The sequence below is a fragment of the Fuscovulum sp. genome, from assembly GCA_035192965.1.
GTDB lineage: Bacteria > Pseudomonadota > Alphaproteobacteria > Rhodobacterales > Rhodobacteraceae > Paragemmobacter.
The window spans coordinates 2,751,056-2,927,500 of the sequence record CP136571.1 but is presented as its reverse complement, the minus strand read 5'-3'; the positions used below and the strand labels follow the sequence as shown (position 1 = coordinate 2,927,500).

The window sequence follows — 176,445 nt, the reverse complement described above, 5'->3', positions numbered from 1 at the left end:
GTAGCGACAAAGAGGGTGAGAGACCCTCTCGCCGAAAGTCCAAGGGTTCCTGCTTAAAGCTAATCTGAGCAGGGTGAGCCGGCCCCTAAGGCGAGGCCGAAAGGCGTAGTCGATGGGAACCAGGTTAATATTCCTGGGCCAGGAGGAAGTGACGGATCTCGAAGGTAGTTTGCCCTTATCGGATTGGGTGGGCTGCTTAGAGGTTCCTGGAAATAGCCCTCCATCAGACCGTACCCTAAACCGACACAGGTGGACTGGTAGAGAATACCAAGGCGCTTGAGAGAACCACGTTAAAGGAACTCGGCAAAATGCCTCCGTAAGTTCGCGAGAAGGAGGCCCCATATGCACGCAAGTGTGTGTGGGGGGCACAAACTAGGGGGTGGCGACTGTTTACTTAAAACACAGGGCTCTGCGAAGCCGTAAGGCGACGTATAGGGTCTGACGCCTGCCCGGTGCTGGAAGGTTAAAAGGAGGGGTGCAAGCTCTGAATTGAAGCCCCAGTAAACGGCGGCCGTAACTATAACGGTCCTAAGGTAGCGAAATTCCTTGTCGGGTAAGTTCCGACCTGCACGAATGGCGTAACGATCTCCCCGCTGTCTCTAACGTGGACTCAGCGAAATTGAACTGTGTGTCAAGATGCACACTTCCCGCGGTTAGACGGAAAGACCCCATGAACCTTTACTCCAGCTTTGCACTGGCATCAGGATTGTGATGTGCAGGATAGGTGGTAGGCATCGAAGCGGGGACGCTAGTTCCCGTGGAGCCTCCCTTGAGATACCACCCTTCGCACTCTTGATGTCTAACCGCGGCCCGTTATCCGGGTCCGGGACCCTGCATGGTGGGGAGTTTGACTGGGGCGGTCGCCTCCCAAACAGTAACGGAGGCGCGCGAAGGTTGGCTCAGACCGGTCGGAAATCGGTCGTTGAGTGCAATGGCAGAAGCCAGCCTGACTGCAAGACTGACAAGTCGAGCAGAGACGAAAGTCGGCCATAGTGATCCGGTGGTCCCAAGTGGGAGGGCCATCGCTCAACGGATAAAAGGTACTCTGGGGATAACAGGCTGATGATGCCCAAGAGTCCATATCGACGGCATCGTTTGGCACCTCGATGTCGGCTCATCTCATCCTGGGGCTGGAGCAGGTCCCAAGGGTATGGCTGTTCGCCATTTAAAGAGGTACGTGAGCTGGGTTTAGAACGTCGTGAGACAGTTCGGTCCCTATCTGCCGTGGGTGTAGGAGACTTGAGAAGAGTTGCCCCTAGTACGAGAGGACCGGGGTGAACGAACCACTGGTGGACCAGTTATCGTGCCAACGGTAGTGCTGGGTAGCTATGTTCGGACAGGATAACCGCTGAAGGCATCTAAGCGGGAAGCCCCCTTCAAAACAAGGTCTCCCTTGAGGGCCGTGGAAGACCACCACGTCGATAGGCCAGAGGTGTAAGTGCAGCAATGCATTCAGCTGACTGGTACTAATTGCCCGATAGGCTTGATTTGATCCAGAAACAGCAAGGCAATAGCCTCGCCTGGAACAGTCAAAAGCAACACAGACTTGGAACAATACACACTGATGATCGCGCGCCAAAACCTGCCAAAACGCAGACAAAAGCGCGCGTGTTTCTTCCTCGGTTTGGTGGTCATAGCACGAGCAAAACACCCGGTCCCTTCCCGAACCCGGCCGTTAAGTGCCGTCGCGCCAATGGTACTCCGTCTCAAGACGCGGGAGAGTAGGTCACCGCCAAACCTAGAAAGAAACACACAATCCTCTCTCCAATACGATGCAAATAAACCCCGATCGCCAAAATAAAGCCCTCGGGATACCACAACGGACGCGGGGTGGAGCAGCCCGGTAGCTCGTCAGGCTCATAACCTGAAGGCCGCAGGTTCAAATCCTGCCCCCGCAACCAAAAAATCCCTTAGGATCAAATACTTAAAAGCCGAGCATAACGCTCGGCTTTACTCATTCCAAATTCTTGTCAACACCTGGTCAACGTTTATCGAGGCCCCCATCGACCGCTCGGACAATCGTCGAAGTGGCCGTCACACTTTCAGCAGATCGAGCAACGGGTCAAAGGCGTACATCGCCGCACGTCGGCCCGAAGCCGGCTCAATGGTGCGCAGCATACCAGCCTCGACTAGCCGCCGTGAAAGAGCGCGCGCTGAGGACGGTGGGATCCCCGAGCGTTCCACGAAGCGATCGTTGCGGAAGATCGGGCTCGCAAAGACGTAGTCCAGCGCCTGATCATGGAATTGCGAGTTCAACACCTCGCGGAACCGCTCCCGCATCTCGCCATGAAGGCGAAAGATCGCGTCCGCGGTCTGAATGTTTACTGTCGCTTGGGCGTGCATCGCTTCGAGGAAGAATGCCACCCATCCAGTCCAGTCACCTGAAGCTGAGACCGCGCGCATCCGTTCGATGTATTCGTCCTTGTTGGCCTCGAAGTAACCGGAGACGAAAAAATTCGGCTGATGCAGTACGCCAAGTTTCCATAGCATCAGGGTGATCAGCATTCGACCGATCCGACCGTTTCCATCTTCGAATGGGTGCAGGGCCTCGAATTCGACATGTGCGATGGCAGTGCGGATGAGCGGCCGCATCGTGCTCTCGTTGATGTAGCGGACGAGTTCGGCCATCGCTGGGCCCAGCTGTTCAGGAGCGATCGGGACGTAGTAGATTTTTCCTCGCCGTTCGTCTCCGATGTAATTCTGCTCCACTTTGTAGCTTCCCGGACGCTTTCGAGCGCCCCGTCCAAAGGACAGCAACTGCTGGTGAGCAGTCCGGATCAGGTGTTCGCCAAGCGGCGCTCCTTCCGCAAGCGCCTGCTGAGCATTCCGCAGCGCGCGGGAGTAGAGGTAGGTCTCGACGTCGTCGTTCCGCGCTTCCCGGTAAGGGTCGACGCTGCCCGCATCCTCTTCGGCTTCAAGACGGTACAGTTCTTCGATGGTGGAGATGGTTCCCTCCATCCGGGATGAAGTAACCGCGTCCTGGCGTCGTAAGGGAGCAAGGAAGAGTTCGCTGTTTACCATGCCGGACATCTTAGTGTCGTACCTGGCGAGCGATGCTGCCGCCTCCTCAAGCGGACCAAGCAGAGCCGCATAGTCTAGGCTTGACGGAGGGAAGCCGCCGATATGGTACGTGACAGCATCTGTCAAATCATAGGGTTTGGTGACCATTTATGCGCCGATTCTGTCATCAACGAGGGTTGATGCCAACGTAGTCGCGCCAAGAGGGCTTGGCAACAGAATAGAGCCTCATTCTGTCATCAAAGTCCTTTGGTGCTAGCAGACGGCGAACAAGCAGGCTTGATGACAGCCAAGGGCGCAAAGCTAACATCAATGGGCAAAAGTGCACTTGGAGATCGTTACAGTTCCTCGGACGGCACCACCTCTTGTCTGAGGTTTCGTAACACGAGAAGACGTTCTGGACAGCGTTCGCACCTTTGTCCGCCGGTAGAGAGCCGGTCCGCCATCGACAGGATCACAAGTAGCACCGCATCAGAGTGCATGGCGAGAAGGATCAGATGCTCTCCGCTTGGCCCCCGCTCGCCAGATAGCCAGTACTTGGCAGTGCGTTCGCTTGCTCCTGTCCAGCGCATCACCGTCTTGATGGCCTGATGCGTTGGCCCCAACTCACGACGCAATGCATCCGCAATTGCCCTACGATACGCGGCCTGATCCGCGTCTAGGTGCACATCTGTGCCCATTTTCGGCACAGATGTGCCCATCTTGATCCGCATCGCTGCGTCCTCCTCCGGTAAACCTGTGGAGAAGACAACACAGCGGCAGATTCCCTTTTGCGCCCCAGCCAAGACCCCGGGTCCGACCAGACGGAAACGCCTGCATGAATTGATCGGGAGAGGGGCATGGCAGGCAAAGAGCCGCCTTCATCAAAAGAACCTGCGAATTCCCCGCCGTTACGGCGTGCGGCCGAGTACGTCCGCATGTCCACCGACCACCAGAAGTACTCGACGGAAAACCAGTCGGACGCGATCCGCAAATATGCGACGGAACGCGGTTTCGAACTGGTCCGTTCCTATGCTGACGCCGGGAAGAGTGGGTTGAGGATCGAAGGCCGCGATGCCTTGCAGCAACTGATCCAGGACGTCCAGGACGGCACCGCTGATTTCGAGGTGATCCTGGTCTATGATGTCAGCCGGTGGGGCCGATTTCAGGATGCCGACGAGTCCGCCTACTACGAGTACATATGCCGTCGCGCGAACAAGCAGGTCGAATACTGCGCGGAACAATTCGAAAACGATGGCAGTCCGATCGCAACCATCGTCAAAGGCGTCAAGCGCGCCATGGCTGGGGAATACAGCAGGGAACTTTCCAACAAGGTTTTCATCGGGCAGTGCCGTCTGATCGAGCTCGGCTACCGACAGGGCGGCCCGGCTGGCTTTGGCCTTCGGCGAGTCCTGCTTGACGAACGGGGTGAGGTGAAGGCCGAGCTCAAGCGCGGCGAGCACAAGAGCCTGCAAACCGACAGAGTCATCTTGATGCCTGGGCCTGACGTTGAGGTACAGACCGTGCGTTGGATCTATGGCCGGTTCCTAAAGCACGGTCGCTCGGAAAGCGAAATTGCGGCCGAGTTGAACGAGCGCGGGATCCTAAGCGATCTCGAGCGCGTATGGACCCGTGCGACCGTCCATCAGGTACTGACCAACGAGAAATACATCGGCAACAACGTCTATAATCGTCGTTCGTTCAAACTGAAACAGAAGCGTGTCGCCAACGGCCCGGATATGTGGATCAGGTCAGAAGGGGTGTTCGAGGCCATCGTCGAGCCGAAGCATTTCCAGAAAGTGCAGGCCATCATTGCCGCCCGCAACCGCCGCTTCTCAGATGACGAAATGCTGGAGCGCCTGGCACGGCTCCTCCAACGCCATGGATACATCTCTGGCATTGTGATCGACGAGGCGGACGCCATGCCGTCAAGCGCAGCCTATGCCCATCGCTTTGGCAGTCTGCTCCGGGCCTACTCGCTTGTCGGCTTCACGCCGGATCGCGACTACCAGTACATCGAAGTCAACAGGATGTTGCGCCAGTTTCATGGTGTCGAGGTCGCACGTGTTATCCGCGAGATCGCTCAGCTTGGAGCGACGGTTGCCCGCAACCCAGTGACCGACCTGCTGGTTATCAACGGCGAGTTCACTGCATCAGTTGTCGTTGCGCGATGTCGGGCAACACCGTCTGGCCGCCTGAGGTGGAAAATCCGGTTCGATTCCGGGTTGGCCCCGGACATCACCGTCGCGATCCGAATGAACACAACCAACACTGCCGCGCTCGATTTTTACCTTCTGCCCCAGTTTGAGATGCGGACAAAGCCCCTGGGGCTTGGAGAGGAGAATGGCCTGATGCTGGACGCCTTCCGATTTGAAACGTTGGATTTCTTCTTCGACATGGCTCGGCGCGTACCAATAGCCGAGGTGGCGCCATGGTAGGCGAGGTCGATACGCAGAGCGAAGTGCAGGTCATCCCCATCTCTGCCATCACCGTGGAGAACCCCAGGGAGCGGTCAGAAAGAACCTTCCGCGCTCTGGTGGAAAGCATCGGAAAGGTCGGTCTGAAAAAGCCCATAACGGTGGCGCGCGTGGCCGACGAGGCTGGTGACAGCTACCGGCTGGTTTGTGGCCAAGGGCGGATGGAGGCCTATCAGGCTTTGGGCGAAACCCAGATACCCGCCATCGTTGTGGACGCTAATGAGGTCGAAAGACTTCTTCGCAGCGTGATCGAGAACATCGCACGTCGCCAGCACCGGCCCTTGGAACTTCTGCAAGACATCGGAATTCTGCGGGACCGAGGATACTCCGACCAGGACATCGCCGATAAAACTGGGCTCTCCCTCGCCTATGTTCATGAAATCGGTGAGTTGATCGCCAATGGCGAAGAGCGCCTTCTCATAGCTGTCGAGACCGGTCAAATGCCCCTCAGCGTTGCGCTCTACATCTCGCGCGCCGAGGAAAAGGATGTGCAGAAAGCGTTGGAGGCTGCCTACGCCTCAGGTGAACTGCGCGGCAAGAAGCTGCTCGAAGCGCGACGACTGGTCGAGTTGCGGCAGCGTCATGGCAAACAGAAGGGAACGACGCGTTCCGCCGGGCAGGCGCGAACTCGCATGACGTCAGCGGCTTTGGTCCGAGCGTATCGAGCCGAGGCGGAGCGCCAGCAGGACATGATCCGCCGGGCTCAAGCGACCCGAAGCAGCCTTTTGTTCATGGACGCGGCATTCCGATCGCTTCTGGGCGACGAGAACTTCCTGACCCTTCTGCGTGCCGAGGGACTTGAAACCCTGCCCGGAATCATTGCCGACAGCCTGGGAGAACAACGGATATGACACAGTTCGAGAAACTTCCCTCGCCCAAGCAACCGGGTTTCGAAGCCAGCCTATGCACGATACCGATTGCAGCCATTCTGCCGGTCAAGCCTCTCTCCAGCACTGTACCGAAAAGTCAGAAATATGCTCAGATTGCGGCCTCGATCCGGGAAGTAGGGCTGATCGAGCCACCGGTGGTTTCGCGCGCACCCGGACAGAGCGGTTCATTCATCCTTCTCGATGGCCATGTGCGGCTCCACGTCCTGAAAGAGATGGGCGAACAGACCGTGACCTGCCTCGTCGCGACCGACGATGAATCCTTCACATACAACAAGCGCATCAGCCGTCTGGCCACGATCCAGGAGCACAAGATGATCCTGCGTGCGGTTCAGAGAGGTGTTTCCGAGACGCGCATTGCTGCTGCCCTGAACGTCAACGTCGCCCTGATTCAGCATAAGCGTACGCTCTTGAACGGTATTTGCCCCGAGGCGGCAGAACTCCTGAAGGCCAAGCATTGCCCGCTCAACAGTTTTCGTGCTTTGCGCAAAATGAAGCCGCTTCGCCAGATTCAGGCGGCCGAACTCATGATCGCCGCGAACAATTACACGGTGCCCTATGTGGAAGCTATCCTGGCGGCGACTGATCCTGCCGATCTGATCAACCCGAATTCAAAGAAGGCAACACCGGGCATCACCCGCGAACAGGCGGATCGGATGAAGGCAGAGATGGCCAGCCTGCAGAAAAATATCAAACTGATCGAAGGAAATCTTGGCCCCGATCATTTGCGTCTGGTTGTCGCCGGTCGATATGTGGAGCGCCTCTTGGGAAATGAACGGCTGGCCAGATACCTTGAGCGCAACCACACCGAGATTCTACGGGAGTTTCGGCAGATCGTTGGCACACTGACGCAGCTCTCCGATCCGCCAGCAGTGCTGACTACTGCCCTTGAGTAGGCCGCAAGGCATCTGAAGAGACAGGGGACCCGGACCCGAAAGCGCGGGGACCGCGGGAGACGCCGGACGGTGGGTCGGATCAAGCGCGGGGTGGGGATGGCGGCGGACCCGCTCGGAGCCCACCGCGGTCGGCCGACATATTGCCGACCGTACAGGCATCGCATTGAACGATGTCTGTCCACATGGGTGGGCGCGCCGATCCCTCTCGCGAATGTGGGAGGTCGAACGGCGCGCCCAAGTTGCGTCGGAAATCGGTATCAGGAGATCTTGGATCGCGCTCGCTTGTCGGCCACGGACCAAACGACGGACCCGATTGTAAGAAGGGCACCGATGACAGGTTCGATATCGGACGCCTCGATATAGCCCTTCGCGACCAAGGCAGTGCCAGCGACGGTCAATATCTGACGGACCAGTGCCAGGATGGCAGGTCTAAGCATGGAGGTAGCTCCTGTTCTAGGTTTCATTTGTGGTGGTGAGGAATTCGCCCGGCTTCATCGTGGGAAGCCGCTGAATGCGGGGCGGGACGGTCGCGGGCCAGCGCGCCCCCAAGAGGCGCGACTTGGCGATGCGGGCGACAGTGACTGCGTCGGATTGATTGCCGCCCAACACGTAGAAATGCGTGTCATCTTGGCCAATGGCGAAGCCGACATGGCCGCCAGAACCGCGTTCGAAGACAAGCACAGCGCCCATTATCGGCTGGACCGCCTGTCCAAAGAACAGCCAGTGCCGGGCCCAGTAGGGATTGCTTCCGAGCGCAGACAGCAACGGCTCGTCTGGCAAAGAAACCCGGATGCAGGTTTCGACAAAATCACCGCACCAGGGGTTCTTCGAGGGGTCTCCCAAGCTTCGACCATCTCTCTTCAGCCAATCCATCAGCCAAGATCGGTCACGCGCTTCATGGCGGCCCAGTGCGGATTTTGCTTCTGTAATCCACGGCAGCGGCCCTTGAGGAACGACCGAAGCCGCTTTTCCATTTGCCGCGAGCAAGGATTTCAGGGCTCGCGCGGTGCGCAAACCCCAGCGACCGTCCACGGGCCCAGGCGAATGACCGAGTGTTTCGAGCGCGCGTTGGATGTCGCGCAGCGGCTCATTGGAACCGGTGGTCATGGCAGGTTTCCTTTTCGTTGGTGATGGCAAAAGACAACCCGCCCGGGGGGCGGGCGAATTGGTCGTGTTCGCGGTGGAGATGGCAGGGCTGTGTGCCTATGGCCCGCTGCCGAAGATCTTCAGCTTCAGGGCGATCCCCGCGAGCAGTGCCAGGATGACGCCGGTGGTGATCAGGTGGACCGCGCTTTGTACGGCCGTGCGGCGAACGAAGCGAATGGCGTCCAGCAGCGCGCGGAGATCGCGGATGTCGAGGGCGGCTTCCTTCCCGTCGAGGCCGACATCGGCCAGCGCGCGCTTCGCCCCCTCTTCGGCTGCCCGCGCGAGGAGTTCCTCGAACTCGGCATCCGGCATGCGGACATGGCCCTCTCCGGAACGGCGCGGGCTCATGCGGAGAGGATCCCGACTTCTGAGGGTAGAGTCACGCTGGTCCAGGCGCTGCTGTCGGCGGGGTTCAGCGCCCATGTGGAATAGACCGACCTCGGTGCAAGTGACGGCACGGTGACCGGGGCCGCATCATGATTGACCCCACCCATGCGCAGGAAACCCGCGACCGTCTGCGGCCCGACTGTCCCTGCTTGCGCGACCTGCTTCACATGCACGCCCGCGATGGCTGCAACCGCCGCAGGCCCGGTCGGCCCCGTGAGCGAAAACGACAGTCGCTGCCCGGCCGCGTTGCTGGAGACACGGGTGCTGACGTCCTCGTCCTTCAGGGCATCGATGCTGCCCGCCATCTGGCTGAATGTCGCGATGGCATTGGGTGTACGCCGCACGAAGCGCCGTCCGATGGTCGAGACGCCGTCCAGCACCGCGAAATGCGCATAGTACCAGGTGCGGGTGCTGCTGGTGCCGTGCAGCCCGACATTCGGAAAGACGATTTGGACGGGCTTGCCCTTGCCTTGGGTGTTGGCGGCCGTGGCCGAACTTTGCAGCACACCATCGACATAGAAGTCGATGGTGATGCTGGCCCCCACCGCCACGCGCACATCGACCCATTGTGGCTGGCCATTCGGCGGGCTGTAGCTCGAGTTGCCCTGCACGACCGTGTCGCCTCGCGCGATGGCATGATAGCGGCGCGTGCTGGTGAGAGGCTGGATATGCGCGATCCGGACGAGGTTCGCGTCGTAGAAATCGACGAACCCTGCATTGCCTTCAGTTATTATGTCGGCATCCCCGTTGGGCGGCACATAGCGGAAGCCGAGCCAGAGATCGCCAGTTGGTGCCGCAAACCCGAGGGAGAACGGCATGGCATAGCTGCGCGAGGCGATGAAGCGGATGCCGTTGACGTCGAGGTTGGCATCAAAGCCGATGGCGGTGGTGTTCAGAAGCCCGGAGATGCCCGAGACGTCGGTCGGCTGGTGGCCGAGGTGCAGGATATAGCTCATGGCAATTCCACTTCGATGTAGAGGTTGGCTTGGGTCCAGGTGGCGCCGCGCCCCCCACCGTGCTCGAGGAAGAGCGCAGCATCGGCGGTGCTTAGACGCATCCCGCCACCCCGGCTGATCCAGAGGGAGGCACCCGCGATGCTGAGGCCTCGATCCCAGCCGATCTCTAGGAAGGCCGCGGCGTCGAAGAGGCGGAGATCGGGATCGAGATAGCCGAGCGCCGTCACGCCCGGGGGCACTGGGTAGCTGAACTGGGAGGGCAGCGAGCGGAGCGTGCCGCCATCGCCGGGATTGCGCCCCTGGATCTGCGGATAGAAAGCGGGGCTGCCGCCCGCAGTCCAGGTGGCAGCCCCGCTGACCGGATCATCGCGCCAGATCCCGTTTTTGCCGATCCAGAGGCGGCCCAGCGCCGGGTCGAGGACAAACATCAGCACATCGTTCGCGCCGAAGGTCGGCAGGCCGGTCAGGCGCTGTTCGGCGGTTGCGGTGGCCGAGGACCAGAGCGCGCCGGTGCCGCGCCAGCCGATCGAGCCCAACGTGATGGGGTTGTTCCCGAGGTTGAACTCCTCGCGCTGTGCGGCCGCGACGACGCCCATGTAGCCGTCGAAGGTGGCGGCCCCTGGTGCACAAAGAACCTCCCAATAGCGCCGCCCGTCTGTCGGCAGGATTGCTTTGGCGGTCGGCACCCAACGCAGGTAGTTCGTTCCACCCGAGGTGTTGACGGCGGTCTGGTTGCCGTTCGACAGGGTGTACCCGGAGGGACGGCGTGTGGTGTCCAGCTGCCAGACCGAGCCTATGTCGACCGGGGGCGCAGCATCCCCGCCTTGGGCGAGGATGGCGCCGCGCATCATCAGAAGGCTCATGCGACGGCTCCTGCCAGCGCGCCTTGGATGATCCAGGCATCTGCGCCGCGCTTCACGAGTGCTGCCCCCGACCATTGGCCGTCGAGAGCAACGGAACCGCCCACAACCCCATTCAGCGACACCCCGGCTGCTGCTGCCACCGTCGCGACCCCGGCGCCAACCTGTGTCACGTTGATCAGCGAACCGATCTCGAAGGGAACGGTCGCTTCGGGTGGAATGGTCACGGTGACGGCCGAGGACCCAGTCGTCTCGAGGATGCTTCCCAGATCGATGGCTTCCAGCGTGTGGCTGGTGGCGGTCAAGGTCCGGATGCGCACGATGCCGGGGCGCGGCACCTCGACCCATGCCCCGGCCGTGAAGCGCACATGCCGCGCCTCATCGGCGACCCAGACCTGCCAGCCCTCCTGTGGAGTGAGAGTGACCCATGCCGCGGCCCCAGCGGGCGACTGGTCCCAGAGCGCCAGCGCATTGGGATTGGTCCCGGCCGCGGCAGGCACGATCAGCATCTGGCCCGCGCTGCCGGTGGTGGGCAGCGGCGTGGTGCGGGATGTGACGCGGGCCTGCACGAGGGCCGAGAGGCGGCGCAGGTCTTCGCTGAGGCCTGTGCCCCAGTTGCGCTGGCCGGGATCGTAGAAGGCGCGCAGCCCCAATCCCGGCATGATCCGTTCCGGCATGCTTGTCCTCGTTCGTTGTCATGAATTCCGGGATCAGGAGCCCCAGAGGAAACCCCAGCCTCGGTCCCATCCGGCTGCGAAGGGCGCCGTCAGCCGAAACCACCGCGCCTCCCGATCCGTGACCCAGCTGCCCTCGACCAGTCGCCGGGACCGGACCGCGAGTTCGACCTCGGCCGTCCGGTCCGGTGCACCGAGTTCCGGAATGGCTTCGGGCGCGAGGGACCAGCTGGAGGCGGTCCCTGCATCGATCACCACGCCCGCGGGGAGCATGGCCATGCTGCTATCCGGATCCACCCAGCGCACCTCGATGACATAGCCGACCCCCGGCTCCGGCCCGATGGAGCCCCCGGTGTGATCGACGATGACGGGGCTCGTCTGGGTCAGCCGATCACGATGCGTCCAGGTCAAGGCGAGAGAGCCTGTGACCAGCACATCGACATTGGGGGCGTAGCTGCCGTTGCCTTGCACCCGCCCGGGCGGCAGTGGCCGGATGGCGCGGCGGTCGAGCGTCACCACGTCTTCCGGCGCCAGCGCAAAGGCCAGCGTGCCGCGTCCGGTCTCGGGCAGGAGGCGGGTTGCCAGCGTCTCGCCCGCTGCCCAGCTGTCTTCGGTGATCCGCGCCACTTCGTCGAAGAAAATCACCGGCGTGGCAGAGGCATGCGCGCGCGGAACGGTGTCGAGGCATCCCCGGCCCACGGTGATCGTGGTCGGCGTGATCCCGTCGACGCGGACCAGCTCGCCGCCGATACTGGCGAGCGTCCCGATCTCGACCTCGCCGATATCGCGCCAGCCGGTCACTGGGATTACCCGTGCTTCCGGGCTGTCGGTAACGTCTGCGGCCAACAGCGCCGTCGGGGCGAAGGCCACCACCCCCTCCTGAGCAGGGCCGGTGCCGGGATCGATCCAGAGCTGGGCCGCCAGAGCATCGGCGCTCGGGCGTTCGCCGGTCGCAACCAGCGCGCCTGCATCCGGATCCTCGGCGAGGCGGCGGTCGGCCTCGCTGTGGCCAAGTTCGCGGACGAGAAGCCAGTACGGGGCTTCCTCGATCATGCGCCGGGCCAATGCCCTCGGCGGGGCGGCGACACCGGTTCCCGTGGGCATGCGCCCGCCCGCGATGGCGGTGGCGCCTAGCGCGAAGACGTCCTCGGCGATCTTGAGCCGGATGCCATTGTCGCGGCCGTCGCCCTGGCCGATCTCGGAGATGCGCATCACCACGTCATCGAGCCCCAGCCGCGACGAGCGCAGACGGATCACGTCACCGGGCCCGAGGTCCGCGCCCTCGCGGTTGACGACGATTTCGCCGGTCAGGAGCGGCGCGGACAATGCGCGCAGGTCGCGCTCGGCCACGCGCACAGCGAGCCCTTGATAGCGGATGCCGGGATAGTCGAGGGTGGTGGCCAGCACCTCGCCCATCGCCTGGACGCGGGCGGTGTCGGTGACCGATACCGCGCCCGTGTCATCGGTCCAGGCATCGGTGAAGCGGACGGTGACGCTGTTCACCAGATCAGAAGGCGACCGGCGGCCGAGGCGGCCCCAGTCCACGACGTTGGTCTCGTCGAACAAGGGCAGTGTCGCAGCCACAAAGTCCGCCCGGATCAGCTTGAGTTCCCAGAGGCCGGTGCGCCGGTCGATGAAGAGCGTGGCGTCGATATGGTCGAGGACGCTCGCGATGAATTCCTCGATGGAAGAGTCCTGCTGCCAGATCAGCGAGAGGCCGAAGCTCTCGGTGTAAAGCGCATCTGCGGCCTCCGTGAAACTCGCCCCGATCTCGACGGAGGAATAGCCCAGACCCCAATCCCGGTTGGTCAGGCATTCCCGGATGATATGCGCCGGGTTCATGTCCGGGCCATTGCCGAATGCACCGCGCAGGGAGGCGACCAGCGCCTGCGGGTTCCCGGGCGGGATCACTGGCACCCCGTCGACCGGCGTGTTGTCGATGCGCGCCGTGTAGGACGTATCGGCCAGCGCGATGTTGAAGCCGAAGATGTCGGCGGGCGGCAGGGTGCGGATGATCGCGAGCGCCGCATCGACCGAGGAGACAGGTGCGGGTTCCCCATCGGTCACGAAGATGACGATCCGGCGCTTCGATCCGCCGCCTGCAAAGAAGGTGTTTGCCTCCGCGAAGGCCGCGTTGAAGCTGGTGCCGCCATTGGTGAAGTTCGAGAGCCCGAGCATCCAGGTCTCGAGCGCGGCATAGTCCGCAGGCCCCATGTCGCGCCGTTCGATGGATGCGGCGACGGCCACGTTCCAGAGGACGATGCGGATGTCGTTCGGCCGATCAGGGTCCGCGCCTGCCGCGATTTCGCGGATGAGCGCGGCGACGCCTGCCTTCTGGGCCGACATGCGGGTTCCCGACATGGAGCCCGAGACATCGAGCGCCATGTAGATCGCGGCATCCGAGATGCTGGCCTCGGGCACGATGGCCGCCTTCTCGGGATACCATTGCGCTGTCCCGGCCTCGCCGGTCAGCACGCGGGTCACGCGCACGGCCCATGGCTTCAGGTAAGGGTTGATTCCGAGATAGACCTGTCGCAGCACGAGGCTGCAGAGACCGCGATAGGCGGGCACGTCCCCGCCCATGCGCGTGGCGAGATAGTCGTTCGCCCCCTGACCCGGCCCGCCCATCAGCACGTCCACATCGCCGCGGATGCCGCCCTCCCGGCTTTCCCCGCCGAAGAGGTCGGGCTTGTCGATCCGGATGCGCCCGCCACCGGCACCGGTACTGCTGGCACCGGTTGTGGCTTCATAGACCTCGACGGTCTGGGCGGCGAAACTCAGGGCCTCGGGCAGCACGGTCCATCGCGTGATGTTGGCGGCCGCATCGAAGGTGACGGCCTGCAGGGTGATCGTCTGGCTCGACCCATTGGCGAGGGCGAGGCGATAGTCCTGCCCGATGCGCACGCCCGCCCGGGTGCCGGGGAAGCTGATGGTCGCGCCAGAGTCGCCTGCCAGTGCGGCCGTGGCGGCCATGCCATTGACCGAACCGATGCGCGTCTCGACTGCCGCACCGCCGCCTCCGGAAGAACCCCCGCCGGTCGTGACGGACCAGGCGGTGCGACGGTCGACGAGGATCTCGCGGATCGCATCGACCGGCCCGTGGCAGAGTGCCAGATGGACCCCCAGCGAATAGCGGTAGCCGACGGTCTGCGCCTTGCTCCTACCGCCCATCGCCCGCCTCCGCGTTCGACACCGCCTCTCGCAGTTCGGCCTGCAGGATCACCGGTTCGACCAGCGCATCGCCCGTGGCGCGCAAGGTGTCGGCCTCGATGCCGCTGTCCAGAAACGCCTGCCAGTCGAGCCCATGCCGCCGAAACCATGGTCGCACGCCTGCAAGGCAGTAGCGTGCGGCGCGCAGGTCCTGGATCATCACGCGGGTCACTTCTTGCCACCTTTCTTCTTGATGGGATCGACCTTCAGGTCTCCGGCCCAGACGACGTTTGGGCCGGTGATCAGGACGGTGCCAAAGACGACCGGGATCGGACGCCCTTCCTCGGCCGTCGGCAGCGTGAAATCGTCTAGCCCCGCAGCCTGAGGCTTCTCGACCTTAGGCCGCGGGCTCAGCGCATAAGAAATCGCGGAAAGCACGAGCCCTAGGACGAGCCGCGCGATGAAGGTCCAGACCATGGATGATGCTCAGACGATGGAACTGCCGCCGAACGGGTTGCGGCCGGGGATCTCGGGGAAACCGCCGAAGTTCGCGAGGTTGCCGAACTTGGCCGCACAGGTGGCCGCGCGCAGATCGCAGCCGGGAGCGATGTCGGCGACGAGGGGCAGCGGATCGCCGGACTCGGGGTCGGTCTCGGGTGAGGCCAGCGCCGCCGCCAGTTCCGGCATCGGGCGTGACAGGGTCAGGGTCGATCCGACATGGCCGGTGATGAACCCAAGCTGCGCCCCGAACCGCAGCACGCCGCCGCGGAACCAGCCGTCGGGTTGTGCCGCCGCCTCCGGGATGGTCAGGGAATTGCATGCGACGGCCGTCACGGTGCCGGTCTGCCAGTGGAAACCGATGTCGAGCCCGCAGCCACGGCCGTAGAGCGCGTGGCGGCAGAGCCGCTGGTACTTTGCGCGGACCCCGGCCCGACGCAGGGTGCTGAAGACGGACTCGCAGTTCAGTAGGATCCGTACGCCCTCGATCTCGGCCCCTACCACGCGACCCTTCCAATGTGCGACCGTCTCGCCCAGCACCTGCTCATGACCCCGGAAGATGGTCAGTGTCACCGGTGTATTGCCCAAGGGCGCAAGGAACCGGCGCGCGAACGGGTTCGAGATCGGCCAGGTCAGTTCCAGCCGCCCGCGCTCGATCTCGCTCGTTTGCACCACATCGCCGTGGGAAATGGCGGCGGCTTCCCAGGTGATTGCGTCGCCCTCGCTTGCTGCGCTGGTCCAGTCGGTGGCCCGGCTGGTGAAGCGCCAGACCTGATCGCCCTCGACGAACTGGTAGAGGTAGTAGGGGCGGCCCTCGGCGGTTGAGGACTCGATGGTGGCGTAGGTCATTCCAGAACCTCCACGACCGGCAGGCTCACCTCGCTCGCCACGGCCCCATGCCGGATCTCGATCCGATCTGCATCCGACCGCACCAGCGTCAGGAAATGCACTTTCGTCCCGATGACCACGGGCTCGCCGAGGCTCGAAGACAGTGTCAGCCGATGATCCGCGCCATCCGCCACAGCCGCGTTGATCGTCCGGAACCGGAACCCGCTCGGCATCTCGAGAAGGATCGCGCGCGCCACATAACCCGCCAGTTCCGCGACCGGCGCCACGCGCATCAGCGTGGACCCGGAGGTCATGGCCGCGCGCAGTTGCAATTCGCGCCCCCAGGTCGGCAACCAGAAGCTGGTTTGCCTGCCTCGCAACGACCACAGCCAGCGGCGCAACGCCCAACGTTCCGCCGCACCTTGCGCCTTCAGGGTGATCGCCTCGCCGCGTTCGAACAGATCCCGCAGAGGTTCGACCACGACCGGCCCGAAGCCGTTGTCGACGTATTCCACGGCGCGGCGCAGGTTAGCGGTGATCGGCGAACGGGTGAGACTCGGGTCGATCTGGACCGCGCGGCCGAGATAGGTCGGCATGACCGGCGCGGTCAGATCCGGAGCATCGCGCAGCAGGAAGGTGGCGTAGACTATCCCGTCATTCTGGCGACGACGTGTGATCTCGACAGGAGCAGTCAGGATCCCTGATCGCACCGGCGCAACGGCGATCCGTGGGGCCGCGACGAAGGCCATGGGCAACTGCGCGCCCAGCGGTTCCGCCAGGATCAGCCGATCCGCCTCGACATTAGCGATCTCCGCGAGAGACGCCTCGCGCCCATCCACCGCGAGGACCACAGCATCCCCCGCCCGGAAATCCACCGTCGTGGTGTCGACGGCAATCTCCGTCGCCCCTTGCACCAGATCCGCCGTCGGCTGGACCGCCATGTGCCAGAGCGGCACCCTCCATTCGCCGACAAACCCCGCCCGCACCAGTTCTGCCGCGCGAGCCATGCCCAGCACGTCACAGCGATGCTGGAAGGTGACGATCTCGCGCGGGCGGGACCGGAGCGCGATACGCTGTTCGCCCGCCTGGGACTGCAGCACATCCGTGCGCCATTCCAGCACCTCGGTGATCTCCTGGGTCGCCGGAAAGGGCCAGAGCTCAGGCATTGATGGCACCCCGGTTTCGGCGGATCACGTTCAGAATCGCCCGCTCCCCCGAGGGCGTTGCGAGGTAGTCGCCGACGACGGACGGGTCGAGCACGTTGATGATCCGCGTCGACATGGAGGATGCCGCAGTTGCGCCATCGCCGTTCATCTCGACGCCGAGCCTGCCGCCCTTGCCCCGGCGCAAGGGCAGGATGGCTTCGGGCCCAGCCTCACCCATCAGGCCCACGCCCTTGGCGAACGGAAACACCGTTGGCCGGTTCACCACACCGCCCCGGGCGAAGGCGGTCAGTTCTGCGCCACCGGCAAAGACCCCGCCCTTGGCAAAGCCGAAGAGGCTCCCGAAGAAGCCGCCGCCGCCCGAGAAGGCGTTGATGAGGGCATTCTCGATTGGCTTGAAGGCGAGATCGATCAGCCGTGTGGCGAGGTTCTGCGCGATCCGCGAAATCGCCCCGGCGAAGGTCTCCCAGGTGAACTCGCCCGAAGTCAGGGCCTCCTTAATAGGGCCGGTGATGTCCTGCGCGAGGCCTTGCGCGATCTCGCGCGACTTCTCCTGCGCCTTGCGCACCGCCTCGGCTGTAGCCTCCCAGGCGTCCTTGGCCGCGTCTGCCCCCTCTCGCAGCGCGTTGCCCGCGCCGCGCCCCGAACTGCCCGCAGCTTCCGCGGCTTCGCCCGCCCCCTGCAGGGCGGCGCCAAGACCTGTCGCGGCCGTGCGCGCATCCACGAGCCCGGTGGCGGCGTCCGTGCCCGAGGCCGAGACGGCGTCCCGCAGGGCCTCGACAGACTGCAGGGGCGCGGTCACGGCCGTTGCCACCTCACCCATCATGTCGCGCAGTCGCGCCGCTTCGCCCCGCGCCGCCTCGGCTGCGGCGGTCAGCCCCAGATCGGGCGGCGCGATGGGATCGTTGTTGAACGCGGCCTCGAAAGCCGCACGCGCCTCGGCCCCAGCATTCGCTGCGGCGCCCTCAAAGGGGTTCTCGATCCCGCCCAGTTCGATGGTGCCGATCAGCGGCACGCGCTTCTCGATGCCCAGCACGTCGAGACCGGCATTGATCCCTTCAAGGAAGCCGTCGATGCGCGCGGCCACGCCGTTCAGCATGGCCTCGACCCCGCCGATCAGCGCATTGGCCGCGCCATAGGCGAACTCGCCGATGGTGGCAGGCAGAGCCGACCAGAGGACCTTCACCGCCTCCATCGCCCCCTGGAAGGTGTTCAGCGTCGCGTTCCCGAATCCCACCACCGCCTCGAGACCGGTCTGCAAGGCGGCGGTGATGCCTGCGCTGATCTCGGCCCAGCCCGCCATGATCGATAGACCCAACGCGACCATGCCGAGCTTCATGCGATCCCAGACCTCACGGGCGAGATCGCCCAAGAGGCCCAGCGCGGCCCCGACGCTGCCCGTGCCCTGCACCAGCCGTCCGAACTGGAAGATCAACTCGCCCACACCCACGATGAGCGCCCCGATGCCGGTGCGGATCAGTGCGCCGCGCAGGACGACAAGCGCGGTCGCGAGCCCGCGGACAGAAAGTGCCGCGGCGGCCAGTCCCGCCACCCAGCGCCCCGCCATCACGCCCACGAAGGCCGCGGTATAAGACGCCATGCGGCCGATGTTTTCGCCCAGCGTATCGAGGGCCGTCCGAAGTGCGCCGCCCTCAGATGCCAATGTCACGAAGGCCTCTGCCAGCCAGGTCACGGCAGGCGCGACGGCCACGGCGATCTGGTTGCGGATCCCGTCGAAGACCATGCCGAGACTGCCCAGCGCGATCTGGGTTTGGCGCAGCGAGGAAAGTGCCTCGCCGTCGAGGATCGCACCAACGGAACGCGCCTGATCACCGAAGCGTATCATCTCGGCCCCGCCATCGCGCAGGAGCGGCAGAAGGCGTGTGGCGTCTGAGGCCATGGCCTCGAGATAGAAGGTCATCTCCTGCTGGCTGAGTCCCGCCTTCTCGAGCGAGGTCACGTAGAGCTGCAGCGCTTCCGGCCCCGAGAGGCGTGCGAACTCCTCGGCCGTGACGCCCACGCGCGGCGCGATCTGCTCGAAGAAATCCTTCATCGGACCGCCGCCGGTCTGCAGGAAATCCCCGACCCGGTCGTTCACGTCCTTGAGGATGTCCGCCAGCTTCTCCTGCTCTACCCCGACCGTGCGTGCCCCGGCCGCCCAGCGCTGGAAGCTCTCGGGCGTGGCATTGGCGACTTGCGCGAACTGCCGGATCTGGTCGGCGCTCTGGGCCGCGTTGCGCACGATCAGGCCGAGCCCCGCCGTGGCGGCAGAGGCGGCCGCAGCCATGGCGATCCCGGCGCGGCGCGCGAAGGCCGCCAGCCGGGTGTTCGCAGCCTCCATCTCGCGCGACAGACGGCCGAAGCCCCGCGTCCCGGCATCGCCGATCCCCTCCAGTTCGGCGCGGACCTGGCGGCCGCCGACGGCAGCGAGGCGGACAGAGACCCGTTTCTCAGCCATAGCGGCGACCTTCTCTCTCTTCGTTCAGCTTGCGCACCATCGCGGCCTCGATTGCGGGCAGCAGTTCGACGACGGCGCGTGGGGAAATGCCCATGGCAGAGGCCATGGCCAATGCGGCTGTCATGTCCCACCCAAGGACAGCGCCGGGAACGGCCCGGATCTGGCCGCCCATGCGCTGCGCCAGATCCCAGACCTGCCAGCCCTCGAGGCTCAGGGGGGCGTTCAGGATTTGCGGACATTCCTGGCAGCGCCCTTCACAGGCCTGGCAGTATCCTTCGCCCCCACCGAAGACCCAGTCGGCGAGGGCGCCGAGGCGTTTTTTTCCGCCTCGAGCTCCAGACCCTTGGCGACATAGGCCGTCTGGAACTTCTCGAAGATCGGCCAGAGATCGAGAAGGGCATCGATGGCCTCGGGGCTGACCGGGATGGGAACCCCATCCGCGTCTCCTACACCCTCCCAATCGACGATGGCGCGGGTGGCGATGGCTTTGGCGAAGATCACCGCGATGCTGTCGTCAGGCGTGCCGGGGGCGATGGTGCGCACGGCCGGGTCGGTACGTGCAGCAACCATTATGGCCGTCGTCAGGGGCTCGACCTTGACGCGCACACCCAGTGCAAGGTCGATCCAACAGGCCTCACGGGCGAGGTTCAGACGCAGCATGATCAGTATTCCTCGATGTCGTTGACGAGCGTCGCAGTGCACATCCGCCCCAGCGTGGCGTCGCGCGCGGCCTGCCAGTCGAAGGTGGCCTGGATGCCCTGCGGCCCCGGGATTTCGATCCGGGGACGCGGCAGATAGACGGCATGCGCCGTGAAGCTGAAACTCTCCCCCGAGGGCAGGCTGTGGGCGAAGGTCAGCGCGCAGGGATCGCCAGCGATGGCCTGGTTCACCAGCACCTGATCGGCGAAGCGCACTTCGATCTTGCCGGTCAGCGCGGCGATGGACGGGTCCGCCCCGTCGATCCGGCCGTCCGAGCGGATGGTCTCCACCCGGTCCAGATTGTTGGCGTACGTGATCTCGGCTGAGATGATGTTGCCGAGGGGCTGGCCGTTGCGCGTGACCCCTCCGTTGAAGTGGCCGAAGCGCTGGAGGTCGAGGTCGGCCAGCGTGCCTGAGGCGGAGGTGCTGGCGATGGCCTCGCCCTGCGCCACGAGGCTTGCCGTCGCGGTCAGCAGGCCGGACCGCTGCATCTGCCAGTTGAGGCTGTCGAGGACGCAGCCGGAATACATGGCATAGCGCGGCACCTCCGGCATGCCGGTCTCGATGGACATCGACGGCAAGGACCAGGCGCCGGAGCGGAACTCGTGGGTGAAGGAGCCCGGTGCAGCGCCGGTGGTCACAGGTGCCCCAAAGGCGGCCTTCAGCCAGAAGCCAAATGCCGACGCATCGATCGGCACGACCACGTTGCCGTCCGCAGTTACCGCGTCCTTGATCGGCGCCAGCGGGTCGCGGCCGTAGCCCAGAAGCTCGCTGTTCAGGAGCGGCTGTTCCGACCCCAGCGTGGTGCTGGCAAACGGCATCTTCGTGAACCCGCCCGCGGGCGGGGTGCCGTAACTCGTTTCAAACGCAAGCGCCATCTGCGCCCGCGCGCCTTGCGCACGTGCCATGGGGGGTCTCCTCGAATGTTAGGTGTCAGGCCAGAGGGCCGGTGGTGGTGTAGTTCAAGACGACGGCGATCACCGCCGCCTTCAGGGTGGCCGCGCCTTCGACGGGCAGATCGACGGTCGCCGGGGCCTCGGGTTCAACCCAGTCACAGAGGCCGCCGAGCGTCCGGTCGGCCTCCAGCGCCGCGCCAATGGCGGCGATCAGGTCGTCGAAAGCGCTGGCCCGGCCGGTGCCCGCCTGGACGACGACCTCCAGCTCAGCCCGGTGCTGGTAGTGGTAGCGCAGCGGCGACAGCGTCACTTCCGGCTCGCCCGGCTGGCCGTCGCGCAGGATGATCAACCCGGTCCTGGGGATCCGCTCGGGCAGCACCTCGTCTCGTAGGGTGAGGGCGGCAAGCGGCTGCAACCGCGCGTGCAGCGCGGTAAGAACGGTTTTGCGGGTGGTGGGCATTACGAAATTGTCTTAACTATCAGTATTTGCGACATAAATCTAAAATTGACTTACCTAGTCAATTTGTCGTTGCGCGGCGGCGCGCGGAGCGGTAGAAGATGGCAATGGAAGTAGTATTCGCTGATGCCACACTTGCGCTCATCGAGACCGATCAAGCCGGGACCACGCGTCTTTCGGTGGCAATCATCAAGTCTGCGCGGCGAAAGCTCACAGTGCTTCGTGCCGCACCAGATGAGAGGTCGCTGCGGAACTGGAAGAGTCTGCACTACGAGAAGCTTAGAGGGGGACGAGATGGTCAGCGGTCTGTGCGTCTGAACGACCAATTCAGACTGGTTTTCAGCCTGGAAGAAGGGACCAAACCGCCGACGATCACGATATTGAGCATTGAGGACTATCACTGATGGCCAGTCTTGAAATCCTACCTTCGGAGCATCCTGGGGAGTTCATTGCCGAAGAACTTGAAGCGAGGGGCTGGTCGCAGGCTGACTTGGCATTCGTATTGGGATGGGATGTCAGCCAGTTGAATCGTCTTATCAAGGGTAAGACGGACGTTACGCCTGACTCCGCGAACATGCTGGGAGACGCCTTCGACATGCCTGCAGAATTCTTCATGAATCTGCAGAAACAGTACGATTTGGGTCGCGCAAAGAAAGCGGATCCCGGCGTGCGGACACGAGCATCTTGGGCTGCGGTGTTTCCAGTTCGCGAGATGATTAAGCGCGGCTGGATCGAAGATACCGAGAGCAGCCTGCTTGATGTGCAGATGGTGCGATTTTTTGGCAAGAACCGCCGTGATGAGGTTCCGTTCGTCAGTGAAGCGCCAGTCATTGCTCACGCCGCTCGCAAAACCTCGTATTCGGAAATTCTTCCGGGCCAGTATGTGTGGCTTCATCGCGTCCGAAGTGTTGCGCGAACCATTGATTGCCCGAAGTATTCCGAGGATGCCCTGCGAGGTGTTCTTTCAACTCTTCGGTCGCATTTCATCGATCCCGATGATCTGCCAAGAATTCCAGCCCTGTTGAAGAAGTGTGGCGTAAGGCTGGTCCTCGTCGAACAGATCGCCGGATCGAAGATTGATGGCGTTTGCACTTGGCTTGATGATCAGCCGGTGATCGGTCTCACCAACCGGCTAGATCGGATCGATAACCTTTGCTTTGTTTTGCGCCATGAGATCGAGCACGTTCTTCGCGGCGATGGCCGCGAAGATACTTTCGCACCAATTGACGATTTTGATGGAAATCTGGGTTCAGGAAACCCTGATCTACCGGAATGTGAAAAGCTCGCAAATGCCGCAGCGGCTGATTTCTGCGTCGATCAGGCGATGTTGCAGTCCTTCATTCTTAGAAAGAGTCCCTACATTTCCGAAAAGGACGTCCGCGCATTTGCAGCGCGGGCCCAGATCCATCCGGCAATCATCATTGGGCAGATCCAACACAAGACGAACCGCCACAACTGGTTGCGTAAGTATCAGACAAGCATTCGAGCTTTCCTGAAAGAGTGGGAAGCTGTCGACGGGTGGGATGAAGTCGCCCGCGTGGAACTTTGAGGAGGCCGAAACATGGCAAACTTCAGCGAGCAGGTTGTGAACCTTTGGGAAGAGTGGGTTGCTGAAACGGGCTACGAGTCGGCGGATCCGGGTGAATTCGTCGACTGGGCTTTGTCGAACCGTCGGCTCGTACCGAACCCGGTCGATGTAAAGCAGATGCTACGACGGCAAGTGACCCAGTCTCTGCGCCAGGCCAAGCGGTGGGACGAAGATGGACGCTTCACGTATCGGGCATTTCAGTCGGCCACGCTGTTTGAGGGCGGTGAGGCCATCAAACACTACTTTGACACGGACACGGGTGGCTCACCATCGCTTCGCCAGAAGTCTGTCAAACAGAGGCGCGATGCGATTGCCAGCGATGTCTACAGGGCGGTCTGTGATGTCGATAGAATGAACAAGGTTCATCGGGACGACCCACAGCTGAACTTCTTCACCGATTTCACCGACGACGTTGCCGAACTGCGCATTGCCGAAAGCGTGGAACATGATGAGGACGATGCGGCGTAGCGCCAAGACTGGAGCCGCAGGCCTCTCACCTTGGCGAGCCTATTGGTGCCCACCCCGCTATGATCCGCCCTGGCACGCCGTCGATGGCCCGCACGGAATCCCGCGCCAGATCCAGTCGCTTCCTCAGCTTGACCTGCGGAACCAGTAGGAAGATCGGCACGGTAGTCAGCCCGCGTCTGGTCTTCGCTCGCGATGCAACGGCGCGGCCCTTGCTGTTCAGCCGCCCCTCCGCCACCAGCAGGCTCGGCCCGCGGCGTCGATAGACAAACCGCAGGAGCAACCCCGTGCGGCGTTCCCATTCGTCGGGAGTGATACGGCCACCTTTCGTACTTTTCCCCGCGGCTGGGGTGGGGATGGCCAACCAGCGGCCTCCTTTTGCCCTGATCAGCGGCCCCGCATCATGCGCGCCGACGATCACCGGCGCGTTCGACCAGACCAGCGCCGCGGCGTTCAGACTTTCGCCGCCCTTGGGATAGGTGGCCAGCCGGATCGAGTTGCCGAGCCGGGTGCCAAGCCCCGCGCCGGTAATCTGGCCGCGCCAGGCGGATTTCAGGCCCGCACCCGCCTCGCGCATGGCGGTGGTGACGGCCTTCTCGCCCGCACGGATTTCGGCGGCCAGCATTGCAACGATGTCAGGATCGATCTCGAGCTTAAGCTTCATGCTGGCCTCAGGTCGAGGGTCCAGATCAGCCGTTCCCGATCTCGCAGCGGTTCCCCCTGGATCACATGGCTGTCGGCGCCGATGACGATCACGTCGCCCGGGCGCGGGGCGGGGAGGTCGGTCACGCGCACATCCACCACCGTCGTCTCACTGACGAAGCGCCCAGCGCCGAAGTCTGTGACGCGGTCGGGCGCGCGGCGGATGATGCGGATCGGCCGTTCCTCGGATGTCGTGGCCGAGATCCAGAGGGCCGGGACCGCCATGGAGGCTTGGATGAAGATGCGGTCCATGGCGGCGGCGAAGACAGACATGGGTGGGCCCGTCAGTTCGAGCTGTGGATCCGCACGGCCAGCCGCGGCCGCTTGTTGACCGGTAGGATCGAGGCCTCAGTCATCACGTCGATCCAGCGGCCCTTCTCGTCGAGGTGCTGGCGGGCGTAGAGCGGCAGGCCGATGGTGTTGGCGGTTTCCAGAAGGTTCGCCGGGCCGCCATAGGTGGTGAAGGTGTCCATGGTGCCCAAGGGGAAGGCGACGCCCTCGTTCGCCGGGACCAGCCGTTCGGTCGCCTTCGTGGAGAGGGTCACGGTGCCGGAGTATTCCTCGAACAGGATCCCGCCGAAGGGGAAGTTGCGCCGCACATCCTCGCGCAGCGGCTGGGCGCCGGTCGAGGCGTAGAACTTGTAGGCTTCTTCCGTCTTCGGATGCGCGATCAGCTTGTCGAAGAATTCGCGGTTGACCAGCGCATGTACGCTGGTCATTGCCTCGCCCAGCAGGTTGTCCTCGATGGCGCGCAGCACCTCGCGCACCTTGCCCTGCACGTTCGTGCCTGCGGTACCGAGGACGAAGTCGACCGAGATCTGCGCGAGACCAAACTCGGTGAAGTAGTTGTAGAGGGTTGTCCCGGAGCCGTCCTTCACGATGCCGCGGAGCGCATTCATCTCCATGTATTCGCGGGTCTGGGCGTGCTTGCGACGCATCAGGAGCAGCTTGCGGTTCATCACCTCGACGAGGGGATCGGCGGCATCGAACGCGGCGCCCAGCGCGGGGGCGCCTTGGATGTCGGCAGGGAGGACCACATCGTCATGCGGGATCCACGGCAGGGCGAAGGACCGCATGGACCGACCCTCGCGGGTTCCGACCGTGGCGGGGCCGCCGAGCGGGACGGAAGGCAGCAGGCTGAGGACGCCTTCGTATTGCTCGATGATGACCGAGCGCTGGCTGACCCCTTCGAAACGGAAGAGGCCGATTTGGGCGAGGCGGGTATAGAGGTTGGGCAGGATGTTGATGGCCTGCGTCATCTCGGCCAGCGAATAGCCGCCAGCGTCGAAGGGATTGCGGACGAGGGTCATAGGGTGCTCCGGGGGATGAGGGGAGGGGCGCGGCTGGCTAGTTGGCGTCAGACGCCATCGCGGGCGATGATGCCTGCTGCGGCCAGCTGGCCGATCTTGGTGGTGATCTTCGCCGCGTCATCGACGGTGGCGTCATAGGCGAGCTCTGCACGCGAGACGATCGCGGGGCCACGGGCGACAACAATGCCTTCCGCATCTGCCAGGGTTGCATCCACGGCATAAAGCAGCACAGCGGTGGCGGTCTGGGCGCCATCGGTGCCGCCGCTGGTGGCGAGCTTGTACTTACCGCTGGCAGTGATGCGGCCGAGGACAGAACCCACCGGGTAGGGCATCCCTGCGGCCAGAGTGATCACCTCGCGGGTGTAGTTCGGGTTGACCTCATATTTGAGGACATCGCCCATGTTGGGCGGTTTTGTCAGGACGGGCATTGTTCAGTCTCCAGGATGTTGGGGGATGGGGAGCGCCGGGATCAGCGCGAGGCGGCGGCGGATTTCTTGGCGGCCGCGACGATGGGGCTTTCCTTGACGCCCGCCGCGGGGGCGGTGGCGATGATGCCCGCGGCGTCACTGCGTGCTGCGAGATCGGCCAGGACCTTGGCGCGCAGGGCTTCGGGCTTCACGCCCTTGGCGACCGCATCTGCAGCGTCGATCTGGATGCCAAGGCGCGCGGCCTGCGCGCAGACCTGCGCGACCTCGGCCGCTTCGGCCCGGATTGCTTCGGGAGGCATCGCGGCCGCCGCGGTTTGCGGCGGTGCGACTGGCGCGGGCGGGGCCGGTTCCTGCGGGGTGCTGGCAGCTGGCGCGACCGGAGACTGTGCATGATCTTCGGGGGCGGTGGTCATCATCGGGCCCTTTCCTCTGGGTGTGGATGTGCCGCGAGGTGCGGCGGCGAAAGCACGGAAGGCGGTGACGGGATCGGCCACCTCATCGGCGAGACCGGCGAATACCGCCGCCTCGCCGCGGAACACGGCAGCCTCGGTGCCCAGCGCCCGCAGGGTGTCGAGGCGGCGGCCGCGACCTTCGGCGACGGTTTCGGCGAAGAGCTGGCGCAAATCCTCGAGTTCACCCGCGATCCGGGTGCGGATGGCCTCGGGCAGGGGCTGATAGGGGTTGGCATCGACCTTGCGGGCCCCGGCATGGATCAGCGTGACGGCTATCCCCTTCTGGTCCAGCGCCCCGCTCATATCGCTATGCATGGCCACGACGCCGATGCTGCCGACCGCGCCGGTGCGGGGCAGAATGATCCGGTCGGCCTGGGAGGCGAGCGCATAGGCGGCCGAGAGAGCGTGGTCGGCGACGAAGGCCTGCACGGGTTTCACCTGACGCGCGGCTCGGATGCGGTCGGCGAGGTCGAAGGCACCGGCCACCTCGCCACCGAAGCTGTCGATGTCGAGGGCAATGCCACGGACCGCGGGATCGGAAAGGGCCGCCTGCAACTGCGCCGCGATCCCCTCATAGGAGGACAGGCCGGAGGATTGCCCGATCCAGGCCCCGCGATGCACCAGCGTGCCCGCAATCTCGATGACAGCGATCCCGTCCACGATGGCGAAGGGCTGGCCACCGTTTCGCGCCTGGCGATTGGTCAGGTCGTCGCCGAAGAGTGACGCACGGGCGGGCAGGGTGGCAGCAGCCTGATCCGCGGGATCCACTGCCATACCCTCGATGCTGATCTCGCCGCCGGTGATCCGCGGCCCAAGGCCGGTCAGGAAGGCCAGCGCCTTGGCGGGATCAACCATCAGCGGGGTGTTGAAGACGCGCTGGGCGATCTGGGTGTGGTGCATCATGCGTCCTCCGCGGGCCTTGGTTCCCGGTCCTCGTCGTCCTCTTCCGGATTGCCGTCCTCCTGCGGATCCTGCCGCTGGCCCTCGGTGTCACCGGGCGCAGCGCCACCCTCTGCCGCCTGTGCGGGCGATCCCGGCCGCCGGAAGTCGAGGCCGAGGTCCGCTTCGCGCTTGCGTTCCGCCGCGATTTCTCGGTCGACCTGTTCGGCGTCATAGCCGCGCTCGGCGATAGCCTGCGTGCGGGATTTCAGTCCCGCCTCGATCTGGAGGATCTCGGCCGACGCATCCTTGGCCGGATCGATCCAGTCCCATTTCGTGGGGAGCCAGTCGCAAGCGAGCCAGGCGCGCCGCTCCGTCGCATAGCCCGGCAGATCGATGGCGCCTGCCAGCACCGCCATGTCCATCCAGCGCGTCCAGACGGCGCGGCAGAGCTGATAGACCATCACCGAATGCTGGAAGGCCGAGGTGCGACGCCGGAAGTCGACGAGGGCAATCCGGGTGTTCGAGAAGTTGCCCTTGGCGGTGTCGCCGGTCAGATAGCCATAGGGCACGCCCAGCGCCGCGCCGATCTGCAGGAGGGTGCGGTACTGGAACGGCTCATAGGTGCTGCCGGAATCTGGCGTCGCTGGCGTGGTGACATCCTCGCCCGGATCCAGCCGCACCACTTGGCCGGGCTCCACCTCGAGATCGTCCTCCGCCGGATCGAGGGCCGTTTCGGGGGCGGGGGAGGTGATGAACATGGCGAACATCGCCGCGGTCTTCTTTCGCTCCAGTTCCGCGTCGTCGTAGAGGTCGAGGGTAAAGAGCTTCACCACCGCTGCGGCGAAGCGCGACACGCCGCGCAACTGGCCCGCCTCGACGGGGTCGAGGATGTGAATGACCTCCGAGGCCGGAACGCGCACCGTTTCCCCGGCCAGCCCCGGATCGGTCATGTCCCCCGGATGGCGACGCAGGAAGTGGTAGGCCACGCGGCGCCCGATGCCGTCGAACTCGATCCCCTGCCGGATCGATCCCGCGCCTGGAAGAACGCGTGTATTGTCCTGGGGCAGCATCTCAGAGGGCAGCATCTGCAGCTGCATCGGCACGGTCAGTCCGTCCTCTGGCCGCCGTGCGCGGATGCGCAGGAAGACTTCGCCCGCCAGAAACACCTCGCGGGCCGCCCGGCGCTGGAGGCCGAAGAAGTCGGTCAGGCCCTCGGCATCGGCCTCGTCGGTCCAGGCCAGCCAGAGTTTCTGCAACTCCTCCTTCTTTGCGGCATCGGTAATCTTCGACGAGGGCTTGATCCCATCGCCGACGACGTGGTTCGCGAAGGCATCGACCGCATTGGCGGCATAGCCGTTGTTGCGCACCAGCCACCGCGCGCGGGCGGTGATCGTCTCGCCCGAGGCGGCGATCAGCGTGTTCACGTGCGCCCGGGTGGCGCGGAACCCGCGCATGCGGCGGTGGGACTGTGCGGCGTCGAAGCCACCGATGATCGACCCGAGCCGCGCGCGGAAGGCGTCGAGCACCATGGTCACAGACCCTTCGTGGCCACGGTGCCCCAACGACGGCGGCGGGTGGAGGTGCCGCTGGCCGTTGCAATCCGCGCCTCCAGATCCCGGATGGCCGCCGCCAGTTCGGCGTCCGAGCCATAGGTTACCGTCTTGCCGTCGTAGCTGACGCTGCGCAGCCCGGCGAAGCGGGCTTCTTGCAGCGCTGTGAGCAGGGCCTGCATGCGTTCCAGGTCCATCAGTCCCTCATGAAGTTCGGGGTGTAGGCCCGCCGTTTCCGGCGTGGCATGGTCAGGGTTCCGGCCTTGGGCTGCGCCGGATCGGTTGGTGCAGGCGCTGCGGCGACGGCCGCGGGCATGCGCGTTTCGACGCCCGCCTGCGCTTCCAGCCGTCGCCAGGTCGCCTCGTCCCACCGGTCGGCACCGAGGATCCACGCGGCGGCGCGGGCATAGACCCGGCAGTCGAGCGCCTCGTTCCGCTCGCGCATCTTCTGCCATTCCTGATGGGCATAGCCCCGCTTGTTGCGGATGGTGACCAGCTGCTCGGCCACCAGCTGTTTCAGCCATTCGGTGTCGGCCCAGCTTGGGATGTGCACTGTCCCTGGCGCATCAAGGATGCCCAGCGCGCGATCTTCGTCACTCGGCCGTTCGATCCGCAGGAAGCGGTAGGTCTCAGCCTTGAAGGTCGCGGTGGCCACCGACCAGAGCCGGGCGCCGCGGCGCAGGCGTTTGCCGCCGATGGTGGCATCGACGAAGGTCGGGCCCGAGACCGGCGCCGACCGGTTGAAGCCTTCGAGGCCCTTCAGGGGCGCCACCTGTTCGAACCCGACTGTGCGCGACCAGGCGTAGACCGCCGCTGCTTCATAGCCGGTGTCGATCCCGAGCCGCGCCACGGTCATGAAGGCGCCGTTGGCATGTTGCCACGACCGACCAAGCAGCGCCGTCAGCTTGTCCCATGCGGCGGGATCGTCGGGCCCGCCCGGAATGACGATGTGATCGACGAGCCAGCTTTCCAGCCCACGGCCCCAGGCCCAGATGTCGACCTCGATCCGGTCCCTCTGGACGTCAACGCCCGCGGTCAGGAACAGCCCCGCCATCGGCACGGTGCTGGGCTTCCATGCCTCGCGCCGATCCGCCAGCCGCTGCCATTCCGGCGCATCGCCGCTTTCCACCCATGTCTCGCCAAGCAGCGTGTTGCGCGCGGCGCGCAGCGTCTCGTCCGACCCTTGGGCCGCCAGCCATTCCCGCGCGACGTCGGACCAGCTTTTCCAGCCCAAGGGCGAATAAAGCGCCGAGAGGTGGAAACCGATGGCCTTCGGATCCTTGGAAACCGCCGTCGCCCGCCATTCGCCGCGGGCCAGCATCTCGGTCTTGTGGTGCTCGGCGATGGGGCGTTCGCATGCTTCGCAATGGTAGGCGGCCGTTTCCGGCTTTCCCTTCGCCCAGCGCAGGCGGTCGAATTGCAGCCACTGCATCGCGCCGCAATGCGGGCAGGGCACGAAGTAACGCCGCTGGTCGGAAGCCTCGAACTCCCGCTCGATCCGGCTCAGCCCACGGATCGTCGGGGTCGAGACCATGAACACCTTGCGCCGGTGCGAGAAGGTGGTGGTGCGGGCTTCCGCCAGCGTGACCGGATCGCCTTCCTCGTCGGCCGAGGCCGGATAGGCATCGACCTCGTCGAGGAAGACATAGCGCGCGGGCATCGACCGCAGGCCGGTCGCGCTGTTGGCCCCGGTCAGCACCAGGATGCCGCCGGGGAATTCCTTCGACAGCATCGAGTTGCCCGCATCGCGGGATCGGGCCGGGTTTACCCGTTCGCGCAGCGCCGGGCTGTCTGCGATCAGCGGGTCCAAACGGCCCCGTGACGTCCGCTTCGCCAGTTCCAAACTCGGCAGCACCGCCAGCATAGGCCCCGGCGCATGGTGGATGACGAAGCCGATCCAGTTGTTACCGGCCTCGGTGGCCCCGACCTGCGCGGCCTTCATGAAGGTGATGCGCTGGGCGGGATGGCCGGGCGAGAGCGCATCCATGATCTCGCGCAGATAGGGTGCGCGGGCGGTCCGATAGCGCCCCGGCTCGGCCGCGCCGCGCGACGAAAGCCAGCGATGCTGATCCGCCCATTCCGACACGGTCAGGTTCGGATCGGGTCGTAGTCCCTGCCGCCAGACCCGCAGCAGGTCCTCGGCGCCGTCGAAGCCAAGGTCGAGGTCGGCCGTCAGGTCGTTGCCATAGTCCTCATCATGCAAGCGAGACCCGGAGGTCGGCGAGGGCGTCGAGCTGTTCGCGGACATGGGCTTCCAGCACCCTCTGCATGATCGCGCTCTCGATCGTCACCGATGCCCCGGATTGCCGTTCCACCTCCGCCATGATCTGCGCCGCCATCAGTGCGGCCACCCGTCCCGGCCAGGTCACCCAGACATCCCGTTCCTGCCGCGCCAGGCGGAACACCAGTGTTTCCGCCCGCGCGCGGTCGACCAGTGTGCCCTTCTTCTTCTGGACCGCCAGCTGGCGTTCCTGCGCCGCGTAAACCGTCAGTGCCGTGCGCGCCTTGATGTAGGACGTCGTGTCGCCGGGGCCGCTGGCCAGCCCATCCCCACCCAGACTGCGGCGCTGCTGGTCGGGGTCGGTCATCTCCGCCCGCCGCACATCCGAAGCCGCGGCGTTGATCGACCCGTCGTCGTGAACCACCAGCCGCCCATTCTTGCGCGCCTTCTGCACCCCGCCGCGGGACAGGCCGGAGTGGGCCGCATACTCGCGTTCGCTCATGCCCTTCATGGCGCAGATAGTCCGATCAAGCTGATGATATCGCTTGGTATTCTGTTGATTAGAGGGCGCGACAGAGCGAGTCTGATCGCGAGGAAACGATGCAACACACCCAAGGAACCCCGCCATGACCCGCCGCGCCGCCGAGAACGACAAAGCCGTCGACGCCTTCATCGCTGCCAAGGCCGAGATCGACACCATGCTGGAGCGCCTGAAGGCCTTGAGCGACGACCACTTCGAGACCCACCCCGATGAGATCCATTGGGGGCATGTCGGGACGCTGAGGCACTACGCGGGCCTGCTGCGCCAGATCACTGACAGCGCCTTCAAGGAAGGCGAGCGCGCTGCCTGACGCGCCAACACGCGCGACGGTCGCCCCGTTCGATGACGGGGCTTGCCTCCGTAAAAGGCGCGCACAGCGCGCGCCACATCGCCCCGAGGCCCCGATGACCAACTTATCTGACACCCAGTCCCTGATCCTGTCCCGTGCCGCGACACGGCCCGGCAATCTAGCCCTGCCGCTACCCGAGGGGCTGGTCGGCGCTGCCGCAAAGATGGTGGTCGGGAAGATGATCGCCCGCGCCTGGCTCGAGGAGGTTGAGGCCAATCTGCGGCGTGGAGAGCCGATGTGGCGCGAGACGGGCGACGGCCACGGCACCACGCTGATCGCGACCGAGACCGGGCTGGAGGCCATCGGGATCGAACCGGTCGTGGCCAGCGCTGTCGTCCGCGCGCGGAAGGCGAAGTCAAAACCGCTCCCAGCGCAAACGCCCTACGACACCGACTCGGCGAAACCCGTCGCCACCCGTGCTGGCACTAAGCAGGCGCAGATCATTGCCATGCTCCAGCGCCCCGAAGGCGCGACGGTCGCCGAGATGGTCGAGGCCACCGGATGGTTGGCGCACACGGTAAGAGGCTCGATTTCGGGGGCGCTGAAGAAGAAGCTGGGTCTGCCCATCACCGCGGAGAAGGTGAAGGGCAGGGGGACGGTGTATCGGCTTACCTGAGGTAGCTGATGGATCAGCAGTAGTCGTCCATGCAGTCGTCGTAGCTTTCGCCGGTCAGTTCACAGAAGGTCTTGAGGGCCCCCTGGAGGGTAAAGTACTGGTGTTCGCTGCGGTGGTAGAAGAATTCGCCGCGGACACCCACATGCGCCACAGCCCAGCCCTTGATCGCATGATCGCTTGGATCGTGCGTAAGGACCACGAGGCTGTCCTCTGTCATGTCATGCTGCACGACCAGACTCTGGTAGATATGGTTTCGTGCGAAAACACGGCCAAACTTCAGGTTCTCCGCGTAGCGTTGCAGGGCGTCTTCGGTGACTGCCTCCGGACAAAGAGGGAATTCTGTCGGCACCTTCCATTTTACTTGCACGACGGACGGCGTCAGCGATTCATACTCTTCTGGCGGCGGTTCATAGCTCGCCCGCTCTCTTGTTCCATAAAGCCACTCGCCCAGTGCGCCGCCGCTTGGGACAGCGCCACTCTTCGCCCATTCCTGCAAACGTGCCTTTGTGGCTGCAGCCTCGTCCTTCGACAAAGTGCGCATCCAGGATATGTCAGGAAACGCCTTATCGGTTTGGACCCGGGTGGGGTCAGCGAAGAAGGCTTCAATCGAACCGTAGACCAGTTCGATGCGCCGAGCAGAGATTTCGTTGAGTAGCACGTTCTCCAGGCGGGTGACCCACCGCAGGTTTTCCGGTCGATTGTTCGCCCTGTTCGTGTCGATGTGGTCAACGACATGACGGTCAGTGGGCGGCTCACCGTGAAACGCCCAGCAGACAATCCGATGAACGGGCACGCCGCTCAGATACATGTAGCCAGTCGACAACCCTTGCCGCCCAAAGGTCCATTGGTCATCGAGCGGTCTGGTCTTCTGCCGTTTCTGGGGCAGGCGATGCGCAGAACCATTGTCGCGAACCCGATATCGCTCGCCCCGGTATTCGACCTCGACCTCGCGTTCGAAGTCCTCGAGGATTTGATCGGCTGTGCCGTTGCGCGGGGACGAAAGAGAAAGGCTACGCATCAACTGCTCCGGGGAAACTAGACCATTCCTGTACTGAAGGCGGTAGGCCGATTTCCCATTTTCCTTCCGGACCAATATTCGCAAGTTCGGGCCAACTGGTCAATCGCGGCTCGCTCCGCCACGAGGCATGGGACAGTTCATCCGAACCAGACCATGCTGGTAGTGATCTTTGCGATTTGGTCAGCATCGAGCCACTTGGATAACGGGCGTAGGGGTAGAGGCGGGCCAGCGGCTAATGCTCGATCCGGCAGGGCAGAAGAGGCGCGTTCATGCCGCGAGCCGCTTAGTTTTCAGGGCGGCAAAGGTCTCGCCGGTTTCCACCAGCATTGCCTCGGCGCCGGAAAACGATTGCCAGCGTTCGATGGCGACGTCGACATAGGCTGGGTTCAGTTCGGCACCTAAGCAGACCCGGCCCGTCGTCTCCGCGGCGATCAGCGTGGTGCCGGATCCCATGAACGGTTCATATACCGCCTGGCCTGGGTTGGAGTTGTTCAGGATCGGCCGCCGCATGCATTCGACCGGCTTCTGCGTGCCGTGCACGGTGTCGGCGTCCTGATCCCGGTTGGCGATGGCCCACAGTGTCGTCTGCTTGCGGTCCCCCGCCCAGTGACCCTTGCCCTTGGCACGCACGGCATACCAGCAGGGTTCGTGCTGCCAGTGGTAGTCGCCCCGACTGAGGACCAGCCGGTCCTTGGCCCAGATGATCTGCGACCGGATCGCGAAGCCCGCGGCCGCCAAGCTGTTCGCCACAGTTGCCGCGTGCAGAGCGCCGTGCCACACATAGGCGACGTCGCCGGGGAACAGCGCCCAGGCCTCGCGCCAGTCGGCACGGTCGTCGTTCAGCACCTTGCCGGTGCGCTTGGTCTTCGCAGCACCTGCTGCATTGCGCCAGGAGGGATCGTACTCCACGCCATAGGGCGGGTCGGTGACCATCAGCAGGGGACGCACATCGCCTAACAACCGCCCAACCACATCGGCCGCGGTGCTGTCGCCGCAGATCAGGCGGTGCGCGCCCAGCTGCCAGAGATCGCCCGGCACCGACACCGGCGTGACGGGAAGTTCCGGAACATCGTCCTCGCCCTCGACCGGGCCGTCCCCACCCGGCGCCTCGGGATCCCGAAGCAGCGCATCCAGATCGTCGTCACTGATGCCCAAGAGAGTCAGGTCGAAATCCTCGGCCAGCAGCCCCGCGATCTCGTCGCGCAGCAGCGCCTCGTCCCATTCGCCCAGTTCGGTCAACTTGTTGTCGGCGATCCGGTAGGCGCGGCGTTCCGCCTCGTCGAGATGGCTGAGCCGGATTACCGGTACCTCGGTCAGGCCGAGCAACGTGGCCGCAAGCACCCGGCCGTGGCCCGCGATCAGCTCGCCGTCGTCGGCAACCATGCAGGGAACGGTCCAGCCGAACTTGGCCATGCTGGCGGCAATCTTCGCCACCTGGTGGTCGCCGTGCATCTTGGCATTACGGGCGTAGGGGCGCAGCCGGGCAATCGGCCAAGACTCAACTTGGCTCGGCGCAAAGACGAGGTCCATGGGATGGGGCTCGGGATGTGGGGGAGGAAAATGAAAAGCGCCCGCGAGGGGTTTCCTCCGGGCGCAATTCTTCGATGATCAAGGGGTAGGTCAATGGGGGCAGGTCTGTCAACCGGAAAAGTGAAGCGGATTCAACAGCTTCTGACGAATTAGCTTGCCTTTCTGGCTTCTGGCCCCCTGGCTTCCCCGGAGGTGGCTTCCCTGGCTTCCCGCCGGGAATCCACCCCGGCCAGATCGTGATTCCGCAAGCCGCTGATCTGACTCAAGAATTCCGGCATCAGCGCGCAAGGTGGCTTCCGCCTGGCTTCCCCGGTGAAAACGCCTCACGCTAGCGAACCGCCGCGCTGCGCCCCCCCGCATACGTTCAGGGCCGGGGAGGAACCAGAGGAGGGGGGGGAGGTAATCAGCCAAGGCGAAAGGCAGGCTTGGCCAGAACACGGGCTGCGAGGCTGATCGCAAAATCTGCATCGCGTCGGATCAGCACATCGGGATGCGCTCCACCGTCGAGAGATCGGCGTTCAAGATTGCTTACATCGTCTACATGCCGAAAATGGGAAAGCGGATTTCGAAGGCTCATGAGGCGCTCCAAGTCCTTAACGTCATTATCTGAAACCACATCCCGCTCCCTGCAAAGGCGCAGGGTTTCGCGAAACTGGATGCGCTCAGGGATTTTATCCACCAAGAGACCTGCATGAAGGTACGCAGCTAGCACCTGTTCCATCATGCCTTGGCAAAGAAGAACTGTTGCAACGAAGTTCCCGTGCACATAACAGTCTCGCGCCTCTAGCCAAGCGAGGTATGCCGCAGGCCCACCAAATATCATCGTACCGCGTTTTCCCATCGCGCCCGATAGATCAGCGAGATGGCGTAGCCGGGTGATTTTTCCGTCGAGGCCGTCGTGCAAATCTGCAAGTAGATGGCGCATCAAATCGAGATCGCACAGGTCAGACAGCAGGTCTTGTTGGTCGCTCTCCCCATTCATTTTCTACATGACCTGACTTTTGCTGTGTTTCTGACGCTCAGACAGCGCGGAAACCCCGAAAGGTATACTTCATTCGGTCCCTGGAAGAACTGGAAGCCCTAATTCCCGAAGAAACGAGTTGTGCTTCGACGTCGCTTCCCGAATTTGGTCCTCGATCGCGACCAATTCCTGCTGCGTCGCATCGAGATCGATTTCAGCCTCGGCCACAGCGGTGCTGATATATCGGGAGATGTTGAGGTTGTAGCCTTCCTCAGCGATGTGCTCCATGCTCACGCGCTTGGAGTAGCGGTCCTCCTCCTTGCGGAACTGGTACGTCTCGATGATCTTTTGAATGTCGTTCGGCTTGCCATCTGCCCCTTCCCGCAGACGGTTCTGCCGCTTCCCCTTTTCAAAGTGCTCGGCCGCGTTGATGAAGAGCACATCATCCGGCTTCTTGCACTTCTTCAGCACGAGGATGCAGACCGGGATGCCGGTCGAATAGAAAAGGTTCGCGGGCAGGCCAATCACGGTGTCGATGTGACCATCCTTCAGCAGTTTGGTGCGGATGCGCTCCTCTGCCCCACCTCGGAACAGCACGCCATGCGGCAGGATGATGGCCATCACCCCCTCATCCTTCAAGTAATGGAAACCGTGCAGGAGAAAGGCGAAGTCTGCGGCTGACTTAGGCGCCAGCCCATGGTTCTTGAACCTCACGTCGTCGCTCATCGCTTCAGTCGGCTCCCAACGGAGGCTGAAGGGCGGGTTGGCCACGATCGCATCAAACGAAGGTTTTTTGGCAGGGTTCAGCTCTCGCAGGATGTCCCAGTCATTGTTCAGCGTGTCGCCATGGTAGATTTCGAACTCCGTGTCTTTCACGCCGTGCAGCAGCATGTTCATGCGAGCGAGGTTATAAGTGGTGATGTTCTTTTCCTGCCCGTAGATCTTCCCGATGCCATGCGGCCCCATGCGCTTGCGCACGTTCAGCAACAGCGAACCGGAGCCGCACGCGAAGTCGAGCACACTTGCGAGGCGCTCTTTCTTTCCGGTTGCCGGTTCCTGGCTGTCTAGCGTCACGATCGCGGAAAGGATGTCAGACACCTGCTGTGGGGTATAGAACTCCCCAGCCTTCTTTCCCGAACCGGCGGCAAACTGGCCGATCAGATATTCGTAAGCATCGCCCAGCGCGTCGACGTCGGATGAAAAATCGGCGAGCCCATTGGCGATCTCGGTGATGATGGCGCAGAGTTTGGCGTTGCGATCAGCATAGGTCCGCCCAAGCTTTTCAGAGCCAAGATTGATTTCCGAGAAAAGCCCCCCGAACGTGCTCTGGAAGGACTCGTTCTCGATATATTTGAAACCTGCCTGCAGCGTGTTCAGCAGATCGTCGTTCTGGGTGCGCGCCATGTGGGCGATGCTGGTCCAGAGGTGCTCCGGCTTGATGACGTAATGCGCCTTGAGGCGCATCTGCTTTTCAAAAGCCGAAATATCGTCGGGGTTTTGAGCATACCACACTGAAAGGGGCGAGCGCCCGCTATTGCCGATCGTGTTGGGATCCGGGTAGTCGCGCCCGAGCTCCTTCCTAGCGGCCAACTCGTAGTTGTCCGACAGATAACGCAGGAAAAGGAAGGACAGCATGTAATCGCGGAAATCGTCCGCGTTCATCGCCCCGCGCAGCGTGTCGGCGATGTTCCAGAGCGTCTTGCCCAGTTGCTTTTGGATTTGGTCGTTCATTGTGCTGTTGCTTCCTGGGGGACGGGCGCTGGCGCCGGGGCGGGATGTGGGGCCGGAGCGGCGCCCGGAAGGTGAAACTCGAACCGCGTGACGAACTCGCGCAGAATGCGGCGAAACAGTTCCTTGTTGTCCTCGCCCATCTCTGTGGGTTCGTGGATGGCATAGGCCCCGTGGCTCAAAAGGTTCAGGGCACGATTGAACAGCGCCCTGTCTGCGTCGGTGTCGAGAGCCTTCAGGCAAAAGGCGATGCTCGGATGGCCGAAGAACGATGCTGTCTTCTCCATGACACTGCGCAGGGCATTGAAGTGGAAGGTGTAGAGCTTGCCCTTCTTCGGATCAGCCGCGCGCTGCAATTCGGCGAGCGTGGCCACATGGTGAAAGAAGGGCGTGTCTTCCGTCGCCTGAAGCGTATAGGTACCGTCGCCACTTGGCCGGTGCAGGAAATAGCGCCGATGGTCGACCGAAGGCGCGTCATCGATCTTCCGACCCACTTCGTTGCACATGACGTTAAAGAACAGCGCATGGTGCGAAGAGAAGATCACCTTGATCGGGGCAGGCTTGCCGTCGGCGTCTTTCCGTGTGGCCGCGCGACGGAGGAGCTTGGCCAGGTCGCAGGCGACGGAAATCGCGTTGTTGTCGTCCAGCGACGAGATCGGATCGTCGATATAGAGGTACTTCTTCCCCTGATAGGATTCATGCCCATCCAGCATCCGTTCGCAGATGGCCATGAAGATGCACCAGATGAAGATGTTCTGTTCGCCCCGCGACACCTTGATGTTGGCCTCGTCACCCTTGCGGAAGCTGACGAAATCTGGCTTGGAGATGGTATCCTTTCCCTGCTGAACGTCCTTGTAGGTGAAGTCGAACTCGAAGTCGGCGTATCGGGAAAGGTAGCGGGCGATGGTCTCGTCCAGCGCGAGTTCCGTCATCGCGTTGAAGAAGGACGACTTCTCGTTCAGCTGAAGACGGCGCACGCTGTCGCCTTCGAGGTCGTTCTCCCAGACGAACAGATCCTCGGTGAAGGCGTTGAAATACAGCGTGTCGGGCGTCCCGGTCGGGTTCTTCTTGGTCTTGCGCTTGCCCGCGTCCTTGAACTCCATCGACAGGCGGGTCTTGCCGGTGCGGTTGTAGGCATAGATCAGGACTAGCGAGACAGGCCCCGTCGGATTGGTCAGATCGTCGCGAAGTCTGCCCACCAAGCTTTTCAGGTTCTTGTAGGTGCTCATGCTTCATCCTCCCTGACTTGGGGGAAAAGCTGCTGCATCAGGGCCTTCTTGTGGGTCTTGAGGGTGTCGAGCTTTCGGGTCTCGGCGGCGATGAGATCATCGAGGGCGGTGAGGCAGTCTGCGATGCGCTGTTGCTCCGCGAGAGTTGGAGGAAGAGATAGGCCAATTTCAGCCAAGTCCGACGCGTTGATTGCAGGGTAACTGGACCCTGTGCATTTCGCGACGACCCTACTGACAAACGTGTCAGTGTGAACACTCTGATACAGAAAGCGACTACTGAACTTTGCTCTAATTTGTGCATATCCTGTGGAAGCAACGTAGGCATGATCGTCGCCAAAGTCGCAAAATAGATTGTTTTTCTGATAGGGACGAACAATTTGGAAGATTATGTCGCCCTCGCTCAACAGCCTTTGCGCCCGACTTGGCGCGTCAACTCGAGCAATTTCTGTTTTGGCTGTGAGCCTGCCTTCTACGACTGAACCAAGGTCGATATATACAAACGATTCGGGAATCCCGCTGTTTGGTGGGTTAATTGTAGCGACGGCTCTCAAAGGTCTCTCAGCCCACTCTTCCATGCTTTGAAATTCGGGGAAGCGGAGGCGAGGTTGGGTTTCCCCTTCCTGCGGGAAGAGCTGCTGCATCAAGCCCTTCTTGTGGGCCCTCAACGTCTCCACCTTCCGCCCCTGCGCGGCAATCAGCGCGTCCGCCGTGTCCAGACATTTGGCGATCCTTTGTTGTTCGGGAAAAGACGGCAGCGCCAATTGAAGGCGCGCCAGGTCCTTGTAATAGATGCGAACGCGAACGCTTCCGTCGCCCTTTTCCGAGACAAAATTTTCCCACGCGTCGGTGCGCCGGAAGTGATCGAGGTAAGCAGGATCGAGCCTGTGCGGGCCGCTGCTCTTGCATTTGAAAACGACATAGTCAGGGCTGACCAGAACGTCGTCGTCACCTTGCCAACGAGCAATTGAGCCGATGTTAAGTCGCATCGGATTGTAGGCGAACCAGTCCTTTCGCACGAACTTGTACCGCGCCGTGTCAGCGGCGACGATGCGTTCCTCCATGGGCACAATGCCCTCGACCTTGGATACCCCCATGATTTGTGCAGTGGCTTGGCCGGAACCGTTTCGCTCTGTGCTTTCGGTCGTGGCATCCGCCAGGTGCAGATACTGCACTGGATGGCCAGAAAACTCTGGAAAACGCAGCTCGGGCTCCAACACTGACCCGCCTCCCGCTGCCGATGAGGATGTCACCTCATTGCTCATAGGCACTGAGCCCCGAGATTTCGCGCCCAGCGGCGCGCTTGAGCAGCAGCGGCATCAGGTCAGCCATCAGGTCCAGTTCCTTCACCCGTCGCGCCTTCCAGTTCAGGTCAAGGGGCTCCATCAGATCGGTCAGCGCCTCGCCGTCGAAGATCATGCGTTGCAGGATCGTATCGACAAAGCCTTGCAGCGCCTCGGTCGCCAGCCCGTGCTTGCCCGCGATGCCAGCCAGTTCCGCCGCGTTCTTCTCGGCCTTGAAGCGTGTGTAGCCTTCGCGGATGGCCTTTTCGCTGAGGCCCTGGCCCTCCTTGAGGGTGTTGATGTAGGCCGCGATATCCTCCCGCTCGTCCATGAACTTGGCGTCGGACTGGATCAGCCCGATCAGCTCCTCGCGGCTCATCTTCTGCTTGCCGGGTGTCGCATCGGAATAGCGGGCGATCAGGCCCATGATGTAGTCATAGTCGATGACGGCCGAGGCGAAGAGGACGAACTCAAAGTCCAGTTGGTCGGCGTCCTGGCTGGGTTTATCCGAGGCCGTACCCTGCTGGGCTCGAAGGCGCTGGGCTGTTTCCAGATAGGCGCCGCGGAAGCCAAGCAGGTTGTCACGTGGCAGAACCTGTTCGATGGTCTTGCGGTTTTCGTCGGTAAGGTCAGTGTACTGGTCAAGTTGGGTCTTGAGCCGCTGGACCTCTTTGAAGTGCTCAATAAACGCAGCACGTGCCGCGTCGCCTTTGAGGTTGGGCACGGCTTCCGGGGCGCAGTCGAGGCCCTGCGATTTCATGAAGGTATCAAGCTTCTGGACGGCGGTCTCCAGCTTTTGAATGACCACTGGTGCCTTGTCGACCAGCCAGATTTCGCGGGCCTTTTCGGCGGCGGCTTCGCCCGAGAACAGCGCGATGGCCGCATCGACCGCGCCCTGCTGCTGCCGGAAGTCCAGGATGTTGCCGTACGGCTTGGTGGCGTTCAGTACTCGGTTGGTGCGCGAGAAGGCCTGGATCAGACCGTGATGCTTCAGGTTCTTGTCGACATAGAGGGTGTTAAGGAACTTGGAATCGAAGCCGGTCAGCAGCATGTCTACGACAATCGTGATGTCGATCTTGTGGTGTGGCTGGTTGGGGTAAGCCTTTCTTAGATCGGAATCCGGCCATTGCTGATCTTTGATGCGTTTCTGCACGTCCTGGTAATACAGATCGAATTCGCTGATCTTGTGGTTGGTGCCGTAGTGGGCGTTGTAGTCGGCGAGGATGGCCCTAAGCGCCTCCTTCTTTTTCTCCGGCTCAACCGCGTTGTCTTCCTTCTCCTGTGGCAAGTCTTCCTGGATTTGCTTTACGTCAGGATTGCCCTCGGCGGGCGGGGAGAAGACGCATGCGATGTTCAGAGGCTGAAAGCTGGGATCCGTTGCCAGCTTTTCGGCCTGAATCGTTTTGAAGAGGGTGTGATACTCGATGGCGTCATTGATCGACGAGGTGGCGAGCAGGGCGTTGAAGCGGCGCTGACCGGTGGCCGCGTCGTGTTTCGTGAGGATCGCATCGATGACCGCCCGCTTGGCCAGTGGTTCACCCGGCTTCGGCAACGTTTTGCCTTGCGGCTTGAAATAGTCGACATGGAACCTGAGGACGTTTCCGTCCTCGATGGCGTGTGTGATCGTGTATGTGTGAAGGCGCTGCTGGAAGAGGTCTTCCGTGGTCTTCATGCTGGCTTGGGTGTCTTCGATCTTCTGCTGGGCAGCGTTCTGATCGAAGATGGGCGTCCCGGTGAACCCGAAGAGCTGGGCGCGCGGGAAGAACTCCTTGATGGCCTTGTGGTTCTCGCCGAACTGCGACCGATGACATTCGTCGAAGATGAAGGCGATGCGCTTGTCGCGCAGGGGTGCCAGTTGCTCCTTGAAGGTCTTCTTTCCGTCCTTCTTCTGCTGCTTGTTGCGCTTGCTGTTTTCGTCCAGCGCGAGGCCAAGCTTCTGGATCGTGCAGACGATGACCTTGTCGGCGTAATCGTCCGACAAAAGACGCCGAACCAGGGAGGCGGTATTGGTGTTTTCCTCGACGCAGCCTTCCTGGAACTTGTTGAACTCCTCGCGTGTCTGGCGATCGAGGTCCTTGCGATCCACGACGAAGAGGCATTTCTCGATGTCGGGATTGTCCTTCAAGAGCGTTGACGCCTTGAAGGAGGTGAGCGTCTTGCCGCTGCCCGTCGTGTGCCAAATGTAGCCGTTGCCGCAGTCCTGGGCGATGGAGTCGACAATCGCTTTCACCGCGTAGACCTGATACGGTCGCATCATCAGCAGTTTTTGCTCGCTCGCGACCAGAACCATGTACCGGCTGATCGTTTGGCCGAGCGTGCACTTTACAAGGAAAGTTTCGGCGAAACTGTCGAGATGGACGATCTTCTTGTTGTCGACGTCTGCGAACTCATAGACCGGCAGAAAGCGCTCCTCGGCATTGAATGCGAAATGGCGCGCGTTGTTGTTCGCGAAGTAAAACGTCCGATCGCGGTTGCTGACGATGAAGAGCTGCAGGAAGCACAGGATTGTCTTGGTATAGCCATTCCCAGGGTCGTTCTTGTAATCGACGATCTGCTCCATCGCGCGACGCGGGCTGATGCCAAGGGTCTTCAGTTCAATCTGAACAACCGGCACCCCGTTGATCAGCAGAATGACGTCATAACGGTGGTGGCTGTTGTCCGTGTTGATCCGGAGCTGGTTGACGACCTCGAAGGAATTCTTGCACCAATCCTTGATGTTCACGAGCGTGTAGTTCAGCGGCGTGCCATCATCGCGAGTGAAACTGTTCCGCTCGCGCAGGGTTCGTGCCGCCGTAAAAACATCCGGCGTGACGATATCATCGTGCAGCCGCTGAAACTCGCCATCGGTGAGCTTGACGCGATTCAACTCTTCGAATTTTGTCCTGAAGTTTGCCTCCAAAGTGGCCCGATCACGAATATCGGGTCGATACTCGTACTTAAGCTCTTTGAGCTTCGCGATCAGGGCATCTTCAATGTCGCGTTCGGGTCTGTTCGTGGCCATCGCGAGACTCATTAGCTATCACGCCATTCTGACAGAAGAAGTTTCCTGCCTGCAAATTGTGCAGGTGCGTGGTTTGGAATATGCAGAATCGGAAGCATTTGAGATCTTTGAATAGCCCGGATCATTGATCTGTCCCGCTAGTCTTGCCCGAGCGGAAATTCTCATTAACCATTTCAATGTCCGTTAACCGCTCGTATTCCTCGACAGCAATTACCACGACGACGGCTCGACCATGCTTTGTCACCGCCACCGGCTCGGCTCGGGCGAGATCAATCAGCCGCCCGAACTCGTACTTTGCGTCCTTCGCGCTTAGGGTTCGCATTTCCTCGCTCCCGGCCTGTGGCCTCTATCTTTTGGCCATTTTGGCTGAATTTAGCAATGGTCTATCGCGCCAAGGTCGCGCCTTCGGCATCGCCCCTGTCACCTCTACCTCCCTGAGCATCCCGCCCTCGGTAAGCCCCTCCCGCACCCAGCCCAGTGCCTGCCACCAGTCGTCATAGCCCCGCCGGGCGGTCTCGATCTGATGGGGGTGGGGGGAGAAGGTGACAGGGCAGGCCAAGATGTCCATGGTTTTCCATGTCGCACGGGCACCCGCGCCACGCACACGGATGCGCTCGGTCCCTACGACGATTGCGCCCACATGCATCCCATGCTGGTTCTGCTTGACGATGGTCGGCACGCAGCGCGGGACGGCGCCGGGCATCCAGTCCGGGGTCAGCCCGGCGCGTGCCAATTCGGCGACGCGGATCGCCATCCGCTTGCCGCCGAGGCTGTCGGGGATCCCGGCGACGGTGGCGGCGATCACTTCGGCGTCCTCGTGGGTGTAGCCGCCGATCTTGTGCTGGCCGCCGTCGATCTTGCAGCCCAGCACGGCCCGTTGGAGGAGGACGTATTCCAGGCCGAAGCCGAATCCTTCCTCGGTGACGTCCGGAGGCAGGGGCAGTTCCAGCTGCGCCTGTTCCACCCGGAACGCCCATTCCAGCGCAGCCTGCACGCCCAGCGCACGCTTGATCCTGGTGCCGCAGACGCGGCCGTGGAAACTCATGGCTTCAATCCTTCAAGGAAATCCATCTGGGCTGGGCGCTGGGCCGCATCCGTCGGCCGCCAGATCCACGGGCCCGAGGCCGTGGACAGCTGCGAGAGAGCGCCACGCATATGCTGCTGCCAGAGGGTGAACTCCGTTGCCGAGCAGGCGCAGAGCGCGTGCCCGATGGGCCAGCCCATCAGCCATCCGACGAAGAGCGGATTCAGCCGCCGCCGCGACCGGCTCTTCAGGATCCGCCGAGAGACGGCGCGCCCATGCGAGGCAATCATCGAAGCCCAGAGCGGGCGCGAGATCGGGGCGTGCGGTGAGGACCGCGTCCCATCCGGCAAGGTCGCCGGGGCCGGGCGGGTGAAGCCCTGCTCCGCCCGGTAGTGCAGCAGGTCCATCCGGGACTTGCCGTCGGTGCGGGTGATGCTGGCCTCCGAACTGCCCTTCCAGTTCTGTGCTGCCGGTGTGGGCCAGTGGTTCGGCAGGGCTTTCGCTATGTCCAGCGCCAGCGCTTCGGCGTTCTGGGTGAACCGCAGTTCCGCGACAGCGAATTCGCTGTTCCCGGCCGGGTTGTAGCGGCCGGTTTCGGGATGCAGGCTCATCGGTGTGGGCCAGGATGAAGATGCGCAGCCGCTCGTGCGGCGCGCCGACCTCTGCCGCCGAGAACAGGCCCGCCGCAGGCGTGTAGCCGAAGCCCCAAAGCTCTCGCAGGACGGTCTCGAGGCCGAGGATGACGTGCCCGGCGACGTTTTCGAGGAAGACCCATTCGGGGCGGCATTCGCCGATGACGCGGGCGACGTCGGGCCAGAGGTGGCGAGGATCGTCGGCACCGCCGCGTTTGCCCGCGGCGCTGAAGGGCTGGCAGGGATATCCGGCGAGGACGGCATCGAATGCGCCGCGGAAGGGCTGGGCGTCGAAGCTGCGCAGATCGGTCCAGATCGGGGCCGGGGCGAAATAGCCTGCGCGCTGGGCGGCAATGAGGACGGCGCGCGGCCAGTCCTCCCATTCGACAAAGGCGCGGGTGTGATAGCCGGGCTCGGCGAGCATGAGGCCCAGATCAAGGCCTCCGCCGCCTGCGCAGAGGGACAATCCGTGCCGGGGACGTGACACCATGCCATTCACCGCACCCCGCGCTCGCGCAGGCGCTCGGGTGTCACGAGGCCCCTCGCCAGCATGGCATCACGCATGGTGTTGCTGATCGCGCTGACCGGCAGGTATCGGTCGGAGTTGACGAGGTCGGCGTAGAAGGCGGGCAGGTCCGTGATCGGCTTGGCGGCCGGGGCAGGGGACGCTTTCGGTTTCCGCCGCTTCCGGCCCGCATCCTCGACCTTGCGCTGGGCGGCCCGTTGCATGGCGCGGTCCAGCGCCTTCGGGCCATCGGGAGGTTCGGGATGCTCCTGGCGGGAGGCCTCGGCCGCGGCGATGATCTCCGCCTCGGTCAGCCCCAGCTCGTCGCGCCAGCGCTGGACGTGCAGCCGGGGTGGCCAGCCTTGCCACCAGCCGGGCAGGGCGGCGGGCTCAAGGCCCAGTGCGTCGAGCAGGTCCGCGAAAAGCTCATCGGAGATCGCCTCGCGCGCCTGCGCGCCCTCCTCCTCCTTTACTGGTTTACTTAGAGGTTCCCTTACAGGGTTAGTGTCCGAATTCCGGACACGGCTTTCGGCATTTTCCGGACACGGGTCGGCCGGAAAATCGGACACGGCTTCCGCGCCATCCCCGTGTCCGAAATCCGGACACGGCAGAGCGTTAACCGCGGCATCCAGGGGCGAACCCCCTGCCATGTCAGCACATTCCGCATCAGTCGGTTCCCCGTGTCCGATTTCCGGACACGGCACCACAGCCACCGGTATGAATCCAGGCTCGAACCCCAGGATGTAGCGGGTCGGCAGCTGTCGCTTGGTGACGGGATCTAGCCGCGGCACGCGCCGTAGCAGGCCCACGGCCTCCAGCTGGCCGAGGTGGTCGTTCAGCGTGGAGCGGCTGATCTCGCAGTCATGCGCGAGCCGGTCCTGCGAGGGGAAGCAGCCGTAGTCCGGGTTGAACCGGTCGCAGAGATGCCAGAGCACGATCTTGGTCGTGGGCTTCAGCCCGCGCTGCTTGATGGCCCAGTTGGTGGCCTCGTGGCTCATGGCGCTGGCCTCCGCGGGGCAGGGGCGATGCGCGTGGTGAAACCGTGGTCCGCCAGCGCGCCCAGCGCGTCATCAAGGCTGCGCACCAGTGCCCAGCCGAACCCCTCCGCCTGCACGGCGTCGCGGAACGCCTCCTGTTCCGGCCGCAGACGCCCCTTCGGAGCTTTCAGTTCGAGGAACAGGATACGGCCCTCGCATAGGACCATCAGATCGGCGAACCCGGCATGGACGCCCATGCCGACAAGGATCGCCTGGCGCTTGGCCCCGCGGGGCCCGGCTTCGGTGATCTCGTTGGCGCAGTGATGGATGATCGCCGAGCGGGGCAGGGCGATGCGGAGCGCCTGCACCACGGCACGCTGCAAATCGGCCTCGGGGGTGCCACGCCGCATCATTGCGCGGCCCTCCCCTGATCTTCGCGCTGGGCGCGCCGCACCGGCCGCCGCGCGTCAACGACCACGAGCAGGCACTGCGCCTCTGCCCGTTCGGCCGAGGTCTCGCCGTGCTGGGCGAGCACATTGCAGGCGAGCCTGATCAGGAGATCGCTATGATGCGCGACATCGGCGATCACGGCGCGCGCCTCGGCCACGCGGTCGGCGGGCCAGGCGGAATTGTAGGGCTGGATGGTCATGACCGCCCCCGCGTCTTGCGCACCGGATGGGCCTGCTCCTGCGACCGGATCCATTCCTGGATGGCGGCGCGGCGATAGAAGGTCTTTCGACCTATGCGTGTGCAGGGCGGCCCCTGGCGGCGGGCTTCCCACCGGGACAGCGTATCGGCCGTCAGGCCCAGCGCCCGGGCCAACTGCTCTCGGCTGATCCAGTCAGCCAGCAGGTCGGGGATGTCTTCGTCGAGATCGGTCTGGATGTCCTTCATGGGCTGCTCCGTTGGCCTTTCGCCCCTCTGGCGGGGGCTGGGTCAGCGAAGCAGAGCGCGAGGGCCGGAAGACAGGCGGAAGGTGGAATTGCAGGCCGCCGCCCCGTTCCACCCCTTGTTTCATTGGAGTTTCGCGACCCAAGACGAGCCAGAGTCCTCGCATGCAACCGCCTCCGCGGCCGTCATCCGAGCCGGTTCCGGGCGGCGATCCATGCGCATGTGTCACCACTCTCTCCGGGGAGGGCCGATTGACCGGTGTTCGGACGGATTCGCCGGTTCTGTCGGGGCCGGAATTGCCGGAATGGGTCGTTCCGGTCGGGTTCCGCAGGCGCTCACCGATATCCACCGAAACTCTGCCGACGACGGTCGAAGCGCACGGGATACCTGTTGCAGACTCGCTCATCGGCTGAGTAGATTCGCCGTTGAGCAGTCCATAAGAATCGAAAAGACGAACGCAGTCGGATGCGCACGCCGGTCACGGTGTGCCTCTGGCTTACAGGCGGTTTTCCTCGACGACGTGCTCTGAACCCTGAGTCAGCCCACGTGCTCGGCACGGCGGGTCATTTGTAACCTGCATGCCGACGGCCCTGGCCGAAGGATGCTGCATGTCTGAAAGGAGTTTCCCGATGCCACTGCCCCCCGTCGCATTCTTCTCGATCTACGAAATCGCCGTGCGCTGGGGCTGTCACCCGGCCGATGTGGCGGGCTGGGCAGCGGCAGGACATCTGCATGTCGTGGCGGGCATCCCTCCGGTCGTTTGCGGTGACGAGACGGCGGCCGGGATGGTCCAGGTGCCGATGGCCGAACTGATGGGGATGTTCCGCCGGATCGGTCCGAGCGATGAGCAGGCCAGGCTCAGGCGGGTCATGCCGCTCGGCAGCAAGGCCTGGCTCACGATCACCGACCCGGCCGAGGGCTTGCTGGTCCGGTCCTCCGACCTGCTGCTGGACGCCGGAACGCTGCAGGCCTTCGAGGAGGAGCGCGATCTGCTGCGGCGCCCGGCATCCACCATCGGCGCCAGCCCGCGCTACGATTGGGACGCGATGTATGCGTGGCTGACTTGGTTCCTGTTCGAAAAGGGCGTGCCCGACACCCAGACCGCGCTTGTCACGCTGGTGCAGGACTGGTTCGTCCAGAACTCGAAGTCGGGCGAGACGCCGGATGAGAGCACCATCCGCAAGCGGCTGTCCTCACTCTGGCGCAGGCTGCGCGGCGAGGATCCCGCGTGAGGGTCAAGCCGATTTCGGCAGGTCGGTCTCCTCCTGCGCCGCGTCATGCACAAGCCGCGGCCGCGGACGCAGGAGACTTGCCACCGTGTCGACGCCCGCGCGCAGGGGGGAATCCATCAGGTGCGCATAGCGCTGGGTGGTCTGCATCTGGCTGTGGCCCAAGAGCTTGCCGATCATTTCCAGCGATGCGCCGCCGCTGACCAAGAGCGAGGCGAAGGTGTGGCGCAGGTCGTGGATGCGGACGTCGGGGAGCCCCGCCTCCTTCTGCACCTTGGCCCAAAAGCGGCGGATTTCCCGGACGGGCTGGCCGACGGTGTCGCCGGGGAACAGCCACGGATTACCGCTCGGCACCGCCTGCTGGCGCAGCCGCACGATGGCCGCCACATCCTGCGAGATCGGCACGCGGTGGATCTTGCGCTGCTTGGTGGTCGAGGCGGGTTTCGACCAGATGGCATAGTCGAGGTTGAACTGTTCGAACCGCGCCGTCCGGACCTCGCCCACCCGGGCGCCGGTCAACATGCACATTCGGATGATCGCCGCGGCGCGCTGATCCTCGGCGGCATCCAGCACGGCCGCCAGCCGTGTCAGTTCCTCGGGCGACAGGAAGCGTTCGCGGGCATGTTCGATGCGCCGATGGAACCCCTGCGCGGGGTTGTCCGTCCGCCATTCCCATTCCACGGCCAGTGTGAACATCTTGCGCAGCACCTCGCCCATGCGGTTGGCGCGGATCGGGGTGGGCTTGTGACCCTGCAGCTTGCGAGCCCGGTTGTTGGGCTTCGCCTTGCACGGTCGCGGACGACCCTCGGCCACGAAATCGAGGAACTTCGCGACGTCCGACTTGGTGATCTCGGTCACCAGCCGGTTGCCCCAGGCCGGTTCCACCATCTTCTTCAGCATTGAGACCTGGTCGCCCGCATTCGTCTTGGCCAGTTTCGGCAGATGCTCGGCGATGTAGCGGTCGATCATGTCCGTGACGCGCGGGGCCCCGCGCCATTCATCCCGCGCCGCTAGAGGATCCTGTCCCTCGTCGATGGTGCGGCGCAGTTCCTTGGCGCGTTCCCGCGCGGCCGTGACGCTCCACTCTGGCCAGCGCCCGATGGTCATCCGTCGCTGCCGCCCGGCGTGCCGGTAGTCGATGGTGAAGGTCCGCGCGCCGGAAGCCTGCACGCGGGCGGCAAAGCCGATCACGTCCGTGTCGAAGATCTGGTAGCTGACGCCCGGCTTGGGTTCCGCCTCGCGCAGGGTTTTCTCATTCAGTTTCAGTCGTTTGACCATCCATCCCGCCTCCTTGCCCGACGACACAGGCGTAGACCCGCGCCACTATCAAGTCGGACCACGGGGCAGGGACCGGAATACAGGCGGAAGGTGGAATTGAAGGTCGAAAGTCAGTTCCTGGAAGGAAAAACAAGGGGTTGGGAGAGTTTGCCGAACGCGCCGGGTGGGGAGTGGATCAACGCAGGTCAACATCTGCGCCGATGGTTTGATCGGGGGCCGCGCATGAAGTAACGGGGGACTTTCTGCTCGGGACGGCGTTGGTGGCCAGCGGACGCATCGGAAGTTACATTTGCAGGATCTTGGCGCAAAGCAGCCGCTACAGCTTGTGCGGGCGGTCGTTGTGGTCAAACTTTACAGCGCGATGGCAAAGGCGGATTGCATGGGACTGTACAAGAGATGGTGCGATGCCACCAAAGAGAAGAATTTGCGCAAGCACTACTGGGTCTATGTCGAGAAAGATACGGGTCGAGATGAAATTCGCGATGAGCTCGCCACGACCATTCGCTCGCACTACGATCGACTTGAACGTATCGCTGAAGACGTTGATCGGCTTGGCTTCAAGGTTGCCGCCAGTATCCTGAAGGAGGCCATGCCCCAGACTACAAAGGGCCGCTCCGGCGACCTCGGCGAGATTCTCGCGACCGAACTGGTCGAGGAAGAGATCGGCCTGCGCGTGCCGGTGCGCCGCCTCCGCTACAAGGACGGCCGCAACATGGCCATGCGTGGCGACGACTTCATCGGTGCCGGATACGATGGGGCTGGCGAGAAGCTCTGGCTCCTAAAGGGCGAAGCCAAAAGCAATAAGGTGCTCGGCAAGGCCACGGTCACGAGCGCGCGCAAGGTGCTGAACCGAGATAACGGCCGTTGCACACCAGATTCGTTGCTGTTCGTCGCAAACCGCCTGCTGGAAAGCGACAACCCGGACGACAACACACTGGGCCGCAGCCTGCGTGACGAGGTGGGCCTGAAGTCTCTTCGCTCGGATCGCATCGACCACATGCTCTTCACCGTATCGGGCAACGGTCCCCACGCCTCGCTGAAGGATGATCTCGATGCGACAGGGACCAACCGTGACCACTACGTCGTGAACGTCCACGTCGAAGACCACCAGGACTTCATTGCGGCCATGTATCAAGAGGCGGAAGACCTTGGAGACGATTGACGAACTGACAGAATTTTTGGCAACCGCTACCGCCGACGGTATCCTCGGCCGTCTTCTCTATCGCGGTGCTGCCTGGTCGCTTATGCGCGAGGAAGGCGTTCTGCCGCCAAATGCGCCACCCCTCGGTACGACCATCGAAACCGATCTTGCAGAACACGGCTTTGCCCTGCTTAGGGGGGCGATGGCACTGCGTGCCCAGGCTGGCTCTTCGGAGCTTACCAGAAAGGCGTTCGAGCGAGGGGCCAATGCTTTTGAAGCCTTGGTGCGCAACGGCGACCCAAAGGCACCCGACCGCGGCTTCCGTCGAATGATCGCCGCTGCAGGCTACCATTTGGCCGGTTTTTCGGCGGTTGCCTATTCGCTCTTCAACGAGGCGGCAGGTGACCTCAACGCCACGCCGGGTGAAACAGCGATCCGACACCTCATACTGCGCGATCTCGGGCAAATGCGTGGTTTCGTTCGCGAATGGCTCGACGACGACGGTCATTCCGATGGTCAAATCGCCGAGGCGCTGCGAGGGGAAGAACCAGACGTCGACGAGGTGATTGCGACAATCCTAAACACAACGATTTGTCGCGCTCTGGCCCATTTTGACTTCGCTCTCGAGACTGGTGAGCCCGAACCGTTCGAGACCGCACAGGCATTGCTCGCCACCGCGGTCAAGCTGGCGGACAATGCGGAGAATGTGCCGCTTTGGTGGATTTCGAACCTCTGCCGCCATCTGATCGACGACCTCTGGCAGCATTCGCTGCATCAGACGCTGCCGACCGAGCCACCTGAGGGAACAGAAGAGAAGTACCCAGATCTGCGGCGTCTGTTCATCTCGTCGCTATTCGCCCGCAAGACATCCGAGGTGGAGCTATGGCCATCACAGCGTGAAGCTGCGCGGCGTTCGACCAATGTCACCGATGATCTGGTTGTAGCCTTGCCCACCAGTGCTGGCAAAACGCGGGTGGCTGAAATCGCCGCATTGATGACCTTGTCATCGGCTCGGAGGGTGTTGATCGTTACGCCATTGCGCGCCCTGTCCGCCCAGACCGAGCGTTCTTTCAGAAAAACCTTCGCGCCGCTCGGTTTCAGCGTTTCCTCGCTTTATGGTGCTAGCGGCCTCTCGGCTGGCGACGAAGACGCTCTTCGCACACGTGAGATCATCATTGCAACGCCCGAGAAGCTCGACTTTGCGTTGAGGGGCGATCCGTCGGTGATTGATGATGTCGGCCTAATCGTCCTTGACGAAGGCCATATGATTGGCCCGAGCGAGCGCGAAATTCGCTACGAGACGCTGGTGCAACGTCTCATTCGGCGCGCTGATGCGGACGAGCGTCGAATTGTCTGTCTTTCCGCGATTCTGCCCAGCGGCAACGAGTTGGACGATCTCACCGCATGGATTCGCTCGGACGAACCGGGCGAGCCTGTGCGCTCTGACTGGCGTCCCACGCGGCAGCGTTTCGGCACACTATCCTGGCGGGGAAAAGACGGGCTGCTCCGCCTCGATCTCGACGATGATGGCCCATTTCTCGACAAGTTCGTCATCGAGAAAGCGGCGCTTGGGAGGGAGAAGAAGCCTTATCCTAGAAAGAACTCGCACCTTGCCTTGTTCGCGGCGTGGGAGTTCGCAAGCCAGGGCAAGCGGACTCTAATCTTCTCGACCCAGGCCAATTGGGTCGAGAGCTACGGCAAACAAGTCGTGGATCTTTGCAAGCGTGGCTATCTGGAGTCGCTGCTGGAAGACGAAGCGTCGATTGCGCGTGCCCTAGAGGTGGGCAAGGAATGGTTGGGCGAGGACCATCCCGCCGTCGCCTGCTTAAAGGCAGGCGTCGCCATCCACCATGGCCGTCTGCCGAGCCCGTTCCTGCGTGAGCTGGAAGCCCTCCTGTCCGAGGGGGCGCTGAAAGTCATCGTCGCGTCGCCGACCTTGTCGCAAGGCCTTAACCTGAACGCCGCAGTCTTGTTGGTGCCTGCGTTGTATCGGGCGTCTGAGAGAATTAAGGGCGAGGAGTTCGCGAACGTCGCTGGCCGCGCCGGGCGTGCCTTTGTGGACGTTGAAGGCCTCATTGTGCACGTCATGTTCGACAAGATCGATTGGCGCAGGACGGAGTGGCGAGAACTAGTCGCCTCCGCCAAGGCCCGCACGTTGAAAAGCGGCCTTATCCAGATCGTCGCCGAGATTCTTGATCGCTTATCGCGGGAAGGCGTTCTGGATCGCGACGATGCTTGGGAGTATCTCGCCAATGCCCGCGAAGCATGGAGATCGCCGAAGGAAGAAGCTGCACTCGCCGAGCGCCTGGCTGCAGGCGTAGAGTACGACACCGATGTGGATGGCGACGATGGCGATGAGGGCGGCGGCGGCGAAGACGAAAGCGATGATGAGGAGCCGCTATCGCAAATCGTCGAGCGCCTCGACGCGACCGTGTTCGGCTTGATCGAAGCGCTGGATGCCGATCGAGCTGACCTGCCGAAGCTGTTGGATGAGGCGCTCAAAGGATCGCTTTGGGCGCGTCAGATCGCCCGTGAAGATGAGGACGTCGCCCCACTACATAAAAAAGTGCTTGAAGCGAGGGCCGATCTCATTTGGAAAACCACCACTGCGCAAGCTCGGCGCGGGCATTTTGCCATGGGCGTTGGGCTTGAGGCTGGCTTATCAATCGACGCAATGGCCGACGAGTTGGCTGCACTGCTCGACCGTGCTGATGAGGCGTCTTTGAGCGGTGATGTCGACGAGCTTGTCGATGCGCTCGGGGGCCTGGGGGAGCGCCTACTGTTCATGCGGCCGTTCATCCCCGATCAGGCGAACGGGCTCCCAGCCAACTGGAAAGTCATCCTCCGGAGTTGGGTTTCTGGCGAGGATGTCGCCAAGATTGGGCCGCATAACATGCGCGCGGTCGAGGAGGCCTTTACCTATCGTCTGGTCTGGGCGCTAGAAGCCGTCCGCACCCGCCGAATGTCACTCGGCTGGTCGCCGGACACGGTTGCGGGTGGTGCTGCTGGATCGGTTGAAACTGGCGTCCCGCAGTTCATGATGGCGATGCTGATCCGCGCGGGCCTGCCGTCTCGGCGTGGGGCTATGGCCGCGATCGAGGACGCCAAACCGATCTTCGTTACGCCCGCCGAGATGCGCGCCTGGCTCGAATCTGACGAGATTACGGCCTACACAGACGCGGGTGACTGGCCGACCCCTGACACCGCTGCGTTATGGGCACGCTTTCGTACCGAGGCCCTCAGCGGAGGTATCCAGAAGTGGTCAATCCAACACTACAAACGTCTGCTCGATGTCGCCACCGCACCTCCTGCCGGTCTTTATCGGGTTATCACCGACGATGGCGATGGGCGCACTTGGCTAACAACGCCTGACTATCAAAGAGTCGCCCCATTCAAAAAGTCGGCAGTTGATCCCAAGCCCAGCCTTTTCTCGGGTCGATTGCCAGGCAATAGCAGGCTTGTGGAAGTCTTGCGCATCGGTCGCGGACAACTGCGTTGGCCGACAGCCGACCTGTAGAAGGGGACTAGGGCGTGGTTTGCGATCTTAACGGACGTATCGCGGGTGTGTAATGTGGTGATGCTCTATCGAGATTGATGAGCATTGCTGGTCAACGTCTGGTCAACCCACGAATGCGTTCCGGAGCGCACGTCAATCCGCCCAAATCCGGCGGAAAACGTTGAGAACTCTCAGAAGACCACGCTATTCCAAAGGCTTGTCAGCTAAGCTTCTGAAATGTAAGGAACCCTGAAAATCGATTGGTTCGGCTCATAACCTGAAGGCCGCAGGTTCAAATCCTGCCCCCGCAACCACCTTCACCGAACTAAACTCAATACCACCCACACGCCCAGCACCCGCTGGGCCTTTTGCATTTTGGGCGAGCCCCACAAGCGCTGTCAGCGCCCCGTCCAAAACCACAACTGCTTGCCCATCTTCCCAGCGCACTGCCACGCGCTCGATCAGGCTACGGATCACCTCGCGGGCAGGCTGAGCAATGGCTGGATCAGCTAGCGTGATCGCCAGCTCGGTGACCTTGCGCCGGTAGAGCTCGGACAGGTTGGGGTTCAACCGCACCGGTGCCGGGGCAGGGGTGCTGAGCGCTGTGTCAATGGCCTGACCGAATGGTGCGGCATTTCAGTAGGCTTGCACGCCATGTGTTGCGCTCTTTGCGGCCCTGGCCTCGATCCTTTTGCCGCTGGCTCCGTCAAAGAGGTGGGCGTGTTGCAGGTCAAGGGACAGACCGGTGACTGCGCCCACGTCCAGGCGGGTGCGGGTTTCGGTGATCAGGCTGAACGGGATGTCCTCGACGCGCAGGTTCCATAGCCGGGCGGCGCCGAGATCTTCGACGATTTCGAGCCGGGCGTCGATCATGCCGTGTCCGGGCGGGCACAGAGAGACATGTTCAGGACGGATGCCAAGCTGGACGAGTTGGCCGTCCGCGGCCTCGTGCTGGGCAGGCAGCGGGATGACGGTACCGCTTTCGAGAACCATGGCGCGGCGGGCGGCGCTGTAATGGCCGGGAAGGAAGTTCATGGCAGGGCTGCCGATGAAGCCCGCGACATAGAGAGACGCGGGGCGGTCGTAGATTTCGGCGGGGGTGCCGACCTGTTCGATGGTGCCTTTGTTCATCACCACCAGACGGTCGGCAAGGGTCATGCCTTCGTGCTGATCATGGGTGACGAAGACGGAGGTGGCCTTGATCTGGTTGTGGATGCGGCGGATTTCGTGGCGCATCTGGACGCGGAGTTTGGCGTCGAGGTTCGACAGCGGTTCATCGAAGAGAAAAACTTTGGGTTCCCGGATGATCGCGCGGGCCATGGCGACGCGTTGACGCTGACCGCCAGAGAGTTGCCCGGGCTTGCGTTCCAGAAAATCCCCCAATCCAACCGAATGCGCTGTCGCCGCCACCCGGGCCAGACGTTCGGCCTTTGGCGTGCCTGCCACCTTCAGCGCGTAGCCGATGTTTTCGGCCACGGTCATGTGCGGGTAAAGCGCGTAGTTCTGAAACACCATCGCGCAGCCGCGCTGGCGTGGTTCAAGCTGGTTCACGACCTGTCCGCCGATGGAAATTTCACCTGCGGTGATCTCTTCTAGACCCGCGATGAGGCGCAGAAGCGTGGATTTGCCGCAACCCGAGGGGCCGAGGATCACCACGAATTCGCCGTTATGGATATCGAGGTTAACCCCTTCCATGATCGTGGTCTTGCCATAGGACTTGGTCACGTTGCGGATGGCGATCTCGGCCATGGGTGCCCCCTTATTTGTCGGTGTTGATCAGGCCGCGCACGAACCAGCGCTGCATGAGGATGACGATGGCGATAGGGGGAAGCATCACGACCAGCGTGGCCGCCATTGCGAGGTGCCAGGTGGGCGTGCCGCCCCCGGTGGTTAGCTGGTCGGGGACAAGGTCGGAAAGCTGCACCACGACCATCCCGTAATTCGCCCGATCAGTGACCACCAGAAGCGGCCAGAGATATTGGTTCCAGGCATAGACGAACATGATCGTCGCCAAGGCCGCGATGTTGGTTTTCGAGAGCGGGATCAGCACATCCCAGAGGAACCGCATGGGCCCTGCTCCATCCATCCGCGCGGCCTCGACCAGTTCATCGGGGATGGTCAGGAAGAATTGACGGTACAAAAACGTGCCGGTGGCGGTGGCGACGAGGGGCAGGATCAACCCGGTGTAGGAGTTGAGCAGGTTCCATTCCAGCGCCACTTCGACCCCAGACAGGGTGTTGATTAGCCAGGTTATGCCGGTCCAGTCCATGATCGTCTGGAACGGGGTCAGCGCGTTGGCGGCGACGGCATAGGTGGGAACGATCCGCACCTCGAGGGGCAGCATCAGGGTGATGAAGATCATCCAGAAGATCAGCATCCGACCGCGAAAGTTGAAGAACACCAGTGCAAATGCGGTGATGCAGGCGAGGGTGATCTTGCCGATGACGACCCCGGTGGCCACGATCAGCGTGTTCACGAATTTGGGTCCGAAATCCGATGCGGCCCAGGCTTCGCGCAGGTTCACCCAAAGCTGATCGCCCGGCCAGAACTCTACCGGGGCGGAATTGACCGCTTGCAGGGTCTGGGTTGCCGCGACAAAGGCCAGCCAGATCGGCACGAGAATGACGATCAGGCCAAAGACGAGGATCACATGGGTCGCGATGTTCAGAAGTGGCGTGCGTCCGATCATGGCGACCCCTCAGGTGTAATGCACGCGCCGCTCGACATAGCGGAACTGAACGAAGGTCAGCGCCATGACGAGAAGCATCAGGATGATGGATTGGGCGGCGGCACCGGAGTAATCGAGCCCCTGAAACCCGTCGCGATAGATCTTGTAGACCATCAGGTCTGTTGACCGAAACGGGCCGCCGCCGGTCAGCGTGTCGACGATCCCGAAACTGTCGGTGAAGCTGTCGGTGATGTTGATGACCAGAAGGAAAAAGAAGGTGGGCGTCAGCAGGGGTAGTTGCAGGTCCATCATCCGGCGCAGGGGACGCGCGCCATCCATCGCCGCTGCCTCGGTCAGGCTGCGGGGGATGGATTGCAGGGCGGCGAGGAAGAAGACGAAACTATAGGCGACCTGTTTCCATGCGCCTGCAACGACGATGGCGGTGACGGCCTGCCAAGGGTATTTCGACAGGTCCCACCAGCCGGGTGCGATGGTGTTGATATAGCTGAAGATGCCAGCGCCGGGGTTGAAGACGAACTGGAACGCCAGGCCCACGGCAGGTGCTGCCACGGCATAGGGCCAGATGATCGCGACGCGATAGGCCTTGTAACCCGCAAGCTGGCGGTCGACGAAGATCGCCAGAGTCAGCGCCATGGTCATCGCGAGCACTGTCGTGGCCAGCGCGTAGATGATCGAGACCCGGACCGAACCCCAGTAATAGGGGTCTGACAGCACCTTGCTGAAATTGTCGAACCCGACCCAGGTATTGCCGCCGCCCCAAGGCTGTTCCAGCGTGAAGGCCCAGTAAAGGGCTTGTGCCGAAGGCCAGTAGAAGAAGACGAAGATGATCAAAAGTTGCGGGGCCAGAAGGGCGGCCGCGATCCAGCTGAACTTGAAATAGGCGCGGCGCATGGCGTCCCCCGGAAAAGGAAAAGGGCGCGGCCTGTGCAGCCGCGCCCCCGGTGATCAAGGCTTAGGGGAAGGATTTGCCTTCATAGGTCTGGGCAAAGCGAGCCAGTTGCTCGTTCCCACGCGACACGGCGGTATCCAGCGCCTCTTTCATCGTTTTCTGACCAGCGAGGGCAGCTTCAACCTCGGCGGTCCATTCCGCGCGGATTTGGATCATGCCACCCAGGCGGATGCCGCGGGTCAGCTCGGTCGGGTCGGTCCAGGTCAGCGACTTCATCGCGATATCGCGGTTGATGAAGGGCTCTTTGGCGTAGAAGCCTTCGGCCAGCAGCGCATCGTAGGTCGATTTGGTGACCGGGATGTAGCCGGTGTTTTCCAGCAGGAACTGCTGTTCTTCCTTGGTGGCGAGGAAGGCCAGATAGGAGGCGGCGGCCTTGTATTCCTCGTCGGTCTTGCCCGAAAGCACCCAGAGCGAAGCACCACCGACGACGGTGTTGTGACGTTCCACACCTTCATAGGTCGGGATGATCTGCACGTCCCAGCCAAAGGCGGGGGTCAGTTTGTGGATCGTGTTATGGTCGGCGATCGATGAGAAGAACACCGCGCATTCACCTTCGACAAAGCTGTCGCGCGCGGTCTTGCCAGCGGCTTGCGTGCGCAGGGTGGCATAGCCATCCGTCAGCCAGCGCTGGATGTTTTCCATGTGCTTGAGGTGCAGGGTGGTGTTGAACAGAAGTTCGGTATCAAGCCCGTCATAGCCGTTGTTGTTCGACGCCACGGGGATGTTGTGGGCCATCGAGAACTGCTCGAGGTCGATCCAGGAGGACGGGGCATAGGCCAGACCACAGGCCGCACCGGATTCCTTGACCTTCACGAGGGCGGCTTCCAGGCCTTCCCAGGTGACCGGTGCTTCGGTGATCCCGGCCTTGGCGAAGATGTCCTTGTTGAAATAATAGACCGGGGTGGAGGAGTTCCACGGCATCGAGAAGAATTCGCCCGACTTGGACGAATAGTAGTTGGCGATCCCCGGGAAGTAGTCGGCCCAGTCGACCGTCACGCCGGTATCGGCCATCAGCTTGGTGACCGGGTAGAATTCGCCCGACAGCATCAGGTCGGCGGTGCCAGCGTCAAAGGATTGCAGCAGCGTCGGGTGCTTGCCGGCGCGGAAGGCGGCGATGGTGTTCTGGACAGCCTTTTCATAACCGTCCTGACCAACGCAGACGGCCTCGAATTCGGCCTGGCTTGCGTTGAAGCGATTGCAGGTTTCCAGCACGACGGCGCCAAGATCGCCGGTCAGGCCGTACCAGTATTCGAACTTGATCTTCTCGGCAGAGGCCGAACCGGCGGTGGCAGCCAGCACCAGCGCGGCAGCAGCAAGTTTCTGGGTCATCTTCTTGTCTCCGTGTTGGGGCTGCCACGGCGGGCAGCGCGGCGCCGTTATCCGGCGATTCGGTAACGAATTGGCGACGACGCGTGAAAAAAACATTTTAAAACAATAGCTTGACGCAAAACTTATTTGCCGCGCGGAAGGGGCTTCCGTGCGGTGCCAAAGTCTGGAATTGCAATCGCCCGGGCCTAGTGGAACAGGCCCGGCGCAAGGGTCAGGTGGCGTTGCGAATGGTCCTGGAAATGCATGGTGACGCCATTGGGCGACGCCAGAACCACCGCCATCTGTGCCGGACCTTCAAGCTGCTGTTGCCGCCCCGGAACGCCGGGGACATGCGGGCTGACCGAGTAATGCGATCCTGCCAGCGTCGCCATCGGGATGCCGCGCCAGACCGCCGCACTGGGCAGATGGACATGCCCGGCGATGACAAGGCGCACATCGGGATGCCGCTGAAGCGCGGCGACATAGGCCTCAGTGTTTTCAAGGATGATCTCGTCCACGGGCAGTGACAGCGGGTTGGCGTGGTGGTGCTGGACCACGATGACCGGGCTGTCCTGTGCCTCGCTCAAGCGCGCATCAAGCCAATCAAGCCTTCCTTGGCAAAGCCGCCCGCCGACGAGACCCGGCTCTGTCGTATCCAGAAGGATGATCCGGTGGCCGCCTGCATCGATCACTTGGGAAACCCGGCCCTGCGGATCGTCTTGGTCTGCGCCGAAGACAGACAGGAACGCCGCACGGTCATCGTGGTTGCCCAGCGTGATGTGGACCGGCATCGGGAGCGGGGCCAGACGGTCGCGCAGATGCAGATAAGCCGCCACCTCGCCCTGATCGGCAAGATCCCCCGCCAGAAGGACGAAGGCAGCATCGGCATGGTCGCGGAGGATGACATCCACCGCTTCGGCAAGCCGCGCCCCGGTGTCCAGACCGTTGACCGGGATGCCCGGGGGTCCAAGGTGCAGGTCTGACAGGACGATAAACTTTAGCGCGGTCATTCGGCGAGGCCCATGGATTTCAGCAACTGCGCCGAGGGGATCACCCCCGCCTTGTCACGCAGTTCCAGGATCAGGCGCGGATTGGCTCCGGTCTGGGCAATGGCCGCAAAGACCGATTGCCACAGGATCGTGCCATGACCGATCTGCCAGTGCCGGTCGGCGAAACCGTCGGCGTCTTGCAGGTGGATGTGCCCCAAACGGGTTCCGGCGGCGCGGATGTAGAAATCCACCGGGGGCGCACCCGTCGAGACATGGGCGTAATGCGCGTGCCCGGTGTCAACCGACAGTTCCAGCGCCTGCCAGCCCAAAGCCTCGCACAGGACGGCGCGGTCGGTGGGCTCTATGTCTTCGATGTTTTCCAGAACGAAGGTCACGCCCATGTCTTCGGCCCGGGCCAAGGCAGCGCCCAGTGTCGCGCGTGCGGCTGACAGCATCCGGTCGGTGTCGGTCGGGTAAAGGCCGCGGTGGTTGTAGCCCCAGGTGGTGAAGGGCGAATGGATCACGACATGCGTGCCATTGACCGCGGCGCAGACATTTAGGGCCTGATCCATCCGCCGCGCCACAATTCGGCGCACCTCAGGATCGTAGGAGGCGATGGTGAAGCCCCAGAAGGGCCCATGAATGCCCCGGCGACCTGTATGCCCGTCGAGCAGATGGTTCACTTCATCCGCCAAGCCAGACCAATCGCCATCCAACACCTCGGCATCGACGAAGTGTTGCAGTTCCAGATCGCGCGGGGCTTCACGCAGCCAGTTTACATGGGCGGCAAGGCTGGCACGGCAAAGGGCGGCGCCAAGGATCGGAAGGGCGGTCATCGGGGGGATCCTGTATTGTTGACAGGCGAAGGCTAGCCGGGCCTGACGACAGAAAAGTTCGACTTCGGTAAAAGATTGACGAAGGATCTACGAAACTGACAGGGGCCGCCTTGGGCGGGGCGGGGCGGGGGCGAGCGTTCGTCGCAGGCGCGGCTTCTTTACGTTCTGACCCTGCTAAAGGAACCGAAACCTGACCCCTGGTTTGTTGTGCGGTCTGGCAAAGGAAACGGGCCCCGCGGTGAGGCGGGGCCCGGTCTGATGGTGGGGGAAGTGTCAGAGGACCAGGAAATCAGCGGCACTGATGCCGTCAATGTTCCGGTTCAGGGTGGCAAAGTGCACAGCTGCCTCGCCGCCTTCGCCGTCGGCGTCGTAGAACAGTCGCCCGGTTTGGGAGTCGTATACCAGCCGTGTCGACGCCTGTGTCGCGGCGCCCGATTTGTTCACCTCGAACGCATCCTCACTGAGCGGCCCGTTCCCGAGAGCGGTGAAGATGCTGCTGAGCAGGACGAATGTGTCGTCGGCGGCGACAAAGTCGGTGATGCGGTCAACCTCGGCCCCCCCGATGTTGCTGTCGAAGATAAAGCTGTCTGCCCCGGCACCGCCGGTAAGCGTATCCGCCCCGCTGCCACCGTTCAGTTTGTCATCGCCCGCGCCGCCCGACAGACGGTCAGACCCCGTGCCGCCGTCTAGGGCGTCATGTCCATCGCCGCCAAACAGGACATCGTTGCCGCCCAGACCCGAGAGTGTGTCATCCCCACCGAGACCGCGCAGAACGTTCGCGCCAGCATTTCCGGTGATGGACTGAGTCACATCGTTGCCGATCAGATTCATTGCCGCCGTGCTTCTTGAGTCGAGAGCAGCCAGCACTTCGATCTCCTGCGCCGCCATCAGCATGAAACTCGATACGCCGGTCACAAGCAGCGTGTCTTGTGTGCCCTGACCCACAGTTTCGCTGACCCAGTCCGTCTGCGAGTCAACGATGTAAGTGTCATTGCCCGTCCCACCGGTCAGCCGGTCCGAACCGGCGCCACCATCGAGGTGGTCGGCCCCGTCTCCTCCGAACAGCGAGTCGTCACCGCCAAGGCCATAAAGGCTGTCGTCCCCGTCAAGACCGCGCAGGACGTTCACGCCGGCATTGCCGGTGATGGACTGACCAAGCTCGTTGCCGGTCAAATTCATCGCCGCCGTGTCGTCTTGATCAAATGCGGCGAGCGACTCGATGGACTGCGACGCAAGCAAGGCAAAACTGGCCAACCCGGCCACAAGCACCTTATCCAACGTCCCTTCATCGGCGCGCTCGATGACCCGGTCCGTCAATTCGTCAACGTGATAGGTGTCATTGCCCGTGCCGCCGAGCATCCGATCAGAACCGGCACCACCGATCAACTCGTCATCTCCCGCCCCACCGAAGAGCGTGTCGGAACCGGTTCCGCCGTCGAGACTGTCGTGCCCATCAAGCCCGTTCAGGGTATCATCACCCGCCATGCCGTTCAGAGCGTTTGCGCCCGCATTGCCGATGATGGCCTGCGCAAGCTCGTTGCCGGTCAGGTCTATCCGGTTGACCCCGGAGTTGAAGGTTGTGCTGAGTTCTTCGACGTGAACACCTGCGCGCAGCGTGTAGCTGGTCGATGCAAACACGCGGTCTTTGGTGCCTTCATTTGCGGCTTCGATCACAAGATCATCGGCGTGGTCCACATAGAACCGGTCATTCCCCGCGCCACCCTGAAGGTAGTCCCGTCCGGCACCGCCTTTGAGCAAGTCATCGCCTGCGCCGCCGATCAGGCTGTCATCGCCTGACCCGCCGTCCAGACTGTCATTTCCTGCGCCGCCATCCAGCGTATCATTGCCACCCAGACCGACCAGCGTGTCATTGCCGATATCGCCGGTCAGACTGTCTGCCGTCGCATCGTTGCCGGTGACCACTTGATCAGATGCCGGCGCAAAGATGAAATTGTCCGAGGTCAGACGTTCCGGCGGGAAATTGTGAAGTCGGATGACGAAGGGCACGCCACCGATTGTCAGGGTGATGGTGGTGATGTTGGGGCCGTCGGCGACGCCCGGAGTGTAGGTGGTGTTTGCCAACACCGCCGCCAGATTGGTGATACCCAGCGCCGACAGGTCGATCTTGTCACCATCGAGCGCCGAGAAATCCGTGATCGTATTCTCGCCACCGGTGGTTATGGCAAAGACATCCGCACCCGCGCCGCCCGTCAGGATGTTCGTGTCGGCGCCACCATTCAGCGTGTCATTGCCATCGCCGCCGATCAGGCTGTCATTGCCTGCGCCGCCGTCGAGGCTGTCATTGTCGGCATCGCCGTTCAGTGTATCGTCGCCACCAATGCCTTGCAGGGTGTCGCTGCCCACGCCGCCAATCAGGCTGTCATTGCCTGCGCCGCCGTCGAGGCTGTCATTGTCGGCATCGCCGTTCAGGGTATCGTCGCCACCCATGCCTTGCAGCGTGTCATTGCCTGCACGACCAAGTAAGCTGTCGTTGTCCGCGCCGCCGTCAAGGCTGTCTTCGCCATCGCCGCCAAAGAGCGTGTCAGCGCCCGCCCCCCCGTAAAGGCTGTCATTGCCGGTAAAGCCATTCAGCCAGTCGTTGCCATCATCGCCGTTGACGGTGTCATCGCCATCACCACCGACCAGGGTGTCGTTGCCGCCCCCCCCAGACACGCTGTTGTTTCCTGCGTCGCCTTGCATTCGATCAGCACTGTCATGGCCAATCAGCGTGTCATTTCCGGCACCGCCATATGCAGCGGCCGATCCGCCTAACACAGTGAGCAGGTCATCGCCACCTTCACCGAAGAGTAAGTCAAAGCCACCTTTCGCTTGCAGCGTGTCATTGCCCAAACCGCCAAAGAGCGTTTCCGGATCGTTGGAGGTGCCTGTGATCAGATCATCGGTCGCGACCGTGCTGAGCAGCAAATGCGGCTCAAGATCTGACACGGTTCCGTTGACATTCAGTCCCGTCAACTCACCGTTGAGCCAAATATTCATCAAGGTTCGACCGTTAATCGTCCGCGCAAGAAGTCTGAAGGTCTCGACGTCGGAAAACCCCATACTCGACAGATCGATCCTGTCGCCATCAGCGGCCGAGAAATCGTTGATCGCGGCAAGGGCGCCCCGGCTTAGGACATAGGTGTCGGCACCTGCGCCGCCGGTCAGAGTGTTGAAGCCTGCACCGCCATCCAGCGTGTCATTGCCCTCGCCGCCGATCAGGCTGTCATCGCCCGCGCCGCCGTCCAATGTGTCATTTCCCGCGCCGCCATCCAGCGTATCGGGGCCGCCCAGACCGCGGATCGTGTCATTGCCCACACCGCCCGTCAGACTGTCTGCCGTCGCATCACCGCCGGTGGTCAGCTGGTTGGGGTTCGGTGCAAAGACGAAATTCGCCGCCGTCAGATTTGACGGATCGAAGTTGTTAAGCCGGATGACCGTCAGCACCCCCCCGATCGTCAGGCTGATTTCGGCATTTCCGTTGTTATAGGTGGTGTTTGCCAGCACCGTCGCCAGATCGAGGAAGCCCAGATGCGAGAGGTTTATCCTGTCCCCTTGGGCTGGGGTGAAGTCCAGGATTGTGTTCTGGCCACCGGGGCTGATGGAAAAGACGTCAGCACCTGCACCACCGGTCAATTCGTTGCTGCCTTCACCGCCATCCAGCGTGTCATTGCCCTCGCCGCCATCCAGCGTGTCATTGCCCGTGCCGCCGTCAAGGCTGTCGTTTCCCCAGCCACCGATCAGGCTGTCATCGCCAGCGCCACCATCGAGGCTGTCATTGGCGTTGAGGCCATCCAGCGTGTCGTTGCCATCGAGACCCCGTATCGTGTCGTCTTGGGCAAAGGGTAGCCCCATCCCCATCCCCATTACGGGGGTATCCCCCCTCAGAGAATCATTTCCGGCAGTACCCACGATCAAAGTCATGACTTCCCCACTTATTAAAACTAGTTAATCCCGCGAGCGGCAGGACTAAACGGTTACCGGCTGTTGATTGCCGCGGGTGTAACGTTCTGTCAAGCAATGGCGGACTGGAAATTTCGTATAGTTTTGAAAATGATTAACGAGCTGTCTGGGTGACGTTTTTCAATTTTGGATTGTGATGTCTAGTTGATTTCAATTGGAAATCTACAGTCGAGGGAGGGGCTGATAATTTCCCCTCTCACTATTATTTCGAGCGTGACTTTGGGGTCTTGATTGCGATGAGTAATCTTGCTTTCGTTGACGGGAGCAAGATGGGATTGCCCGCTTACCAACGTCTCCGAGCACGTGGCGACGAGCCGGAAGGTGGTTGTGGTGGATCGCTCAGCACGCATCTGGGCCGGATCGGGCGGTTTTCGGGCCGTTTGAGCGGTATGATCCCTGATCTTGCTGTGTGTGGTGTCGAAGTTTGCCGTTGTGTGTCAGTCCTCAGGAGACCGTGACAGCACGTGAAGAGTACGGCAGCAAGCAGGACTTTTTGTCATTGCTTCTATGCTGGGAACCAGGAAAATCGGCCTGAAGCACTATTAGGTTGCCTGCAATTTTGATTGGCAAATCGTGGTGAAGAATCTCTTGCCGATGCGTTGACTTTGATCTGTCCACAATGCAACTGCACCTGTGAGGCTGGGCTGAATTCATGCATGTCTGGGCGATATGGGAGCGGGTTAGGGGCATCGTTTGGCTGTTAATCATATCTATTTAAACTATGAATATTTGTGGCTTGGTCGTTGGGAAGTTTTTAGATTACTTTCGTGGAACTGAGGGGTTCACAACGTTGACACCCAAATTTTAATTAAGATTAAGTTTCCTCTACCCTTCGGCAAGGGGAGCATTATGACCTGCGCCTTCCTTTGGCGCCGTGGGAAGAGGTACCTTAGACGACCCTGCACCTTGCATGTGGGACTGTGGCTTGGGCTTCCGATAACGGGCGAGCCTGAGGGGGCCGCTTGCAACGGCTGTCAACCTTTGGTCACGGACAAGGTCAATGCCCTGCGCGCGGCGGTATTGTCCCGGACGACGAGCCGCTTCAGCGAAGGTGATCGCCGGATCGGCGCAGGCCAACTTTGCGGATTATCCGCGGCGGCGGGGCAGGGTGATCAGACCCGTTCCAACGCGATGGCGATGCCCTGACCCACGCCGATGCACATTGTCGAAAGTGATCGCCGCCCGCCGATCGCGGCAAGTTCCAGCGCGGCTGTGCCCGTGATGCGCGCGCCCGACATGCCGAGCGGATGGCCGAGCGCAATGGCCCCGCCATTGCGGTTCACGCGCGGGTCATCGTCGGCGATGCCCAACTGGCGCAGGGTGGCGATGCCTTGGGCGGCGAAGGCCTCGTTCAACTCGATCACATCGAAATCGGATTGGTGCAGGCCGAGGCGCGCCAGCAGTTTCTGGCTGGCTGGCGCCGGGCCAATGCCCATGATGCGCGGCGGAACCCCTGCCGTTGCGCCGCCCAGAACCCGTGCGATGGGGGTCAGGCCATGGCGCTTTGCCCCTGCCTCAGAGGTGAGGATCAAGGCCGCCGCGCCATCATTGACGCCGGAGGCGTTGCCTGCGGTGACCGATCCGTTTGGGAAAAGCGGTTTGAGCTTGGCCAGTGCCTCAATCGTGGTGGTGCGGGGATGTTCGTCGCGGTCGATGACCAGTGCATCGCCCTTTTTCTGGGGGATGGTGACGGGGGTGATTTCCTGCGCCAGCCTCCCGTTGGCCTGCGCCGCAGCGGCCTTGGCCTGCGAGGAGAGCGCCATCAGATCCTGTGCTTCGCGGCTGATGCCATAGTCATCGGCGACGTTCTGGCCGGTCTGGGGCATGGAATCCGTGCCATAGGCCGCCTGCATTGCCTTGTTGATGAAGCGCCAGCCGATGGTGGTGTCATGGATTTCTGCATGGCGGGAAAAGGCGCTGTCGGCCTTGGGCATGACAAACGGAGCGCGGGACATCGATTCCACCCCGCCAGCGATCATCAAGTCGGCCTCGCCGGCGGCAATCTGGCGCGCGGCGACCAGTACCGCATCCATGCCCGATCCGCAGAGGCGGTTGATCGTGGTGCCCGGCACCTCGACCGGTAGACCAGCCAACAGCACGGCCATGCGGGCGACGTTGCGGTTGTCTTCGCCTGCCTGATTGGCGCAGCCAAAGACGACATCGGCCAAGGCGGCCCAGTCCAAACCGGAATGGCGCGCCATCAATGCCCGGAGCGGCACCGCCGCCAGATCATCGGCCCGCACCGGGGACAAGGCCCCGCCAAAGCGCCCAATCGGGGTGCGGATGTAATCGCAGATGTAGACGGGGGTCATGGCTTACAGCTCCGGTACGATCAGATCGGCGACGGGACCGGGGATCAGCAGGTCTGCCCCGGTCAGCGATTGCAATTCATCCAGCGACAAGCTGGGCAGCTTTTCCCGCAGGACGAAGCGGCCGGCTTCGATGTCGATCACCGCGAGGCTGGAATAGACGCGGGTGACGCAGGCCACCCCGGTCAGCGGCAGGGTGCAGGCTTTCAGAAGTTTGGGCTTGCCGTCCTTTGTGACATGGTCGGTGATGACCGCCACGCGCTTTGCCCCATGGACCAGGTCCATTGCGCCGCCGACGGCAGGCACACCCTTTGGCCCGGTGGACCAGTTCGCCAGATCGCCGGACTGCGCGACCTCGTAGGCGCCAAGGATCGCCACATCCAGATGCCCGCCGCGCACCATGGCAAAGCTGTCGGCATGGTGGAAGAAGGCGGTGCCGGGTTTCAGCGTGACGGCCTTTTTCCCTGCGTTGATCAGATCCCAGTCTTCTTGTCCCGGCGGGGGCGCCTCGCCAAAGCCGAGGATGCCGTTTTCGGTGTGAAAGATCGCCTCGCGCCCGGGCGGTTGGAACTTTGCGACCATTTCTGGAAAGCCGATGCCAAGGTTGACATAGGCCCCGTCGGCAATGTCTTGCGCCGCGCGCCAGGCCATCTGGGTGGGAGAGAGTTTCGTGGTCATGCCGATACCTCTGGATAGACGGCCTTGGCGCGGTTCAGGGTTTCTTCCTGCGCGGGATTGGCCACCTGCACGAGGCCCTGCACAAAGATGCCGGGGGTGATCACTGCTTCGGGGTCGAGCCCGCCGGGGGGAAGGATGCGGGTGACCTGAACGATGGTGGTTGCCGCGGCCATGCACATCAGCGGGTTGAAGTTGCGCCCTGCCATCCGGTAGGTCAGGTTTCCCAACTGATCGCCAAGATGCGCTTTAATCAGCGCGACATCGGCCTTAAGCCAGCGTTCCTGCACATAGGGCCGACCGTCGAATTCCGCGACCGGTTTGCCGCGTGCCAGATCGGTGCCGTAGCTGGTGGGTGTGTAGAAGGCCGGGATGCCGGCCCCGCCCGCGCGGATGCGTTCGGCCAATGTGCCCTGGGGGACCAGTTCCAGTTCGATCCGGCCCGCGAGAAAGGCTTCGGTGAACACCACGGGATCGGCCGAGCGGGGAAAGGAACAGATCAGCTTGCGCACCATTCCGGCTTCGATCAATGCCGCAAGGCCGACATGGCCGTTGCCAGCGTTGTTGTTCACCACCGTCAGGTCGCGGGGATGGCCGGTGGCGAGAAAGCGGTCAATCAGCGCGTGGATCAGTTCGATCGGCGCCCCTGATCCGCCAAAGCCGCCGATCATCACCGTCATGCCATCCGAAATTCCCGCCACGGCGGTGGCAAGGTCGGGAAGGGTCTTGTCCATCCGTAAACCTCCTGTCCCTGACGACTCTGTGCCGTGCGGGTTGGCCTTCGGGATAGGCGGGCGGGGGGCTTCCGTCCATGGCTTTTGTTCGTTATGCTATTTTTGTTTACATATCGCACAAACGGCACGTCATGACCATTCCTGAACGCGACATCATGGGCGGCTTGGCCAAAGGGTTGGCGGTGATCGAAACCTTTTCCGCCGACCGTCCGCGCCAATCGATCAGCGATGTGGCGGTGGCGAGTGGGCTTGACCGGGCCACGGCGCGGCGCTGCCTGCTGACGCTGGCGCAACTGGGCTATGCGGATTGGGACGGAAAGTTCTTTACGCTGACGCCGCGGGTGTTGCGGCTGGGCACAGCCTGCCTTGCCACGCTGCCGCTGCCGCAGATCGTGCAACCCCATCTGGACCGGTTGTCCGACAGGATCGGGGAGAGCACCTCGGTGTCGATCCTTGATGGGTCTGATATCGTCTATGTGGCCCGTGCGGCGCAGCGGAAGGTTATGTCGATCTCGCTTAATCCCGGGTCGCGGTTGCCTGCCTATTGCACGAGCATGGGGCGCGTGTTGCTGGCGGCCTTGCCGGATGCCGCGGCCTGTCAGCAGCTGGGGGCCGGGCCGTTTCCGGCGCGGACGGATAGAACCCTTACCACGCTGGAAGGCGTCATGGCCGAGATAGGGCAGGTGCGGGGGCGGGGATATGCGGTGATCGATCAGGAGGTAGAGATCGGCCTGCAATCCTTGGCCGTGCCGTTGCTGGATGCCAGAGGCAAGACGGTTGCGGCCATCAATGTCGGGGTGCCGGGGCAGGGCGATCCGGCTGCCTTGCCGCAGCGGTTTCTGGATCATCTTGTGCAAGTTCAGTCGCAACTGCGCCATTTGCTGACGTGATGGCTTGGAAGCCGCTGTCGCGAGGCGTCGCCCATGACGTGACCGCGAAGGGGGCGGTTTTCTGGGGGTGACCGGACCGCAATGCCTTTGACTGCTTTACACCGCAGAAGGTGGCCCTTTCGGCCTGCATGAAGCCTCAACCCGGCCGTTCTGCCATTGTGCAACTGGGTGGTTGCTGATCGCGGTCGGGCTGATTGTTGCCGCAATTTCCTCCAAATTAACTATCATTAACTATCCCAAAGGGGTAGGGCGCATTGGCTCTGCCCTCTCCTTTCGTGCCGCGTTGCTGTTTTGGGCCTGCGGCGGGACAGCAAAGGCGGGCGCGTTCAGATGGCGACGATGAATACAGGGCTTGGCGGGGCAGCGGGGTATGGGGAGCAATCCTTCAGAACCTCGACCGTTTCCGGCAACCTTGATGATGGCTTCGTGAATGTGAACGTCACTTCGGTCTTTGGGGCCGGGGGGATGAACATCAACGGGACCAGCTACACGTCGATGTTCATCAGCTCGAACGGTCTGATCACCTTTGCGTCGGGGGTCACGTCCTATACGCCCACCGCGCTGACCGCGCTGGGCCAGCCATCACTGGCGCCGTTCTGGACCGATGCGGATATCAACAAGGGCGGGGAAATCTATTGGGATCTTGATCCGACGACGGGCAAGATCACCGTGACATGGCTGAATGTTGCGGCCTTTCAGGGCCCAGGGACAAACAGCTTTCAGGTTGTCATCAGCGCGACGGGCGGCGGCGATTTCGCGGTCGAGTATATCTACCAGAACATCGGCTACACCAACGGCTATACCGGCCATGCCACCACCGGCCTGTCGAATGGTGTGACCCAGACCCTGCTGGAAGGGTCGGGCGATCCGGCGCTTTTGTCGAGCTATTCCACGAATGATTTCGACGTCAACACGCCGGTCGGTGTCTATGGTCTTGGCTTTGAGGGCGGCACCACCTTTGTCGGCGACGGGATCGTCGACGGGACGGCTGGCAACGACCTGATCAACGCGGCCTATACGGGCGATCCGAATGGCGACCGTGTGGATGCGGGGGATGCGACGGGTTTTGGCGGCACAACGGGGGATGGCGATTACATCCGCGCGGGGGCCGGCAATGACACGGTCATCGCGGGGCTGGGCAACGATGTCATCTTCGGGGGCGACGGGGCGGATTCGATCCAGGGCGGTTACGGCGCCGATACGGTGGATGGCGGTATCGGGAACGACACCATCGATGGCGGTTCGGGCAATGACAGCCTAGAGGGCGGTGCCGGGGATGACGTGATCACTGGCGGGGTGACCGGGGCTGCGGTGACCTATACGCCCACTTATGTTGAGGTTCTGGGCCCCACCGCGGCGGTGACGGCAGCGGCAGGGCGGGCGAATTTCTCGGTCCAGTCGGTTTCGAATGAGAATGACCTGACCTCCAGCATCAGCGGGACGGCGGGCAACAACGGCACCCTTACCGGCTTTCGCATCGGCAACGCGGATTCGAACGAGACGCATACCCACACCGCATCGTCGCAGATCGCGGGCGGTCGCCTCTTGTTCAACGGGATGGACACCAACGAGGCCGCCACGATCCGTATTGACGGCGTGACGCTGAATCTGAACACGGCGGTCGCCAATGGCACGGTCACATTCAATGGTGCTGGGCTTTATGGTCTGAACGGTTCCGGGCAGATCGTGCGCAGCACCGGGACAAGCCTGAACCCGACCGGTGTCGGAACCCTTACGATCAACGTCCCCTATACCAGCCTGACCGTGGTTGCGACGGGCCCGACGATCAGCCTCTCGCCCGGCTTCTTTTACGAATATCTTGTGAATACCCAACCTTTGAACGTTGCGGCAGAGGCGGGCGGGAATGACACGCTGTCCGGCGGGGCGGGGAATGACGTTCTGTCCGGTGGCGATGGCAATGACTCGCTGGCGGGTGGCGATGACAATGACCAGCTTTTCGGCGGCACGGGCAATGACACCCTGTCAGGTGATCTGGGCAATGACACGCTGCAAGGGGAAGATGGCGACGATACCCTCTCTGGTGGGGCTGGCGCGGATTCCCTTGTTGGCGGTATCGGCAATGACAGCCTTTTGGGCGATGGCGGGGCGGACACGCTGGCCGGGGGCGATGGCAATGATCGCCTGTTCGGTGGCGCTGACAATGACAGCCTAAGCGGCGATCTAGGCAATGACACGCTGCAAGGCGATGATGGGGACGATACGCTTTCCGGCGGAGACGGGGTGGACTCGCTGCTGGGGGGCGTGGGCAATGACGTCCTGTTCGGCGGGGCCGGGACGGATGCGCTGTTCGGCGGTGATGGCAGCGACACGCTGACCGGCGGGGCAGATGCGGATGTGCTGGACGGCGGCGCCGGGTTTGATGTGGCCGATTACTCGGCCTCTGCGACGGGTGTCACGATCAACCTGCAAACCGGCGCGGCAAGCGGGGGCGATGCGCAAGGCGATACCCTCACCAGCATCGAGGGTGTGATCGGTTCCGGCGGGAATGACGCGCTGACAGCCGGTGCGTCTGGCGGCACGCTGTTCGGCGGAGCTGGCAACGACACGTTGCAGGGTGGCGCAGGCAATGATGCGCTGACCGGCGGTGATGGCAGCGATACCCTGCAGGGCGGCGCAGGCAATGACACGCTGAGCGGCGGGATCGGGTCGGATACAGCGATCTTTACCGGGCCGGTGACCGATTACAGTTTTGATTTCGCGCCGGGCAACGTGCTGATCGTGACCGACAGCGTTGCGGGCCGTGACGGGGTGGATCGGCTGGACGGGGTGGAGTTCGCCACGTTCAACGGGGTCACTTATCGCGTGATTTCGGGAGATGACGGGGCGAACACCACGCTGCAGGGGCCGAATGATGGCGTGCCCAGCCTGATCATCGCGCATGACGGCGCGGATTGGGGCGGCGGGCATGCGACCAGCGATGTGGTCTTTGGCGGGGCGGGGAACGATACGCTCGACGGCGGGGACGGCAACGATACGCTAGTGGGCGAGGGCGACGATGACTTGCTGCGCGGCGATGGCGGCAATGACGCGCTGTTCGGCGGGGCGGGCAACGACACGCTGCAGGGTGGCGCGGGCAATGATGCGCTGACCGGTGGTGATGGCGGCGATACCCTGCAGGGCGGCGCAGGCAATGACACGCTGAGCGGCGGGATCGGGTCGGACACGGCGATCTTTACCGGGCCGGTGACCGATTACAGCTTTGATTTCGCGCCGGGCAACGTGCTGATCGTGACCGACAGCGTTGCGGGCCGTGACGGGGTGGATCGGCTGGACGGGGTGGAGTTCGCCACGTTCAACGGGGTCACTTATCGTGTGATTTCGGGCGATGACGGGTCGAACACCACGCTGCAGGGGCCGAATGATGGCGTGCCCAGCCTGATCATCGCGCATGACGGCGCGGATTGGGGCGGCGGGCATGCGACCAGCGATGTGGTCTTTGGCGGGGCGGGGAACGATACGCTCGACGGCGGGGACGGCAACGATACGCTGGTGGGCGAGGGCGACGATGACCTGCTGCGCGGCGATGGCGGCAATGACGCGCTGTTCGGCGGCACTGGCAACGACACGCTGCAGGGTGGCGCGGGCAATGACCGTCTGGAAGGCGGCGACGGCAATGACCTGCTGGAAGGCGGCGATGGTGCGGACACCCAGATCGGCGGCAGCGGCGATGATACGATCCGGCTGACGGGCGTTGGCGATGTGGTCGATGGGGGCGAAAGCGCCGGAGACAATGACGTTCTGGACCTGTCCAACTGGGGCTGGCGGAACACCAACATCCTCTACGATCCGGGCAGCACGCAAAGCGGCACGGTGCAGTTTCTTGATACGAACGGCGCTATCCTCGGGTCGATGCAGTTTTCGAATTTCGAGACGGTCATTCCCTGTTTCACGCCGGGAACCCTGATCAAGACGCGTCGGGGCGAGGTGGCAGTGGAAAGGTTGCGGGCCGGGGATGAGGTGTTGACGCGCGACCATGGCTATCGGCCGCTGGTCTGGACGGGGCATCGCGCGCTGTCGGCGGCAGATCTGATCGCCAATCCGCAGTTGCGCCCGGTGCGGATTGCGGCGGGGGCGCTGGGCCAGGGGCTGCCACGGCAGGACATGTTGGTGTCGCCGCAGCATCGCATGCTGATCGAAGGCGCACGGGCCGAGATGCTGTTTGGCGAGGCCGAGGTTCTGGTGGCGGCGGTGCACCTGGTGGGCGTGCCGGGGATCGAGCGGGTGGTGCCGCCGGGTGTGACCTATGTGCACATCCTGTTCGACGAACATGAGATCGTCTGCGCCGACGGGGCGTGGAGCGAGAGTTTCCAACCGGCCAAGCGGATGCTGGCGGGCATGGGGGCCGATCAGGCGGAGGAAATCCGCATGCTGTTCCCGGAACTGGCAGAGCGAGACGCTGCCTTCGTTTCGGCCCGGCTGACCTTGAAGGCGCATGAGGCGCAGGTCTTGCTGGCCGCGTGACGGGCTGTTTGCCGGTGGGGCGGCGTTGATTTAGCCGGGATCGCCCTGCCGCGTGCCGGTGCTGTCGATCCACCAACAGATCACGCGGCCTTCGCTGCGCAGGCGGGCATCGGATGTTTCTGGTGGGTGGAGGATGGCGCGGTGGCAGGTGACGCTTGCGATCCGCATTTCTCCTTCGGCGGCGTGGCCGAGGCGGGCCGACATGACCTTATCGATCAAGGTGGGGTCAAGCTCTGACTCATGGGCGCAGGCCGGGTCGGCGATGATGGCGGCCAGCCTTGCGCGGCGGGCATCCTCTTCCGCGCGGATGCGGGCCACATCGGCGCGGAATTGCGGTTCGGTCGCGATATAAGCCTCGAGCGCGGGCAATGCTTTGGCACCGGGCTTTTTCAATTTCAGATGCCCGCCCTTATAGAGCGCCTGCAAGACCCGTGCGCCGATGGGCGAGGTGAGTTGCACCGCGGCATCGTGAAAGGCGAGGTCGCGGTCTTCGTCGGTGAGGTGCAGGGTTTGGGGGCGACCCTCCAGCACTGCGCGCCGCAGGGCGGCAAGGGTGGGGGTGCGGTGGACATGGGGGATCAGGTCGATGATCGACAGGGCAGGCTTCATGCGCGCGCGGATTTCCCACAGCATCTTGTTCGCCCCCTTGTTCCGTGCCGGCTGCACTGTGACTGCGGATAGCGGCATGGGGGTCTGCCGTCCAGCCGATTGGCAAATGCGTTCCGGTCCTTCCCCATCGCGGGAAAGGCAAGACAGGGCTTGCGCTGGGCCGGTCTGACGCGCATGCAAAGGGGATGACGGATGATCTTGACGCCTCCCCCCAAACGCTTGCGGCCCTTGGCTGGTCGGCCTTTTTTGATGAGCAGCTTGAGCCGGATGAAGCCGGGCTGGAGCGGATGCGCGTGGCGACCGTGCATCGGTCGCGGATGACGGCGCAATCCATGCGCGGGCCGGTGAAGCTGCAACTCGCACCAAAGGCGAATACGGCGGACTATGCTGTTGGCGACTGGGTGCTGGTGGAGCCGGAGACGGCGCTTCTGCGGCGCAGGCTGGACCGCAAGACCGTGTTGCAGCGACGCACAGAGGGGGGCACCGCGCCCCAGTTGATTGCGGCCAATGTCGATACGCTGTTCATCGTCACGTCTTGCAATGATGATCTGAATCCGGCGCGGCTGGAACGCTATCTGGCGCTGGCAAATGAGGCGGGAACAACGCCGGTGATCGTTCTGACCAAGGTCGATCAGGTGCCGGACGCAAGCCCCTATCTGGAACAGGTGACCGGGTTGCAGCGCGGGCTGGCCGTGGTGACCTTGAACGCCAACTCCGCCGAGGCTGTGGGGACGCTTGCCCCTTGGTGTGGCGAGGGGCAGACGGTGGCGCTGGTAGGGTCGTCGGGGGTGGGTAAGTCAACGCTGCTGAACACGCTGGCCGACAAGGCCCCGGAAGAGGCGCAAGCCACTGGCGACATCCGCGAGGATGATTCAAAGGGGCGGCATACGACGACCTCGCGGTCGTTGCACGGGATAGCAGGGGGCGGCTGGGTGATCGATACACCGGGCATCCGCACGCTGCATATCAGCGATATATCGGTGGGGCTGGATGTGCTGTTTGCCGAAATCGCGGAACTGGCCCCGAACTGCCGGTTCCGCGACTGCACCCATGCCCATGAGCCGGGCTGTGCCGTACAGGCGGCGGTGGCCGCCGGAACGCTGGAGCAGGCGCGGCTGGACCGGTGGCGCAAGCTGCTGGAGGAAAACCGCAGCAACACGCCCGTGACAACCGGGCCGCGCGGGCAAAGGACAACGATCCCGCCGGGGAAACGGCGCTGATCGGGCCGGTCTTTGCGCCAGTGACCGTGCTGGTGCCTGTGTGGCCGGGATCGGACTCGAGCAGGTGCCTTCGGATGAGGCAAATCACCCCATCGTGTTGGAAAAATTATCATCGTGGGGTTGCAGCGGGCGAATTGCAGGTCACTCTCTGCCCCATCGAACGATCCGGCAACCAAGGGTAGCGACTCGATGGCGATGTGGAAGCAAGGCGTCCTGAGTCTTGGTGTGCTTGTGATCGCGCTGCTTTGCGCTGCGGCCTTTGTGCCGACGGTCAATCTTGCCTTGCGGTCGGTCGGGCTGGGCCCGGTTCTGGATGGGATCGGCCTGATGGCGGCAGAGCCGGAGGCGGGTGCCCCTGCGGGCGGTGGCCAACGTGGGGGTGGCGAGCCACCCTTGGTGGTGGCGCGCGCGCCGGGCGAGGGGCGCATTGCTGACAAGGTGGCCGCCATCGGGGACGGGCAAGCGATCCGGGCGGTGACGGTGGTCGCAGAGACGCCAGGTCGGGTGACTGAGGTGCTGGTCCAATCCGGCCAGCGGGTGCAGGAAGGCGCTGTCCTTCTGCGGCTGGATCGTGAGGCCGAGACCATCGCTGTCGAGCGGGCGAAACTGGTGCTGGATGATGCGCGGGCGGCGCTGGAGCGGTTGCAGCAGTTGCAGGGATCGGGGGCCAGCACGGCGGTGCAACTGCGCGAGGCCGAGCTTGGCCTGCGGCAGGCGGAACTGGAATTGCGACAGGCAGAGTTTGACCTGTCGCTGCGCGAAATTCCGGCGCCTGTGTCGGGGTGGATCGGCATTCTGAATGCCGAAGTGGGTGCGCAGATCACCACATCGACCGAGATTGCCGAAATCGACGACCGGTCGGTCCTGCTGGTAGATTTTCGGCTGCCGGAGCGGATGGTCGGGCGCATTGGTCCGGGCGATCCTGTGATGGCCGAGGCGCTTGCCGGTGGGTTCGGGCAGGTGGCCGGGATCGTCAGCGCCATCGACAACAGGGTTGATCCGGCCAGCCGGACGCTACGCGTGCAGGCGCGGCTGGACAATGCCGATGATCGGCTGCGGGCCGGGATGTCCTTTGCCATCACCATCGATCTGCCTGGCGAGCCTGCGCCTTCGGTCGATCCGCTGGCGGTGCAATGGAACCGCGACGGGGCCTTTGTCTGGGTGGTGCGCGAGGAGATGGCGCAAAGACTGCCGATACGAATCCTGCAACGATCCGAAAGCGCCGTGCTGGTGGCGGCGGAGTTTGCGCCCGGCGATCTGGTGATCGTGGAGGGTGTCCAATCTGTTCGCCCCGGCGCGCCGGTACGGGTGCAGGGCGAGGACGCGGCGGCTGAGGTCAGTGCGGGCGCTGCGCCGCCGGCAAAGCTTTGATCCGGGGGCGGCCATGAATCGCATCGAACGCAACGCCCACATGTCCGGAACGGCATTGTTCATTCGCCGCCCGATCCTGGCTTTCGTGCTGAACGCGTTGATCGTGATTGCCGGGATTGCCGGTTATCTGGGCGGGGAAGTGCGCGAACTGCCCGAGGTGGACCGCCCGGTCATCACCGTAAGCGTGGACTATGCCGGGGCGGCACCCGAAACGATTGACCGCGAGATAACGGCTGCCATTGAAGGCGCGGCAGGCAGGGTGTCGGGGGTCAGCGACATCTCGTCCAGTTCGCGCTTTGGGCGCAGCCGGGTGACGGTGGAGTTTTCCACGTCAACCGATCTGGATGTGGCGGCCACGGATATGCGCGATGCGATTGCGCGGATTGCCAATTCGTTGCCCGAGGATGCCGATCCGCCACGCATCGTTAAGGCGGATGCCAATGCCGATGCGGTGATGCGTCTTTCGCTGACTTCGGCGCAGCGCAGCCCCGAGGAATTGACGCGGCTGGCCGAGGATCTGGTCGAGGATCGCCTGCTGTCGGTCGAAGGCGTGGCTGATCTTCAGATCTTCGGCAACCGCGACGAGGTGTTCCGCATCGATATCGACATGCGGCAATTGGCGGCGCGGGGCTTGTCGCTGGCCGATCTGCGCGCGGCGGTGGCAGATGTGTCGCTGGATGCGCCGGCAGGTTCGCTGGCCTCGGACACCCAGTCGCTGGTGGTGCGCACGACCGCGGCGATCAATACGCCCGAGCAATTCGAGGCGATCATCCTGGGCGACGGTATCCGTCTGGGTGATGTGGCGCGGGTGAGCCTGGGGCCGGCCTTGGGTGAATCCATCCTGCGCGCCAATGGCGAGGCGGGGGTCGGTCTGGGAATCCTGCGGGCGGCGGCGTCGAACACGCTGAACATCTCGGCCGCGGTGACGGCAGCGGTTGAAGAGTTGCAGCCCCTGCTGCCCGAGGATGTGACCCTGCGGGTGACGTCAGATGACGCGGTCTTTGTGGCCGGGGCGCTGCATGAGGTGGTGCTGACCTTGATCCTGTCGACGGCGATCGTCGTGGCAGTGATCTATGCCTTTCTGTTGGACATTCGGGCGACGCTGGTGCCTTCGATTGCCATGCCGGTGGCGTTGATCGGGACGCTGGCCACGATTTATGTGGCCGGATTCAGCATCAACATCCTGACACTGCTCGCGCTGGTGCTGGCGACGGGCATGGTGGTGGATGATGCGATCGTGGTGCTGGAAAACATTGTGCGGCGGCGGTCCGAGGGGATGGGCGCGCGGGCGGCGGCAGTGCTGGGAACGCAGCAGGTATTCTTTGCCGTGGTGACAACAACGGCCACGCTGGCGGCGGTCTTTGTGCCCTTGTCCTTTTTGCCGGGCGAGGCGGGCGGGTTGTTCCGCGAGTTCGGCTTTACGTTGGCGATGGCGGTCTTGCTGTCGTCGGTGGTGGCGCTGACGCTGTGTCCGGTTCTGGCAAGCCGTCTGCTCAAGGATCAGGGGCAGAAGGCGAACGGGCCTTTCCTGCGGCTGGGTGCGGCGCTGTCGGGGATCTATCGCCGCAGTCTGATGTGGGCGCTGTCGGTGCCGGTTGTTGTGGTGATGGCGTCTGTGCTGTTTGCCGGGGCCGCGGTGCTGGCCCTTGGAACCATTCGGCAGGAACTGACCCCGGCCGAAGATCGTGCGGCTGTTCTGCTGCGGGTAGAGGCACCGCAGGGCGTGTCGCTGGATTACACCTTTGGCAAGATGCGCGAAATCGAAGATGTGGTCGCCCCTTTTATTCAGTCGGGCGAAGTGACGAACCTGTTCTCCATCGCCGGGCAGGGTGCGGCCAATTCCGGCTTCATGGTGATGACGCTGGCCCCTTGGGGGGAGCGGGAGCGCAGCCAGCAAGAGTTCGTCGCCGATATCAATCGCAACCTTGGCACGGTGATCGGGGTGCGGGCCTTTGCCATTCAGCCCAACAGCCTGCGCATACGTGGTGCAGGGCAGGGGCTGAGCTTTGCGCTGGTCGGGCCAAGCTATGACGAGTTGTCGACGCAAGCCGCCGCCTTGGTTGCGCAGATGGAGGCGAATCCGGCGTTCGGGCAGGTGCGGTTGGGCTATGATACGACACAGCCGCAACTGTTCATCGAGGTGGATCGTGCGCGCGCGTCGGACCTTGGCATCAGCATCGACGGGCTTGGCGAGTCGCTGCAGGCGGTGCTGGACGGGCGGACGGTGGGTACGGTGTTCATCGGGGACCGAAGCCTTGATATCCAGATGATTTCCACCGCTGACCCGGTCAATGATCCCTCTGATCTGGAACGCATCTTCATGCGGTCGAGCACGGGGCAGAATGTGCCGATTTCGGCCTTTGTCCGGTTGGAAGAACGTGCTGTTGCGCCGGAACTGGGGCGAGAGGCGCAGATGCGATCTGTCCCCATCACTGCGGGTCTGACGCCCGGTCTGGCGCTTGGCCCGGCGTTGGCCGAGGTGGAGCGGCTGGCAGCCGATATCCTGCCGCCGGGCAGCCGGATCGTGCCATTGGCCGAGGCGGCGGCGCTGAACGAAACCGGGTCGGGGCTGATCCTGACTTTCGGTTTTGCGATCTTGATCGTGTTTCTGGTGCTGGCGGCGCAGTTTGAAAGCTTTCTTTCAGCCATCATCGTGATGTCGACGGTTCCGCTGGGTCTGGCCTGTGCGATCTTTGCGCTGATCCTGTCGGGGGGCAGTCTGAACGTCTATTCGCAGATCGGGCTGGTGCTGCTGGTGGGGATCATGGCGAAGAACGGCATCCTGATCGTGGAGTTTGCCAATCAGTTGCGCGATGCCGGGAAATCGGTGCGCGAGGCGATACTTGAGGGGGCCGTGATGCGGTTGCGTCCGGTGATGATGACCATGGTGTCGACAGTGGTCGGCGGTGTGCCGTTGATCCTGTCCAGCGGGCCGGGGGCGGAGGCGCGCGAGGCGCTGGGCTGGGTGATCGTGGGCGGGTTGGGGCTGGCCACGGTGGTGACGCTGTATCTGACGCCGGTGGTCTATCTGTTGCTGGCCGGGTTTTCGGTGCCCAAGGCCACCGAGGATGCGCGGTTGCGGCGCGAGTTGGATGAGGCGACAGGTGGGTCTGTTCCGGCGGAGTGAGCCGGTTCTCGCCCCAGTTCAGGCCAGAGCGAGGATCGGGCCGTCGAGCAGGCGCATGAGCGTGCCGAAATATCCTTCGGACCGGGCGGGTTGCGTCGGGTCCGACGTGATGGCGACGGCAAGCGCGCGGTCGGGGTGGGCGGCGATGATCTGGCCGCCATAGCCACGCGCGAGGGTCCAGCCTGAGGGGCTGATGAACCAGCCAAGCCCGTAGCCAAGGCCCGAGAAGGGGGATCGGGTTTGCACCGTGCGCGAGGCGGCGATCCAGTCGGCGGGAAGCGCCTGCGCCCCATCAATCCGCCCGCCATCGCGCATCGCAAGCGCCACGCGCAGCATGGCGTTTGGGGTGAGCGCCATTTCATTGCCACCGAAATGATATCCCTGCGGATCGCGTGTCCAGTTCGGGATGTCTATGCCCAGCGGGGTACCAAGGCGTTCGCGGGCGAGGTCCAGCAGGCTGCGCCCGGTGGCCACGGATAGCGCCGCGCCAAGTACATGGGTGGTGCCGGTGGAATAGATCATCCGCCCGCCGTTTGGCGCGATGCGTGGCTGGCGCAGGGCATAGGCGACCCAGTTGCCGGACCCCACCCAAGCGCCATAATTGCCGCCCGAAGTACCCTGAAGCCCCGCGCGCAGGGTGACCAGATCGGACAGGGTCAGATCGCCGGCACCGGCGGTGGCATCAGACGGGATCAGTGTAGGGGCAATGTCGGCCAGACGGGCCGTCAGGCCCGGCACTTCGCCACGCGCGATGGTGGTGCCCAGGATCAGGGCGAGCAAGCTTTTCGAACAGGATTTGATATTGGCTGCACGGTCCAGCCCGCGCCCCCGTGGGGCCTCGGCCAGCAAGAGATCATCACCGCGTTGAACGAGGATGGCATGAAGTTGTGGCAGGTCGAGTGCGGCGCTGCGCAGGTCTTCAGTAGTGGACTGGGCGCGCAGGGTGGCTGGGGCGGCAAGTGTGCCGACAAGGGCAAGGCCGAAGCTGCGGCGGGACAATCTGGGCATCTGACGGAAATCCCTGTGGAAATGCGGCAGAGTTTGCCCGGATGCGGGGCAGGGGCAAGAGGAGGGCGGGATCGTGCCGGTCACGCGCCGTCACGATCCTGTCAGCCGAAGATGGCCGCGTCAGGCCGGGGCGAGGATTTCGTCCTGCACCGGGTTGGCGCAAATGCCGATGCCTTCGATTTCGACCTCGACCGTTTCGCCGGGACGCAGCCAGCGGGGCGGGGTTCGGGCATGGCCGACGCCCGGGGGTGTGCCCATGGCGATCATGTCGCCGGGTTCCAGTGTGGTGTATTCCGACAGCGTGGCGATGGTGCGGGCAACGGGCCACATCATTTCGCTGGTATTGGCATCTTGCAGGACGTCGCTTCCGACGCGGGTCTGGATGCGCAGGCCGGAAGCGCCGGGGGGCAGTTCATCAGGCGTCACGACGACGGGGCCGATGGCACCGGTTGCGTCAAAGTTCTTGCCGGGTGTCCATTGATGCGTCTTGCGCTGATAGTCGCGGACGGAGCCGTCGTTAAAGATCGTATAGCCGAAGACGTGATCCAGGGCCGTTTCTTCCGGGATGTGACGTCCGCCGCGCGCGATGATGACCATCAATTCCGCCTCATAATCCAGCCGCTCCGAACAGGCGGGGCGGATCATCGGGGCCCCGGCAGGGATAAGCGAGGTCTGGGTTCGCATGAACAAGGCGGGATAGGTGGGGATGTCGTAGCCACCTTCCTTGACATGGTCGACATAGTTCAGGCCAAGGCAGATCACCTTGCCCGGCCGCGCAACAGGCAGGGCGGGGCGGATCGTGCCGGTGGGGACTGTGACATTGCCCAGCCCTTCGGCCCGAAGACGTGCCAGAAGCGCGGGATCGGTGATCAGGCGCATCAGATCGGCGCCAATGCCGGGATGAGCCTCGGACAGGTTGCAGGCCTGGTCGCCTTTGACCAGAAACACCGCATTGGGTTTGCCCGGTTCTGTGGTGCCGACGATGAAGCGCATGATGTTATTCCTTGAGTGGCGGCGGGTGCCGCCGCCTGTCTGTCAGTAGAGGCCAGCCACCCGCCCCCGCAATGTGATGAGGGCGAGGACGGTATCCACCGTCGGCGTGGGCGTGTTGGTCAGGCGGCCCAGTTCCTGCACCGATCCGATGAGGGCGTCGATTTCCATAGGGCGGCCGGCGGCGAGGTCTTGCAGCATCGAGGTGCGGTGCGCGCCCACCGCAGCGCCGCCGTCGATGCGGCGTTCGACATCGATTGGGAAGGTGACGCCCAGCTTTTCGGCAATCTCCTGCGCTTCGATCATCATGCGGCGGGCGACATCGCGGGTGCCGGGATCAGTGCAAAGCACGTCCAGCGTGGCATGTGTGAGCGCCGAGATCGGGTTGAAGGACAGGTTCCCCCAAAGCTTGATCCAGATTTCATCGCGCAGGCGGGGGCGGACGGGGGCCTTGAGCCCTGCGGCTTGCAAGGCCTGCGACAGGGCGATGGCGCGGTCCGACTTGGACCCGTCAGGCTCGCCCAGCGAGAAGCGGTTGCCTTCGATGTGGTGGATGGTGCCGGGTTCGCTCACCTCGGCCGCCGGATAGACGACGCAGCCCAGCACGCGGCCGGGGCCGAAGCCGTTCCACTGCACATCGCCGGGATCGACGCTGTGCAGACGGGTGCCGTCAAGCGGTCCCCCGTGTTTGTGGAAGTACCACCACGGCACGCCGTTCACGCCGTGGACAAGCGTGGTGTCGGGGCCGAAGAGGGGTCGCATCGCGCCGACGACGGGCGGCACGGAATGGGCCTTGAGCGTGAGGATGACGTAATCCTGCGGGCCAAGATCGGCGGCGGAGGCGCTGGCGCGGACGGGCAGGGTGATTGGATCGCGCCCTTCTTCGATCAGGGTCAGGCCCTTGTCCTGCATCGCGGCCAGATGCGGCCCGCGCGCGACGATGCTGACATCGGCCCCTGCTTGAACCAGTTTCGCGGCCATGTAGCCGCCGATGGCGCCCGCGCCGAAGATGCAGATTTTCATGGTCTGTCCTTGTCCCCGCTCAGGCCGTTGCCCCAAGGCCCAGCTTTTCAGCCAGCCCGATGCGCTGCAACTTGCCCGTTGCGCCCTTGGGGATTTCGTCAAGGATCACCACGCGGCGGGGCACCTTGAAATCGGCCATGCGGGTGGCGCAGAAATCGCGGATTTCACGTTCGGTGGCGGTTTGGCCTTCGCGCAGGACGACGGCGGCGGCGACCTCTTCGCCCAGTTTCGGATGGGGCATGGCGAAGGCCACGACCTGCTGGATGGCGGGATGGTCAAGCAGGATGCCGTCCACCTCAAGCGGGCTGATCTTTTCGCCGCCCCGGTTGATGATTTCCTTCAGCCGCCCGGTGAGGCGCAGATAGCCCTCGTCATCCAGCGCGCCCTGATCGCCGGTGCGGAACCAGCGCAGGCCTTCGGCCATGAAGAAATTCTTGCGGTTGGCCTCGGGGTTGCCCTCATAGCCGGGGGTGACGTTGGGGCCGGAGATGACCACCTCGCCCGTGCCAGAGATCAAACGATCCTCCACCTCATGCGCGATGCGCAGCAGGGGGCCAGCGGCGATGCCGACGGAACCGGGTTTCTGTTCCCGCGGCGGCAGGGGGTTGCAGGCCATCTGATGGGTGGCTTCGGTCATGCCATAAGCCTCGATCACCGGGGCCTTGAAGGTGGCGGCAAGCTCCAGCATCACTTGCGCGGGCAAGGAGGCCGAGGAAGAGCGCAGGAAGCGCAAGGGGTTGGCGGCGATGGTGTCGGCATTGCGGGCGGCACGCGACAGGATGGCCTGATGCATGGTTGGCACGGCGCTGTACCAGGTGGGGCGCACCTCGGCCATTTGCCCGAAGAATTTCAGCGCGTCAAAACCTGGCGCGCAGGAGACTGACCCGCCTGCAGCGAGTGAGGCGGTGACAGCCGCGATCAGGCCGTGGATGTGGAACAAGGGCATGACGTTCAGGCAACGATCCGCAGGGGTCAGCACGAGGGAAGTCACAATGTTGCCTGCTGAGGCCGCAAGATTGGCCTGCGTCAGCGGCACGATCTTGGGCCGCGACGTGGTGCCAGAGGTGTGCAGGATGAGCGCCACATCTTCCGGGCCGGGCTGGGCAACGGGGGCCGGGGTGGTGGCGGCTGTCCCGGTCAGGCGGAACTGACCGGCGGGGCCGCCGTCGATGGCTTGCAGCCGCAGGATGGCCATACCGAGGGGTTGGGCTGCGGCAAGGGCGGGCCCGTCATAGCCTTCGGGAACGATCAGCGCGCGGGCGCGCAGATCTTCGAGGTAAAAGCTGTATTCGGCCTGTTGATAGGCGGGGTTCAGCGGGGCGGTGACGGCGGACTGCGCGACTGCGATGAAGGCAGCCGCCATGTCCGGCCCGTTGGGCAGGACGATGGCCACCCGGTCGGTCGCGGCGATCCCGAAGCTGCGAAGCTGTTCGGTGATGTCGGCTGTCAACTGGCGCAAACCACCATATGTCAGCCAATCACGCCCCGGTGCGCCGATGGCGGGGGCCTCTGCCGCATGAGGGGCGAGCAGAGCAGCGAGCGTTCGGGTCATGTCTTGCCTCTTGGATCGGGGACGTGCGGCGCGGCCTGATCAGCCGCGCGACGACGCGTAATAGGATACCTTGCGTTCCAGATAGGCCAGAAACTCGGACAGGGCAAAGGCAAGGCCGAACAATACGATCAGAACGGCCCAGAATTCCGCCATCAGGAATTTGCTGGAATAAAGCTCGAACAGCGCGCCGAAGCCCACGATGGAAATCAGAAGCTGCCCGATGATTACGCCTTTGACCGCGCGGATCACTCCGATGCGCACACCGCCGAGAATTTCGGGCAAGGCGGCCCAGAAATAGACCTTGAAGAAGGCATCCAGCGGGGATGCGCCGAAACTGCGCGCCATTTCCACCAACGAGCGGTTGATCTGCTTTACCCCTGCGCGGGCGTTCAGGATGATGATCCAGATTGCAAAAAGCGTGGTGGTGATGATCACGGTACGGGTGCCAAAGCCGAAGAGCACCATCAGCACCGGAACCAGCGCCGTCAGCGGGGCCGACAGGAAGATGTTGACCCATGGCAGCAGCAGTTCATCCAGCACGCGGCTTTTGCCCATCAGGATGCCCACGGGAATGCCGATCACGATGGCAAAGAACACCCCCGCGCCAAAGGCTGCCGCCGTGACGCCCAGAGCCGACAGGAAGGCTGGGGTCGGGATCAGGGCGATGAGGGTAGTGAACACCTCAGAAAAGGGGGGGACGAAGAAGGTAAGTTCCAGCCGCCCCACCACCTCCCACAACAGGGCCCAAAGGATCAGCGATGACAGGGCGGGGAGTTTGTAGCCGAAAAGGGTCATGGCCTATTCCACATAGTTGCGCAGCGAGGCCCAGATCCGATCGACGATGTCGAGGTATTCCGGATCGCGGCGGATGTTGGCGACGCCCTTGTCGCGGAAGCTGGCCGGGCGGATGATTTCCGACACCCGGCTGGGGCGCGGCAGCAGAATGGCAATCTGATCCGAGACATAGACCGCTTCTTCGATAGAATGGGTGACGAAGATGAAGGTTTTCTTTTCGTTCTGGACCAGTTCCAGCATGTCTTCCTGAAACTTGCGGCGGGTTTGTTCATCGACGGCCGAGAAGGGTTCGTCCAGCAGCAGTACCTCGGCATTTACTGACAGCGCGCGGGCAAGTCCGACACGCTGCCGCATGCCACCCGAAAGCTGATGCGGGTATTTCTGTTCAAACCCGGCAAGGCCCACGGCGGCGATGTATTTCTCAGCCACGGCCTCGCGTTCCGATTTTGCGACGCCGCGCAGTTCCAGCCCAAAGGCCACATTGCGCAGGACGGTGGCCCAGGGCATCAGGGCAAAGTCCTGAAACACGAAAGACCGATCCGGGCCGGGGCCTGTGACGGCGCGGCCATTGATCAAAACCTCGCCCGACGTGGCTGGCAGGAGGCCAGCGATGATTTTCAGCAGCGTGGTCTTGCCGCAGCCCGACGGCCCGAGGAGCGAGGTCAGCTCTCCCCGAGGGAAATCCAGCGTCAGATCCTTGAGGGCCTGCACATCGCCGTAAACCTTGGACACGTTGCGGACAGAAACGGCGCTGTCGGTGGCGGGCATCGCTTGCCGTGCGTCTGGCTTAATCTGAGACATATCCACGGTTGTTCCCTTCAAAGAGTATGTTTTCGAGCTTTTCCAGCAGGTTCAGGAAAAGAACCGCCAGAAGGATGATGGAGAAGATCGCCGCATACATGCTGGGGTAATCTGCGATGGACCGGCTGTAGGTGATGATGTCACCGACGCCTGTCGGGGTGATCTTCAGTTCCGACAGGATGGCCCCGATGAACCCGGCCGATACGCCAAGGCGCAGGCCAGAGAAGATGACGGGTGAGGCGGCGGGAAGGATGATCTTGAGCAGGACATCGCGGTCGGCCGCCATGAAGGACGTGGCCATTTCCTTGAGTGAGGCAGGGGTGTTGCGCACGGCGCTGGCGGTGTTCAGCACGATCACCGGCATGGCCATGATGCAGACGACAAAGACCTTCGATGTCAGGCCGATGCCGTAGATCATCACAAGGATCGGGATCAGCGCCGCCAGGGGCGCGGCCTGCATGACGATGAAGATCGGCGAAAACAGCCATTCGAACTGCTTCGACAGCCCGATCCAAAGGCCGATGCCGATGCCGAAGACCGCCGATATGGCGACGCCAACGACCAGCGGGCGCAGGGTTTCGCCATAGGCCACGAAAATCGTGCCATCAAAGGTCATGCGCGCCAGCGCGGCCATGGATTCAAGGAAGGTCGGAAAGGCGTAGGAAATCGGGACGCGTCCGGCGATTTCCCAGGCGCCAAAGACGATCAGCCCCGAGAGGAGTTTAAGCAGGAGAGAGCGGTTGATCATCGCTGGCCCTTTGCAAAGACGACGGCGAGGCAAGGAGGGCCGCCGCCCGATGCGACAAGGCGCAAGCGGGCGGCGGGCTGTGTCCGAGGGGACGGCGTTTACTTCATCGCGGCGTCAAGCGGCGCGAAATACCAGAAGTCTTCGGGGTTCAGCGTGGCAGGATCGCCTTCCAGCTGGCCTGCCATGGTGTACCATTCCAGATCAGCCTGCGCTGCTTCGCGCCCGCCGCCATTGGGGTCATAGAGTCCACCAGCCACTGCGTCGGTGTAGAACCCGTCCAGTTCGGCCAGAACCTCGGCCGGAAGTTGGCCGATGGGGCCGTTCGGATCGGTTTCCTTGCTGATGATGGTCGGATCTTTGGCCATGTCCGTCCAGACGCTGTGCAGCGCATCGACGAAGATGTTCACGGCCTCTTCGTTTTCCTGCATCCAGTCGAGATTGGCGAAAAGGGCCTCATCGCTGGCCTTGACCTCGAACATCGGGAGCGCGTTGAACTTGTCACCCGCCTCGGCGATGATCTTGTTCTTGTTGGACAGGTCAAGGATCGTTGCTTCGGCCTGGCCGGCAAGCATGGCGACCACGCGGTTGTCCGATCCCGGAACATAGGAACGTTCGCCGAATTTGATGCCTTCGCGGTCTTCGATCACGTTGGCGATGGAATCTGTGCCGCCTGCGCGCGAATGCAGCATGATTGGCACGCCATCCAGATCCTTGAGCGTGGCATAATCCTTGGTCGTAACCGGGAAGAACACCAAGCGCGACAGTTGGAAGATGATCCGGACCGGGGCCTTGGACCGCTGCATCACGGCGTAGGGGGTGCCAAAGGCGATGTCCATGTCGCCGCTGAGGACGGCCTGAATGGCCAGCTCTTCTTCGGCGAAGGCGGTCCATTCGTAATCGAGGCCGTTGGCCTTGGCGCGGTCGAGAGCCACGAAAAAGGCGGCCATTTCGTCGGATGGTTGTTCCGCCAGCGCGATGCGGATGGTTTCCGCCTGTGCTGCGGTCGCTGCAAGGCCAGTGGCAAGGGCGATCCCTGCAAGGTTGGCAAAGAAGGTCTTCATGATTTCTCCTCCCTGAGAACTCTGTTCGCTTCGTCGTGTGATCCGGCTGTGCGGGCTTGGTGCCGCCTTGTGTCCGGGGATTGGGTTGGCCCTACACCTCGCCGAACAGGCGGCGGGCGACGGAGCCGATATGTCTGCGCATCGCCTCATAGGCGGCATGCGGGTCGCGGCTGGCGATGGCGGCTGCGATGGCATCATGTTCGGCAAAGCTCGAATGATCGGGCGAGGGGTGGGCGCTTTCGCGCGACACGGCACCCCAGGCCACGGCGCGGCGCACCTCGTTCAGCTGATCGAACAGCGACAGCAGCAGCAGGTTGTCGCTGGCTTCGGCCACGGCGCGGTGAAAGAGATCGTCCTGGATTTCATATTCGTTCCAGGTGGTGGCCGATTTGGCCCGGTCTATGGCGCGCTGCATCCGCGTCAGGGTTTCGCCCGAGGCGTTAACCGCGGCTTCGCGGGCGATGGCGGGTTCGATGGCAAGACGCGCGCGGATCATCCGAAAGGGTGTCAGCTGGCGGCCAAGTTCGACTGTGGCGCTGCTAGGCTTGCGGCTGGTGTCTTCGGAAATGAAGGTGCCTTTGCCGACATGGCGCCAGATCAGGCCGTCGCGTTCCAGCACATCCAGCGCCTTGCGGATGGTGGCGCGAGACAGGCCCAGTTCATCGGTCAACTGCCGTTCGGGCGGCAGTTTGCCGCCGCTGCCGAAGCCACCCTCAAGGATGTAGCTGCGCAAAAGCGTTACCGGGTCTGATGTCGAGGCATCCATGAACCATTCCCCAAAATTGGTTGACCAATTACGTGCTAAACAGGGTTCTACATCAAAAATTGGTCTCATCAATCATCAATTGGTTTGTTTGCGCTATCAGTTGTGCAGGTTTTGCGGGATTGATTTGAACCATTTGATACGGTATGCAACGGCATATCGCTGCTTAGAAGAGGTGACTTATGGCTGATTTCGTGATCCCCGCGCCGCCGGTTCCGGCGATTCCCGTGTCAGGTGGCGGGGCCTTCCCGGTGCGCCGGGTGTATTGCATTGGGCGCAATTACGCCGCTCATGCGGTTGAGATGGGCCATGATCCGGACCGTGAGCCGCCGTTCTTTTTCCAAAAGAACCCCAACAACCTCGATTCGTCGGGCGCGTTCCCCTATCCCCCGCACAGCAGCGATGTGCATCACGAGGTGGAACTGCTGGTGGCGTTGAAATCGGGGGGAACCAACATCCCGCTGGATCAGGCCCTGTCGCATGTCTTTGGCTATGGTGTCTGCCTCGACATGACGCGGCGCGATTTGCAGGGCGAGGCCAAGAAGATGGGCCGTCCGTGGGAAATCGGTAAAGCCTTTGAATTGTCGGGTCCGGTCGGCCCGGTACTGCCGGTGGCGCAGGTCGGCCATCCCGATCAGGGGCGGGTTGCGCTGACGGTCAATGGCGCGCTGCGGCAGGAGGGCGACCTGAACCAGATGATCTGGAAGGTGCCAGAGATGATTTCCTACCTGTCGGAGTATTTCGAGCTTCAGGCGGGTGATGTGATCATGGCGGGGACGCCTTCGGGTGTTGGTGCCGTGGTGCGCGGCGATGTGATGGAGGCCGTGATCGAGGGCGTGGGGACGCTGACGGTCGAGGTGGTCTGACCATCCAGCATTCTGCATCCGGGTGGGGCTGTGGGGGATTGCGTTCCCCCGGATGCAGGAAAGCGCACAGCGCTGCAAGGAGCGGCTTTTGTTTCGCACGCAGCATGACTAGGTTGGAAATCAAGAGGCGGGGCGTGGCTGGGCCGCGCGCCGCCTTTGCGTCTGGCCGCTGGCCGTAACTGCAAGACAACAGGCTTTCACATGACCGATCGACCCATTCCCGACATCATCTACACCACGGTGGACGAAGCGCCGCAGCTTGCCTCGGCGTCGCTCTTGCCGATCATCCGGTCCTATGCGGCTGCCGCGGGGGTAACGGTTGGCACGCGTGACATATCGCTGGCCGGGCGGATCATCGCGGCTTTCCCCGAACGGTTGACTGATGCGCAGCGACAGCCGGACGATCTGGCGGAACTGGGCGCGCTGGTGACCACGCCAGCGGCGAATGTGATCAAGCTGCCGAACATCTCTGCCTCTGCCCCGCAGCTGGTGGCGGCGGTAAAGGAATTGCAGGGGCAGGGCTATGATCTGCCCGACTACCCCGAAGACCCGCAAAACGATGCGGAAAAGGAAGCCCGCCGCCGCTATGATGCAATCAAAGGGTCGGCGGTGAACCCGGTCCTGCGCGAGGGCAATTCCGACCGGCGCGCGGCGGCGGCGGTGAAGAATTACGCCAAGGCCAATCCGCATTCGATGGGCGCATGGAGCGCGGACAGCAAGACCCGCGTGTCGACGATGTCAGGCGGGGATTTCCGGTCGAATGAGACATCAGTCACGCTGAGCGCGGCTCAGGCCGGCGCGGCGCGGATCGAACTGTTCACGGCGGATGGCGCAGTGAAGGTGTTGAAGGAAGGGGTGAACTATCACCCCGGCACGGTGGTGGATGCGACCTTCATGTCGGTCGCTGCGCTGCGCGCTTTTCTGACCGAACAGATCGCGGTGTCAAAGCGCGAGGGGGTGCTGTTCTCCATCCACCTGAAGGCCACGATGATGAAGGTGTCGGATCCGATCATCTTTGGTCATGCGGTCAAGGCCTTCCTTGCGCCGGTCTTTGATCGTCATGGCGCTGCGTTTCAGGCGGCCGGTGTGGATGCGAATTCCGGGCTTGGCGTAATGCTGGACCGGATTGCAGACATGCCGGATGGCAAGGCCGTTCTTGCCGAAATCGAGGCGGTGATGGCCGATCGCCCGCCGCTTTACATGGTGAATTCCGACAAGGGAATCACCAATCTGCATGTCCCGTCTGACGTGATCGTGGATGCGTCGATGCCTGCGCTGATCCGGGCGGGTGGCAAGGGCTGGGGTCCGGATGGCAAGGCGGCAGATACCAATTGCGTGATCCCGGACAGTTCTTACGCCGCCGTCTATGACGAGTCGGTCGCCTATTTCAAGGCAACGGGGGCGCTGGACCCGGCCACGGCAGGGACGGTGCAGAACATCGGCCTGATGGCGCAGAAGGCCGAGGAATACGGCTCACACCCGACGACCTTTGAAATCCCGGCTGATGGCACGGTGCGCCTGATCGCGGCGAATGGCGATGTGCTGCACCAGCACAAGGTGCAGGCGGGCGACATCTGGCGCGCAGCGGCCACCCGCAAGGCCCCGATCGAGGATTGGGTCAAGCTGGCGATTGACCGGCAGCGCGCCGAGGGTTGCCAGGCGATCTTTTGGCTGGATGCAACGCGGCCGCATGATGCCGAGCTAATCAACTATGTCCGCCCGATACTTGCTGCGGCGGGCGTGGCCGACAAGTTCCAGATCATGGCCCCGCGCGAGGCGACGCGCCTGTCTTTGGAGACGATCCGCAAGGGCGAAAACTCTATCGCGATCACTGGCAACGTGCTGCGGGATTATCTGACCGACTTGTTCCCGATCCTTGAACTTGGGACCTCGGCCAAGATGCTTTCGATCGTCAAGCTGATGCAGGGCGGGGGCATGTTTGAAACCGGGGCCGGTGGGTCGGCGCCCAAGCATGTGCAGCAACTGGTTGAGGAAAACCACCTACGCTGGGATTCGCTGGGCGAGTTCTGCGCGCTGGGGGAAAGCCTGAAGTTTCTGGCCGATGTGACCGGAAACGAAAAGGCGCGGGTGTTGGGCCGGGCCGTGGATGTGGCGACGCAGGGCGTGCTGGACCATGACAAATCGCCCAAAGGGCGGGTCGGCCAGACGGACAACCGTGACAGCCATTTCTACTTTGCGCTGTATTGGGCGCAGGCCCTTGCGGTGCAGTCTGAAAACGCGGAACTGGCCGCCCATTTCGCACCCATCGCCAAGGCGCTGGCCGAGAATGAGGCCAAGATCGTTGCCGAACTGGCCCGTGATCAGGGTAAGCCGGCCGATCTGGGCGGGTATTACCATACCGACCCGGTCAAGACGGCGGCGGTGATGCGGCCTTCGGCCACCTTCACGTCAATCATCGGCTGATTGTCGGCACGGGGCCTTGCGATGCAGGGCCCCGGCTTTCCTGCGCAGGGGGATGCCATGGCGTTTCGAACCATGGAATGGATCGCGGCAGGCCATTGCCTGCGGCTTCTGGATCAGCGGTTCCTGCCGGGAACGGTGCAGTACCGTGACCTGACCTCGCCTGAGGCGGTGGCGGGCGCCATCCGCGACATGACGGTGCGGGGTGCCCCGGCCATCGGGGTGGCGGCGGGGTTCGGCATGGCGCAAGCGGCCTTGCTGGCCGAGGCGGCGGATGTGCCGCTGATCCCGGCGTTGGAGGCGGCGGATCGGGTTCTGCGCGCATCGCGGCCTACGGCGGTGAACCTGTTCTGGGCGCTGGATCGGATGGCGCTGCTGTGGCGGGCCGGGGCGGATGCCTCGCGCCTGCTGGAAGAGGCGCGGGTGATGGAGCGCGAGGATATCGCGGTGAATGAGGCGATAGCGGCACATGCGCTGGCCATCCTGCCGCAAGAGGTGACCTTCTTCCACCATTGCAACACGGGCGCGTTGGCCACGGTCGGTGTTGGCACCGCGCTGGGGATCATCCGGCGGGCGCATGAATCGGGGCGTAAGGTGTTCGCCTATCTCGATGAAACGCGGCCGAGGTTGCAGGGGGCGAAGCTGTCATCGTTCGAATTGATGGAATACGGCGTTCCCCATGCCATCGTGGTGGATGGGGCATCGGCGCATATCATGCGACGGCACAAGGTGGACATGGCCGTGGTGGGCTGTGACAGGGTTGCTGCCAATGGCGACACCGCCAACAAGATCGGCACCTATAACCTTGCACTGGCGGCGCAGGACAATGGGGTGCCGTTCTATGTGGCTTGCCCGACATCGACGATTGATCTGTCCACCGCCAGCGGCGACGGGATCGAGATTGAGGAACGGGACGGGGATGAAGTGCTGCGCGTCGGCGACAGCCTGATCGCACCAGTGGGCGCGCCCGCCTTCAACCCGGCCTTTGACGTGACGCCCAACCGATTGATTGCTGGTTTGATCACCGAGTTCGGGATCGTGCGTCCGCCGTTCGACGTGAATATCCGTGCGCTTTTGGCGGGGCGCGGCGTGGCGAAGGGTACCTAGCCGCGCCCAAGATCCGGACCAGCGCCCGTTTCGCAAGCCTAAGGCTGATATCCGCCCGGTCTGCGGGGCAGAGCTTGATCATCGGGGGTTCGCATGGTGAGTTTGCTGCGAAAGCCATTGATTTCGGGGGAAAAATGCACGCTGCACATCTGAGCCGGGGACTTGTTCTTTGTGCCTTGCTGTGCCTGCCCATGCCCGCCTGGGCGGATCGGGTGGTGGTGTTTGCGGCTGCCTCGCTGAAGACAGGGTTGGATCAGGTGGCGGCCGACTTTCAGGCCAACACTGGGCATGAGGTCGTGATCAGCTATGCCGGATCGAATGCCCTGGCCAAGCAGATTATCGAAGGCGCGCCGGCGGATATCTTTATCTCGGCGGCCGTGAACTGGATGGATGAGGTGGAGAAGGTCGGTCTGGTGGCGGCCGGAACCCGTGCCGATATTCTGGGCAACCGGCTGGTGCTGATTGCGCATGGAAAGGACGCGGCCCCGGTCGAGATCGGGCCAGAAACGGACCTCGCTGGATTGCTGGCCGGGGGGCGCCTGTCCATGGCGATGGTCGATGCGGTGCCTGCAGGGCAATATGGCAAGGCGGCGCTGGAGCATCTTGGGCTTTGGCCATCGGTGTCCGGGGCGGTTGCACAGTCCGAAAATGTGCGGGCCGCGCTGGCGCTGGTAGCGTCGGGTGAGGCGCCTTACGGGATCGTCTATGCCAGCGATGCTGTCGCCGATGACAATGTCACGGTTGTTGCCACCTTTCCCGAAACCAGCCATCCGCCGATTGTCTATCCTGCGGCATTGCTGACAGGGGCGGTGGATGCCGGGGATAGGGCCTTTCTTGAGGCGCTGACAGATGAGGCCGCAGATGCGGCCTTTGCGGCGCAGGGGTTTATCGTGCCGGATTGAGGGGTGCCGCCCTCAGATAGCGCCGCCTCAGATCACGCCAGTCCGGATCAGGACGGGCCGACCCTCAACCTCGGCCACAAGGCGGGCTTCGGGCCAGAAGCGGAAGAAGTTCGTGGCTGCAAAGCTGGGAATTGCGCGCGGTGCGGGTGCCATGATCCGGGCCGAGGCAAGGGCGAGATAGCCTTGTCCCGACGGCGTAGCGATGGCCATGGCGCGCAGGCCCATGTCATCGAGTTGCTGAATGTCCAGCGTGGCGCAGGCCATGGCGTCAATGTCGATCAGACGTTCGGTCGCCATGTCCCAGATCGGATCGCCAATAGACAGGTCTTCGATAGCGCAGAGATCCGAGGGATGCGAACCGACCCGCAGGCGCAGGCCCTGCGACAGCATCGTCGCCTCAACCGCCTGTGCGGCGGCGGACGGCATGGCAAGGCTAGAAGTCGCGGTGATGCCGGAGGAGGAATAGAGGATGCCCATCACATGCACCCCTTGCCACGATTGGCCGAGCGGGGGCTTGTCCGGGCGCGCGAACACGCGGGCGAAGTGCCGCAGGACGCGGCAAGGATAACACAGACACTCATTACACACCCCGGCAGCTTGGGTTACTTCGACTTGCCCCGGAAGTCTGATCAGGCGGCCCCCACCGCTTGGCAGATCATCTGCTTGCTCTGATCCGGTCATTCGACCGTGGCAGCGCAATAGGTGCAGGGCGCACCTTTAGACAAATTGTTACCATACTTCTGCCTTCCCGCAAGGAATTCGGTACACGGCGGTTGCCCTTTCCGGTGCCAATTCAAGGCACTGGAGGGCGTTTTTTCCGCTTTGGAAACGATCAGCAGAAAAGTGGCTGAGTGGTTAATTTTCGTTAACGATCTCCGACCTGAACTGTGGCGAAACCAAGCCAGCGGAACTAGGTTCCGGCTGGGCCAGCGCAGGGTGATTCGGCCCATGACAGGCCGGGGATCATTCGGTCGGCGTTTCCGCGCTGACGATGTGGACAGCCAGCAGGCAGCCGTGCGGGGTATAGGAACTGTGCTCTGTGCCATCGGCATAGAAGACCAGATCGCCCGGCTTGAAGACGGTGCCATCGTCTTCGATCAACTCGCCTTCGAGGATCAGGAACTGTTCATGGCCGTTGTGGATATGCGACCGCGTCCGCATCCCGGCGGGCATGCGATAGACGTGAAAACCTTCGCCCAGCGGCTTATCGCTGTCCAGTTGCAGGATCTCATCGCCCAAGGCGACGCCATCGGGATAGACAAAGGGCGTGAAGGGCGCGTTGTGGATATTGGCGACGCGGCGGGTTTGGGATGTGTTGGTCATGGACGATAGCCTTTCCGTCAGGTGTAGCAGGCGGCGCGATGGACGGCGCGGCCCTTGAACAGGGTGAGAAGTATCTGGGTATCCGCCACTTCATAGGGATCGCAGGTGAAGATATCGCGGTCGAGGATGATCAGATCCGCCGAAAAGCCGGGGCGCAAAGCGCCGGTATAATGCCCGCGCCAGCAGGCGGCGGCGGCATGTGTGGTGTAGCCAAGGACGGCCTCATGGATCGTCATCCGTTCAGACGGAAAGAACGGCGCGGCGCGACCCCGGTGGCGCGGCGGTTCGCGGGTGATCGCGGTGCCGATGATTTCAAACGGGTTGAGCGTGGTGACTGCCCAGTCAGAATTGATGCACCACGGCGCGCCTGCATCGATGAGGCTGCGGTTGGCATAGGTCCATGCTGCGCGGGCAGGGCCGATCATAGCCATGGTGTCATCGGGGATGATCGGATCGTTACAGGCCCAGAGCGGTTGCAGGTTCGCCATCACCCCCAGCGCAGCAAAGCGCGGGCGGTCATCTGGGTGGACCAGTTGGCAATGCGCGATCTGGTGCAGCCCTGGCCACGCGCCGTTGGCTTCACGGGCGGCCTGAAACCCGTCGAGCGCAGCGCGGGTGGCGAGGTCGCCGATGCAATGGACGTGGATCTGAAACCGCGCGGCATCGAGCGCGGTGAACAGGGCGCGAATCTGGTCGGGCGGGAACATCAGGGGGCAGTTGCCGCCACGGGCATCGGCATAATCGTCGATCAGCGCGGCGGTGCGGTTTTCCAACCCGCCATCGAGGAAGAATTTGGCGGAGTGGAGATGAAAGTCCTCGGTCCGGTGCGCCGCGCGGCGTGCAGTGAGGCGAGCGAGGGCCGTGTCCACCGTATCGGCAGAGGTGACAGACATGGCGCCTGCCACGCGCAGGGTCAGGGCGTCTTGTGCCGCGGCCTGAGCGTAGATGCCGATGTGATGGGATTGGATGAAAGGGTCCAGAATGCCCGTTATGCCATGCCGGTTGGCAAGGGCCTGCCCGGCGTGGAGACCGGCGCAATACGTCGCTTCGGTCGTTTTGGGCAGGCGGTCGAGCGCCCAGTAGATCGCATCCTCGTGCAGCATGCCGGTGGCGCGTCCCTGGGCGTCGCGGACGAAGTGGCCGCCCTGCGGATCGGGGGTGTCGTCGGTCAGGCCAATCATTACGATGGCACGCGTGTTCAGGCAGGCGTTGTGGAAATTGCCGTCATAGATCAGGCAGGGACGGTCAGGCGTGACAGGGTCCAGCACGGCGCGGGTCAGGTTGGCATCGCCAAAGAACCCGCATTGCCAACCTGCACCCCAAAGCATGGGGCCACTTTGCGTTGCCGCATGGGCCTGAAGGGTGGCGGCGATCTGGTCGGTGGTGGTGCAATCGTAAAGCTGTGCGGTTTGCACCAGATCCGTTCCGCCGTTCAGAAGATGGATATGGGCATCCTGAAGGCCGGGCAGGATGAGGCGGCCTTGCGCATCAATCACCTCTGCCTTCGGCCCTGCCTTTGCGGCCATATGGGCGGCTTCGCCGATGGCGAGGATGCGGTCATTCTCGATCACCAACGCTTCGGCTGCCGGCTGGGCGGGGTTCATGGTGCGGATATGGGCGTTGGTCAGCAGAACGCGGGCCATCAGTGTGCCTCCAGCCGCAGCGCGTGCAGCGCGGGCCAGTCGGAGGCCCGCAGGATGCGGGCGGGGGCCTGCGCGTCGCGTGTCCGTCCGTAAAGGGCGAGGAAGGGGGTAGCGCCTGCCTTGATGAGGTGCGGGCGGTGGGCATCAATCCAGATCGGGACCAGTGCGTGTTTGCGGATCAGGGGGCGGTCGGGGCCAAAGCGCCAGCCATGCGGGCCAGTGAGGGGCAGGTAAAGCTCGGGCGCGGGATGGCTGTTATCGCGGTCCAGGCCGTGGGGTGCGATGAGGTAAAGGCCAAACTCCGCATCCCGCGCCGGGAAGGGGGCGTTTCCGCCCAGCAGCGTGCAGATTGCGGGGCCGTCGGGATCGGGACTGTCGCTGTCTGGCATCTGCCAATGCAGTTGCGGGCTGGCGGCAGTGATGGCCGTGGCAAGGGCGGGGTGGGTGGCCCGTAGGGCGAAAAGAGCCTTCTCCAGATGCCGGGTAACGACGGGGAGCGTCTGTGCGGGGCGCGGCCGTGGCGTTTCGCTGCGCTGTGCAAGCAGGCGGCGCAGTTCCGCCGCGCCGGGGCAGCGCAACAAGGTAAGGGCGGCGGCGGCTTCTTGCATCAGGCGGGTCAGGGTGTTCGTGGGGTCTGCCCGACGGGGGGCAGGCAGGCCATGGGCGGCGAGAACCTGATCAACGGGCCGGGTGTCGGAGGCCGAGGCGATGCGCCATGCCTCCAACTCTGCGGGTGAGATATGGCCTTGCTGATACAGCGCCATCGCCGCGCCATAGCGGATGCGCCCCGCGCCGGGGGTGCCAAGGGGCAGGGACAGCAGGGTTTCGGGAGCGTCAGTCATTGGTGCGATAGGCCATGCGTTCATCGCGGATGCGCCGCCTCTCGGCCCGGTTCAGGATGACGCCGGCGATCACTACGCCGGTGCCCACCACCAGTACGGTCAGCGTGGCCAGCGCGTTGATATCGGGTGTGACGCCCAGCTTGACCTTGGACCAGATCAGCAGGGGCAGGGTGGTGTTGCCCGGCCCAGTGGTGAAGGAGGTGATGACCACATCGTCGAGCGAAATGGTGAAGGCCAGCAGCCAGCCCGACAGGATGGCCGGAAAAATGGTGGGAAGCGTGATGTCCCACATCACCTGCCAGGGGCGTGAGCCAAGGTCCATCGCGGCCTCTTCGATGGCGCGGTCGGACTGGATCATCCGGGCCTGCACCACGGTGGTGACGAAGACCATGGAAAAGGTGATATGGGCCAGCGTGATGGTGGTAAATCCGCGTTGCCCCGGCCAGCCGATCCAGTCGGCCATCAGCAGGAACAGCATCAGCGAGGAGATGCCGGTGATCACCTCGGGCATCACAAGGGGGGCCGTGACAAGGCCGGAAAACAGTAGGCGGCCGCGAAATCGGGTAAAGCGCGCCAAAGCGATGCCCGCCATGGTGCCAAGGATGGTGGCGATCGTGGCCGAGATGACCGCGATCTGAAGCGACAGCAGCAGCGCCGCGCCGACCTGACGGTTGGACATGAGTGAGACATACCACTTCGTCGAAAACCCGCCCCATACCGTGGCAAGGCGGCTTTCATTGAAGGAGTAGACGATCATCGACAGGATTGGCACGTAGAAGAAGGCAAAGCCGAAGCAGAGCATGGTGAACAGGAACCAGGGGCGGCGCTTCATCGCTTGCCCTCGCCATCTGCCTTGGCCTGATAGTGGCTGTATAGCATGGTCGGGATGACCATGATCAGCAGCAGGGCGACGGCTACAGATGAGGCCATGGGCCAATCGCGGGCCGATGTGAACTCATCCGAAATCACGCGCCCGATCATCGGGCTGGCGGCATCTCCCACCAGCGTGGGAATCACCAATTCCCCCGCAGCGGGGATAAAGACCAACAGCCCGCCCGCCACGATGCCGGGAATGGATTGCGGCAGAGTGACATCGCGGAAAACGCCGAAGGGACGGGTGCCAAGGTCCATCGCCGCCTCATCCAGCGCTGGGTCAAGCCGTTCGAGGCTGGCATAGAGCGGCAGGATCATGAACGGCAGATAGGTATAGACCATCACCAGCACGACGGCGAAATTGGAATGCATCAATGGCAGGGACGTGACGGCCCAGCCTTCGGGGGTGAGCCAGTTCCAACCCTGCGTCAGCATCTGGTTGAACCAGCTGTTCTTGCCCATCATCCCCATCCAGGCATAGACGCGCAGCAGGAATGACGTCCAGAAGGGCAGAATAACCAGCATCAGCAATATGTTGCGCCAACCTTTTGAGACGCGGGTCAAGCCCAGCGCCATGGGATAGCCGATCAGCAGGCACAGAATGGTGGCGATGGCGGCATTTGTCAGCGAGGTAAGGAAGGCGCGGATGTAAAGCTCATCTGTGAAGAGCCGCGCGTAACCGTTCAGATTCACGACGGGATTTTCCCCGCCATAGCCAAAGGGCGGCGCGGTGGGCGTGCGGGTGGCCACGCTCATGGCCAGCACGATCAGGAAGGGTAGCAGGAACAAAAGCAGCAGCCAGAGATAGGGCAGCCCGATGATCAGGTCTGACCAGCCCCTGCGGTTGAACCAGTTGGACAGGCGGGCGTGCATCGGATCAATCCCGCAACAGGATGGCTGCGGATGGATCAAAGCTGAGCCAGACGCGATCATTCCAATCCGGGCGGGCATCGCCCGTGCGGCGGGCATTCACCGCATGAACCGACATCAACCCGCCGCCGGGAAGGGTGACACGATACAGGCTGTCCTTGCCGAAATAGGCAAGATCCTTCACCTCGCCCGCGATCACGTTGGGACCTTCGGGCCGGTCGCGGTGCAGCATCACCTTTTCCGGGCGCAGGCCAAGGGTAAGCGTTTCGCCCTGTGCGATGCCGGGCAGGGTTCCAGCCTCGACCTCGGCCCCGAAGGTGGGAACGGACAGGCGGGTGCGGGGGCCGTCAATGGCGGTGACGGTGGCGTCGAACTGGGTGATGGAGCCCAGGAAATTGGCTACAAACCGCGAGGCGGGTTGTTCGTAAACCTCGGCCGGGGGGCCGATTTGCTGCACCTGCCCGCGATCCATGACGGCGATGCGGTCGGCCAGGGTCATCGCCTCTTCCTGATCATGGGTCACGACGATGAAGGTTACGCCCGTGCGTTCCTGAATGGACATCAGTTCGAACTGCGTGTGTTCACGCAGCTTCTTGTCCAGCGCGGCAAGGGGTTCATCGAGCAGCAGGAGCTTTGGCTGCCGGGCCAAAGCGCGGGCAAGCGCCACACGTTGACGCTGGCCGCCCGAAATCTGATGGGGTTTGCGTTGGGCAAAGGGGGTGAGTTGCACCAGTTCCAGCATGGCACGGACACGGTCGGCGCGCTGAGCGGCGGTCATGGGTTCGTGCTTCAGCCCATAGCCCACATTCTTTTCCACGGTCATGTGGGGGAAGAGGGCATAGCTTTGAAACATCATGTGGACGGGCCGTTCCCAAGGCGGAACCTTTGTCATGTCCTGCCCGTCCAGAAAGATGCGGCCTGCGGTGGGTTCTTCGAACCCTGCAAGCATCCGCGAAAGGGTTGTCTTGCCGCAGCCGGAACCGCCAAGAAGGGCAAAGATTTCGCCCTTGGTGATGGTCAGCGACACGTCGCGCACGGCCTGAAAGGTGCCGAATGTCTTGGAGACGCCCTCGATCCTTAGAAACGGCGCGGCGGCAGCGGTCATGGTCAGCCGCCGGACTTGATGGTGGTCCAGATGCGGGTGATCTCGCGGTCCTGTTCTTCGGTTTGCGGGGTGGGGGTGAACATGCGGGCCAGCGTCGCGTCATCCGGATAGATGGCCGGATCGGATGCAATGGCGGGATCGACCAGCGGCGTTGCTGCCTTGTTGGCATTGGCATAGCCGATGAAGTTCGTGCAGGCGGCAATCACCTCGGGGCGCAGCAGGTAGTTGACGAAGGTATAGGCGTTGTCGGTGTTGGGCGCGTCGGCGGGCAGGCACAGCAGATCGAACCAGGCTGGCGCGCCGGTCTTTGGAACGTAGTAGGCGAGGTTCATCTCAATCCCCGCCTCGGCGGCGCGGGCCTTGGCCACGCCGTAATCGCCAGACCAACTGTTGATGGCGCAAAGTTCACCATTCGGGATGGAGGTCAGGTAATTGGCATTATCGAAAGTGGCGACATAGTCGCGGATGGGGGCAAATGCCTCGGCCATTTTCTGGTATTCGGCGGGGCCAGCGGTGTTGGGATCAATCCCGATATACTTCATCACCATGAAGCCGATGTCGGTGGGGCTATCGAGCAGAGAGATACCGCAATCCGCCAGCTTGGCGGCGTTTTCGGGTTTGAACAGCGTGTCGAGGGATTCAAGGTCGGCATCGGGCAGGCGTTCACGGATCATGTCGAGGTTATAGGTGACGCCCACAGAGCCCCACATGTAAGGAACACCGTGTTCGTTCCCCGGATCGAATCCTTCAACGATCTTAAGGATTTGTGGGTCGAGGTTTGCGTGGTTTGTCAGGCGGCTGCGATCCAGTTTCTGATAGACGCCCGCCTGAACGAAGTTAGGCAGGTTCAGACCGGCCATCACCACGACATCATAGCCCGTCGATCCGGCCAGCATCTTTGCCTGCATCTCTTCGGCGCTGGAATACAGGTCATAGACCACGCCAATGCCGGTTTCCGCCTCGAAATCCGCGATGGTGGTTTCACCGATATAGTCAGACCAGTTGTAGACATTCACCGTTCCGGCCTGCGCCCAAGAGGGGCGGACATAGGGAAGCGCCAGAGTGCTACCGAGGGTCAGAAGGGCATTTCTGCGGGTCAGTTTCATGGCAGTCTCCCTGTGGGCATGTGCCGGTTTGCCCGGTCTGGTGGTGGCAGGCTAGGCGCGGTCAGGTTGATGCGCCAAGCATTTCCCGATTGATTGCGGCGATGCGGTCTTCTGGTGGGGCCTGATCCAGTTTCATCACCGGGATCAGTGCGCGCAGGTCATCGTGATGGCGGCGCAGGCCCCATTCGAGATCGGAAAGATGAAAGTTTTCGAAAGCCGACGAGCGCATGGATTCGTTCGACCAGATGGAAAGCTGCTGATCCTCGGCCGAGGTGTCGCGGTCGATGCGCATGGCGAGGTAGCGGGCGAGACGCTCTTGCCGGGTTTCATCGGGGTTGCGGTAGAGCCTGCCGGTGAGCCGGGTCCGGCCGGGGCCGATCGGGATTTCGTGATAGTATTGAACACCTTCCGGGGTGAAGGCAAAAACGATCTGCGGGAACAGGCCGTAATATGTCCAGGCGCCAGCCAGATGCGGGGGCAGGTGATCGCGTGACCGGGACAGGCGGTTGTAATGGCGCACCGACCAGAGCCTGCCGGGGGTATCGCCGTAGCGGCCGATGGAAATGTTCAGCCCATGCGGAAGAAAGACATCGCGATAGTCACGGCCATAGAGATCCTGCAATCCGGGATGGGCGAGCGGGACGTGGTAGCCTTCATTGTCGACATCCCGAACGGATTTCCAGTTCACCGGCAGTTCGGTTGACCAATAGGGGGTGGCGACGGGCAGCATGTCGGCGGTGCGATAGGCGGCGAAATCGGCCTCATAGGGGGCGAGGTAATCGGCGATATCGGGCTGTGGGCCGGGATTGAAGCGGATGAAGAGAAATCCATGGAAGGATTGCAGTTCAATGGGTTTCAGGCCGAACTTCGTGCGATCCATATCGCCAAAGCTGGTGGGTTGGGCCGCCCCGCGCAGGGTGCCGTCAAGGTTATAGACCCAGCCATGGAAGGGACAAACTATGGCGCCCCGGCATTGGCCGCGGTCGCCGTCTACGACACGCGCGCCACGGTGGCGGCACAGGTTGTGGAAGGCGCGGACCACGCCATCGGCGCCCCGCATCAGCACCGCGCGTTCACCGAGCATGTCGAAAGTGAGCCAATCGCCGGGGGCGGGCAGGTCGCATTCATGCCCGGCCACCTGCCAGTGCGTCAGGAAAACATGTGACTTTTCAAGCTCAAACAGGGCGGGGGAGTGATAGGTCCAGCCGGGCAGGCCGCGCCGATCCCAGGTGTTCGGGATGGGAAGCGAATGGAGCGGGTGGGTCGTCATGCGGAAGGCTCCGGGTCGGAGGGGCAGGCGTTCGGGAATGGTCGCAAGATTCTGATTGAACTGTCAATCAAAATGATTGATGAGGGCGAAAAGCCTTTGTTTTGTTGGCGTTCCGGGCAATATTGTAGGAGATTCTTGTGTGAAAGGAATGCCGATGGAGGCCGCAACTGAGACGACTCCTGCGCCGCGCCGCAAGTTGAGCCGTGAGGAACGTCGGCTGCAGTTGATCGAGGCGACGATATCGGTGATTGCGGAAAACGGCTTTGCGCGGACGACGCTGGGTGAGGTGGCCAGGCGGGCGGGGTTGTCGCATGGGTTGGCGAATTTCCATTTTGAATCAAAGGACAAGCTTCTGGCTGCGACGCTGGATCACCTGTCGGAGGAGTACCGCGCCAATTGGCAGGCGGCGTTGGCGGTGGCGGGGCCGCATCCGGCGGACCGGATCGCGGCCTTGATCGACGCCGATTTTGCGCCGGCCATTTGCACCGCGGATCGGCTGGCAGCGTGGTGTGCGTTCTGGGGTGAGGCGCAGAGCCGCCCGATGTATCAGGAAAGCTGTGGCTCTAACGATGAAGAATATCAAAGGCTTATGGAGGGTCTTTGCAGTGACCTTGTTGCGCTTGGCAGCTATTCGGGTGATGCGGTTCGGATTGCGCGGGTGCTGCGAGTGACGACAGAAGGGGTCTGGCTGGACCTGATGACGATGCAGAATCCCTATAGCCGTGAGGAGGCGCAGGCGACGGTCTGGGCAAGTGCGGCGGCGTTCTTTCCGCGCCATTTTGGGGCCGAGGGGCGGCTGGCGGGGGGCTGAAAAGCCTGTGCAGCGCGTGGTGCAGACGGCTGTGCAGACAGGCGTATGCACGCAGCGAACGGCGTCGGCAGAATCCGTTCACCTTTTGGCAAGGATCCCGTCCGGGCTTTCGGCCTGCGCCCCGGCCTGCGATGAAGGGGCATTGTTTGCGAGGAGCGGGACATGCGGGCGGTGATGGTGCAGGGCACGGGGTCAGATGTCGGCAAATCGCTGATCGTCGCTGGGCTGTGCCGGGCGGCGCGGCGGCGGGGGCTGAGCGTCGCGCCGTTCAAGCCGCAGAACATGTCAAACAATGCCGCCGTGACGGTGGACGGGGGCGAGATCGGGCGGGCGCAGGCGCTGCAGGCGCGAGCGGCGGGGATTGATCCGGTCACTGACATGAACCCGGTGCTGCTGAAACCCGAAAGCGAGACGGGCGCGCAGGTGATCTTGCAGGGCAAGCGGCTGACACGGGCAGAGGCCCGCGATTATGCGGGGTTGAAGCCGCGCCTGATGGCGGGGGTGATGGAGAGCTTTGCCCGGCTGAAGGCGGGGCATGATCTGGTGATCGTGGAAGGGGCGGGCAGCCCGGCCGAGGTGAACCTGCGGGCGGGCGACATTGCCAATATGGGCTTTGCCATGGCGGCGGATGTGCCGGTGCTGTTGGTGGGGGATATCGACCGGGGCGGCGTGATCGCGCAGATCGTGGGGACGCAGGCGGTGCTGGAGGCGGGGGATGCCGCCATGGTGGCGGGGTTCATCATCAACCGCTTTCGCGGGGATGTGACGTTGTTCGATGACGGCTATCGCTGGCTGGAGGCGCGCACTGGGTGGCGCGGCTTTGGCGTGGTGCCGTGGTTCCGGGACGCCTGGCGGTTGCCGGCCGAGGATGCGGTGGGTCTGGTGGGCGGGCCGCATCGCGGGGGGGCGAAGGTGGTGGTGCTGTGCCTGCCGGGGATTGCCAATTTCGATGACCTTGATCCGCTGAAGGTGGAGCCGGGGGTGGATCTGGTGATGTTGCGCGCGGGGCAGGTGATCCCCGGCGATGCGGCGGCGGTGATCCTGCCCGGATCGAAGGCGACGGCATCCGATCTGGCCTTTCTGCGGGGGCAGGGTTGGGACGTTGACCTGTTTGCGCATCGGCGGCGGGGTGGGCGGGTGCTGGGCTTGTGCGGGGGGTATCAGATGCTGGGGCAGGTGCTGGCCGATCCGGATGGGATCGAAGGGGCGGCGGGAGCGGTGCCGGGGTTGGGCCTGCTGGATGTGGAGACGGTGCTGGGGCGCGAAAAGCGGCTGGCGCTCGTGGACGGTGTGCATGTGGGCAGCGGCGCGGCGGTGGCGGGGTATGAGATTCATCTGGGCGTGACAACTGGGCCGGATTGCGCGCGGCCCTTCGCGCGGATCGGTGGGCGGGATGAGGGGGCAGTGTCTGCCGACGGGCGGGTGGCGGGCAGCTATCTGCACGGTCTGTTCGCGGCGGATGGGTTCCGGCGGGATTGGCTGGCGGCGCTTGGGGTGACCGGGGCGGATACGGGTTATGAGGCCGGGGTAGAGGCCACGCTGGACGCACTGGCCGATCATCTGGAGGCGCATCTGGATGTGGCGGGCATTCTGGCACTGGCGCGATAGGGCGGGGATTCGCCGGGGGGCCATTCGTGCCTGCCTTTCGCGAGGGCAGCGCAGGCCGGGAAGCGCCCATTATTCCGGCAGAAGAAATTTTTTGACCGAAGGGTAAATCCTGTTAACCCTGAGGCAAGCGACAAATGCCTTGGGGGCCCTATGGTCCGGAGGGCAAGCCAACGGGGGTGACATGCTGGATCTGCTGGTCAGGGCGGGGCGTCTTGCCGATGGGAAAACAGCTGTCGACATCGCGGTAAAGGATGGGCGGATCGTCGAGATCGCGCCGCGCATTGCGGCCGAAGCGGGCCGGGTGATCGAGGCGGGCGGGCGGCTGGTGGCGCCGCCTTTTGCCGACCCGCATTTTCACATGGATGCGACGCTGAGCCTTGGCCTGCCCCGGCTGAACCGGTCTGGCACGCTGCTGGAAGGGATCGCGCTGTGGGGCGAGTTAAAGCCCTTGTTGACGGTCGAGGCGGTGAAGGAACGGGCGCTGCGATACTGCGATCTGGCAGTGTCGCAGGGGTTGTTGTCGATCCGGACGCATGTGGATGTGTGCGATGACCGGCTGACGGCTGTGGAGGCTTTGCTGGAGGTGAAGCGCGAGGTCGCGGGCTATATCGACCTGCAACTGGTGGCTTTCCCGCAGGACGGGCTGTTTCGCGACCCGACGGCAGAGGCGAACCTGATCCGAGCGCTGGATATGGGCGTGGATGTGGTGGGCGGCATCCCGCATTTCGAGCGCACGATGCAGGCGGGGGCAGATTCGGTGCGGCGGCTGTGTGAGATCGCGGTGGAGCGCGGGTTGCCCGTCGATCTGCATTGCGACGAAAGCGACGATCCGATGAGCCGGCACATCGAGACGCTGGCGGCGGAAACCGTGCGGTTGGGATTGCAGGGGCGAGTGGTGGGGTCACACTGCACGTCGATGCATTCGATGGACAATTACTATGCGTCGAAACTGATCCCGCTGATTGCGGAGGCGGGGCTGCATATCGTGCCCAATCCGCTGATCAACATCACATTGCAGGGGCGGTCGGACACCTATCCCCGGCGGCGGGGGATGACGCGGGTGCCGGAGTTGCGGGCGGCGGGGGTGAACGTGGCCTTCGGGCAGGATTGCACGATGGATCCTTGGTATCCGCTGGGATCGGCCGACATGCTGGAAGTGGCGCATATGGGGGTGCATGCCATCCCCATGACATCGCGCGAGGCGATGGGGTGGAGTTTCACATCCGTGACCGTGAACGGGCATCTGGCGATGGGATTGCCGGACCCGACGCTGCGTGTGGGCGGGCCTGCGACGATGGTGGTGTTGCAGGCGCGCGACCCGATCGAGGCAGTGCGGATGAAGGCCACGCGGATCGCAGTGATCCGGGCGGGCCGGGTGATTGCGGAAACCGCGCCACGGCTGGCGCGGCTGGATTTGCCGGGGCGCCCGGCGGGGATCGATCCCGCCGATTACGCGCCGATTGCGGAAGACTGAAACCAACAACAACATCAACGGGGAGTTACGCCATGACCTTTTCGACCACACGCCGGACGCTGCTGATGGGGGCTGCCGCCACGCTGGCGCTGCCCGCATACATTCGCCGGGTGAATGCCCAGACCGTGATCAAGGTGGCGGGGGTACATGCCTCGCCCGTGGAGAATGCCTGGAATTCGCGCATCCATGCCGCGATGCAGGCGGCGGCGGCGGATGGGTTGATCGAGTATGAGTTTTCCGAAGGCGTGGCCGCGACCGACTATCCCCGCGCGATGCGGGAATATGCGGAAGGTGGCGCAAAGCTGATCTGGGGCGAAAGCTATGCCGTGGAGGCGGAGGCCCGCGCCGTGGCGGCGGATTACCCCGAGACGGCCTTCCTGATGGGATCGTCGGGCGCGGCGGAGGGCGACAATTTCGGCGTGTTCGGCACGCGCAACCATGAGGCGGCCTATCTGGCGGGGATGCTGGCAGGGAAGATGTCGACGACGGGGACCTTCGGGTCTGTTGGCGGCTATCCGATCCCGGAGGTGAACTTGCTGATCAACGCCTTCCGCATGGGGGTGAAGGAAGTGAACCCGGAGGCGAAGTTCCTGAACGGGTTCATCGGCGCGTGGTTCGATCCGGCCAAGGCCAAGGAGGCCGCGGTAGCGCAGATCGACGGCGGGGCGGATATCCTGTTCGGCGAGCGGATCGGCACGGCCGATGGCGCGCAGGAGCGCGGGGTGAAGGCGATCGGGTCGCTGATCGACTATACGCCGCGCTATCCGGGGACGGTGTTTGCCAATGCCATCTGGAACTATCGCCCGACGATTGAGGCCATCGTGGCCGATGTGGTGGCGGGCAAGCCGGTGGGCCGGGATTACACCGAGTATTCCTTCATGAAATACGGCGGCAACGAGCTGATCTTCGTGGCCGAGGAAGTGCCTGCGGATGCGATCCCGGCGATGGAAGAGAAGAAGGCCGCCATTGCGGCGGGAACCTTCGAGGTGCCAATCGACGCGAACGAACCTGCCTGATCTTGCAAGACGCCACGTCTCTTGCGGCGGCGATAGCCTCGGGTGCGGTTTCCGCGCCCGAGGTTTTTGCGGCTGCGGTGGCGGCGGCGGATCGGTTCGGGGCGGTGGTGCGGCTGGAGCCTGACGCGGGGCGTGGCTTCGTGCCGGGGCCGTTTGGCGGCGTGCCGTTTCTGGGCAAGGATCTGGGGTCAGGCGCGGCGGGGTTGTCGCCTGTGGCGGGATCGGCGGCGTTGGCAAGGCGGCGGGTGGATCAGGCGACAGACAGCGATCTGTTTGCGCGGTTTCGGGCGGCGGGGTTGGTGCCGTTCGGGTTGACCACGGTGCCGGAATTCGGGCTGGCGCTGACGTCGGACCCTGCGGTGAACCCTTGGGATGCGCGGCTTTCGCCCGGCGGATCATCGGGCGGGGCGGCGGCGGCGGTGGCGGGGGGGATCGTCGCGATTGCCCATGCGACCGATGCGGCAGGGTCGATCCGGATGCCTGCGGCCTGTTGCGGGCTGGTGGGGTTGAAGCCATCGCGCGGCGCGGTGCCGATGGGGCCGGATCAGGGCAACTGGCTGATGGGATTGGCGAGCGAGCTGGTTCTGGCGCGGTCGGTTCGGGATGTGGCGGCGGCCTTTGACGCGGCGGCAGAGCCTTGGGCCGGGGATCGGGGATTCTTGGCGGGGCGGGTGGCGGTGATGGTCCCCGTGGGGTGCGATCCGGGGCAGGCTGAGGCAGCGCGGGCGGTGGCGCAGTTGGCGGAAGATCTGGGTCTGGGCGTGGAAGAGCGGGCCTTTCCGGCGGCGCTGTCGGCGCGGGCGGACAGGGTGGCGCGGACAGTGCTGACGGCATCGCTGGCGGAATGGATGGGTTATCTGGGGGTTCCGGGGGAAGAATTGACGCCCATCGCGGCGGCGGTGCTGGAGGAAGGCCGCGGGATGGGGGCGGCGGAGTTGTTTGCTGCGAGCCGCGAGATGGCGGTGCTGACGGCGGAATGGGAGACTTGGATGGCGGGGGTGGATGCGGTGATTTCGCCCGTGCTGGCGCGGGGCGTGCCGAAGGTGGGGGCCTTTGACATGCAGGCGCGCGATGTTGCGGCGCATTTCGCGCAGATGGGGGCGGTGGCCCCCGGTGCGGCGATGGCGAATGCGTCGGGCTTTCCGGCGCTGGTGATCCCCTATGCCGGGGGCGGCATTCCGGTGGGGGTGCAGATTGCGGGCCGCGTCGGGTGTGACCGGGCGCTGCTGGCGCTGGGCGCGCGGCTGGCGGCGGTGGCCCCGGTGGTGGCCTATCCTTATGCGATTGCGGGGCATCCATGAGCGCAGGACCGGTGCTGGAACTGGACGGGATCACCAAGCGGTTCGGCGCGCTGGTGGCGAATGACGATGTGACGCTGTCGCTGCGGAAGGGCGAGGTGCTGGCGCTGCTGGGGGAAAACGGCGCGGGCAAGACAACGCTGATGAACATCCTGTTCGGCCATTATGCGGCGGATGCGGGCGAGGTGCGGGTGGAGGGCAGGCCCCTGCCGCCCGGCAAGCCGCGCGCGGCCATCGCGGCGGGTGTGGGGATGGTGCATCAGCATTTCACGCTGGCGGGGAACCTGACCGTTCTGGAGAATATCGTTATCGGGTCTGAACCCCTGTGGAAGCCGGGATCGGACCGTGACGGGGCGGTGCGCAAGCTGATGGCGCTGTTCGCGACATTTGGCTTGCCGGTGGACCCGCAGGCGCGGGTGGGCGACCTGTCGGTGGGTGAGCGTCAGCGGGTGGAGATCCTGAAGGCGCTGTACCGCGATGCGCGCATCCTGATCCTAGATGAGCCGACGGCGGTGCTGGCGCGGCCCGAGGCGGAGCAGCTGTTCACTATCCTGCGCGGCATGGCGCAGGGCGGGCTGTCGATCATCTTCATTAGCCACAAGCTGCACGAGGTGATGGGGGCATCGGACCGGGTCGTCGTGCTGCGCGGTGGCAAGGTCGTGGCCGAACGCGCGACAGCCGAGACGACGCAGGCGGAACTGGCCGAACTTATGGTGGGGCGTGCCGTGGCGCGGCCCAAGCGGGCGGCGCATGAGGTGGGCGCGCCGGTGGTGGTGGCAGAGGGGCTGTCGGTTTCCACAGGCGGTGGTATGGCGCTGGACCGGGTGCGGTTCGAGGTGCGGTCGGGCGAAATTCTGGGCATCGTGGGCGTGTCAGGCAACGGGCAGGCCATGCTGGGGCGGGTGCTTTCTGGGCTGGCGCGGCCGGATGCAGGGACGATCCGTTTTGACGGGCGCGACATTTCGCGGATCACCCCGCGCGAGGCGGTGGCGCTGGGCATCGGGCGGGTGCCGGAGGATCGCCATGCCGAGGGTGTGGTGGGCGATCTGACCGTATGGGAAAACGCGGTGCTGGAGCGGCTGCGGGATTTTGCGCGATGGGGTTTTGTGCGGCGGCGGGCGGCCGAGGCGCATGCGGCAGGACTGATTGCGCGGTTCGATATCCGGGGCGCGGGGCCTGCGACGCGGACGCGGCTTCTGTCGGGCGGGAATATGCAGAAGCTGATCCTAGGGCGCAATCTGGCGGCGGGGCCGCGGTTTTTGTTGGCGAACCAGCCGACGCGGGGGCTGGATGAGGGGGCGATTGCGGCGGTGCATCAGGAACTGCTTCTGGCGCGGGCCGAGGGGGCGGCGATCCTGCTGATATCGGAAGATCTGGATGAGGCGGTGGGCCTGTCGGACCGCTTGCAGGCCATTTCCAAGGGGCGGCTGTCTGATCCGATTGCCGCCGAAGAGGTGGATGCGCGGCGGTTGGGGTTGATGATGGCCGGGGTCTGGGAGACGCGCGATGCGGTTTGAACGGCGCGAGGAGGTGTCGCTGCCTGCGCTGATCCTGGCGCCGCTGGGGGCGGTGCTGGCGGCGCTGGTGCTGTGCGCGGGGCTGATCGCGATGGCGGGGGTGAGCCCTTGGGTGGCCTATGGTGAGATGTTGACGGGGGCGTTCGGGTCGCGGCTGGCCGTGACGGAGACGTTCACCCGCGCCTCGCCCCTGATCCTGACGGGGTTGGCGGCGGCGGTCGCGTTCCGGGCGCGGCTGTGGAACATCGGGGGAGAAGGGCAGTTCTACATGGGTGCCCTGGCGGCGGCGGCGCTGGGGCATTCGGCGCTGGTGGGCTGGCCCTTGCCTTTGGCCTGGGTGGCGCTGGCCGTGGCGGGGATGGCGGCGGGGGCGGTGCTGTTGCTGGTGCCTGCCGTGCTGCGACTGCGGTTTGGGGTGGATGAGGTGGTGACGACCCTGCTGCTGAATTTCATCGTTCTGTTGTTCGTGGGGCTGATGGTGGAGGGGGTGCTGAAGGACCCGATGGCCTTTGGCTGGCCGCAATCGGTGCCGGTGGCGGCGGGGCTGCGGTTGCCCGATCTGGTGCCACGGTCGCGGCTGCATGTGGGGATCGTGCTGGCGGTGGTGGTGGTGCTGGTGGTCTGGCTGGTGCAGGCGCGGACGGTGTTCGGGGCGGAAACGCGGGCGGCGGGGTTGAACCCGCGTGCGGCGGCATTCGCGGGGGTGCCGATCACGGCGACGCTGGTGAAGGTGGCGCTGTTGTCGGGCGGGCTGGCGGGGCTGGCAGGCGCGATCGAGGTGCTGGGGCCGGTGGGATATGTGACCACCACCCTGTCGCCGGGTTTCGGCTATGCCGGGATCGTGGTGGCGATGCTGGCGGCGCTGCATCCGCTGGGCGTGGTGGCGGCATCCGTCTTTGTGGCGACGGTGTTTGTCGGCGCGGATGCGATGAGCCGGGCGACGGGCGTGCCCTCTTTCATCGCGGATGTGATCATGGCGGTGGCGCTTTTGGCGATGCTGGTGGCGCTGCTCTTCACAACCTATCGGGTGCGGCGATGATGGAGGCCTTTGACATTCTGGCCACGGCGAGCCTGTGGTCGGCGGTGCTGCGGATCGCCACGCCGCTGATCTTTGGCGTGCTGGGGGCGCTGATCTGCGAGCGGGCGGGTGTGCTGAATTTGGGGATCGAGGGGATCATGACCATGGGGGCCATGGTCGGCTGGCTGACGGTGTATTGGGGCGGTGATCTTTGGACTGGGCTCGCTATGGCGGTATTGGCGGGGATGGTGATGGGCTGGCTCCATGCGATGCTGACGGTGCCGCTGGGATTGTCGCAGCATGTGTCAGGATTGGGGATCACGCTGTTTGCATCGGCGCTGTCCTATTATCTGTACCGCTTGTGGGTGGAGGTGGGTGATCTGCCGCCTACAATTGAACCGTTCCAGCCCTGGCCGGTGCCGATCCTTTCCGACATTCCCTTTGTGGGAGAGGTGCTGTTCACCCAGACGCCGCCCACCTATGTGGCGCTGATCCTTGTGGCGTTGATCGCCTGGATGCTGGCGCGCACGCCGTTGGGTTTGGCGCTGCGGATGACGGGGGAGAACCCGCATGCGGTTGAGGCGCAGGGATTGAACCCGGTGCGCATCCGCATCTGGGCGGTGATGGTGGGGTCGGGGATCATGGCGCTGGGCGGCGCGTTCCTGACGACGGCGGCCTTTAACAGCTTTTTCCCCGGCATGGTGCAAGGGCGGGGGTGGATCTGCATTGCGCTGGTGGTCTTTGCGTCTTGGCGGCCGGGCAAGGCCTTGATCGGGGCGCTGCTCTTTGCGCTGTTCGACGCGTTTCAGTTGCGGTTGCAGACGGTGGTGGAGGGGGTGCCGTATCAGCTGTTCCTGATGGCGCCCTATGTGCTGTCGATCGTGGCGCTGATCCTTGTGGCGCGGCGGGCGCGGGTGCCGGAGGCATTGATGCAGCCCTATCGGCGCGGTGAACGGTAGCGGAGGCGTTGCTTAGGCGTGGCCTAATCAGGGCCGAGCGAAATGCGTGTTTCTTGCCTGCGCCGCGTCGCCTATTCCAGGTGGGGGGCTGCGATGGGCCTGCCGGGCGAAAGGATGCGCGATGTCAGTTGAGACGGTCGAGACGCTGGTGATCGGGGGCGGGCAGGCGGGGCTTGCCATGAGCGCGCATCTGGGGCGGCGGGGCATGGACCATCTGGTGTTGGAGCGGCACCGCATCGCGGAACGCTGGCGCACGGAACGGTGGGATTCGCTGGTGGCCAATGGCCCGGCTTGGCATGACCGGTTTCCCGACCTGACCTTTGACGATATCGACGGCGACAGTTTCGCGACGAAAGACCGGATCGTGCGGTATTTCGAGACCTATGCCGCGCAGAACGGATCGCCCATCCGTTGCGGCGTAGAGGTGCGGTCGCTGGAGCGGATGGCGGATGGCATGTTCCGCGCCGAGGCGGCGGATGGGAGCGTGACAGTGGCGCGCAATGTGGTGTCGGCCACGGGGCCGTTTCAGAAGCCGGTCTTTCCGGCGATGATCCCGGAAAGCGCGGGGCTGATGCAGGTTCATTCCAGCGGGTATCGCAACCCCGGGCAGTTGCCCGAGGGCGCGGTGCTGGTGATTGGGGCAGGGTCGTCGGGGGCGCAGATCGCGGATGAACTGCTGCGGGCGGGGCGCAAGGTGTTTTTGTCGGTCGGGCCGCATGACCGGCCGCCGCGCGCCTATCGCGGGCGGGATTTCGTCTGGTGGCTGGGCGCGCTGGGCAAGTGGGATGCGCGGGCGGCGACGCCGGGGACGGAACATGTGACCATCGCGGTCAGCGGGGCCGGGGGCGGGAAGACGGTGGATTTCCGGCAACTGGCCGCGCGCGGGATGATGCTGGTGGGGCGGACCGAGGGGTATGAGGATGGGGTGCTGCGCTTTGCCCCCGATCTGGCGGCGAATATCGCCCGGGGGGATGCCAATTACCTGTCGGTGCTGGATGAGGCGGATGCCCATGCCGCGCGCGCGGGGTTGGATCTGCCCGAGGAACCCGAGGCGCGGCGCATTGGCCCCGATCCGGCCTGCGTGAGCGATCCGGTTCTGTCACTGAACCTTGCGGCGGCGGGGGTGACGTCGGTGATCTGGGCGACCGGCTATGTGCTGGATTTCGGCTGGATGAAGATTGACGTGTTCGATGAAAAGGGCCGCCCGCGGCATGACAAGGGCGTGTCCGTGGTGCCGGGGCTGTATTTCATCGGCCTGCCCTGGCTGTCACGCCGGGCGTCGCCCTTTATCTGGGGGGTTTGGCATGATGCCGATTATCTGGCCGGGCAGATCGCGGCGCGGAGCCACGCGCTGCCCGCTTGAGCCGATCAGTGCGCGGCGAGAACGTGCGGCGAGTGGCCGGAGCGGGCGTGCTGGGCGATCAGCGACGGCCCGATGATGCGCCACATCGCGCCAAGGGTGAAAACGGCAGCGGCAAGGGTGCCGACAAGCGCGGCAAGGACCAGATCGCCGGTGTCCGTGACGCCGCCGAAGAAGAAAGCGATGCCGACAATCAGAAGCGGCAGATGCAGGCCGGCAAAGGCGATGCCGAGCAGGCGACCAAGGGTATCGCAGTCCTGGGCTTGATTTTGGTTCATCGCGTCCTCCTCCTGTTGCGGGTTACTGGACAGAACGACGTAGCCTAGGCTGGATTTATCCATACCTACGGATGGTCGGGGCTGCCAAAGGGGTGGCGTCTGTAAACTTTGGCCGCGCGATCCGGCGGCGCGGCGGGTGTTGTGATGCGCCATGAGGGGGTTGAGCATCAAGGGGCTGTGGTCGGCGTGGCGAAAGACGCAAGCCGCAGGGTGAATTTACCAGATTGACACCTTCCCGTTGCGGGGCCGTCACCGCAAAGCGGCAGGATGCGCACAAGCGGCGCAGGAGGCGAAGCATGACGGTCGAGGCAGAACGGGTGGTTCCGGAGGTGCATCGGACGATGTTCCTGTCGGACCTGCATCTGGGGGCGCATGGCTGCCGGGCGGATGCGATCCTGGCATTTCTGGCGCAGAACGATGCCGAGACGATCTTTCTGGTGGGCGACATCTTTGACATCTGGGATCCGCTGATCCTGCATTGGGGCGCGCGACAGGACCGGATCGTGGAAATCCTGCGGGCGCGGGCGGCGGCGGGGCGGCGGCTTGTCTATCTGGTGGGCAACCATGACCGGGCGCTGGCCGGTCTGCGCGCCGAGGAATGGCCTGCACGGGCGCGGCTGGGCATCACGGTGCAGCGGCAGGTGGAGCATCGGGCCGCCGACGGGATGCGCTATCTGGTGCTGCATGGCGATGTTTGCGATGCGCGCTTGCTGCGGTTTCACATCTGCACGCGGCTGGGCAGCCGGGTGGACGGGGTGTTGCGGCTGATCGACAGCGGTCTGCGCGCGCTGCGCCTGCGTTTTGGGCGCGAGGCGCGGGGGCCGATCGAGATGCTGCTGCGGGGGTTGAACACGGTGCTTTACCGCAGCCACAGCCATGAGCAGCGGTTGGTTGCGCTGGCCGAGGGGGCGGGATGCGACGGGATCATCTGCGGGCATTTCCATTTGGCCGCGCTGCATGACGATCACCGCCGGCGCTATGCCAATTGTGGGGACTGGACCGACAATTGCACCGCCATCGTGGAAAACTGGGATGGGCGGTTGCGGCTGCTGGCCTGGGATGCGCTGGGCGCGGTGCCGGAGGGGGGAGTTGCGCCTGTTCTGGCCTCTGCCGGGGCGGAGGTGGCGTGATGGAGATGGCGCTGATCCTGTTCGTGGCGGGGATGGTGGTGCTGCATCTGCTGTCTTGCGCGGTGGTGGGCTGGCGATTGCACCGTGAACCGCCCGCGCGTCCCGAGGCGGCACCTTTCATCACGCTCTTGCGCCCGGTTTGCGGGCTGGACCCGCTGGATGCGGAAACGCTGGGATCGAGCTTTGCGCTGGAGTACCCGGCCTTTGAGGTGCTGTTCTGCGTGGCGGATGGGGATGATCCGGTGGTGCCGTTGGTGCGGCGGCTGATCGCGGCGCATCCGGGGGTGACGGCGCGGCTGCTGATCGGTGAGGATCGGGTGAGCGCCAATCCCAAGCTGAACAATCTGGAAAAGGGTTGGCAGGCGGCGCAGGGCGGGCTGGTGGTCATGGCCGACAGCAACCTGCTGCTGCCGCCGGATTATCTGTGGCAGGTGCTGGCGGCGCAGGGGGCAGAGGTCGGGTTGGTGTCATCGCCGCCTGTGGGTATTCGGCCCGACGGGGCCTGGGCGGAACTGGAATGCGCCTTTCTGAACAGCAATCAGGCGCGGGTGCAGTTGCTGGCCGATACGTTGGGGTTCGGCTTTGCGCAGGGCAAAACGCTGATGTGGGAGCGCGCCTTTCTGGATGCGCGGGGCGGTCTGGCCGCGCTGGGGCAGCGGTTGGCCGAGGATGTGGCGGCGACAAAGCTGGTGCGTGGGGCGGGCAAGCGGGTGGCGCTGACGCAGCGGCCCTTTGCGCAGCCCATCGGGCGGCGGTCGCTGCGGCAGGTCTGGTCGCGGCAGGTGCGCTGGGCCAAGGTGCGGCGCGAGGGGTTTGCGTGGCTGTTCGCGGGCGAGGTGCTGAACGGGTTCGCGCCTGTTCTGCTGGTGGCGGGCATGGCCGGGGGGCCGGGCTTCGCGGCGGCGGTGGCGCTGGTCTGGTACGGGGCCGAGGCGGGGCTGGCGCTGGCCTGTGGCTGGGCAAGGCCGGGGCGGGCGCTGCTGATGCTGGTGCTGCGCGATGCGATGTTGCCTGCGGTCTGGGCTGCGGGCTGGGCCAATACCCGCATTGAATGGCGCGGCAATGCGATGGCGCCGGGCGCCCTGCACAAGTTGCCCGGATGACGGCGATGGACGGCGAGGCGATCATATCGTTGTTGCAGGAACAGGGATTGGCGATCCTGTTCGTGCTGGCGCTGATTGAAGGGCCGATTGTCACGGTCATTGCCGGGGCTTTGGCGGGAAGAGGTGTGTTTGATCCGCTGGCCGTGCTGGCCGTGGCGCTGGCGGGCGACGTTCTGGGTGATGCGCTGCTTTATGGCGTGGGAAGATTCTGCCCCGGGCTGGCGCGGCGGCTGTTCGGGCGACGCCTGCCGATGGAGGCGGTCGGATTGCGGGATCTGTTTGCGCGGCGCGGCGGGTGGCTGCTGGTCATCGGCAAGCTGACGCATGTGGCCGGTTTTGCCGTGATCCTGACGGCGGGTTTTGCACAGATGCGGCCGGGGGCTTTCCTTGCCTTCACGCTGGTGGCGGCAGTGCCCAAGGTGATGGCTCTGGCCGGGGCCGGGTGGGTGTTCGGCCTGTCGCTGGGGGCGGGCGATCTGGGGATCGGCAATCTGGCGATCGGCGATCTGGCGGCGATGCTGGCCTGTGCGGGGCTTTTGGGTGCTGCGGCGGTGGCGGGGCGGCGGTTCTGGAGGCGGACATGCGTGTGAGCGTGAGTTGCATCATCCCGGCCTGGAATGAGGCAGAGCGGTTGCCCTTGGTGCTGCGGGCGGTGGTGGGCCATCCGGCGGTGGATGAGGTGATCGTGGTGGATGACGGATCGCAGGATGGCAGTGCCGATGTGGCGCAGGCCATGGGGGCAAGCGTGCTGCGTCAGCGCCGGAATGGCGGTAAATCTGCGGCAGTGGCGGCAGGTGTGGCGCAGGCGCAAGGCGATCTGATCCTGCTGCTGGATGCCGATCTGGTGGGGCTGACGGCGATGCAGGTGATGGAATTGCTTGCCCCGGTGCGATCAGGAAGGGCGGACGTGGCGATCAGCCTGCGCCAGAATGCGCCCTGGGTCTGGCGGCGGATCGGGCTGGATTACATTTCCGGCGAGCGGGTCATGCGGCGCGAGATGCTGTTGCCATGGCTGAACCGGATGGCCGGGCTGAAGGGGTTCGGGCTGGAGGTGTTCCTGAACCGGCTGTGGATCGCGGATCGGGCGCGGGTGGCGGTGGTGGGGCTGGCGGCGATCAGCCCGTCAAAGGCGGCGAAGCAGGGGCTGCTTCGGGGCATCGCGGGCGATGTGGGCATGATGCGCGACATCTTTGGCACAATCGGCGCGGTGGCGGCGCTGCGACAGATCATGGCGCTGCGCCGGTTGCGGCAGACGGAAGATCGGGCCTATCGCGCGGCCCGTGTGAGCGGGGATTGAGTGACCGGGGCCTACTGACCAGGGCCGACTTACTGGCGGCGAAAAGATTGGGGGCGCAGGAGTGATCCTGCGCCCCACTTCGTTGGTTATCCCGCTACAGGATCAGGTGTTCGGCTCGGCCGGGGCTTCGGCAGTGGTGTCTTCTGCCGGCTTGTCGGCATCCAGCGCATCGCGCAGGTCGCCTTCGGCCTCGTGGTAGTCAACGATGGCGTCACCGGCATCGTAGAGATCTTCGAGGGCGGCATCCTTGGCGGCGTCGCCTTCTTCGGAAGCCGTTTCAAGACCTTCGGCCGCCTCTGTCACCTCTGCCGGGGCCTTTTCGATTTCCGCGACCTCGGTGGTCAGCTCTTCGGCCACGGATTGTGCGGCACCGAGCGAGTCCAGTGCTGTGCGGAGAACCTCTTTCGCAGCATGGACGGCGTCCAGCGCGGCCTGTTCTTCAGCGCTACCTTCCAGCGCGGCATTGGCGTTGGCCAAGGCCACTTCCAGTGCGGCACGGGCGGCGACAACTTCGGCTTCTTCTGCCGCCGTTGCGTCACGGGCTTCTTGCGAGGCTGCATTGGCCTGTGTCAGCGCATCGGCCGCTGCCGACAGCAGATCGGCCAGTTCCTTGGCCTGACGTGCCGCTTGTTCGGCGTTCTGTTCTGCCAGCGCCCGATCAGCCTGTGCAGCCGCCAGCGCCGCCGCAGTCTGGTTGTAAGCCACGCTCAGGCCTTCGAGATCGAGTGCCTTTTCGATCTTTGCGAGGTCCTTCTGCGCGTCGGCCATATCTTCCGCGGCTTCTTCGGCCTTTTTCTTGGCGCTGCGGCAATCACCGCCCTTGCAGGAGGGATCGCGGGCCAGACGGTCCTGATAGCGCTGTTCGGCCTTGGCGAAATCCTCTTGCTCTTCTTCGAACTCTTCCAAGGCGCGCTGGTAATGCTTGTTGTTCAGCGCGGATTTCAGCGCCTTGGTCGCCTGATCGAAATCGGCAGAGTTGGCGGCGATGCGGGTTTCGAGATCGGCCACCGACTGCTTGGCATCGGCGAGGGTCTTTTCGAGCATCGCCTGACGTTCTTCGCGGGTCAGACCGTCGAGCGCCTTGGCGAGGTCTTCCTCGGCCACGCTGGCCTTGCCGGCCAGTTCCAGCGCCTTTTGCACCAGAGGCTGGGCACGGTCATTGGCCTGATCCAGCTTTTCTTCGGCTGCGGCGAGGCGGTCGCGGGCCGATACATAGCTTGCCAGCGCATCACGCTTGGCGGCGGTGTAATCGGGCAGGACGCGGCGGTCGCCGTCTTCGCCGTTCAGCGCGTAGAGCGCTTGCAGGTCTTCTTCGGACAGGCCTGCCTGTTTGGCGCTGCGAACGGTCCGGTTGAGTGCTGCCTGCGCCTTTTCGACATTGGCGGTGGCGGTGTCGAGGTTCTTGGTCGCCACTTTCAGACGGTCGAGCAGATCGCTGTAATCCGGGCCCTGCTTGCCGCCCTGTGCCTTGTCATTGCCGCCATCATCGACGGTTCCGACGATGGAACCGGTGGCGACGTTGGTCAGCGCGAGGGCGACCTTGGGGCAGCTGTTCGACATGCGCAGGATGCTTTCGGCGAAATCCGGGCGCTGCATGAAGCTGGCGGGGTCAAGCTCTGCGATGCGGCACAGGTCGCGGGTTGGAGTTGCGGCGGATGCGGCAAAGGGCAGGGCGCAGGACAGGAAAAGAACCGAAAGGGGGGCGATGGAGCGGGACATGTTCGACCTTTGAATGAGATGGGGGGTGCCATCGTGTTGCCACTTTTGGGTAGGTCATATGTCTTAATGCTGTCAAATTTTCGCCTAAATTGCTGGGGTTTATGCGTGATCCGGCACCTATGCGCTGCGGCGTTAACAATTGTTTCCAGCCGCGCGACCGGGCCTTCCGGGAAGGCCTTTGCAGGGCGCCAAATGCGGCGAATCACTGTGGCAACTTTAAGGCGTGTTGCGGGTGGGGCCGCTCATCCCCACAGAAGGCACCGGGGCCTGTCAAAGGTATGTATGCCCGGCGGAAGTAGGCTTTTCGTTGGGCGGAGTGGTGAGGATAGCGATCGCTTCGTCTGCGGATGCAGACATCCTGTCCATCGCCGCTTGCGCGTGGAGCGGGTAGGACGCTGTGGGTGTAAGACCGCCGGTGCACGACAGGATGAGGCGACTGCGGAGGGCGAAGGGGGCGGGGACAGATGCGGCCCTTCAGACAGAGCGATGCAGGCAACCGCGCTCATGTCTTCAAAGCGCGGTCGTCTGGAAATCAGGACATCCGAGGGGACAAGGTAAGCTTAAAACAGCCCTATCCAGCAATTGCTGGAGGCCGCGTAGCTGATCTTTTTGGATTTTTGGCTCCGGCGGTAGGGATCGAACCTACGACCAATTGATTAACAGTCAACTGCTCTACCGCTGAGCTACGCCGGAACACGTGGGCCGTATAGCAAGGGTGTTTGGGGGCGGCAAGGGGCTAACGGCAGAAAATGCATGTGCTGCGTCAGATCAGGTGAAAGCGTGCGGTCGGGTGCAGGGGCGTGGGGGCGGAGACTTGGTTTTTCTCTTGCAGATCAAGAAGGTGGGCCAGAACATTCTGGCGCGCGGCGGGCAGGAGCGCGGGCGGAAGGTCGGTATAGATTTGGCGGGTGAGGGTTTCGGCATCGGCCGGGCCACGCAACAGGGCGGCCATGATCTGTGCCTCGCGGTCGCGTCGGTGGGTAATCAACGTGCGGACGCGGGCCCGCGGATTGGGGATCGGATCGCCATGGCCGGGCAGGAACAGCGCCCAGTCAGGCCGGTCGATCCGGTGCAGCGCGTCCATATAGCTGCGCATGTCGCCATCGGGGGGCGAGATGACCGAACTGCTCCATCCCATCACATGATCGCCGGAAAAGAGCCAGGCCCCGGCGGAAAAACACAGATGGCTGCCCAGATGGCCGGGGGTGTGCAAGGCGGTGACCTGCCAGTCGGGGCCGGTGAGTGTTTCGCCATCCCCTAGCCGCTGGTCTGGCAGGAAGGCGAGGTCCAACCCGTCACCGCCAGCGGTCAGCCCGGCTGCGGCAAGGTTTTGCATCAGAGGGGAGCGCCCCTCGGTCGCCGTGCCGAAGGCGAGGATCGGGGCGCCGGTGGCGCCGGCCAGGGCCGGGGCAAGGGCGGAGTGGTCGCGGTGGGGATGGGTGACGAGGATGTGGCTGACCGCCTCGCCCGGATCAAGGGCGGCGAGGATGGCGTCCAGATGGGCGGGAAGGTCAGGGCCGGGGTCGATCACGGCGACGCGCCCGGAGCCGAGGATATAGGTATTGGTGCCGCGAAAGGTGAGCGGCGCGGCATTGGGGGCGAGGATGGTGCGCAGGCGCGGCTGGCTGTCAGGCCGGGGGAAGGGTTTGTCGGGCGATGGCATGGCGGCGTCCTCTTCCCTAAGGGCGGGGGGCAGGCTAGGCTCTGGTCCTATGGCCCGCAAGTCCTTCCTGCCCCGTGGTCTTTATGGCCGCGCCGCCCTGATCCTGATCGTGCCGATTGTCACGATCCAGCTGGTCGTGTCGGTGACGTTCATCCAGCGTCATTTCGAGCGGGTGACGCAGCAGCTGACCGGTGGGGTGGCGGCTGAGTTGCGGCTTTTGCTGGATGAGGCCGAGGCGGCGGAAAGCGCGGCGGCGGCGGCGGCGCGGCTGATGGCGCTGAGCGGGCCGCTGGATCTGCGGGTGGCGTTGCCGTCGCGCGATGCGGTGCCCGAGGCGGACCGGACGGAATGGCTGGACCTGTCGGGGCGGGTGGTGATCCGGACGCTGCGGGATGAGTTCCCGGCGCTGGCCCCGGTGGATCTGATCGAGGGGGATGGTTTGGTGCGGCTGCATCTGCCGACCCGTTGGGGTGATCTGGCGGTGACGGTGAACCGGGCGCGGATGTCGGCCACCAATCCGCATCAGTTGCTGGTGCTGATGATCGTCACCTCGGCCCTGATGACGGTGATCGCCTATCTGTTCCTGTCCAATCAGTTGCGCCCGATTGCCCGCATGTCGTTGGCGGCAGAGGCGTTCGGCAAGGGGCAGGTGATCCCCTATACCCCGCGTGGGGCGACAGAGGTGCGCGCGGCGGGACATGCGTTTCTGGATATGCGGGCAAGGATCGAGCGGCAGATTGAACAGCGCACATTGATGCTGTCGGGGGTGAGCCATGATCTGCGCACGCCGCTGACGCGGTTGCGGCTTGGCCTTGCGATGCTGCCCGAGGATGAGGAGACGCAGGCCCTTTTGGGGGACGTGGCCGAGATGGAGCGGCTGGTGGATGAGTTCCTGTCCTTTGCCCGTGGGGATGCGACCGAGGCGGTGGAGCCTGTGGATCCGGCGGCGCTAGCGCAGCGGGTGGTGGAGAATGCGGTCCGGATCGGCGGGCGGGTGGAGTTTCGCCAGCCGGGGCGGGTGCAGGCTGTGCCGCTGCGTCCGCAGGCGGTGACGCGGGCGCTGGAAAACCTTGTCAACAACGCGTTGCGCTATGGCAAGCAGGCGCAGGTGACGCTGGAGATGGGGACGAACTGGCTGCGCTTTACGGTAGAGGATGACGGGCCGGGCATTCCTGCGGCGCGGCGGGCCGAGGCGGTGGTGCCTTTCAGCCGGCTGGACGCGGCGCGCGATCCGAACCGGGGGGGTGGGGTGGGGCTTGGCCTGTCGATCGCGGCAGACATCGCCCGCAGCCATGGCGGCGAATTGCGGCTGGGCCGGAGTGAGGCTTTGGGCGGGCTGAAGGCGGAATTGCTGCTTGCCCGTTAGTGGGCGTGCCTTTGCCGTTTCACCTTGGCAAAAATACCCATGCGACGCGTTTCAGAGGCGCAGGCGCCGCAAGGTTGCGCGGGTTGAGCGGGCAGAATTGGGTATTTGGGCCAAGGTGAGTTGGCATGGGTTTTCCTAGCGTTCGGTGCCCAGGTTCAGCACCCAATGCAGGGTTCCATCGCCGGCGGTGGCGATGCCGAGGCCCACGTCGCGGGCGTTGCGGGTGAGGATGTTGCGGCGGTGGCCTGAGGACGTCATCCAGCCTTGCACCACGGAACCGGGCGTCCGGTAGCCTGCGGCGACGTTTTCGGCGATGGCGCGGTAGCGGTAGCCTTCCCGCTTTACCCGGTCGCCGAGATCGCTGCCATCGCTGCCGTCATGGCTCATCCGGTTGCGCGCGGCGCTGTCGCAGGCATGGGCGAGGGCGGCGTCGGTCAGGCGTGGATCGGGGCTGAGGGGGGCCATGCCGCGCTGCTCACGTTCGGCATTGATGGCAGAGAGGGTGGCGTCTGCCATGCCTGCCGCGCCGTCGGGTTGGCGGCAAGCCATGGCCTGCGCGGGGCCGAGGGCGAGGAGCAGGGTCAGGATCAGCGGAAGGCGGGACATTGGGGCACCTGAACAGGGGGGGCAGACTACAGTCTAGCGCGCGAGGCAGGGTCGTGGGAGGGGGCGCATGTCAGGGTGGCAGCGGGTTGCCGAAGGTGTCGACGACGGGGCCGCCGGCGGCGCGGGCGTCTTCGATATCATGGGTGACAAGCAGGGTGGGGATGCCCGCCTGTGCGGCGCGGTCGAAGACAAAGCTGCGGATCTGGGCGCGCAGGTCGGCATCAAGGCGGGAGAAGGGTTCATCCAGCAGCAGCGCGCAAGGTTCAGCGAGCAAGGTGCGCAGAAGGGCCACGCGGGCCTTCTGGCCGCCGGACAGGGTGGCCGGGTCGCGGTTGGCAAAGCCTGCCAGCCCCGCCGAGGCAAGCGCGTCATCGACGCGCGCCTGACGGTTCGCGCGCCCCCGGATCGGGGCGGGCAGGGCGAAGGCAAGGTTTTGGCCGACCGACAGATGGGGGAACAGGACCGCATCCTGAAACAGCAGGCCGATGCTGCGGGCGCGGGTGGGCAGGGCGGAAATGTCTTTTTCATTCAGCATGATACGGCCCGACATGCGAAAGCCGGGGGCAAGCGTTCCGGTGATGGCGGCCAGCGCCGTGGACTTGCCCGCGCCGGATGGCCCCATGATGGTGACGATCTGGCCTGCCGGGATGGCGAGGGTCAGGTCGACCAGCGTGCGGTCGCCCAAGGTGATCTTAAGGTTTTGCAGATCGAGCGTGCCTGTCATGCCAGCCCCCGCATGGCGCGGCGGTTGCGCCAGATGAGGGCGGGCAAGGCGAGGGCTGCAGCAAAGGCCAATGCGGGCACTGCCAGTTGCAGCATCGCATAGGCCCCGATCAGGCGGCGATTGCCGCCGGAGGAGAGAGCCACCGCCTCGGTCGTGAGGGTTTCGATGCGGCCGCCACCGATCAGCAGCGTCGGCAGGTATTGCCCGACAGAGACGGCGATGCCCACCGCGCAGGCCGTCAGCACCGGGGCGAGCAGCATGGGCAGGCGCAGGCGCCAGAAGATGCGGGATTCCGTTGCGCCCATGGTGGCGGCGCTGATGGCGATGCGGGTATCCCAGGCGCGGAAGGGCCCGGCGAGGGAGAGAAAGACGTAAGGCAGCACGAAGATCAGATGCGCGGCGGCGACGGCGGGAAGATGCCCCTCTACCCCGGTGGAGAAGGCGATGACTTGCAGCCCGGGCAGGAAGGCCACCTGCGGCACCAGAAGCGGCAGATAGAGCAGGGTCAGCGCGCGGGTGGTGGGGGTGAGGCGCAGCTGCGCCTCGGCCTGAAGACAGGCGAGGGTGAGGGCGAGGGCGATCAGCGTGGCGATGGTCGCGATGGCAAGGGTCGTGCTGAAGGTGGTGCTGAGCGAGGGCAGGGCGGTGGCCCAGTTGCGCAGCGTCAGGCTTGCGGGAAGGGCGTCGGGGAACTGCCACAACCCGGCGACGGACCACAGGGCAAGGCCCGCGAGGCCAAGGGTCAGGCTGCCTGCGGTGACAAGGGTGGCGGTGAGCGCGGCAGCGGCGGCGGGGCGGTCAAGGCCTGCATAGCGCTGGCCGTGGAAGGCCATGGCGATGAGCAGGCGGCGACCTGCGATCTCTGCCAGCCGCCAGAAACCGAGCGCCGCCAGCACCAGCGCGCATTGTAGCAGGGCAGCGGCGGCGGCGGTGTCGCGCTGCATCAGGCTGGCCTCGGCCATCCAGAGCACAATCTGGGTGGAGAGGGTGGGGGGCAGTGAGGGGCCGAGGATCATCGCCATGTCGACCACGGTCATGCCATAGGCGAGCACCGCATAGACCGGCAGGCGCAGTTGGGCATAGAGCGCGGGCAGGGTGGTGAGGGCAAAGCCCGCGAGGCGGCCATATCCCAGCGTGGCAGCTGTAGCGAGGCGGCGGTCGGCGTCGATCTGTGGCAGGGCGGCGAGGGCCATCAGAAGAAGGAAGGGCAATTCCTTGGCGATCAGGCCAAGCGTCAGGGAGATGCCGTAAGGATCGTTCAGGATCAAGAGGTTGGGGGGCTGATCCCAGCCGGTCAGCCAGGGTGAGAGGGTGCGGGCGATCCAGCCTGAAGGCGCGATCAGGAAGGCCAGACCCAGCGCTGCGGCGGCATGGGGCACGGACAGGAGCGGCGCGATCATCCGGCGGATGCGGGCGAAGGTGGTGGTGCCCGCAAAGGCCGCAAGGATGAGCAGGGTGAGGACGAGAGAGATGAAGGTGGAGGCAAGGCCGGTGCCGATGGACAGGGCTGCCGCGCGGGGAAGGCCGGGCCATTCGGCCAATGTGGTGAAGGCGGCGGCGCCGTCGCGCAGGGCAGGAAGGGCAGTTCCTGCCAGCCCGGCAGCGACCGGGGCGGCCATCAGGCCAAGCGTCAGGGGCGGGGCCAGCCGCAGCCAGCCCCGTGACCCTGCGGCTGTCACTGGGCAACCCCGTAGCGTGCGGCCCAATCCTGCGCGATGCGTGTCATCCAGCTGGCATGCGGTTCCAGCAAGACAGGGCCGAGATCGGCAGGCGACAGGGTGGCGATGCCAAGTTCCAGCGCGTCGAACCGGGCGCGGTCCTCAGTGGCGAGGGCCGGAATGTTCAGCACCGTCTGGAAGCCGAGGATCGCGGGATCCTGCGCACGGGCCTGCACTTCGGGATCCAGGATCAAATTGGCCATGACCATGGCCCCCGCCTGATGTGCGGCGTTGAAGGGGATGGCGACGAAGGAGGCGTTGCCGATGGTGCCCCCATCGAGCACGAAAGTGCGGACCGTGTCGGGCAGGGTTCCGGCGGCGATCTCAGCACTGGCGCGGCCGGGGTTGAAGGCGAAAGCGATGTCGACCTCGCCATCAGCCAGCAACTGGCCGAGGGCGGGTTCGTTCTGCGGGAAGGCCTTTGCCTCGCGCCAGAGCGCCGGGTGGAGACGGTCGAGAAAGGCCCAGAGCGGCGCGGTCTGGGTGTCATAGGCCGCCTCATCCACCGGGGATTGCAGGAGGGTGGGATCGGCCATCACGCCATAGGCGACCTGCTTGAGGAAGGTGGTGCCAAGGTAATCGGGCGGTTGGGGATAGGTGAAGCGGCCGGGGTTGGCGATGGCCCAATCGGCCAGCGCGGCAAGGGTTGTGGGCGGGCTGGCAAGGCGGGCGGTGTCGTATTCGAACACCAGTTGCGCCATGGCCCAGGGGGATTCATATCCCCCCGTCGGCAAGGTGAAATCGGTCACCGTGGCGGGTTTGCCCACTGTATCGACCAGCGGCCAGTTCGGCAGGGTTTCCGCAAAGGGACCGAAGAGAAGACCCTGCGCCTTCATCGCGGCAAAATTTTCGCCGTTGATCCAGATGAGATCGACCGCGCCGCCCGTGGTTTGCCCGGCCTGCTGTTCCGCCAGAACGCGGGCGACAGCATCGGCGGTGGAGGCAAGTTTGACATGTTCGAGGCTGACCCCATGGCGTTCCATCGCGGTGTCGCCGATCCAGGTTATGAAATCGTTGATCTTGGGATCGCCGCCCCAGGCGTGCCAGTAGACCGTCTGCCCCTTGGCCTGTTCCAGGATGCTATCCCATTCTTCAGCAAGGGCTTTTGTCGAAAACCCCGCAAAGACGGGCAGGCTGGCGAGAAGGCGGAGGGCGTCGCGTCTTTGCATCTGGTATCCTTGGATCTGGCGCCCGTATCTACGGCTTGTCGGGTGCGGTCTGACCGGGATAGCTAGGGCAGGGGATGGCTGGCAACAGGCATTTGTCGCCGCATACGGAAAGGTGAATGCGATGCTGGACGGGATGATGCGGCGGGTGATTGATGCGCCGCTGGACCGGGCCGGGAAAAAACTGGCAGCGCAAGGGGTTACGGCCAATGGTGTGACGCTGGCGGGGTTGGCGCTGGGGATTGTGGCGGCGGCGATCCTTGCGTTTGGCGGGCCGGGATGGGCGGCGCTGCTGCTGCTTCTGGCCGGGCGGGTGGCGGATGGGCTGGACGGGGCGGTGGCGCGGGCGACGGCCAAGACGGATTTCGGCGGATACCTTGATATCGTTGCGGATTTTCTGTTCTACGCGGCCATTCCGCTGGCATTTGTGCTGCGTGATCCGGGGGAAAACGGCGTTGCGGGGGCGTTTCTGCTGGCCTCGTTCTATGTGAACGGGGCGAGTTTTCTGGGCTATGCGGTGCTGGCCGAAAAGCGGGGGATGCAGACGCGGGCACGGGGGGAGAAGTCGCTGTACTTTACAGCGGGTTTGCTGGAAGGCACGGAAACGATTGTGTTTTTCGTGCTGCTTTGCCTGTGGCCCGCGGGCTTTGCGCCGCTGGCCTGGGTGTTCGGGGCGTTGTGTTTCGTGACAGCCGGGGCGCGGGTCTGGCTGGCGGCGCGGACCTTTCGCTGAGCGTTCAGCAGGCGGTGCAGATGGCGGTGCAGACGGGCGTATGCACGGCGCGGGCGGAGTGCTGAAGATCGGTTAAGGTTAACGTCGCGGCGGAAGGTGGAAGGCGGGGGCTGTCCCGGTGCAGCGCGTGGTGCAGACGGCTGTGCAGACGGGCGTATGCACGCAGAGGCCGGCAGTTTCATAGACGATTAAGGTTAATGCGGGGGGCGCGGCGTAAGAACAGGGCCTGGTCGGGGTCTTGATACGTGGTCGCGTGTAGGGGAGCGAGTGCGGGAGAGATTGAGACCGCAGACGCTGCGTCGGGTGCCGGGGAGGGCGTGGTTCCGGTTTCAGTGGCGGGTGTTGGGGGGGAGCGTGGTCTCGGACGCTGTGCGGGGGCTGGGGAGAGCGCGGGTCTGAATGAAGTGTCGGGTGCGAAATCGAGTGTGGCTCGCCCGGGGTTGGCAGATCACTTGCGGGTTGTTCATCGACGGTTAGGGTTAACGGTGTAGGCGAGATCGGCCGCTGAGCCATAAGGCACTCAGAAGTCGGCGCGAGATTGGACCGTCGAAGAGGCGCTGCCCGAGGGAACCGGATGTGCAGCGTTTTTGGCCAAGGATATTTGCTGGGTGTTTCCGGGTGAGCCTAATCATTTGGGCGAAGGCGGATGGTTGCAGGCGCATATGCGCAGTGTTTTGAGCACTGTCTGTTGGGCGCTGTCAGCGGCGCGTTGTCGGTCAGGGGGGCCGTTGGATGCGGTCCGGCGTGGCTGTCCTTGCCCGGCTAATGGGGGGCTGCGCGCTTCTGCCGGGAAAGGCGGGATGGGCGTTGGCAGGAGGGCGATCAGACGCCCATCACTGCCTCGCGGAAGCGAAAGAAGCCATGGGTGGCGTGGGGCCATGCGGCGGCGTCGTGATCGCGCAGCAGGCGGGCAAGGCGGATGCCGCGTTCCTCTAGCAGGGGGGCCAGGCGTTGCAGGGCGGCGGCGGTGGGGCCGATGGGGGCATAAGGGGTGGCCAGTTGGGCAATGCCCTGCGCGGCGAGGTGATCGGCAAGCGGCTCCAGCGTAGCATCGGTGAAGCGCGGGGCGTCAGGTTGGCCCCTGCGGTGGGCGGTGTCGGTCAGGGCATCGTCGACAAAGGCGGTGACGATCGGGTTCACCGCAAGGGTCGAGCGGCGGGTGGTGGTGGAAAGAAACACCAGCGGCCCGGCATCGGCCAGCGCCGGAGGGGCATCACCGGCGAGGTCATCTTCATGCAGCAAAAGCGCGGTGGGCAGGCCCGGATGCAGCGCGTCGCCTGTGGGCATGGCGCGCAGGGCGGGGTGGGGCTGCATGGGCAAGGGCGGGCAGTTTCGCGCAAGGCCGGTGGGGCGAAAGCGGCCATGGGTGTTCTTGGCGATGTTGTCTTCTGTGGCGGCATAAGTCTTGCCCGGCGTGTGCAGCCCGCCGACCCAACGCCAGGACAGGGTGTTGGAGGCGGGATCGCCATCTATCAGATGCCGCAGGAAGAAATCCGCCCCCAATTCCCAGGGCAGGCGCAGGGTGAAGATCCAGATCGAGGCGAACCACATCCGCGCGTGGTTGTGCAGATAGCCCGTGGCCACGAGTTCCTGCGCCCAATGGTCGAACCCGTCGATCCCGGTGGTGCCGGAACAGGCTGCCTCCCATTGCTGGCGCAACCCGGATTCCGTCTGCACGCGGTTCAGCGCGGCGGTCAGGCCTTGGCGATAGGCGGCCCAGATGCCGGGGCGGCGTTCCAGCCAGCCCTTCCAGTAGGTGCGCCACCAGACCTCGGCCAGGAATTTATCGGCCCCCTGCGGATGGGCGCGCAGGGTGGCGTCGATCACCTCGGCCTCGGTCAGGAGGCGGTGGCGAAGATAGGGTGACAGGCCCGAGACATGGGGATGGCCCGGCAGATCCTCATTCCGGCGCGCGGCATAGGGCAAGCCCGCGCGAGGAAGAAAGGCCGCAAGGCGTGCGGTGGCGGCAGCGCGGGTGGCAGGAAGGGGAAGCGGCAATCCGGTCATGCTGCGCAAGCTAGGCGGAGCGGAACGGGGGACAAGGCGGGGGCGCAGCGGCAAAAAGCCTTCTCTGCCCTGCGGGCTTCATCTTGGCAAAAATACCCATGCGACGCGGATCAAGGGGGGCTGCGGCAAAGGGGGGCGCTGGCAATCGACGGGGCTGCCCTTGCAGCCCCCCGCCCACACAACTAAGACTCTGGCAAGAGAATGTCGTTATGACCCCCGATTGACCATTGTGAGATGAAGAGGCAGCCCGGATGCGCGATCCCGTCGATCACTACATGAACACCCTTGTCCCGATGGTCGTCGAACAGACCAGCCGGGGCGAGCGCGCCTATGACATCTTTTCGCGGATGCTGAAGGAGCGGATCATCTTCCTGTCCGGCCCGGTGCATGACGGCATGTCGTCGCTGATCTGTGCGCAGCTTCTGTTCCTTGAGGCGGAAAATCCGTCGAAGGAAATCAGCATGTACATCAACTCGCCCGGTGGCGTGGTGACGTCGGGTCTGTCGATCTATGACACGATGCAGTACATCAAACCCAAGGTCTCCACGCTGGTGATCGGGCAGGCGGCGTCCATGGGGTCGCTGCTGCTGACGGCGGGGCATAAGGGGATGCGCTTTTCGCTGCCGAACAGCCGCGTGATGGTGCACCAGCCCAGCGGCGGCTATCAGGGGCAGGCCACGGATATCATGATCCATGCGCGCGAAACCGAAAAGCTGAAGCGCCGGTTGAACGAGATCTATGTCAAGCATACCGGCAATGATTACGACACGGTCGAGGCGGCGCTTGAGCGGGACAATTTCATGTCGGCCGAGGATGCAAAGGCCTGGGGATTGATCGACGACATCGTCGCCGACCGTGGCAAGATGGACGACACGTCGAAGTGAGAACGGGCCCCCGCCGCTGTGAAAAGGGCGGGGGCTTTTTGGCATTGTGGGGGCGCGGGCCTTGGCCTAGACTTCCGCGGTAAACCGACCCAAGGGCCGGGATCTGGCAGAGGACGACCGAATGGCGAACAACTCCGGCAGCGACAGCAAGAACACGCTTTACTGCTCGTTCTGTGGCAAGAGCCAGCATGAGGTGCGCAAGCTGATTGCAGGTCCGACGGTGTTCATCTGTGACGAATGCGTCGAGCTTTGCATGGACATCATCCGCGAGGAGACGAAGACCACCGGTCTGAAATCCAGCGAAGGGGTGCCGACACCGCGCGAGATCTGCAAGGTGCTGGACGATTACGTGATCGGCCAGATCCATGCCAAGCGGGTGTTGTCGGTCGCGGTGCACAACCATTACAAGCGGCTGAACAATTCGTCGAAGACCGACATTGAATTGTCCAAGTCGAACATCCTGCTGATCGGGCCGACAGGTTGCGGCAAGACGCTGCTGGCGCAGACGCTGGCGCGGATTCTGGATGTGCCCTTCACCATGGCGGATGCGACGACGCTGACGGAAGCGGGCTATGTCGGCGAGGATGTGGAGAACATCATCCTGAAGCTGTTGCAGGCCAGCGAATACAATGTCGAGCGGGCGCAGCGCGGGATCGTCTACATCGACGAGGTCGACAAGATCACCCGCAAGTCGGACAATCCCAGCATCACGCGCGACGTGTCGGGCGAGGGCGTGCAGCAGGCGCTGCTGAAGATCATGGAAGGCACCGTGGCAAGCGTGCCGCCGCAGGGCGGGCGCAAGCATCCGCAGCAGGAATTCCTGCAGGTGGATACGACGAACATCCTGTTCATTTGCGGCGGGGCCTTTGCCGGGCTGGAAAAGATCATCGCGCAGCGCAACAAGGGATCGGGCATCGGCTTTGGTGCCGATGTGAAGGACCCGGATTCGCGCGGCGTGGGTGAACTGTTCAAGGAGCTGGAGCCCGAGGATCTGTTGAAATTCGGGCTGATCCCGGAATTCGTGGGTCGTCTGCCGGTGATCGCCACGCTGAACGATCTGGACGAGGGGGCCTTGGTCACGATCCTGACCGAACCCAAGAACGCGCTGGTGAAGCAGTATCAGCGCCTGTTCGAGATCGAGGGCACGAAGCTGACCTTCACGCCGGATGCTTTGACCGCCATCGCCAAGCGCGCGATCAAGCGCAAGACGGGCGCGCGGGGGCTGCGGTCGATCATGGAGGATATCCTGCTGGATACCATGTTCGAACTGCCGGGCATGGACAGTGTGGAAGAGGTGGTGGTGAACGAGGAAGCGGTGAATTCGCCCGAGGCGAAGCCGATGCTGGTTTACACCGAAGCCAAGAAGAAGAAGGAACCCGCAACGGCAGGCTGAGGCCGGTTGCTGGACGGAATTTAGCAGGGGCGGACCGATGGGTCCGCCCCTTTGCGTTTCAGGGATTGCTGTTCTGCGACAAGACAATGGGCGCTGTGCGCCAGTCTGGTGTGATTGGGCGCGATTTGGGTGGGAGCGGGTAAGCGGTGCGGCTTGAGCGGGCGGCGCCAGCCAGTCACTTTCCCGCTGCAAGGGTGGCTTGACGCTGGACCTTTTTCGCCCGTTCGGCCATATGAGGGCAAAGGTTTCCCGGAGGGTGTTATGGATTTCCTCAAGCGGCTCGTGACGTGGTGGAACGGTCAGACGTTGGGCACGCAGCTTTATACCTCGCGCAAGGGGGTGAAGGTGGGTGAGGACGACCAGGGCAACATCTATTACGAGACGCGCGATGCCAAACGGCGCTGGGTGATCTTCAACGGTGAGGCCGAGGCGAGCCGGGTGAATGCGGATTGGCATGGCTGGCTGCACCACACCTGGGACGAGCCGCCGACCAAGGCGCCGCTGAAGCACAAGGCGTGGGAAAAGCCGCATAAGGAAAACCTGACGGGAACGGATGCCGCCTATGCTCCGGCCGGTTCGATCCGGCGCAGCGCCCCTGCGGCGCGGCAGGATTATGAGGCGTGGCAGCCGAAGTGATGGAGAATCGTGCGGAAGTTCTGGCCGGGGCGGCGGTTCTGGCGGCCGCGATCGCCTTTCTGGTCTATGCTGGTCAGCAGACGGGTGTGACGTCGCAGGCATCGGGAAGCTATGAGCTGGTGGCATCGTTCCGGTCGGTCGAGGGAATCCGGGTCGGAACGGATGTGCGGCTGGCGGGGGTGAAGGTCGGCACGGTGACGGGGCTGGAACTGAACCCCGAGACGTTCTTTGCCGATGCGCGGTTGAATGTGCAGCAGAACGTGCTGTTGCCGGATGACTCGGCGGCGCTGATTTCGTCCGAGGGGTTGCTGGGCGGGAATTTCGTGGAACTGGTGCCGGGTGGGTCGTTGGACAATCTGGAGGCCGGGGCGGAGATCGAGGATACGCAAGGCGCGGTGTCGGTGATTTCGCTGATGATGAAGTTTGCCGGGGGCGGCGATGAGGCGGCGGCACCAGAAGGTGGTGCGGTCGAATGATCGCCCGCGCGCTGGGGTCGCTGGCCATGCTGGGCCTGTTGGCGGGGCCTTTGGCCGCGCAGCAGTTTGCCGAGAGTGAGGCGGGCATTCTGCGCTGGCTGGACAAGCTGACCGGGGAAACGGCCGATATCGAATTGGCGCTGGGGCAAGAGGCGGTGTCGGGGCGGTTGACGATCCGGCTGGATGCCTGCCGCTATCCGGCGGATAACCCAGCGTCGGACGCACAGGCGCATCTGACCATTATGGATACGGGCACTGCGGCGGCGACGGGCGAGGCAACGCCTGTGTTCGAAGGGTGGATGGTGGCGTCATCGCCCGCGCTGTCGGCGCTGGATCATCCGCGCTATGACGTTTGGGTGCTGCGCTGCGATTATCCGGAAGTGGCACCCGTGCCGGATGAGGCGACATCCGAGGGCGAGGGCGAATAGCCCGGCGGGTGAAAGCTGGCTGTTTCCGTCAGGGCGCGTGCGAGGCGGCGGTGGTAATCGCCGCGCGGGATTTCCAGACCGCCAAGGCTGGCCAGATGCGGCGTCAGGAATTGGGTATCAAACAGGGTGAAGCCGCCTGCGCGTAGGCGATGCACGGTGTAGGCCAGCGCGAGCTTTGACGCATCGGTGCGGCGCGAGAACATGCTTTCCCCGAAGAAGGCGCTGCCAAGCGTGACGCCATAGACGCCGCCGATGAGTTCGTCGCCCTCCCATACCTCAATGGAATGGGCGTGGCCTGTGTGGTGGAGGGTGACGTAATTGGAAAAGATCGTCGCGTTGATCCAGGTTTCATCGCGGTCGGCGCAGGCCTGCACGGTTTCGGCAAAGGCGGTGTCGGCGGTGACGCGCCAGTCGGCGCGCAGCAGGCGGCGGCGCAGCGAGCGCGAGATGTGGAACCCGTCCAGCGGCAGGATGCCCCGGCGGCGCGGATCGACCCAATGGATCTGCGGATCGTCGCGGCTTTCTGCCATCGGAAAGATGCCCGCCGCATAGGCGCGCAGCAGGATGTCAGGGGTGATGGCCGGAAGGTTCATGGGGCCGCCAGAAGCAAATTCCCTGAAAGGAATTTGTCGCGGCGCCAAGGGGGCGCCGCGTGTTCATGTTATTCGCCGAACTGGGCGGCGAGCCATTTTTCCAGCCAGTGGATATTGTATTCGCCCGACTGGATATCGGGTTCGGCCAGCAGCGCATCGAACAGCGGAACCGTGGTGTCGATCCCGTCGACGATCAATTCCCCCAACGCGCGGCGCAAGCGGGCCAGCGCTTCGGGCCGGTCGCGGCCGTGGACGATGAGCTTGCCGATCAGGCTGTCGTAATAGGGCGGGATGGAGTAGCCGCCGTAAAGCGCGCTGTCCATGCGCACGCCCAGACCGCCCGGCGCGTGGAACACGCGCACCTTGCCGGGGCAGGGGGCGAAGTTGGGGAGTTTTTCCGCGTTGATCCGCACCTCGATTGCGTGGCCGTTGATTTCCAGGTCTTCTTGCTTGAAGGACATGGGCAGGCCAGCGGCGACGCGGATCTGTTCGCGGACAAGGTCGACGCCGAAGATCGCCTCGGTCACCGGATGTTCGACCTGAAGGCGGGTGTTCATCTCGATGAAGTAGAAGTTGCCGTCTTCATAGAGGAACTCGACGGTGCCAGCGCCGATGTAATTGATCTTGGCCACGGCCTCGGCGCAGATTTTGCCAATTTCGGCGCGCATTTTGGGGGTGATGGAGGGGCCGGGTGCCTCTTCGAACACTTTCTGGTGGCGGCGCTGAAGAGAGCAGTCGCGTTCGCCCAGATGCACGGCGTTGCCCTTGCCGTCACCGAAGACCTGAATTTCGATGTGCCGGGGCTTTTGGAGGTATTTCTCGATATAGACTTCGTCATTGCCGAAGGCGGCCTTGGATTCCGAACGCGCGGTGCGGAAGGCGACTTCCAACTCTTCGGCGTTGCGGGCGACTTTCATGCCGCGCCCGCCGCCGCCCGCGGTGGCCTTGATGATGACGGGAAAGCCGATGCCTGCGGCCACGCCGATGGCGGATTCGAAATCAGCGACGCCCCCTTCAGAACCGGGGACGACCGGGATACCCAGCGCCTTGGCGGTTTCCTTGGCGGTGATCTTGTCGCCCATGATGCGGATATGTTCCGCCGAGGGGCCGATGAAGGTGATGCCGTGATCTTCCAGCGCTTGCGCGAAGGCGGCGTTTTCCGACAGGAAACCGTAGCCGGGATGGACGGCCTGCGCGCCCGTAATCTCACAGGCCGAGATGATGGCGGCTTTGTTGAGATAGGAGGAGGTGGACGAGGCCGGGCCGATGCAGACCGATTCATCGGCCATGCGGACATGCATCGCATCGGCATCGGCTGTGGAATGCACGGCGACCGACTTGATCCCCATTTCCCGGGCGGCGCGAATGACGCGCAATGCGATTTCGCCCCGGTTGGCGATCAGGATCTTTTCGAACATGGCGTGGCCCTTATTCGATGATCAGGAGCGGTGCGCCGTATTCGACCGGCGTGCCGTCTTCGACGAGGATGCGCTTGACGACACCGGCCTTGGGCGCGGGTATTTGGTTCATCGTCTTCATCGCTTCGATGATGAGGACGGTCTGGCCCTCGGCCACAGTGGCGCCGACGGTGATGAAGGGCGTGGCACCGGGTTCGGAGGCCAGATAGCAGGTGCCGACCATGGGCGAGGTCACGGCGCCGGGATGCTGTGCCGGATCTTCCGGTGCGGCCGGTGCTCCTGCGGGCGCTGCGGCGGCGCTGGCAGCAGGGGCTGCGGCATAGACCGGGGCGGGCGCGGCGGCGGTCATGGTGACGACATTGGACTGTTTGACGACGCGCACTTCGAGGCTGTCATCTTCGCCATATTCGCGTTTGACCGACAATTCCGTCAGTTCGTTCTTGTTCAGAAGTTCCGCGAGCGCCTGGATAAAGGCGACATCGGCTTCGGAAGTGTGCTTGCTCATGCCGGTCCTCTGCTGGCGACGTTGCGCCGGGGTTCATTTCTGCCTGTCCATCTGGGGATGCCAGAGGGGCAGCGCCAGGGATCGCGTGCTTATACGCCACCCTGCCGGGGGTGAAAAGCGGCGATGTGCAGGGCGGGATCGCCTGAATTTCAGGCATCCAAAGCGGATTGGGGCCGGGAGGGGGAAAATTCTGCCCTGACGGTAATTTTACCGTTTGATAAAAAACAGACCCTATGGCAGCCTTTCCTTAACAAAGAACAGCAAACAGGGAGAGATTGCCTTGTCCAACAGCCCGCTAACGCCCGGTGTCGTGCCGGGGCGTCTGCCAGCCGATGTGCTTGCCGGAAACTTCACTGATCATGAGCCGCCGCTGGACGGACATGAGGCGCGGGTGGCGGCGGATCGCTGCTATTTCTGCCATGATGCGCCCTGCATGACGGCCTGTCCCACGAGCATCGACATTCCGCTGTTCATCCGCCAGATCGCTACCGGCACACCGGATGCGGCGGCGCGGACGATCCTTTCACAGAATATTCTGGGCGGCATGTGCGCCCGCGTCTGCCCAACCGAGACGCTGTGTGAAGAGGTCTGCGTTCGCGAAGTGGCGGAGGGCAAACCGGTGGAGATCGGGCGGTTGCAGCGGTTCGCCACGGATACGCTGATGGCCAAGGGGGTGCATCCCTTTGCGCGCGCCGCGGCGACGGGGCGCAAGATCGCGGTGGTCGGGGCGGGGCCGGCGGGGCTGGCCTGTGCGCATCGGCTGGCGATGAAAGGGCATGACGTCGTGATCTATGACGCGCGCGCCAAGGCGGGCGGTCTGAACGAATACGGGATCGCGCAGTATAAGGCCGTGGGCGATTTCGCGCAGGATGAGGTGGAGTGGCTGCTGAAGATCGGCGGAATCACCATCAAGACCGGGATGGCGCTGGGGCGGGATGTATCGCTTGCGCAGTTGCAGGGCGATTATGACGCGGTGTTCCTGGGCATGGGGCTGGCGGGGGTGAATGCCCTGCGCGCGCCCGGCGAGGACCGGGGCAATGTGCGCAACGCGGTGGATTTCATCGCCGAGTTGCGGCAGGCGGCAGACAAGTCGGTGCTGCCGGTTGGCCGCGACGTGGTGGTGATCGGCGGCGGGATGACGGCGGTGGATGCGGCCGTGCAATCACGGCTGCTGGGCGCGGAGAACGTGACCATCGTCTATCGCCGGGATCAGGCGAAGATGAGCGCCAGCGGATATGAGCAGGAACATGCCACCAGTGCGGGCGTGCGGATCATCTGCAACGCAGCCCCGGTGGCCGTGCATGGCAATGGCGCCGTGGCCGAGGTAGAATTCGCCTATACCACCGAGGGACCGGATGGGCTGAAGACCACGGGCGAGACGTTCCGGCTGAAGGCGGATCAGTTGTACAAGGCCATCGGCCAGACGCTGACCGGCGCGCCCGAAGGGATTGCTCTGGCCGGTGGCAAGATCGCCGTGACCGGGGCTGGGCGCACGTCGGTGAACGGGATCTGGGCCGGGGGCGATTGTGCGGCGGGCGGGGACGACCTGACGGTGACTGCGGTGGCCGAAGGCCGCGACGCGGCCGAGGACATCCATGCCACGCTGATGGCGGCGCGGACATGATTTTCGCCAGCCCCCCTTTACCGGGGCGCGGAAAAGCCCCATCTGCGGTGCCGTTAGAGGAGGCGCCGCATGGAATCGTGGACCGAGGCGGCGATCGCCTTCATCGAACGGCATCAGGAATGGTCGTTCTGGCTGGCGCTGGTTTTTGCCGCGGCAGAGACGACGGCCTTTCTGTCCATCGCCGTGCCGTCGACCGCCATTCTGGTGGGCGTCGGCGCGATGGTGGCGACCGGGGCGGTGCCGTTCTTTCCGATCTGGGCCGGGGCGGCGTTGGGGGCGGTGATCGGCTCCACCTTCAGCTATTGGCTGGGGCTGCGGTTCGGCGGGCGCATTCTGGGCATGTGGCCGCTGCGCGACCATCCCGATCTGGTGGAACAGGCGAGCGAAGCCTTTCGCAAATGGGGCGTGGGCGCGGTGTTTCTGGGCCATTTCTTCGGGCCGCTGCGCCCGGTGATCTTTCTGTTCGCGGGCATGACGCGAATGGCCTTTCCGCTGTTCATGGCCGTGAACGTGATCGCCGCGCTGGCCTGGGCCTACGTCATCCCGAAATTCGGCGAGATCGGCGGGATCATCATCGGCTGGTTCTGGAATCTGCTGGGGTTCTGACCCCTTCCTTCACACATAGCAAAACGACGGGCGCGCCTTTGGGCGACGCTTCCGCACGCCAATATGGAGGCTTTCATGGCTGACCTGACTTCGAATTTCCTTGGGATTCGTTCGCCCAACCCGTTCTGGCTGGCCTCGGCGCCGCCGACGGACAAGGAGTATAACGTCCGCCGCGCCTTTGAGGCGGGCTGGGGCGGTGTGGTGTGGAAGACGCTGGGCAGCGAAGGGCCGCCCGTGGTGAACGTCAACGGGCCGCGCTATGGCGCGATCTGGGGCGCGGATCGGCGGCTTCTCGGCTTGAACAACATCGAGTTGATCACTGACCGGCCGTTGCAGACCAACCTGGATGAAATCCGGCGCGTCAAGAAAGACTATCCGGATCGGGCCATGATCATCAGCCTGATGGTGCCCTGCGACGAGGAAAGCTGGAAGACCATCCTGCACCGGATCGAGGATACCGGGGCGGATGGGGTGGAGCTTAACTTTGGGTGCCCGCATGGGATGGCCGAGCGCGGGATGGGATCTGCCGTGGGGCAGGTGCCTGAATATATCCAGATGGTCACCGAATGGGTGAAGCACTATTCCGCGCTGCCCTGCATCGTGAAACTGACGCCCAATATCGCCGACATCCGCAAACCTGCCGAAGCGGCCAAGCGGGGTGGGGCGGATGCGGTGTCGCTGATCAACACGATCAATTCGATCACGGCGGTGAACCTTGATACCTTCTCGCCCGAGCCGATGATTGATGGCAAGGGCACGCATGGCGGCTATTGCGGGCCGGCGGTGAAGCCGATCGCGCTGAACATGGTGGCCGAGATTGCGCGGTCGGCAGAGACGCGTGGCTTGCCGATCTCCGGCATCGGCGGGGTGACAACCTGGCGCGATGCGGTGGAGTTCATGGCGCTTGGGGCGTCGAACGTGCAGGTTTGCACGGCGGCGATGACCTATGGGTTCAAGATCGTGCAGGAGATGATCTCGGGCCTGTCGCAATACATGGACGAGAAGGGGTTCGCGAGCATCGATGAGATCATCGGGCGGGCGGTGCCGAATGTGACCGATTGGCAGTATCTGAACCTGAACTACGTCACAAAGGCCCATATCGACCAGGATGCCTGCATCAAATGCGGGCGCTGCTATGCCGCCTGCGAGGACACCAGCCATCAGGCCATCGACATGAGCCCGAGCCGGGTGTTCACCGTGAAGGACGATGAATGCGTGGCCTGCAACCTGTGCGTCAACGTCTGCCCGGTGGAGAATTGCATCACCATGGTCGAGATGCCGAAAGGCGCGACCGACCCGCGCACGGGGCGTATGGTGACCGATTACGGCAACTGGACGAGCCATCCGAACAACCCGATGGCAAAAGCGGCGGAGTGAGGTGAGACAGCCGTCCGGAAATCTTTTAAAAAAGATTTCCGGACGCGGACCCCGAAATTTTCCAGTGGAAAATTTTGGGGTGGGGCTGGCTGAAAGTTATTGGAAAAACTTTCAGCCGCTTGGTGCGATGATCAGCAGATGACGTTGATCCTGCCCGCATTGCAGATGACGATATACTGGTTGTCGCATTCGATCAGGTGAAAGCCCCTGCGCCGCACCTCAAGCTCAAAGGCGGCGCGGCCGATGTCGCGGTCGACATCACGGATCGCACGGCGGATCACGCCGCCATTCACCGCAGCCTTGGCGGCGAACATGCTGTCTGCCCATGTGGGCCGTCTGGGAAATGTCATAACCTGTGCCATGCCGAAACTTTGACCGAGTCGGGTTAAGGCTGGGTTAATCCTGCATTGCCCCTGCGGGCGTGGCTGCCTATCTTTGCTGGATGCAACATTTCTCGATCCTTGATCTTTCGCCCGTTCCTGAAGGGGCCAGCACGGCCGATGCGCTGGGGGCGACGCTGGACCTTGCGCGTCATGCCGAAGGCTGGGGCTATCACCGCTATTGGCTGGCCGAGCATCACAACATGGCTGGGGTCGCCTCGGCGGCGACGGCAGTGGTGATCGGGCATGTGGCGGCGGGGACGTCACATATCCGGGTGGGGGCGGGCGGGATCATGCTGCCCAACCACGCGCCACTGGTGATTGCTGAGCAGTTCGGCACGCTGGCCACGCTGTTCCCGGGGCGGATCGACCTTGGCCTGGGCCGGGCGCCCGGCACGGATATGGCCACGGCGCGGGCGTTGCGGCGGCATATGGAGCAGGCTGACAGCTTTCCGCAGGATGTGACGGAGCTGATCTCCTATCTTAACGAAGACCATCCCGAGGCGCGGGTGCGGGCGGTGCCCGGTGTGGGCACGCAGGTGCCGGTCTGGATTCTGGGGTCGAGCCTCTATGGCGCGCAATTGGCGGCCTGGCTGGGCTTGCCCTATGCCTTTGCGTCGCATTTCGCGCCGCAGATGCTTGGCGAGGCGCTGGACGTGTACCGCCGCACCTTCCGACCGTCGCAATGGCTGGATGCGCCCCATGCGATGATGGGGGTGGGCGTCTGTGCGGCGGAGACGGATGCGGACGCGGAACTCTTGCGGTCATCCCAACTTCTGGCATTCGCGCGGTTGCGGATGGGGCGGCCGGGGAAATTGCCCAAGCCGACCGCGGACCTGTCAGAGATCCCGGCGGGGATGCGGGCCGAGGTGGAGGCGGCGCTGTCCTGTTCCGCCGTGGGATCGCGGGCCACGGTGACGCGGCAGATGCAAGCGCTTCTGGCGCGGTATCAGCCGGATGAGGTGATGGTCACCGGCATGATCCATGACCATGCCGCGCGATTGCGGTCATTCGAGATCGCGTCGGAGGTTCTCGCGGGGTTTGTGGGGCGGGCGGTGGCTGCTTGACCTATCCGGGGGGGTGCGCCCGGGTCTGCGTTTTTTGGGTATTTGGGCCAAGATGAAGCGGCAGGGCTTCCTTTAAGGGGCCAGCAGTTTGCGGAACAGGGTTTCGAGGTAATCGCCTGCCTCGGCAAATGGATCATGGCCGGGGCCGAGGACGGCGCGGACCTGCATGTCGAAATCTGCGTAATGCTGGGTCAGCGCCCAGATCGAAAAGAGCAGATGTTGCGGCGGCAGGCGGGCGATGCGGCCTTGATCCATCCAGCGGGTGAGGATGATGCTTTTCTGATCCACCAGCTGTTTGAGATCGCCTTCGATCGCATCCTGCATCCGGGGCGCGCCTTGCAGGATTTCATTGGCGAAAAGACGGCTTTCGCGGGGGAAATCGCGGCTCAGTTCGATCTTGCGGCGCACGTAGCCAAGAATCTCTGCCACCGGATCGCCGTCTTCGTCCATCTCGCGCAGAGGATCGAGCCATGTATCGAGAAGCCGTGTCAGCAGGGCCTGATGCATCGCCTCTTTCGAGGGGAAATAGTAGAGCAGGTTTGGTTTTGACAGGCCCGCCACTTCGGCGATCTGATCCAGCGTCGCACCGCGAAAGCCATAGGTGGAAAAGACATCAAGCGCCGCTTCGAGGATGGTTTCCGAATTCTTCTGCTGGATGCGCGTGCGGGGTCTTGTCATAGGCAGGGACTTTGTTCTTGTGAAAAACTACCGCTGGGCTGACCTTGGCGCAATTCTGCGGGGGATGCAAAGCGTTAACGGCATGGGGGGCAAGGGGATGCGGCAGACATGTGTGGCCACGCTGCTGGTTGAGGATGCGCAGGTGCGGGTGACGCGGTTCGATTTCGCGCCGGGGGCGGAAACCGGCTGGCATCGGCACGGGCATGATTACGTGATCACCGCGCTGACGGATTGTCATATGGAACTGGAAGATCCGGATGGCGGGCGGCGGCGGGTGCTGGTGCCCGCAGGCAGCGCCTATCGGCGCATGGCGGGGGTGGAGCACAATGTCATCAACGCAGGCAGCGAGGAGATGCGCTTTGTCGAGGTCGAACTGCTGTAAGGCGCGGGGAGGCGGGGCCGCCCCGCGCCTGCGCTGTCATTCGACGGCGAGGATCATCAGATAGGGCACGCCGACCAGCATGGCGGTGATGATGGCGAGTGCGCGCGTCAGTCCGTGGAATTTCATCTTGTCCCTCTTGGTGCTTTGTTTCCCTCAGGAGAGATAGGATGCGTCTTGCGATTTCAAAGCCCGCGGGGCGGAGTTTCCGCGCGGCGCGTCACCGCCCCGGCAGCAGGGTTTCCAGCGCGCGGGTGACGAGGCGGTGATCTTCCAACTGCGGCAGGCCGGATACGGTGGCACAGGCCACAAGGCCCGCGCCCGCGACGCAGACCGGCACCGCACCGCCGTGGATGGCAAATTCGGTTTCCGAAAGGCCGTGCATGGCCAGCGTTTCGCCCTTGGCCGCCATGTTGCGCCCCACATGCAGCGAGGCGAGGTGGAAATGCAGCGCGGTGTTGGATTTGCGCCGCGCCCAGCGGTCATTGATCGGGGCAGCCCCCGGCATGGCGAGGTGAAACAGCGTGCGGTCATTGGTGCGGATATTGATGACCACGGGCAGGCGGTCGAGTTTGGCCATGTTCATCATCGTCAGGCCAAGGCGCAGGGCGGTTTCCTCGGTGAAGTCCGACAGGATGAGGCGGGCGGCCTCGGCCTCAAGCTCGGCGATGTCCATGGTGATGTCCTTTTGGCGTTGGCCGGGTGAGCAGAGCGGAGCGGGCGGGAAATGGCAAGGTGGCGGCGTCAGATCGCACCGATGCCACGCAGGATGATCTGTTTGACGCTGTCGGTTGCGTCGCGCCATTGCCTGTCGGTCAGCGGGTGGCCTGCGTTCAGGGTTTCGATCTGGTGGCCGAAATCGGCATAGTGCTGGGTGGTGGCCCAGAGCATATACAGCAGGTGGCGGGGGTCGATGGGGGCCATCTGACCCTGATCGATCCAGCGCTGGATCACCGCGATGCGGCCATTGGTCCAGTCGCGCAGGGTGGTTTCCAGATAGTCCTGGATAACCGGCGCGCCGTGCATCACCTCGGCCGCCCAGACTTTGGAGCCATGGGGGTGGCGGCGGGAGATCTGCATCTTCGCCTCGACATAGGCGCCGATGCCTTCGACGGGGCCTGCGGCATCATCGAAGCTGGAGGCTGCGTCGAGCCAGATTTCAAAAATGTTCTGCACCACGCGGCGATAAAGCGCCTCTTTGGTGGGGAAGTAATAGTGCAGGTTGGCCTTGGGCAGGCCTGCCATATCGGCGATGAGTTGCATCGTTGCCCCGCCAAAGCCTGCCTCGGCGAAGACCCGTTCGGCGGCGTCGAGGATGAGGCGTTCATTTTCGCGCCGGATATCTGTGCGACGGCCAGAGCGGATGCGTGAAATGCGGGCAGGTTCAGGCATGGGTGACCGTGATTCTCGTTGACCGGATGGTCAGGTTGTGATGCGTTTCATATTGACCATACGGTCAGGAAACGAGTCGATCAACGTTCGTGGGACAGGGGCCGACAGACGCCCCCACCACAGGGAGAGCCAGCCAATGCCAGCACCCGGGGAAAACCTGAGGATCAATTCCGCGCGGCTGTGGGACAGCCTTGAGGAGATGGCCCTGATCGGGCCGGGCGTCGCAGGGGGCTGCAACCGCCAGACGCTGACCGATGCCGACAGCGAGGGGCGGCATCTGTTCGCGGGCTGGTGCAAGGCGGCGGGCATGACCATGGGCGTGGACAGCATGGGCAACATGTTCGCCACGCGGGCGGGGACGGACCCGGAAGCGCTGCCGGTGTACATGGGCAGCCATCTGGATACCCAGCCGACGGGCGGGAAATATGATGGGGTGCTGGGGGTTCTGGGCGCGCTGGAAGTGGTGCGCACGATGAATGACATGGGGGTGACGACGAAGCGCCCCATCGTGGTGACGAACTGGACCAACGAGGAGGGTGCGCGGTTCGCGCCGGCGATGCTGGCGTCGGGCGTGTTCGCGGGGATCCACACGGAGGACTACGCCAAGGGACGGCGCGATCTGGACGGCAAGGTCTTTGGCGAGGAATTGGAACGCATCGGCTGGGTCGGGGATGAAAAGGTCGGCGCGCGCAAGATGCATGCGATGCTGGAATTGCATATCGAGCAGGGGCCGATCCTGGAGGCCGAGGGCAAGACGATCGGCGTCGTGACCCACGGGCAGGGCCTGTGGTGGCTGGAGATCACGCTGACCGGGAAGGACGCGCATACGGGCAGCACGCCGATGAACATGCGGGTGAATGCAGGCCTTGGCATGGCGCGGATCACCGAGCGCGTGCATCAGATTGCCATGAGCCATCAGCCCAATGCCGTGGGCGCGGTGGGGCAGGTGAAGGTGTTTCCGAACTCGCGCAACGTGATTCCGGGGAAGGTGGTGTTCACCGTCGATATCCGGTCGCCGGAGCAGGGCAAGCTGGATGCGATGAAGGCCGAGGTGATGCGGGCGGCGCATGCGGTGGCGAAGGAACTGGGCTTGGGCTGCGAGATCGAGGATGTGGGGCATTTCGACCCCGTGACCTTTGATCCCGGTCTGGTGACCGTGGTGCGCGGAGCGGCGGAGCGGTTGGGCTATTCCCACATGGATATCGTGTCCGGTGCCGGGCATGACGCCTGCTGGATCAACCGCGTGGCGCCGACGGTGATGATCATGTGCCCTTGTGTGGACGGGCTGTCGCATAATGAGGCGGAGGCGATCAGCCCGGAATGGGCGGCGGCGGGGACGGATGTGCTGCTGCATGCGGCGCTTGAGGTGGCCGAGGTGGTTTCCTGACGGATGCCCCGGGGGTTTTGCACCCCCGGACCCCCGCAGGATACTTGGGCAGAGAAGAATGGCACGGGCGTTTCATAGGAGATGAGCTGATGAGCGCGACGATCATCAAGAACGGGACGGTGGTGACGGCGGACCTGTCCTACAAGGCTGATGTTCGGATCGAGGGGGGGAAGATCACCGAGATCGGGCAGGGCCTCAAGGGCGGGACGGAGCTGGATGCGACGGGCTGCTATGTGATGCCCGGTGGGATCGATCCGCATACGCATTTGGAGATGCCTTTCATGGGCACCTACAGCGCAGATGATTTCGAGAGCGGGACGCGGGCGGCGCTGTCGGGTGGCACCACGATGGTGGTGGATTTCGTGCTGCCTGGGCAGGGGCAGGGGCTGATGGATGCCGCAGGGATGTGGCACAACAAATCGGGCCGCGCGAATTGCGACTATTCCTACCACATGGCCGTGACCTGGTGGGGCGAGAAGGTCTGGGAAGGCATGGAGGACAGCGTGAAGGCGGGGATCACCTCCTTCAAGCATTTCATGGCCTACAAGGGCGCGCTGATGGTGAATGATGACGAGTTGTTCTCGTCCTTCCGGCGCGTCGGCGATCTGGGCGGGCTGGCCATGGTCCATGCCGAGAATGGCGATGTGGTGGCGGAATTGACGGCGAAGCTGCTGGCCGAGGGGAATACGGGGCCGGAGGGCCATGCCTATTCCCGCCCGCCGCAGGTGGAGGGGGAGGCGACGAACCGGGCCATCATGATTGCCGATATGGCGGGGGTGCCTTTGTATGTCGTCCATGTGTCCTGCGAGGATGCGCATGAGGCGATCCGGCGCGCGCGGGCGGCGGGCAAGCGGGTCTGGGGCGAGCCGCTGATCCAGCACCTGACGCTGGACGAGAGCGAGTATTTCCATCCCGACTGGGACCATGCGGCGCGGCGCGTGATGTCGCCCCCGTTCCGCAACAAGGAACATCAAGCGAGCCTTTGGGCGGGGCTGATGTCGGGGTCGCTGTCCTGTGTTGCGACCGACCATTGCGCCTTTACCACCGAGCAGAAGCGGTTTGGTGTGGGCAACTTTGCCAAGATCCCGAACGGGACCGGGGGGCTGGAGGATCGTCTTCCGATGCTGTGGACGCATGGGGTGGGGACAGGGCGGCTGACGCCGAATGAGTTTGTGGCGGTGACGTCGACCAATATCGCCAAGATCCTGAACCTGTATCCCAAGAAGGGGGCGGTGCTGGTGGGGGCGGATGCCGATCTGGTGGTGCTGGACCCTGAGAAGGAAAAGGTCATCTCGGCCACGTCGCAGCAATCGGCCATCGATTACAACGTGTTCGAAGGCCAGAAGGTGAAGGGTCTGCCGCGTTTCGTGCTGACGCGGGGGCAGGTGGCCATCGACGACGGGGCGGTGAAGACACAAGAGGGCCACGGGCAATTCGTTGGCCGCGAGGCGCGGCCTGCGGTGAACCGGGCGCTGAGCCAGTGGAAAGACCTGACCGCGCCGCGCCCGGTGGTGCGGACGGGTGTTCCCGCGACGGGGGTTTGATGGTGAAAGCCGGGCAGAAGGCATCACTCGTCAGGGCCGGGAAGTTCACCTTGGTTGTGACCTTTGCATATCTGTTTGGGTCGCTTTCGGCTTCGGTTCCGTTGTTTGCATTGGGGATAGGACGCTGGGCTGATCCTTTCGGCGTCGTTGGGATGGTGGGAACTTTGGCACTACCTTTCGTGCTGGTCGTGAAGCTTTTGATGTATGCCGAAGGTTGGGACGGTGTTTGGCACCATGCCGCAGCGGGTCTTTTCGTCGGGGCCTTTGCTGTAATGCTGGTATTTGAAGCAGACGACTTTTTGACCATCGGCGCTTTTGCCATCGCAGGTATGTGCGGCGCGATGGCCTATCTGAGAACCAGAAACCTAGGGCGCAGGGTGGTGCGATGGTAGTCCAAAGTGTTGCTCGCTTCGCCTGCCGCAGGGCCGACTTGGGCCCCTTGTTGGACTTTGGAGCAAAGGTATGATCGCAGTGCAGCATGATCCGCTAGAGCACCAACCCCTCCAGCTCCGGCAGCAACACCACGCTTTCCTGCTCATGCGGGTCGGTGCCGGCGATGACGGCGCGGCCGAGCCTATCCGCGCCAATGGCGGATTGACGCGGGGGGCGCGGACAACATGACACCAAAAGCGCCGATGACTTCTCAAAACGCCTCTGCCACAAATGCGCGTGTTGCGGCAGTCGTCTTTTTTGCCTCATTCATCGGGTTGATCATGGTCTTCCTTAGCGGAGCAGGGTTCTTGCATGACACAGAGGGTGCAGCCCTCGTCGCAATCGTATATTTCGGACCACTTATCGCCGTTGCCTTCCTGTTCAGCGCGGTTGGCTGGGCCATTTCGCGGCCTTTGGCGAAATGGGCTTTGCCTTTGCTTTCCAGCCGCTATGAGCCAACGACTGCTGCGCGTATCTTGTGCGTGCTTCTGTCAGTCGCCGTGGCTGCGATTGGGGTTATTGCACTCGTACTGTCTAGTCCGGCCAACTTCGCCAACATCACAACGTTCTTTGCGCTTGGCGCTTGGCCATTGCTTGCCGCTACTTTCGCGCTGCTTCTCGCGTGGTTTCGGATCAAGCACGTAGATCAGGACGGTGGCGCATGACCCTAGCCCCCCACCAACCCCTCCAGTTCTGGCAGCAGAACCACGCTTTCCTGTTCGTGCGGATCGGTCCGCGCGATGACGGCGCGTGCGGGGGTGGGGCCGGGGTTGAAGGGCAGATGCGGCATGTCGGCGGGGATGTAGAGGAGATCGCCTGCTTCCACCTCCATCCGATGTTCGAGGGCATCGCCCCAGAACATGGTGGTGACGCCGTCGAGCATGAAGATGGCGGTTTCGTGGGTGGTGTGCTTGTGCGCCTTGGCGCGGCCACCGGGCGGGATGGTGAGCAGGTGCATGCAGATGGCCTGCGCGCCGGTCGTTTCGCGGGCGATGCCTTCGAAATAGGAGAAGCCCTGTTTGCCGGCATAGGTCTGGTCGGCAGAGGGGCGCAGTTTGCGGCAGGGGGGACGCGTGTCACTGGTCACGTTGGGGGTCATGGCAAGAGGCTCCGGCAGGTTTGTTGCGCCACTGTGCCATGGGAAGGTGGGGGGCGTCAGCCTTCTTCTGTCTCATCCGCAGGCTGTGGCGGGGGCGCGAAGGTGAGGACGGGGACGGTGAAGAGATCGTCTTCCAGATCATCCTGCGTGGGGGCGAAGGCGAGAGTTCCTGGCATGGGGGTGTCTTTCCTGTCAGCGCGACGGGCAGACCATGCCGGGACGGTGCAAAGATTTGATGACGGCGCGCGGGGACGGGCCGGGGAAAAGGTGGAATGAAGGATACGCTGAACACAAGCGCGGCGGTGATCGAGGCGAAGGGGTTGAACCTGACGTTCGAAACTGGCGATGGGCCGGTGCATGCGCTGAAGGATGTGAACCTGACGGTGAACCGGGGGGAGTTCGTGTCCTTTATCGGGCCGTCGGGCTGCGGCAAGACCACCTTTCTGCGCTGCGTGGCGGCGCTGGAGCATCCGACGGGCGGGACGCTGACGGTGAACGGGATGACCCCGGACGAGGCGCGGATGAAGCGGGCCTATGGCTATGTGTTCCAGGCGGCGGGGCTGTATCCGTGGCGGACGATTGCGGGGAATATTGCGCTGCCGCTGGAGATCATGGGGTTTTCCAAGGCGGAACAGGCCGAGCGGATCGCGCGGGTGCTGGATCTGGTGGAATTGGGCGGGTTCGGGAAGAAGTTCCCATGGCAGTTGTCGGGCGGGATGCAGCAGCGGGCGAGCATCGCGCGGGCGCTGGCCTTTGATGCCGATATCCTGCTGATGGACGAGCCGTTCGGCGCGCTGGATGAGATCGTGCGGGATCGGTTGAACGAGGAATTGCTGAAGCTGTGGGCCGCGACGGGCAAGACGATTGGATTTGTGACCCATTCCATCCCCGAGGCGGTGTATCTGTCCACGAAGATCGTGGTGATGAGCCCGCGACCGGGGCGGATCACGGATGTGATCGAGAGCCCCTTGCCGAAAGAGCGGCCTTTGGACATCCGTGACAGCCGCGAGTTCATCGAGATTGCGCATCGTGTGCGGGATGGGTTGCGGGCGGGGCATGGCGATGAGGTGTAAGGTCGCGCGCCCTGTGACCCCGACCATCCCCCGTTATGCGGAAGAGAGTGGCGGTTTTGTTGGCGTTTCGCCCGTGAAGGGCGGTGCATTTGGGTATTTGGGCCAAGATGAAGCCGGGGGTGCCGCATGAGCGGGGGGCTTATGCTGTGGCTGGGCGGCGCGATGGCGGCCTTTGTAGCGGCCAATGCGGTGCTGCGGGCCTATGCGGGATCGGGGGCGTGGCCCACGCTTGCGTTGGCGCTGGGCTGTTTTCTGGTGGGCAACCTGATGATGGTGCGGCTGATGCGGGAAAGCGGCTTGGCGCTGGCGGTGGCGATATCGTCGGTGGTGCAACTGGTGGCGCTGGCGCTGATCGGGGTGCTTTGGTTCGGTGAGCGGCTGACGGGGATGCAGACGGCTGGGGTGGTGTTGGGGATCGTGGCGGTGGCCCTGATTGCCTGGCCGCAGGGAGCGCAAGGATGAAGGGGAAAACCTTGCCCGTGCTGGCCGTTCTGGGGATCATCTTGGTGATCTGGTATGTTGCGGCTGTGTGGATGAATTCCACCTGGGTCTATGATCAGGCCGGGCGCGCAGGGACTACGCCGGGATTGGGCGAGGTGGTGCGGGCCACGATGGCGCTGGAGCGGCCGTTGCTGCCCGCGCCGCATCAGGTGGCGGTGGCGCTGTGGGACGGGATCACGGGGCAGGCCATCACCAGCAAGCGCAGCCTTGTCTATCATGGCTGGGTGACGATGGAGGCGACGCTGGCGGGTTTTGCCATGGGCATTCTGCTGGGCGTGTCACTGGCGATCGGGATCGTCTATTTCCGGGTGATGGAGGCGACGGTCATGCCATGGGCGGTGATCAGCCAGACCATTCCCATCGTGGCGTTGGCGCCGATGATCGTGGTGCTGTCAAACACCCTGTCGCTGGGCGAGGCGTTGGGGTTGGAGAACCGGTTGGTATCAAAGACCATCATCAGTGCTTACTTGAGCTTTTTCCCCGTGCTGGTGGGGATGGTGAAGGGGTTGCGGTCGCCCGATGCGATGCAGTTGGACCAGTTGGCAACGTGGAATGCGAACGGGTGGCAGAGCTTTCTGTATCTGCGGTTGCCGTCTTCGATGCCCTATTTCTTTGCCTCTCTGAAGGTCGCCATCGCGGCGGCGCTGGTGGGGGCGATCGTGGGGGAATTGCCGACGGGTGCGGTTGAGGGCCTTGGCGCGCGGATGCTGGTGGCGAGCCAGTTTGGCCAGCCCCTGCTGATGTGGGCGTCGCTGTTTGCGGCGGCGCTGGTGGCGGGGATGCTGATTTTGGCCGTCGGTGCGGTGCAGCGCGGGGCAGACCGGGTGATGGGGGTGCGGCCATGATGGTGCTGTGGGGGGCCATCCTGTTCTGGCTGGTGGCTTGGGCGGTGAATGTCTGGATTGCGGGGCGGGTGAAGGCAGGCCCGTTGCGGTTGCTGCCGCCGGTGCTGTTCGGGCTGGCTGTGCTGGTGCTGTGGGAAGGCGCAGTGCGCGCGCTGGCAGTGCCGGAGGTGATCTTGCCCGCGCCATCGGTGGTGGCGGCGACGGTGGCGGGGAACCTTGGATTGCTGTGGTCGGACTTTGTGCAGACCATCGTGAAAGGTGCCTTTTCCGGCTATGTCATGGGCTGTGGCGCGGCGTTGGTGGTGGCGGTGCTGGTGGACCGGTCGCAACTGCTGACGCGGGGCCTGCTGCCGGTGGGGAATTTCGTGGCGGCGTTGCCCATCGTCGGCGTGGCCCCGATCATGGTGACATGGTTCGGCTTTGGCTGGCAGTCGAAGGCGGCAGTCGTCTTTGCGATGGTGTTCTTTCCCGTGCTGGTGAACGCTGTGGCGGGGCTGGCGGCCAGCGACCGGATGCACCGCGACCTGATGCGGACCTATGGCGCGGGCTATGGGCCGACGCTGTTGAAGCTGCGGTTGCCGGCGGCGATGCCGTTCATCTTTAACGGGTTGAAGATTGCCACAACCCTGGCGGTTATCGGGGCGATCGTTGCCGAGTTTTTTGGCTCTCCGACGCGGGGGATGGGGTTTCGCATCTCGACCGCCGTCGGATCGCTTGCGTTGCCCATGGTCTGGGCGCAGATTTTCGTGGCGGCCCTTGCGGGCACCACGTTCTATGGGTTCGTGGCACTGGTGGAACGCCGGGTCACGTTCTGGCACCCGTCGCAGAGAGTGCGGGGATAAGATGACAACAAGGAGGTTGGCATGATGAAAGGACTTTTGACGGGTGCGCTGATGGCGGTGTTTGCCGCAGGCGCAGCCCAGGCCCAGGATCAGGTGCGGTTGCAGCTGAAATGGGTGACGCAGGCGCAGTTCGCCGGGTACTATGTGGCCGAGGCGAAAGGGTTCTATGACGAAGAGAACCTTGACGTGTCGATCCTGCCCGGCGGGCCGGATATCGCGCCCGAGCAGGTGATTGCAGGCGGTGGCGCGGATGTCATCACCACCTGGATGCCTGCTGCGCTGGCCGCGCGCGAGCGGGGCGTGCCGCTGGTGAACATCGCGCAGCCGTTCAAGAATCAAGGGCTGTCCTTTGTCTGCCGCAAGGATATGGGCGTGGAAACCACGGCCGATTTCCCGGGCAAGACGCTGGGCGTTTGGTTCTTCGGAAACGAATATCCCTTCTATGCGTGGATGGCGAAGCTGGGCCTGGCGACCGATGGCAGCGAGGGCGGCGTGACCGTTCTGAAGCAGGCCTTCGACGTGGAGGCGCTGCTGAACGGGCAGGCGGCCTGTATCAGCGTGATGACCTATAACGAATATGGTCAGGTTCTCGATGCCGGGCTGACGCCGGAACAGCTGACGTTCTTCAGCTATGGCGATCAGGGCGTGAAGGTGATGGAAGACGGGCTGTATGTCATGGAATCCGCGCTGGCCGATCCGGCCTTTGAAGAGAAGATGGTGCGGTTCGTGCGCGCTTCGATGAAGGGCTGGAAATATGCCGAGGCCAATCCGGCCGAGGCGGCGCAGATCGTGGTGGATGCCGACCAGACCGGTCTGCAGACGCTGGAGCACCAGACCTATATGATGGGCGAGGTTGCCAAGCTGACCGCTGGGTCGAACGGGGCGCTGGACCCGGCCGATTTCAACGCGACGGTCGAGGCGCTGCTGGCAGCGGTGAGCCCGGACAACCCGGCCATCACCAAGGCCCCGGATGCGGCGGCCTTTACCACGGCGATCACGGATAAGGCGCTGCAGTAAGCATCGTCTGACGGCTGAATGGGGGCGCGTGCGGGGAGACCTGCGCGCGCCTTTTCTTTTGGTTTGCCGGGTGGCGGCGGTGGAATTGGGTATTTGGGCCAAGGTGAAGCAGCGGTTGTAAAGTTTTCAGGGCCTTGTAAATCTGTTGCCCTTGCCGGGGGAGGGCCAAGCAATGCCGATGTCGGCGCTGACAGGGACGCGGTTGCGAGAGCGGCGGTTGGCGCTGGGGCTGCGGCAGGCCGATGTGGCCCGCGAGGCGGGGGTTTCTGCATCCTATCTGAACCTGATCGAACATAACCGACGGCGGGTGACGGCAGAGGTGCTGGAAGCGCTGGCCGGTGTGTTGGGCATGCCGTTGGCGGCGCTGCGCGAAGGTGCGGGCGGCACGCTTCTGGAGGATCTGCGCGCGGCGGCGGCGGCGGCGGCGGCGGGTGAGGGGACCGGGGCGGAACTGGACCGGGTTGAGGAATTTGCCGGGCGGTTTCCGGGCTGGGCGGAGGCGCTTATCGCGCTGGAGCGGCGGGCGGCGGGGCTGGAGCGGGCGGTGGAGGCGCTGAACGACCGCATGACGCATGACCCGCATCTGTCGGCATCGTTGCATGAAATGCTGTCGGCGGTGTCATCGGTGCGGTCGACGGCGGAGATTCTGGCCGAGCCGGGCGAGATTGCCCCCGAATGGCGCGAGCGGTTCCTGCGCAATCTGTTTGCCGACAGCGAACGGTTGGCGGCGGGGTCGGAGGCGCTGGTGGCCTATCTGGACGGGTCCGAGCAGGCGGGCGTGCAGGGGATCGCTGCGCCGCAAGAGGAGCTTGAGGCCTGGCTGGCGGGTCGGGGCTGGCATGTGCCGGAACTGGAGCCGGGTGGCGCGGGGCCGGAGGCGGTGCTGCACGAGGTGGCGGGGCTGGTGTCGGGGGGCGCGCGGGTTCTGGCGCGCGACTGGGTTGCGCGGGCGGCGGCAGAGGCGGCGGCGCTGCCTTTGGAGATGCTGGAGGCGGAAGGGGCGCAGGCGGGCGATGCGGGGCGCGATCCGCTGCGGATTGCGCAGATGACGGGGCTGTCCGTGGTGGCGGTCATGCGACGGATGGCGTTGCGACCGGGGGCGACGGCGGGGTTGGTGGTCTGTGACGGGTCGGGGACGATGACGTTTCGCAAGCCAGCCGAGGGATTCGCCGTGCCGCGCTTTGGGGCGGCCTGCCCGCTTTGGCCGATTTTCGCGGCACTGGGGCGGCCGGGCAGCCCGGTGCTGGCCGATCTGGTGACGGTGGGGCGCGGCGCGCGGCGGTTCCGGGCGCTGGCCTGGTGTGATCTGCGCCATCCCGAGGGGCTTGGCGGGGTGGAGCTGCGCGAGGCGGCGATGCTGATCTGGCCGCTGGAGGGGACTGCGACGGGTGTGGCGGCGCAGCAGGTGGGGACGAGTTGCCGGGTCTGCGCGCGGACGGACTGTCCGGCCCGGCGGGAGCCTTCGATCATGGGCGAGGCGGAGTGATTGGCCCGCGCCGGGGTGAATGGCTTTTGACACAGGGCGCGGAATTGCGCATCGTCACGACAGGCCGGAGGATGAGGCGCGCAGCAGATGCGCCAGGGCCGAACAGGGGGAGAGAGCGGAATGGCGAGCCATGTTCTGCTGATCGAGGACGAGCCGAATATTGCCGAGGCGATCCGGTTCATCCTGAGCCGGGATGGTTGGCAGGTGTCGACCATGACGGACGGGATCGGCGCGGCCGAGGCCGTGCGGGCCGCGCGCCATGATCTGGTGATCCTCGATCTGATGCTGCCAAGCTGTTCGGGGCTGGAGGTGCTGGAGGCGATCCGGGCCGATCCGGCGACAGAGGCGGTGCCGGTGCTGATGCTGACGGCCAAGGGGCAGGGGCGCGACCGTGAGGCCGCGGAACGCGCCGGGGTGAGCCGGTTCATGACCAAGCCCTTTTCCAATGCCGAAATCCTTGCCTCGGTTCGGGAATTGGTGGCGCGATGAGGCGGCCGCGCGCGCCTTTGTTCCTGAAGCGCGGAAGCTATCGCAAGCGGCGGCTGCGCGATGGGGCCCGGATGTTGCCGATCCTTGGGGCGCTGTTGCTTCTGGTGCCGATCCTGTGGTCGCCGGGTGATACGGCGCAGGCCGATACGGCGCGGGACGGCATCTATCTGTTCGCTGTCTGGTTCGGGCTGGTGCTGGTGGCGGCGCTGATGGCGCCGGGGCTGGCCGAGGAAAGCGCCGAGGATGAGGGCGAGGAGCGCTAGCCATGCCCTTTAACATCCTTGTGCTGTCCTGCCTGGCCTATGTGGCCTTTCTGTTCCTTGTGGCCTTTCTGGCCGAGCGGCGGGCAGCGATGGGGCGGATCGGGTGGTTGCGGTCACCAATGATCTACACCTTATCGCTGTCGATCTATTGCACGGCCTGGACGTTTTATGGCGCGGTGGGCTATGCGGCGCGGTCGGGGCTGGAGTTTGTGACCATCTATCTTGGGCCGACGCTGGTTTTCGTGGGCTGGTGGCTTTTGTTGCGCAAGCTGGTGGTGATCGGGCGGCAGCAAAGGGTGACGTCGATTGCCGACCTGATTTCATCGCGGTTTGGCAAATCGAACCTGCTTGGGGTGGTGGTGACGCTGCTCGCTGTGGTGGCGGCGACGCCTTATATCGCGTTGCAACTGCAATCAGTGACGCTGTCTTTCGGCGTCTTTGCCAGTGAGACGCCGGAAGGCTGGGCGCTGCCGGACCGGGATTCCACCGCCATCTGGGTGGCAGGGGGGCTGGCCTTGTTCACCATCCTGTTCGGGACGCGGAATCTGGACGCCAAGGAACAGCATCACGGCGTGGTGTTGGCCATCGCGGTGGAGGCGGTGGTCAAGCTGGTGGCGCTGCTGGCGGTGGGGATATTCGTGGTCTGGGGGTTGGCCGGGGGGCCGGCAGAGATGATCGAGCGGATCGATGCCTCATCCATCGCGGATTGGGACTTGCAGCCGGGGCGGTGGGCCGGGCTGATCTTTGTGTCCGGGGCGGCGGTGATCTGTCTGCCGCGCATGTTTCAGGTGATGATCGTCGAGGATGGCGAAGAGCGCCACATGGCGCGGGCAAGCTGGGCCTTTCCGCTTTATCTGCTGTTGATGAGCCTGTTCATCGTGCCCATCGCGGTGATGGGGCTGGAGCGGATGCCTGCGGGTTCCAACCCCGACATGTTCATGCTGACCCTGCCGCTGGCCGAAGGGCAGGGAACGCTGGCGATGCTGGCCTTCCTGGGCGGGTTTTCCAGCGCCACATCCATGGTGATCGTGGAAAGCATCGCGCTGGCGACCATGGTTTCGAACCATGTGGTGATGCCGATCTGGCTGAAGCTGCGGCCCAAGGCGGCGATGTCGGGGGATGTGCGGCGGATCGTGATCCTGTCGCGGCGGCTGGCGATCGTGGCGGTGCTGACGCTGGGATACATGTATTATCGCCTCTCGGGCGGGTCGGCGGCGCTGGCGGCGATCGGGTTGATTGCCTTTGTCGGCGTGGCGCAGGTGTTGCCTGTTCTGATCGGGGGGCTCTACTGGCGCGGGGCCACGCGGATGGGGGCGGTGGCGGGGCTGGTGACGGGTTTTGCCGTCTGGGCCTATACGTTGTACCTGCCGTCCTTTGGGCCGGGGGCGGCGTTGTCGGTTGCGGTGTTTGAACAGGGGCTGGGCGGGATCGGCTGGCTGCGGCCGCAAGCGCTGTTTGGGGTGGAAGGGATGGACCCGCTTTTACATGCGCTGTTCTGGTCGATGGTGCTGAACACCGTGGCGTTCTGCGGGGTGTCGCTGTTCACCTTTCCGGGGCCGGTGGAGCGGATGCAGGGCGCGGCCTTTGTGAACGTGTTCGATGCGGAGGCGTCGGGGCCGCAGGGATGGGCGCGCGGGCGGGCGGAACCGGAGGCGCTGCTGGTGATGACGCAACGGATTCTAGGCAAGGAGGCGGCGTTGGCGGTGTTCGCCGCCGAGGCGCGGGGGCAGGGCAAGGACGGATACCTGCCCGATGCGACGCCGGATTTTGTGGCGGGGCTGGAACGGCGGCTGGCGGGGTCCGTGGGGGCGGCGACGGCGCATGCGATGATCAGCCAGATCGTCGGGCGCGCGACGGTTTCGGTCGAGGATCTGATGGCGGTGGCCAATGAGACCGCGCAGATCATGGAATATTCGGCCGAGTTGGAAAGCCAGCGCGAGGAGTTGACCCGCACCGCACGGCAGTTGCGCGAGGCGAATGAAAAGCTGACGCAATTGTCGGTGCAGAAGGATGCATTCCTAAGCCAGATCAGCCATGAATTGCGCACGCCGATGACATCCATCCGCGCCTTTTCCGAGATATTGACCGAAGGCGACCTTCCCCCCGAAATGGTGGCGAATTACGGGCGGATCATCCATGAAGAGGCGATCCGGCTGACGCGGCTGCTGGATGACCTGCTGGATCTGAGCGTGCTGGAAAACGGATCGGTGCAGTTGAACCTGAGCCTTGCCAATATCCAGCAACTGATCGACCGGGCGCTGGCATCGGCCGGCCATACGCGGCCCGAGCGGGTGTTCGAGATCCACCGCGATTTGCCGAGCGAAAACCTGTTTGTCCGCACAGATGCGGACCGGCTGGTGCAGGTGTTCATCAACCTGATTTCCAACGCCCGGAAGTACTGCGACGCGGAGGCGCCGGAGTTGAAGATTACGGTGCGGCAACGGGCAGGGCGGGTGTCGGTGGATTTCGTGGATAACGGATCGGGCATCCCGAAACAGAGCCAGGGAATCATCTTCGAGAAGTTCGCCCGGCTGACGGACCAGACCCGGGCCGGGGGGGCGGGGCTGGGATTGGCGATCTGCCGCGAGGTGATGGCCAATCTGGGCGGGACCATCGGCTATTTGCCCGGGCAGGGCGGGGCGGCGTTTCGGGTGACGCTGCCGCTGCGGCTGGAACAGCAGGCGGCTTAACCCTTTCTTGGCAGATTGCGGGCATCCTGCGCCAAACAGGTGCGGGATCGGCGAATGGCTTTGGTGCGGATGAAGCGCGCAGGTGGCGCTGCGGCAGAAGACAGCGGGGCATTGTCCCGGCTGTGGTCGCTGGCGTTGGCGCGGGCCGCGCAGGAAGAGATGGGGGTTCCGCTGCGCCTGTCCGGCTTTCGCGTGGAGCGGCGCAGTCTGGCCGAACTGGTGGAGATGCTGCCCGAACCCGCGCTGATCTGTGCCTTGGATGAAGGGGCGGGGGAGGCGACGGGGGTTGCGGTTCTGGATGCCGGGTTGATGGCCGGTATGGTCGAGGCGATGACGACCGGGGCTGTCACGGCGGTGGATCGCGCGGCAGATCGCGCGGCGGCGCGGCGCCCGACGCGCACGGATGCGGCGCTGCTGGCCCCGGTGCTGGACCGGTCGTTGGCCGGGCTGGAGGCGGGGGCCAGCGAGACCGGCCTTTCCGAATGGGCGCGGGGGTTTCGCTTTGCGGCCACGGTGGATGGCGGGCGCGGCCTGTCGCTGCTGCTGGAGGATGTGCCCTATCGGCTTTTGGTGGCAGAGGTTGACCTTGCCCTTGGCGCACGGGGCGGCCCCATGATGCTGGCCATTCCGGAAGGGCGCGCGGTGGGGGGGCTGGCCTTGCCGCCTGCGCAGGATGGGCGGTTTACCGAGGCGCTGGTCGCGCAGGTGGCCGGGGCCGAGGCGCGGCTGGTGGCGGTGCTGTCGCGGCTGTCGCTGCCTTTGGGTGCGGTGATGGCGTTGCAGGTGGGACAGGAGATCGCGCTGCCCCGGGCTGAAATCGGACGGATCGCCCTGGAAGGGATGGATGGCCGCAAGGTCGGGTCCGGCAAACTGGGCCGACAGGGAAACCTGCGGGCGGTGCGGCTGGCGGCTGAGGCGGCGGAGACGGCCCCGCCTGCGCAGACCGCCGCACTGGCAGAGCGGCGATCATGACGCGGGGGCGGTTTGGCGCGGCCCTGTCAGCCTTGTTGGGCAAGGCTTTCCAGCGTGGGGCGCAGATGGTCGAGCTGATAGCCGAAGCGGGCGGGGATGCCGATCAGATCATCCGCAGGCATCTGGCCCGCATGGGCCAGCGCCCAGACCACCGACGAGCGGTTGCCGCTGGCACAATAGGCAAAGACCGGGCCGGAGGCGGCCTGAATGGCGGCACGCTGGGCGGTGACATTGTCCATCGTCATCGCCCCGCCGATCACCGGATTGGCGACGAAGGCCAGACCCAGTGCCTCGGCCGCGCTGCGCATCACATCGGTGTGCAGGTCGGGCGGAATCTCGCCATCAGGGCGGTTGTCGATGATGGTGGTGTATCCGGCCGCCTTGATCGCGGGCAGATCGGCAGGGTCGATCTGGGGCGACACGGCATAGCTGGGCGTCAGGGCGCGGATATCCATTCTCAACTCCTCGGTCTGTGTGGCGGCGCTCAAGGTGCGGCCGCCAGCCGGTCGAGCCGCGTTCGGGCGGCGGGTGCGGCGACCATACCCGCGAGCATGGCGATAAGGAAGACCAGACCGCCGGTGCCGCCCCAACCCAGCGAGGCCATGGCCGGGCCGGGGCAGAGGCCTGACAGGGCCCAGCCTGCGCCGAAGAGCGTAGAGCCGATGACCAGCGGCGCATCGGTGGTGCTGCCGCCGGGATGGAGCGGGATGGTCCGCCCCAGAACCGCGATGCGCCGACGTGCGGCGACGCGCCAGGCGATGGCCATGGGGATCAGGGCACCGCCCAGAACGAAGGCGAGCGTGGGATCCCAATCGCCGAACCCATCCAGCCAACCCTGCACGCGGGTGGTATCGGTCATGCCCGAAATCAGCAGACCGATGCCGAAGATCGCCCCGGCGAGGGCGGAGAACAGGCTTTGTTTCATGGTCAGATCCAGCCCAGCAAGTGGCGGGCCAGCACCATGACGATGCCCCCCGCAAGGATGTAGAAGACGGTGGCCACGATGCTGCGCAGCGACAGGCGCGAAATTCCGCAGACGCCATGGCCCGAGGTGCAGCCATTGGCCAGCCGCGTGCCCAGCCCTACGAGCAGGCCGCTGATGATGATCACGGTCCAGTTGCCGGTCAGGTGCGTCTCTGCTCCGCCGAACAGCGCTGCAAGCAGGGCGGGGGCGAGGATCAGGCCGCCAAGGAAGGACAGCCGTTCCATGAGGTTGTCGCGGCCGGTGCCATCGACCAGACCGCCGACAATGCCAGAGGCGCCCATGACGCGGCCATTGACCAGAAGGAAAAGGGCCGCCGCGCCGCCGATCAGCAGCCCGCCTGCGAGGCCCCAAAGCCATGCGATATCGAACATCGTCCATCCTGCCTGTCTGCCGCTGGTGCTGCGGCGTTGATGTGGTGTTTCGGGAAGGGGCGAACCGGGCCGCCCGGGGATCTTGGAAGGGAACCGATTTGCGGGGCCCGAGCGCCGCCGCTAGAGCCCGTTTATGGGCACCTTCAGATAGCTTGTGCCATTGTCTTCGGGTTCGGGCATCTGTCCGGCGCGCATGTTGACCTGAAGCGACGGGATGATCAGCCGCGGCATCGCCAGTGTGGCGTCGCGGGCCTGACGCATGGCGATAAAGTCATCCCGGCTGCGACCCGCGCCGATATGGACGTTCAGCGCCTTTTGCGCGCCGACGGTGGTTTCCCAAGCATAGTCCTCGCGCCCCGGGGCCTTGTAATCATGGCCTACGAAGATGCGGGTGTCATCGGGCAGGGACAGGATGCGCTGGACGCTGTCATACATCACCGCCGCAGAGCCGCCGGGAAAATCGCAGCGCGCTGTGCCGAAATCGGGCATGAAAAGCGTGTCGCCCACAAAGGCCGCATCCCCGAAGATATAGGTAAGGCAGGCCGGAGTGTGGCCAGGCGTGTGCATCACATCGCCGCGCAGTTGGCCGATCATCACGCTGTCGCCATCGCAAAACAGCCGGTCGAACTGCGACCCGTCGCGCTGAAACCGGGTGCCTTCGTTGAAGATTTTGCCAAAGGTTTCCTGCACCACGGTGATCTGTTCCCCAATCCCGATGCGCCCACCCAGCCGTTCCTGGATATAAGGCGCAGCAGAGAGGTGGTCTGCATGGACATGGGTTTCCAGAATCCATTGCAGATCAAGATCATGGTCGCGGATATGGGCGATCACGGCATCGGCCGACCGGGTATCTGTGCGCCCTGAGGCATAGTCGAAATCCAGCACGGAATCGATCACGGCGCAGGCGCGGCCCTGAGGTTCCTGCACAAGGTAGGTGAGGGTGTTCGTCGCCTCGTCAAAGAAGGGCTGCACGGATGCCTGAATAGGGCTTTGCATCGGGCGGCGTCCTTTCCTGGCTGTGGTCTGCCCAGAATATGGGGTGCGGAAAATGTATCACAAGTTCTGAATATATCAAAACCGCAGGTGGATTGATCAAGGTCAAGGCCGGGTGCAGGGCGGGTGGTGCAGGATGGCGGGCATCGCAGACAGGGAGAACGCAGGATGACATCGCTTACCGCCCGGAAGGCCCAGCTGGAGGCCCGGCTGGCCGATCTTAACGCCCGCATGGCGGGAATCGAGACGGAACTGGAATCGCACCAGTCCGCCGATTGGGAAGAATTGGCGACAGAGCGCGAAGGCGATGAGGTGCTGGAGGGCATGGGGCTGAGCGCGCAGCAGGAAAGCCGGATGATCACGGCGGCGCTGGGGCGGATCGCGGATGGCGAGTACGGCATCTGTACGAAATGCGGGGCAGAGATCGGGGCGGCCCGTCTGGATGTGCTGCCCTATACGCCGTTTTGCCGCGATTGCGCGGCGTGAGGGAGGATAAGATGCCCAAGACCGGATTGACGGACATGGCCGCGCTGATGGGTGAAGCGGTCGAGGCGATGGCGGCGGGGCAGGCCATGGGGCTTGCGCTGTTGAAGGCCGAGATGGAGGCGTTGACGCAGGTGATGCCGGGTGATGTGCCGGGGGAAACCGAGGCCGAGGCCGCGCAGCGGCGGCTGGCGGAAGAGGCGACGCAGGAGGACGGTTTCGATAACATGCCGGTGTGATTGCGCCACCCCGGCGCAGGCGCACCATTGCCAAGCCCGCCGACTGCAAGCTTAATACGCCAAAACACAGCGGGGCGCGGGCAGGCATGGCGGAGAATGGGGGGCAGTTGCTGCGGATCGGGCGCGTTGGCCCGGTGCTGGACATTGCCTTGGCCGATCCGCCGCTGAACATGCTGGGTGCGGCGTTGCGGGCTGCTTTGGCAGAGGCGCTGGATCTGGCGCTGGTGACAGATTGCGGCGCGGTGCTGATCCGGGGCGATGCCGGGGTGTTTTCAGCCGGGCTTGACCTTGGTGCCGCCGAGACCGGGGCGGGACAGGCCCCGTTGTTGCGCGATCTGTGCCGCAAGATCGAGGAATTGACCTGCCCGGTGGTGGTGCTGTTGCAAGGCCCGGTGCTGGGCGGCGCGGCGGAACTGGCACTGGCGGCGCATCTGCGGCTGGCGGATGAGACGGTGCAAATTGCCCTGCCGGATGTGGCCTTTGGACTGTTGCCCGGGGCGGGCGGCACGCAACGCCTGCCGCGGCTGGTGGGGGGGGCGGTTGCGCTTGACCTGATGCTGAGCGGGCGGGTGGTTGGAGCGGCCGAGGCGCTGGCCATGGGGATGATTGATCAGGTGGTGACGGGGGATGCGCAGGCGGCCGGGCGGTCGGCGGCGCGTGAACTGGCCGCGGCGCGGGCACAGGGTGGCGGTTGGCGGCGGACCGATTCGCTGCGCACGGGGTTTCGGGACGTGGCGGCCTATCGCGCGGCGCTGGCCGCTGCGCGCGAGGGGCAGCGCGGATCGCGCCTGCCTGCGCCGGGGCGGATCGTGGATTGCGTGGAGGCGGCGCTTTTGCTGCCCTTTGAGCAGGGTTTGGCCTTTGAGGCGGCGGCCTTTGATGATCTGAGCGTGACGGCGCAATCGCAGGGGTTGCGCCATGCCTATCGGGCCGAGCGCGCGGCGTGGCGGCTGCCAGCCGTGGTGGCGGCGCAGGAGCCTGTGGCGGTGCCGCAGCGGTTGGCGATCTGGGGCGCGGGTGGGGATGGGCCCACAATCGCGCGGCAGGCGATGCAGGCCAGGATGTCGGTGCATCTGGCCGATCCGTCCAAGGCGGGGCTGGTTTCGGCGCTGGAGGCCATCGCCGCCGCGCAGGAGGCCGAGGTGAAGGCCGGGCGGATGACGCCCGAGGCGCGCGATGCCGATTGGGCGCGGCTGGTGCCGCTGGTGGGGCAGGAGCGGCTGGCCGAGGCTGAGGTGGTGATCACCACGCGGCCCGATCTGGTGCTGCCTGCGCCGCGTGTCGTGCTGGCGCTTGGCATGGATGCGCCGAAGGGGGCGGTGGCGGTTTCGCTGGTGCAGCAGGCCGAACCCTTGGCCGAGATGGTGCTGGAAGGGGCGACAACGCCGGCACGGGCGGCGCAGGCGGTGGCCTTTGGGCGGCGGTTGGGATGGTCGGTGGTGCCGGTGGGGCCGGGTGGGCCAGTGGCGGTGGCCCTGGCCACGGCGCTGGCCGAGACGGTGACTTTTCTGGAAGGGCGCGGCGTGACACGTGCGATGATTGCGCAGGCGTTGGCCTTGGCCGGAATTGCGGGCGAGGGGCGCGCGGGTGTGGCGAAACCGGCCGAAGAGGCGGTGGCGCGGCGCTGTTTCGGGGCGCTGGCCAATGCCGGGGCGCGGCTGATCGAGGCGGGCACGGCGCGGGATGGCGATACGGTGGATGCTGTGGCGATAGCGGCGGGGATCGTGGCGCGCTGGACCGGCGGGCCGATGCATCAGGCCGATCAGCGCGGGTTGATGGTGTTGCGCCGCGACCTGCGGCTTTGGGCACATGACGCGCCCGGCCTGTTCACGCCGTCGCCGCTGTTTGACCGGCGGATCACGGAAGGGCGGGGCATTTCAGGCCATTAGGCCAGAATGATGCCCGCAATCACCATCATCAGACCCAGCGCGGAGATTGCCAGCGCGCCGAGGTTCAGCGCCACAACCTGCTGCAACCGGGCCTTGATCTGATCATCGGGCAGGCCGGAGCGTTTGGCCCGCAGCGCCAGAACGATGCACCAGACCAGCCCCAGAATGCCGATCATCGACAGCGCCGCCCCGCCCCAGATCACGTAATCCATCGTCTTTGCCCCGCTGGTCATCTGCCGGGGTGGTAACCTGCGCAGGCACGGCAGGCAAGCCATGGCTGGACGGTCAGCATGCGCTTGAACCCGGGGGGAAAGGCGGGGTAGGGAGAGGGCCACAGTGTCCCTTTGCATCATGAGGCCAGGATGAGCGACCCGACCGACGCCTATAACGTCACCGCCGAAGAGCTGCGCCAGTTCATCGAGCGCTTTGAGCAGCTTGAATCGGAAAAGAAAGACGTGGCCGAGCAGCAGAAAGAGCTGATGGCCGAGGCCAAGGGGCGCGGCTATGACACCAAGGTGCTGCGCAAGGTGGTGGCGCTGCGCAAGCGCAAGCCAGACGACATTGCCGAGGAAGAGGCCGTGCTGGAAATGTACAAGGCCGCATTGGGCATGAGCTAACGCCTTCCGCGCGCCCGCCGTTGTGGCGCGCGCGCGGATCGGGGCCCGTGATCAGGGGTCCAGAAAGGTTACGCCGGGAATCGCGCGGATGCGGGCGATATCATGGCTGTAGTTTTCGGTGAGCGTGTCGATCAGGTCTTCGTCCCAGCCTGGCAGATCAAGCTCCATATCGATCTGGTCGGACAGGGCGAATTTGTCGAGGAAGGCCGATACGATGCGGCGGCGCTGCGTCACGTTTGCGGGCGGATTGGCGGTCATATAGGCGCGCATCCGTTCCATCCCGTCGGCCGACATCAGGTCTGACAACAGGTCTTCGGATTCGATGAGGGTTGTGCCGGGCGCATGGCCGGAGACGGCCTGAAGCACCTCGGGCCAGATCATGGGCGTGTCTTCATCGCACCAGATCGTGAGGCTGGCATTGGGGTTGAGGGTGCGCACCTCTTCCACCAGGCGGAACCAGCTGAGTTCGCGCGGGTCGGCGCCGCCCATCACCTCATCCATCGGTTTGCCGTTCATCTTGTGATAGAGCGCGGGCAGAAAGCTGGCGGGGCTGCGGATCGCCATGTGAAATTCGGCTTCGATTTCCGGGAAGATCTGGGTGAAGGCGCGGATGCGTTCGGCGGCGGCCGGATAGAGCCGGTGCGAACGGATGGCCCATTGCGGATAGCTGAGGAAGTTGTCCCAGGACAGGACAAGGCGTTCGGCGTGTTCCTCTTGCATGATCTGGTCAAGGACCACGGCCTGGGTGTCACGGCTGGCGGCGCGGCCTTTCAGTGTGACGGCCGTGTCGCGCAGAAGCGACCGGTAGCGGGTGGGTGCTGGAACGATAATGCCTTGTCCGGAAAGGGTTTCGCGGTTCTTCCAGAGGCACCGGATCAGCCGCTCGTCATCTGTGCAATGAGCGCCGAGGTGGTAAACGATACGCATGGGGACTGTACTGCTCTCTGCCGTCTTTTCACGCCAACTATACGGGCTTTTCTGGACAGGGGAACCGGTTTCGATTATCCGCCATGGAATGATGACCAAGCAAAACAGTCGGATTCCGATGCGCTGGGGCGGGCTGCGGCCTGACATCTGGTCGATCGGGGCGGTGTTGATTGCAGGCGTGGTGCTGGCGCCGATGTTGGCTGTGGTGTGGATCGCCTTTCACCCGACCGAGAATATCTGGCCGCATCTCCTTGCCACCGTGTTGCCGCGCTATTTCGGCACGACACTGTATCTGATGGCGGGGGTCGGGCTGCTGACGGCGCTGATGGGGACGGGGGCGGCGTGGCTGGTGGCGATGTACCGTTTTCCGGGGTCGCGCTTGTTGGATTATGCGCTGCTGTTTCCCTTGGCGATACCGGCCTATGTCGGCGCCTATGCGTTGGTGGATTTCCTGCAGTATTCCGGGCCGGTGCAGGGCGGGCTGCGGGCGATGATGGGCTGGCAAAGCGCGCGGGACTATTGGTTTCCCGAGGTGCGGTCGCGCGAGATGGCGGTGCTGGTGCTGGCTTCGGCCTTGTATCCATACGTTTATCTGCTGGCGCGGGCGGCGTTTCGGGAAACGTCGGGCTGCGCTTATGAGGTGGCGCGGGCGCTGGGGGTGGGGCCTTGGGGGCTGTTCCTGCGGGTGGGGTTGCCGTTGGCGCGGCCTGCGATTGCGACAGGCGTGGCGCTGGCCCTGATGGAGACGGTCGCGGATTTCGGGACGGTGGCGCATTTCGGGGTGCAGACCCTGACCACGGGGGTGTTTTCCACCTGGTTGAGCGGGAACAATGCCGGGGGTGCGGCCCAGATTGCCGGGGTGATCCTGATGCTGATCCTGCTTTTGGTGGCGCTGGAGCGGACCGGGCGGCGCAATGCGCGGTTTCATCGGATGGGCCGGTCCGGCCGCCCGGTAGAGCGGGAAAAGTTAAGTGTGGCAAAGGGTTGGGTGGCGACGGGGCTGTGTCTTGTGCCGTTCGGCATGGGCTTTGTGCTGCCGGTGGCAGTGATGCTGGATCATTCGCTGGCCAATCCCGAGGTGTGGATTGCGCCGGGGTTGCTGGCGGCGCTGGCCAATACGCTGCTGGTGGGCGGGGTCGCGGCAGCGCTGACGGTGGGGGCGGCGCTGTTTCTCGTTTACGCCGTGCGGATGGCGGGGGGCGGCGTTGCGCGGGTGGTGCTGCCGTTGACGACGCTGGGCTATGCCGCGCCGGGGGCGGTGCTGGCGCTGGGGCTGCTTATCCCATTGGCCGCATTGGACAATCAGGTGGCCGATGCAGTTCTTGCGGTGACCGGGCATGATCCGGGGCTGATCATGACCGGGACATCGGCGGCGATCATTCTGGCCTATGTGGTGCGGTTCTTTGGCATTGCGCAGGGCGCGGCGGATGCGGCGCTGGGGCGGGTGTCGCCCAACCTGCCGATGGCCGCGCGGTCGCTGGGGCGGACGGCGGGCGGCACGCTTGGGGCGGTCTATCTGCCGATGATGCGGGGGTCGGTGGCGACGGCGCTGTTGGTGGTGTTTGTCGATTGCGTCAAGGAACTGCCGGCGACGTTGCTGTTAAGGCCGTTCAATTTCAACACCTTGTCGACGCGAGTTTATGAGTTGGCGAGCCTTGAGCGGCTGGGCGAAGCGGCACCTGCGGCGCTGGTGGTGATGGCGGTGGGGCTGCTGGCGGTCGGTCTGCTGGCGCGCGCGAACCGGGTGTGACACGCGTCGCCGCAGCCTTGCGTGGGGCGGAAAAACGCGGTAATCGGGCGACGGTGTGCCTCTATAGCTCAGCTGGTAGAGCACCTGATTTGTAATCAGGGGGTCGGGGGTTCGAGTCCCTCTGGGGGCACCATTTCATCCCACTTCCTATGCATATCGACAGAGCGCCTGCGGTTCCGGCGGTGATTGAGGTTTTGTGCGTAAGTCCTTGCAGGCGCTGGGTTAATTCTTGGGATTTCGGCCAAAGGGCGGTGCCGCTGGTGGTGCAGCGCGTGGTGCAGACGGCTGTGCATACGCACGGTGCTGCCAGAAGGCGTTAACCATGGCGTGAGTCGGGTCGCAGAGCGTGAAAAGGCCGCCCAGGGGGCGGCCTTTTCGTTAGAACGGGGCGTTGATTACTGGGCGGCTTTGGCGCGGTTGGCGACGATCAGGTGATCGGGGCCGTAGGGGAAGCCCGTGATGTTGCGGTTGCCCTTGTTGTTGTCGTCGGTGATGACGAGGATGTCATGTTCGCGGTAGCCGCCTGCGCCGGGAAGGTGGTTTGGGATGGTGATCATCGGTTCCATCGACACGACCATGCCGGGTTCCAGCACGGTGTCGCAATCTTCGCGCAGTTCAAGACCGGCTTCGCGGCCATAGTAGTGGCAGAGAACCCCGAAGCTGTGACCGTAGCCGAAGCTGCGATACTGCAGCAGGTTTTCCGCCGCGTACATTTCGTTCAACTCTTTCGCGATGTCCGAGCAGCGGTTGCCGGGGACCAGCAGTTCCTTGCCGCGATCATGGACCTTGCAGTTGATTTCCCAGAGCCGCAGGTGTTCGTCAGTGGCGGTCTCAGCAAAGAGCGTGCGCTCCAGCGCGACGTAATAGCCTGCCACCATCGGGAAGCAGTTGAGCGAGAGGATATCGCCGCGTTCGATGCGGCGCGAGGTGACGGGGTTGTGCGCGCCGTCGGTGTTGATGCCGGATTGGAACCAGGTCCAGGTGTCCATGAGTTCGCCCTCGGGCCAGACTTTGGCGATTTCGCGGACCATGGTGGCGGTGGAATGCAGCGCCACCTCATGTTCCGGAACGCCCACTTGTGCCGCCTCGACGCAGGCGGCGCCGCCGATATCGGCGATGCGGGTCATCTTTTCGATATGGACGATTTCCTCGGCTGATTTGATCATCCGCAGGCGCATGGCGGGGGCGGCGATGTCGACGAATTCCATATGGGGGAATTCGTGCTTCAGCAGGGCCAGCGTGTCGATCGTGATGTGATCGTATTCGATGCCCAGCCGTTTAACCCCGCCCGTCAGTTGGCGGATGGCGTGGAAATAGTTGTCCTTTTGCCAATCGGTATAGGTGACGTTCTTGCCGCCGAAGGTGCGCCGCCAAGGCTGGCCGCCATCAATGCCGGCCGAGATTGAGGTGGAGATCGTATGATCGACCAGCAGGCCATAGCGGCGGCCGAACAGGCAGAACATGAAATCGGAATAGTAGTTGATGTTGTGGTAGCTGGTGAAAAGGGCGGCGTCGATGTTGAGGCCTGACATGACGCCGCGGACGGCATCGAGGCGGCGCTGCATTTCTGAATCGCTGAATGTCGGCGTGGGCCGGGTGCCGTTGCCGGTGTAATCCTGAAGTCGTTCGCGCTGCATGGCGTTTCCTTTTCGTGTCGGGTTGCGGCGCAGGGTCGGGGCAAAGGGGGCGATTGTCAAAAGAGGGTTTCTCATGTGATGTGTGAGAAATTCTCATTCGACCGAAGGGCGTGTTTCATGCAGATTCCCCTGAATTCCTTGCGTGCGTTTGAGGCAGTGGCGCGGACGGGATCGTTCAAGGCGGCGGCGGAGTTACTTTTTGTCACGCAATCTGCGGTCAGCCATCAGGTGCGGCATCTGGAGGAGTGGCTGGGCGGGCCGTTGTTTGACCGCGAGGGCGGGCGGCCAAGATTGCGGCCCGAGGGGGCGGAACTGGCGCGGGCGGTGAGCCTGTCGCTGGCCGAGATGGAGGCGGCCTGCAACCGGGTGCGCGACGGGCGGCGGGTGGGGCCGCTGGTGATTGCGGCAATTCCGTCGGTGGCGGTGTGTTGGTTGATCCCGCGTTTGGCGGGGTTTCGGGCGGCGCATCCTGAGGTGGAGATACGGGTGATCTATGCGATGCATGGGCGGGACATGGATTTTCGCGATGTGCATCTGGCCTTTGTCTTTGCCAAGGGCAAGCCGGAGGGGGAGGCGGAGGCTTTTCTGCCGGGGGTGAGCGTGCCGGTGTGCAGCCCGGCCCTGCTGGGCGGCGCGCGGGCAGGGCGGGAGGCGGGATATCTGCCGTCAGAGGTGCTGGCGCTGGGGCTGCTGCATGACACCGACCTGAGCGGGTGGGCGGCGTGGTTCCGGCGGGCGGGGGTGCCGATGCCGATGACGGATTCAAGCCGCAAGGGCGCGGCGGTGTTTGAGGATTTCAACCTGCTGCGCGCGGCGGCGTTGGCGGGGCAAGGGGTGGCACTTTGCCCGCTGGCGATGATCCGCCCGGATCTTGAGGCGGGACGATTGGTGCAATTGTCGGATGTGTCGGTGCTGGAGGATCATGGCTATCATCTGGTGACGGGGTCGATGGGCGCGGATGCGCGCATCCGGGCCTTTCGCGATTGGGCCTTTGCGGCGCGGGACGGGGCGACAGGATAAGGCGATGGAGAACAGCGTGACCGCGAATTTCATACCCAAGGGCGTGGCCCATGTGGCGGTGGCCAAGGCGGGGGACCCGCTGCGGATGACCTTTGTGCTGTTGCCGAACTTCTCTCTGATCGCGTTTTCTTCGGCCATCGAGCCGCTGAGGATCGCCAATCAGCTTGCCGGGCAGGTGCTGTTTGAATGGGAGGTGGTGTCGGAGACGGGGTTGCCGGTGGCCTGTTCCAACGGGGTGAAGTTGCAGGTGGACGGGGCGCTGGGGGAGACGCGGCCCAAGGCGATGGTGTTTGTCTGTGCGGGGGTGGAGCCGGAGAAATCGGCCAGCCGCAAGGTGGCGGATTGGCTGCGCGGGCAATGGCGGCAGGGGCGGACAGTGGGGGGGCTGTGCACCGGGGCCTATGCGTTGGCCAAGGCGGGGATATTGGAGGGGCGCAGTTTCACCCTGCATTGGGAGAACCTGCCGCCGTTCATGGAGACCTTCGCCCATCTGCGGCCTTTGGAGCAGCTTTACTGCATCGACGGGCGTATCCTGACGAGTGCGGGGGGCGCGGCGGCGACGGATCTGTTCATCGAGATCGTAGCGAAGAATTACGGGGACAAGCTGGCGGATGCGGTGCTGAAGATGTGCCTGCACGGGCAGCAGCGGCCTGCCGATCTGCGGCAACGGATGTCGTTGTCATCGACGCTGGGTATTCGCAACCCGGTGTTGGTAGAGGTGATCCGGCAGTTCGAGGAGAACCTAGAGCAAGGGGTTGAGATCGAGGCGCTGGCGGCATCGTTGGGGGTGTCGCGGCGGCAGGTGGAGCGGTTGTTCCAGCGGTATGTCGGCATGTCGCCCAAGCAATACCTGAACGGGTTGCGGCTGGAGCGGGCGCGGGCGCTGTTGACGGAGACGGATATGCCCGTGGCGGAAGTGGCCTATGGCTGCGGGTTCAATGCGACGAACACGTTTACCAAGGCGTTCCGGCAGCGCTATGGCGTGTCGCCCCGGCGGCTGTCGAGCCGGCATGGTGGGGCTGTGGCCTGAGCGGCGGCGCGGTCAGGTAGAGGTGGGGGGCGTGTGCGCCTCGAACCAGTTGCAGGTGGCCTCGAGTTCGACATCGCGGAAGTCGATCCCCGGCAGGACCAGCACGGTGGAGGGATCATCGGTGATCTGGCCTGCGACGAAGACCGAGGCTTCGGGGCGGGCGTCGGTGACGGAGACGACGAGGCGGCCAAGCTGTTCCAGCGATTGCGAGGAGCCTGCGGCAAAGCCGAAGATGCGGTCGGTGGAGCCTTTGAAATGTTCGCAAAGCTCTTCGTTGGTGTAGCCGATGAGAAGCGTGATGTCCCAGCCGCGGGCGCGGAAGACATCGGCGGCAGCAGAGATGGCAAGAGTGTGCATGTCGCCCGGCACGAGGGCGAAGGTGGCCGATTTGCGCAGGCCGTGATCGGGCATGGCGGCGGGGCGGCGGCGGTAGCGCAGGAAGGAATAGATGCGCGATGCCCCGGTGGTGGCGGCCTGATAGGTGACGGTGCCAGCGTTCCACAGCGCGCCGATTTCGCGGGCGATGGGGCCGAGCCGTTCGGACAGGAACCAGTCAAGCTCGCGCAGCGGATCGTCCAGTGCCTCGAGCGCGGAAAAGGCGTCGGCCTCGGACCCGGAGGTCAGGACAAGGGCAGCGGATTTGACGGCCTCCAACTCGCGCGCTTCGCGCAGTTCGGCGGCGCGGCGGGCCACGCGTTGCAGAACCTCGGCCGCCAGCGAGGTGACATGACCGCGCGAGTCGCCGTGGCGTTTCTTGCCAGAACTTTGTTCTGTCAGAGTCCTGGCAAGGTTCTGGTCGTCGTATTCGGATGGCATTCTGATTATCGGGGGCTGTAAGACGCCCCTCTCCGGTTCCCTGTCATAATGGGGACACAGGCGGGGTTGGAAGTCAATCCGGGAATGCCCGCCGGGGGCGTGCGGGCCGCCTTGCGGGGGGCGGCGTTTGGACCCAGAAAGGGGCGGCACAGGTGCGGCGCGCGGGGGCGGATATGGCGGAAAATTCGGGGGAACGTCTGGCGTTAATTGATGTTGCGCGGACGGTGGCGCTGGTGGGCATGGCGGTGTTTCACTTTGCGTTCGATCTGGAATTGTTCGGGTATCTGGCACCGGGCACCTCGGTCAGTGGTGGATGGGCGGTGTTTGCGCGGTTGGTGGCGGGGTCTTTCCTGTTTCTGTCGGGGGTGAGTCTGGTTCTGGCGCATCGCGGCGCGATTCGCTGGCCGGGGGTATGGCGACGGTTGGCCAAGCTGGCGGCGGCGGCAGCGCTGGTCACAGGGGCGACCTATATCGCCTTTCCGCAGGCCTTTGTGTTCTTCGGCATCCTGCATTCCATCGCGCTGTGCGGCCTGATCGGGCTGGCGCTGATCCGGCTGCCGGGGGTGGTGTTGCTGGGGCTGGCCGTGGCGGTGGTGGTGGTGGACCGGACGGTGATGCTGGAGGCGTTCAACACGCGCTGGCTGGCCTGGACGGGGCTGAACAGCGTGAACCCCTGGGCGGTGGATTTTGTGCCGGTCTTTCCGTGGCTGGGCGCTGTGCTGGCCGGGATGGGGGTGGGTAAACTGGCCGGGGCGGCGGGGCTTTGGGATCGGGCGCGGGCTGTGCAGGCCGGGCCGTGGTTGCGGCGGCTGGCCTGGCCGGGGCGGCATTCGTTGCTGATCTATCTGGCCCATCAGCCCGTGCTGATCGGGCTGGTCTGGGCGGGGACGATGGCGCTGCGGTGATCAGCGCTGGCTCCGTCGGCGCTGGCCCTGTCGGCGCTGACTTTGTCAGCGCAGGCGCAGCGCGCGGCGGCCGATCGCGCTGACCGAGACGGCAATCAGAATGATTGCGCCCACCAGAACCTGACGGATGTAGCTGTCCACTTGCAATTGCGTCAGGCCGTTGTCGAGCACGCCAAGGGTGATGACGCCCGCCACGGTGGCCAGCACATGCGGTTGGCCATCGCGGGTGACGGTCATGCCAAGGAAAACGGCGGCGATGGCGGTGAGCATCAGCCCATCGCCCTGCACCGGATTGGCCGAGGCTACGCGGGCGGCATACATCAGCCCGGCGATGGCCGCGCCCAGCCCGGTGATGGCAAAGGCCGACAGGCGCAGGGCGCGGGTGCGGACACCGGCCAGACGCGCGGCCTCGGCATTGCCGCCGATGGCATAGAGGCGGCGGCCATAGGTGGTGTGTTCAAGGATCACCCAGATGATGAGCGTGATGAGCGCCGCCAGCAGCGTGAGCGCGGGCAGGATCAGGGGTTTGTCGTCCAGCGTGCCGATGGGCAGACCGCCGCGTGCGAAATCGGCAAAGGCTTGGGGGATATCGCGGCCGAAGATGGTTTTGCCGTCAGAGATCAGGAAGGCTGCGCCGGAGAACATGGTGAGCGTGGCCAGTGTGGCGACAAAGGGCAGAATGCCGATCAGGCTGACCAGCACGCCGTTGAACAGCCCGCCGATGACGCCCGCCAGAAGCGCCGCAATGATCGCGGCGGCGATGGGCCAATCCTGCGTGAAAAGGATGGCGGCGATGACCCCAGCGAGCGAGGCCATGGCCCCGACCGACAGATCGAAATCGCCCATGACCATGACGACGGTCATGGTGACGGCGACGACGGTGAGCATTGAAAGCTGTTGGCTGATATTGAGCCAGTTGCGCGCTGTCATGAAGGTGTCGGGCAGCGCGATCCAGAAGAAGACGATGATCGAGGCCATGCCGAGGAGCGAGCCATAGCGTTTGAGAAGGGCGGCCATGGTCAGGTGTCCTTTGCGTAGCAGGCGGCGAGGAGAGCAGCCTCTGACAGCCCCTCGGCCGGTAGGGTGGCGGTGATCCGGCCCGCAGTCAGGATGGCGATGCGGTCGGATAGGCCGATGAGTTCGGGCAGGTCGGAGGAGACGAGGATCACGGCGGTGCCTTGGGCGGCAGCGGCGCGGATCAGGGTGTAGATGTCAAATTTTGCGCCCACATCGACGCCGCGCGTGGGTTCATCCAGCAGAAGAAGGCGCGGATTGGCGGCCATGGCGCGGGCAAAGAGCACCTTTTGCTGATTGCCGCCGGACAGTTCTGCCACGGGCTGGGTGGGACCGGTGGATTTGAGGCGGACCTCATCCGACAGGCGGCGGGTGAGGGTGGCGGTGGCGGTGCGGCTGACAAACCCTGCGCGGGAGAGGCGGGAAAGGTGCGGCAGGGCGATGGTTTCCGACAGGGCGCGGGCGGGCATGATGCCTTCGGCCCGGCGTTCGCGGGGGATATAGGCGATGCCTGCGGCCCATGCGGCGGTGGGGGTGGTGGGCAGGGGCTGGCCGTTGAGGGTGGCGGTGCCCGTGCGGGGGAGAGCGCCGATGAGCGCGCGCAGCAGGGCGGCGCGGCCAGAGCCGGAGAGACCCGCGATGCCAAGGATTTCGCCTTTGGACAGGTCGAGGGACAGGCCGCGCAGGCCGGGGGCGTGCAGGTTGCTAAGGGTGAGGATGGGGGGTGTGGCGGGTTGCTTTGTGCGCGGGGGGAAAAGGTCGGACAGGGCGCGGCCTGTCATGTCATGGATGATCTGGTCGCGGGTGGTCTCGGTCCGCTGGCGGGTGGCGATATGGGCGCCGTCGCGCAGGGTGGTGATGCGATCGGCCAGCGCCATCACCTCATCCATCCGGTGGGAGACGTAGAGGATGGCGGACCCTTGGGCCTTGAGCGTGGCGATGGCGGTGAAGAGGCGGGCGGATTCGGCATCGGTGAGGGCGGCGGTGGGTTCATCAAGGACATAGAGCCAAGGGGCGGGGTCGGCGGGCAGGAGGGTGGCGGCGATGCGGACCAACATCTGATCGCCGGGGCCGAGGCTTGCCATCAGGGTATCGGTGGGGATGTGATCCACACCGAGGCGGGTGAGGGCCTGATGGGCGGCGCGGTGCAGGGCGGACCAGTGGACGAGGCCGAGGCGGCGGGGATAGGGGCGGGCGAGGTGCATGTTTTCCGCCACGTCCAGTGCCGGGATGATCTGCAATTCCTGATGCAGGAAGCGGAAGCCTGCGGCGGTGGCCGCAGTTGGGGTGCCGAGGGGAAGGGGGGTGCCGTCCAGCAGGATGGTGCCGGCGTCAGGCTGTTCCAGCCCGGCGAGGATGCGGATCAGGGTGCTTTTGCCCGCGCCGTTTTCGCCCATCAGGGCATGCACCTCACCCCCGCGCAGATCGAGCGCGGCCCCGGTGAGGGCGCGGGTGGGGCCGTAGGATTTGACAAGGCCCGTGATGGACAGGTGCGGCATGGCGGTCAGGGACCGGGTGTGCGGGGGGCAGTTGGCCCCCCGTCTGCCCGGTATCATTCGGCGGCGTTGGCCGAGGTGATCAGTTTGGTGGGAACGTAGATCACGTTGGCCTTGAGGGTTTCCCCGGCCAGCACGCGGGCGACGGTATCGGCAGTCGTGGTGCCGATGCCTGCGAAATCCTGCGCGATGGAGGCTTCGAAATTGCCGCCGGTGGCGATGGCGTCGCGGGCCTGCGGGTTGGCGTCGATGCCGGTGATGACGATGCCTTCACCCTGACGTCCTGCCGCCTCGATCGCTTGCAGCGCGCCGAGAGCGGGCTGGTCCCAAGCGGCCCAGACGGCCTTGATGCTGCCGGGTTCGGGGTTGGCGGCGAGGATCGCCTCCATCTTGGCGCGGCTGTCGGCGATGCCGCCATCCGAAACATCGGGGGTGACGCGATCAAGAACCGCGATGTCGGGGTGGTTCTTGAACACGGCGTCGGCGATGGCGCCGCGCACCTGCACGGGGGGGAAGGCGTCAAAGACGAACATCACCACATTGCCCGCGCCGCCGATGCGGTTGGCGACATAGACGGCGGTTTCGGCCGCCATGGCATAGCCGTTCGAGGTGACATTGGCCTTGATGCGCGGATCGGCCCCGGCATCCATGCCGAAGACGGGGATATTTGCCGCGACGGCAGCATCGAGCCCTGCGCCAACCTGCGCGGGATCGACGTTCAGCACGATGGCATCGACGCCCTGCGTGGCGGCATCCTCCATGCGCGAGATCACGGCGGCCACGTCACCGGCGGTGTCGATCACGTTGACCGTCCAGCCGAGTTCCGCCGCGCGGGCCTCAAAAGCCTCGACATAGAATTGGGTGCCGGGTTGCGACAGGTAGGGGGTGATGACGGCGACAGTTTCGCCTTCGGCCCAGGATGCGCCTGCGAAACCCGTGAGGGTGAGGGCGAGGGCGAGGCTGCGGGTCAGCCGGGTTGCGGTGGATGTGGTCATCAATGGTGTCTCCCTTTGGCTGTCCCGGCCGTCTGTTCATCTTGCGGGCGGTGATCTTGCGGGGGAATGATTGTCAGGCCAGTCTGGCCCCGTCCAGTGGTATTCGGCGGGGGGTGGGATGCGGGATCGGGTGATCGGGATTGATGTGGGGACCACATCGGTCAAGGCGGTGATGCTGGGGCTGGATGGGCGACGTCTGGCCGCGTTTTCGGCCCCTTATCCTACCTCGCGGCCTGGTAGCGGGCGGGTGGAGCAGGACCCGCAGGATTGGCTGCGGCTGGTGCAGGCGGCGCTGGCGCAGTTTGCCGAGGTGGCGGGCGGCGAAGTGGCGGCGATCTGCGTGACCAGTCAGGTGAATACGCATGTCTTTGCGGACCGGGCGCTGGAGGTGCTGCATCCGGCGATTGTCTGGCAGGACGGGCGGGCGGCGGCGGCAGGGGCGGCGATTGATGCGCAGGTGAGCGTGGCGCAGAAGGTGGATTGGCTGGGTGCGCCGATCCCGGTGGATGCGAGCCATGCCTTGGCCCGGATGGGATGGATGCAGGCGGCGCATCCCGAGAT

Annotated in this window: 167 protein-coding genes, 3 tRNA genes, 2 rRNA genes and 1 pseudogene (2 of these 173 only partly in view); 72 read left to right on the top strand and 101 right to left on the bottom strand. The window is 64.1% G+C overall.

Annotated elements, in window-relative coordinates:
• From RSE12_14350 to RSE12_14340, 3 genes are all read left to right on the top strand, one after another.
• Positions 1-1,491: ribosomal RNA gene (locus tag RSE12_14350) — 23S ribosomal RNA — on the top strand; it begins 1,345 nt to the left of the window's first position.
• A 132-nt stretch (positions 1,492-1,623) separates the two neighbouring features.
• Positions 1,624-1,738, top strand: a 5S ribosomal RNA gene (gene rrf, locus RSE12_14345).
• Between the two features lie 86 nt (positions 1,739-1,824).
• Positions 1,825-1,901: transfer RNA gene (locus RSE12_14340), tRNA-Met, on the top strand.
• A gap of 133 nt (positions 1,902-2,034) precedes the next feature.
• Here the strand turns inward: RSE12_14340 and RSE12_14335 are convergent.
• Both RSE12_14335 and RSE12_14330 read right to left on the bottom strand, forming a co-directional pair.
• The gene (locus RSE12_14335; GenBank protein ID WRH61550.1) at positions 2,035-3,168 is read right to left on the bottom strand and encodes a Fic family protein; all 1,134 of its coding nucleotides are present in this window, start codon (positions 3,166-3,168) and stop codon (positions 2,035-2,037) included.
• Between the two features lie 188 nt (positions 3,169-3,356).
• Positions 3,357-3,731 (bottom strand): XRE family transcriptional regulator, encoded by a 375-nt coding sequence (locus RSE12_14330; GenBank protein ID WRH61549.1) that lies wholly within the window; start codon positions 3,729-3,731, stop codon positions 3,357-3,359.
• A gap of 126 nt (positions 3,732-3,857) precedes the next feature.
• Here RSE12_14330 and RSE12_14325 point away from each other — a divergent pair, with 126 nt between their 5' ends.
• From RSE12_14325 to RSE12_14315, 3 genes are read left to right on the top strand one after another with little or no spacing between them, the layout of a single operon-like run.
• The gene (locus RSE12_14325) at positions 3,858-5,435 is read left to right on the top strand and encodes a recombinase family protein (protein WRH61548.1); all 1,578 of its coding nucleotides are present in this window, start codon (positions 3,858-3,860) and stop codon (positions 5,433-5,435) included.
• Entirely contained in the window at positions 5,429-6,325 is an 897-nt protein-coding gene (locus RSE12_14320) for a plasmid partitioning protein RepB C-terminal domain-containing protein (protein ID WRH61547.1), read from the top strand. Before RSE12_14325 ends, RSE12_14320 begins: the two co-directional genes overlap by 7 nt.
• On the top strand, positions 6,322-7,257 hold the full coding sequence (locus RSE12_14315) for a plasmid partitioning protein RepB C-terminal domain-containing protein (protein ID WRH61546.1): 936 nt from the start codon (positions 6,322-6,324) through the stop codon (positions 7,255-7,257). The genes RSE12_14320 and RSE12_14315 overlap by 4 nt, the downstream gene beginning before the upstream one ends.
• A 257-nt stretch (positions 7,258-7,514) precedes the next feature.
• Here RSE12_14315 and RSE12_14310 read toward each other — a convergent pair whose 3' ends face one another.
• The 16 genes from RSE12_14310 to RSE12_14235 form a co-directional block, all read right to left on the bottom strand.
• Positions 7,515-7,694 carry a hypothetical protein gene (locus tag RSE12_14310; protein ID WRH61545.1) on the bottom strand — a complete coding sequence of 60 codons (180 nt, stop codon included), beginning with the start codon at positions 7,692-7,694 and terminating at the stop codon, positions 7,515-7,517.
• 16 nt (positions 7,695-7,710) lie between these two features.
• Positions 7,711-8,364, bottom strand: coding sequence for a TIGR02594 family protein (locus RSE12_14305; protein WRH61544.1), 654 nt, complete (start codon positions 8,362-8,364; stop codon positions 7,711-7,713).
• A 96-nt stretch (positions 8,365-8,460) separates the two neighbouring features.
• Complete coding sequence (locus RSE12_14300; protein ID WRH61543.1) at positions 8,461-8,715, bottom strand: DUF6127 family protein; 255 nt, start codon at positions 8,713-8,715, stop codon at positions 8,461-8,463.
• A gap of 32 nt (positions 8,716-8,747) precedes the next feature.
• On the bottom strand, positions 8,748-9,746 hold the full coding sequence (locus tag RSE12_14295; GenBank protein WRH61542.1) for an FscB: 999 nt from the start codon (positions 9,744-9,746) through the stop codon (positions 8,748-8,750).
• Positions 9,743-10,609: a hypothetical protein gene (locus tag RSE12_14290; protein WRH61541.1), complete on the bottom strand. Its 867-nt coding sequence runs from the start codon at positions 10,607-10,609 to the stop codon at positions 9,743-9,745. The genes RSE12_14295 and RSE12_14290 overlap by 4 nt, the downstream gene beginning before the upstream one ends.
• Positions 10,606-11,283 (bottom strand): DUF2793 domain-containing protein, encoded by a 678-nt coding sequence (locus tag RSE12_14285; protein WRH61540.1) that lies wholly within the window; start codon positions 11,281-11,283, stop codon positions 10,606-10,608. Before RSE12_14285 ends, RSE12_14290 begins: the two co-directional genes overlap by 4 nt.
• A 33-nt stretch (positions 11,284-11,316) precedes the next feature.
• The gene (locus RSE12_14280; protein ID WRH61539.1) at positions 11,317-14,451 is read right to left on the bottom strand and encodes a phage tail protein; all 3,135 of its coding nucleotides are present in this window, start codon (positions 14,449-14,451) and stop codon (positions 11,317-11,319) included.
• Positions 14,441-14,650 carry a hypothetical protein gene (locus tag RSE12_14275; GenBank protein WRH61538.1) on the bottom strand — a complete coding sequence of 70 codons (210 nt, stop codon included), beginning with the start codon at positions 14,648-14,650 and terminating at the stop codon, positions 14,441-14,443. The genes RSE12_14280 and RSE12_14275 overlap by 11 nt, the downstream gene beginning before the upstream one ends.
• 8 nt (positions 14,651-14,658) lie before the next feature.
• Entirely contained in the window at positions 14,659-14,907 is a 249-nt protein-coding gene (locus RSE12_14270; GenBank protein ID WRH61537.1) for a hypothetical protein, read from the bottom strand.
• A 9-nt stretch (positions 14,908-14,916) separates the two neighbouring features.
• Complete coding sequence (locus RSE12_14265; GenBank protein WRH61536.1) at positions 14,917-15,777, bottom strand: phage BR0599 family protein; 861 nt, start codon at positions 15,775-15,777, stop codon at positions 14,917-14,919.
• Positions 15,774-16,922, bottom strand: coding sequence for a hypothetical protein (locus RSE12_14260; protein ID WRH61535.1), 1,149 nt, complete (start codon positions 16,920-16,922; stop codon positions 15,774-15,776). Before RSE12_14260 ends, RSE12_14265 begins: the two co-directional genes overlap by 4 nt.
• Positions 16,915-19,377, bottom strand: coding sequence for a phage tail tape measure protein (locus RSE12_14255; protein ID WRH61534.1), 2,463 nt, complete (start codon positions 19,375-19,377; stop codon positions 16,915-16,917). Before RSE12_14255 ends, RSE12_14260 begins: the two co-directional genes overlap by 8 nt.
• Positions 19,370-19,549, bottom strand: coding sequence for a hypothetical protein (locus RSE12_14250; protein ID WRH61533.1), 180 nt, complete (start codon positions 19,547-19,549; stop codon positions 19,370-19,372). The genes RSE12_14255 and RSE12_14250 overlap by 8 nt, the downstream gene beginning before the upstream one ends.
• A gap of 50 nt (positions 19,550-19,599) precedes the next feature.
• On the bottom strand, positions 19,600-20,037 hold the full coding sequence (locus tag RSE12_14245) for a hypothetical protein (GenBank protein WRH61532.1): 438 nt from the start codon (positions 20,035-20,037) through the stop codon (positions 19,600-19,602).
• A gap of 2 nt (positions 20,038-20,039) precedes the next feature.
• Positions 20,040-20,984, bottom strand: coding sequence for a phage tail tube protein (locus RSE12_14240; GenBank protein ID WRH61531.1), 945 nt, complete (start codon positions 20,982-20,984; stop codon positions 20,040-20,042).
• Positions 20,985-21,009: 25 nt separating this feature from the next.
• Complete coding sequence (locus RSE12_14235) at positions 21,010-21,432, bottom strand: acyl-CoA transferase (GenBank protein ID WRH61530.1); 423 nt, start codon at positions 21,430-21,432, stop codon at positions 21,010-21,012.
• A gap of 98 nt (positions 21,433-21,530) precedes the next feature.
• On the opposite strand from RSE12_14235, the gene RSE12_14230 reads away from it, so the two are divergent.
• Genes RSE12_14230 through RSE12_14220 form a run of 3 tightly spaced genes read left to right on the top strand, consistent with a single transcriptional unit; the run spans position 21,531 to position 23,485 of the window.
• Entirely contained in the window at positions 21,531-21,833 is a 303-nt protein-coding gene (locus tag RSE12_14230) for a type II toxin-antitoxin system RelE/ParE family toxin (protein WRH61529.1), read from the top strand.
• Positions 21,833-22,978, top strand: coding sequence for a HigA family addiction module antitoxin (locus tag RSE12_14225; protein ID WRH61528.1), 1,146 nt, complete (start codon positions 21,833-21,835; stop codon positions 22,976-22,978). The genes RSE12_14230 and RSE12_14225 overlap by 1 nt, the downstream gene beginning before the upstream one ends.
• A gap of 12 nt (positions 22,979-22,990) precedes the next feature.
• Positions 22,991-23,485: a hypothetical protein gene (locus RSE12_14220; protein WRH61527.1), complete on the top strand. Its 495-nt coding sequence runs from the start codon at positions 22,991-22,993 to the stop codon at positions 23,483-23,485.
• 25 nt (positions 23,486-23,510) lie between these two features.
• Here the strand turns inward: RSE12_14220 and RSE12_14215 are convergent, their stop codons facing one another.
• Genes RSE12_14215 through RSE12_14175 form a run of 9 tightly spaced genes read right to left on the bottom strand, consistent with a single transcriptional unit; the run spans position 23,511 to position 31,538 of the window.
• Positions 23,511-24,146 carry a DUF6441 family protein gene (locus tag RSE12_14215; GenBank protein WRH61526.1) on the bottom strand — a complete coding sequence of 212 codons (636 nt, stop codon included), beginning with the start codon at positions 24,144-24,146 and terminating at the stop codon, positions 23,511-23,513.
• Complete coding sequence (locus RSE12_14210; protein WRH61525.1) at positions 24,143-24,457, bottom strand: hypothetical protein; 315 nt, start codon at positions 24,455-24,457, stop codon at positions 24,143-24,145. Before RSE12_14210 ends, RSE12_14215 begins: the two co-directional genes overlap by 4 nt.
• Positions 24,458-24,468: 11 nt before the next feature.
• Complete coding sequence (locus RSE12_14205) at positions 24,469-25,494, bottom strand: major capsid protein (GenBank protein WRH61524.1); 1,026 nt, start codon at positions 25,492-25,494, stop codon at positions 24,469-24,471.
• 47 nt (positions 25,495-25,541) lie between these two features.
• Positions 25,542-25,922 (bottom strand): head decoration protein, encoded by a 381-nt coding sequence (locus tag RSE12_14200; protein ID WRH61523.1) that lies wholly within the window; start codon positions 25,920-25,922, stop codon positions 25,542-25,544.
• Between the two features lie 41 nt (positions 25,923-25,963).
• On the bottom strand, positions 25,964-27,274 hold the full coding sequence (locus RSE12_14195) for a S49 family peptidase (GenBank protein WRH64830.1): 1,311 nt from the start codon (positions 27,272-27,274) through the stop codon (positions 25,964-25,966).
• Entirely contained in the window at positions 27,274-28,785 is a 1,512-nt protein-coding gene (locus RSE12_14190; protein WRH61522.1) for a phage portal protein, read from the bottom strand. Before RSE12_14190 ends, RSE12_14195 begins: the two co-directional genes overlap by 1 nt.
• A 2-nt stretch (positions 28,786-28,787) precedes the next feature.
• Positions 28,788-29,003, bottom strand: a complete 216-nt coding sequence (locus RSE12_14185; protein ID WRH61521.1) for a hypothetical protein — start codon at positions 29,001-29,003, stop codon at positions 28,788-28,790.
• Positions 29,003-31,054, bottom strand: coding sequence for a phage terminase large subunit family protein (locus RSE12_14180; protein WRH61520.1), 2,052 nt, complete (start codon positions 31,052-31,054; stop codon positions 29,003-29,005). The genes RSE12_14185 and RSE12_14180 overlap by 1 nt, the downstream gene beginning before the upstream one ends.
• A complete protein-coding gene (locus RSE12_14175) occupies positions 31,002-31,538 on the bottom strand; it encodes a hypothetical protein (GenBank protein ID WRH61519.1) in 537 nt (178 codons plus the stop codon). Before RSE12_14175 ends, RSE12_14180 begins: the two co-directional genes overlap by 53 nt.
• Before the next feature lie 115 nt (positions 31,539-31,653).
• Here RSE12_14175 and RSE12_14170 point away from each other — a divergent pair, with 115 nt between their 5' ends.
• The gene (locus tag RSE12_14170) at positions 31,654-31,878 is read left to right on the top strand and encodes a hypothetical protein (protein WRH61518.1); all 225 of its coding nucleotides are present in this window, start codon (positions 31,654-31,656) and stop codon (positions 31,876-31,878) included.
• Positions 31,879-31,972: 94 nt separating this feature from the next.
• Complete coding sequence (locus RSE12_14165; GenBank protein WRH61517.1) at positions 31,973-32,533, top strand: DUF3489 domain-containing protein; 561 nt, start codon at positions 31,973-31,975, stop codon at positions 32,531-32,533.
• Positions 32,534-32,546: 13 nt separating this feature from the next.
• On the opposite strand, the gene RSE12_14160 is transcribed toward RSE12_14165, so the two are convergent.
• The 15 genes and pseudogenes from RSE12_14160 to RSE12_14090 all read right to left on the bottom strand — a co-directional run bounded on the left by RSE12_14160 (position 32,547) and on the right by RSE12_14090 (position 47,312).
• Positions 32,547-33,551 carry an HNH endonuclease signature motif containing protein gene (locus RSE12_14160; protein ID WRH61516.1) on the bottom strand — a complete coding sequence of 335 codons (1,005 nt, stop codon included), beginning with the start codon at positions 33,549-33,551 and terminating at the stop codon, positions 32,547-32,549.
• A 267-nt stretch (positions 33,552-33,818) separates the two neighbouring features.
• Positions 33,819-35,081: a site-specific DNA-methyltransferase gene (locus RSE12_14155; GenBank protein ID WRH61515.1), complete on the bottom strand. Its 1,263-nt coding sequence runs from the start codon at positions 35,079-35,081 to the stop codon at positions 33,819-33,821.
• Between the two features lie 403 nt (positions 35,082-35,484).
• On the bottom strand, positions 35,485-36,063 hold the full coding sequence (locus tag RSE12_14150) for a hypothetical protein (GenBank protein ID WRH61514.1): 579 nt from the start codon (positions 36,061-36,063) through the stop codon (positions 35,485-35,487).
• A 69-nt stretch (positions 36,064-36,132) separates the two neighbouring features.
• A complete protein-coding gene (locus RSE12_14145) occupies positions 36,133-37,773 on the bottom strand; it encodes a type I restriction-modification system subunit M (protein ID WRH61513.1) in 1,641 nt (546 codons plus the stop codon).
• On the bottom strand, positions 37,770-38,999 hold the full coding sequence (locus RSE12_14140) for an AAA family ATPase (protein WRH61512.1): 1,230 nt from the start codon (positions 38,997-38,999) through the stop codon (positions 37,770-37,772). Before RSE12_14140 ends, RSE12_14145 begins: the two co-directional genes overlap by 4 nt.
• Positions 38,996-40,216, bottom strand: a complete 1,221-nt coding sequence (locus RSE12_14135) for a restriction endonuclease subunit S (protein ID WRH61511.1) — start codon at positions 40,214-40,216, stop codon at positions 38,996-38,998. The genes RSE12_14140 and RSE12_14135 overlap by 4 nt, the downstream gene beginning before the upstream one ends.
• A gap of 34 nt (positions 40,217-40,250) precedes the next feature.
• Positions 40,251-43,280 (bottom strand): type I restriction endonuclease subunit R, encoded by a 3,030-nt coding sequence (locus RSE12_14130; protein WRH61510.1) that lies wholly within the window; start codon positions 43,278-43,280, stop codon positions 40,251-40,253.
• Positions 43,281-43,401: 121 nt separating this feature from the next.
• Positions 43,402-43,602: a type II toxin-antitoxin system prevent-host-death family antitoxin gene (locus tag RSE12_14125; GenBank protein WRH61509.1), complete on the bottom strand. Its 201-nt coding sequence runs from the start codon at positions 43,600-43,602 to the stop codon at positions 43,402-43,404.
• Positions 43,603-43,626: 24 nt separating this feature from the next.
• Positions 43,627-44,325, bottom strand: coding sequence for a hypothetical protein (locus tag RSE12_14120; GenBank protein WRH61508.1), 699 nt, complete (start codon positions 44,323-44,325; stop codon positions 43,627-43,629).
• Positions 44,322-44,915 carry a DNA methyltransferase gene (locus RSE12_14115; GenBank protein WRH61507.1) on the bottom strand — a complete coding sequence of 198 codons (594 nt, stop codon included), beginning with the start codon at positions 44,913-44,915 and terminating at the stop codon, positions 44,322-44,324. Before RSE12_14115 ends, RSE12_14120 begins: the two co-directional genes overlap by 4 nt.
• A gap of 55 nt (positions 44,916-44,970) precedes the next feature.
• Positions 44,971-45,360 (bottom strand): annotated as a pseudogene (locus tag RSE12_14110) (DNA cytosine methyltransferase).
• A 71-nt stretch (positions 45,361-45,431) separates the two neighbouring features.
• On the bottom strand, positions 45,432-46,439 hold the full coding sequence (locus RSE12_14105; protein WRH61506.1) for a helix-turn-helix domain-containing protein: 1,008 nt from the start codon (positions 46,437-46,439) through the stop codon (positions 45,432-45,434).
• Positions 46,436-46,831: a VRR-NUC domain-containing protein gene (locus tag RSE12_14100; protein WRH61505.1), complete on the bottom strand. Its 396-nt coding sequence runs from the start codon at positions 46,829-46,831 to the stop codon at positions 46,436-46,438. Before RSE12_14100 ends, RSE12_14105 begins: the two co-directional genes overlap by 4 nt.
• Complete coding sequence (locus RSE12_14095; protein ID WRH61504.1) at positions 46,828-47,067, bottom strand: hypothetical protein; 240 nt, start codon at positions 47,065-47,067, stop codon at positions 46,828-46,830. Before RSE12_14095 ends, RSE12_14100 begins: the two co-directional genes overlap by 4 nt.
• Positions 47,064-47,312, bottom strand: a complete 249-nt coding sequence (locus tag RSE12_14090) for a helix-turn-helix domain-containing protein (protein ID WRH61503.1) — start codon at positions 47,310-47,312, stop codon at positions 47,064-47,066. Before RSE12_14090 ends, RSE12_14095 begins: the two co-directional genes overlap by 4 nt.
• Positions 47,313-47,938: 626 nt before the next feature.
• On the opposite strand from RSE12_14090, the gene RSE12_14085 reads away from it, so the two are divergent.
• Complete coding sequence (locus tag RSE12_14085; protein WRH61502.1) at positions 47,939-48,541, top strand: hypothetical protein; 603 nt, start codon at positions 47,939-47,941, stop codon at positions 48,539-48,541.
• Between the two features lie 3 nt (positions 48,542-48,544).
• On the opposite strand, the gene RSE12_14080 is transcribed toward RSE12_14085, so the two are convergent.
• Positions 48,545-49,816, bottom strand: coding sequence for a site-specific integrase (locus RSE12_14080; GenBank protein WRH61501.1), 1,272 nt, complete (start codon positions 49,814-49,816; stop codon positions 48,545-48,547).
• A gap of 289 nt (positions 49,817-50,105) precedes the next feature.
• Here RSE12_14080 and RSE12_14075 point away from each other — a divergent pair, with 289 nt between their 5' ends.
• Both RSE12_14075 and RSE12_14070 read left to right on the top strand, forming a co-directional pair.
• Positions 50,106-50,978: a DUF1837 domain-containing protein gene (locus RSE12_14075; protein WRH61500.1), complete on the top strand. Its 873-nt coding sequence runs from the start codon at positions 50,106-50,108 to the stop codon at positions 50,976-50,978.
• Positions 50,965-54,474 carry a DEAD/DEAH box helicase gene (locus RSE12_14070; protein WRH61499.1) on the top strand — a complete coding sequence of 1,170 codons (3,510 nt, stop codon included), beginning with the start codon at positions 50,965-50,967 and terminating at the stop codon, positions 54,472-54,474. The genes RSE12_14075 and RSE12_14070 overlap by 14 nt, the downstream gene beginning before the upstream one ends.
• Before the next feature lie 249 nt (positions 54,475-54,723).
• Here RSE12_14070 and RSE12_14065 read toward each other — a convergent pair whose 3' ends face one another.
• From RSE12_14065 to RSE12_14015, 11 genes are all read right to left on the bottom strand, one after another.
• Positions 54,724-55,029, bottom strand: a complete 306-nt coding sequence (locus RSE12_14065; GenBank protein WRH61498.1) for a hypothetical protein — start codon at positions 55,027-55,029, stop codon at positions 54,724-54,726.
• A gap of 60 nt (positions 55,030-55,089) precedes the next feature.
• Positions 55,090-56,202 carry a sn-glycerol-3-phosphate ABC transporter ATP-binding protein UgpC gene (gene ugpC, locus RSE12_14060; GenBank protein ID WRH61497.1) on the bottom strand — a complete coding sequence of 371 codons (1,113 nt, stop codon included), beginning with the start codon at positions 56,200-56,202 and terminating at the stop codon, positions 55,090-55,092.
• A 10-nt stretch (positions 56,203-56,212) separates the two neighbouring features.
• Complete coding sequence (locus RSE12_14055) at positions 56,213-57,142, bottom strand: ABC transporter permease subunit (GenBank protein ID WRH61496.1); 930 nt, start codon at positions 57,140-57,142, stop codon at positions 56,213-56,215.
• 9 nt (positions 57,143-57,151) lie between these two features.
• Positions 57,152-58,033 carry an ABC transporter permease subunit gene (locus tag RSE12_14050; protein WRH61495.1) on the bottom strand — a complete coding sequence of 294 codons (882 nt, stop codon included), beginning with the start codon at positions 58,031-58,033 and terminating at the stop codon, positions 57,152-57,154.
• Between the two features lie 61 nt (positions 58,034-58,094).
• Positions 58,095-59,420: an extracellular solute-binding protein gene (locus RSE12_14045; GenBank protein ID WRH61494.1), complete on the bottom strand. Its 1,326-nt coding sequence runs from the start codon at positions 59,418-59,420 to the stop codon at positions 58,095-58,097.
• Positions 59,421-59,605: 185 nt separating this feature from the next.
• Entirely contained in the window at positions 59,606-60,409 is an 804-nt protein-coding gene (locus tag RSE12_14040) for a phosphodiesterase (protein ID WRH61493.1), read from the bottom strand.
• Positions 60,406-61,224, bottom strand: coding sequence for a sugar phosphate isomerase/epimerase family protein (locus tag RSE12_14035; GenBank protein WRH61492.1), 819 nt, complete (start codon positions 61,222-61,224; stop codon positions 60,406-60,408). Before RSE12_14035 ends, RSE12_14040 begins: the two co-directional genes overlap by 4 nt.
• A 273-nt stretch (positions 61,225-61,497) precedes the next feature.
• On the bottom strand, positions 61,498-65,076 hold the full coding sequence (locus RSE12_14030; protein WRH61491.1) for a calcium-binding protein: 3,579 nt from the start codon (positions 65,074-65,076) through the stop codon (positions 61,498-61,500).
• Positions 65,077-66,296: 1,220 nt separating this feature from the next.
• Positions 66,297-67,496, bottom strand: a complete 1,200-nt coding sequence (gene pcaF, locus RSE12_14025) for a 3-oxoadipyl-CoA thiolase (protein WRH61490.1) — start codon at positions 67,494-67,496, stop codon at positions 66,297-66,299.
• Positions 67,497-67,499: 3 nt separating this feature from the next.
• Positions 67,500-68,171, bottom strand: a complete 672-nt coding sequence (locus tag RSE12_14020; GenBank protein WRH61489.1) for a 3-oxoacid CoA-transferase subunit B — start codon at positions 68,169-68,171, stop codon at positions 67,500-67,502.
• Positions 68,168-68,902: a 3-oxoacid CoA-transferase subunit A gene (locus tag RSE12_14015; GenBank protein ID WRH61488.1), complete on the bottom strand. Its 735-nt coding sequence runs from the start codon at positions 68,900-68,902 to the stop codon at positions 68,168-68,170. Before RSE12_14015 ends, RSE12_14020 begins: the two co-directional genes overlap by 4 nt.
• A gap of 131 nt (positions 68,903-69,033) precedes the next feature.
• Between RSE12_14015 and RSE12_14010 the strand changes: the two genes are divergently transcribed.
• Both RSE12_14010 and RSE12_14005 read left to right on the top strand, forming a co-directional pair.
• Positions 69,034-69,792: an IclR family transcriptional regulator C-terminal domain-containing protein gene (locus tag RSE12_14010; GenBank protein WRH61487.1), complete on the top strand. Its 759-nt coding sequence runs from the start codon at positions 69,034-69,036 to the stop codon at positions 69,790-69,792.
• 330 nt (positions 69,793-70,122) lie between these two features.
• Complete coding sequence (locus tag RSE12_14005; GenBank protein WRH61486.1) at positions 70,123-74,274, top strand: Hint domain-containing protein; 4,152 nt, start codon at positions 70,123-70,125, stop codon at positions 74,272-74,274.
• A gap of 30 nt (positions 74,275-74,304) precedes the next feature.
• On the opposite strand, the gene RSE12_14000 is transcribed toward RSE12_14005, so the two are convergent.
• Complete coding sequence (locus RSE12_14000; GenBank protein ID WRH61485.1) at positions 74,305-74,907, bottom strand: hypothetical protein; 603 nt, start codon at positions 74,905-74,907, stop codon at positions 74,305-74,307.
• 161 nt (positions 74,908-75,068) lie between these two features.
• Here RSE12_14000 and rsgA point away from each other — a divergent pair, with 161 nt between their 5' ends.
• From rsgA to RSE12_13985, 3 genes are all read left to right on the top strand, one after another.
• Positions 75,069-76,103, top strand: coding sequence for a ribosome small subunit-dependent GTPase A (gene rsgA, locus RSE12_13995; GenBank protein ID WRH61484.1), 1,035 nt, complete (start codon positions 75,069-75,071; stop codon positions 76,101-76,103).
• Between the two features lie 189 nt (positions 76,104-76,292).
• Positions 76,293-77,474 carry an efflux RND transporter periplasmic adaptor subunit gene (locus RSE12_13990; GenBank protein WRH61483.1) on the top strand — a complete coding sequence of 394 codons (1,182 nt, stop codon included), beginning with the start codon at positions 76,293-76,295 and terminating at the stop codon, positions 77,472-77,474.
• 13 nt (positions 77,475-77,487) lie between these two features.
• Entirely contained in the window at positions 77,488-80,601 is a 3,114-nt protein-coding gene (locus RSE12_13985) for an efflux RND transporter permease subunit (protein WRH61482.1), read from the top strand.
• A gap of 18 nt (positions 80,602-80,619) precedes the next feature.
• On the opposite strand, the gene RSE12_13980 is transcribed toward RSE12_13985, so the two are convergent.
• The 9 genes from RSE12_13980 to RSE12_13940 all read right to left on the bottom strand — a co-directional run bounded on the left by RSE12_13980 (position 80,620) and on the right by RSE12_13940 (position 89,345).
• A complete protein-coding gene (locus RSE12_13980; protein WRH61481.1) occupies positions 80,620-81,609 on the bottom strand; it encodes a serine hydrolase in 990 nt (329 codons plus the stop codon).
• A 120-nt stretch (positions 81,610-81,729) separates the two neighbouring features.
• Positions 81,730-82,602 carry a fumarylacetoacetate hydrolase family protein gene (locus RSE12_13975; GenBank protein WRH61480.1) on the bottom strand — a complete coding sequence of 291 codons (873 nt, stop codon included), beginning with the start codon at positions 82,600-82,602 and terminating at the stop codon, positions 81,730-81,732.
• 42 nt (positions 82,603-82,644) lie between these two features.
• Positions 82,645-83,622 carry a 2-dehydropantoate 2-reductase gene (locus RSE12_13970; GenBank protein ID WRH61479.1) on the bottom strand — a complete coding sequence of 326 codons (978 nt, stop codon included), beginning with the start codon at positions 83,620-83,622 and terminating at the stop codon, positions 82,645-82,647.
• Positions 83,623-83,641: 19 nt separating this feature from the next.
• Positions 83,642-85,174, bottom strand: coding sequence for an acyl--CoA ligase (locus tag RSE12_13965; GenBank protein WRH61478.1), 1,533 nt, complete (start codon positions 85,172-85,174; stop codon positions 83,642-83,644).
• A 39-nt stretch (positions 85,175-85,213) separates the two neighbouring features.
• Positions 85,214-85,969, bottom strand: a complete 756-nt coding sequence (locus RSE12_13960) for an ABC transporter permease subunit (protein WRH61477.1) — start codon at positions 85,967-85,969, stop codon at positions 85,214-85,216.
• A gap of 3 nt (positions 85,970-85,972) precedes the next feature.
• A complete protein-coding gene (locus RSE12_13955) occupies positions 85,973-86,770 on the bottom strand; it encodes an ABC transporter ATP-binding protein (GenBank protein WRH61476.1) in 798 nt (265 codons plus the stop codon).
• Positions 86,757-87,518 carry an ABC transporter permease subunit gene (locus tag RSE12_13950; protein ID WRH61475.1) on the bottom strand — a complete coding sequence of 254 codons (762 nt, stop codon included), beginning with the start codon at positions 87,516-87,518 and terminating at the stop codon, positions 86,757-86,759. Before RSE12_13950 ends, RSE12_13955 begins: the two co-directional genes overlap by 14 nt.
• Positions 87,519-87,616: 98 nt before the next feature.
• Positions 87,617-88,579, bottom strand: a complete 963-nt coding sequence (locus RSE12_13945) for an ABC transporter substrate-binding protein (protein WRH61474.1) — start codon at positions 88,577-88,579, stop codon at positions 87,617-87,619.
• A gap of 91 nt (positions 88,580-88,670) precedes the next feature.
• On the bottom strand, positions 88,671-89,345 hold the full coding sequence (locus RSE12_13940; GenBank protein WRH61473.1) for an FCD domain-containing protein: 675 nt from the start codon (positions 89,343-89,345) through the stop codon (positions 88,671-88,673).
• 179 nt (positions 89,346-89,524) lie between these two features.
• Between RSE12_13940 and RSE12_13935 the strand changes: the two genes are divergently transcribed.
• The 4 genes from RSE12_13935 (at position 89,525) to modA (ending at position 94,638) form a co-directional block, all read left to right on the top strand.
• A complete protein-coding gene (locus RSE12_13935; protein WRH61472.1) occupies positions 89,525-90,208 on the top strand; it encodes a fumarylacetoacetate hydrolase family protein in 684 nt (227 codons plus the stop codon).
• Between the two features lie 201 nt (positions 90,209-90,409).
• A complete protein-coding gene (locus RSE12_13930; protein ID WRH61471.1) occupies positions 90,410-92,632 on the top strand; it encodes an NADP-dependent isocitrate dehydrogenase in 2,223 nt (740 codons plus the stop codon).
• A gap of 57 nt (positions 92,633-92,689) precedes the next feature.
• Positions 92,690-93,736 carry an S-methyl-5-thioribose-1-phosphate isomerase gene (gene mtnA / locus RSE12_13925; GenBank protein WRH61470.1) on the top strand — a complete coding sequence of 349 codons (1,047 nt, stop codon included), beginning with the start codon at positions 92,690-92,692 and terminating at the stop codon, positions 93,734-93,736.
• Between the two features lie 134 nt (positions 93,737-93,870).
• Positions 93,871-94,638: a molybdate ABC transporter substrate-binding protein gene (gene modA / locus RSE12_13920; protein WRH61469.1), complete on the top strand. Its 768-nt coding sequence runs from the start codon at positions 93,871-93,873 to the stop codon at positions 94,636-94,638.
• Positions 94,639-94,665: 27 nt separating this feature from the next.
• On the opposite strand, the gene RSE12_13915 is transcribed toward modA, so the two are convergent.
• From RSE12_13915 to RSE12_13875, 9 genes are all read right to left on the bottom strand, one after another.
• A complete protein-coding gene (locus RSE12_13915) occupies positions 94,666-95,115 on the bottom strand; it encodes a hypothetical protein (protein WRH61468.1) in 450 nt (149 codons plus the stop codon).
• Positions 95,116-95,601: 486 nt separating this feature from the next.
• Positions 95,602-95,961 carry a cupin domain-containing protein gene (locus RSE12_13910; GenBank protein WRH61467.1) on the bottom strand — a complete coding sequence of 120 codons (360 nt, stop codon included), beginning with the start codon at positions 95,959-95,961 and terminating at the stop codon, positions 95,602-95,604.
• 17 nt (positions 95,962-95,978) lie between these two features.
• Positions 95,979-97,604, bottom strand: a complete 1,626-nt coding sequence (locus RSE12_13905; protein WRH61466.1) for an amidohydrolase family protein — start codon at positions 97,602-97,604, stop codon at positions 95,979-95,981.
• Positions 97,604-98,446 carry a dimethylsulfonioproprionate lyase family protein gene (locus RSE12_13900; GenBank protein WRH61465.1) on the bottom strand — a complete coding sequence of 281 codons (843 nt, stop codon included), beginning with the start codon at positions 98,444-98,446 and terminating at the stop codon, positions 97,604-97,606. The genes RSE12_13905 and RSE12_13900 overlap by 1 nt, the downstream gene beginning before the upstream one ends.
• Positions 98,439-99,278 carry an ABC transporter permease subunit gene (locus tag RSE12_13895; GenBank protein ID WRH61464.1) on the bottom strand — a complete coding sequence of 280 codons (840 nt, stop codon included), beginning with the start codon at positions 99,276-99,278 and terminating at the stop codon, positions 98,439-98,441. The genes RSE12_13900 and RSE12_13895 overlap by 8 nt, the downstream gene beginning before the upstream one ends.
• Positions 99,275-100,192, bottom strand: a complete 918-nt coding sequence (locus RSE12_13890; GenBank protein WRH61463.1) for an ABC transporter permease — start codon at positions 100,190-100,192, stop codon at positions 99,275-99,277. The genes RSE12_13895 and RSE12_13890 overlap by 4 nt, the downstream gene beginning before the upstream one ends.
• Positions 100,193-100,196: 4 nt before the next feature.
• Positions 100,197-101,294 carry an ABC transporter ATP-binding protein gene (locus RSE12_13885; protein WRH61462.1) on the bottom strand — a complete coding sequence of 366 codons (1,098 nt, stop codon included), beginning with the start codon at positions 101,292-101,294 and terminating at the stop codon, positions 100,197-100,199.
• 2 nt (positions 101,295-101,296) lie between these two features.
• On the bottom strand, positions 101,297-102,400 hold the full coding sequence (locus RSE12_13880; GenBank protein WRH61461.1) for a polyamine ABC transporter substrate-binding protein: 1,104 nt from the start codon (positions 102,398-102,400) through the stop codon (positions 101,297-101,299).
• A gap of 61 nt (positions 102,401-102,461) precedes the next feature.
• Positions 102,462-103,670: an aromatic ring-hydroxylating dioxygenase subunit alpha gene (locus RSE12_13875; protein ID WRH61460.1), complete on the bottom strand. Its 1,209-nt coding sequence runs from the start codon at positions 103,668-103,670 to the stop codon at positions 102,462-102,464.
• Positions 103,671-103,824: 154 nt separating this feature from the next.
• Here RSE12_13875 and RSE12_13870 point away from each other — a divergent pair, with 154 nt between their 5' ends.
• The 9 genes from RSE12_13870 to RSE12_13830 all read left to right on the top strand — a co-directional run bounded on the left by RSE12_13870 (position 103,825) and on the right by RSE12_13830 (position 114,734).
• Positions 103,825-104,481, top strand: a complete 657-nt coding sequence (locus RSE12_13870) for a TetR family transcriptional regulator C-terminal domain-containing protein (GenBank protein WRH61459.1) — start codon at positions 103,825-103,827, stop codon at positions 104,479-104,481.
• A 162-nt stretch (positions 104,482-104,643) separates the two neighbouring features.
• Positions 104,644-106,089, top strand: a complete 1,446-nt coding sequence (locus RSE12_13865) for a cobyric acid synthase (GenBank protein WRH61458.1) — start codon at positions 104,644-104,646, stop codon at positions 106,087-106,089.
• A gap of 181 nt (positions 106,090-106,270) precedes the next feature.
• A complete protein-coding gene (locus RSE12_13860) occupies positions 106,271-107,563 on the top strand; it encodes an amidohydrolase family protein (GenBank protein ID WRH61457.1) in 1,293 nt (430 codons plus the stop codon).
• 32 nt (positions 107,564-107,595) lie between these two features.
• Positions 107,596-108,579 carry a BMP family protein gene (locus tag RSE12_13855; GenBank protein ID WRH61456.1) on the top strand — a complete coding sequence of 328 codons (984 nt, stop codon included), beginning with the start codon at positions 107,596-107,598 and terminating at the stop codon, positions 108,577-108,579.
• Between the two features lie 2 nt (positions 108,580-108,581).
• Positions 108,582-109,880: an amidase gene (locus RSE12_13850; protein WRH61455.1), complete on the top strand. Its 1,299-nt coding sequence runs from the start codon at positions 108,582-108,584 to the stop codon at positions 109,878-109,880.
• Positions 109,877-111,394: an ABC transporter ATP-binding protein gene (locus tag RSE12_13845; protein ID WRH61454.1), complete on the top strand. Its 1,518-nt coding sequence runs from the start codon at positions 109,877-109,879 to the stop codon at positions 111,392-111,394. Before RSE12_13850 ends, RSE12_13845 begins: the two co-directional genes overlap by 4 nt.
• Positions 111,384-112,433 (top strand): ABC transporter permease, encoded by a 1,050-nt coding sequence (locus tag RSE12_13840; GenBank protein WRH61453.1) that lies wholly within the window; start codon positions 111,384-111,386, stop codon positions 112,431-112,433. The genes RSE12_13845 and RSE12_13840 overlap by 11 nt, the downstream gene beginning before the upstream one ends.
• The gene (locus RSE12_13835; GenBank protein WRH61452.1) at positions 112,430-113,371 is read left to right on the top strand and encodes an ABC transporter permease; all 942 of its coding nucleotides are present in this window, start codon (positions 112,430-112,432) and stop codon (positions 113,369-113,371) included. The genes RSE12_13840 and RSE12_13835 overlap by 4 nt, the downstream gene beginning before the upstream one ends.
• 121 nt (positions 113,372-113,492) lie before the next feature.
• The gene (locus tag RSE12_13830) at positions 113,493-114,734 is read left to right on the top strand and encodes an NAD(P)/FAD-dependent oxidoreductase (GenBank protein ID WRH61451.1); all 1,242 of its coding nucleotides are present in this window, start codon (positions 113,493-113,495) and stop codon (positions 114,732-114,734) included.
• Between the two features lie 5 nt (positions 114,735-114,739).
• On the opposite strand, the gene RSE12_13825 is transcribed toward RSE12_13830, so the two are convergent.
• A complete protein-coding gene (locus RSE12_13825) occupies positions 114,740-115,177 on the bottom strand; it encodes a hypothetical protein (GenBank protein ID WRH61450.1) in 438 nt (145 codons plus the stop codon).
• Between the two features lie 128 nt (positions 115,178-115,305).
• Between RSE12_13825 and RSE12_13820 the strand changes: the two genes are divergently transcribed.
• From RSE12_13820 to RSE12_13805, 4 genes are read left to right on the top strand one after another with little or no spacing between them, the layout of a single operon-like run.
• Complete coding sequence (locus RSE12_13820; GenBank protein WRH61449.1) at positions 115,306-116,139, top strand: metallophosphoesterase family protein; 834 nt, start codon at positions 115,306-115,308, stop codon at positions 116,137-116,139.
• Positions 116,139-117,242 (top strand): ceramide glucosyltransferase, encoded by a 1,104-nt coding sequence (locus RSE12_13815; GenBank protein WRH61448.1) that lies wholly within the window; start codon positions 116,139-116,141, stop codon positions 117,240-117,242. Before RSE12_13820 ends, RSE12_13815 begins: the two co-directional genes overlap by 1 nt.
• Positions 117,239-117,832, top strand: coding sequence for a VTT domain-containing protein (locus tag RSE12_13810; protein ID WRH61447.1), 594 nt, complete (start codon positions 117,239-117,241; stop codon positions 117,830-117,832). The genes RSE12_13815 and RSE12_13810 overlap by 4 nt, the downstream gene beginning before the upstream one ends.
• A complete protein-coding gene (locus RSE12_13805) occupies positions 117,829-118,539 on the top strand; it encodes a glycosyltransferase (protein WRH64829.1) in 711 nt (236 codons plus the stop codon). The genes RSE12_13810 and RSE12_13805 overlap by 4 nt, the downstream gene beginning before the upstream one ends.
• A 102-nt stretch (positions 118,540-118,641) precedes the next feature.
• Here RSE12_13805 and RSE12_13800 read toward each other — a convergent pair whose 3' ends face one another.
• From RSE12_13800 to RSE12_13790, 3 genes are all read right to left on the bottom strand, one after another.
• Entirely contained in the window at positions 118,642-120,258 is a 1,617-nt protein-coding gene (locus RSE12_13800; protein WRH61446.1) for a hypothetical protein, read from the bottom strand.
• 618 nt (positions 120,259-120,876) lie between these two features.
• Positions 120,877-120,951 (bottom strand) — tRNA-Asn (locus RSE12_13795).
• Positions 120,952-121,021: 70 nt separating this feature from the next.
• Positions 121,022-121,921 (bottom strand): MBL fold metallo-hydrolase, encoded by a 900-nt coding sequence (locus RSE12_13790; protein ID WRH61445.1) that lies wholly within the window; start codon positions 121,919-121,921, stop codon positions 121,022-121,024.
• A gap of 49 nt (positions 121,922-121,970) precedes the next feature.
• Between RSE12_13790 and RSE12_13785 the strand changes: the two genes are divergently transcribed.
• A complete protein-coding gene (locus RSE12_13785) occupies positions 121,971-123,287 on the top strand; it encodes an ATP-binding protein (protein ID WRH61444.1) in 1,317 nt (438 codons plus the stop codon).
• Positions 123,288-123,422: 135 nt separating this feature from the next.
• On the opposite strand, the gene RSE12_13780 is transcribed toward RSE12_13785, so the two are convergent.
• The 4 genes from RSE12_13780 to RSE12_13765 form a co-directional block, all read right to left on the bottom strand.
• Positions 123,423-123,893, bottom strand: a complete 471-nt coding sequence (locus RSE12_13780; GenBank protein WRH61443.1) for a CAP domain-containing protein — start codon at positions 123,891-123,893, stop codon at positions 123,423-123,425.
• Between the two features lie 70 nt (positions 123,894-123,963).
• On the bottom strand, positions 123,964-124,617 hold the full coding sequence (locus RSE12_13775; protein WRH61442.1) for an ATP-binding cassette domain-containing protein: 654 nt from the start codon (positions 124,615-124,617) through the stop codon (positions 123,964-123,966).
• Positions 124,614-126,236: an ABC transporter permease subunit gene (locus RSE12_13770; protein ID WRH64828.1), complete on the bottom strand. Its 1,623-nt coding sequence runs from the start codon at positions 126,234-126,236 to the stop codon at positions 124,614-124,616. The genes RSE12_13775 and RSE12_13770 overlap by 4 nt, the downstream gene beginning before the upstream one ends.
• A 56-nt stretch (positions 126,237-126,292) precedes the next feature.
• Positions 126,293-127,504, bottom strand: coding sequence for an ABC transporter substrate-binding protein (locus RSE12_13765; GenBank protein ID WRH61441.1), 1,212 nt, complete (start codon positions 127,502-127,504; stop codon positions 126,293-126,295).
• 121 nt (positions 127,505-127,625) lie between these two features.
• Between RSE12_13765 and RSE12_13760 the strand changes: the two genes are divergently transcribed.
• Positions 127,626-128,234, top strand: a complete 609-nt coding sequence (locus tag RSE12_13760) for a CDP-alcohol phosphatidyltransferase family protein (protein WRH61440.1) — start codon at positions 127,626-127,628, stop codon at positions 128,232-128,234.
• 822 nt (positions 128,235-129,056) lie between these two features.
• Here RSE12_13760 and RSE12_13755 read toward each other — a convergent pair.
• Entirely contained in the window at positions 129,057-130,241 is a 1,185-nt protein-coding gene (locus RSE12_13755) for an FAD-binding domain-containing protein (GenBank protein WRH61439.1), read from the bottom strand.
• 251 nt (positions 130,242-130,492) lie between these two features.
• Here RSE12_13755 and RSE12_13750 point away from each other — a divergent pair, with 251 nt between their 5' ends.
• The 5 genes from RSE12_13750 (at position 130,493) to RSE12_13730 (ending at position 134,058) form a co-directional block, all read left to right on the top strand.
• Positions 130,493-131,125, top strand: coding sequence for an ATP-dependent Clp protease proteolytic subunit (locus RSE12_13750; GenBank protein ID WRH61438.1), 633 nt, complete (start codon positions 130,493-130,495; stop codon positions 131,123-131,125).
• A gap of 121 nt (positions 131,126-131,246) precedes the next feature.
• Entirely contained in the window at positions 131,247-132,518 is a 1,272-nt protein-coding gene (gene clpX, locus RSE12_13745; protein WRH61437.1) for an ATP-dependent Clp protease ATP-binding subunit ClpX, read from the top strand.
• A gap of 261 nt (positions 132,519-132,779) precedes the next feature.
• Positions 132,780-133,154, top strand: coding sequence for an NADH:ubiquinone oxidoreductase subunit NDUFA12 (locus RSE12_13740; GenBank protein WRH61436.1), 375 nt, complete (start codon positions 132,780-132,782; stop codon positions 133,152-133,154).
• Complete coding sequence (gene mlaD / locus RSE12_13735; GenBank protein ID WRH64827.1) at positions 133,151-133,630, top strand: outer membrane lipid asymmetry maintenance protein MlaD; 480 nt, start codon at positions 133,151-133,153, stop codon at positions 133,628-133,630. Before RSE12_13740 ends, mlaD begins: the two co-directional genes overlap by 4 nt.
• Positions 133,627-134,058: a DUF2155 domain-containing protein gene (locus RSE12_13730; GenBank protein WRH61435.1), complete on the top strand. Its 432-nt coding sequence runs from the start codon at positions 133,627-133,629 to the stop codon at positions 134,056-134,058. The genes mlaD and RSE12_13730 overlap by 4 nt, the downstream gene beginning before the upstream one ends.
• Here RSE12_13730 and aat read toward each other — a convergent pair.
• From aat to accB, 3 genes are all read right to left on the bottom strand, one after another.
• Positions 134,001-134,651: a leucyl/phenylalanyl-tRNA--protein transferase gene (gene aat / locus RSE12_13725; GenBank protein ID WRH61434.1), complete on the bottom strand. Its 651-nt coding sequence runs from the start codon at positions 134,649-134,651 to the stop codon at positions 134,001-134,003. The two genes, RSE12_13730 and aat, sit on opposite strands and share 58 nt — an antisense overlap.
• 68 nt (positions 134,652-134,719) lie before the next feature.
• A complete protein-coding gene (gene accC / locus RSE12_13720) occupies positions 134,720-136,069 on the bottom strand; it encodes an acetyl-CoA carboxylase biotin carboxylase subunit (protein ID WRH61433.1) in 1,350 nt (449 codons plus the stop codon).
• Between the two features lie 10 nt (positions 136,070-136,079).
• Complete coding sequence (gene accB / locus RSE12_13715) at positions 136,080-136,574, bottom strand: acetyl-CoA carboxylase biotin carboxyl carrier protein (GenBank protein WRH61432.1); 495 nt, start codon at positions 136,572-136,574, stop codon at positions 136,080-136,082.
• Positions 136,575-136,854: 280 nt separating this feature from the next.
• Between accB and RSE12_13710 the strand changes: the two genes are divergently transcribed.
• The 3 genes from RSE12_13710 to preA all read left to right on the top strand — a co-directional run bounded on the left by RSE12_13710 (position 136,855) and on the right by preA (position 140,181).
• Positions 136,855-138,198, top strand: coding sequence for an NAD(P)-dependent oxidoreductase (locus tag RSE12_13710; GenBank protein ID WRH61431.1), 1,344 nt, complete (start codon positions 136,855-136,857; stop codon positions 138,196-138,198).
• 69 nt (positions 138,199-138,267) lie between these two features.
• The gene (locus RSE12_13705) at positions 138,268-138,804 is read left to right on the top strand and encodes a DedA family protein (GenBank protein WRH61430.1); all 537 of its coding nucleotides are present in this window, start codon (positions 138,268-138,270) and stop codon (positions 138,802-138,804) included.
• Between the two features lie 75 nt (positions 138,805-138,879).
• A complete protein-coding gene (gene preA, locus RSE12_13700; protein WRH61429.1) occupies positions 138,880-140,181 on the top strand; it encodes an NAD-dependent dihydropyrimidine dehydrogenase subunit PreA in 1,302 nt (433 codons plus the stop codon).
• 131 nt (positions 140,182-140,312) lie between these two features.
• Here preA and RSE12_13695 read toward each other — a convergent pair whose 3' ends face one another.
• Positions 140,313-140,531 carry a hypothetical protein gene (locus RSE12_13695; GenBank protein ID WRH61428.1) on the bottom strand — a complete coding sequence of 73 codons (219 nt, stop codon included), beginning with the start codon at positions 140,529-140,531 and terminating at the stop codon, positions 140,313-140,315.
• A gap of 92 nt (positions 140,532-140,623) precedes the next feature.
• On the opposite strand from RSE12_13695, the gene RSE12_13690 reads away from it, so the two are divergent.
• Positions 140,624-141,628, top strand: a complete 1,005-nt coding sequence (locus RSE12_13690; protein WRH61427.1) for an LLM class flavin-dependent oxidoreductase — start codon at positions 140,624-140,626, stop codon at positions 141,626-141,628.
• A gap of 72 nt (positions 141,629-141,700) precedes the next feature.
• Here the strand turns inward: RSE12_13690 and RSE12_13685 are convergent, their stop codons facing one another.
• Positions 141,701-142,306: a TetR family transcriptional regulator C-terminal domain-containing protein gene (locus tag RSE12_13685; GenBank protein WRH61426.1), complete on the bottom strand. Its 606-nt coding sequence runs from the start codon at positions 142,304-142,306 to the stop codon at positions 141,701-141,703.
• A 97-nt stretch (positions 142,307-142,403) separates the two neighbouring features.
• Between RSE12_13685 and RSE12_13680 the strand changes: the two genes are divergently transcribed.
• Entirely contained in the window at positions 142,404-142,688 is a 285-nt protein-coding gene (locus RSE12_13680) for a cupin domain-containing protein (protein ID WRH61425.1), read from the top strand.
• A 217-nt stretch (positions 142,689-142,905) separates the two neighbouring features.
• Here RSE12_13680 and RSE12_13675 read toward each other — a convergent pair whose 3' ends face one another.
• On the bottom strand, positions 142,906-143,361 hold the full coding sequence (locus RSE12_13675; protein ID WRH61424.1) for a heme-degrading domain-containing protein: 456 nt from the start codon (positions 143,359-143,361) through the stop codon (positions 142,906-142,908).
• 68 nt (positions 143,362-143,429) lie between these two features.
• Positions 143,430-144,077: a TetR/AcrR family transcriptional regulator gene (locus RSE12_13670; GenBank protein ID WRH61423.1), complete on the bottom strand. Its 648-nt coding sequence runs from the start codon at positions 144,075-144,077 to the stop codon at positions 143,430-143,432.
• 136 nt (positions 144,078-144,213) lie between these two features.
• On the opposite strand from RSE12_13670, the gene RSE12_13665 reads away from it, so the two are divergent.
• The 4 genes from RSE12_13665 to RSE12_13650 all read left to right on the top strand — a co-directional run bounded on the left by RSE12_13665 (position 144,214) and on the right by RSE12_13650 (position 148,105).
• Positions 144,214-145,464, top strand: a complete 1,251-nt coding sequence (locus tag RSE12_13665) for a Zn-dependent hydrolase (protein WRH61422.1) — start codon at positions 144,214-144,216, stop codon at positions 145,462-145,464.
• An 89-nt stretch (positions 145,465-145,553) separates the two neighbouring features.
• Complete coding sequence (hydA, locus tag RSE12_13660) at positions 145,554-147,008, top strand: dihydropyrimidinase (GenBank protein WRH61421.1); 1,455 nt, start codon at positions 145,554-145,556, stop codon at positions 147,006-147,008.
• Positions 147,008-147,400, top strand: a complete 393-nt coding sequence (locus tag RSE12_13655) for a hypothetical protein (protein ID WRH61420.1) — start codon at positions 147,008-147,010, stop codon at positions 147,398-147,400. The genes hydA and RSE12_13655 overlap by 1 nt, the downstream gene beginning before the upstream one ends.
• A gap of 243 nt (positions 147,401-147,643) precedes the next feature.
• A complete protein-coding gene (locus RSE12_13650) occupies positions 147,644-148,105 on the top strand; it encodes a hypothetical protein (GenBank protein ID WRH61419.1) in 462 nt (153 codons plus the stop codon).
• 2 nt (positions 148,106-148,107) lie between these two features.
• Here RSE12_13650 and RSE12_13645 read toward each other — a convergent pair whose 3' ends face one another.
• Entirely contained in the window at positions 148,108-148,539 is a 432-nt protein-coding gene (locus tag RSE12_13645; protein WRH61418.1) for a cupin domain-containing protein, read from the bottom strand.
• A gap of 272 nt (positions 148,540-148,811) precedes the next feature.
• Here RSE12_13645 and RSE12_13640 point away from each other — a divergent pair, with 272 nt between their 5' ends.
• From RSE12_13640 to RSE12_13595, 10 genes are all read left to right on the top strand, one after another.
• A complete protein-coding gene (locus RSE12_13640) occupies positions 148,812-149,612 on the top strand; it encodes an ABC transporter ATP-binding protein (protein WRH61417.1) in 801 nt (266 codons plus the stop codon).
• Positions 149,613-149,738: 126 nt separating this feature from the next.
• Positions 149,739-150,074 (top strand): hypothetical protein, encoded by a 336-nt coding sequence (locus RSE12_13635; GenBank protein ID WRH61416.1) that lies wholly within the window; start codon positions 149,739-149,741, stop codon positions 150,072-150,074.
• Positions 150,071-150,958: an ABC transporter permease gene (locus RSE12_13630; GenBank protein ID WRH61415.1), complete on the top strand. Its 888-nt coding sequence runs from the start codon at positions 150,071-150,073 to the stop codon at positions 150,956-150,958. The genes RSE12_13635 and RSE12_13630 overlap by 4 nt, the downstream gene beginning before the upstream one ends.
• On the top strand, positions 150,955-151,800 hold the full coding sequence (locus RSE12_13625; protein ID WRH61414.1) for an ABC transporter permease: 846 nt from the start codon (positions 150,955-150,957) through the stop codon (positions 151,798-151,800). The genes RSE12_13630 and RSE12_13625 overlap by 4 nt, the downstream gene beginning before the upstream one ends.
• Before the next feature lie 24 nt (positions 151,801-151,824).
• A complete protein-coding gene (locus RSE12_13620) occupies positions 151,825-152,817 on the top strand; it encodes an ABC transporter substrate-binding protein (protein ID WRH64826.1) in 993 nt (330 codons plus the stop codon).
• A gap of 172 nt (positions 152,818-152,989) precedes the next feature.
• A complete protein-coding gene (locus RSE12_13615) occupies positions 152,990-154,303 on the top strand; it encodes a short-chain fatty acyl-CoA regulator family protein (protein ID WRH61413.1) in 1,314 nt (437 codons plus the stop codon).
• Between the two features lie 120 nt (positions 154,304-154,423).
• Positions 154,424-154,792: a response regulator gene (locus RSE12_13610; GenBank protein ID WRH61412.1), complete on the top strand. Its 369-nt coding sequence runs from the start codon at positions 154,424-154,426 to the stop codon at positions 154,790-154,792.
• Positions 154,789-155,055, top strand: a complete 267-nt coding sequence (locus RSE12_13605; GenBank protein WRH61411.1) for a hypothetical protein — start codon at positions 154,789-154,791, stop codon at positions 155,053-155,055. Before RSE12_13610 ends, RSE12_13605 begins: the two co-directional genes overlap by 4 nt.
• Before the next feature lie 2 nt (positions 155,056-155,057).
• Positions 155,058-157,745 (top strand): ATP-binding protein, encoded by a 2,688-nt coding sequence (locus RSE12_13600; GenBank protein WRH61410.1) that lies wholly within the window; start codon positions 155,058-155,060, stop codon positions 157,743-157,745.
• Positions 157,746-157,799: 54 nt separating this feature from the next.
• Positions 157,800-158,717 carry a FliM/FliN family flagellar motor switch protein gene (locus tag RSE12_13595; protein WRH61409.1) on the top strand — a complete coding sequence of 306 codons (918 nt, stop codon included), beginning with the start codon at positions 157,800-157,802 and terminating at the stop codon, positions 158,715-158,717.
• A gap of 26 nt (positions 158,718-158,743) precedes the next feature.
• On the opposite strand, the gene RSE12_13590 is transcribed toward RSE12_13595, so the two are convergent.
• The 4 genes from RSE12_13590 to RSE12_13575 all read right to left on the bottom strand — a co-directional run bounded on the left by RSE12_13590 (position 158,744) and on the right by RSE12_13575 (position 161,069).
• Positions 158,744-159,172 carry a TIGR01244 family sulfur transferase gene (locus RSE12_13590; GenBank protein WRH61408.1) on the bottom strand — a complete coding sequence of 143 codons (429 nt, stop codon included), beginning with the start codon at positions 159,170-159,172 and terminating at the stop codon, positions 158,744-158,746.
• 29 nt (positions 159,173-159,201) lie between these two features.
• Positions 159,202-159,642 carry a DUF6691 family protein gene (locus RSE12_13585; protein ID WRH61407.1) on the bottom strand — a complete coding sequence of 147 codons (441 nt, stop codon included), beginning with the start codon at positions 159,640-159,642 and terminating at the stop codon, positions 159,202-159,204.
• A gap of 2 nt (positions 159,643-159,644) precedes the next feature.
• Positions 159,645-160,073 (bottom strand): YeeE/YedE thiosulfate transporter family protein, encoded by a 429-nt coding sequence (locus RSE12_13580; GenBank protein WRH61406.1) that lies wholly within the window; start codon positions 160,071-160,073, stop codon positions 159,645-159,647.
• 120 nt (positions 160,074-160,193) lie between these two features.
• A complete protein-coding gene (locus tag RSE12_13575) occupies positions 160,194-161,069 on the bottom strand; it encodes an MBL fold metallo-hydrolase (protein ID WRH61405.1) in 876 nt (291 codons plus the stop codon).
• Positions 161,070-161,234: 165 nt separating this feature from the next.
• Between RSE12_13575 and RSE12_13570 the strand changes: the two genes are divergently transcribed.
• The 3 genes from RSE12_13570 to RSE12_13560 all read left to right on the top strand — a co-directional run bounded on the left by RSE12_13570 (position 161,235) and on the right by RSE12_13560 (position 163,677).
• The gene (locus RSE12_13570) at positions 161,235-161,552 is read left to right on the top strand and encodes a TraR/DksA family transcriptional regulator (protein ID WRH61404.1); all 318 of its coding nucleotides are present in this window, start codon (positions 161,235-161,237) and stop codon (positions 161,550-161,552) included.
• Positions 161,553-161,563: 11 nt separating this feature from the next.
• A complete protein-coding gene (locus RSE12_13565; GenBank protein WRH61403.1) occupies positions 161,564-161,788 on the top strand; it encodes a hypothetical protein in 225 nt (74 codons plus the stop codon).
• 86 nt (positions 161,789-161,874) lie between these two features.
• Positions 161,875-163,677: an enoyl-CoA hydratase-related protein gene (locus RSE12_13560; GenBank protein WRH61402.1), complete on the top strand. Its 1,803-nt coding sequence runs from the start codon at positions 161,875-161,877 to the stop codon at positions 163,675-163,677.
• Here RSE12_13560 and RSE12_13555 read toward each other — a convergent pair.
• Positions 163,674-163,889, bottom strand: coding sequence for a hypothetical protein (locus RSE12_13555; protein WRH64825.1), 216 nt, complete (start codon positions 163,887-163,889; stop codon positions 163,674-163,676). The two genes, RSE12_13560 and RSE12_13555, sit on opposite strands and share 4 nt — an antisense overlap.
• 150 nt (positions 163,890-164,039) lie before the next feature.
• Between RSE12_13555 and RSE12_13550 the strand changes: the two genes are divergently transcribed.
• Positions 164,040-164,294 (top strand): DUF2312 domain-containing protein, encoded by a 255-nt coding sequence (locus RSE12_13550; GenBank protein ID WRH61401.1) that lies wholly within the window; start codon positions 164,040-164,042, stop codon positions 164,292-164,294.
• A 51-nt stretch (positions 164,295-164,345) separates the two neighbouring features.
• Here the strand turns inward: RSE12_13550 and RSE12_13545 are convergent, their stop codons facing one another.
• Positions 164,346-165,221, bottom strand: a complete 876-nt coding sequence (locus RSE12_13545; protein ID WRH61400.1) for a hypothetical protein — start codon at positions 165,219-165,221, stop codon at positions 164,346-164,348.
• 91 nt (positions 165,222-165,312) lie between these two features.
• Here RSE12_13545 and RSE12_13540 point away from each other — a divergent pair, with 91 nt between their 5' ends.
• The gene (locus RSE12_13540) at positions 165,313-166,971 is read left to right on the top strand and encodes an iron ABC transporter permease (protein WRH64824.1); all 1,659 of its coding nucleotides are present in this window, start codon (positions 165,313-165,315) and stop codon (positions 166,969-166,971) included.
• A gap of 57 nt (positions 166,972-167,028) precedes the next feature.
• Positions 167,029-167,104, top strand: a tRNA-Thr gene (locus RSE12_13535).
• Positions 167,105-167,366: 262 nt separating this feature from the next.
• On the opposite strand, the gene RSE12_13530 is transcribed toward RSE12_13535, so the two are convergent.
• On the bottom strand, positions 167,367-168,608 hold the full coding sequence (locus tag RSE12_13530) for an aminopeptidase P family protein (protein ID WRH61399.1): 1,242 nt from the start codon (positions 168,606-168,608) through the stop codon (positions 167,367-167,369).
• A 117-nt stretch (positions 168,609-168,725) separates the two neighbouring features.
• Here RSE12_13530 and RSE12_13525 point away from each other — a divergent pair, with 117 nt between their 5' ends.
• Positions 168,726-169,628: a LysR substrate-binding domain-containing protein gene (locus RSE12_13525; protein ID WRH61398.1), complete on the top strand. Its 903-nt coding sequence runs from the start codon at positions 168,726-168,728 to the stop codon at positions 169,626-169,628.
• A gap of 16 nt (positions 169,629-169,644) precedes the next feature.
• Positions 169,645-170,658, top strand: a complete 1,014-nt coding sequence (locus RSE12_13520; GenBank protein ID WRH61397.1) for a GlxA family transcriptional regulator — start codon at positions 169,645-169,647, stop codon at positions 170,656-170,658.
• Positions 170,659-170,670: 12 nt separating this feature from the next.
• Here RSE12_13520 and RSE12_13515 read toward each other — a convergent pair whose 3' ends face one another.
• A complete protein-coding gene (locus tag RSE12_13515; protein WRH61396.1) occupies positions 170,671-171,474 on the bottom strand; it encodes a hypothetical protein in 804 nt (267 codons plus the stop codon).
• 152 nt (positions 171,475-171,626) lie between these two features.
• Here RSE12_13515 and RSE12_13510 point away from each other — a divergent pair, with 152 nt between their 5' ends.
• Positions 171,627-172,379, top strand: a complete 753-nt coding sequence (locus RSE12_13510) for a heparan-alpha-glucosaminide N-acetyltransferase (GenBank protein WRH61395.1) — start codon at positions 171,627-171,629, stop codon at positions 172,377-172,379.
• Between the two features lie 45 nt (positions 172,380-172,424).
• Here the strand turns inward: RSE12_13510 and RSE12_13505 are convergent, their stop codons facing one another.
• From RSE12_13505 to RSE12_13495, 3 genes are read right to left on the bottom strand one after another with little or no spacing between them, the layout of a single operon-like run.
• Positions 172,425-173,396, bottom strand: a complete 972-nt coding sequence (locus RSE12_13505; protein WRH61394.1) for an ABC transporter permease — start codon at positions 173,394-173,396, stop codon at positions 172,425-172,427.
• 2 nt (positions 173,397-173,398) lie between these two features.
• Positions 173,399-174,892 (bottom strand): sugar ABC transporter ATP-binding protein, encoded by a 1,494-nt coding sequence (locus tag RSE12_13500; protein ID WRH61393.1) that lies wholly within the window; start codon positions 174,890-174,892, stop codon positions 173,399-173,401.
• A gap of 53 nt (positions 174,893-174,945) precedes the next feature.
• Positions 174,946-175,884, bottom strand: coding sequence for a substrate-binding domain-containing protein (locus RSE12_13495; GenBank protein WRH61392.1), 939 nt, complete (start codon positions 175,882-175,884; stop codon positions 174,946-174,948).
• Between the two features lie 70 nt (positions 175,885-175,954).
• Here RSE12_13495 and RSE12_13490 point away from each other — a divergent pair, with 70 nt between their 5' ends.
• Positions 175,955-176,445, top strand: partial view of an FGGY-family carbohydrate kinase gene (locus tag RSE12_13490; GenBank protein ID WRH61391.1) — the 5' end (the start) only. Its footprint extends 1,006 nt past the window's final position; only the first 491 of its 1,497 coding nucleotides appear in the window; the start codon lies at positions 175,955-175,957; its stop codon lies beyond the right edge, outside the window.

Excerpts from the sequence above, each read along its gene's own strand:
- RSE12_14335 (WRH61550.1), bottom strand. The coding sequence starts at position 3,168 with ATGGTCACCAAACCCTATGATTTGACAGATGCTGTCACGTACCATATC.
- RSE12_14330 (WRH61549.1), bottom strand. The coding sequence starts at position 3,731 with ATGCGGATCAAGATGGGCACATCTGTGCCGAAAATGGGCACAGATGTG.
- RSE12_14325 (WRH61548.1), top strand. The coding sequence starts at position 3,858 with ATGGCAGGCAAAGAGCCGCCTTCATCAAAAGAACCTGCGAATTCCCCG.
- RSE12_14320 (WRH61547.1), top strand. The coding sequence starts at position 5,429 with ATGGTAGGCGAGGTCGATACGCAGAGCGAAGTGCAGGTCATCCCCATC.
- RSE12_14315 (WRH61546.1), top strand. The coding sequence starts at position 6,322 with ATGACACAGTTCGAGAAACTTCCCTCGCCCAAGCAACCGGGTTTCGAA.
- RSE12_14310 (WRH61545.1), bottom strand. The coding sequence starts at position 7,694 with ATGCTTAGACCTGCCATCCTGGCACTGGTCCGTCAGATATTGACCGTC.
- RSE12_14305 (WRH61544.1), bottom strand. The coding sequence starts at position 8,364 with ATGACCACCGGTTCCAATGAGCCGCTGCGCGACATCCAACGCGCGCTC.
- RSE12_14300 (WRH61543.1), bottom strand. The coding sequence starts at position 8,715 with ATGCCGGATGCCGAGTTCGAGGAACTCCTCGCGCGGGCAGCCGAAGAG.
- RSE12_14295 (WRH61542.1), bottom strand. The coding sequence starts at position 9,746 with ATGAGCTATATCCTGCACCTCGGCCACCAGCCGACCGACGTCTCGGGC.
- RSE12_14290 (WRH61541.1), bottom strand. The coding sequence starts at position 10,609 with ATGAGCCTTCTGATGATGCGCGGCGCCATCCTCGCCCAAGGCGGGGAT.
- RSE12_14285 (WRH61540.1), bottom strand. The coding sequence starts at position 11,283 with ATGCCGGAACGGATCATGCCGGGATTGGGGCTGCGCGCCTTCTACGAT.
- RSE12_14280 (WRH61539.1), bottom strand. The coding sequence starts at position 14,451 with ATGGGCGGTAGGAGCAAGGCGCAGACCGTCGGCTACCGCTATTCGCTG.
- RSE12_14275 (WRH61538.1), bottom strand. The coding sequence starts at position 14,650 with ATGATCCAGGACCTGCGCGCCGCACGCTACTGCCTTGCAGGCGTGCGA.
- RSE12_14270 (WRH61537.1), bottom strand. The coding sequence starts at position 14,907 with ATGGTCTGGACCTTCATCGCGCGGCTCGTCCTAGGGCTCGTGCTTTCC.
- RSE12_14265 (WRH61536.1), bottom strand. The coding sequence starts at position 15,777 with ATGACCTACGCCACCATCGAGTCCTCAACCGCCGAGGGCCGCCCCTAC.
- RSE12_14260 (WRH61535.1), bottom strand. The coding sequence starts at position 16,922 with ATGCCTGAGCTCTGGCCCTTTCCGGCGACCCAGGAGATCACCGAGGTG.
- RSE12_14255 (WRH61534.1), bottom strand. The coding sequence starts at position 19,377 with ATGGCTGAGAAACGGGTCTCTGTCCGCCTCGCTGCCGTCGGCGGCCGC.
- RSE12_14250 (WRH61533.1), bottom strand. The coding sequence starts at position 19,549 with ATGGGCGGCCAGATCCGGGCCGTTCCCGGCGCTGTCCTTGGGTGGGAC.
- RSE12_14245 (WRH61532.1), bottom strand. The coding sequence starts at position 20,037 with ATGCTGCGTCTGAACCTCGCCCGTGAGGCCTGTTGGATCGACCTTGCA.
- RSE12_14240 (WRH61531.1), bottom strand. The coding sequence starts at position 20,984 with ATGGCACGTGCGCAAGGCGCGCGGGCGCAGATGGCGCTTGCGTTTGAA.
- RSE12_14235 (WRH61530.1), bottom strand. The coding sequence starts at position 21,432 with ATGCCCACCACCCGCAAAACCGTTCTTACCGCGCTGCACGCGCGGTTG.
- RSE12_14230 (WRH61529.1), top strand. The coding sequence starts at position 21,531 with ATGGCAATGGAAGTAGTATTCGCTGATGCCACACTTGCGCTCATCGAG.
- RSE12_14225 (WRH61528.1), top strand. The coding sequence starts at position 21,833 with ATGGCCAGTCTTGAAATCCTACCTTCGGAGCATCCTGGGGAGTTCATT.
- RSE12_14220 (WRH61527.1), top strand. The coding sequence starts at position 22,991 with ATGGCAAACTTCAGCGAGCAGGTTGTGAACCTTTGGGAAGAGTGGGTT.
- RSE12_14215 (WRH61526.1), bottom strand. The coding sequence starts at position 24,146 with ATGAAGCTTAAGCTCGAGATCGATCCTGACATCGTTGCAATGCTGGCC.
- RSE12_14210 (WRH61525.1), bottom strand. The coding sequence starts at position 24,457 with ATGTCTGTCTTCGCCGCCGCCATGGACCGCATCTTCATCCAAGCCTCC.
- RSE12_14205 (WRH61524.1), bottom strand. The coding sequence starts at position 25,494 with ATGACCCTCGTCCGCAATCCCTTCGACGCTGGCGGCTATTCGCTGGCC.
- RSE12_14200 (WRH61523.1), bottom strand. The coding sequence starts at position 25,922 with ATGCCCGTCCTGACAAAACCGCCCAACATGGGCGATGTCCTCAAATAT.
- RSE12_14195 (WRH64830.1), bottom strand. The coding sequence starts at position 27,274 with ATGCACCACACCCAGATCGCCCAGCGCGTCTTCAACACCCCGCTGATG.
- RSE12_14190 (WRH61522.1), bottom strand. The coding sequence starts at position 28,785 with ATGGTGCTCGACGCCTTCCGCGCGCGGCTCGGGTCGATCATCGGTGGC.
- RSE12_14185 (WRH61521.1), bottom strand. The coding sequence starts at position 29,003 with ATGGACCTGGAACGCATGCAGGCCCTGCTCACAGCGCTGCAAGAAGCC.
- RSE12_14180 (WRH61520.1), bottom strand. The coding sequence starts at position 31,054 with ATGTCCGCGAACAGCTCGACGCCCTCGCCGACCTCCGGGTCTCGCTTG.
- RSE12_14175 (WRH61519.1), bottom strand. The coding sequence starts at position 31,538 with ATGAAGGGCATGAGCGAACGCGAGTATGCGGCCCACTCCGGCCTGTCC.
- RSE12_14170 (WRH61518.1), top strand. The coding sequence starts at position 31,654 with ATGACCCGCCGCGCCGCCGAGAACGACAAAGCCGTCGACGCCTTCATC.
- RSE12_14165 (WRH61517.1), top strand. The coding sequence starts at position 31,973 with ATGACCAACTTATCTGACACCCAGTCCCTGATCCTGTCCCGTGCCGCG.
- RSE12_14160 (WRH61516.1), bottom strand. The coding sequence starts at position 33,551 with ATGCGTAGCCTTTCTCTTTCGTCCCCGCGCAACGGCACAGCCGATCAA.
- RSE12_14155 (WRH61515.1), bottom strand. The coding sequence starts at position 35,081 with ATGGACCTCGTCTTTGCGCCGAGCCAAGTTGAGTCTTGGCCGATTGCC.
- RSE12_14150 (WRH61514.1), bottom strand. The coding sequence starts at position 36,063 with ATGAATGGGGAGAGCGACCAACAAGACCTGCTGTCTGACCTGTGCGAT.
- RSE12_14145 (WRH61513.1), bottom strand. The coding sequence starts at position 37,773 with ATGAACGACCAAATCCAAAAGCAACTGGGCAAGACGCTCTGGAACATC.
- RSE12_14140 (WRH61512.1), bottom strand. The coding sequence starts at position 38,999 with ATGAGCACCTACAAGAACCTGAAAAGCTTGGTGGGCAGACTTCGCGAC.
- RSE12_14130 (WRH61510.1), bottom strand. The coding sequence starts at position 43,280 with ATGGCCACGAACAGACCCGAACGCGACATTGAAGATGCCCTGATCGCG.
- RSE12_14125 (WRH61509.1), bottom strand. The coding sequence starts at position 43,602 with ATGCGAACCCTAAGCGCGAAGGACGCAAAGTACGAGTTCGGGCGGCTG.
- RSE12_14120 (WRH61508.1), bottom strand. The coding sequence starts at position 44,325 with ATGAGTTTCCACGGCCGCGTCTGCGGCACCAGGATCAAGCGTGCGCTG.
- RSE12_14115 (WRH61507.1), bottom strand. The coding sequence starts at position 44,915 with ATGAGCCTGCATCCCGAAACCGGCCGCTACAACCCGGCCGGGAACAGC.
- RSE12_14105 (WRH61506.1), bottom strand. The coding sequence starts at position 46,439 with ATGAGCCACGAGGCCACCAACTGGGCCATCAAGCAGCGCGGGCTGAAG.
- RSE12_14100 (WRH61505.1), bottom strand. The coding sequence starts at position 46,831 with ATGATGCGGCGTGGCACCCCCGAGGCCGATTTGCAGCGTGCCGTGGTG.
- RSE12_14095 (WRH61504.1), bottom strand. The coding sequence starts at position 47,067 with ATGACCATCCAGCCCTACAATTCCGCCTGGCCCGCCGACCGCGTGGCC.
- RSE12_14090 (WRH61503.1), bottom strand. The coding sequence starts at position 47,312 with ATGAAGGACATCCAGACCGATCTCGACGAAGACATCCCCGACCTGCTG.
- RSE12_14085 (WRH61502.1), top strand. The coding sequence starts at position 47,939 with ATGCCACTGCCCCCCGTCGCATTCTTCTCGATCTACGAAATCGCCGTG.
- RSE12_14080 (WRH61501.1), bottom strand. The coding sequence starts at position 49,816 with ATGGTCAAACGACTGAAACTGAATGAGAAAACCCTGCGCGAGGCGGAA.
- ugpC (WRH61497.1), bottom strand. The coding sequence starts at position 56,202 with ATGGCCGAGATCGCCATCCGCAACGTGACCAAGTCCTATGGCAAGACC.
- RSE12_14055 (WRH61496.1), bottom strand. The coding sequence starts at position 57,142 with ATGATCGGACGCACGCCACTTCTGAACATCGCGACCCATGTGATCCTC.
- RSE12_14050 (WRH61495.1), bottom strand. The coding sequence starts at position 58,033 with ATGCGCCGCGCCTATTTCAAGTTCAGCTGGATCGCGGCCGCCCTTCTG.
- RSE12_14045 (WRH61494.1), bottom strand. The coding sequence starts at position 59,420 with ATGACCCAGAAACTTGCTGCTGCCGCGCTGGTGCTGGCTGCCACCGCC.
- RSE12_14040 (WRH61493.1), bottom strand. The coding sequence starts at position 60,409 with ATGACCGCGCTAAAGTTTATCGTCCTGTCAGACCTGCACCTTGGACCC.
- RSE12_14035 (WRH61492.1), bottom strand. The coding sequence starts at position 61,224 with ATGACCGCCCTTCCGATCCTTGGCGCCGCCCTTTGCCGTGCCAGCCTT.
- RSE12_14030 (WRH61491.1), bottom strand. The coding sequence starts at position 65,076 with ATGGGGCTACCCTTTGCCCAAGACGACACGATACGGGGTCTCGATGGC.
- pcaF (WRH61490.1), bottom strand. The coding sequence starts at position 67,496 with ATGACCCCCGTCTACATCTGCGATTACATCCGCACCCCGATTGGGCGC.
- RSE12_14020 (WRH61489.1), bottom strand. The coding sequence starts at position 68,171 with ATGACCACGAAACTCTCTCCCACCCAGATGGCCTGGCGCGCGGCGCAA.
- RSE12_14015 (WRH61488.1), bottom strand. The coding sequence starts at position 68,902 with ATGGACAAGACCCTTCCCGACCTTGCCACCGCCGTGGCGGGAATTTCG.
- RSE12_14010 (WRH61487.1), top strand. The coding sequence starts at position 69,034 with ATGACCATTCCTGAACGCGACATCATGGGCGGCTTGGCCAAAGGGTTG.
- RSE12_14005 (WRH61486.1), top strand. The coding sequence starts at position 70,123 with ATGGCGACGATGAATACAGGGCTTGGCGGGGCAGCGGGGTATGGGGAG.
- RSE12_14000 (WRH61485.1), bottom strand. The coding sequence starts at position 74,907 with ATGCTGTGGGAAATCCGCGCGCGCATGAAGCCTGCCCTGTCGATCATC.
- rsgA (WRH61484.1), top strand. The coding sequence starts at position 75,069 with ATGACGGATGATCTTGACGCCTCCCCCCAAACGCTTGCGGCCCTTGGC.
- RSE12_13990 (WRH61483.1), top strand. The coding sequence starts at position 76,293 with ATGGCGATGTGGAAGCAAGGCGTCCTGAGTCTTGGTGTGCTTGTGATC.
- RSE12_13985 (WRH61482.1), top strand. The coding sequence starts at position 77,488 with ATGAATCGCATCGAACGCAACGCCCACATGTCCGGAACGGCATTGTTC.
- RSE12_13980 (WRH61481.1), bottom strand. The coding sequence starts at position 81,609 with ATGCCCAGATTGTCCCGCCGCAGCTTCGGCCTTGCCCTTGTCGGCACA.
- RSE12_13975 (WRH61480.1), bottom strand. The coding sequence starts at position 82,602 with ATGCGCTTCATCGTCGGCACCACAGAACCGGGCAAACCCAATGCGGTG.
- RSE12_13970 (WRH61479.1), bottom strand. The coding sequence starts at position 83,622 with ATGAAAATCTGCATCTTCGGCGCGGGCGCCATCGGCGGCTACATGGCC.
- RSE12_13965 (WRH61478.1), bottom strand. The coding sequence starts at position 85,174 with ATGACCCGAACGCTCGCTGCTCTGCTCGCCCCTCATGCGGCAGAGGCC.
- RSE12_13960 (WRH61477.1), bottom strand. The coding sequence starts at position 85,969 with ATGACCCTTTTCGGCTACAAACTCCCCGCCCTGTCATCGCTGATCCTT.
- RSE12_13955 (WRH61476.1), bottom strand. The coding sequence starts at position 86,770 with ATGTCTCAGATTAAGCCAGACGCACGGCAAGCGATGCCCGCCACCGAC.
- RSE12_13950 (WRH61475.1), bottom strand. The coding sequence starts at position 87,518 with ATGATCAACCGCTCTCTCCTGCTTAAACTCCTCTCGGGGCTGATCGTC.
- RSE12_13945 (WRH61474.1), bottom strand. The coding sequence starts at position 88,579 with ATGAAGACCTTCTTTGCCAACCTTGCAGGGATCGCCCTTGCCACTGGC.
- RSE12_13940 (WRH61473.1), bottom strand. The coding sequence starts at position 89,345 with ATGGATGCCTCGACATCAGACCCGGTAACGCTTTTGCGCAGCTACATC.
- RSE12_13935 (WRH61472.1), top strand. The coding sequence starts at position 89,525 with ATGGCTGATTTCGTGATCCCCGCGCCGCCGGTTCCGGCGATTCCCGTG.
- RSE12_13930 (WRH61471.1), top strand. The coding sequence starts at position 90,410 with ATGACCGATCGACCCATTCCCGACATCATCTACACCACGGTGGACGAA.
- mtnA (WRH61470.1), top strand. The coding sequence starts at position 92,690 with ATGGCGTTTCGAACCATGGAATGGATCGCGGCAGGCCATTGCCTGCGG.
- modA (WRH61469.1), top strand. The coding sequence starts at position 93,871 with ATGCACGCTGCACATCTGAGCCGGGGACTTGTTCTTTGTGCCTTGCTG.
- RSE12_13915 (WRH61468.1), bottom strand. The coding sequence starts at position 95,115 with ATGGGCATCCTCTATTCCTCCTCCGGCATCACCGCGACTTCTAGCCTT.
- RSE12_13910 (WRH61467.1), bottom strand. The coding sequence starts at position 95,961 with ATGACCAACACATCCCAAACCCGCCGCGTCGCCAATATCCACAACGCG.
- RSE12_13905 (WRH61466.1), bottom strand. The coding sequence starts at position 97,604 with ATGGCCCGCGTTCTGCTGACCAACGCCCATATCCGCACCATGAACCCC.
- RSE12_13900 (WRH61465.1), bottom strand. The coding sequence starts at position 98,446 with ATGACTGACGCTCCCGAAACCCTGCTGTCCCTGCCCCTTGGCACCCCC.
- RSE12_13895 (WRH61464.1), bottom strand. The coding sequence starts at position 99,278 with ATGAAGCGCCGCCCCTGGTTCCTGTTCACCATGCTCTGCTTCGGCTTT.
- RSE12_13890 (WRH61463.1), bottom strand. The coding sequence starts at position 100,192 with ATGCACGCCCGCCTGTCCAACTGGTTCAACCGCAGGGGCTGGTCAGAC.
- RSE12_13885 (WRH61462.1), bottom strand. The coding sequence starts at position 101,294 with ATGACCGCTGCCGCCGCGCCGTTTCTAAGGATCGAGGGCGTCTCCAAG.
- RSE12_13880 (WRH61461.1), bottom strand. The coding sequence starts at position 102,400 with ATGAAACTGACCCGCAGAAATGCCCTTCTGACCCTCGGTAGCACTCTG.
- RSE12_13875 (WRH61460.1), bottom strand. The coding sequence starts at position 103,670 with ATGACGACCCACCCGCTCCATTCGCTTCCCATCCCGAACACCTGGGAT.
- RSE12_13870 (WRH61459.1), top strand. The coding sequence starts at position 103,825 with ATGGAGGCCGCAACTGAGACGACTCCTGCGCCGCGCCGCAAGTTGAGC.
- RSE12_13865 (WRH61458.1), top strand. The coding sequence starts at position 104,644 with ATGCGGGCGGTGATGGTGCAGGGCACGGGGTCAGATGTCGGCAAATCG.
- RSE12_13860 (WRH61457.1), top strand. The coding sequence starts at position 106,271 with ATGCTGGATCTGCTGGTCAGGGCGGGGCGTCTTGCCGATGGGAAAACA.
- RSE12_13855 (WRH61456.1), top strand. The coding sequence starts at position 107,596 with ATGACCTTTTCGACCACACGCCGGACGCTGCTGATGGGGGCTGCCGCC.
- RSE12_13845 (WRH61454.1), top strand. The coding sequence starts at position 109,877 with ATGAGCGCAGGACCGGTGCTGGAACTGGACGGGATCACCAAGCGGTTC.
- RSE12_13840 (WRH61453.1), top strand. The coding sequence starts at position 111,384 with ATGCGGTTTGAACGGCGCGAGGAGGTGTCGCTGCCTGCGCTGATCCTG.
- RSE12_13835 (WRH61452.1), top strand. The coding sequence starts at position 112,430 with ATGATGGAGGCCTTTGACATTCTGGCCACGGCGAGCCTGTGGTCGGCG.
- RSE12_13830 (WRH61451.1), top strand. The coding sequence starts at position 113,493 with ATGTCAGTTGAGACGGTCGAGACGCTGGTGATCGGGGGCGGGCAGGCG.
- RSE12_13825 (WRH61450.1), bottom strand. The coding sequence starts at position 115,177 with ATGCTCAACCCCCTCATGGCGCATCACAACACCCGCCGCGCCGCCGGA.
- RSE12_13820 (WRH61449.1), top strand. The coding sequence starts at position 115,306 with ATGACGGTCGAGGCAGAACGGGTGGTTCCGGAGGTGCATCGGACGATG.
- RSE12_13815 (WRH61448.1), top strand. The coding sequence starts at position 116,139 with ATGGAGATGGCGCTGATCCTGTTCGTGGCGGGGATGGTGGTGCTGCAT.
- RSE12_13810 (WRH61447.1), top strand. The coding sequence starts at position 117,239 with ATGACGGCGATGGACGGCGAGGCGATCATATCGTTGTTGCAGGAACAG.
- RSE12_13800 (WRH61446.1), bottom strand. The coding sequence starts at position 120,258 with ATGTCCCGCTCCATCGCCCCCCTTTCGGTTCTTTTCCTGTCCTGCGCC.
- RSE12_13790 (WRH61445.1), bottom strand. The coding sequence starts at position 121,921 with ATGCCATCGCCCGACAAACCCTTCCCCCGGCCTGACAGCCAGCCGCGC.
- RSE12_13785 (WRH61444.1), top strand. The coding sequence starts at position 121,971 with ATGGCCCGCAAGTCCTTCCTGCCCCGTGGTCTTTATGGCCGCGCCGCC.
- RSE12_13780 (WRH61443.1), bottom strand. The coding sequence starts at position 123,893 with ATGTCCCGCCTTCCGCTGATCCTGACCCTGCTCCTCGCCCTCGGCCCC.
- RSE12_13775 (WRH61442.1), bottom strand. The coding sequence starts at position 124,617 with ATGACAGGCACGCTCGATCTGCAAAACCTTAAGATCACCTTGGGCGAC.
- RSE12_13770 (WRH64828.1), bottom strand. The coding sequence starts at position 126,236 with ATGGCCGCCCCGGTCGCTGCCGGGCTGGCAGGAACTGCCCTTCCTGCC.
- RSE12_13765 (WRH61441.1), bottom strand. The coding sequence starts at position 127,504 with ATGCAAAGACGCGACGCCCTCCGCCTTCTCGCCAGCCTGCCCGTCTTT.
- RSE12_13760 (WRH61440.1), top strand. The coding sequence starts at position 127,626 with ATGCTGGACGGGATGATGCGGCGGGTGATTGATGCGCCGCTGGACCGG.
- RSE12_13755 (WRH61439.1), bottom strand. The coding sequence starts at position 130,241 with ATGACCGGATTGCCGCTTCCCCTTCCTGCCACCCGCGCTGCCGCCACC.
- RSE12_13750 (WRH61438.1), top strand. The coding sequence starts at position 130,493 with ATGCGCGATCCCGTCGATCACTACATGAACACCCTTGTCCCGATGGTC.
- clpX (WRH61437.1), top strand. The coding sequence starts at position 131,247 with ATGGCGAACAACTCCGGCAGCGACAGCAAGAACACGCTTTACTGCTCG.
- RSE12_13740 (WRH61436.1), top strand. The coding sequence starts at position 132,780 with ATGGATTTCCTCAAGCGGCTCGTGACGTGGTGGAACGGTCAGACGTTG.
- RSE12_13730 (WRH61435.1), top strand. The coding sequence starts at position 133,627 with ATGATCGCCCGCGCGCTGGGGTCGCTGGCCATGCTGGGCCTGTTGGCG.
- aat (WRH61434.1), bottom strand. The coding sequence starts at position 134,651 with ATGAACCTTCCGGCCATCACCCCTGACATCCTGCTGCGCGCCTATGCG.
- accC (WRH61433.1), bottom strand. The coding sequence starts at position 136,069 with ATGTTCGAAAAGATCCTGATCGCCAACCGGGGCGAAATCGCATTGCGC.
- accB (WRH61432.1), bottom strand. The coding sequence starts at position 136,574 with ATGAGCAAGCACACTTCCGAAGCCGATGTCGCCTTTATCCAGGCGCTC.
- RSE12_13705 (WRH61430.1), top strand. The coding sequence starts at position 138,268 with ATGGAATCGTGGACCGAGGCGGCGATCGCCTTCATCGAACGGCATCAG.
- preA (WRH61429.1), top strand. The coding sequence starts at position 138,880 with ATGGCTGACCTGACTTCGAATTTCCTTGGGATTCGTTCGCCCAACCCG.
- RSE12_13695 (WRH61428.1), bottom strand. The coding sequence starts at position 140,531 with ATGACATTTCCCAGACGGCCCACATGGGCAGACAGCATGTTCGCCGCC.
- RSE12_13690 (WRH61427.1), top strand. The coding sequence starts at position 140,624 with ATGCAACATTTCTCGATCCTTGATCTTTCGCCCGTTCCTGAAGGGGCC.
- RSE12_13685 (WRH61426.1), bottom strand. The coding sequence starts at position 142,306 with ATGACAAGACCCCGCACGCGCATCCAGCAGAAGAATTCGGAAACCATC.
- RSE12_13680 (WRH61425.1), top strand. The coding sequence starts at position 142,404 with ATGCGGCAGACATGTGTGGCCACGCTGCTGGTTGAGGATGCGCAGGTG.
- RSE12_13675 (WRH61424.1), bottom strand. The coding sequence starts at position 143,361 with ATGGACATCGCCGAGCTTGAGGCCGAGGCCGCCCGCCTCATCCTGTCG.
- RSE12_13670 (WRH61423.1), bottom strand. The coding sequence starts at position 144,077 with ATGCCTGAACCTGCCCGCATTTCACGCATCCGCTCTGGCCGTCGCACA.
- RSE12_13665 (WRH61422.1), top strand. The coding sequence starts at position 144,214 with ATGCCAGCACCCGGGGAAAACCTGAGGATCAATTCCGCGCGGCTGTGG.
- hydA (WRH61421.1), top strand. The coding sequence starts at position 145,554 with ATGAGCGCGACGATCATCAAGAACGGGACGGTGGTGACGGCGGACCTG.
- RSE12_13655 (WRH61420.1), top strand. The coding sequence starts at position 147,008 with ATGGTGAAAGCCGGGCAGAAGGCATCACTCGTCAGGGCCGGGAAGTTC.
- RSE12_13650 (WRH61419.1), top strand. The coding sequence starts at position 147,644 with ATGACTTCTCAAAACGCCTCTGCCACAAATGCGCGTGTTGCGGCAGTC.
- RSE12_13645 (WRH61418.1), bottom strand. The coding sequence starts at position 148,539 with ATGACCCCCAACGTGACCAGTGACACGCGTCCCCCCTGCCGCAAACTG.
- RSE12_13640 (WRH61417.1), top strand. The coding sequence starts at position 148,812 with ATGAAGGATACGCTGAACACAAGCGCGGCGGTGATCGAGGCGAAGGGG.
- RSE12_13635 (WRH61416.1), top strand. The coding sequence starts at position 149,739 with ATGAGCGGGGGGCTTATGCTGTGGCTGGGCGGCGCGATGGCGGCCTTT.
- RSE12_13630 (WRH61415.1), top strand. The coding sequence starts at position 150,071 with ATGAAGGGGAAAACCTTGCCCGTGCTGGCCGTTCTGGGGATCATCTTG.
- RSE12_13625 (WRH61414.1), top strand. The coding sequence starts at position 150,955 with ATGATGGTGCTGTGGGGGGCCATCCTGTTCTGGCTGGTGGCTTGGGCG.
- RSE12_13620 (WRH64826.1), top strand. The coding sequence starts at position 151,825 with ATGAAAGGACTTTTGACGGGTGCGCTGATGGCGGTGTTTGCCGCAGGC.
- RSE12_13615 (WRH61413.1), top strand. The coding sequence starts at position 152,990 with ATGCCGATGTCGGCGCTGACAGGGACGCGGTTGCGAGAGCGGCGGTTG.
- RSE12_13610 (WRH61412.1), top strand. The coding sequence starts at position 154,424 with ATGGCGAGCCATGTTCTGCTGATCGAGGACGAGCCGAATATTGCCGAG.
- RSE12_13605 (WRH61411.1), top strand. The coding sequence starts at position 154,789 with ATGAGGCGGCCGCGCGCGCCTTTGTTCCTGAAGCGCGGAAGCTATCGC.
- RSE12_13600 (WRH61410.1), top strand. The coding sequence starts at position 155,058 with ATGCCCTTTAACATCCTTGTGCTGTCCTGCCTGGCCTATGTGGCCTTT.
- RSE12_13595 (WRH61409.1), top strand. The coding sequence starts at position 157,800 with ATGGCTTTGGTGCGGATGAAGCGCGCAGGTGGCGCTGCGGCAGAAGAC.
- RSE12_13590 (WRH61408.1), bottom strand. The coding sequence starts at position 159,172 with ATGGATATCCGCGCCCTGACGCCCAGCTATGCCGTGTCGCCCCAGATC.
- RSE12_13585 (WRH61407.1), bottom strand. The coding sequence starts at position 159,642 with ATGAAACAAAGCCTGTTCTCCGCCCTCGCCGGGGCGATCTTCGGCATC.
- RSE12_13580 (WRH61406.1), bottom strand. The coding sequence starts at position 160,073 with ATGTTCGATATCGCATGGCTTTGGGGCCTCGCAGGCGGGCTGCTGATC.
- RSE12_13575 (WRH61405.1), bottom strand. The coding sequence starts at position 161,069 with ATGCAAAGCCCTATTCAGGCATCCGTGCAGCCCTTCTTTGACGAGGCG.
- RSE12_13570 (WRH61404.1), top strand. The coding sequence starts at position 161,235 with ATGACATCGCTTACCGCCCGGAAGGCCCAGCTGGAGGCCCGGCTGGCC.
- RSE12_13565 (WRH61403.1), top strand. The coding sequence starts at position 161,564 with ATGCCCAAGACCGGATTGACGGACATGGCCGCGCTGATGGGTGAAGCG.
- RSE12_13560 (WRH61402.1), top strand. The coding sequence starts at position 161,875 with ATGGCGGAGAATGGGGGGCAGTTGCTGCGGATCGGGCGCGTTGGCCCG.
- RSE12_13555 (WRH64825.1), bottom strand. The coding sequence starts at position 163,889 with ATGGATTACGTGATCTGGGGCGGGGCGGCGCTGTCGATGATCGGCATT.
- RSE12_13550 (WRH61401.1), top strand. The coding sequence starts at position 164,040 with ATGAGCGACCCGACCGACGCCTATAACGTCACCGCCGAAGAGCTGCGC.
- RSE12_13545 (WRH61400.1), bottom strand. The coding sequence starts at position 165,221 with ATGCGTATCGTTTACCACCTCGGCGCTCATTGCACAGATGACGAGCGG.
- RSE12_13540 (WRH64824.1), top strand. The coding sequence starts at position 165,313 with ATGACCAAGCAAAACAGTCGGATTCCGATGCGCTGGGGCGGGCTGCGG.
- RSE12_13530 (WRH61399.1), bottom strand. The coding sequence starts at position 168,608 with ATGCAGCGCGAACGACTTCAGGATTACACCGGCAACGGCACCCGGCCC.
- RSE12_13525 (WRH61398.1), top strand. The coding sequence starts at position 168,726 with ATGCAGATTCCCCTGAATTCCTTGCGTGCGTTTGAGGCAGTGGCGCGG.
- RSE12_13515 (WRH61396.1), bottom strand. The coding sequence starts at position 171,474 with ATGCCATCCGAATACGACGACCAGAACCTTGCCAGGACTCTGACAGAA.
- RSE12_13505 (WRH61394.1), bottom strand. The coding sequence starts at position 173,396 with ATGGCCGCCCTTCTCAAACGCTATGGCTCGCTCCTCGGCATGGCCTCG.
- RSE12_13500 (WRH61393.1), bottom strand. The coding sequence starts at position 174,892 with ATGCCGCACCTGTCCATCACGGGCCTTGTCAAATCCTACGGCCCCACC.
- RSE12_13495 (WRH61392.1), bottom strand. The coding sequence starts at position 175,884 with ATGACCACATCCACCGCAACCCGGCTGACCCGCAGCCTCGCCCTCGCC.